This window comes from Synechococcus sp. UW179A (assembly GCF_900473965.1).
In the GTDB taxonomy this organism is placed as follows: Bacteria; Cyanobacteriota; Cyanobacteriia; order PCC-6307; family Cyanobiaceae; genus Synechococcus_C.
Map to the genome: position 1 here is coordinate 55,123 of NZ_UCNJ01000012.1, position 222,043 is coordinate 277,165.

Genomic DNA, 222,043 nt, shown 5'->3' on the forward strand with positions numbered 1-222,043 from the left:
GTCGTTATCGCTTCCCCGAGACGTCGGAATCATCCAACTGATCAAATGGGCTGATTCAGTGTTAAGTGCCTCCGCCATTTGGCGGAGGCTTCTTGTTTTGGAGACTCTTGACGTTTCCTAGATGGTTCAGCCTTGGTCGGGCATCGGGGTGACGTTCTTGAGTCGCTCATTGAGCTGCATTGCCATGGACTGACGTCCAACCGCAAGAACTTTCAGGGTGTCTTCATGCATGCGCAATTGCGCATCGGCGACTTGCATGCCTCGCACCAGTTCCTTCAGATCTTCAGGAAGTTCATTGAGGTTGTAGCGCTTACCTTCAAAAGTGAGCACTGGATTTTCTGCTGGCGTTGCGGTCATCGGATGGACAGAATCACAGTTGAATCCAACGAAACCTAGCTGCGCCCATCGCGAATCATTTGGCGTTCACACAGATCTCGATAGCGACCGTTATTCGCCATCAACTGATCATGGCTGCCTCGTTCGCTGATCTGGCCATGGTCAAGGACCACAATTTGATCGGCTTCCTGCACAGTGGCCAGTCGGTGAGCGATCACCAGCACGGTGCGACCGTGCATCGCCTGACGTAGCCCCAACTGAACAGCAGCCTCAGCCTCAGCGTCCAGGGCGCTAGTGGCTTCATCGAGCAGCAGCACCGCAGGATTTCCCAGGACGGCTCTGGCAATGGCAATCCGCTGCAGTTGCCCCCCTGAAACATTGGTGCCGCGTTCCTCCAGCTTCGTCTCATAGCCATCCGGCAAGGCCATGATGAAGTCGTGGGCATTGGCCAGACGGGCTGCCTCGAGCAGCTGGCCATGGCTCGCCGGCCTACCAAAACGAATCGCTTCAGCAATGCTGCCGGAGAACACCGTTGTGCGTTGGGGCACGAGGGCGACCTGTTGCCTGAGTTCGCGCGCTTTCACTTGTGCCAGATTCTTTCCATCCAGCTCGATCTCTCCTGACTGGGCACTGTTAAAGCGCAAAAGCAAGGAGAACAAGGTGCTTTTCCCAGCACCGGATGGGCCCACCAGTGCCACCACCTGACCGGCTTCGATGCTCAGGTTGATGTCTCGAAGAACTGGTTCACCGTTGCCGTAAGCAAAGTGGACGCGATGCAGATTCAGGTGGCCTTCAGGTCGACCAATCGGCAAGGCCGGATCCGGATCTGCCGTTTCCTGAGGTTCTTGTTCGATCTGTCGTAGCCGCCGCAGCGAAGCCTGGCCCTGCTGAAATTCATTGAAGTTGTTGGTGACGTGAGCGATGGGGTCGATCAGCACCACAAGGCCGGTGAGATAGCTGCTCAAGCCAGCAATGCTCAGACCATCGTTCTGAATCCTCCAGGCGGCCAGGCCCAGAACGGAGAAAAGGCCCACCACTTCGATCATGCCCACCACCGGGTGCTGCAGGGCTACAAGGCTGTAGGTGCGATGCCGGGCTTGACGATGCTGGTCAATCTCGTCTTCAAACCTGCCTTGCAACCAGGGCTCTGCAGCAAAGGCCCGCACCAGCGGCAGGCCCTCGATCGCTTCGCCGAGCAAACCGGCCAGTTCGCTCACTTTTTTCTGACTCCGTTCGGTGGCCGCCATCACCCGTGCGCCAAACAGGCTGATCAGCCAGATGATCAACGGTGCCAGCAGCAGGATGGAAGCCGTGAGTTTCCAGTCCAGCCAGAGCATGTATCCCAGCACCGCCAGCAGTTGGAGCACGCTTGGAAGTGTGTCGTGAATTGATTTGTAGAGCACTTCACTGACACGATCGGCGTCTTCGGTCAGTCGGTAGGTGAGATCGCCTGCGGAGAGTTTTTCCAGTGCGCCCAGTTCAACAGTCTGCAAACGCCCAAACAAATTGCTGCGTAGGGTTTTGCTCACCTGAAGGGCAGGTCCGGCTAGTAGGGAGTCCTGACCGAACTGAGCCAGTTTCTGGATCGCAAAAATCAAGACGCCCTGCCCGATCAGTCCGAGCACCCGGCCAAGATCCCTCGATCCCAGTGCGGGGAACAGGGATCCCGCGAGATTGAGCAGCAACAGAAAGCTGCTCACATAAATGAGCATGCAGACCAGCCCGAGGCTCAGTTGGGGCAGATGCGGACGCAGCAATGGCAGCAGCCTGCGGAATCCTGCCTCGGAGGTTTTCAGCATCGCGTCACACTATCAATGCTCTTTTGTGCTCCCATGAGCTGATGCGACTCGATCAGTTCTTGAAATGGCAAGGATGGGTTGGCACCGGCGGTGAGGCCAAGATGCTGATCCAGGCTGGAGAAGTACGTGTGAATGACTGCGTTGTCACCCAGCGCGGTCGACAGCTCAAGATCGGGGATCGTGTGATCCTGGGTGGAGATCAGGCCGTCGTCACGAAGATCTGAGACGTTCTTGCTCGCGTAGGAACGTAAGTTGGCTGCTGCTGAGCCGCAGAGGACGCAAGCGTGGGCAAACCGGTGATTGCTGGAAACTGGAAGATGCACATGACGTGCGCCCAGGCCCGGGACTGGTTGGCCACGTTTCTGCCATTGATCGCCGACACGCCTGATGACCGTGAGCTGGTGGTGGCGCCTCCGTTCACTGCGATCAGTACCACCGCTGAGGTCACGTCAGGATCAAGGCTTGAGATTTCAAGTCAAAACGTGCACTGGGAGGCTCAGGGCGCATTCACAGGTGAGATCGCTCCGTCGATGCTGGAAGAACATGGAGTGCGTTACGCGATCGTTGGGCATAGCGAGCCACGTAAATACTTCAGTGAGAGCGATGAGCAGATCAACCACCGGGCGCGTTCAGCGCAGGCCCATGGTCTGATCCCCATCGTCTGCGTTGGAGAAAGTGATGAACAGCGCAGCCGTGGCGAAGCCGAACGTGTGATCCGCCGTCAGGTGGAGCAGGGCCTCGAAGGACTCGATCCAAATCATCTTGTGGTTGCCTATGAACCCATCTGGGCCATCGGCACCGGCAAAACCTGTGAATCCTCGGAGGCGAACCGCATCTGTGGCCTGATTCGTAGTTGGGTGGGTGCCCCTGATCTGATCATTCAGTACGGAGGATCCGTCAAACCCGGAAACATCGATGAGCTCATGAGCATGAGTGATATCGACGGTGTGCTCGTTGGTGGCGCATCCCTCGATGCCGAAAGCTTTGCTCGTATCGCCAACTATCAGGTCAGCTGATTAGTGATGCGTTATCCCGCCTGCTGGGGCTGTCGCCCGGCTGTGATGGGGGTAATCAACCTCACCCCGGACTCCTTCAGTGATGGAGGGCGGTTCAACCGGGCGGATCTGGCCCTGAACGAGGCGTCACGCCAGCTTCGGGATGGAGCGCAGGTGCTCGATCTCGGTGCCCAGAGCACCCGGCCTGGTGCTGTTGATGTGGGTGCGGAAGAAGAGCTGTCGCGTCTTCTCCCCTGCCTGCAAAGCATCCGAGCAGCCCATCCGCAGGTGATTCTTTCCGTGGACACATTTCTGGCATCCGTGGCCAGAGCGGCGTTGGAAGCAGGCGCCGACTGGATTAACGATGTCAGCGGAGGCCGGCGTGACCCTGCCATGCTGCCGTTGGTCGCTGAGGCTGGTTGCCCGTATGTGCTGATGCACAGTCGCGGTGACAGTCAAACCATGGACGACTGCACCGATTACGGCGACCAGGGCGTTGTCGCCGGAGTGTTGCAGGAACTCAGGCTCAGCACCAACCGAGCTCTCCAAGCGGGCCTGAGCCAGGACCAGCTGATTTGGGATCCAGGTCTTGGCTTCGCGAAGACCACAGACCAGAACCTTCAGCTGATCAGACAGTTGGACGAGCTTCAGCAGGACGGCATTCCGCTTTTGCTTGGACCTTCACGGAAGCGTTTCATTGGCGCTGTTCTTGACCAGCCCCGTGCCAAGGCAAGGATCTGGGGGACGGCTGCTGTCTGCGCCAGGGCTGTGGAGGCTGGGGTCCACGTGCTGCGCGTCCACGATGTAGGGCCGATCAGTCAGGTGGTAACCATGGCCGCGGCGGTGGCTCGGCAAGGTTCGCCCGCCAACATTCGTGACTGAGCTGGCTAGAACAGACCTCTTTGAAAGTGAAAGACACTCATGAGCACGAGCCCTGAGCTCACCCTGCTCTACGACGGGGGATGTCCACTGTGCGTGCGCGAGGTGACGTTTTTACGTCGCAAAGATCGCGATCAGTCGATCCGTTTCATTGATGTCGATGCGCCGGACTACTCCCCTGAGAACTGGTCCGGTATCAGCTATCGACAGGCGATGGCGAGGATTCATGCCATTCAGGCCGATGGAACCGTGCTCACTGATGTCGCAGTGTTTCGCGAGGCTTATCGCCTGATTGGTCTCGGCTGGCTGTATGCGCCCACCCGCTGGCCAGTGCTCGGACCAGTGGTTGATGCTCTTTATGGCGTCTGGGCTCGATACCGGCTGAAGATCACCAACCGTGCATCACTGGACCAGCTTTGTCAGGAGCGTTGTTCGCTGCCGCAGTGAACTGTGTGGTTCACCCTTGAAAAAGCCGGTGTCAGATCACCGGCTGAAGAGTTGAACCTTCAGAGCTGAAAGGTCAGTGCTGTGAGGCCAATGTTCAGGCTTCGGCGGTCGTGACGCCCTCAATCCGATCCTCGACTTCCTGGTAGAGCTCCTGCAGCTGTTGGATGTTTTCATCCGAGGTGTCCCAGTAACCGCGTCCGTGCACCTCGAGCAGAGTTCCCACAATCCGACGGAAGCTATTGGGGTTCAGATCCAACAGACGCTTACGCATTTCCGGATCGTTGATGAAAGTTTCGTTGGCTTCTTCGTAGACGAAGTTGTCAACCGAGCCACTGGTAGCACTCCAGCCAAGCGTGAAATTAAGGCGCTTCGCAACTTCTCGAACACCCTCGTAACCCGAGTCGAGCATTCCTTCATACCACTTCGGATTGAGAAGTTTGGTGCGCGAGTCGAGACGAATCGTCTCGTTCAGGGAACGCACCTGAGCATTGGCGGTGGTGGTATCGGCGATGTAGCTGGTGGGTGCCTTGCCGTCATCACGCAAACCAGCGATCAGTTTGGTGGGATCGGAGTCGAAATAGTGACTCACATCAGTGAGGGAGATCTCTGCAGAATCCAGGTTCTGGAAGGTGACGTCAGCGGTTTTCATCACATTTTCGAAGACATCACGCTTCTGGTTCATCTCACCAGGATTGTCAGCATTGAAGGCAAAGGTTTTCCTGGAGAGATACATCTCCTGCAGTTCGCCTTCCTCTTCCCAGGTGCTATTTTCAACGGCCAGATTCACGTTGGAGCTGTAGCTGCCACTGGCATTCGAGAACACCCGACAGGCCGCGTCTCGCAAGCTGCTTCCCTCTTTTTCAGCCTGCTCAAGAGCATGTTTGCGCACAAAATTCTGCTCAAGCGGCTCATCAGCTTCGGCTGCCATCTTCACGGCCTGATCGATCAGTGCCATCTGGTTGATGAATAGATCACGGAAAACTCCAGAGCAGTTCACCACCACATCAACACGGGGGCGTCCCAGCTCCTCGAGAGAAATCAGCTCAAGCTTGTTGACTCGACCGACGGAGTCCGGCATGGGCTTCACACCCACAAACCAGAGAATCTGAGCAAGTGATTCGCCGTAAGTCTTGATGTTGTCCGTGCCCCAGAGAACGCAAGCAATGGTTTCAGGCCATGTTCCCTGCTCCTGCCTTTGGCGCTCGATCAACTTGTCAACGACCCCTTTGGCGGCTGCAACAGCAGCTCTTGTTGGTATGGCCTGAGGATCAAGGGCGTGAATGTTTTTGCCACTGGGAAGCACTCCAGGGTTACGGATCGGATCACCACCAGGTCCTGGGAGGATGTATTCACCATCAAGAGCCTTGAGAAGACTCTCCATCTCCATGTCGGCGCAAACCTGCTCAAGGCAGAAGCGTAGATACGCGAACAGCCTGTCGAGCTCTGTTGGATCGATTTCGTTGAATCCATTGTTGTGACATGCCTTCAGCCATGGAGAAGGTCGCTTGAAGCCGAAGCGGGCAAGCAGGTTGTTGAACCACGACCAGTTGTTGCGCAGGTTGACCCTCCCGTCACTGCCGGTGACAGACCGGACCATGGCGGAGGTGGCTGCACGCGATGCCTCGGTGATAGTGCGGTTGAGTTCGACATCAGCGAGTACACCGTTGTCATTTCCTTTGTAGACGTCTTCGATTGTTCGACCGATGGATTCAGCCAACAAGCCTGGAAGTGATCGGAGTCCGTCTTCATCGCGTTCGAGCGCGGCGATGTTGACCAGGGTGGCGATGGCTTCTTCGGCTGTTGGTGGCTTGCCGATGGTGTGCAGTCCGCAAGGAAGCAAGCGGCTTTCGATCTCCATCAGTTGGCGGTAAACCGCTCCAACGAGGGCATCGCGGCCGTCTAGATCAAGTGTTGAGGCATCCTCCTCGGGAAGATCAACATCCTTGTCGAGGTTGCATTGACGAGCCGTCTCGACAATTGTGTTGACGATCTGAATACCGCGACCACCTTCACGCAGTTGTTGGTACGAGCCAACCAATTCGCCTAGTTCTTTGAGACCCTTGTAGAGACCTGCATTCTCTGCGGGCGGAGTGAGATAGCTAATTGTCGATGCATAACCCCGACGCTTGGCAATCGTGGCTTCCGAGGGGTTGTTGGCTGCGTAGTAGTAGAGGTTCGGCAGCGATCCAATCAGGGAGTCTGGATAGCAGGTTTCGCTCATCCCCATCTGTTTGCCGGGCATGAATTCGAGGGACCCGTGGGTGCCGAAGTGCAGCACTGCGTCCGCTTTCCATATTTTTTCTAGGTAGGTGTAATAAGCGGCAAATCCATGATGAGGACTAGCGCTTCGCGAATAAAGCAGACGCATGGGATCACCCTCGTAGCCGAAGGTGGGCTGTACGCCGACAAAGATGTTGCCGAAGTGCCTGCCGAACACCAACAGGTTCTGCCCATCGCTGTTCAGGTTGCCGGGAGGTTTGCCCCAGTTCTCCTCAAGCCGCTCTGAGTAGGGAGTGAGTCGCTCATATTCCTCGACGCTCATCCGGTGGGCGATGGAAAGCTCCGGTGATCCCTGCATGGCATTGGCATCGTTGATCACCGCTTCCAGCAGTGCCCGGGGGGTGGCAGGCAGATCAGTCACGTTGTATCCCTTCGCTTTCATCTCCTCCATAACGCGATGGATGGAGCCAAAGACATCGAGATAGGCCGCAGTGCCAACATTTCCTTTGTCGGGTGGGAAGCTGAATACCGTGATCGCCAGTTTTTTGTCGACGCGGGGTTTGATTCGTAGAGACGACCACCTGATCGCGCGTTCAGCGATTGCGTCAACTCGATCCTGCAATGTGTGAGCTTTTCCGGTGGCGTCATCTCTGCCTGAGAGAACAATCGGTTCGATCGCGCCGTCCAGCTCTGGAATGGCAATTTGCAAGGCAACTTGAACCGGATGCAGACCGAGGTCACTGTCTTCCCATTCCTGAGTCGTCTGAAACACCAGTGGCAAAGCCACCATGTAGGGGCGATTGAGTTTTTTTAGTGATTCAACTGCCTTTGGATGGTCCTGACGGGCAGGGCCACCCACTAACGCAAAACCGGTGAGGGAAACGATGCCGTCAACAAGCGGTTGCTCTGGATTGAGAGGGTCGTAAAAGAAGGCGTTGACTGGTTTGGAGAAGTCGAGGCCCCCGCAGAAGATGGGAATGACACGGGCACCACGGAACTCCAACTCCTGGATCGTGGCCACGTAGTGGGCATCATCTCCGGTGACAATGTGACTGCGCTGTAGAACAAGACCGATCACCGGCCCTTTTAGAGCTTTCTCTGAGAGATCTGTGCGGCTGGATGTCCAGTTGAGGTATTCCCTGAGGTCTTCGAACATCGAGGGTGCCAGTGGATGCCAGATGCCGAGATCAGGAAAGACTTCGGGGGCTGCAACGTCCATCACAGGACGCTCCTCGCCTTCCTCTGCAGGGAAAACATATTTGTCAGCCAGCATCAGCAGAAAGTTGCGCAGATTGTCTGGTGTTCCACCCAGCCAGTACTGAAAACTGAGCATGAAGCTGCGCGCGTCCTGCGCCTTCTCGACCGGCAAATATTTTAGAACCGTGGGCAGGGTGTTGAGGAGCTTGAGCATGGCGTCCTGGAACCCTGCTCCGCCAGCCTCCTTGCGCTTTTTCATAAACCCGGCAATGGCGCTCTTGCTCTGCCCGAGCTGAGCCATTGAGAAGCTGCCGAGTTTGTTGAGACGCATGACCTCCGGCATGGAGGGAAAGACAACTGCAGCTTTAAGACTGTCGCGATGTGGTGTTACGGCATCGACGACCTTCTGAGCCAGATCTTCGATAAAAATCAATGAGGCGATGAAGACATCCGCTTCAGAAACATCTTGTTTGAAGTCCTCGTAATTACTGTCGTCCCGAAGTTCTTCAATCAGGTATCCACTGAGTTCGATTCCCAGATCGCTCCCACCGGCATTCAGAGCTGTGGCTGCTTGCGTGAGCGCATTTTGATATTGAGGCTCCAAAACCACATAAACCGCTTTCATCACGGATTTGTGGTTCTGACCCTCCACAGGAGCCACGCGGCGATTGGCGGAGCGGACCTGTGTGAACATCGGCGCACGTTTAGCTGTGTAACGAACTTTACGGCGAGGAGCAGATCTAGGCGCATGTTTTCTCGCGGTGTTACAACTCGATCTGCCCATAGGCTCCGACGAGAGACACCCCTGGCATGAGCGCTGTTGCGAATCAGACGATCCCTGTTCTGGTCACCGGAGCGCTGGGGCGCATGGGTGCCGAGGTGATCCGCGCTGTTCAGTCTTCAAAGGACTGTCATCTGGTGGGGGCTGTCGATACGACACCTGGCAAGGAAGGAGCAGACATCGGTGAACTGCTGGGTCTCGGAGCCATAGAAGTGGCCGTTACGGCAGACCTGGAGGGTTGCCTTTGCGCCACCAGTCAGGCGGTTCGTGATGCAGGTCCCGGCCAAGGGGCAGTGATGGTGGATTTCACCCATCCATCTGTGGTCTATGCGAATACCCGAGCCGCCATCGCATACGGAGTGCATCCCGTGATCGGCACCACAGGTCTGTCTCCAGATCAACTCAATGATCTGCAGAGTTTTTCAGAGAAAGCCTCCGTGGGAGGCGCTGTGATTCCAAACTTTTCTGTGGGCATGGTGCTGCTCCAGCAGGCCGCGGCTGCAGCGGCACGTTTCTATGACCATGCCGAGCTCACCGAGCTGCATCACAACCGCAAGGCCGATGCTCCCAGTGGGACTTGCATCAAAACCGCAGAGCTGATGGAGGAGCTCGGCAAGTCATTCAATGCCGCAGAGGTGGATGAGCATGAGTCGCTCGAGGGCAGTCGCGGCGGTGAACGCCCCAGCGGGCTGCGTCTGCATTCCCTTCGCTTGCCAGGGCTGGTGGCTCACCAGGAAGTGATGTTCGGTGCACCGGGTGAGACCTATACGCTTCGCCACGACACGATTGATCGCGCCGCTTACATGCCCGGTGTTTTGCTGTGTGTTCGCAAAGTGAGGCAGCTTTCAGGGCTTGTCTACGGCCTGGAGAGGCTGATCTGAGTTTTCATGCTGATTCCACTTCGTCCCGGCGAATTGCAGAAGCTGATCCCCGCTGTGGCGACAGGAACCCAGTTCAGGTTTGCACTTGGTGATCCACGCAAGGTTCTGCAGCGTTTGCTGATCTCAGGCATCGGAGGAGTGATCACTCTTTTGATCAGTCAGAGCCTTTCGTTCAACCGATGGGGCTCTGTCTGGCTCATAGCCGGAGTCGTTTTGCTCCTCTACATCCTCTGGGGGCCGATTCTTGAGGCGGGTCGCCGCAATGCGTCCTTGCGGCGCTACCCATCAGCCGCCCTGTTTGAGGGTGAAGTCATTGAGGCCTACACCAGGGAACGGGTGGAGAACCAGCGCGAACAAGCTGATGCCAGCGGTCGGCTTGAACTGGTTGAAAACCGTAGAACCTGGATGATCCTTGAGCTTTCCGATGAGGACGGCTACCTGGGACGGGTCAGTTTTCCCATGACCAAGACCCATTCAGCGATCCGTGCCGGCGTGCTGGTTCGCTGCATTGTTCTCAGTGACCGCAAGGACTTTTCCAGTGTTGGCGCCCTCACTGATGTATGGCTGCCTCAACTCAAGCTCTGGGTTGGGGAGTATCCCTATCTGCTTAGACCGGCTTTTCAGGATCTCTGCAGGATGCGTTTGCGTAAAAGTTCTTAATAATGCGTTACGCTACGTAAAGAAGTCAGGTTGATCATGACCCAAGTCCCCTCCAACGCACCCGCTATTCGCGGCGCCACAGTCACCACTGAAGATGGTGGCCGGCTGAATGCCTTTGCGACCGAGCCCCGTATGGAAGTGGTGGATACAGAGAGTGGCTGGGGCTTTCATGAGCGTGCAGAAATGCTGAATGGCCGTATGGCCATGCTTGGTTTCGTGGCATTGCTGGCCACGGAATTCGCTCTGGGTGGCGAAGCTTTTACTCGTGGTCTTCTCGGCATTGGCTGATTATTCGGAGTGGTGACAGCTGACCCTCAATTTCGAGACTCCGCTGTCAAAGCAGTCCATCACCAGTTCCGCGTCGTTGGGGCTGGTCCTACGGGATCCCTGTTAGCGCTTGGATTGGCGCAACAGGGTTTTTTTGTTGTTTTATCTGACCGTTTGAGTGCTGAGTTGCTGCTGAATCGCAGCCGCGCTTACGCCATCACACACTCTTCCAGGCGTCTTCTGCAGGATCTGGGCCTGTGGACGGCCTTGCTGGATCAGATGGAGCCCTTCTGCTCTTTGCGGCTCGATGATTGCTTTGCCCACCGCACAGCCTGGTTCAACGTTCGCGATCTGCGACCTGGCAATCGCAGCTCAGAGGCGATCGGATGGATTCTTGACCATCGCCCTTTGATGAACCTTTTGCTGGAGCGGCTTGAGTGCTCGGATCATGTTGAGCTGCAACTCGATCAAGCTTCGCCAGCAGAGGACCCTCTCGTTAAAGCTTGTTCTCGCGATTGGATCGTCGCTGCTGATGGTCCACGTTCCATGCTGCGGCGTCGTGCTGAGGTGCCCTTTTGGTCTCATGCTTACCAACAGGGTTGCCTGACCGCGAAGCTTCGCTTAACAGGCGCCGATCAACACTGTGCTTACGAGCTGTTCCGTCCTGAAGGTCCTATGGCAGTTCTGCCGCTTGGGCAGGATCGTTATCAGGTGGTCTGGAGTGCACCGCTGCAGCGATGTCGAGACCGCGCGGCGTCCTCTCCCGCAGAGTTGTTGTCGGCGCTGGACGCAATCCTTCCTGATGGGGTGAACGTTGTTCAACTCCTTGATGATCCTGGAGCATTTCCACTGGAGTTGAGCCTGGCGCTGCGTCTCCACCGTGGATCCCTACTTCTGGTGGGAGAAGCAGCTCATCGCTGCCATCCAGTGGGTGGCCAGGGTTTGAATCTTTGCTGGCGTGATGTCAGTGACCTCTTGAATCTGACCGAGGCAGTGCGTCATGGAGACATAGCCCCCACCTCTCTGGCGAGACGCTACTCCCGTTGTCGTCGCTTCGATCTGGCTAGTGTTTTGTTGGCAACGGATCTGCTGATTCGTTTCTTCTCCAATCACAATCCGCTGCTGATGCCGTTCAGGCGTTTAGCGCTTTTCATGCTGAAGAACGTCAGCTGGATTCGACGCTTGAGTCTGTCCGCAATGACCGATGGCCCGGGCACCTTGTTGAAAACGCTGCCAAAATAAGCGTCTCGCTCTGCAGTTGATGGTCATCAGCAGTGATCCACAACCAGTGGCTTCCCGCGCGTTGATTGCCTTTCTGCAGCAAAAGCTGGGATTGAGCGAAAACGCCATCAATCTCGGCATCCGTCAGGCCCATCTGGAGCAGGCTCCCCTCCCGGTTGTTCTTTGGAGTTTTGGACTGCTGAACCTCACGCAATATCAGGAAGTTCTGGATTGGCAACAGCAGCAGGATTAAACGCCCCTGTCGTCGTGTTGCAGGGTCTGGCGTCCCGCCATGATGCCCGAATCAGTCGTAACGGATGAGTGATGTGATTGGAAGCCCCTCCGGCAATCGACTTCGTCCGGCCAAATCTGCCAGCTCAATAACAAACCCGCAGCCCACGAGCTTGCCTCCAGCCTTTTGAATCAGCTCAACACTGGCTGCTGCCGTTCCACCGGTGGCAAGCAGGTCGTCGACCAGCAGGACACGTGATCCATCCGCTAAAGCATCGGTCTGGATTTCAAGACGATCGCTGCCGTATTCGAGGGTGTAATCAACACCCGTCACCTCGCCTGGAAGTTTTCCAGGTTTTCTTACTGGTACAAAGCCAATCCCTTTCTGGGTTGCCAGCGGAGTGCCCACGATGAAGCCCCTGGACTCAATTCCCACGATCAGGTCTGGTTGGAGTCGATCGCATACGTCGCCAAGCCGCTGCATCACTTCACTCCATCCACGGGGATCCCGAAGCATTGGCGAGATGTCGCGGAACAGAATTCCTGGCTTTGGAAAGTCCGGCACATCGCGAATGAACTGACGAAGATCCACAGGGTGGTGACGCAAAGGCCTCAACCCTGGCATCATCGCAGCCATGACCGATGTCACTGCTGAGGCGGCTCCTGATCCGTCGATTCCTGAAGCGGTTCTTGGCCGCCGTGCTCTTGAGCGCCTTGATCTGCTTCTGCTCACTGTTGAATCTCTCGACCTGAACGGAGGGGAGGCCATGCTCTGGGCAACCCGTCAGCTTGGTTTTGAGACGATCTTTCCCAATCGGGTTGAGCTCTGGAAACGTCGCTGTCACAACCCGCTCAGACGTTCAACACGACGTGGTCAGCTCAGTGCTGTGGAAACAGAGGCCTTGATCAGGATCCTCTGCATGATGGCCGACCGTCTCTATCCGATGCTTCACCAGTTGCTTTCCAGCAAAGAGCCCAGTGAGCTGACTCGTCAGCGCTGGGAACTGGTCCATCAGCGTCTGCGCGATCTGATCGAGGAGCGCATGAATCTGCGGCGTGGTGCCATTCAGCGCTTCCTTGGTAGCGAGCCTGAAGGCCCGCTGCAGCGACAGCTGGTCCTGACCCTGGCACTCGCTGCTGGACCCGGTGGGGTGGATCGTCTCCGCGCCAGTCTTCTTGATCCGACCCCCTGATGGTGATGCTCAAACAGTCCTACCGCTACGACCAAACCACTGCTCGACTGGAAGTTGAAGGGTTGCCTGACTATTCAGCCGGTCATGCAGAGCAGGCCATTGGAATTCTTTCCACATGGCGCTTGAAAATTGTCGGTGCCTCCGAGCTGGAGGGCAAACGCGAACATTTAGAAGCGTTGATGCAGGTGGTGATTCCCTATGTGCGTCTGCGTCTTTCAGGTGTGGTTCGTTCCCTGGGAGCGCTGCACGATCCAGTGAGACTGGTCCCCGATGGGGCCCAGCATCGTCTTGATCTCACCAGTGGCCAGCCGGATATTCCGCCACTGTCCATTCATCTTGATGATGCTCAACTGGCCGATCTCGTCCGTTGTCTTGATGCCTTACGAAGCGACGGCCGTGTCTGTCTGGCCTGGCCATCGATTCAGCATGAACCACTTCATCGCCGGGATCTTGTTGAGCGGATCCCTTTGACGCAAAGGCTGACAGCTCCGCTGCTTGGAGGTGCAACGGTGGTTGTTTTGGGCGTCTTGGGAATTCTGTTGCCATTGCCTCAAATCCAACCTCCCAGCCCTGCGCAGGCCCCCGAGGTCAAAACAGAAACTCCGATCAGCGATCCTGCACAACCTGATGAAGAGCGTTGACCTCTGAGCCAGGCAGCTCAGAATGACGCGTATGCCTCAGCTTTCGAATGGCTGTGAGTCCGTCCAACCTCAAGAGTTCTGTTGTTTGGATCGCTGAGTTCATTCCGTCAGCGTCGCTCTGCTTTTTGATCGCCTTTGTGCGTCGATTACTGATCACTGGCTTCGCTCAGGAAACGGTGTCATGAATTCCCCAAATCTGAGACCTCTTCGTGCTGTGCCCAAGACTCGGAAAGTGTTCAGAAAGCGTCCCCGGTTGAGGGCTGTTTCAGTCGGCCGTCAGATGCTTGAGGGTGTTCTATTGCTGGCCCTTGGCACAGGCTTGCTCGCATTTCTGAGCTGGTTGCCTCAGAAGGTCGACGCCATGGTTGTGGTCAGTGAAGCCATCGCTGACCTGATCCGAGGTCTTGGACAGCTCCTGGAGGCCTTGCTCGGGCTTGCTGCGGTCATTTTGATCGCAGTGCTTCTTCTGGCGGGCCTTTTGGCCCTGCTGTCTGGAGGCTTCCGTCTGGTCAAATCCTTCACACGCTTGATCAGTTCTGAGCGGCCCAAGCCAAGCCAAGCGATCCATCGTCGATCCAGGCCCCGCCGTTGAGCATCAGTTGCTGAGCATCAGGGGCGCGGAGCGAGTGAACGCTGCACCGTCCACAGTTCCTCGAGCGTGAGTCCCCCATCGGCGTCGAGATCGAAGCTCACAAAATTTCGGCTCAACCAGGGCAGTGATTGGCATTCATGCTGGTCGATCCGACCATCACCATTGCGATCGGCCTGACGGAAACGTTTCTGCAGCCGCTGACCACTTGGATGAGGGCTCAGGGGTCTGAGATCTTTCAGCAACAAGTAGCCCCGTGAATCAGGCCGTTGCAGTCGCCTCTCGAAATAGGGCCGACCCCGGACTTCGCCCGATTCCAGACGACCGTCACCGTTGACATCCATCCGGATGAACAGTGCCTCCATGCGTTTCCCATAGACCTGAACATGCCGTGGGCTTGCCAGAACAGAGGAGAACAGGCCAAGACTTTGCAACCCGAGCAGCACGAAGGCCATCAACACTGGATGTGACAAGCGCTTTGCCATTGCATGAGCATATGGAGATTGGGCGACATGGACATGTCTGAGTCGTGACAGTGATCCGATCAGCTGTGACAAGGTTCGTTTCAGCGCGACAGGAGGCAACAGGATCCATACGATCAGTGCAACTTGAAGCAGCGACAGAACTCATGCCCCGCACTTCGATGATCTGGGTGGTCGATGATGACCCTGATTTGCGTCAGATGGTTGGGACCTATCTGCTAGATCAGGGCTATGACGTCCGCAGCCTCAGCGATGTGAAGCAGCTTGAGGCCCGCCTGGAATTTCAGCGACCGGATCTGATCGTGCTCGATCTGATGATGCCCGGTGATGATGGGCTGACAGCACTGCGTCGCCTGAGGGATGCTGGCGATGACCTGCCGGTGGTGATGCTGACGGCCCGTGGAGAAGGCGTGGATCGCATCATTGGTCTGGAGCAGGGGGCTGATGATTACCTGGCTAAGCCCTTTTTGCCCCGTGAGCTTTCAGCTCGGATTGAAGCGGTGTTGAGGCGGCGTAGTGCACTGCCTGCAGGCACACCTTTGGCTGAAGGGGGTGATGTGGTGTTTGGCGAGAACGTGTTGGATCTGGCTGCCCGCACACTCACCCGCGAGGGCAAGCCTGTTGTGATCACTAGTGGCGAGTTCAGCCTGCTGGCGTCATTCGTTCAGCACCCTCATCGCCCTCTGTCGCGCGAACGCTTGATTGAGCTGGCTCGAGGTCCTGGCTGCGATACCGACAGCCGCAGCATGGATGTGCAGGTCTCCAGGGTGCGCAAACTGGTGGAGCCGGATCCAACTCGCCCGCGCTATCTGCAGACGGTCTGGGGATACGGATATGTATTCGTACCTGATGGCGAGCCCCGCACAAGGCACTGAGCCACCCAGCTCACCAATCGTGAAGCATCTGCATGCCTGCTCGGCGTTGATTATTCCTGTTGCACAGCAAGAGCGGAACGGGATCATCCTGCCTGGCAAAGCCTGGCTAAATCGTTTGGGCTGGAGGTCAACTCATCTCTAACAAGGTCTGGAGCTTCAATAATTGTTTGAACTGATGATCAGCTCAAAGGGGTTGGCAAGGTCATCCACAACATGTGGCCAGCCAAGTTATGGCCCTTTCGATTCATCGTTATTTGGACCTGTTGAGAGGGTCGCTGGACGTTGCCATCGCCAGGAAACCAATCCCACGATTGCAAAGACAACAGCAAGTAGCCCTAACCCCCCTCGAACGCCGAATAATTCACCTGTTACCCCCATCGTCAAACCTCCGAAAACACCGGCAACAGCACTTGACCGACCGATGATGTCGAAACGTCGTGCAGGATTTCCGTATGAGTGAAGATAATTAATGAGTTCAAGCTCAATCCGTGCAACTGAAGCACCTAAGGGCATGAAGAGAACAACGTCGAGCCACACAGGAGTGTTTGGATAGGTCGCTAGAAATATCAGGAATGAGCACAAGCCATAGTATGAACAAGCCTTTATTTTTGGAAGTATATGCTTCTGAAAAATCCGGCCGAGCATAAAAGAACCGATGATCCAGGAGAGATCAACTGAATCACCTCCTTCGATTTGGAGGACCCATAATGGTAACAGAGAAAATAGAGCGCCGATCATGAATCCGTTCAATAGGCTCCACTTTTCCAGCGGTGGAACGCTTTTTGCGGACTCGGCTTTTTTTAGCAACGATTGTGCTTGCTTTTTGATCTCTCTATTGGCAAGCCAGGCCACTGGCAGTATCAGCAACAGTGTGGGAGGAAAGAGTTTAAAAGCTGGGTAAACTATGCCCCCAAGAAACGTTCCAGTAACTCCCCCAACATCCTTACCTTGGAGGATTTGTTGGTTCGTTGTTCCTTCGCTTGCTTGCGTAAATCCTATGATGACAGCATCACTTTTAGTGATACCCAGTGATGCCAGCTGGGCACTTAAGAAGGTCAAGAAAATCAGGAATGTTTTGTTGCTGAGATCGAAATACATTCCAATCACAACAATTTCAAACAATAAGGCTGCCAGTGTGAATAGCAATAGTCCCTGGCGACTGCGTTGAAGGGGCAATAATGCGGAAATACTTCGAGGTAAGATCAGTAGGCTATTGATCATTGGGGAAGGACTAAGTTCTGCTAAAATCCACGCCGTACTAAAATTAAAAATGCTCATTGATGCTCTCCAGCTGCCGAGGAAGAGCAATGTTCGTATGTTCTTAAAGGTCACAATTTATGCCCCAAGACTGAATGAATGAAGTTCTCTGCTGATTGCAGGATATGGAGTTGAGTAACATCGTAATGGTGTGATCCATCTTTGTTGTAGAAATAGATGGCTTGTTGACTTCGCGATGACGGAGATGGTATCGATCTCGTGCCTCAATTCCAGTGTTCTCCGCTCAGATTGATGTCGATTTAAGCCCGTCCGAAAGCGACCACTTTCCGTACAATTTCATCTGTTTACCAAGCTGTGCATGCAGCGGGAGTAAAGAACGAGAGCGTGTTCGTTCTACACCGGTCAACCCGATCCCTCTGATTCCCTCGCGACTGTTGTCGATGCCTTCCCGTCCCTGGCAGAAGCGTCTCACTGCTTTGCTGGGCTGGGGAGGACTGGCCCTTGGTAGTTCGGCCTTTTGCCTGGTGGTGTTCCAGGCTCTGTTTGGTCGCCAACTGGAGCAGTTGCAAACCATTCAGCTCGGCAGAGATCTGGCCCTGAACGTGCGACTCACGGAGCTGGCTCTTGAGCGTTATCCACCTCATCTGGTCGCGGAACTGAGCGGTCTTGATCTTGAGGTCGCGGTTCGCCCGAAACCCGCACCTTTGCCACCGTCAGCGGCCTTCAAACGTCAGGCAGAGGCGTTGCAACTTCAGCTTTGTCAACGACTCTCCCATTGTCCAATGGTCTTGCCCGACCGGGCTGCCCGCGGCGAACGCAGCGTTTGGATCGAACTGATTTCCCCATTGGAGCCCATCTGGCTGCGGGTGGACGTGCCCTCGGTGATGCGTTGGCCACCGGAGCCCACACTGCTTGGACTTTCACTCGTGGGTGCCGGCATCATCTGCGGTGGATTGTTCCTGCTTGTGGAGGTGGAGGCGCCTCTGCGTGGGTTGGAGAAAGCTCTTTCTCGAGTGGGTGAGGGAGAAGACCCTGATGCCGTTGCCGCCCGCGGTGCTCCGGAGGTTCAACGCCTCACTCAACGCTTCAACGCCATGGTGCAGAGGTTGGCTGCCAATCGTCGAGAGCGGGCGACCATGCTTGCCGGCATCGCTCATGATCTCCGAGCACCGATCACCCGTCTTCAGTTCCGTCTGTCCATGCCACAGCTCTCAGCGGATGAGCGGGAGCGATGTGCTGGTGATCTTCAATCTCTGGAGAGAATCACAGGGCAGTTTTTATTGTTTGCCGGCGGTGGCGACAGTGAAACCTCGGTTCAAGTTCCCCTGGATCAATTGCTGGCGGAGGTGGCCAGCAGCCATCCGGCTGATCAATTGCGTCTCGAGTTAGATCCGCTGTCCGTTTCGGTCAAACCCGTTGCGCTCGGTCGTGCAATCGCCAATCTGATTGATAATGCTTTCTCCTACGGAGTGGCCCCGGTCATTCTCCATTTGCATGTCGAAAATGCACGCTGCTGTATCGACGTCTGGGATCAGGGCAAAGGGATGCCTGCCCAGCAATGGGAAGAGGCTTTGCAACCTTTTCATCGGCTTGATTCATCACGCGGTCAACAGGGCCATTGCGGTTTAGGGCTGGCCATTGTGTCTCACGTCGCCCGTCTGCACGGCGGCAGGCTCGAGTGCATCCATCGCGCCAACATCAATTCAGGGATTGATCTAGGCAGGTTTGCGATTCGATTCAGCCTGCCTTTGCCGGATGGCCATTCCGCGACACTGACGAGCTGAAATCTGAGAAAAACTAGAGCAGATGGAGAGCTCGCCACATCCGCTGCCTCCAATAGGAACGGATTTGTTCCGAACATGGGCAACAAGGACAAGAGCAAGACCAAAAAGCACGTTCAAGGCAAGGACAAAAAACGTCTTGGCCGCATCTCTGACATTGCCCTTGAAAGCCTTGAGGGAAGTGCGCAGGACATTGACACTCCCTCTGAGCGACTTGGGGAACTTATGGAAGATCATCATCAAAAGATTACGAGGCTGAACAAGAAGCTTTATGAGGCTGAATTGACTCGCCTACAGACTGATCTGGTTAGGATGCAGTACTGGATTCGTGAAACCGGCTACCGGATGATCGTTCTCTTTGAAGGGCGTGATGCCGCTGGAAAAGGCGGCACGATCAAACGACTGACCGAGCCGCTAAACCCAAGAGGTTGCAGGGTTGTGGCATTGGGAACACCAACCGAGCGCCAAAAAAGCCAGTGGTATTTTCAGCGCTATGTGGAACATTTTCCTGCTGCTGGTGAGATCGTTGTGTTCGATCGAAGCTGGTACAACCGAGCCGGTGTTGAGCGTGTGATGGGCTTTTGTAGCCCTAGACAGGTTGACCAGTTTCTTGACGATGCTCCTGAATTTGAGCGAATGCTTGTACGCAGCGGCATTCTTGTTCTTAAGTACTGGTTTTCTGTCAGCGACACTGAGCAGGAGGCGCGTTTTCAATCGCGCATTGATGATCCAACGCGCCGGTGGAAGCTGAGTCCGATGGATCTTGAGGCGCGCAACCGTTGGGTTGATTTTTCAAGGGCAAAAGATGAGATGTTTACGCGAACCAATATTCCTGAGGCTCCCTGGTTCACCGTTGAAGCGGATGATAAGAGGAGAGCCAGACTCAATTGTCTCCGCCATGTACTGAGTAAGGTGCCATGGGAAGATATGACTCCTCCAGGGATCAAGCTTCCTCCAAGACCGAAAAAAGGTGATTATGCGCGCCCTCCGATCAATGAACAATTTTTTGTTCCTAATGGCTACCCCTATTGACTTAGGACCAGTTTGAAATAAGGATAGAGTGCCGATGAATCTTGAGTGGAATTGATCCTGAATTAGGTTTTCAAAACTCATCGTGTTTAATGCAGGATCCCTTCCGAAAACAGAAATAATTTAAACGCGGTTGACAAAGATTGTAGTTATAACGAGTGCTCAGTGGCCAAGAGTTTGTCAATGAAGTCGGTCAATCCAGATGCTCTATGTTATAAAATATTGTTTTAAAGCCCGTCTAGAGAATCCGTTTACTCGCATCTGAAAACAGTTTTTATCCTCGGCCCAGTTAGGCCTGCTCATAGTGATTAAAGTATGTGCCGAGTGTATCTGCTTATTCGCGAAGGCAGAATCAAGGTCACTAGTGTGTTTCAAATATTTTTTATCCATGTCTAATACGACAGCTATCTACTTCACAATAAGATGTATTGAGTTAAAGAATACGATTGCAGATGGATATGAAAAAGACAGTCTTGAAAGATTCCTGAACCAGTATATTAGTCGAGGTATTCAAGGCCCCGTTCGATATTTTTGTGAATCAGAATCTGACGTCTATGCAAAAATTAGAGTGGTTATGGAATTCATGCAACAAGACTTGGATTCAGTGAATGAAATTCTCGAAATGATTCAAACCATTGAGCTTGATCAGTGGTGCCTTGAAACGAATACAGGAAATGTTTCCCCAAGACTGGTGCGTCGAACTAGCTTTAGCGACCATCAAGCGGCTTAGCTAGGGCAAATTGTTATAGTTTGAATCATGGATTGGTCACTCAGTCTTAGATAAATCAGAGAATTTGTAATTCCATTAATTATTGATGATCTTAGGGTTTCGCTGGATGCAACAATTTTGCTCGTATTTATTTTCTGGGGTGATGCAATATAAATTTAAGAGGCATAAAAGATTTGTGTGTTTATATTCTGCTGTTCAGTCTAATCACTCAATACCGTATCCATTGTTTTGGGGTGATTCAGGTGTTTTAGATCACATCCTCAAACAACTCATCTTCGCCGTAAAACAACCAAGGCTGGCCACTGTCAAGACGGTTGCGCTTCATCCAGGCGGTAAAGCTCTCTATGTCCTCCTGTTGAGGCAGTGGATCGTTTGAATTTTCGTTCATGGAAAACAATCTGGTCAGTAGCCGCGATTATCACGTGTGATTTCATGCAATGAACCGTGACTGTTTAGTCATTCCCAGGTTCCTGCCACTTGGCTCGGAATGGGAATAGGTCTGTGTTCTGTGTATATGGCTACTTGTCTAGGGAAAGGCTGGTGTCATCTGCTGCTGATGTCTGCCTTTCGTTACGGACTTACGCGTACTGAAGTCAAGATCACCGATGGCATGGCTCTGATGGATGAAAACTCTGAATACAAGCAGTGGATCCACAGTCGTTCTTGTTATTCGAGATAATTTCGAAGTCTGGAGTCCTTGCCCCAGATACTTGTTCTGTGACGGGGCGATAGGGATACCGCTCCGTTTTTTATTGGCGCTCAATTCCTTCAATGTTCTTTCGAGTAGATGGAATTGCTGTTTTCTGTCAATCAGGATGGTCAGACTTTGGGGCAGAGAGTCCATTGCTTTCAATTGCCTCTGCCCGGTTGAGCTGTTGATGCGATCCAGTGTCCAATTGGACGTTTTGGCTTGTCTTGGCCCGCCTGGATTGAATACTGTTTAATTGGTGTATTTGTTGATCCGATGTTCTGATTGAGTCACGCCGTAGCGGCTGATTGTTCGTGGTGTTTTGGTCATGACATGGAATTTAAAAGCACTTGACATCTTGCCTTTTGACGTAATGATATTAAAAATTTCTTAGAAGCAATGTTTATCACTGTTTTTGGTCAGAAAGGAGGTGTTGCTAAAACATGTACGAGCGTTCATTTGGCCGCTATCTGGGCCCAGCAACATAAAAAAGTCGCTCTAATTGATGCCGATAGAAATCGATCGGCAACTGCTTATGGAGCACGTGAATTGCTTCCTTATCCGGTCATTCCTATTGAAGCTGCAGCCAAAGCTGCAAGAGGTGCGGATATTGTTGTGACAGATGGTCAGGCGAGCAGCAACGAAGAAGAACTTAAAAATCTTGTTGAAGGTTCCGATATTATTATACTTCCTACGACCCCTCAGAGTCGCTCCTTAGAGTTAACAGTTGAAATGTCGAAGTTGTTAAATAATTATCGCATTCCTTATGCCGCTTTGTTGGTTAAGGTTGACTCACGAAAAAAATCCTCAGCTCAGTCAGCTATTGAAATTCTCGAAGGTTTTGATATCCACGTCTTAAATTCTCAAATTCCTCTTTTAAGTGCTTTTGAGAGTGCTGAAACTGAAGGTGTTACGGTTGACCATTCTGTGGACAATCGAGGTCGGGCACATTCAAGACGCATGATGGGTTGGTTCGCTTATGACAAAGCGTGCGTTGAGATTGAAGAGCTTTATCAGGCTTATCAAGAAAAAAACCTTACTTCAACTCCAATCGGTTGGGATTTCACACCCTTGGAGAACAGAGCCGCTTAATTTAAAAGTCGGTGTTTGGCTGATTAGAAATTGGTTGTTTTCATCATATCGTTCATCCTTTTCTGTTAAAGGGATCAGTTTCTAATTGCGCTTATATAAATTTTCGTCAATCAACTGTTGAATTCTTTTTAATCATCTTTTGAATTGTCTCCTGTTCTTTAGTTCCGCAAGGCTGAATTCTGTTTGTTGGCATGAATCAATTTTCTTGTGCAAAATAGACAATAAAAAACTTGGTGGTGTTATTTGTGATCACCACCAAGTTTTGCTCAATTTATGAAATTCAAGATGTAAAGATTAAGTTGTATGCTTGATAGAACCCAAAAGCAACAACCCAGGCAACGATCATTGATACGGCAACAGAGAATAGGGTGAATCTCGCTGATTTTGTTTCACCCCAAATCGTGGCAACAGTGGTTAAGCATGGAACGTACAAAAGGCTGAAAAGGCAGTAACTGAAGCCTTGCTGGAAATTGATAGCTCCTCCCAGTGTTGTTTTGAGTGCATCACTGCCTTCACTCAATCCATACATCGTCGCAACAGCAGCCAACTGAACCTCTTTAGCGACGAAGCCAATGATGAGTGAAACAGTCAATAATGGATTGATGCCCAAGGGAGCCATCAAGGGTTGGAAGAAAGTTCCGATTTGTCCTGCATAGGTATTTAAACCCTCGGCACCACCAGGATAATTAGTCAGGAACCACGTGATAGTTGTACCAATAATCATGAAGACAGATAACTTTTGAACAAATGTCTTCATTTCACTCCATACATTCAATGCAACTTGTTTGAATGTAGGTGTTCTGTAGGGAGGCAATTCAATGACAAACGGATCTTTCGACTTGAACTGTCCACTAGCATTGAAAATCATCGCCATGACGAAGGCCACGATAAAGCTAATGATGTAGAGAAGCCATAGGGCTACAGCACCTAAGTAGCTAGGAAGAATGATTCCCAGGAAGAAAACAAATACTTGTAGCCTTGCAGAACATAATGCGAATGGGATGACAAGAATCGAAAGCAATCTCTGACTGCGTGAACGAATTGTTCTTGTTCCCATAATCGCTGGGACATTACAGCCAAACCCGAACAGCTGCATCACGAATCCGCGGCCGTCAAGACCTGCCTTGCGCATGATGTTGTCCATCAGATATGCAGCTCTTGAGAGATATCCACTGTCTTCAAGGGCAGTCATCACCACAAAGAAGAAGGCAACAAGTGGCACAAAGCCGAGCAATGAAGCGAATCCTGTGTAAGGTCCGCTGATTACAAAATCTTTAACGATGGCAGGGAGAAAGCTCAACCCTGGTTCTAAGACAGTTGCTTGCAACCAATCCGTGAAATCGCCAACCGGATCCTGGGCCGGCATGCCCACGTTCCAGATAAAGAGGAACAGGACCAACATGGTCAGGAAAAAGATTGGCAAACCGAAAATGGGATGCAAAAGCACTGCATCCATGCGGTTCGTAAACGTCACCAGGTTTTCCGGTGGCATTTCAATGCCTTGGTCTAGAGATTCTTGAATTTCTTCATCGGTGATCTTATTCTCTCGGCAAAATTCAACAAGTTCAGATACTTTATAAGAATCTTTGACGTCGTTAACAGTATTCCAGATACCATCGATTGCCAAGCTGCAGCCAGCGCCATATTTTGCACTAATCGTAAAGACAGGCATCTCAAGGTGTTGAGATAGCTTCTGGGTATTGATTTTCACTCCAAAGCGCTTGACCTCATCAGCCATATTGAGTGCAACTAAACTCGGAATACCAAGTTTTTTGAGTTGCAGTGGTATAAGTATCTGTCTATCAATTTGAGATGCATTGACAACGCAAACGATTAAATCAAAATTGTATTGCTGTAGAAAATCCTGAACGACCTTCTCATCCTCTGTGAATCCATCGAGATCGTAGATTCCTGGTAGATCAACAAATTCAACGGTTTTCCCATCGCGTTCAACTTTTGCCTGCATGAAATCAACCGTTAAGCCAGGCCAGTTAGCGACTCCTGCGGTCGCGTTGGTGACACGATTGAAGAATGTTGATTTGCCCGTATTGGGTTGACCTATAAAAACGATCCTTGGTAATTCGTTTTTTGTCTGGATTGTTTTACCAGTTTCTGCGGTGATCATGATGATGTTTTAGAACTCGTTGAAAAGGATTAAAGGGACAGTGTCATGATTTTCTGGTGTCTGAGACATCTGTGATTTCAACCAGAGCCGCCTCAGACTTTCGTATAGCAATTTCAGTGGTACTGCCAACTCTTACTTCGTAAGGATCACCACCTGGAGCCTTGCGCATGACTCGTACCGTTCTACCTTTCCTTATTCCCATTGCTTCCAGACGATCTTTGAAGGAATTGCTCAAGTCACTTCCGTCACTACTGACTCCAACAACTGTTGCTGAATGATGGACGCCTAACTCACTTAAATTCATCTGGGTAGCTTGGCTAATGCAACTCTATAAAAAGGTTAGAGCGCCAAGATTGATCTGGCAATTAAAGACGAGTGAATAATGACTGATAAGAACGGTGACTGTAGAATTTTTTACGGATGAACTTTGTACTTTTTTTCGGAAAACAAGCAAAACCTTTAGACGCAGCCTGAGGTGCGGACTTGCCTGTAACATTTGATACGTCGTAGTTGATGTTGCTTGTCGACCCTTGAATCACTGCTAATTTGAGATTTGATTGTACGTAATCATGCTGATTATTGAAATTGAACTGCTCATTGCGCTGGTGCTTGTTTTAATAGCAATTACTCGTCGTACCGCAATAACGCAATGGCTTGCTAATAGAAGATATCAAATTGGCCTCAAGCGGGCTCGAAAATTGTTTCAACTGTTAGATCAAAAGGACGGCCAAAATGCGATTACCAATCACTTACTCGAAGAAGGACACTTTTTACGTTCAAAGCGTAGAGTTGGGGATTTTTATTGTATCCCGGATGAGGATATTGATGGTGAAAAGCAAAATATTATGCTTAGAATGTCACAAAAATGAGCCCCGTTGGGTCGCACTGCGCAGGCTTTATCTGAGCTCTATCCAGGATGGCTATTTTAAAAAATCTGTTATCGATATCCCTGCTCTTTGGGATCGTGAGTTTGATGTGGCTTATGATCATTGGAAAGACAACCTGTCTGGAACCATTCAAAGAGACGATCAAGAAGATGCTTGGATCGTCGCTTAATTTCTAGTTTTGAACGATCTTTTGACTTTGATCACCTTGGTCTAATCAGAGGTCAAGGTATTTTAGTAGCGATCATGTTTATTTGACTTGCTGTTTTTTATTCCTGGATTTCAGAAGGTTTGAAATGGAATGAAATAGCGCTTCAAGAAGGTGACCAAAACTTCTCATCAGGCGCTTAAGGCCTAAGTTTGGCATCTTGCCGCATTTGCTGCAGTGGGGCATCAGTTTGTCTCATACACATTCAACCCTAATCAGACAGGTTGGTGAAAACCCTATTCTTTTGATTTCTTTTCTGTCCTTGGCCTCGTTGGTTCATGATAAAAATTGATGGTTTCAAATTGATTTGATCCATATGTTCTGCCTGAGTTCCCTGAGCTCGCTTTGATGGAATCAATTGCTACCTGGGCTTGATCATATTTGCTTCGTTTTTTATGGGCTAGTTTGTGCCCTAATTACACGGTTTTTCTCGCTTTGTACAGTTAATTTTGGTAGGCGGCTGATCAGCGAAGTCACCAATGCATTTCTGCAACAAGCTTGATCTCTACTCCTGCCATTGTTAGGCTGTTATTAGCATTCTTCCCATAGCTGCTGATGAGAAAAGAGTATCAACATCTTGCTAAAAAAATGTCTCTCGTCGAGCAGATGGTTTTTGAAAATGAATTCGAACTTCGTTGCAGGCAGCCTTCCTTGGGAGTTGTATATGCTCTTCTTTTAGGATGGTTTGGTTTTCATCGATTTTGGTTGAATGATCGCAATAGCGGTATTGTGTTTCTCGTTTTTTCGTGGACATTGCTGCCTGCGCTTTTTTCTATCTTTGACGCTCTTTGCATGCGTGAATTGTGTACGGGCTATAATAATAAATTGGCAAAACAGTTGTATGATGATATTAAGAAGATTAGTCCTTATTGATTGCTGGATTTGATCTTCCTGTCTGAATAGTCTCTTGTGTCCTGCTTTTACGACTGTATTAGACGACTTTGAGGATCATTTGAATGTAAGATTGTTGCGACCCCTTGCGAGCTTGATCTTTCTTCTTAACATTTGAGTTCCTCTTTTTTTTGGTGTGAGGAATTCCATGAAACTTTTTAAGCAACTGCTAGTTGCTCCTGCTGCCCTGGGCCTTTTGGTTCCTACGGTCGCCAACGCCTCTGAAATGAACGTGAGTGGCGTGTCCAACTATGCCTCCGTAACGCACGATTCAGGGGCAGAGGAGCAGGTCACCAGCATCACCCAGTTCTCTGATGTCTACCCGACCGACTGGGCTTATCAGGCTCTCAGCAACCTGATTGAGCGCTACGGCTGCGTTGCCGGCTATCCCAACGGCACCTACCGCGGCAACCGTGCAATGACCCGCTTCGAAGCGGCTGCACTGTTGAACGCCTGTCTCGACCGCGTCACCGAGGTGACCGACGAGCTCAAGCGCCTGATGAAGGAGTTCGAAAAGGAACTCGCCATCGTTAAGGGTCGTGTTGACGGCCTGGAAGCTCGCGTTGGTGAACTGGAAGCAATGCAGTTCTCCACCACTACAAAACTTGAGGGTCAGACCAGTTTCGTTCTTGGCGCCAATACTTTTGGCGGGGATCTGAATGAATACGATCTTTTTGGACTCAGAGACGCATACGATCTGGATCTGACCGATGCCCAGATTAATGATTACCTGGCTGATCCTGATGACGGTCTTTTCGAAAACACACCGTTTAGTGATCTGGCTATTGCTCAGCTTTTCATCAGTGGTGAAAATGCTCAAGACTATGAAAACAGAGAGTACGGAGCCACAACCTTTAACTACGACACGCAGATCAACCTCAATACCAGTTTTACTGGTAAGGATCTGTTGACGACGACCCTCCGAGCAGGAAATTTCGGAAGTACCGCCTTCTTCGGTGCTCCTTCGACTCTGTCAACACTTGAAGTCGCTTCAGATTCTCTGGACGGCGGTAATAGTAGTGATGCAATTTATATCGATAAGATCTTTTATACAGCTCCGATTGGAAGTAGTTTCAGCTTTATTGTGGGTGCCAACGTTGGTCAGGATGACATGATGCCGATGTGGCCATCTGTTTATCCATCCGGTGATAGCAACACAGTTCTTGATGTACTAACACTTAATGGTGCGCCTGGTGCCTACAACAAGACCCAGGGTCCAGGTGCCGCTCTCAACTACGAAAATGATGGTTTCGTCGCTGGCGTTCAGTACGTTTCTCAAAATGGCATGGATGGCAATCCTCAGGAAGGTGGAATTGCTACAGATGGTTCAGTTGGAGTTGGTACTGTTCAAATTGGATATCAGGCTGAGCAGTGGGGCATTGCTGGTATTTACTCCTACTTGCAGGATGCGCAGCTAGTTCCCTACACCACTGCATTTACCCAGCTTAGTTATATCGTTAGTGATGCAACGAGTAACAGCTCTCTAAACGCCTTTGCGCTTTCAGGGTATTGGCAGCCTGAAGATACAGGCTGGATTCCTGCAATCAGTGCGGGTTGGGGCATTAACACCCTGAACGATACGGATGGAGCTCCTGACCGCATTGTGACGACTTCGCAGTCCTGGCAGGTTTCACTCCATTGGGACGATGCATTCCTTCAGGGCAACAGCCTTGGTTTTGCGATTGGACAACCAACCTTCGCGACTGCATTAAAAGGTGGAGACACTCCCTATGATGGTAATTACGTTATGGAGGCTTATTACGGTTTCCAAGTTACCGATAACATCACTGTTACTCCAGCGGTGTTTTATTTAAGTCGTCCTTTGGGTGAATTAACCTACCTTGGCCGACAAGGTTCAGATAGCACCTTCAATCAGTTCGGCGGAGTTCTGCGTACAACTTTCACGTTCTGATTAAGCCATTCCTCCCGGATTGGTTGATTATTCATACGTGATTAATTTTTAGGGCTTAAACCGACCTGGAAACAGGTCGGTTTTTTGTTGATCTAAGCAGGACTTTCCCTTTCAATGACATCCTGTTGTCTAGGCTTGAATTTCACCCATGAGTGAACAGACCGGTCAGTCGCATCCGCTTTATGCAACGGATCGTGACCAGGTGGATTCCCTGCTTGGTCATCAAGGAGATCCAGGTCCTGAGCAGCTCACTGTGGCGGCCAGACTTGTGATGCGATACGGCGATTTTCCAGGCGCCGATGACATCAAACAAGATATTCAGAAGGTTGTAGCCGATTGGGGACTGGATTCTCAAAGCCTGAATGCCCGTTGTCGTGAGATCTGGGCTAGTGGTTGGAAGCCTGGTCAGCAGCTTGATAGTGATCTGGGCTCTGGCGCTGATGTGGCCGACCAGGAGGGTTAAGGGCAGCTGAGTTGGCTGATCCCCGGTGCGACCGGGGCAACACTTTGGCTCACTCAATTGAACTGCTCAGGCAGGCGTCGGCAAGACTTTGCCGGCTCTGGCTTCCTGGGCAACGCGGCGCAGATCGTCGCAGCCTTCTTTCAGTGTTGGGTAAGCGAACATGCCGCTTCCCGCAATGAAGCAGTTGGCGCCGGCTGCACAACATTGGGAAATGGTCCAGTTGGCCTTGATTCCGCCGTCGACTTCAATATCAACAGTGAGACCACGCTCATCGACGGTTTTTCTCAGTTGTGAAATCTTGTCCAGCATGGTGGGGATGTAAGCCTGACCACCAAAGCCAGGATTCACAGTCATCACAAGCACGTGATCGACCAAGTCGAGCACGTTTTTGACCATCTCCATCGGAGTATGGGGATTCATCGCAACAGATGGACTCCCGCCGAGCTGTCGAATCTTGCCAAGCACTCGGTGCAGGTGGGTGTTGGCTTCCACGTGAGCAATAACAACTCCAGGTTCTCCGTTTGGTCCCTTGCTTGCATCGACGTATTGCTCAAGCATCGTTTCTGAGTTGTATTGACTGACCATCAGCTGAGTTTCAAACTTCACATCGCAGTATTTGCGACACGCCTTGATCAGTTCTGGGCCAAATGTGAGGTTGGGCACGAAGTTACCGTCCATCACGTCAAACTGAATCCTGTCGACACCAGCTGCTTCGAGATCCTTCACGCATTGGCCCATGGCAGCCCAATCAGCGGGCAGCACCGATGGGATGATCTGAATTGGGCGTTCGGATGCGGTCATGGAGGGTCTGAAAACTCGGGGGACTTTAGAGAAGCGCCATCGATATCAGGCTTGTTCGAAGTCACTGATACAGTAAGCCGCGCTTTTGAGCGAAAAGCCCAGTGGCGCCAAGTCCTGAGAGCTGCTCCTCACCGCATCTAGTTCCCCGCCGCACTCCAGTGGATCGCACTCTCATCCAGGAAATTCTCGAGGTTGTTGAGCAGGCAGCCATCGCCTCTGCTCGCCTCACAGGCCTCGGCAAAAAGGATGAAGCCGATGCTGCAGCCGTTGAAGCCATGCGTCAGCGCATGGGCCAGATTCAGATGCAGGGTCGAATTGTGATTGGAGAAGGCGAGCGCGATGAAGCTCCCATGCTGTACATCGGCGAAGAGGTGGGCAGCGGTACTGGTCCTGGAGTGGATTTTGCCGTTGATCCTTGCGAAGGCACCAACCTTTGCGCCAACAATCAGCGCGGATCGATGGCTGTGCTTGCGGCTTCTGACCGAGGCGGCTTGTTCAATGCGCCTGACTTTTATATGAAAAAGCTGGCGGCTCCTCCGGCAGCCAAAGGCAAAGTCGACATCCGCAAGTCCGCAACCGAAAACATCAAGATTCTCAGCGAATGCCTCGGACTAGCTGTTGATGAGCTCACCATCGTTGTGATGGACCGGACGCGTCACAAGGATCTGATTGCGGAAATCCGTTCGACTGGTGCTCGTGTTCAACCCATCTCGGATGGTGACGTCCAGGCCGCCATTGCTTGTGGTTTCGCCGGAACAGGCACCCATTGCCTGATGGGCATCGGCGCAGCCCCCGAGGGTGTGATCTCCGCGGCTGCCATGCGTGCTCTGGGTGGACATTTCCAGGGTCAGCTTGTGTATGACCCAGCAGTGGCTCAAACCAAGGAATGGGCTGATCTCACCAAGGAGGGCAACCTGGCTCGTTTGGCAGAAATGGGCATCAGTGATCCCGACAAGATCTATGAGGCTGATGAGCTCGCATCCGGTGAGCATGTGGTGTTCGCTGGCAGCGGTATCACCGATGGTCTGCTCTTCCACGGCGTTAAGTTCGAAAAGGACTGCACGCGTACCAGCAGCCTTGTCATTAGCAATCTCGACGACACCTGCCGTTTCACCAACACGGTTCACATCAAGGAAGGTGCACAGAGCATCGCTCTGAGCTGATCTCCTTCTTTCCGCAGCGAGGGTTTTCTCCATGCACATCGCCGTTGTCGGCCTCAGTCATCGAACGGCACCGGTTGAAGTGCGCGAAAAGCTCAGTATTCCTGAGCAAACCATGGAGGAATCCCTACAAAACCTGCGGGGGCATGACCAGGTGCTTGAGGCTTCGATTCTCAGCACCTGCAACCGTTTAGAGATCTATACCCTTGTTCGCAATCCTGAACTGGGAATTTCGGCTGTCAGGGAATTTTTGAGTGGACATTCCGGACTGGACACTGGAGATCTCAAACCCCACCTGTTTACGTTCCATCACGAGGACGCCGTTGGTCATCTGATGAGGGTCGCCGCCGGTCTTGACAGCTTGGTTCTTGGTGAGGGGCAGATTTTGTCTCAAGTCAAGAAAATGATGCGCCTGGGCCAGGAGCACAAATCGCTCGGCCCGATCCTGAATCGCTTGCTCACTCAAGCTGTGAGCACGGGCAAAAGGGTTCGCAGTGAAACCAATCTGGGCACCGGTGCCGTTTCCATCAGTTCTGCTGCAGTTGAACTCGCCCAGTTGAAGCTGGGCCAGAGCCGTGGTCTGGATGATCTGGTCACCCTTGAAGATGAACAGGTGGCGGTTGTTGGTGCCGGGCGGATGAGTCGTCTTTTGCTTCAGCACCTGAAAGCGAAGGGTGCTTCAGGTGTTGTGGTTTTGAACCGCACGGTGAGCCGGGCCCAGTCCCTTGCTGCCGATTTCCCTGATCTACCGGTGCAGTGTCGTCCACTGGACGATCTCGATCACTGCCTGAGCACCTGTTCGCTGGTCTTCACCAGCACGGCAGCCGATAATCCGATTATTAATGCCAGTCGACTTCAGCAGTTGAATCGCCGCAGTTCACTACGGCTGGTCGATATCGGGGTTCCTCGCAATATTGATGCTGATGTGGAGGGGATTACCGGGGTTGAGGCTTTCGACGTCGATGATCTGAAAGAAGTTGTCGAACGCAATCAGGAAGCGCGACAGCAGGTGGCTCGAGAGGCTCAAGGTCTGCTCGATGAAGAGGCGAGGCTGTTTCTGGAATGGTGGGACAGCCTGGAGGCAGTTCCGACCATCAATCGGCTTCGGTCTTCTCTGGAGTCGATCCGGTCGGAGGAGTTGCAAAAAGCTCTAAGCCGCATGGGACCTGATTTTTCTGCCCGAGAGCGCAAGGTAGTTGAAGCGCTCAGCAAGGGCATCATCAACAAGATCCTGCACACCCCTGTGACATCACTGCGTGCACCGCAGCAACGCAGCGAACGACAAAATGCGCTGATTGTGGTTGAGCGTTTGTTTGATCTGGTTCAGGACGACGAGCAGGAACGCTGAGTCATTTCCGGCTGGGAATTTCCCTGTCTAAATCTGATTCCCAGCATTCTTGTCGGATCTGGCCCATGCATCGGTTGGGAGCCCCAAAAGTCCGGTAGGTTTGCCCGGCAAAGCCGATCTGCGGGGGCGGCATGAAGCGTGTTCTGGCCATCATTCTCGGGGGAGGAGCGGGAACGCGTCTATACCCCCTCACCAAGATGCGGGCCAAGCCCGCGGTTCCTTTGGCCGGCAAGTACCGACTGATCGATATCCCGATCAGCAACTGCATCAACTCCGACATCAACAAGATGTACGTGATGACGCAGTTCAACAGTGCGTCTTTGAACCGTCACCTGAGCCAGACGTTCAATCTCAGCAATTCCTTTGGAGGCGGATTTGTCGAGGTCCTCGCTGCTCAGCAGACTCCCGACAGCCCTTCGTGGTTCGAAGGTACCGCTGATGCAGTTCGCAAATATCAGTGGCTGTTTCAGGAATGGGATGTCGATGAATATCTAATCCTGTCTGGGGATCAGCTGTACCGCATGGACTACAGCCGTTTCATTGAGCATCACCGACGCACCGGAGCCGACTTGACTGTTGCGGCTCTGCCGGTTGATGCCAAACAGGCTGAATCCTTCGGTCTGATGAGAACGGATAATGACGGCAATATTCAGGAATTCCGTGAAAAGCCGAAGGGTGACTCCCTGCTCGAGATGGCAGTGGACACAGCACGCTTTGGGCTCAGTCCTGAATCCGCTCAAGAACGTCCCTATCTGGCTTCGATGGGGATCTATGTGTTCAGTCGTCAAACACTCTTCGATCTTCTCGATGGCAACACCAACCACAAGGATTTCGGCAAGGAGGTGATTCCTGAATCTCTTGCACAAGGTGACAAACTCCAGAGTTATGTCTTTGACGACTACTGGGAGGACATCGGCACGATTGGTGCGTTCTATGAGGCCAACCTCGCCCTGACGCAACAACCAAAACCCCCATTCAGCTTTTACGACGAGAAATTTCCGATCTACACACGGCCGCGTTACTTGCCTCCGAGCAAACTTGTTGACGCTCAGATCACCAATTCAATTATCGGCGAGGGTTCGATTCTGAAGTCCTGCAGTGTTCATCACTGTGTTCTTGGTGTCCGCAGCAGGCTTGAGTCTGATGTGGTGCTTCAAGACACCCTCGTCATGGGCGCTGATTTCTTTGAGTCCAGCGAAGAGCGCGCAGTGCTTAGAGAGCGTGGTGGCATTCCCCTCGGAGTGGGCCAGGGCACCACGGTTAAGCGAGCCATCCTCGATAAAAACGCGCGCATTGGATCCAATGTCACGATCGTGAACAAGGACAATGTTGAAGAAGCCGATCGCGCTGAGCTTGGCTTTTACATCCGTAATGGAATCGTGGTCGTTGTAAAAAATGCATCGATTCCTGACGGAAGTGTGATCTGATCGTTCATTCCTGACAGAGGTTGACCATGTTGCAGCCGACTTCGGATGCTGTGGTCACACTGTCGTTAGTGAATGGTCCAGCTGAGCATGTCCAAGGCCCACTTCGGTCTGATTGGTCTAGGCGTGATGGGGGAAAACCTTGTCCTCAACGCTGAGCGCAATGGCTTCTCGAGCGTCGTCTACAACCGCACCTATTCCAAGACGGAAGAATTCATGTCCGGCCGCGGGGCGGGCAAAAACATTCAAGGAGCGACTGACCTCCAGGATTTCGTTAACAAACTGGAACGTCCACGTCGGATCTTGATGATGGTGAAGGCAGGTGGGCCTGTGGATGCTGTCATCGAACAGATTTCCCCCTATTTGGATGAGGGAGATCTCCTGATTGATGGTGGTAATTCGGAATATCACGACACCGAACGCCGCGTTGCTGAACTGGAAAGTAAAAGCTTTGGATTCATCGGGATGGGCGTCTCGGGTGGAGCCAAAGGTGCTCTGGAAGGGCCGAGCATGATGCCAGGAGGGACCAAGTCCTCCTATGACGCCATTGAAAGTCTGGTTTGCAAGATGGCAGCCCAGGTTGAGGATGGCCCTTGTGTCACCTACATCGGCCCGGGAGGCTCTGGTCACTTCGTTAAGACGGTCCACAACGGAATTGAATACGGCATTGAGCAAATCCTGGCCGAGGGATATGACCTGATGAAGCGGGTCGCTGGCATGAGCAGCCTCGAGATGGCGGATGTGTTTGCGCACTGGAACAGCACCGAGGAGCTCGCCTCCTATCTCGTTGAAATCACCGAGGTGTGTCTACGCACCATGGATCCGGATGATGGCACCCCGCTTGTGGACAAGATCCAGGACAAGGCTGGTCAGAAGGGAACTGGCCTTTGGACGGTTGTCAGTGCTCTGCAGATGGGGGCCTCGGTGCCCACGATCTACGCCGCCCTCAATGGACGGGTGATGAGCTCCATGAAGGAGCAGCGCATCAAGGCTGAGGCGATTCTGAAGGGGCCGTCCATTCAGTCGTTTGACATGGGCACATCGGCTGATGGCATGTCTCCAATCATGGATGCCATGGTTTTGGCTTGTATGGCCAGCTACGCCCAGGGAATGGAGTTGCTTCGGATTGCTTCCGCTGAGCACAACTACAACTTGAACATGCCTTCGATCGCACAGATCTGGAAAGGTGGCTGCATCATTCGTGCTCGCTTGCTCAAGCGCATTCAAGATGCGTTCAACGCCAACCCCCAACTGGAGAACCTGTTGATCGATCCCTGGTTCGCCGATCAGGTGAACCGTCGTCTGCCCGGACTGGCAAAAGTGGTCGCCGGTGCAGCCGCTGCTGGTGTTCCAGTGCCCTGCCTTAGCAGCACACTCGATTACATCAACAGCTACCGCACGGCACGCCTTCCCCAGAACCTTGTGCAGGCCATGCGTGACTGCTTCGGCTCCCACACCTACGAGCGCGTGGACAAAGACGGCATCTTCCACACCGAGTGGCTCAAGTGAGGGCCCCGCGATGAGCTCTTATCGCATCGAGCAGGTTCAATCTGCTCAGGATCTTGCTCGGCGCGCCGCCGAGCACATCGGATCCGCGATCGACTTGGCGCTTGATCAAAGGGACCGAGCGCAGATTGCTTTGTCTGGGGGCACCACCCCTGCTCTGGCCTATGCATTGCTGGGGCAGGAACACTTGCCCTGGGACAGGGTTGATGTGTTTTTGGGCGATGAGCGATGGGTTGCGGCTGACGATGAATCAAGCAATGCACGCATGTTGCGCAACACCCTGCTCAAGAGGGATCAACCAGGAGCCCGCGCCTGTTTTCACCCCGTTCCAACTGTTGAATTGGCCTCTCCCGAAGCCAGCGCCGAGGCCTTTGCTGAGCTGGTGGCCAAGGTCTGCCAGGGCGAACCACCCGTGTTTGATTTCATGCTGCTTGGTCTTGGTGATGACGGTCACACAGCGTCTCTATTCCCAGGAACTGAGGCTCCGCGAGTTTGTGATCGCTGGACCACCATTGGCCGGGGAAAAGGGCTTGAGAGGATCACTCTCACGGCTCCTGTTCTCAGTGCCGCACGCCAGGTGGTGTTTCTGGTGAGTGGAGATGCCAAGCGCCAGGCTCTGTCTCGACTGATCGATGCTCGGGAGTCCTCGGAACGCACGCCTGCCAAGCTGGTTCAGCCAGCCTCTGAGATTCTCGTGCTCGCCGATCAGGCTGCTGCTGAAGGTCTTTGACGACACCTCCCTACCAACAGCCACCGGAAATTCGAGTGATCGCTGCAGGTGACTCCTTTCGCGATTGGGCCAGCCTGAATGACACGATCATGGGCGGGTCCAGTAGTGCAGGATGCCGATTCAGTGACCAGGGCCTTGTTCTTGAAGGCGAGGTGGTGAGTGAAGGCGGCGGTTTCGTGAGCTGCCGTTCTCCGGTGTTTCGACCGCCCCTAGATCTCAGTTCCTACAAGGGGTTGCGTCTGAGATTGGATGGGCAAGGACGCAGTTTCAAGTTCGCGGTTGCCTGCCGTGATGGAGTGTTCGGACTCACCGAACTGATTCCAGGTGGATTGCGTTGGGTCACGACAGTTGCAACTGAGTCATCGAACACCACAGTCGTTGACATTCCCTTTGATCGTCTCCGGCCTGTGGTGCGTGCGAAACCTGTCAGTCTTCCGGTTCGCTTTGATCCGTCGTGTATTACGCGACTTCAGTTGTTGCATTCACGATTCGGTGATGATGGTGAGCCAAATCCAGGTTATCGAGCGGGTGCGATCAAGCTCTTGATTCGCTCGATTGAAGCATTTAGATAACACTATTCTTCCCATATCCAAGAAGATCTATTCCTTTTCCCCTTCCATGCTTGACATCACATCTTCTTCGGATTGGTAGGTACTCATAATCGCGTCGTTGGTTTGTTGAGACAGGAATTAACCGTGTTCATTTTGAACTTGCGGCTTGATTTGCGTGAGTCTATCGTATTAGTAATAATTCATGAGTTGGGCAATGAAATCACCCTTGCCAGGTAAACATTTTCTACGTTTTTGTGCATTGCCATTGGCTCTTTTGGCTGCGCATTTCTGTTCTGCAGCTCTCGCCGAGCAAGAAAGTTTTAAAGGCCCTGGGCCATTCGCTGTTTCGATGTCATCGGTTGATGGCCAGGGGTTGTTGTTTGCGCCTACAGGCTCTGCACCTGAAGGTTCTTGGCCTGCTGTGGTTTTTGCTCACGGTTTGTGTGGTCCCGCAGAAAAGTATTCGTCTACTTTGTCTCGACTTGCTTCCTGGGGATTCATGGTGATTGCGAGTCAGAAGCAAGGTGATTGTGGAGTGATGAATGTTGATCATCCTTTCGCCACTTTGGGTAACCTCTTTCAGCTCCCGGTCAAATTTAATAATGCTGTCGACTTTTCAGGTATGGCAGATGACATTCGTTCGAACTTGAGATATCTAAAGAGCCGTTCAGATGTTGATTCCAATCGTCTCGCTCTCATGGGTCACAGCATGGGAGGTGGGATGGTTGTTGATGTGGCCTCTAATCTCGGGGCAGGTGGGTCCGATTTGGTTAAAGCCGTTGTTGCGATTGCACCGTGGAATGGCGTTCAGCCAACCCCTAGTTCGGTTGTTAGAAGTGTTTCTGCGCCTATTCTCATTTTCTGTTCAATGTCTGATGCTCTTTGCCCTTGCTCGGGTGAGGTTCAGTTGAGTGATACGCAAGGCTTGCTAACAGGAAGTGTATCTCCTGAAATTCCGCTGCTGTTTGGACCTTCAGCTGATCCCACATGGCGTGGTGGGGCTGTGGCGATCTTTGATAATGCCCAGAATGCTGTTTTGATCGATATCAACCGTGTTAGCCATTTCACAATCGCTGGCATTGATGATGGAAGAGATATGCAGAATTTTGCGGATTGGGCACGTGGTGAATCAGGACTAAACTTTAATAAACCCAATCGTCCCTATGTGGATATTCCTACAATTGAATATGCTGTTGCGTTTCTGAATCAGAGTCTTGATATTGATGCTAAATCAGCCCAGTCTTTCCTCGATGAATCTTCCTCGGATTCACGCATTGTTGATATCCGTCGTTCTCGCTGAAAGTTTGTGGTTTCTAGTCGTTCGTTCATGGTTGATTGATAATCGTGCTTTGATCGTGGGCAACACTTCCCACTTGCAATTTTCTGCGTGTTCTATTGGGGGTCGAGTAATGAGCTGTTAGCTAACTTCTCTGCACGCAACTTTTGATCGTTGGAGGGCTTTTTGGATCAGAGCATGGACGATTTGAAGCCTTCTTTGGCTGTGTTGATTTGTTCGGCGGCGGATGTTTGCCGAAAGCCGCTGATTCATGCGCTTGTTCTAGTCGATCAGCAGTTTTCCGCTGATCAAGCGCCAATGTTGAGTACCGACTCTTTGCAGGCGATGATTGATTTGAGAGCTCGTCTTGAATGTCGAGACCCAGATGGCAGCCGCTGTAGTGAACAGGATCTCGAATTAGAGATTTATCAGAGTGGTGATGATTTGAATTTAATGCTGAGTTGGTGGAATCAGACAGACAGACCACTTCTATGGCACGGTCAGCACCCGGTTTGGATGGATGGTGACACTGGCAAGCGCTGTTCGGCTCCCAACGACGGGGCACCGTTGGAAGCCCTGGCTCGACGCCTCAGGGTCCTGCTGGTCTGATTAGGGCTGATCGGTGACTGCTCCCCTGCTGCTGGAACTGACGAGACGAGCGTATTTGCCGAGGATGCCGGTCCGATAGCGGGGAGTTGGACTGCTCCAATCAGCTCGTCTGCGAGCTAGTTCTTCTTCATCCACGTTGAGTTGAAGCAAGAGTTGATTGGCGTCAACGGTGATGCTGTCTCCTTCTTGAACCAGTCCGATGGTGCCGCCGACTGCGGCTTCAGGAGCAACATGCCCTACTACTAGTCCGTAGGAGCCACCACTGAAGCGCCCGTCAGTGATCAGGGCCACTTTTTCGCCTAGTCCCTGACCGACGATGGCTGCAGTGGGTGAGAGCATCTCGCGCATACCCGGGCCGCCCACTGGACCCTCATAGCGGACCACCACCACATCTCCAGCCTTGATTTTGCGATCAAGAATGGCTTCGAGGCAGGTCTCTTCACTTTCAAAAACCCTTGCTGGGCCTGTCAGCACAGGAGATTTGACTCCGCTGATCTTGGCGACGCTTCCCTCCAGTGCAAGGTTGCCCTTGAGAATGGCCAGGTGTCCTTTCTGATAAATGGGTTTGCTGATCGGACGGATCACATCCTGATCAGCAGGAGGTTCTGAAGGAACATGTTCGAGTAACTGCTTCAGCGTCTTGCCTTCAATCGTTTGGCAATCGCCATGCAGGAGGCCTGCATTCAGTAGCAGTTTCATCACTTGGGGGATACCGCCGGCTCTATGAAGATCAACGGTGACGTAACGACCGCTGGGCTTCAGGTCGCAGAAGACCGGAACCCGCTGGCGGATTTGTTCAAAGTCATCGATGTTCAGGTCGACTCCTGCTGTTCTTGCAATGGCGAGCAGGTGCAGAACCGAGTTGGTTGAGCCGCCAACTGCCATGATCACGCTGATGGCGTTTTCAAAGGCCTCCCTCGTCAGCAGATCCAGCGGTCTGATGTTCGCTTTCACCGCTGCAACAAGGACTTCGGCCGACCGGGCTGCGCTATCGGCTTTCTCGGCATCCTCCGCCGCCATCGTGGAACTACACGGGAGACTCAATCCCATTGTTTCGATGGCGGCGCTCATCGTGTTGGCAGTAAACATGCCGCCACAGCTTCCAGCTCCAGGACAGGCGTTCTTCTCGACGGCGATGAGCTGATCCATATCGATCTTGCCGTTCGTGATCTGTCCAACGGCTTCGAATGCACTCACCACGGTGAGATCGCAACCACCGAGTTTTCCTGGCTTAATCGTGCCGCCGTAGACAAAGATCGCTGGGATGTTCATCCGTGCCATGGCCAGCATGGCGCCGGGCATGTTCTTGTCGCATCCACCCACGGCGAGAACGCCATCCATGCTCTGACCGTTGCAGGCTGTCTCAATCGCATCGGCAATCACTTCACGGCTTACCAGGGAGTACTTCATCCCCTCCGTGCCCATGGAGATCCCATCGCTGACGGTGATCGTTCCGAACATTTGCGGCATGCCTCCCGCCTGACGTGCTGCAGCTTCCGCACGTTTCGACAAATCGTTCAGGCCCACGTTGCAAGGCGTGATTGTGCTGTAGCCGTTAGCAATGCCAATGATCGGTTTGCCGAAATCCTGGTCTCCGAAGCCCACGGCTCTCAACATCGCCCTGTTAGGGGAACGCTGGATCCCCTTGGTGACGGCATCGGAGCGGAGCATGGACTATCTCGCGTTGCGGCGGATCACTCCGGTCAACCTACCGGCCGCTCTGTTACTGCCTGGAGCCGAGATCTTCAAGTTGACGGCGCACATCTGCAATCGCCGAATTCAGCTGCTCGACACGCGCTTCAAGGTGGCTATCGGAATCAGGCTCAGGTCGATCTCCGGCACTGAATGCTTCACTCCCGTCTTGCATGCGCGGTGCGTAAAGCATCGAGCGCTGGTTGCGAAGGCGACGACGGCGATCAGCTTCTGAGAGCAGCCACCAACCGAATCCAGCCGCTCCCAGAACGGCACCACTGACCAGTGTGGCCAGTGTTCCTGATGCAGAGTCCTGCTGCCGCGCCATGGGCTTCCTTTGAATGTGTCCAGCCTAGTTCGGCTGAGCTGTTCTGATTCCCAGTCTTTGCAGGGGATCACCGATACCTGGAAGGATGCGTTCTTGCTCATCGAGGTCGGCATCGATGCAGGCTGTGTGGATTGTGATCTCCGGGTACGACTCACCGATTCGTTTCAGACCAGGGCTGGCGGAGAGTGCTGTTATCACACGCAGCCGCGGCGCTTCTACGCCCAGCTGGTCGAGACGCTGAAGCAGGTCGATTAGTTCATCACCATGACGGATCTGATCCAGAAACATCACCACGCCGGCCTGAGCCTCAATGGTTCCAGGTAGTCCTCCCAGGCAGAGTTCGGCGCTGGGCAGCACCTGGCGGGCACCTTCCCAGAGGTGGAGCCCACCTGGGACCATCGGAACCGCCAGTAATGGAACCGCTGTTTCAACCACGGTTCCTTCCGTGCTGCTAAGTGGAGTTTTCACCAGATCCTTGCGATGTGGCAGCCAGTCACGCATTGCTTCGTAGCTGAGCCAGCGTCCGAGCTCCTCCATGGCGGTCCGGAACAAAGCCGGTGGAGTTCCCTCATGCCTGAGCATGGTCAGCCAGTGGGCGATCAGGGGATGGGGCGGTACCACCACCCGGAGAGTCTTGGCCATGACGCGTGGCTGGGCAGTCGTCTGCCATATCGTGACCGCTCAAGTTACGGCAGCTGTTCCCAGGCACCTGTCGAGCGTTCACTCACCATGGTCTTGTCTGCTTTTCTCCGATCTGTCTCCCGCCGCTTGATCGCTTCGTTTGTCTGTGGCCTGCTTGTCGTCACTGCACTTGTGTTCGCTGGAGATGCTGCTGAAGCGATTACGGCTCCAGAGTTGCGGGGGCAACGGGCTGTTCAGGACATCACAGCCGACATGCATGGACGCGATCTCAAAGAGAAGGAATTCCTCAAAGCCGACTTACGTGAGGTGAATCTCAGCGAGACCGACTTGCGTGGTGCTGTGATCAATACCTCTCAGCTGCAGGGTGCTGATCTGCGGGGAGCTGATCTTGAGGATGTTGTGGCCTTCTCAAGCCGCTTTGACGGAGCTGACCTGCGCGATGCCAACTTCACCAACGCGATGCTGATGCAGAGTCGTTTCAACGATGCTGAAATCGAAGGAACGGATTTCACCAATGCTGTGATCGACCTTCCTCAGCTGAAAGCGTTGTGCGGCAGAGCCACGGGTGTTAACAGCCGCAGTGGTCTCAGTACTCGTGAATCGCTTGGATGTCGCTGATGTCTCTACGACTTCCTGTCACGGTTATCACCGGTTTCCTTGGTGCCGGCAAGACAACTCTTCTCCGTCATCTTCTGATTAACAGTGGTCAACGTTTGGCCGTGATGGTCAATGAATTTGGCACGGTCGGTCTCGATGGAGATCTGATTCGCAGCTGTGGTTTTTGCCCTGAAGAAGAGGTCAGCGGTCGGCTAGTAGAGCTCAACAACGGCTGCTTGTGCTGCACTGTTCAGGACGATTTCCTTCCCACAATGGAGAAATTGCTCCAGCGCTCTGATCAGCTTGATGGAATCGTCGTAGAGACAAGTGGTCTCGCTTTGCCCAGGCCTCTGTTACAAGCACTTCAGTGGCCTTCCATCCGTAAACGTGTGCATGTGAACGGTGTAGTCACTGTTGTGGATGGTCAAGCTCTCAGTGGTGGAAGCCCTGTTGGAAATCCCGAGGCTCTTGAGCGTCAGCGACAAGAAGATCCAAACCTTGATCACCTGACCGCCATCGATGACTTGTTCAAGGATCAGCTTGAGGCTGCTGACCTTGTGTTGATCACACGATCGGATCGGCTTGATTCATCCGAATTGGAGTTGGTGCAGCATCAAATTGCTTCAAAAGTGAGACCTGGAGCCGGTACTTTCGCTATCAGCCGCGGCGTTGTTGATCCAGCTTTGGTGCTTGGAATCGACTCGCACCAATGCTCATCTGTTGAAGTGTCTGATCAAACTGGCCATGAGCACCATGAGCACCATGAGCACCATGAGCACCATGAGCACCATGAGCACACCCATGTTGAAGCCATCAGTGGCCAGGTTCGATGCGAAGGCTCATTTTCCCGCGAAGAGCTTGAGCAGCTGCTACCTGAATTCGTACTGAACCATGGTGTGATCCGTCTTAAAGGTCGTGTTTGGCTGGTGGGCAAATCATTGCCATTGCAAATTCAGATGGTGGGACCTCGTTTAGACAGTTGGTTTGAAGTCGCACCTGATCACGCCTGGAAGCCCTCTGGTGGTACAGGAATTGAACTGGTTGTCATCGGCTTTAAAGCTGATGCTTCGCAGCGCTTGAAGGGAATGCTCCTATCAATGATTTCATGCGTTCCACAGTCACTCTGATTGCGTTGCTCGTCATGGCGTTAGCAGTGCCATCAACTCTGGCCAATAGCAATTTGGATCCAATTGTTGAGCGTGGAGACAGCTTTCGTTATCGATGTGAGGGTGGTCAAACAATCAGGGCGACGTACTACTCACTCAACGATCGTTCACTCAGCTTTGTGCGACTACAGCTGCCTGATGGTCGTCGTCTTACTCTGCCTGAAGTGATGTCTGCTAGCGGAGCGCGTTTTAGCTCCGATCAAGATGTCATTTGGTGGATTAAGGGTAATAGTGGTTTCGTTCAGCAGCGCGATGAAAAAGGCAAATGGACTGTCACTTTGAGCTCTTGCGTTGCCGAATATTAGATGGACAGTACTTTCTGACTTGATTGCTGAATGTATCTATATAAACGAAAAGCTTAGACTAATTGTGCTCTTTTCTTTCTCGTTGTCTTGCAAGCAGATTGAACTTAATTAGTTCAGATTGTTCACATTTTTGTTGGAAAATCTCCTTTTTGTGGGTCAGGTTTATCCATTGTGCGCAAAGTGTCACTTTTCAGTTCAAATGTTTTGCGGCACTTGGTTCTGGCCTGGGATCTGTTGGGCTTGAATACGATTCCAATCACGCATGATGATCAAGCAGGCCAATACCAAGATGGCTGGCATCCATCCCATCACGACGCGGATCATTCTCAGGGCCGAAAGCGGTTGCTGTGTTCCCAGACTGGCTTCGTAGCCGCTCCAGCTCAACATCAAACCAAGAACAAAGACCGAAGCTGCGCTACCAAGTTTTTGGACTTGCACCATGAATGCGGTGATCAATCCTGCTGGATGATCTGTCTCAGCATCGACGGCATCTGGAAGGAATGCCCAGGGCAGCAAATAGGCTGTTGCTGCATTAATCCCCAGCAGTGTGAGGCTGATTAAAAGAGCAGCAAGAGGGCCTCGATTCACGGCATTCAGTACGTTTGATCCGTCCGGGAATGTGGGTAGCAGAGTGGCAATCAGACACATCAGGATCCATCCCACTCCGCCGATCTGCAGAGCCCGCAGGCGACTCCAACGCTGTGACACCTGATCCCAGATCCAGATTCCTGCCATGGCACTGACTTGAAAGGGGATCAGCAGGCCCGTGCTCCAGCTGTGGGGTAGGTGCAGACAATCGGATAAAAAAATGATTGCGACAGGCTGCATCAGCTGGAGTGCCCCCCAAAGCAGCAGGTACATCGCCACAACGCGTCGAAAAAAGCCGTTGGCAAAAAGTTGCCTCAATTGAGGCAAAAGAGGACGTCTTCTGGAACTTGGTCTTCGGCAGCGTGCTGCTGCTGGTGCAAGGCCAACTGCGCTGGCCAAACTCCCAGCGATCAAAATCAAACCCGCTGCAAAACCCAGCATCAGGTAACCGGAGCTGCCGCGATGGGTCAGAAAAGCTCCCAGCAAAAGTCCAAGCAAACTGGCGAGCACCGAACCGGTGAACCTGACGCTGTTCAAGCGTGTGCGCCAGTCCACATTGACGGTGAGTTCTGTTGCAAGAGCCGAATACGGCAGGTTGACTCCTGAGTAGGTCGCTTGAAACAAACTGGCGATGAGTACGAACCATAGAAACCGCCAAGGGTCCATAAAGGGAGGGACCCACCACATCAGCGTCATGGACACGCCAAGTGGAGCTGCGCTCCAGAGCATCCAGGGAATCCTCGGTCCTTTCTGATTGACGGTTCGATCACTAATCCAGCCAATCATCTGGTCGCTAAGCACATCCCAGAGCCGCACTACCATCAAGACGGTTCCTGCCAGCCAGGCAGGAAGTCCTGCAATGTCTGTGTAGAACAGGAATAAGTAGAATCCAACAATGGCAGTGGCCATGCCAGTTCCTGCGTCGCCAATGCCATAGGCCGTCAGCACACGCCGTTGCAACGGCGCGGCTGACAGAGCGATGTCAAGTGGATCGCTCATGCCATAAAAGAACGGAACTACCCCTCAGAGTGACAAGGGCTTTCACAAGTTGCAGTCTTCGCTCTGATTGAGTTGGCGCTAGTCGGTGACGACCAGTTGTTTCGTGCCGCTGCTTTCGATCAGTTGAGCCAGTTCGAGCATGTCGGACCTGTTGACCAGTCCGATGCAGCCGAGCGTGCCGCTGTTGGCGTTCTGAAGACCTGCGCTGGGATCCAGATGAATCCCCAGCACTCTGCGACCGGTAGTGAATGTCGGCTCGATGCTGATCCATACAGGACCAAGTTCGGGGTAGTGGCCATCGGTCAACGGTTCGACAACACCCACGCTGTAATTCCCGATCGGTAGGGGAGCACGGCTTCCGAGTTGGTCACGATTGGCGTTCTGACGGTTTGCCCTGCCGCTGAGGGCATCAAAACGACGCATGGGTTCGCCAGGAATCTCAATTTTGAGATTCCAAATGGGATCTCCGGTTGTTTGCAGCCGCCGATTGGTGCGTTCCAGAACGAGGGTGGGAACAGGATCTGGCGTTGGGGCTACAGGTTCAAGCAAGGCCATCAAGGACTGGCGTTTGAACGGTTTGGCTTCAGCCATCAGACCTGTCCCTGCCAGAACCATGGCCAGGGTCAGACCTGAGAGCAGGCTGCTGAACAGTGGGCGAGTTCTGGCGATTTGCATCCCGTTGGCAGAAAAACGTGCCTTTCCTAAGGGAAATGATTATCGCTTGATAAATGAATAAACGGTTGTTCAGCTGGCCTCGAGTCGGCGCCAGTCCAGGCCAGGGCAATGAGCAACGATGGCTGCCGTCGTTTTCATGTAGTCCGCATAGGAGGGAAGCACTCGAAGCAGTGCGCGTTCCTCGCGTCGAGCCTTGCCTATAAGCACAGAGACCAGAGCGAGAAATAGCAGCAGATGGAACAGGCTCGCTAACGCGATCACCACTCCCAGAGAACAGACCAGTACCGCTCGATAGAGGGGATGCCTACAGCTTGCGTAGACCCCTGTTGTGATCAGAACGGCTCCCGGTTTTGGATCTGGCAATGGAGAAAGGCTGGGCCCCAGCGTTAGAAATCCCTGGACGGCCAAGCTCAGACCGATGGCCAGGGTGATCAGGCCCATGAGTTGAGCAGCATGAGGCCAGGTGATCCCGAAGAAGGCAGGCTTGGGCCATCCGGGTATCAGATGGCAGGTGATCAGAGCCAGCTGCGCCAGCAACCACCACTCACCGCGTCGGTTGTTGATCCATCCTTCCCAGCTCAGCCCCCAGCCTGTGAACGCTTGTTTCCAGTCGGTCACGGCGGGGTGGCTCCACGACGGCTAAGGCTGTCCCGTCAATGGGACCATGCTTCAATCCTGACCTCCCATGAACCATGAGAACCGTTGTGATCACGGGTTCCAACCGGGGAATTGGAGCTGCGGTGGCTCGCACGCTGATCAAGCAGGGGCATCAGCTCTGCCTGGCAGTGCGGGATCCCGAGAGCTTGCTGGGAACTGATCTGGATCCAGGTCAAGCTCCCGCCCGCCTCATGTCATGCCCTTATGACGCTCGCGTTCCAGAGAATGCCCAACGGGTCGTCGATGCGACTATGAGCCGGTTTGGATGCCTTGACACGCTCATTCACTGCGCCGGCATCCTGCGTCATACGCCCTTGCTGTTCAGTGCGGAGCAACAGTCTGAACCGGATGAGCTCTGGACGGTGAACGTGATGGGTCCCTGGTGGTTGACCCGCGCTGCTTGGCCGGCACTTGTCGAGTCTGGCCGGGGGCGTATTCAGGTGCTGGTTTCGATGAGCGGCAAGCGCTGCAAAGGAACCCTCGCCGGTTATACCGCTAGCAAATTCGCACTGATGGGCCTCTGCCAGACCATGCGCAACGAGGGTTGGGAGAAGGGCATTCGCGTGACCGCCGTCTGTCCTGGCTGGGTCAATACCCAGATGGCCGCAGGGGTCAAGGCCATGCCTCCCGAGCAAATGACACAGCCTGAGGATTTGGCCAGCCTCTGCGCGCATCTGCTGACGCTGCCATCGGCGGCAGTCCCTTTTGAGTGCGCCGTTAATGCCTCGCTTGAGCGTTGATCAATCCAAAGGGATCTCCCCTCGGGCACAAACGTCATTCCAGCAAAGCGTTCGTTCCGCGATCCAACGAGCCTGAACGCCTGTCCAGTCGCCATGGTCATTGAGCTGCATCTTCATGCGGCCGCTGCCGTCATGGTGAAAACGTACGGTCTTGTTTTCGAACGCCAGCTGCCAGCTCCTTCCCGGTTGATCGCTTTCATAGCGACAGTTCTGCCACTCCTGATGCTGTTGCCTGCATTCAACAGGCACGCTGAACGCTGGCCTGGCTGGTGCTGCCATGCCAAGACCCGACGCAACCAGCAGGCTGGCTTGGCTCAAATTGCGGATCAGTGGAGCCAGTGGATGGGGCACGGACTAGCCGTCGCAGCAAGGGTCTTTTTCAACCTGCATTTCGTGGAAAGAAAGCGGCCCCCTGGCCTGTCAATATTTAACAATTGCCGCTCGGAGCCCGTGCCGCGTTACCAAGCCCGCGTTCTGGTGCACCTGCGCCCATCGGTTCTCGATCCAGCCGGTGAGGCTGCCAGGGCTGCCGCGTCCCGCCTTGGTGTGGATGGTGTGGAGCGACTGCGCATCGGTAAGGCTGTTGAGCTGGAGCTGGAGGCATCGGATGAGGCTGAAGCACGCCGAAACCTTGAGCTGCTCAGTGATCGGCTACTCGCCAATCCTGTGATCGAGAACTGGACTCTTGAGCTGACCCAGCCATGACCATCGGGGTTGTCGTTTTCCCAGGATCGAACTGTGACCGTGATGTGCGTTGGGCTACCGAGGGCTGCCTGGGGATGCCCACGCGTTATCTCTGGCATGAGGAACGGGATCTGAGTGGCCTTGATGCGGTTGTTCTTCCCGGTGGCTTCAGTTACGGCGACTATCTGCGCTGTGGAGCGATTGCCAGGTTTGCTCCAGTCCTTGAATCACTGCTCAGTTTCGCCTCATCAGGAGGCCGGGTGCTGGGCATCTGCAATGGTTTCCAGGTGTTGACAGAACTTGGACTTCTGCCTGGAGCGCTCACCCGCAACCGGGATCTTCATTTCATCTGTGAAGACACCACTCTTTCTGTGGTGAGTGATCGCTCTCCATGGCTGTGCTCCCGTGGCCGTGGCAGTCAGTTTTCCTTGCCAATTGCCCACGGAGAAGGGCGTTACCAATGCAGCGATGACACGCTGAAGCAGCTTCAGGATGATGACGCCATCGCCCTGCAGTACTGCGTGAACCCCAATGGCTCTGTGGGCGATATCGCCGGCATCACCAATGCCTCCGGTTCGGTGCTCGGATTGATGCCCCATCCTGAGCGCGCCTGTGATCAACAGACCGGTGGCACTGCAGGTCGAGCCATCCTGGAAGCGCTGCTCTCCTGACCCATGCGTCGTCGTTCTCTGTTGGCGCTGGCTCTCTCCGCCGGCTCGGGAGTTGCTGTGTCTTTTGCGGGAGGCCATACCAAAGCCGCCTCCAACTCAAGTCAACCTCCTCGGCCGGTTCCTCCCCTTCGCCCTGGTTCTCGGCTTAGAGCCATCAATCCAGGCACCTGGATGGATCCTGAAACAGATTTCACGCCATTGCTGCAGCGATGCGCCGCCCAAGGCTGGGTTCTTGAAATTCCAGAAAGCGTTAAAGGCCAGTGGCAATGGTTTTCCGCCACTGATGCTCAACGACGTGCGTCGATCGAGGAGGCCTGGAATGATCCCTCTCTCTCTGGTGTTGTTTATGTGGGAGGTGGCTGGGGTGCTGCGCGTGTGCTGGAGTCTGGACTGCGGTTTCCCAAGCGACCGTTCTGGTCTCTGGGATTTTCAGATAGCAGTGCCCTGCTGCTCGCGCAGTGGCAGGCCGGACTGCTAGGAGCCATCCATGGCTCTGCCTGGGGAGTGGAGGAACAGTGGCAGCGCACGGTTGACCTGCTGAGTGGACGACCGACGCAACCCCTCCAAGGACGAGGATTACGCGGTCGTTTGGCACGGGGGCGACTGGTCGTGACCAACCTCACAGTTGCCACCCATTTGATTGGCACCCGTTGGTTCCCCTCGCTTAAGGGAGCGATTCTGGTGCTGGAGGATGTGGGCGAAGCGCCCTATCGAGTCGATCGAATGCTCACCCAGTGGCGCAGCGCAGGTCTGTTCAAAGGTTTGGCTGGAGTGGCATGTGGTCGCTTTCGTTGGAAGGAAGACGACGTTCTGCCTGGAGATTTCTCTATGGCGGAAATCCTTGAGGAACGCCTGAGTGATCTCGGCGTGCCTCTGGTGATGGATCTTCCTCTTGGCCATGGTTTACCGAACATGGCACTTCCTCTGGGACGCGAAGCATTGCTCAATGCACAATCAGGACAACTCACACTGCAGGCCTGAAGGGCTTCTTTCAGAGGCTGTTGCTTAGATGATTCTTTCTGCTTTTGCGTCCTGAACTTTTTCTCAATAGCAAGTCCATTGGAATAATCCCAATACTCAAATAGGGAACCAGCTGCGGCGAAAATTCAGCAACAAGACCAAATAATAGAAATGCGGTAACGAAGCTTGCACCACGATATTTTTTAAGTCCTGAGTTTTCACTCCGCTCCAGGAGTACTGACGGCTCTAGCAGCTCTGGCTTGTTCCATGCATGGATTGCTACAAGCCCTCCAATGCCGCTGATCAGTGCGAGAGTCCACCAGTAAAAAAGGCCAATCCCATTGGGTTCAGTCAGCTGACCATCATTTAAAGAGCCGTAGAGTGCTGTGGGCCAGGGTAGAAAGACAATCAATGCCATCCAAAATGAATTCAACCAGAAAATTGTTCCATCAAAAGCCCTCATCGAATTGAAGACCTGATTGTGCTTAATCCAGAGTACGGAAAGGATTAAAAAGCTAAACCAAAAAGCTAAGATCTGAGATGAGTTGTCGCTGATTAGTTTCCACATTGATTCTCCATTCGCCGCTTTGATATCTACTAGTGGAAGTAGTTGAAGGGTAATTGCAATTGCAACGACTGCATCTGTGAAATTGATTAATCGTTCGAATGATCGCCGCTGAGCAGGCGAGATTGAATTTTCGATGCCGTCCATTCGAGATTGATCAGGGATTTCTATGGTAGAGCTCTGCTCGCGACGGTCTCTGGGATTTGTTAATCGTTGATTGCTCTTTTCATTGAGTCAGGTTTTGTGAGCATCTTGGTTTAATTCTTTGTTTTTTGGTTTTTCAAGAGGAGCTTTTTAAGGATGTTGAGTAGATAAAATGCATTAGATTGTTTGTTTTTGGAATTACACTTGCATCAAATTAATAACAATTGATGGAGTTTTTAGTTGTTTTTGAAGCTTTGAGGCGATCGATGAACGGCCAAAAAAAAGGGGCCTGATGGCCCCTTGTGATGCAAGTTGTGTGATCACAAGTTGATCAGACAGCAACGGCCGCTTTGGGATCCAGTGCACCCTTGGCGTAGAGGCCTGCGTAGTAGGTGATGCTCTGCTGTTGAATCTTGCTGGCATTGCCTGCTGCCCAGAACTGCTGATAGCGGTCGAGGCAGACCTGCTTCATGTATTTGCGAGCAGGCTTGTTGAAATGGCGGGGATCAAAATTGGCTGGATCAGCGATCGCGGCTTCGCGCACGGCTGCAGTGAAAGCAAGGCGATTGTCGGTATCGATGTTCACTTTGCGAACACCGTTGCGAATCCCTTCCTGGATTTCCTCAACAGGAACTCCATAGGTTTCTGGGATTGAACCGCCATGCTTGTTAATCATCTCCAGCCACTCCTGGGGAACTGAAGAAGATCCGTGCATCACAAGGTGCGTGTTGGGTATGGCCTTGTGAATCTCGGCGATTCGGCTGATGGCCAGCACTTCACCCGTGGGTTTGCGGGTGAATTTGTAAGCACCATGGCTGGTCCCGATCGCGATGGCCAGAGCGTCACACTTGGTTTTGGCCACGAAATCTGCGGCTTCTGCTGGATCGGTGAGCAACATGTCCTTGGAGAGTTCGCCCTCGAAGCCATGGCCATCTTCAGCCTCGCCTTTTCCGGTCTCCAGTGAGCCAAGGCAGCCCAGCTCTCCTTCGACACTCACGCCAACGGAGTGGGCGAAATCAACAACTTGCTTCGTAACTGCAACGTTGTAGTCGTAACTGGCTGGTGTTTTGGCGTCAGCTTCCAACGATCCATCCATCATCACGGAAGTGAATCCATTAATCGCTGCCGAATAGCAAGTGTCAGGAGCATTGCCATGGTCCTGGTGCATCACCACTGGGATGTGGGGATAGGTTTCGGTTGCGGCCAGGATCAGGTGGCGTAGAAAAATTTCGCCCGCATAGCTGCGTGCGCCACGGGAAGCCTGCAGGATGACCGGACTGTCGGTCTCGTCGGCCGCTTCCATAATTGCCTGCACCTGCTCAAGGTTGTTGACATTGAATGCAGGGATGCCGTAGCCGTTTTCGGCAGCGTGGTCGAGCAAAAGCCGAAGCGGAACGAGCGCCATAGAGAAAGTCCAAAAAAAAGCCCTATCGGACTAAAAGGTCCGTAGGGCCGAGACTTTACCTGAGTAGTGTTCAATTTGTCACGCACGCCTGTGGCGCAAGTGGCGTCAGGTTGTGCGTGATGGTGAATCAGTAGGTGTAGCCAGCTACGAAGAGCTGCTCATCGGAGGAGGGCTGTGAGCCAGGCACGTAGCGGCCGAGTGAGGCCTCGGAGTTGGCTTGTGCTCGTGCAAGCAGGGCTTTCTGGCCAGCTTCGAGATTCGTGCCTGCCCATCCCTTCAGGCAGGAGTGCTGGAGTGCTCTTCCGTAGGAGAAGCCCAGATTCCACTTCGCCTTGCGCTCGATGGTGTTCATGTTGTTGAGGTAAACCGAAGCAGCTTCTTCGCTCAGGCCACCGGACAGGAAGACAATGCCGGGGACGCTTGCGGGGACGCTGCGCTCAAGCGTACGCACAGTCATGGCAGCGACTTTTGCTGGATCAGCCTTGTCGGAGCAATCGGCACCCTGCACGGTCATCGAAGGCTTCAGCAGGGTCCCCTCCAGCAGAACACCGTTGGCCTGACAGGCGTGGTACACCTCTTGGATCACGTGCTCTTGAATTCGGGCCGTGGTTTCGATGGTGTGATCACCATCCATCAGGATCTCGGGCTCCACAATTGGAACAAGGCCGGATTCCTGGACTGAGCGGGCATAGCGAGCCAGTCCCCAGGCGTTCTCGCGGACAGACAAAGGCGAGGGGCAGCCGTCTGAAGTGATCTGCAAGACAGCACGCCATTTGGCGAAACGCGCACCTTGGGCGTAATAGTCAGCGGCACGCTCGACCAGTCCGTCCAGTCCGGTGCAAAGGGTTTCGACCGAGCCTGCGCCTGCGAGCGGGCGCAGGCCTTTGTCGACCTTGATGCCAGGAATGATGCCCAGCTTGCCAAGCTTGCTCACCATCGACTCGCCGTCGGCATGGTTTTGGAAGAGGGTCTCTTCGTAGAGAATGGCTCCGCTGATGAAGTCTCCGAGACCGGCTGTGGTGAAAAGCATCCCGCGATAAGCCTGACGATTGGCTTCGGTGTTCTCAACTCCGATGGAGCCCAGGCGCTTGCCAATGGTCTTGGTGGATTCATCCACAGCGAGAATTCCCTTGCCAGGTGAGGCGAGGGATTGCGCGGTTGCAATCAGTTCGGAGGAATAATCAGACAGTGTCATTTGATTCTTCGGAATTGAGAGAGTCTCGGGGCCCTGAAGGACACCCAGACCTCTCTGTTTACACCCTTAAGTGAGATTTGTTACGTAGTTATTGCAACATTTGATTTTGAAGCCCTTGTTGGCTTGCCGCTTGCAGCTAACTGGGCTAGGGAAATCAACCTGATCTCAACTTGCGGCTCCAGCTGATCGCCTGCTGTCTGGTCGCGCGACTTGGACAAGGTGTTTTTTGCTGGCCTGAGGTGCAAAAAAGGGCTGGCTCTTTGAGGAGCCAGCCCTTCGGTGTTGGAAGCCTCAACCGTGATCAGGCCAGATCAAAGCTGAGAGAGAGGCTCCCACTGATTGGGAAGGATCTTGGCGACCAGCTCGAACTTGTCATCCCCGAGGGGCTTAACCACGTAGGCCACACCCATGGGTGCTGGATAAATTCCATTGGTGGGGACGACCGGCATCGTCACTCCCTGGAAAGGATCGTCGTGTCCAACGAGGACCGTGTTTTTCCCGGTCTCAGGCAGCGCGGACATCAAAGGAGCAACACGTGCGGCATATTCCTTGTAATCCTCGGGAGTGCACTCCACACAGGGCAGGAAATTCAGATTTGAATTCTTGGTGTATCTGCCGAAAGCTAAATCAGCAGTGTTGTAGGCACGGCAGTAGTCGCTTGAGATGACATCTCCGACGGGGATGTTTGCGGCCTTGATGCCTTCACCGATGACTTTGGCATCAGCCTTGCCTTCGGTACTCAGGCGCCGCTGGGTGTTGCAATCGGCAAGATTCAGTGCAGGGCTGACCTGATCACCCCAATCCTTGACGGTTTTCGTGTGCCGGAGGTAGATGACATGACCACCATCCCTCAGAGCGCTGACAAGGTCAGTGTCGTCAAGTTTGTTGACGAAATCTTTGTTGTTCTGTTCTCCAGAAAGGGTGGTGTCGTTCTGTTCGTAGGCTTCGACCTCACTTCTGTCCGCAGAGAGTTTTTCCTTACTGTCTGTCTTGCTGTCTGAATCACTGACCGATCCAGAGGAGCAGGCCGCCATCAGAAGCAGGGCTGCAAAGCAGGTTGCTTTTTTAAGCATTGATCAAAATATATTTATTTTTATTAAAGCGATCTAAACAATGCGCAGCCTTTTCAAAGGCACGCAAACTGGTTGCGGTTGATACAAAGTTGACCGCGCATTAAGCGCTCCGGCAATCAGCATGACGACAAAGTCCTGTCACAGGCTTGCTGACTCGCCAGGCCCTCAGCGAGGCCGGGCACCATTGGATGGCCGCTATCGATGCTTTCCGCCCACCAGCGCTGCAGACGAGCGACAGGGGCCACGCGTCCATCACTCCATGTGGTGCCGAAGCGCAGATCCTCATCCGGCTGGACGTTGCGAGGAGCTTCTCCATCTCTCTGCAGGGTGAGGGAAAAACCATGCACATAATCCTTCTGGTTTTCACTTCCGAGAACCAGACTGCCTTCGGATCCGTAGATCTCAATCCAGCAGCCACGACCATTGCGGGCGACCGAAGACAGTGCCATTTGAGCGGCTACAGCCCCGCCCTGGTGAGTCGCTAATTCGACATTGATCAGGGCAATGTCGTCAGCGTCGACGGGTCGCATGCTGCCTTCGGAATCTGGTCGCCGTTCAATGGCGGTGCGTGTCATGGCCCGTGGTTCTCCCACAGAACCGATCAACCAGGCCAATGTGTCAAAGGCATGGGTCCCTAGAGCTCCGAGAACGCCTCCCCCTTGGTGTGCCTGCGAATACCAGTTCCAGGCTCGTTGCGGATTGGCCCGGCTGCTCATTAACCAGTCCAGTTTCACGAGCCAGGGAGTTCCCACGGCACCCTGCGCGAGAAGGCGTGCCGTCTGTTGAAACAATGGAACTGCTCTGTACTCGAAGTCAACGGCAACGCTGAGACCTCTGCCGATGGCTTCGCGCTGCAGATCCGCCACCTCCCCGGCGTTCAGGGCGACCGGTTTCTCTAGCAGCAGATGCTTGCCTGCTTTCAGAGCTCGCTTCGCAAGCTCATACCGGGGGGCCGGTGGTGTGGCAATGATCACCGCATCGACTTGGGAATCCTCGAGGAGTGAGTCCCAGCTGCTGTGGCCATTCAGCCCTGAGTTGCTGCAGGCCTGGTCCAGCCGATCCTGACGGGGATGCCAGAGAGCGACCGGCTCCAGCTCAGGAACGCTCTGTAGAGCGGGTAGATGCACCGCTTCGCCGAAGCCGAGACCGGCTATGGCAACACCAATCGGGCGTTGTGCTGTCGGATTGGGAGCCATGGGGAACTGGGCGAGCGTGAGCAGGAAGCGGTTAGGTCAGTTCGGAACTGCAAACGGCGTTGATGACTTCGGTGATCAAATCATCTTTGGCCGGCGCTTCCCAGTCAGCTCTAAAACGAGGCAGGCCGTTCTTCTGAGTGTCTCGGTAAAGCGACTGATCACAATCGATCTCCATCACCACAAGCGTCCCCAAGGCAGGCGACTCGTCGTCTGTTTTCAGGCTGTATCGGCTGAGAACAGAGACATTGCCATCTCTCGTTCTGCGGACGCTTCCCGCGTCCCACCACTGCTGCCCTTCGCTGGTTGATGGCACTTCACGCCAATCAACAGGACCAGCGAAAACAGGCTGCGCCAGCACCACGATCAGCAAAGCCAACAGTGCTGATGTCAGACACTGTTGAACTCGTTTGGGCAGATTTTCGTTCATGCCTGGACTGGGACCTCAGGACGACAGCCATGCAGGGTTAAAAGCGTTGCCAAGGTGGTTTTTAGCTGGGTTCGCGGAACGATTGTGTCAACGAAACCATGGTCTTGAAGGTATTCGGCCGTCTGAAAGTTGTCGGGAAGCTTCTCCCGCAGGGTCTGTTCAATGACTCTCCGACCTGCAAAGCCGATCAGAGCCTTCGGTTCGGCCAGGATCAAATCGCCGAGCATGGCGAAGCTCGCCGTGACGCCTCCGGTTGTGGGGTGCGTCAGCAGTGGCATGTAAAGCACACCGGCTTCGCGATGGCGTTCCAGAGCACCGGAAATCTTGGCCATTTGCATCAGGCTCAGCATCCCTTCCTGCATGCGTGCACCTCCTGAGGCACAGACGATCAGCAGGGGCAGGCGCTTGGCTGTGGCCGCCTCAATGAGACGGGTGATTTTTTCCCCCACCACGGAACCCATGGATCCCCCCATGAAACGGAAATCCATCACGGCAAGGGCCATGGGTATGTCGTCCACCCGGCAGAGTCCGGTGATCACACCATCACGAAGTCCTGTGCTGGCTTGGGTTTCACGCAGGCGATCGGCATAGGCACGTCGATCTTTGAACCCCAATGGGTCGGTGGGAGTCAGGTCGTCGTCAAGCGGTTCAAAGCTGCCTTCGTCGGCAATGATCGCGATTCGCTCAGCACTGAAGATGCGGTGGTGATAGCTGCAGTTGCCGCAGACGCTTGCATTGGCCAGAAGGTCTTTGCGATAGACCACCTGGGAGCATTCAGGGCATTTGCTCCAGAGACCATCCCCCTCCTCGGGCTCCTGCGCGACCTTGACCACGGACTGACCCTTGCGACGATCAGCGAACCAGTCGAACAGGCTCATATCCCTTCAGACCTCTAGATCAACTAGTGATCGTAGTTGTTTGCAGCGGGCCAGCCAAAACAGCTGCTTCAAACAGTACCAAGGAATTCCCCAAGTTTTTGAGATGCCAAGTGCGATGCCAAGGACGACATAATTTCACTTTCAAAGTGAGGCAGGAATTGGTAAGGAGCAGGCTTGCGTGATCGTGTCAGTTCCTCAAATGCCTGCCGAGGATGTTTGTACCTAACTGGGTTCTTTTATTCAAACCAATATCAACTCTTTGATGATCAAAATCGAATCTCACTGCATAGTCGCTTCTTGACTTGTCATCGGATCTGATGGATCGATGCCTGTTCTCAGGCTGCCCAAAGTCAAAAACAAGCTCTTAACCGTTCCTTAACCTTCTCTGCGCATATTGAAGATTGATCGACCTCGGATTGGGTTAATGGGCTCCGAATCAATTCAGATTCAGTCAGGTGAATTAAAAACATTCAGCACATCACTTGGGGAACTGCAGAGTATTCACCCCAGCGACGGCGCAGGTTCTGTTTTTGTTAAATTTTCGGTTCTTGATGCAGTAAACTTAAATATCACTTTGTCGCAATTGCCAGGTGATTATGATCTTTATATTGGACAAATTGATCCAGAGACTGGAGGGCCTTATTTCACTGTTTACCCATTTGATCAACCAACTGTTCTCAATAGTTCTACGAATCCTGGAAGTGAACCGGAAAATGTATTCGCGCAATTAGAGCCAGGCGAATACTGGCTGCGAATTGTGCCTCAAGTTGGGTTTGCGCAAGGTCTGAGTCAAGATCTAAGAGACGCTAAATTTGAATTGTCCTTGGATGGAAAGACTTTTAATGATACAACTCTCTTGAGTGATGATGTGCTTCTTGATCAGCAATGGCATCTGTTTAACACTGGTATTGTCGGTGATTGGAGAGATCGAGGTGGTCAATGGCTAGCAGCGCCTAATGTTGACATTGGCGCTCCGGAAGCGTGGAAGCTAGCTGTTGATGCAGATTTGCCGATCGCTATTATTGATACGGGAGTTGATGTTAAGCATCCCGATCTTATTAATAATCTGTGGATCAATTCCCGTGAGATCCCAGGTAATGGTGACGATGATGATGGTAATGGAAAAGTAGACGATATTCACGGCTGGAATTTTGTCAACGACTCGCCGGAAATGAATATTGATGAAAGTCATGGAACGCATGTTGCCGGAATTGCAGGCGCTCAGGGAAATAATCAGATTGGTGTTTCGGGAGTTGCCTGGAATACGCAACTGATGGTGCTTGATGTTTTTGGTGGAAAACCTACATACGAAAACTCTGATCTTTTAGATGCCATCTATTACGCCGTGGATAACGGCGCCAAAGTGATCAATATGTCACTGGGTGGGGCTTTTAAATTAACCCCACAGGACTTTTTGAATAGTCAGGATCCTGAGGTTGGACGTTTTAAGTCGGCCTTGCAGCATGCTTATGAGAATGATGTCTTTGTTGCGATGGCTTCTGGCAATGATGGGACGGAATATTTTGATCGAAATAAATGGGATAGTGTCGGTAACTTTGATGCGTATACCTCACAGCCAGCTGTATTCAGCCAAATCTTTGGAAATATTGCTTCAGTAGGTTCCTCTAATGCTCAAAACTTCAAGTCTAGTTATAGCAACTATGGTCAGTCCATTTCCATCAGTGCTCCAGGCGGTGACGGAAGCAGTGTGATTGTTGGAGTGAATGCGCTTGGGGACCCGATATATGCAAACACATCTCGGACCGAGATTCTTAGTACATTGCCTGTGGGAACTGGAGATGTGGGTGATGGAAATTATGGATATCTTGCTGGCACATCGATGGCTTCGCCAGTGATTGCTGGAATGGCAGGGCTGATCCGTGCGCAAAATGCGTCCATTTCAGCTCCAGAAACCTTGGCGATTTTGAGGGCCGGAGCTATTCAAAATTCAAGGCTGAACTCTGGGGTGAATCAAAACTATCAAGCTAACCTTTATTACTCCTTGCAGCTTGCGCAAAATTGGCAAGGGCCAGACTCGCTCACTGGAATAGGGCAGGAGATTGCGCCGGTTTTGAATCTCTCCTCGCTCACCACAGCGCAGCGTCTTACGGGTTCGCTTGGCATGAGTGGCCAGGCAGGTGGCGATTCTCTGATTGGTTTCTACCAGGTTCTTGATACAGAAGGAACGGTGATCGACGCGCTCGGTAATGCCGTCAGGCCAGGAGATGCGAATTATCAATCTGTTGCGTTGAATTCAGGCAATTTAGTGGATGGGCTGAATGGTCTAAATCTCGATGGGAATTCTTCGCTTACGCGTGACTATGCATTGAGTGGTTCCTTGAGTGGTGTCTATTTAGCGCCTTATGTTATTTCAGGTGCAGACACTTGGTTTGCCTGGAATGAGGCCAATGCTGATGGCATTGTTCGCTTCAAGGCGCTGGGCCCGAATCAATTCGGGTTCGCTGCCATGCCTGGATCAAGTGGCGGTGATTTCACCGATGTGGTGATCTCTTTCTCAAGTGATCAAATCTTATGAACACTTTATTCAGTGTCTTTTGAGTTTGATTCTCCTGCGAGGGATTTGGCGGAGGTAGTCATCTGGTGACCAATCCGCTCCCCTTTAAGGAATGAAGGCGCTCCATGATAGTTGCATTTTCAGTTGCCAGTTCCACTGGGTGTCTTGAGTCATATCAACGACGGCTCATTTTGTTGGTTCATTCGGTTACGGCTGATCACTAATCGTGAGTTGAATCAGGCGTCGCCTCGAGTATCATTTGTTGCAGGCGTGATGTGCTTTGGGCCTTTTTAATCTTTGCTCTAGGGCTCGCTGGGAACGGCATGTCTATAAAAAATTATCAGCTTTCTTTTTATGGCATCGCATACTTCGGCAATCAATGAACATCTTGCGCTTGAGTTTCAGGCTAGTCATACATATCTGGCGATGTCGATTTGGTTGCGTGAAAGAGATCTGATTGGTTTCTCTAGTTATATGCTTAATAAGAGTACTGAAGAGCGAGGTCACGCCTCTAAGTTTATTGCCTATCTTGTTGATAGTGAATGCAATGTTCAGCTGCCAACGATCGATTCGCCTGAGAGAGAGTGGCAGTCTGTTAAAGCGCTTTTTGACAAAGTTTATGAGATGGAAAAGACCGTCACTAAGTCAATCAATAACATCTACACGCTCTCTGAGCAGGAAGGCGACAGAACTGCCACGGCCATGCTTGATTGGTTTGTGGGTGAGCAACTGCAGGAAGAATCTGAAGCTCGCTTTGTTCTGAAACGATTGCGCCTGGCCGACTCCAGCCCGGCGGCATTGATTCTGCTTGATCAACAGTTCCTCGACGGAACCTTGCTTGCCAATGTCAAAGCAGGAGGAGCTTTTGACATTGCAGGAGCTGGCGGCGGTGCTGCGGTCTGATCAAAATCAGGCTGAGCGAACTCAGGTCTGGGTTCATTCCCTTATGGGATGAAAAAGATTCAAGGCTCGTTGACCTGTCACTCCAGGATGAACGGGCTTTTTTATGGTCCTATCAGTGCTACCCACTGACTCCACCACCATCGGGGGCCCATTAACCAGACCAGCCAGATCCCTATGGCAATAAAAGGACCGAATGGAAAAGGTTCTCTGGGTTTCAGGCGGCCTGTGATCCTGCCGATGACTCCGAACAATGCCCCTGAAATCACAGCGATCCCCATCGCCACTCCAAGTCCAGTCAGTCCCAGCCAGGCTCCGGCCATGGCTGCCAGTTTGGCGTCACCTAGCCCCAGTGCAGGTTGACCCACCAAGCGTTCCGCCAAAGCGCTGAGAGCTTCCAGGGCCAGTAATCCCGCTGCTGAGGCCAACAGATGATTGAACAGAAGACTTCCGGCCGTCTGCTGCTCTGCAAAGGCTGTCACAAGTCCAGTGGCCAGTAGTCCCGCGATCACTCCTCCGCGGCAGATGGGTTCCGGCAGCCAGAGGTGATCAATGTCGATCAGCACCAGCGGCATCAACAGGCTGATCAGCACGACTCCGCCTACCAGCGTGAACAGACTCGTTATGGAGTTCGTTGACAACGTGCCAGCGCTGAAGCCGGTGGCCCACGTTGCACTCAGCCACAAGCCTGCAGTGAGAGCTTCAATTAGCGGGTAACGCGCTGAAATGGGTTGATCGCAGTTGCGGCAGCGTCCTCTCAAAGCCAGCCAGCCGATCACGGGGATGTTGTCGTGCCATTGCACGGAATGGCCGCAATGAGGACAGCGACTGCCCGGCCACACAACGGACTCTTCTCTCGGTAGCCGCCAGACGACGACGTTAATGAAGCTGCCAACACAGGCTCCTGTCAGCAGCACGATCCACAGGAGTGGGTTCAAGACCCCTGCCCTCTGAGCCGTTCTTTTGGATGGCGTGATCGCCGGAGCCTGCGACTGATTAGTTCTGCACTGATGAATTGTTCATCGGGCAACAGCGTTGGTGCATCGAGAACAACACGCCCCTCTGTGAGATGGATATTCACCACAACCCCGTAGGGTTCGAGTGAATGGGTTGATTCGCTCAGATGCTGGAAATAAATGCTTCGGGCCAAAGCGATCAGGCGTCTGCTGTCCACTCGGTCCCAGCGTGGAGTGAGGCTGGCGTTTCCGCCGGCTCCCGCGATCACGAAGGAGGGAGGTGAAACAGAAATAGGCTCACCTGAACATTCAGATGAGCCCACGATAGGACTGATTGGGACTCTTGATGAAGCAATCAGTTCAGCTTTTTCTTCTCTTCAATCATGCGGTGGATGATTGGTGTGAGGATCAGCTCCATAGCAAATCCCATCTTGCCTCCGTTCACCACGATGCTGGTGGGACTGGACATGAACGAGTCGTGGATCATGTTCAGAAGATCGTTGAAGTCAATCCCCCATTTCTCTCGAGCCCCCTTGCGGAAGTGAATGATCACAAAGCTTTCATCTGGGCTGGGAATGTTCCTGCAGATGAAGGGGTTGGAGGTATCGACCGTTGGGACTCTCTGGAAATTGATATCGGTGCGACTGAACTGTGGACAGATGTGATTGATGTAGTCAGGCATCCTGCGCAGGATGGTGTCCACAATTGCTTCCGCTGAATAGCCCCGCTCGGCATTGTCACGGTGGATCTTCTGAATCCATTCGAGATTGGTGATCGGCACCACACCCACCAAAAGATCGGCGAGTGATGCAACGTCGTAGGCATCACCTTTTACTCCACCGTGAAGACCTTCGTAAAACAACAGGTCCGTGCCAGTTGGAATGTCTTCCCAGGGTGTGAACTGGCCGGGGTTTAGATCGACTCCTAGGCGTGAATTGTGTTCGGCGGCTTCTTCTGGACTGTGCAGGTAGTAGCGCTTCTGCCCGCCTCCTGTTTCGCCGTAGACGCGGAAGAGTTCCTCAAGCTTGTCAAACAGGTTGGCTTCAGGGCCGAAGTGGGAGAAGTTCTCACCCTTGGCCAGAGCATCAGCCATGGCATCTTTCATGGCCATGCGCTCGAAGCGGTGATAGCTGTCACCTTCAACGACAGCCGGTGTGATGCTTTCACGGGCGAAGATGTGCTCGAAGGCACGCTTCACGGTGCTGGTGCCGGCACCTGAGGAACCGGTGACAGCCACGACGGGGTGACGCTTCGACATCGACGGAGGCAGATCTGGCCCGAAGAGTTTGGCAGGTCAACGGACCGATTCCGAATTTTGCTTGATCTAATCCGCTCAGAGTGCCTTGAGCAGCTCTTCGCCCATCGCCCTGCAACCCAGTGGTGTACAACCTTCCGCCATTAAATCGCCGGTGCGGAAGCCCTTGGCCAGCACTTGATCCACAGCCTTTTCCAGTGCGTCAGCAGCGCTGGGCTGCTTCAAGCCTGTTCTCAGCATCATCGCTGCGGAGAGAACCATGGCCATGGGGTTGGCTTTGTCTTGGCCAGCGATGTCCGGGGCTGATCCATGCACCGGTTCAAAGAGCCCCGGCCCGTCACTTCCCAGGGAGGCTGAGGGCAGCATGCCGATGGATCCCGTAAGCATGGCTGCCTCATCGCTGAGTATGTCGCCGAAAAGATTGCCTGTGAGCAGGACATCGAACTGACGTGGAGCTCGCACGAGCTGCATCGCAGCGTTGTCCACGTACATGTGACTCACCTCCACGTTGCTGTAGTTGTTCGACAAGGCATCCACGCGGTCTCTCCATAGCTGGCTGACATCAAGAACGTTGGCCTTGTCAACAGAGCAGAGTTGGCCCCTCCGCTCACCCGCCAGCTCGAAAGCCACCTTGGCGATCCGATCCACCTCTGAATTCGAGTAGGTCATGGTGTTGAAGCCCCGTTCTTCTCCATCAGCTTCGATTCGACCTTTTGGTTGGCCGAAGTAGATGCCACCTGTCAGTTCACGGACAACCATCAGATCGACTCCTTCAATGACTTCCGGCCGAAGAGTGCTGGCATCGATCAAGGCGGGCACAATCTTCACCGGGCGGAGATTGGCGAAAAGCTGCATGCCTGAACGCAGCGCCAGCAGTCCGCTTTCCGGTCGCTTGTCTCTCGGTAATGCATCAAAACGTGGACTGCCGATCGCGGCAAGCAACACGGCATCCGCTGAACGGCATGTCTCCAGCGTGCTTGCCGGCAACGGTTCTCCAGTGGCGTCGATGGCGGCTCCACCGATCAGCTGTTGATCGAACGTCAGGTTGAAGTCGAAACGAGAGGCGACGACTTCAAGCAGCTCTCGGACAACGGCGGTGATTTCCGGACCGATGCCGTCACCAGGAAGAAGAACGACTCGATTCTGATCCATGTTGCCGAGCCCGGACAGTGCTGGGGGGAGATTACTGAGCGGTCTCTGATCCTTCAGGGCGAGAGGCCGGTGGTGCAGCCTGACGCTGGAGCTGTCGAAGTTGTTTGGTCATTTCCGGCAATTTGCTGAAGGCCGCAGAACAGCGCAGCCAGAGCCTATTGGGAATGGCTGGATAACCACTCACCACTTCCCCTGAGGCGATCTCGCCATGGATGCCGCTCTTGGAGCTCGCGATGGCTCTGTCGCCGATCACTGCACGATTGGCGACGCCCACCTGTCCGGCAAGAATTACCCCATGACCGAGACGCGCTCCACCGGCAATACCCACCTGTGAGGCCAGGGCGCAGCCCCGTCCTGTCACCACGCCGTGGCCGATCTGGACCAGGTTGTCGACTTTGCTGCCGGCTCCAATCCGCGTTTCACCCACGGAGGGACGATCAATCGTGCTCCCGCAGCCGATCTCGACTCCATCTTCGAGAACCACCAATCCGGTCTGGGGCATCTTGCGCCAACCCTTGGCCGTTGGCACAAAGCCAAACCCCTCGGATCCCACGACTGCGTTGGAGTGAACAACGCAACCTTTGCCGATGCGGCATCCGGGGTGAAGAACGGCATTGGCATGCAATTCGCACCCTTCACCGATTTCCACATTGCCGTAGATCACCACTCCTGGATGGATCACGGTTTGAGCTCCGATCCGAGTGTCATCCCCAATCGTCACGTTGGCGCAGACGCTGACACCAGCGCCAATCTGCACGCGATCGGAGATCACGGCGCTGGGATGAATGCCGGCGTTTTGAACAGGACGGGGATGCAATTGTTCCAGTGCTTCTGCGAAAGCCAGTCTTGGATCGCGACAGACGGCCCAGGCCAGTTTTCTTTGCTCGGCAAATGTCTTCAGCTCCTCCTGATCAGGCAGGAGTAGTGCACCCACTGCACTGGTCTCAAGGCTTGTGATCAGGGCATTGCCTTGTTCAAGGAAGCTGAGCTGATCGGGTTGTGCGCATTCAAGAGAAGCAGCCCCACGCAGTTCAGGATCTTGGCCTCTGGAAACCTTCAGAACGCCGCATTCGCCCTGCTCAAGAATGGCGATCAACTCGCTGAAGCGCATGGAGACGTACCGATTGACTGAACATCGTTTTCACAGCTGAAATTCTCAGGCTGGTTGGCAACGCGTTCGCTACTGACAGCCTTTGAGAATCCAGTGAGAAGTTCCAGTTAATTTAGCCGGCTAAGAGGTTGATGATGCGCCCCCAACGGTTCCGAAATCACGACTTTTCGTGAGTGTAAATAGGCGATACTGGTTGACTGCATTTGCCGAACACCGCGACTAGGTAATGCTTTATGAAGGGATTTTCGATTTTTTGTCTACTCTCAATTCTGCCAATGCTTCAAGGAGCAAGCAAGTACTTTCGTGCTTTAGTTTTGAGGTTTAAATTCTTGAGTGCTGAATTCTTAGGCCTTGCGGCTTGAGGCAAGTGTTGTTGTTGTTTCGTTTCTAGGTTTGGATTTTTTGTCAATATTCTTTCGCTCCGTTGTTGTCTTTTGGTCGTATTTGTTTAGTTGAGAAAAAGGTTGGTTAGCCTGTTGGCTATGCTGGACCATCTCAACAAGCAGTTATGTCCAAGTGGATTCTGATTCTTGGAGTTTTGTATTCAGGCCTTCTTCTTTATATCTATTTGATTTTGCCTGCAATTAAGTAGTCCTTCGCTGTCGGTTCGGTGCGAATCCGTTCATCTGTTTGAAGGAGTTTATCCTTTTTCGTTAGTTTGCGCATTGATCGGAGTTGGATTGAATGGGTTATAAGCGACTGAAGGTGGGTTGGTTAGGTGATGTATTGCTTCTGATGTTGTTGGTTGTGGTAGACGCTGATACCACTGCGTAGCGAGTCTATCGCTAATCTAGCGATGGTTGTTAATCTTGTTATGTCAGCAAAACAGGATCCGATTATTAGTTTGTTCGCTGCAGCGTCTGTCGGGGCATTTCTGTTGACGTCTTGGCTGGCCCACGATTACGCCAATATTATTATCCCATTTCTCTTGCTTAGTATGATTTGTGCCAACGGATTTGGGTATTATATGGGACTTTCCGCAAACAAATAGGTCTTTGAATTATGCTAAATTATTTGAGTTTATGCCGGATTGATCAGTGAATTTGGGGGGCTTGAGATGCCTTCCCCTTTAAAATTCTCATTTAAATGCACTATTCATGAATTTGAGCCCTGGTGTGTTGTCGGCATCATCAACACCATGGCGTCGCGATGGACCACGACAGGTGAATTGCCAGTGGTTGTCTGATTCGATGACTGCTCGGTCAAGAGATCGCTCAACTTCTCGCTGCTCATCGTTGCCAGCCCTCTAGCCACTTCCTGGCCGTTCTCATTAAGCAGGAGCACAGCCTGGTTTGCATCGAACTGTCCCTCCAGCTCGGTGACACCAACAAGCAGAAGCGAAGCTCCCTTGTTCAGCAGTGCTCGACAAGCTCCTGGATCAAGGTGCAACGAACCTGTTGGTTTCAGTGCATGGGCTAGCCAGCTCTTGCGATTGCCAAGCGGTTGAGGATGGGGATGGAAAACAGTGCCGCCTCGCCCTCCGCGCAGAATGTTCTGCAGTGGCTCAGATTTTCGGCCATCGCCCAGATGCACTGTGACGCCGCTTGCTGTGGCGATTCGAGCAGCCGCAAGCTTTGTGGCCATTCCCCCAGTCCCCCACTGGCCGCCGCTGCCTGCACCTTCTTCGAGCTCTCCGATCTGCTCGTGATCATGCACATCCTTAATTGGAGTGGCATTGAGATCACTGCGAGGGTCTGCTGAGTAAAGGCTGTCCACATCAGTGAGCAGAATCAGCTCATCTGCCTTGACTGCAGCAGCTACGAGAGCTGAGAGGGTGTCGTTGTCACCGAATTTCAGCTCGTCCGATGACACCGTGTCGTTGCCATTCACCACAGGAAGCACTCCCCACTCGAGCAGTTGATTCAATGTGGCGGATGCATTGTGGTAGCTCAAGCGGTCTGCAAGGTCCGCTCGAGTGAGAAGCACCTGCGCTACGGGAATGGAGTGGCAGGAGAATGCTTTTTCATAGAGGCTCATTAAATATCCCTGGCCCACTGATGCGGCAGCCTGCAGGCCTGGAAGGCTGAGGGGACGCTGGGTCATTCCGAGCCGTTGGCAGCCGAGACCAACGGCTCCAGATGACACCAATACCGTTCGATCGCCGCGGCCCATGCTTTCCGCCAGTGTCCTGGATAACCCTGCAATCGCCTCAGCCGTGGACGTTTCTTGGCGTTGTCTCAGCAGGCTGGTACCCACTTTCACAACCCTGAGCGTCATTGACCCACTGCTCCAAAAAATCTGGCGAGATGCCGTTCCAGCCTTTGAACACGATCGTGACTGCACGGTGTGCCGTCGAAGCGAGGTGGTCTCACTAACACGGTGTAAAGCCCCAGTCTGTTGCCGGCAAGAACATCGGTGAACACGCGATCCCCCACCATGGCGATCTCTGCGGGCACATTTGGAAGCTTGTTGATCACACGGCGAATCGCTCCTCTTCGAGGCTTTGCTGCCGAGCAGGTGTACGTCACATTGAGCTGATCCGCCACTGCCTGGATTCTCTGACGCGAGGGGTTGTTGCTGATCAGATGGATGTGCAGCAAACGCGATGCTTCGTCAGCCCAACGACGCATTGGAGCGGGAAGTTCCACATCACGCCCTGGAAGAAGGGTGCGGTCCACATCGAGTAATAGAACCCTGATTCCCCTCCCGATTAGTGGTTCCAGGGGCAAGTGGGCCAGGGTCAGCCCCGGATCCCAATCCGGTATTAGCCAGTGACGCTGCATCACTCAGGCAGTCCCTGTTCATCCAGCTCGGCTTCAATTCTTGGTTGAACGCGGTCGAACTCATCACCCTCGACCAGCAATGCTGCACCGTCGTCCATCCTTGCCACAACAAAAAATGGATCCAGAGGGATGTACAGGCCGTATTCCTGTTCATCCACCAGAAAACTCACCAACAGCTCGTAGGTCTCGGATTCATCATCAACGTCCTCATCGTCGAGATCTTCGGGGTCTGGTTCATCAAGCTCACCGTTGACGGTCAGAGTCACCGCTGAGCGAACCAGGGTGAGATCGTGTTCCTGAAGCACGACGTCAGCGACTGAAAGGATCGGTTCGCTACTGGTGATGCTTTCGATCAGCTCCGGATCATCCCCGTCTCGCAGCCGGAACAGACATACAGGCGTGTCAACCGGCGTGAGCAGGGCGTAATCCTTGTCATCGAGTGGAATGAGTTGCTCAAGAAAACAGAGCAGGTCATGTCCGTCACGGTCCTTGACGAGAACGGTGGGCACCTCACCGCTGGATGCAGGTCCGCTTGAACTCATGGCGCTGGAGGAATTGAAATACAGGATCTTGCATCAGCATCCGTTTCGCCACGATCCTCAGGCGCCATCTGGACTGGTTGCGCTTCAGGTCCATCGGCTAGCCACTGTTCAAGCAGAAGTGCTGCCGCTGCGCTGTCCAGTCGGCCAGTGCGATCACCATGCAGCTGATGGCGCTCTCCAGCTGCCCAGCTGCTGCTGTGCTCGTTCACAAGGGCCATCGGAAGTGACAGGGCACGGGCCAGGCGGACTCCGTAGCGATGACAGTATTTGGCTTGCATGGTTGGGTTGCCGCTGTCATCCAGAGGAAGTCCCACGACCAATGCTTCTACCCGGCGATCGTCGCAGAGTGTCTTGATTTGACTGAGATCGTTGCCGAAGTCACCACGTTTCAACGCCTGGAGTGGTGTGACAGTCAATCCAAGGCCGTCACAGCCTGCCAGTCCGATTCTTCGACGCCCTACATCAAGGCTGAGAGCAGATCGCGCGCGGGGACGTGAGTTCAACTCAACGCCTCGGGGCCAGGCTCGGGGTGGGCAATGGAGGTTGTTGAGGCTGCAGGCGACCAAGCATGGATTCAAGTGGCCGGAGCCCACCCAGGCTGCGCTGGTGCACACGCCTCCAGATGCTTCGCCCCAGCATCATTTCTTGAGATCCTTCCTGCCATCCCTCTCTTGCGAGTACGGACTTCAGCTGGTGGTCTTCTTCCGCAACGAGAAGTGTTGGGGGAATCGGCTGACTGAGTAGTTGAGATAACGCTGCGGGTAATCCAATGCCGATGCGTTCATCCCACGCCGGACCCCGCAGCACTTCAAGACGGGGTGAATCCATCCCCCATGGACGCTTGATCAGCCCTGCAATCACCTGACTGCTTTCATCTCTCTCCACTGTCAAAACAGTTGACCCGCCGCCGCGCAGGTCGAGCAGGTCGCACCACTGGCGATCAAGGATCTGTCTGTGCTGTGGACTGATGCTGGCCTGCTCAAGGGCCAACAGCTGTCGTGCATTGTTTTGGTTGAGAGGATTCCAGCTGAGTCCTTCTGACAGCTGCAGATTGCTCTCTGCGTCAGGGGGTGATGGCGAAACTGTGACCGGCGGATTCCAGATGCGCGCCTGGCGCAGAGGCTGAAATCCAAGCTCTCGCAGGAGATCCAGTTGCGGCCGGTCCGTGGGGTCGCAGCGCACGAGCCAGCTACGACAGCGGGCGATGTCATCGCTTAGTGCCTGCTGGATCAGCAATCGCAGGCCTTGCTGGCGACTGAAGTGAAGAGGTGAAGCAATGGAGAGAACGTCGAGATGCCAGCAACTGTTGCGACGGTTGCTGGAGCGCATTAGTAGCAGGGATTCGATCTGGTCCGCTGATTCAGAGGACGACTCAATCAGAGCGAGCACCCGCGTGAGTCGCGCGTTGAGAGGGTCAGGAAGACACTGTTCGAGACGGCTAAACCAGGACTGAACCAGCAAGCTCTGCAGAGCGCTGTTCTCGATGCTGGAACAGGCATCGGAAGCCGACGCAATCTGGGCCAAATGACCGGCTTTTAAGGGCTCAACCCTGAGCCGGAATCCGGCTGATGTTGCCACGGCAGCCCTCCACCACTGTTTAAATCTATCGCCGCCTTTCGTTGTGTGAGGTCAAGCCGGCCTGACCAGCACCAGTGGAGTGCGCTCGTTGGCATTCCCCGCTGGGTTGGGTCGTAGAGCGCGATGTAGCAGCGCTTCATCACAGCCGTTGCTCGAGGCCAGGACCTTCACCCGACCAAGATCGTTGACATCAACGATTGCAACGCAGACGCCCAGAGCGTCTGCGGCATCCTGGCAAAGGCGGACCGGCTCTGCTGGGCCAAGCACGATGGTTTGGTCGTAAGGGGGTGTTGTTCCGGTGATGTCATCAATCAGGCGCGCTTGATCGCCGGCGAGTCGATAGAACCAGCCTTTAAAACCAACACTTTTCAGCGCCAAGCCAATCGACCAAGCGAGGAGGACTCGGGTCGGTCCGACCTGATCGATCAGTGTTTGCAACCCGCAGGCGGTAGCGAGGCTGCTAGTGGGGTGGAACACTCGGCAGAGCAAGCGAGCGATCCAGGTCGGTTCGACCATGGAGGGATGGTTGTATCTCCCCTGAATCACCGCGACAGGGGTTTCCCCGATCGTGAGAATGTCACCTGGTTGCACGAGCTCGCCCGCATAGTCACGAAGTACCTCAATGGTGTTATCGAGAGGTCCCAGCAAGTGCGTTTTCAAGGGAAGCACCTTGCAGTTCTCTCCAGCGCGGAATTCAGCTTGGCTTGGCTGCACCACAGCAGGTCTGCGTAGGGGCACAACCACGCCCTGGCGACGGTTGAGACGTCCGAAGGGGCCGTAGTTCACCCAGTTGACATCGATCCAGACCGTATCGACCCGATTGGCAATCACCTCGCCTGTCTGACCGCTGAGGCTGACGTTGACCTTGATGCGAGTGGTTTTGTGACCTTTCACGATGTAGGCCGGCCAGTAGCCGTCTGCCCGAGTGTCTTCGTCAGGATGGTGTGGTGTGATCCGGGTTTTGACCGTTACATCGCGCAGGTTTGAGCTGCCGATCAGAACAGGGTTGATCTGTAGCTCAGGCACCATCACCTCCATGCGCGCATGGGGGTTGGAGATTTCGATCCATCCCTCCAGTTCAAGATCATTGCCATTGCTTGCAACGCTCCAATCGTGCTGGCGAAGTGTCAGAGGAGATGCCGGCCTCAACCGATGCCGCGCTTCGATCCAGAACACTCCCAGTCCGATTAGGAGCAGAATCACAAGCAGAACACACATGTCAACGTCGGCTGTCGGCCGGTCTCAATGGCGCGCAGCGTAAGGCGTCCGCGTGAACGTTCAACGTGAGATCACTTCCGTGTTGAGCTCGTTGAAACTGAGGCTCATACTTTCTCCCTGCGGGGCGGGAAGTCCGGTTGCCTGACTGATGGCAGCGTTGATCTGCTCGAGAGGGACTTGCCCCTCCTCGTCGAGCAACAGCTGGCCATCTCCGTCGATCACCACCACCTGCGGAACAATTCCGTGCCAGTAATGCGCAGGATCAGTGAGGTCGTTGGTGGTTCTCCCCTGCAGAGCGTCAGTGGTCAAAGGCAGAAGGTCAACGCTGTTTCCCCAGAGCCTTTGAAGTTCCGACACAGCTGGAGAGAAGGCTTTGCTTGTTCTGCTGTCATCGAGGTAGTAAACGATGACGCTTGTGCGTCCCGCTTGTTGTGAATCAGCCAGGGTGACAGCAGGGGGAACCAGAGATCCATTACCGGCATACAGCGCGAAAATATTGCCGTCGTAGCTGTCTGTTTCCCGTATGGCCTGAGCCGGTAACGCCATCAGCATCAAGGCCAGTACCGCGACGATGGAACGGATCAGAAACGCGGTCATGGCACCGATACAGTCCGGCCATTCTGAGCCCTGGTCACCCCTCGCCGCTGAGAATCAGCTGCGCCCGAGACTTCGACCCATGCCTTGAGCAATGCCACGTCCGATCAGACCGATCGCCCGACCTACCACCTGGGTCAGCACTACCACCATCAAGTCACCAAGACGTTTCACCAAGGCCTGAACCTGTGGTGCGATGGCATCTCGGGCTTCCACGATCAGAGCGACCTGCTGTTGCCACCAGCGCAGACGCCTGAGCTCCTGATCCCTTGGCTCGGTCAAAAGCAACGGTTCGATGCGTCCTGTTTTGAGGCTGAACAGCAATCGCCGACTCTCGTACAAGCGGATCGGACGTTCGATCCAGTCCTGCCAGCGCGACTGACTGTTGAGTTGGTTGCGCAGACGTTCCAGCTCGCGTGTGGAAACCAGATTCTGCTGCAGCAGATATCGGCGCAGTTCGGGCCATTCGCCGCAGACTCCGAGCAGTTCGGAACCAATCAGCTCTGCTGTGCGCACAAGCCAGTTGCTGATCAGGGTCTCCAGCTGCAGCAGAGCTCTGGGATCGTCTGAGGGAAGCAGCTGACCATCGACGAGGACCGGTTGATCCAGCACCAGGGACGCCAGCATGGTCTGTGGGTCTGGCAGCTCATCATCCGATTGTCGGAGATCCGTCCGATCCACCAGTTGGTCGGCCACGGCAACAAGACTTTCGCCCTGCGGAAGCCGCACATAGTTGCCAGCGACGCTGCGCAAAGCTTGCTGCTTCACTTCTGTCTGCAAGGAGTGCCAGCGAGCACTCAGTGCTTTCTGGTCACGCGTGCAGACAAGCTCATCGTCGCGCAGACGTAAAAGAACCTCATGCAATTGCTGCAGAAGAGCGAGTAAGAGGTCGCGGCGTCGTTCCGGATGAAGCCCCTCTATGGCCAGCAACTGGCCTGTGCCGTTTCCGAGTCCACTGCTTACAGCACCTTCGAGTCGTTGCTGAATGGCATCCCAGACGGCCGCCGGTTGTCTGTCGCTCAGAGTGAGTTCAAGTGTTTTGCTCTGATCACCTAGCGGTACCGCCTCAGCCAGGCCGGTGTGAAGCGGTCCCCAGAGCCAAAGAAGGAGGTTTCTGGCACTGCGCAGTTCACGACAACGACCCTCCAGCATCAGTCGCATCACAAGATGCTCAGGCGGGGGATCGAGTAGCGCTTCGATGACTTGGAGATCTCGACCGATCTGCTGCAGGCCACTGACCAGAAGCCACTGCGCAATGCTCAGGTCCTGGTCGTTGCTTGAGGCGTGAGCTGAATGGGGCTTGATCTTCAGCACTCTGCCTCCACTCAGGAGGGTCTGGACCGCCTCCCTGAGTCCTGCAAGGTCTGGGTCCTGGAGAATGCCATCGCAGTTCAAGGAGAGCAGTGCCTGCGGATCACGTCTGTAGTCGGCGGGTAACAGCAGCAACATGGGTGCAGGTGCCCAGCGTTGTTGCAGCTGCAGGATCTCCCGCTCCAGAATCAGAGACTGAGTCTCCGTCGGCAGTGACCAAATCACAAGTGAAGGTTGCCCCTGAAGCTGATCCGCCGAACGTCTGACCCGAACTGTCAGCTGTTCAGTGGAGAGTTCCGCAGCAAGGCTTTCACCGAGAAGATCGGGAGCGAAAAGGAGAATCTCCCGGTCCTGGTCGGTCACGGTGCCCTGAAACTGTGCTGATGAGCGTCAAGGTAACGGCACTGGCGAGGATGCTCCAGTGGCAATTCTCGGACGGCCGTTCAGCTGCAGGGTGTACGACTCGATGTTGAATCCGGTCCGGCGTTCGATTTCTCTTAGAAGATCGTCTGGAAGTTTCACATCCAGGTCTTCGATCGCACCTGTCTCTAGGCAGGTGAGATGGCTATGGGGATCGTTGCGATACCCATACAGCCGACCACTGGCTCGATCGAGGCACTCGATCACACCCGCACTTTGAAGTGCTTCAAGGTTTTGATAGACGGAGGTATGGCCGATTCGCCGGCCTTGCTGGTTGATTTTCTCAAAGATGTCTCTTGCGCTGAGGTGACTGGCTTCGCTCCACAGCAGGTCGAGCACCATTCGCCGCTGTCGGCTGAGTCGCATACCTAGATGGCGGCAATGATCGAAGGCATCCTGAAGCGTGCGCTTGTCGCTGGATCCCTTCGGCAGAAATGACTGGACCAGCGACTCCACGGCAGTCGTCGTAACGATTTCAGGTTAGACCCGGCTGGATGATGCTTTCAGGCCATGTCGTTCAACAGTCCTGTTGGTGGGTCCTGAAGTCGTCCATCGCCCAGCCCCATGAGCGCCTCTCGCAGGTCAATGCGGCCGTCGTAGAGAGCTCGTCCAACAATCACAGCCTCAACGCCGAGGGGCTCCAGTGCTAACAGGGCAAGCAAGTCAGCCATGCAGCCCACTCCGCCTGAGGCGATCACAGGAACAGCGCTGGCCTCGGCCATCTGCCTCAGGGCTTTGAGGTTGGGTCCCGCCAGGGTTCCATCGGTGCTGATGTCGGTACTGATGATGGCTGCAATCGCAGATTCACTGAAGCTTGCGGCCAGTGCAGTGGCTTCCGTATCGCTGTTTTCCAGCCATCCCCTTGTGGCGACTTTGCCGTGGCGGGCATCAATGCCGACGATGATCTTGCCGGGATGGCGGTCCGCCAGCTCCACGACAAGTTCTGGTTGCTCCAACGCGACCGTACCGAGAATGACGCGTTCGAGACCGCACCCCAGAAGTTCCTCGGCGCGTTCAGCCGAACGCACGCCGCCACCGAGCTGAACAGGGATCGAAAGCGCCTCTGTGATTGAGCGAACAGCAGCATCGTTGATCGGCTGACCGCTGCGAGCACCGTCGAGATCCACGAGGTGCAGACGGCGAGCCCCTTGGTCTTGCCAGCTCAAAGCCTGGGATACCGGGTCATCGCTGAAGCGGGTGACCTGGTCGTAATCCCCTTGGTGTAAACGCACGCAGGCCCCACCCAGCAGGTCGATGGCTGGAATGATCTGCATGGCCGTTGCAATGGACAGACTCCCATCCTGCATGGGTGGGTTGGGCGCGCTTCAATAACCCTTGGTCTGCCTGGGTGATCGTGCAAATCCTGTTAATGGGGGGAACCCGTTTTGTCGGCAAGCCCCTGGTAAGCCGTTTGCTTCAGCAGGGTCACAGGCTCACCCTGTTCACGCGCGGACGTCAGCCCGTTCCTGAAGGTGTTGAGGCGGTGAATGGAGATCGTGGAGACGATCAGTCCTTGGATCAGCTCAAGGGCCGTGCTTTTGATGTGATTGTCGATAGTTCCGGGCGCACGTTGTCTGATAGTCAGCGAGTGGTGGAGCGCACGGGTGCGCCCAGCCATCGTTTTCTCTACGTGAGTTCAGCAGGTGTCTATGCAGGCAGCCATATCTGGCCACTGGATGAAGACAGTCCCCTTGATCCTGCAAGTCGTCATGTTGGCAAGGGTGAAACCGAGCGATGGCTGATGCGAGAAGGGATTGCTTTCACGAGCTTCAGACCCACTTACATCCTCGGACCGGGCAACTACAACCCAGTGGAGCGTTGGTTCTTCGATCGCATCGTCAATGAGCGTCCCATCCCCCTGCCTGGAGATGGAACGACCATCACCCAGATCGGCCATGTGGAGGACCTCGCTGAAGCCATGGCGCGCTGCCTTGAGGTGGATGCCTCTTGCAATCGCATCTACAACTGCTCTGCCAAGAGAGGGATCACATTCCTGGGCCTGATCGAGGCAGCAGCTCTGGCCTGTGGTCGTCAGCCTGGCAGCCTTGACTTGCGCAGCTTCGATCCCAGTGGACTTGATCCGAAGGCCCGCAAAGGCTTTCCGTTGAGACTCAGCCACTTTCTGACTGATATCAGCCGCGTTGAGCGAGAGCTTGCCTGGACCCCACGCTTTGACGCCCATGGCTGCATGGCAGACAGCTACAAGCGCGACTATGCGCTGGCTCCAACATCGGCACCCGACTTCAGTGCCGACCAAGCGCTGATCGGGGGCTGAGGTAAGCGATGGCTGACCAGAGGGCAAGCACCAGGCCTGGCCAGAACAGCCACCAACCCAGTGCATGCAGGACCTGAGTGATCTGGACTGATGTCCAGCTCGGGGGCCAAAGCATCAGAAATAGGCTCAGAAATTGAACGGTGGTTTTCGATTTCCCCAGCCAAGAGGCTGGAGCTCCGCTGGAGCTACCCGAACGCCATCCGGAGATCAGTAATTCTCGCGCCAGCAGCAGCCATACAGCCCACAGGGGCAGTTGTCGCTCGGCTGCCAACCAGATCAATGGAGCGCTGATTAACAACTTGTCAGCAAGGGGATCGAGTTTTGCTCCCCAACTGCTGCCTCCATCAGCTTTGCGCGCCATCCATCCGTCAGCCCAGTCGCTCAAGGCTCCGATCAGCAGTAACAACCAAGCCCAGCTTTGCTGTTCTGAAGCCAGCAGCACCAGCAGCGGAGCTCCGAGGATGGCGCGCAGGAGCGTGAGTCGATCGGCCCACAATCGCCAGGGAGAGATCAAGGCTCAGAATGCGTGCAGTTGATCAGGACCCATGGTGCTCCAGCAGACGGTCGGGGAGGTGATGTCCGCTCCGGTGCTGACGGTGACGGCGGAGACCCCTCTGCAGGATGCTGTCAGTCTGCTCAACGATCACCATGTGAGTGGCCTGCCTGTGGTTGACGGGGAGGGCGTTCTGATCGGAGAACTGACCGAACAGGATCTGATGGTCCGCGAGAGCGGTGTGGATGTTGGTCCTTATGTGATGTTGCTCGACAGTGTGATTTACCTGCGCAATCCGTTGAACTGGGATCGCCAGGTGCATCAGGTGCTGGGCAACAGTGTTGGTGACCTGATGCACCGTGACAGCCACAGTTGCGAAGTCGGCCTGCCACTACCCAAGGCTGCTTCGATGCTGCATGAAAAGGGCACCCAACGTCTGATTGTTGTAGATACGGACCGCCGTCCTGTGGGGGTTCTCACTCGCGGAGATGTCGTTAGGGCACTGGCATCAGCTCAGAGCTAACGCTGGGCGACTGGCTGGATACGGATGGCAATTGGTTTGATCAGACGGAAGTCGACCATGTCGCCAACGCTCAAACCGGCAAAAACCTCATCTTCCAGCTCAGGGCGGATGTCGAGCTTATGGATCTTGCCCAGTGGGCCTCTCAAGGTCACCTTGTGATCGGTGCGAGAGAGGCGCACAACTTCTGCTGTTCCACTGGCCATGGCCACCCGAGCACCTGCAGGCACCGGTCCGAAATCACGACCCAGCTTGCGGTCTTCTCTCTGCAGAGTCAGCTGATTCTGCTGAGAGCTGCGCAGATCCACCACCAGTCCTTGCAGCATTTCAATGTTCACCTGATCTCCGACCTTGAGCCCCGCTGCGTTCGGGTCGATCGCTGATGTAATCAGCATGCTGTGCCCTCGAGCTCCCTTCACCCTGAGCAGCTTCTGACCAGGAACCAGCTGTTCGATGGTGGCGGTGAGCTGAGCGAGTTCGAAGGCCTCAAGCAGCTCGCTTTTCAGGCTGACCTCCTGGGCAGCCAGAGGGCTCACCAGCAACGGCTCTCCATTCACCTGATAGCCCTTGAGGGCCTGACCTGTGGTCGAGCCGGGCAATTTGCGCACATTTACAGCCAGGGGCTGGATCAGTCGGAAATCGACGGTGTCACCAACTTTGATGCGATCAAAGGGGTCTGCTCCATCGGTGATCACCACATCCAGGTTGTTAATGCCACCGAGGGGTCCCAGCAGATCAATGCTGTTGTCTTGCCGATCGATGCTGATGACCTCAGCTGTTCCAGAGGCCAGCGCCACACGCATGCCCTTCTTTAGCTTTCCCATGTCCGAGGGAAGAATGATGTCTTCGCGGTTGAAACTCAGGTCTTGGTTGGTACTGGCTTCCAGTTCGACAACAAGGCCGTCGAGAATGGAAAGTGAAACCTCATCACCTTGCTTTAGAGCAAGGGGCTCGAGATCGATCCCCACGGTGAGGATTTCCTTGTGACCATGGGGATCGATTACCTCGATCACCTTCTGTGCCGGGAGGGCTGTGGTCACGGTGGCTTTCATTTCCGTGATCTCAAAGGCAGCCAGCTGTTCAGGAGAGAACCCTGCTTCAGCTCTTTGAGTCATCCCGCAAAAGACACCGAGAACGGCAGCGGCAATCCCCCGGGCGGGAAGACTTCTGAGTGCGGAATGGAACGCCTGGAAGTGAGTCACAGGTCAGAGCAACAGTGGTGCGACGGTAGCCGGATCCGTTCTTGGGTCACAATGTCGCGGAATGTGAGTCCCGAGGCATGGTTTTTCGATTGAGGCGGATGGCTGGTTCTGCAGGGTTGGCTTTGCTGACTCTCGGTCTGCTCCAAATGCCTGCACGGGCAGAGAAGGCCATTGAAATCAGCCTCAAGGATCGTTATCTCACCCTGTTCGATAACGGAAAGGTGGTGGAGCGTTTCCCCGTTGCCATCGGTGCTCCTGAATCTCCAACCCCTGCAGGCAGCTACGCCATCACACGCAAGGAGGAGGCACCCGTCTATCACAAGGGAGGCAAGGTGATTGCACCGGGTCCCAAGAACCCGGTGGGTGTTCGCTACATGGCCTATTTCCAAGTTGGATCAGGCGAATACGCGATTCACGGAACGGCCTGGCCCAATTGGGTGAAGCTGCGTTCGGCAGTCAGCCTGGGATGTATCCGCATGTTGAACAAAGATGTGGTCACACTGTTTCAACAGGTAGACGTCGGGACTCCTGTGGTCGTGACCACCAACTGATTTCTTTTTGCTTGATTTACCGCCGCTGAATGATGTCTGTACGCACCGCTTGTTTCGTGTTTTTCGGGTCTTTGCTCGCGCTGATCGCCAGTCCGATATCAGCCTCTCCTCAAAAGGAGATGGCTGAACAGGCATTCCTCGATCAGGTGGAAGCGCCTGGCCATGTGCTGGTGACCGCCCGCGGTGTCGAAGCAGTCAATGCCGAAGCTCGTCGCCAGGGCCTTCGCTTCCCTGCTGTCGGCTACTGGTCTCCGGAAAACATTTGCTTCAAGACACCCGCGACTGGAGATTGCAACGGACTCTTTCAGCGGTAAGGGCATTGCCAGTCACTCTGAGAGTTCAAGATATCTGCCGAACTCATTAGTCATTAGCTCCAGGCTTCGATACTATTTTTTCAGGATCTGATTGATGTGACATCATTGGTATTGCCTTAAATCTGATGACTGCCATGGTTAGTTGTTGCCACATAGTTGATCTTGCTGAGTATCGACGTTCAATGCGATATTGGGCAAAGTAGTTCCAAGACTATTGCTATAAAAATGAAAAACATTCATCAGATTTATGACATTGAGAAGCCATCAGCTTATTTCCTTTTGGCAAGGTCAGCGGAACCTTTGTCCTTATGTTGGGCTACAGTCTCATGGAGTTTGACTGCCACATTTAAGATCAAGGGGTAATAAAAGAACTCAAAGAACTGGCACCCAGCGAGGGGATAGATGCCTGCTCTCTTCGTTCAGGCTGTAAGAAGAAGCTTGGTTAAAGTTGCTTTTTGAGAAATATTTTTTGTCTTTAGTTTTAATGTTACTTGCTCTTCGCTAGTTCTTGTTTTTCAATCATTGAGTGCAGTTTCACGCGTGATGCTGATCTTAAGGCGCTGGCGGTGGCAGCAAGGGCGGCGGTGGTGCCCCTATTAAGGGATCAGTCTGAGTCAGGTTTGGCTTCTGGTCTTCAACAGTCTCTGTATCTGCGGTGGATTCAGTGATTGGCTCTAGTTGATCGGATGCAGGGGATGGGAGCACCGGGGAGTCTTCATTGGGAAATGGTTCCGGTGTGAGCAGAACGGGTGGCGGGAGGTCTGGAGGAAGATCGCGTTCGTAGGACGGAAATGCTGATTCGGGTCCCTCAGCGTCCGATTCTTCGCTTGGCCGCGGCTGTTCAAGCAGCACGAGTGGGTCAGCAGTGATGGGTGGTTCGGGTAACGGTGAACGTTCCGCTTTGCCCTCTTGTTCGTCCTGCGAAAAGCCTGGCTTTAGGAGTTGGCGTTTCGGTTTCCAGATCAATCGAGCAACGGGCTCTACGCCTTGCTCCATGACGCGATTCAGCCCTGCAAGGGCCCTGTCCATCAGGCGATGACCAGCAACTTGGGCACAGTCCAGAGGACCCTGACATTTCACCTTTGAGTGCAAGCTTTCGGCGAGGTTTCCTACCAAGCCACCTTGCAGATGGAAGCGGCGCTCACTCAGGCGCAGCAAGTAGGGCACGTGGACAAAACTAGTCGCTCCACCGCTGATCCAGTTGGCGTCTTCCTCTGTAAAACCTTTCACTCCTGGAATGATCAGGCGACTCTTAGAGGCGTGATCAGGCATGTAGGCGGCGACGAGCCCTCGGCGACGGGCCAGCTCCCTCGTTTGCTCCAGGGTGAGGCCATCCCTGCTCATCAACATTTCCATTCGGCCATCGCTGCGTAGTCCATAGACCATCCGGATCCTTGGCAGGTAGTAGCGAATGCGCTGGCCCATGCTGATGCTGTAAGCACCCTTGTAGCTGTCCGGCGCTGCAATTAGATCGTTGTAGACGCTGTGCAAACCACCAACGAACATGTCATAGATCTCAGCACGTTCTGGAGTGAGTTCCCCGTAGCCGAAGTCCACTCCTCCATTTCGCTTGATGCCGACGAATGCTCGCTGTCGGGATGCTGTGCGGTTTCTGCCCTGCCAGACCTTCTGTCCGAATTTCAGATCCCCAAGTGGAACTGTGATCTCCTGTCCGCCATTGTCGATGTGGCGTTCGTACATCGGTCCTGATACGTAGGCCAGAGCCGCGGAATCCTCAAAGGCGTCCTGTTCCCGATCCCAGCCCTCGAGCAGTCCCAAACGCACTTTTCTTGGATCGAAATCGAGTGCGTAGACCTCATCGTCCGACTGATAGCGGAAGGCTCCAAGAGCGTCACCACTGGCTCCCTCCTCCAGTGTCGCGATGGCATCAGGTTCTGGAGTGCCTGGGGCCAATGCGACAAAGGTTGCAAAGACACCAAGTGGAAGACCCAGAACCAACCAGCGTTTTCGCAGTCGTTTCGGACGGGAACGACTGCGCCGAATACGCTTCTGGCGTGGAGGCGCAGCAGTGGTGGAACGGGTCCGCGTCACCATTTCACCTTGGATCCATTGGATGCCTGCGCGTTGTCGAGCCAAGGAACAATGGTGCCCTCGGCCACCAGCCATTTGCGGTAACGGTGACGGCAGTCATGCCCTCCCGTCAACTCTCCGAAGGCAGGAATGAGCATTCGCTGTTCCACGTTGTCGTAGGCGAAGCAGGGAAGCTTGAGTCGATCCGATCCCTGGCTCAGGGTGGTTGTGGGGTGGATATGTCCGCAGAGATTCAGGCCAGCACGCCCATCCATGGGCTGTTCTGGTTCATGGCTAAGCCACAATTCTCCGAGCCTGAATGCTGGATGCTGGGGAAAAGCATCTGGATGCAGGTGGCGGTCATGGTTGCCTCCGATCAGGAGCACCTCAGCATTCAAGCGGTTGTGCAGGGTCCTGAGGTCTGCCCGTAGGCGCTCGGTGAGCCCGAGTGGGCCATGGATCAAATCTCCAAGCACGATCACACGTGTTGGCTTCCACTGTTGACAGAGCTTCTCGAGCCGCAGCAATGTGCTTCTGTCGTCATCACTTGGAAGTGGGATTCCACAGGCTTGGAAAACCTCTGCCTTACCAAGATGCAGATCGGCTACAAAGAGTTCCTCGCCGGATGGTCGCCAGATGGCTTTCTGCGCCAGCAAAACCAGCTCTTCGTCTCGCCATTGCCAACGACAATGCGCGACGTTGTTGGGTGCATGGGCTGTTGGCTCGCCATCAGCCTGATCGCTGTTCTTTTCGGCGTTGATGGCAGTCAACAGTGGGGTGATCTGCTGAGATTTGCACCATTTTGCTTCTAAACCAAGGAAGTGTTTCAAAAAAATGTTCCACCCTTCATCGGCGATCTGGAAATGGCCTTTCAGCTTCTGGGGTGGCAACCTCAGAATGCATAAGTCGATTGACTTCTGATGACTCTCGCTTTGTTGCTTGCCCTGCTGGGATCGCTCATCGCCATGGGCGTGATCGTTAAGCGTCTTGAGAACAACGGGTGAAACGCGTGATCAGAGTTCCCAGGATTTCTTTGTTGCTCGCCGGTTTGATCAGCGTTGCTGTTCCAGGAATGGCAGTAGCAGAGCCTCTCCGAGTTGGAGTGAGTGGTGCACCACCTTTCGTGATGCCGAAGGGTGAACCAGTTCAGGGGATCAGCACTCAGGTCTGGGAAGAAGTGGCAAACCGCCTCAACCAACCCTACGAAGTCTTTTACCTACCCAATACGGAGGCCAATCTGAAAGCCGTTGAAAACGGCGATGTGGATCTTGCGGTCGGTCCGATCAGCATCACCCCCGACCGACTGGCCAACCCCAGGATTGATTTCACTCAGCCTTACTTCCAAGGCATGGAGGGGTTGATGATTCCCGTGAAGCCTCCTGGGCTTTGGGCAAGGTTCAAACCCTTCTTCGGCTGGGCGGCCTTGTCGTCACTTGGTGGTTTGATGATCCTTCTGTTTGTAGTCGGCAATCTCATCTGGCTTGCTGAGCGTCGCCGCAATACAGAGCACTTCCCCCGCCAATACCTGCATGGAGTCGGTAATGGCATGTGGTTTGCCCTGGTAACGCTTACAACGGTCGGCTATGGAGATCGATCTCCCACCACAAGAACCGGTCGCATCATTGCTGGTATCTGGATGCTGATGTCGCTTCTGGCGCTGTCATCGATCACGGCAGGTCTGGCTTCTGCATTCACGGTGTCGTTGTCGAAACTGGAACCCTCAGCCATTCAGGACCGCTCCGATCTGCGCGGCAAGACTGTTTCAGTTGTGGCCGGGACCACCAGTGGAACCTGGGCAAAAATTTATGGCGCCAGGGCCCGGGAATCCGCAAGTCTTGAGAAGGCCATTGATCTGTTGTTGAAAGGAGAGGTTGCGGCCGTGCTGTTTGATGAAGCCCCTCTTCGTTATTACCTTCAGCAGAAACCTGAAGCGCCTTTCAAGATGGCGCCCTTTGCGCTAGCCAGTCAGACCTATGGATTCGTGGTCCCTATGAACAGTGTCTTGCGCACTCCCATTGATGTGGAGCTGTTGCAGATGCAGAGAAGCGGGGAGGTCAAGTCGATCACTGATCGCCTGCTGCAGTGATGGCAAACACTGGAGGATCCATGGCTTCATCTGAGAGTTCCGTGTCGGCGTAATCCGTCTTCGATCAGAAAGTTGGCAAGGCTGCTGCAGCTGCGACCCTCGGCAAGAGCTTGCTGCTTGAGGCGGTGCATGACCCCGCCCGCAAGGGTGACGTTGAGTCGTTCCGACTCTGCAGCTTCAGCAACTTGGGCCGCTGTGACCTCGATTGATTCATGCTGCAGCTGTTCCTGCAGCTCTTGCAGCAAACTTCCCAGGAATGACACGTCTTCGTGTTTATTTAGTATCTAAAATGTACCGAATGGGCGCCTGGTGCTGTGGCGTAACCTGACGCGGTTTCTTGTTCTGTCTGGATGGAGACCCTGCCCCTTGAGCTGGAACCCGGTCAGGACCTCCATCTGGCTCTGTCTGAGCTGGCGATGCAGCAACAGCTCAGTGGATTTGTTCTCGGGGTGGTCGGCAATCTCTCCCAGGCCACGTTTCGCTGTCCTGGACAGCAACAGCCCACACGGATGAGCGGGGAACTCGAGGTCATCACGCTGAATGGAACCTTCTCCCCCTCAGGAGTTCATCTTCACCTCAGCCTTTCAGACGGCGCCTGTCAGGTGTGGGGAGGACATCTTGAGCCAGGCACTGTTGTTTTGAAGGGTGCACAGCTGCTTCTCGGTCTCAGCGGTCTGCCCACTGCTCAGACCATTCAGCAGCCCATTCAGGAGCCTGCTCGGTTGGGCGAGCGTGTCGAGCTGGCGGTGCTTCCCGGGTGTCCATGGAGTCTTCGGGCCAGGCAATTATTGGAAAGGCTTTCCATTCCCCATCGCCTGGAAACCATCGAAACTGACGACCGCTTCGAGGCATTCCGGCAACGCAGCGGTATGAACACCTTTCCTCAGATCTTCATTGATGGAGAGGTTGTTGGGGGTTATGACGACCTCGCTGAGCTCTCATTGCAGCCTGAGTTTCGAGCGTTGGGGCAAGGGGCATTGGACCGATGAATCGTTGTATGAGCTCTGCAAACTGAGAGCTGCTCCAGCGACTCGCTTGATTCAGAACTTTCGAAAACTCTGGCCGGATGGCTGACCACTATCCCCGCTGTATCCATCACAGCCGCCTGAGGGAGAGACCTGCCAGCGATCAAGAGGACGTCTTGCCGATGGATGTTGAGATCTTTGACCTGCAAGACACTTGTAATTGCATTTAGCCGTTACGCGAAGGCGGCTGATCGGAGGTCTGAATGATCGGGAGATCTGCCAGTTCATTGGGCAATAGCTGGGTTGCATACCCGCAGCACCTCGGCACAAACGCCAGCGAGTCGGAGTTGATGACTGCCGAAAAAGATCTATGAGCTTGTCTGGTGGAATATCTCATTAGAATTTGTTCGCCCTCAGCCAACCAATTGCACCTTCTCTTGCATTAGCAGATGCATTTTGAGTGGATTGGTTTTGAACGACACGAACCTCGTACCAAAAACCTCTTTGGCCTGAAAATGTGCGGTTCACGCCCTGCAGAAAAATGACTTTTGATCCGCTGCTAACTAAGCCACGCTGAACATTCGGGCAACCTGAATTGATTGAGACAACTGATGCCGGCGTTTGCCCACCACAGTCGCGCAGAAATCCCGCTGAGCGTGTCTTTTGATGCAGATGGGGTTCATTGCATGCAAGGGCAGTGCTAAGGGAAGTCGCGACTATGCAACCGATAGCTCCAACGCGAAGGCCGTGTTTTAGAAAAAACTTTGTGGCGATCAATGGGCGGTTATGTGCAACCTCGCTAACTCCAAGGCTCAACTCTTGGTTTTGAGTGTTTTGGTGTTGATTCATTGTGTACGGTGGTTAGGGCAGGGGGTGCAGTAGCGCCCGCCTCGATGCACTCACTATCTCCAGAATCAATAGCTAAATTGATGATCTACCTCAAGGGATGCTGTGATCTTGGTCACAGTTCTGAGCAGTCAATACAAACCGCACTAGGCGAGGTTAATAATCAACTAGTTTCATAAATTGAATAATTATTTAAGGGCTTGTGTATCTGATTTGAACCAATTAAAAGCTTCTGAAAATTTCGACATTTAAGCTTAAATTTTTTGGCATTGGAGGTGGTTTCTGGTTTAACTGGCCTGTTCGCTAGGAACTTCCTCAGGCTCATCTTCGCTGAGGAGACTCAGTATGTCAGTACTAGATTTGTGGATATGGTCGTTGCCAATAGCAACAATATAATTTTGGATTTAGCTGCTTCCAGTTTCTCTTGAAGGTTGGAATTGCTTTTGACTTTCTCTTGGAAGTTTTTGTTTTAGTTGTTCTAGATTTATCGGCATAAGGCCTGTTTAGTATCGACGGTAATGATGAACTGCAGCATCTTTGTGCAAATTTTTTACTCAATTGTGCCAGTGATTAGACATCTAATTTTAGGGCCTATGCGTGTGTTTGAAGAAATAAAAATCTCAAAGATTTGACCTTTCATGTTTAACATTTTGCCCATATTGCGAATTACTTCTTTTGTGCAGTTATGAGTCACTATCGGCAGAACGATTTGGTTGTTGATGCACTTGTACTGTAGTGCACCACCAGCCGGTATTCAGTGGTCAATGGTATCCACCAGCTGCACCTTCCAGCTCGTTGTCTGCAAGTTCTGGATGGTTTGAGCGGTAGAGGTTAGTGAAGTCGTCAGCAGAAATTATAAACCAAGCCTCTTTCGAAATTGCATGAACTGCATCAGGGAACGCTGCAGCTTTGAGCTTCTCCTGAAGGCTGGAGTCGCCTTTAACTTTTTTTAGGAATGCTTTGAGTTCTTCTAGGGGCATGGGTATTAGGTCTGTTCAGCATTCATAGCAGTGGTCTGAATCACCACCTAGGCGAGCAACGCTTCCACCCGCCTGACTTCTGCATGGTCTCCCATGCCTCAATGGCGTTATGCCTGAGCAACCTGCGGATGACTGGCTGACCGCTGTCTGTCACTGACCGCGTCTCGACCTCTACCCATTGAGCTTGCTGCGTTGGCATGTCGTTCTTGAAGCGGCAGACCCTTTGCTCCTGAGTGTTCATCAGCCCATCGATACCGTTCTTCGGTGCATGGCGATCAACAAGTGGGCGGTCCTTGCTTGGCATCTCGACACGATGGCGAAATCAGCCTTTGTGTAGTCGCCACACTTAAAGTCTGAAAGAATTCAATGCCTGTGGCAGACCACTTGACCATCCTTGATGGTAAAAGTCATCGACATGCCATTGAGAGAATTATGTGTTTTGTTCGCTGTGTTTTGTACATTTTTGGGTAGAAACTTTTGTCTTTGGTCTGTGATGAATCCCCTTGTAAGTCGACAATTTTTATTAGCGTGAATTTGCCTTAGGCCGCTTTGACCTGTATGCCACCTTGAGTTTGATTAAGTTGAATGTGACCTCTTTAAGTTTTTAAGCGAGTTTTCTGTTGGCGCCTATGTTGCGGCTAATTGAGTGGCAACGGCATTGCATAGAGAAAAAAAACAGGGGTTGTCCTATCGCTATGGTCTCCTCTTTCTGATCGCCTTAATCTGGGGGTCGCAATTTCTTTTTAACCACTTTGCGCTGCAGGTCTTTACGGCCGAATCGGTGGCATGGCTGCGGGCGGCAATTGGATTTTTAACACTCAGTTTTTTCATGGTTTTAAAACCAGTGTCACGAGATTCAAAGACCAACAAAGGCTCTGGTTCTCGCTATTGGCTGCAGATCGTTCTTGTTGGTTTTTTTGAAGCGACATTGCCTTTCTTTTTAGTGGCATGGGGACAGCAGCATGTTAATAGTGCTGTTGCTGCAATCCTAATGTCACTTGTAGCAATATTCACGCTTGTATTAGTTTTGATATTTGTGAGAGATGAGCCTGTTACCAAAGGCAAATTCATTGGAATCATCCTCGGTTTCGTTGGCGTTGTTGTTCTTCTCTGGCCGCAGTTCAGTCAATCTACTGGTACGGGAAGCGCTCTTGGGAGCCTAGCCATCCTTGCTGCTGCTATGAGCTTTGCCGTTAGCCTTGTGCTGATTCGTCGTTTGCCCCAGGTCGGCTCTCCTGTTCTTACCGCTAGAAATATCCTTTTTTGTGGAAGCGTTGAGTTGGGCGCAGTTTTACTGCTAATGAGGCAACCTTTAGTGCATCACCCCTTACAGACCAGCGCAGTAATTGCTTTATTAGCTCAAGGCGTTCTAGCTGGTGGTGTTGTCTACGTTTTGTACGTGCGCCTTGTTAGCGTGGCAGGAGCTACTTTTGCTGGATTTGCTAACTATCTTGTCCCTATTGTGGGTGTTTTCTTAGGTGTTTTTTTCTTGCAGGACCACTTGCCGCTCAGTGCCTATTTTTCAATTCTGATTATTGCGTTAGCCATATTTGCAGCCGAATGGAGGCCAGCTCGTCTTGATTCTGTTGATTAAGTGCAGGGTAAAGACGAATCCGCTCCTTTTTTATGATCAGGGGAAATAGATTGGGAAACCAGATCACAGTACCAGAATGTCTTGTTATGGCTAAGACTTTTGTCGATTAAATCGACGTTGTTTCCAGTTGGTGCGCTCGTTGGCTCGTCATCGGATCTATTTAGTGCAGATCATTTTTTGGGGGATCAATCTTGCACTAGGTTTAGCACTAAGTGCTTTTGCGGCGGTAGCGCAGAGGTGACTTTCGCAAAATCCTGCTGCAGTAAATGCAGCCCACATCACATGACTGCGACCCCGTAGGCCAGCTCGGGCTCAGCTATGGATTTGCACGCACGGGCATTGGTCAGACGGGTGAAAGAGTTGCCATCCAAGGTTGTGGATGATGCATCGTCTTGTGATCCGAATATTTTTCGAGAGGATATTTTTACTTGTTGCTTCGTCATGACAAGCGGGAACCTTCTTGTTCTGTTCGTGAGCTTGTCTTGCGCTTACCTAGTCCTCAGAATCTACAAAATGAATTGTCGTGCTGAGCGCTGAATACCAGGCTGGTATTGCTGCCTCGCATCTCAACAGGTAAAGGCCATTCTTAATACCACCGCCAAGAACGCCTGCTTCGGTGACTCATAAAGACGATCACCCTGGTTAAAGCCTAGGTAAGTGCTACTCCCAGCAGGATTGAAAACAGTGTCTCCATAGCGGAGGTATTGAGGTCACCAGCCAAAGCTGGATTAACTCAAGATTATTTCCTGATCAGAGGTTTAGAACGACAGTTAACTATCATTCGCGTGCAGGCTTGCCCTTGTCTTTGATGGTGTTGGTCTTGTCCGCAGCCTTTGAAGCTGGAGCCTCTTCCAGATCGCCGATGTGGGTTCAGGCGTGATCCTCTGGGTCAACGCTGATCTTGTGATACGTATCCTTCCATATACACTTTTCTGATGTCCGACAAGCCAAAGTTGCTAACAACAACCCAGACAGTGTTCTTTTGGGTTGGTTTAATTATTTCTCTGTCGCTATGGGTTCAGCTCCTTTTGAGGTGGACACGTGATGGTGTTATTGCTCTGCAGCCTGTAACATTGCCTGATTACACATTAATACTTGGACTGTTCGTAGCAGTTCCTCTACTTGTAATTGCTTTGTTTGTCGGGAGTGCTGCTTTCGTAGCTTTGAGAAGAGCAAAGTCCAGGCAGAACCCTTAAAACTAGAAGATGAGCAACAACATTTCGTAAGTCAGACAAGCTGCCTTTCTTTATTGCAACGGTCTGCTGTAGAGGTTTTGGATTATATTTACTGCGCTCAATCGTGCCAGGTATTGAAGGCTTATTTATGGGATTGGTTAGGCTATAGAAGCAGTCAAAGCCATTGCAGCAGCAGAGGTTTTGATGAGTAGACTAATTTTTGATACGCTTTAGCAGGTGTGGTCAAGGTGACTAATGCCACCCCCAGCCACACCTTCCAGCTCCTCTTTACTGAGTTGGCTGATCTTATCAGCAGTGAATTCATGACCATGTTCTTTAGCAATGCCTACAACATCTTCAGGTGACTTCGCTGCTTTTAGTTTCTCTTGAAGATTGGAATCACCTTTGACCTTGGCGAGGAATGCCTTGAGTTGTTCTAGGGACATGGCTATCAGCTCTATTCAGAAGTTATAGCAGCGGTCGATTGGCCGCACCGTATCTGTAGGGATGGCAGCAAAGACCCCGCATTTAGCGGGGTCTTTTTTTGCAATTGACTGCTGTCTAAGCATTTAGAAGAGTCGGGAAAAAAGTATTAAAGAACACCTTTTTCAATGGCTCTTCTTCGCTGATATAAATGCCTCCTTGGGCTGTCTCGAGTTGGTCGTCAGTCGGTTCGAGGATTTGGTCTTGCGTGTTGAGTTCAGTCATGGTTTTGAATATGCGTTGGGTGTTTGAGTTGAGTTGGGGGTGTTGCCCCCTCGACTTCTTCAAGATCACATCCCTTCTGGTGAACCCCACTACACAGCTTTGGTGTGTAATCCGCGAAGTTCTAGTGAGCTTCTGGTGATTGGCTCAGGATTGAGTCCCCATCTTTTGGAAAATGCTTTCACCTGACTGATTACTGCTCAACTGCGCTCAATCCTGCCAGGTATTGAAGTCTTATTTGTGGTCTTTTTGGGGTGATTGAAGCAATAAAAAGCCCCTGTGTCGGCAGAGGCTAGGTGAGTAGATTAACTGCAGACTTCTAACTTTATATAGCTAGAGTTCCTACAAGCACCTTAGCTGTCCAGCACACAGGACAGTCCCAACCACCAGCGACGTCTTCCAGCTCCTCTTCAGAAAGTTTTGGTTTGGCTTTCTTCAAATCGTCAGCTGAAATACTAAACCCCGCTTCTGTTGCAATCGTAAGAACTGCATCTGAATCAGCAGCGGCTTTAAGCTTCTCCTGAAGACTGGTATCGCCTTTGACCTTTTCGAGGAATGCCTTGAGTTGCTCTTCTGACATGGGTATTAGGTCTGTTCAGCAGTCGTAGCAACGGTCTGCAGCAGAGTCTTTAGTTGATAACTATTGCGCTCAATCGTGCCAGGCATTGGAGGCTGATTTGTGGACTTAGTCAGACTGTTGAAGCAATAAAAAGCCCCGTTAGTTTAATGGATTGATTATGCAAGCCACACTCCCTGCTCCTCCAGTCACGCCTTCCAGCTCCTCATCACTGAGCTGGTTGATCTTATCAGCAGTAAATTCATGTCCGTGCTCTTTAGCAATGACTACAACATCTTCAGGTGACTTAGCTTCTTTTAGCTTCTCCTGAAGGCTCGTGTCAGATTTGACCTTGGCGAGGAATGCCTTGAGTTGTTCTAGGGACATGCGTATCAGGTCTGTTGAGTAGTCATAGCAACGGTCTGCTGCACCGTCTTTGGTTAATACTTACTGCGCTCAATCGTGCCAGGTATTGAAGGCTGATTTGTGGGCTGTTTGGAGTGATTGAAGCAATAAAAAAGCCCCTACGGATGCAGGGGCTTTGCAATGAGTAGGCTCACATAAGAGGATTTCTAAGAAAAAATTCGCGTGTATTTAATTCCACTTCTGCTAATGTTTCAGGCTCGTCGTTTTCGTTCTCAGCCAGCCATCGGTGCCAGGCTTCGAATCGTTTGCGACCGCCACCTGTCACAGCTTCCAGCTCTTGATCAAGTAGTTCAGTGTTGAAAGTAGTCATTGTTTTAAAGTGGATAAGTGTGTGAGTTGTGTTGGGGGGGGATGCCCTCTGGACTCCTTCAAGATCACAGCTCTACTGGTGAACTCCACTACACAGCTCTGGTGCAGCACCCAAGAAGTTCTGGTGAGCTTCTGGTGAACAGCTCAGAACTAAGTCAAAACCTATCTGGGCAACGCTTTGACCAGCCTGATTAATGCTCAACTGCGCTCAATTGTGCCAGGTATTGAAGGCTGATTTATGGTGTTAGTTAGACTATTGAAGCAATAAAATCCCTTGTCAATGCAGGGGCTTTGAGGGAGTAGGCTCCACACTAAAAGCGCAACAAAAGAGTACACCAAGCCACAAAAAAGCAGCACACTAACAATTGCAACTCACACACCACGAAATCCAAAACGTCTTCCCACCAGCTGCCGTCCCCCCACCAGCTGCACCTTCCAGCTCCTCGTCTGACACCGTTGCAAATTGCATTGATTGAATATCTTCTGAGGTAATTGAAAAGCCTGCTTTTTTGGCGATTTCAAGACCAGCTTCTGGTGAGGTTGCTGCCTTGAGCTTTTCCTGTAATTCGGTATCAGATTTAACTTTTTCCAGGAAGGCTTTCAGTTGCTCTTCTGACATGTGGCTGAGGTCTGTTCAGCAGTTATAGCAGCTGTCGGCCTAGGTGTACCCCAAACTTCACAGGCAATAAAAAAACCACCGTGTCTAAGGGCGGCTAAGGGCGGGCAGTGAAGTGATATCAGTCGAGGGGACTTACATCAGTGACGGCGTAATTGATGATGTTATGCCGATGAATGCCCAATGATTAAAACTCTGAGTTAGCAGTATCTGTGATGAACTCAGCAGCAAGCTTAATGAACTGATGCGAACCTTCAGTTAGTGAGGTCACGTTCACCGAAGAAGAAGAGCACGAAGTCATAACGCTGCCAAAGCCAATACGAAAAGCGGTAGCTCCTTTCGAAGAACCTGAGATCCTGACTCCTGAGGAATTCTTCGAAGCCTGCTTAGAGGAGTGCAATCTCGATGAGATCTTTGCAGATGCTGACCGCTGGGCATTTCACATTCGAAAGAACATTGCTAAAAACGCTGGCCTGCACAACGAAGAGAACGACTACGCCCTAACTGGCGTTGAGCCTGAATGGATGCTGGAGCTTTTCAAAAAGAGTAAAGTAGCTATTGACGGGTGAGGGTGATGACTAAAGCGAGGCTAGATGATCGAGGGCACGGGCCAACTCATCAAAGAGACTTCTATTTTCTTCCCTCTCTTGCTTACGCAACGTATCGAGACTCCATTGGCCTTCGCGGTAATCATTGAGAAAAAATTGCTCGAATTTGCTGTCACACTCTTCCGCACTCCACCCCTTCAATGCTGCCACACCCTCTAAGATGCGTGAAGCATCTTTGTTAGCAAGGAAGGTGTTTACAAAAAATGCTATTGCAGTTGTGTTTTCATGCTTGAGGGCTGAATAACCTGCATAGCAGGATCTTGCCAGATGCCGACGAAAGAACATTCGAATGAATTCATTAGGCCAGCGCCACTTTGGGCGGCTATCTAGCGCGACGAGATAAAGGTCAGCCATAAAACTTCAAGCCTAAGAAAGGGCGAGATGAACTTTATAGACCAATTTAAAAGCAAAAGTCAAATCATAAGTCGAACAAGTAGCGCCTAAGTTGTTCAACTTAGAACAGCCAATGAAGGCTGTTCGAATCAATACAGGGAAAGCATTCGTTGTACCAATCACTGAAATGAAGAAAAACGCTGGACTGCTACCTGCCGATGACGAAAGCTCAGCCAAGGGCTAGCCTCAATACGTTTGTACTACCGGCCATGTCGATTGATCATGGAATCTACGAACAGCAAGGGGAGCGACCCTTGTTCCTGGACGCCAAACCAGGGATGACCGTCTGTGTGAGGTGTGAATACCTGACTGGCGAGACACCCAGGCAGGACTGGTGGATGGGATCGGTTCTCCACTGCGGAGGAGGTGCTCGTGACCCGTCGATGCACAACCTGTTCCAGATTGCTGATGTGGATTCAGGCGTGATCTGCTGGGTGAATGCTGATCTGGTGACCCACATCGTTCCGAAGGAGCCAGGGCAATAAAAAACCCCGCTCGTGGCGGGGTAGGTAAATATTTAGTCGGGAGATCGATAGCAATAACCAGTGAAGCTAATTGTTCATGGAATGGGATTTACTTAACGCAATCCGCCATCAGGTCATTCCTGTCACATCACGCTTAGATGCATTAGCCGTCAGTTTTTGATTGGCAGGATTGAGGCATGATGTTTCGCTATCTGGGTTCACTTAAGCCAACTCTAAGTACTTCTTGTGCATTGCTTTCCACTCTGCCAATCTTTCAGGCTCGTCCCAATCGTCGTATGAGGTAGTGAAGAGACGGCGGAAGAGTTCGGCTCGTTCGCGACCGCCACCAACCACAGCTTCCAGCTCTTGATCAAGTAGTTCAGTGTCGTTGTAGTCAGTGTTGAAAGCAGTCATTGTTTTAAAGGAGATAAGTGTGTGAGTTGTGTTGGGGGTGTTGCCCCCTCGACTCCTTCAAGATCACAGCCCTTCTGGTGAACCCCACTACACAGCTCTGGTGTAGACCCCATGAAGTTCTGGTGCGCTTCTGGTGAATGGGTCAGAACCGCCTGACTGACTGGGTATGGCTCGCCCGGAGGCTGGAGCAGCCAGGGACCCAAGCATTCACAACCTGTTCCAGATTGCTGACGTGGACACGGGAGTCATCCAATGGGTCAACGCCGACCTCGTGACTCACATCGTTCCTGAAGGTTGATGCATTCACCTCTACCCTCAGTGCTCACAGGGAACCTTTGTGGCAGCTAAGCAATCCACCACACAACCCAACTGCCGTTGCTGGGTTTGGTTCCGAGGTGGATTAAATGAAGATTCCTACTGGGCAAGTGGTTGGTATGGAGCACCTTCGACACTCGGTGGCATCCGTATCGAGAGAGGTGACTATGTGCCCTGTCGGGTGGCTGAATGGCGTGTGGTGTTCTCAGAGCCGGCGGACATGAAGGTTGGACCCGAGGTTCCAGAAGGAGCTTTATGGAAACTCGTGCCCACTGACGCGAGGTGACTGCTAATACTGAGGAAGCCCTTGAAGCAACACCATGGAAGACTCTAAGAACACCATGGACGACAAGAAAGAGAAGGAGTCACCAGAACTTAAGGGATAGTTGACTGAAGACGAGTTAGAAAGCATGTCTGGCAGTACTACAAGGCCAAATGCAAAGATATCTCCGGAACACCTAATTTATCTTGATAAAGATTAACTGCTTTGGGAAATGAAGGCATAAAGAAATAGGAGGGCAAGAGTAAGACCTTTTACAGTTTTAGAAACTCTTTTATTAACACCATGGAAGACACCAAGAACATCAAGGTTGAGTTGACTGAAGACGAATTAAAGGGTGTCAGTGGTGGCGATGGAGTAGTTACCGACGTTCCTGGAAACCCACTGGGCAGTCTTAAGGAAGAATTGACTGAAGACGAGTTGAAGGGTCTGTCTGGAGGTGCTGGAGTAGTTACCGGCGTTCCTGGCTGTAGCGGAGGAAGTGTTCAATACCAACCTCGTCCTCCCGCCAACAGCGCCCCTGCCTTACCGGACGCATCGGTGCCGGATTGCGGATCCATGACATAAAGAAAGAGGAGGGCAAGAGTAAAATCCATCCTTCGGTTTAAGAACTTCTCATATCAACACCATGGAAGACCCCAAGAACATCAAGGACCCCAAGAAAGAGAAGGAGTCACCGGAACTCAAGGAAGAATTGACTGAAGAGGAGTTGAAGAGTGTTGATGGAGGCGTGCTCGTCTACATCGCATGGGCGGATGTTGGCTGCCATGAAAATGATAAGAATAAGGCATAAAGAAAGAGGAGGGCAAGAGTAAAATCCCTCTTTCGGTTTAAGAAATTCTCCAATTAATACCATGGAAGATCACAAGAACATCAAGGACTACAAGAATGAGAAGGAGTCACCTGAACTCAAGGAAGAGTTGACTGACGAAGAAATGATTAAAGGTGATCAAGCTGCAAAATTCAAGGACAAGTAAATGGTGGGCTTAAACGAGCAAGCTGATTGGACATAAAAATAATCTTAGTCAATGTTGTCAGTTAACGCTCGCTTGATAAGCGAATATGGAAAAATTATCCTATCGTTCAATAACGTGTCTCTCCAATGGTAATAGCTTCTGTCAATGCTATGTCAGCAATATGATTACCGAAGACATCAGTAAATTTTAGAGCATTAACTTCTAGTGCATTACCATACAGGATTGGCACTGGCTCAATAAACTCGATGTTGCCAAAGTGTTCACTCATTTCAGAACCTTCAGGGGTTGCCCAAGAATTCGGGAAAACCGGGGCTTCAAGATTGAAAAAATCCCAATGACTGAATTCATCAAAATCAACCCCCACGCTTGCTCGGCCAATCAGTCTGTCTTCCCCTGTGAATACGGAATTTTGGTCTGCATCCAGGAACACTTCTATCTTTGAATTATCAGTATAATCAATAAATATAATTGTATCATCGTCAAGATAAGAGTGACTAAAGATCTGTCCAAAGTTTTCGACAGCACCATGCTCACCAGGAAAACTCATTTTCCACTTTGGTGAATTTGGTTTTGGCAGTAGTGGAGTAATTCTTTCTAGTAAATCAGACCACCCTGTCTCTCTGTCGAAAGAAGAGGCAATATCGGAGTAAAACCTAGTTCTACTATCATACCAATGCTTTGTAGTCGTTGGAAATGTGACAGTCAAGCCGCTACCTTTTTCAGAATCAGATTGATCCCCCCTAGGCATATAATCATTATTATTGACGATAATCACATCCCGTAAAGCATCCAAAATCGAATCGCACGCTAGTTGAAGATCATCTGATGCATTATTAGATTCTTTCGCAATTACAGCCATATTGCCTAGGTCTTGATTGTAAAAAGAAAATTTTGTGCCTTGCGCCTCAAGATTTATGAGGAAGTCAGAAATAAATTCATCATTAGAGCCAACAAATGCATCAACAAATTCTGAGCAAGCCGCATGTAATTCGGGTAAATAAGAGGTGTCAGAAAGCGACATTGTATGACCATCTACACCATATTTGCTCACAAAATTTCTGCCCAATGACTCAGCGGCTTCAGAGTAAGTTCCATTGATATCAAGACCAGCTTGAAAATCTCTGAGTGACTTATAAAAATTTGTTTCACCCGAAAGGCTGACACTTTCGGATGCCAAAAAATACCTCGTTACATCCGATACTGCAGATATGGTTTCAATATTGCTCATTAAACAAGAGTCATAAAAGAGTAAGTCAAGTGGATTGTCTTCTGAATAGTGCTTCGACAAAACCTTGCCGACAGAGGGAAAGCTGTTTCCAGATGGAAATAATGCTACCTCTTGCTTGTCATTGTCCCAGCGAGGACCATCAATATTGCTTCCTACAGCATAGCCCCCTCCATGATTACTTAATATCAATGCATTTGGAAGTTTTTGATGATATTGATCTATCGTTTGCTGAAGAAAATAATCTATTGTGTCAGCACTGCCTGTTTGCATTTCTGAACCTACGTCAAACTCTGTTGTTATTCCAAATGTTCTTAATGGAATCTCTTTTTTAAGCCAGTTACTCAGATGTTCGTGGATATAACTATTAAGATTTTCATCTTTAACTTTGTCTAAAAAGTCTATATCGTTTTGGCTAGCTTTAGATAATGCGATTGCTGCTATTCCTGTCGTTGACCATGGTTCTTGTGATGCGCCTCCACCAGGAAAAGTATCTTCTCCATTCCATCCTGAAGGAAAACTGGCATTTGATTGGCCTATCTCACCGTTTGCTTGATCCCATAAAACTGTTGATGAAAACTTATCGGCAAACTTTGCCAATGCAAGTTCCATTTCCAATATTTTCAGCGCTTCAGTAAATGCGAGGTCTACGCTTGTGATGTAATGCCCTATGTGGAAAAGGCCAGTCATCGAAATCAAACTCATGCATAATTATATGCATAGCCAATTATTATCAAAATACTAAGAATAACAATAATTATTTAAGGAGTTGTTGGGTGACTAGAAATAATGATTATCCTATATTCCCATGGATTCCGAGACCGGAACCATGACATAAAGAAAGAGGAGGGCAAGAGTAAGACCTTTTACAGTTTTAGAAACTCTTTTATTAACACCATGGAAGATCACAAGAACATCAAGGACGACAAGAATGAGAAGGAGTCTCCTGAACTCAAGGAAGAGTTGACTGACGACGAGTTGAAGGGTGTAACTGGAGGTGTTCAGTGGACCCAGCAAGATTATAAAGAAGAGGAGAAATTGGGACTTTGGTACCCTGGGATGTAGGCATAAAGAAAGAGGAGGAATAGATAAAACCTCCTCTGTTGTTAAAGCACTGCTGGTGCTATTTGTTTAGATAGTCACTCCGTCCCATCCTTCTGTGGATGATTCTTTGGCGATGGTGTGTCGTGCTAGCACTGCCCACTCCTCGTCGCTTAGTGTCGCCATCGGTGCGATTCGCTTCGCTGTCGACACCAGGAGATTTATCCTCTCCTCATCGGACAGGGAGTGAGAGCATACCGCGATATAATCGTCCAATATTTGTTTCATAGTTGTTTCCTATCAATAAAGTATTCCATCAGTTCAACTGATTCAGGTGAGAGTTTTCTTAGAGTATTCATAGAGTTTCAGAGATGATGCGATCCTTCAAGTCATATCCGCCAGCCTGCGCTTGGCGGACTGCTCTACCTAGCGAGACAGAGCCTGGGTCGTTGCGTTGGATGTTAGCCATGGATCTTTCTGTACTCCTTACATAGCTTGTGAAAAGCAGTTAGCTTTTTCTTCATTACGTCTGCTTCAAAAATAAATAACTGACAGGAATCTGGTGTGCTGTTGATGACTACTCCTGTATGAATATCATCTCCGGTTGTTTGGTTCCAAGCATTGGCATAAGCCGCCACTTGCATTGCAGCGTTGTGATGACGCACCCCCTCTGAGTACTGCTTGAACTGGCGGAAGTCATAGGTATCTCTGTATAAATAGTCAGAGGTTTTGAATTCCATAACGACAGGGATACCGCCTAGCCTTCCAACAAAATCAGGGATGCCTATGTAGCGATACTTGTCACACCACACAGCAGCCGACGGTCCTTGCTGAAGATGCTGATACCGATCAAGCATTGGACCCTCTGCCCAATAAGGTTCAAGATCTAAACGTGAGAGCCAGTCTTGAATGCCTGAGAAATAATCGAAGTAGCAAGGCTCAAGGTCGCATTCACCAGTACGAATGAAGTTGCGAACTGCGCTGTGAACGGCAGTCCCTCTAGCTGTTGCTGATAGATGCTTACTACGGTTGGCGGCTTTGCCTGCTGCTGCTCTGGACTTCTTGCCTTGAACGATCTTGGTATCAGTTTTAATAATTGACGAGACAGATGTATAAGGAAGCCCGTCAACAGCAAACTTGCCGGAGAACAGGGTTGTGGTCACTGAATAATTCGGACACTTTAAGTCCGTTGGATATACCTAGTCACATACTAAATGATTAGAAAAAGTAATAATTAATTAGGTGTACACCAAAGATCAGGGCAATAAAAAACCCTTGCGATTGCAGGGGCTTTGAGTGTGTAGGCTACCTCAGCAGCCATCAGCACCCACAAGCCCTCAGGTTCTTTTGTGTAAGCCGTGTGGCAAGAGCCCCCCCAGCCGCACCCTCAAGCTCATCATCAGTCAGATTTTGTCTATGAGAGTTTAGGTCTTCTGTGGTGATCGAAAACCCTGCAGCCTTTGCAATAGCAACAACATCAGCTTCTTCTGCTTTGAGCTTCTCCTGCAGGCTGGTGTCAGCTTTGACCTTCTCTAGGAACGCCTTGAGTTGCTCTTCTGACATGAGTAGCAGGTCTGTTCAGCAGTTATAGCAACGGTCTGCTGCAGCGTCTTTGGCCAATACTTATAGCGCTCAATCGTGCCAGGTATTTAAGGCTGATTTATGAGCTTATTGGCGAGATTGAAGAAGTAAAAGCCCCTGCGGCGGCAGGGGCTTTGATGAGTAAACTTAGAGAAACTTCTACAGTGATCTATTAGCATGTAGATCTCATGCTTGGTCTGATTATTCCACCAGCCGCGCCTTCCAGCTCTTCTTCAGAAACTTCCTCAGATTGAGCCTTCTTCAAGTCATCAGCAGAAATCATAAATCCTGCTTCTTTGGCAATGTCTACAACATCAGCTCCTTCTGCTTTGAGCTGTTCCTGAAGGCTGGTGTCTGCTTTGACCTTCTCCAGGAAGGCTTTGAGTTGCTCTTCTGACATGGGTTTCAGGAGTCTTTAACGGTTATAGCAACAATAACTTGAAGTGTCTTTGACTAACAATTAAAGTGCTGAATCGTGCCAGGTATTGAAGGCTGATTGATGGGCTGTTTGGGGTGATTGAAGCAATAAAAAACCCCTGCGCAGGGGCTTTGATGAGTAGGCGTGATTGGAAGGGTGGAAGCCTTTATTCCCCGACAGTTCTTTCGGTAGGTTCCCAGATCTGACAGGTTCAAAACTCATTTTCCTTCTCTTTTCAAAAAGCATGTTGCTACACCCAGTGCCAGGTAATTCTTACCTTTCCGTCTGTCGTGTTTCGCCCAATAAAGCATGTTCCAAAGCCGCCAGCCGCACCTTCCAACTCCTCATCAGAAATCTCTGATTGAGCTTTCTTCGAATCATCAGCAGAGATGCTAAATCCTGCATCTTTCGCAATCGCAGCAACAGCATTGGTATCAGCCGCTGCTTTGAGCTGCTCCTGAAGATTGGTGTTGCCTTTGGCGTTAGCGATGAAAGCTGTGAGTTGTTCTTGTGTCATGGTTCTAAGGAGTGAATGTTTGGAGGCGTTGCCCCCTCGACTCCTTCAAGATCACAGCCCTACTGGTGAACCCCACTACACAGCTCTGGTGCAGCACCCAAGAAGTTCTGGTGAGCTTCTGGTGAATAGCTCAGAACTAAGTCAACACCTAGTAGGGCAACGCTTTGACCAGCCTGATTACTGCTCAACTGCGCTCAATCGTGCCAGGTATTGGAGGCTGATTTGTGGGCTGTTTGGGGTGATTGAAGAAATAAAAAACCCTTGGGGCTTTGATGAGTAGGCTTATTTTATAGACTAACAATCAGCAGGATCCGTGCTCTCCGTAGGTAGACCGACAGCAGGGCCCCGAGCCAGGGATTGACAAGAACCCCCCACCGGTACCAGGGCTCCAACCACCAGCTACGCTGTCAAGTTCTTCGTCTGAAAGATCTGATTGAGCGTTCTTCAAGTCATCAGCAGAGATACTAAAACCCTCCTCTTTGGCAAGAGAAACCAAAGCATCAGCATCCGAAGCAGCTTTCAGCTTCTCCTGAAGGCTGGTGTCGCCTTGAACCTATTCAAGGAATGCCTTGAGTTGCTCTTCTGACATGGGTATGAGGTCTGTTCAGCAGTTATAGCAATGAAAAGATGTAGCGTCTTTGGCTATTAATTACTGCGCTCAATCGTGCCAGGTAATGAAGGCTGATTGATGATCTTTTTGGGGTGTTTGAAGCAATAAAAAACCCCTTAGGGCTTTGAGTGTGTAGGCTGTGGCCGTAGTTATCGGCAATCGGCAAGAATACATTCACAAGTCTTGTCTGCAGCAAGGCAGTGCAGTTCAGTCAGGCACAGACACCGGAGCAGGGAGAGTCTTCAGTTGCCCAGGCACCCCCAGCCGCACCCTCTAGCTCTTTATCAGACAGGGTTTGATCAGACAGGGTTTGGTGATCCTCTTTTAGGTCTTCTGTGGTGATCGAAAACCCTGCAGCCTTTGCAATAGCAACAGGGTCAGCGCCTTCTGCTTTGAGCTGTTCCTGCAATGAGGTATCGGCTTGAACTTTGGCGATGAAAGCCTTGAGTTGATCTTCTGACATGGGTTTCTGGAGTCTTTAACGGTTATAGCAACAATGCTTTTAAGTGCCTATGGTTAATAATTACATCGCTCAATCGTGCCAGGTATTGAAGGCTGATTCATGGTCTTTTGGGGGTGTTTGAAGAAATAAAAAGCCCCTGCGGTTGCAGGGGCTGTGAGTGTGTGTAGCCTGAGGGTTGGCGTGAAGCTTTTTCAATATTTTTTGCCTACGTATCTACTATTATATTTTTATATTTTATAGACTATTATTATATACACATATTTCACCACCTCCGCTAACGCCTTCCAGCTCTTCGTCTGATAGTTCGCTAACGCCTTCCAGCTCTTCTTCAGAAGCGTGGCGCAAAAGATCTTTTGGCGCGTGTCCTGAAGGGATTTCAAAACCAGCAGCCTTGGCAATAGCAACAGGGTCAGCCCCTTCTGCCTTGAGCTGTTCCTGAAGGCTGGTGTCGCCTTGAACCTTTTCAAGGAATGCCTTGAGTTGCTCTTCTGACATGGGTATGAGGTCTGTTCAGCAGTTATAGCAATGAAAAGATGTAGCGTCTTTGGCTATTAATTACTGCGCTCAATCGTGCCAGGTAATGAAGGCTGATTTGTGGGCTGTTTGGGGTGATTAAATCAATAAAAAGCCACTGTCAATGCAGAGGCTTTGTGTGTGTAAGTTTTGAAGCCGAGGGGAAAAAATTATGGACACCAGATTTTTACCAGCAACAACCTGCCCCACAGTGTGAGCCGAAGCCACCAGTGCGTTTATGAGTATCCTTCATAAGTCCTCCAGCCACGCTTTCTAGTTCCTCATCACTGAGTTCAGTAATCTTATCAGCAGTGAATTCGAAGCCGTGTTCTTTAGCGATGCCCACAACATCTTCAGGTGACTTAGCTGCTTTTAATTTGTCCTGAAGGCTGGAGTCTCCTTTGACTTTTTCGAGGAATGCCTTGAGTTGCTCTAGGGACATGGGTATAAGGTCTGTTCAGAACTTATAGCAATGGTCTGCTGCAGAGGCTTTGGATAATATTTACTGCGCTCAATCGTGCCAGGCATTAAAGTTTGCTTTGTGTTATTTATTATTTATGCAAATGGGGTAATCCCAAGTGCACCATGGATCCCCGCCCTGAGGATTAGCAGATCCGGCACCACCAAGGATAGCCTCTAGCTCTTTTTCAGAAATGTTTTCTCGAAGTGAATTTATGTCGTCAGGCGTGATAGAGAAACCAGCAGCCTTAGCAATAGCTACAACATCAACACGCTCAGCCTTGAGCTTCTCCTGAAGGCTGGTGTCTGCTTTGACTTTTTCGAGGAATGCCTTGAGTTGTTCTTCTGACATGGGTATCGGGAGTATCTAGCGGTTATAGCAACAATACCTTGAAGTGTCTTTGGCTAATAATTACTGCGCTCAATCGTGCCAGGTATTGAAGGCTGATTTAAGGGCTTCTGGGTGTGATTGAAGAAATAAGAAGCTCCTGGCAATGCAGAGGCTTTGAGTGTGTAAGTTTTGAAGCCGAGGTGAATACCAATACTATACTCTCGTCCCACACGATTGAGTTTACTTATCTCCTGCCAGTTAGCAAACAACCCTCCAGTTTTCTCAGCCATTTAGTTAGTTGTTAGTTTTCTTCCAGCACTGACCTCCAGACACGCCTTCTAGTTCCTCTTCACTGAGTTCAGTCATCTTATCAGCAGTGAATTCATGACCATGTTCTTTAGCAATGCCTACAATATCTTCAGATGACTTAGCTGCTTTTAGTTTCTCCTGAAGATTGGAATCGCCTTTAACTTTGGCGAGGAATGCCTTGAGCTGTTCTAGGGACATGGGTATCGGGAGTCTTAATCAGTTATAGCAACGATATCTTGAAGCGTCTTTGGCTTACAATTACTGCGGTCAATCGTGCCAGGTATTGAAGGCTGATTTATGGTCTTTTGGGGTGATTGAAGAAATAAAAAACCCTGCGACAGGGGCTTTGATGAGTAGGCTCACACATCACATTCACTACACATATTTAGTGCTTATTACAAATAAAACAGGTTCCCATATACGAATCCCAGACGATAGCAGTTAAGATATCGCAGGAGTTAGCTCCACCAGCTGCACTTTCAAGGTCTCTCTGAGACAAGTCTTGGGGATTTGCTTTTAAGTCTTCTGTGCTAATCGCGAAACCAGCAGCTTTGGCAATAGCAACAGGGTCTGCACCTTCTGCTTTGAGCTGTTCCTGTAGTGAAGTATCGGTTTGAACTTTGGCGATGAATGCCTTGAGTTGTTCTTGAGTCATGGGTGTCTCCGAGTGGGACTTTTTCGTTCTATTCCCGCTGGATCACGCATGGAAGTGGGGCGACCGTCCGTCGAGGTTCGGTTTCAGGACCTTTTCGGACGGTTTCTGCGGGAGCAAAGTCTTATGTTTCGATGGCGCTGAATGCCCAGTGATTAGAACTCTGAGTCAGCAGCGTCAGTAGTGAACTCAGCAGCAGGCTTGATCAAAGGCTGTGACCCTTCAGTTAGTGAGGTCACGTTCACCGAAGAAGAAGAGCACGAAGTCATAACGCTGCCAAAGCCAATACGAAAAGCGGTAGCTCCTTTCGAAGAACCTGAGATCCTGACTCCTGAGGAATTCTTCGAAGCCTGCTTAGAGGAGTGCAATCTCGATGAGATCTTTGCAGATGCTGACCGCTGGGCATTTCACATTCGAAAGAACATTGCTAAAAACGCTGGCCTGCACAACGAAGAGAACGACTACGCCCTAACTGGCGATGAGCCTGAGTGGATGCTGGAGCTATTCAAAATGAACAACGTGGCCATCGAGGCTGAGGAAGACAATCTCAGTCAGTGACAGGCACATCCCCATCCGTAGGTAAATCACCTTGACGTATTTCGCCAAGCATTAGGGCAATGCCACCACCCGTCACTGCCAGAATGGCAAGGACCAGAATTAACACGTTTTTGGCCATCATCCAGATATCTGATTCAAACCAAATCTAAGAAAAACAAATCAAAAGTTCAAGAATTCGTCTTTTTGGTAGCCATCTACGAATAGCTCAGGGAAACCCCCCTCTTCCAAGAAGTGAATCCAGAGATAACTCAGTGCATGAAATGCAACTACCTGACTTGTAAAATACAAGACGAGGACTGCTACTTGGGCCACGTCCGCCACATTGGTGGAGCGACTCGTGATCCATCGATACACCACCTTCCAGATCGCTGATGTGGATAGGGGTGTCATCCGATGGGTCAACGTTGTCCTCGTGACCCACATTCTGCAGAGAGCTCGGCTAGAGCGGGATTAAGAGCGAGGCAGTAGATTCCAGAGTTTGCTGAAGTATGTAGTGAATACGCATAGTGATTATTCAGTTCACATGCAAGCCATCCATATCTAAACTTGTAGGCAGCATTAACCCCGCACTTGGCTGAATACAATTACTAGTGAATGCCAGGTATTGGAGTCTGAATTGTTGGTCTTTGGGTTTAACTGAAGTAATAAAAAGTCCCTGTCAATCCTGGGCTTTGAGTGTGTATGGTATTTGTTAAAGGTGCATTTCGCCTACAGGTGCTATTCGTCCATACGCCGCCTGCCGCGCCTTCCAGTTCTTTATCTGAAATTGCGGATTGAGCCTTCTTTAATTCGTCCGCAGAAATCATCAATCCCACATCTTTACCGCTGATGTGTGTGGGTTGTTTTGCATTGAAGCCGCGGCCTTGAAACGAACTTCAGCAGCAGCTCCAGCCCGAAAACCAGCACATCAATTGAGCGATTGACGGTCATCTTCAGTGGGTTGGTGGAATGAAACCCTATCCGCTTCGTGTCGTGAGCAGGGTCTTTTATTGGAGTCGGTAACCATTCGCTCCGTGTTCCTGCAGGTCAGCTTCAGTTTGAATGTGGAAGTTCCGGGAGTTCGATGCACAACTGCTCAACCTCTTGCCGCAGTGCATTGATGCGGTCCATGGGTGTTAGCTCGCTACGGCCTGGAGGCCAGAGCTGATCGCTGTCGAGGTCGGAGGCCAAGGCCTCTTCCTCCATGGATTCGATCAGTTCAGCAAGCTGAGCGCGCGCTTCCAGCCATTTTGTGATGCTCAAGATGTTGAGAAGCCTCAGGCGATCGATGGACTTGAAACCTAGCCAGCTTCATGGCGCCGGCCAGACTTGAAACAAAGTGATGGAACAGTTCGAATGAGTCTGGTTTGTGCTTCTGCTTCAGCGGCTGTCCTTGTTTGGGTTAAAGGCAAGTGTCATTTCCAGCGGAGCAGGCTGGGTTTCAATAATGTTTGTTTTTAACAGTATTTTATCCTAAGGTGCCTTGTATTGCTTAGTATTAATTTAATAAATAATGGCAAAGCGGAAAAGATTGCTTAAAGGAGAAGGAAATTCTGAAAGTAACGTTATTGAGATATGCTCATTAGCCTTTCTTGTTATGGATGTATATTTAATAGCGATTGAACAAATTTATCTTGGAGGTATGAATCACTGTCTCCGGATCGATTGCTTGAAAGGATCTTTTCGTCAGTTGTGCGCTGATGATCAGCTGCTTCTGCGTAGCGAGCTCTGAGCCCTCGTCTCGAGCATCTGGAACTTCATGGGGGATGTGCCTAACAGCCGTGAAGACATTGCTATGAACCACTGGTGTATTGCTCCGTTGCTAAGGAGCGCTTGAGAACCTGCTGTGTCTGATACTCCTCAACCTGATCTCTGGGCCGAAAAACCCTGGTGGTGTCAGCCATGGACGATCATCCTCACGGGAGTGTTCGCCATCTCAGGCAGTTGGTTGGTGCTGCATCGTTTGTGGGTCACCATCCCAGTTGCAGTAATTATTTTGATCTGGTGGGTGTTGTTTCTGGTAATCGCCCCTGCTGCTTACAACAATCAGCCGCGTTGAGCGCTTCTAAAACGTTGTTTCTCTTCCATCAGCTCAGCTTCGAGCTGTTCAATCAGCTTGGTGACCAGTGCCTGAAATTCTGGCTGACAGCCGCGAAAGGCCGCCTTGTGCCGGATCGGCTCGTTGCGCGTGCGCAGATCGGTCAGCATCAACTGAAGGGCGTCGATTCTGGCGTTGCTGTTCAAGGCTTCAGCCTGCAGGCGAGGCGAGGTTATGACATCGCCTCGCCTATCAACTAAAAGCGCAGAGTGGTTTTTACAAGAGCCCCAAGCTGGCGTAGCTGCTGGCCTTCGGGGGTATCAGCGCCCAGAGGTCTGCTTAGAAAGAACACGGCTGGCGTGACAGTGATGGAATCGCTCACAGGCAGCATCGTCCACCACTCCATCACATAGCCAGCATCGTCGGGGCTTTTTCCACCAACCAATGCTGTGGCAATGATCGGCTGACCGACGGCTGCTCCCATGGCTGTTCCAGTGTTGAACAGATCGCTCCACTGAACAGCCACAGTCCATGACTGGGAAATGGCGACGAGTCCATTGCGTTCAACTCCTTTGCGGTAGCGCGTGCTGTTCCATCCCCAGCCGAGACTCACGGAGGGAACCCAGTCATCAACAGGTGGTTGCCAGTAACCGCTGAGTGCGGTGCTTGTGGTCATTCCAGGTTGTTTGTAGCTGCGCAGGGTATAGGGACTGGCGTAATCAATGATTCCGAAACCATTCTCGATCGCCACCAATGCCGCGGCCACGCCCCAGTTCTGCTTGGCATATCCGAGCTGCAATGTGCTGCTGCTGCCGGATTCCTCACCAATCAGACCGGAACCACCGGACCCCTCATGGCCCTTGCCGGCGATGTAATTCGCACTCATGCTGATTGGACCCTTTTGCCAGATCACGCCGCCACCAGCTCCGAGATTGCTGCTGTAAGCCCCCGAGGCACCAGATTGTGTGAACAGGTCCAGCACTGTGTCCTTGGGATAAACGCTGGGTCGTATCCCCAGCATTACGGTCTGGTTCACCCTGCTGCCCAGCGTGAACGTCCAGTTCTGTCCAAGCGGAAACTGATACCAGGCACGATTGATCCCGATCAGGTCGGGAGTGCGGTTTTGTTGGAAGGCCACTTCCAATTCGGAGAGTTTGCTGGGTCCACCCCCTCCGAAACTGTCGTTGGTTGTATCGAAATTTCCAGCCCGCAACCTGATATTGAGCAGGTCTTTGCCGGTAAAGCTGGTGCGCAGAGACAATTTCTGGTCGTATCCGGATTGCAGCGCTCCGTAGCCGCTGCGGACAGAGTTCAAAAGATCTCCCTCTGTTCCGGAAAAGAAGTTGCCACCTTGGATGAATGTGCTCACTCCTCTCAAGTGAGTGGTTGGGCTAAAAGAGAGGCTCTCCAGCTCACTGGTTCGCTGCTCAACTCTCTCGAGCTGCAAATTGAGTGTGGTCAGTTCCGCTTCAAGCTCGCTCAGAAGACGTCTCAGCGGATCGGTGATGGTGCTTGCTTTATTCAGGCAATGCTGAAGAACAGCTGAGGCTTGATAGCGATCTCGGAGAGGTTGCGCAGATTTGCAGGCTGCTTTTCGAAGTAGCTCCCGCAGTAAGGGGGTGACGGACTTTGATGATTGGTCGAGTTGTTGAGGCTGGGCAGAACCAGAAAGAGCCTGAGTTGCGAGCATCACCGCAAATGTTGCAGTGCGGATCCAGTGCTGTGATTTGAGGCAGATCACAGCTCAGGAGGTGACGGAGTCCAAAAGCCAAATGCAAAGCAGACCAATGAAAAAAGCCACATTGACCGGACCCGAATCATCTTCTCCGCGTGCATGGGCTTCCTTCATCACCTCTTCCACCACCAGGTAGATCAGAGCAGCGGTACCGAATGCGAGTGTGCCGGTCAGTGCAGGTCCCTGCAACCCATTGGTGATCACCAAGCTGATGCTGAGACCGATCACATAGGTGAGAGCCATCAAGACACCTGAGACTCCGCTTCGCCAGCGACCGGCGCCACGTCCAAGCAAAGTCCCGAGTCCGAGAGTCGCTAGTCCCATTTCAAGGGCAACGGCCACGGGAATCACCCACTGCTGTTCTGCCGCACTGCTGCTAATCCCCACCACAAGCCCGTCGATCAGGCTGTCAACGAGAAAGGGCAACATCAGCAGCAACATCGGTCGAGGTCGACCGTATTCAGCGCGGTCATCGGGGTCCGCTAGGACCGCATTAATCACCAGCAAAAGGGAGAAGCCGAGGCAGAAACCTATGGCCAGAGCCAGTGGATGACCGCTATCGCTGGCAGCCGGCATCAGATCCGCAGCCGCAATGCCTAGGACCAGACCGCCCACAAGATGGGCAATAATCCCTCGAAAGCGTTTGCCAGGTCTGATGCGACTACCGAGCAGACCGCCTAAGGCCATGCTGATGGCCGGGAGGATCAGAAGCACATCAGCCTCGGGAGCAGAAGATTGAACACAGTCATCCTGGCAAGACCTGTCTATACCCCCCGGCCTGCACAACGGTCAGTGGAGTGTCGAACAGCTTGGAAAGCCTGGGTCCGGTGAGTGTTTCTTCCGCTGAGCCATCAAGGCTGACGAGACAGTCCTGCAGGCCTACAACTCTCTGGATCTCTGGGATGATGGCATCCACCTGGTGCGTCACCAGCACCAGAGTGGTGCCTTGCTGACACAGATCCTGCAAGGTTCTCAACAATGTGTGTCTTGCGCGCAGATCAAGAGCATTGGTTGGTTCATCTAGGACAAGCACTTCCGGTTCGTGCACAAGAGCTCTGGCAATCAGTAGCCTTCGTCGTTGGCCTTCAGACAGCTGTCCGTAGTTTTCGTCAGCCAGACCGTCAAGATCCATGCTCTTGAGCAATGCTTCAGTGCGTGACCTCTGTTCCGGTGTGGGGATTCTGTCTCTGCCGAGACCGATGGCACCAAAGAAAGCTGCCAGTAATAGCTCCCGGCCCGTGAGCGAAGCGGGGATGCGTTCTTCTACCTCGTTGCTTACGACTCCGAGTCGTTGGCGCAATGTCCAGAGATTGACCGTCTCAGATCCGAATAGGCGCAGATGCGATCCAGGTTTGACCACCGGGTACAGAGTGCGGCTGATCAATTTCACGAGTGTGGTCTTGCCAGCACCATTGGGACCGAGCAAGGCCGTTGACTCTCCTCTTCGGAGACGCAGCGTGAGGTCTTTGACAACCTGATGACCATTAATCCAGGCCTCAATGGCCTGACAGTCCAGCCAGGCTGGATCGGTGTCTCTTGCCTGATCAAGCTCCATCGGTTGATTCTGGCCCTAACGAGAAGTTGTGTTGATGTTTGATCGTCGTTGTGCCCGTTGCGGTTCCACCAGCTTTCGCGCTGATCGATCGCTTGGTGGCCGCCTCGTGTGTTCTCACTGTGGAGTCCCCGCGGACCAACAGGTACAACGATCCAGCGGGAGAGGTCGATCAGTCCGATCGTCCGGAACCCGTTCAGGTGGTTTCTGGTTCTGGATTCTGCTGGCTGTGATCGCTCTTGGTCTTGTGCTGCTGTTTCAATCCGCCTGAGTGATTTCATCGAGCTTGTTCACCAGCATGGACAGAGCTGATGCAAGTGGACGTTCCTGGTTCAATTTGCTGCTCCAGATCCGACCGCAGCGGATCTGTTCAGGACTGGCCAAGGTCATATCCTGGCCTTCATGCAGCTGCAGCTGTTCAAGAGGCATGCTGAGCTTGCCTGTGAACACGTGAACGACGCGCTGCTCATCCTGATGTCGGAACCAGGCCTTCAATTGATCTGGACACCAACCGATCTCCTCGTTGAGTTCTCGTCGCAAAGCGTTGAGCGCGGTTTCTCCGGGCTCAAGGTGTCCACCGAACAGCCCCCAGCACCCTGGCGCGACGATCCTCGGGTTCTCATCGCGTAATTGCAGCAGCCATCGGCCTTCTTGCTGCAGCATCGCAATTGCGACTTCAACGGTCATGGCCTTGTCGCGTGGATAACCGAGGTGTTCCTTTTTGGGGTGGAGTGTTCCGTCAAGGTGAAGGTGATGATCAGCCGACCAACAGCTTTCATCAAAGAGTCTGTGTTCAAAAAACCTACTGCCTTCTGTGTTGAGTGCCAGGTCAGATTTGTCCTGGGATCACAGGGCATTTCAGCCACAGCTTGATGGCATGCGTTTGGTGCGTACCAATGACAAGTGACCGAGGTTCAGCCACTATTTACAGCATGGAATTCGAACAATTCGCCGCCAAAGTCAGGAGCCTCGACGCGGACTCCAAAGAGCGCATCGCACTGGCTGAAAGATGTCCGGACCATGAAGCGCGAATTCAGGTTGGCTTAGGTCAGGCTAAGAACATTCCTCTCAAGGGAACATTGCTTGAGGCTGATTTTGCCAACGACGGTAAGCAGTTCTCGCAGGATGAGTTGAGTTATATGAGCGATGACCAGGCATCGATGCTGGCTGGAATGGTGTTCATGAAGCTTTTCCCTAAAGCTGCACGGATCTCCGAGGACGATATTCTGGAAGTCGAAGACGAAGATGAATCATGGTCGGGAACTGTTTATACGGGTGAGGGGAACGGTTGGGTGTTCGCATGGGTGATTGAAAAGAACGACAATAATGAATATTTGATTTCATTTAGTGACTATGAGGATGATGATGATGCGTGATTCCTTTTGCGAGAGTAACTTTGATTGGATGCCATTTGTCAGATGCAACCTGTTTGACCTAAAGGCTTGATTCTGATCTGCTTGTAAAAGCCGACGAGATGCTGATTTGGCAATATGAATGCTTGAACCAGGTTGATTTGCGGTTTCGTCTTGACAGCATATACAAGCATGTTGGATCGCTTTTGCGTAACGACACAATGGTGCATTCTGTCTGCATGAACGAATTGACTGGCTTCTCATAATGCAATTTATGGCGACTTTTGTAGTTGAATTTGAGAAGGACTTAAAGTATCACTCTGGATTATTGTCAATGGGTTTGAACCGTTTTAGTCTAATAATAAGCTGATTAATCCAGCTTGTTTGACGTTGCTAGCCCTTCACAAGGCTAACAAAGTGGCTTGCAATTCAGGCTTGAGAATCAAGGCCAAATAAGGAGGCTAGGTTACTGCTTTTTCAATGGCGATAACAGGGTTTTCTGGGATTCCGGGGTCAATCGGATGAGCGAGGCTTGCCATAGGACCACGTGACTTTGATTTCTTGTTCTTGACCTCGTTTTTGGCGGAGGCCTAAATCGCATCAGTAGCTACTTTTTTGTGTTTTGATGGGTGCCTTGCCATCCCCCGTGCCAAGGCATACCTACAAGAAAAGCCGCCCTCCGTGAGAGGAAGACGGCTTGTCTAAATGTTGCTCAAACCCATTACTCAGTCGGCCGAGTAGGGCGGGTCGAAGCGTCTGGCTGTATGGCTTGTCGGGCCAGTCAGGCAGCTTCTAATTGGTGCTCAGTTGGACCGTCGTTACTCATTGAACGCCTCCGAATCCCGTTGATGCGATCACTATCTATCAGCGATGCCAGCTCTGGCATCGGTCGAATCGCTCATTGCTTCTCGACGCGTTGAGTACCAATGTGGAAATGACCGTTTGCTTTCTGCTGAAAGACTCAGCCGAATCACTGTTCAGCCCCAATGCCATCAAGCGCGTGAAGAACGTGGGTCACTTCACTCGCATTCACCCAGCGCAAGGAGCCGTCGTCAACATTGGCCACTTGTAAGAGAGCATCGACACTGAGGTGTCGTGCTCTGCTCTCACACCAGATGATTTGTCCCATCCACCAGTCATCATTGGCGAGCTCAGCAATAGGCTGCGTAGCTCTGATGATCACAAAGTTTCCTGGTCTCGCGTCAAGCAGGCCAGGCGCAGGAAATTCGGAACGCGTAGACCGCATTGAGCGCGAAGTCGCTGTTTGGTTGCTATCCATAGCCTCTTTTTGGTACATACGTTCTATACGTTGATGGGTTGGTTGGCAAGTGAACCCACTAGAAAGCAACAGATTTGATGGCCATCAGTCGCCTATCTTTCGTACTTATGGGGATCCCATGTGGCAGCCAAGCAATCCACCACACAACCCAACTGTCGTTGTTGGGTCTGGTTTAGGGGAGGCTTAGGAGTCGAATCCGAGTGGATCAGTGGCTTTTATGGAGCTCCATCGATCCTTGGAGGTATCCGCATCGAGAGGGGTGATTATGTCGCCTGCCGTGTCGCTGATTGGCGTGTTTTATTTGAAGAGCCCGCAGACATCAATGTTGGCCCTGAGATCCCTGAAGGGGCTGAATGGAAGCTTGTACCGACTGACCCAAGATGATCGCTGCCAACCGGAAAGAAGCAAAAAACGATGTCTGAACAACGTAAACTTCACCCTAAAATTCCAACTTATTTAGTGGCTGTTTGTTCTGCATTTCTTGTTGCTTTATTTCACCTGGAATATACTGGTCACTTTTTGGTTGGTTATTCATTTTTGGTTGGTCTTATCGCAGGTGGATTTGGTTGGCTATTGGCATGGGGGCTTTGGCGATTCTGGATTGTTTTTCCATATAAGAGGGTTTTTAAGATTAGGGTAAAAGTCTATTTAGAGGATTGATCATACTGAAGAAGAAGCTGTGTGAATCCACTTATCAGGAGTAATTAAAGATGGGTGTTGATGGTCTAATTAATATCAAGGAAGTGCTCCTGGCTGCATTCTCTAGCGGTGTGTGCACTTAAAGTAAAACAGGTCGACACGGTGTAATCTTGTGTCTGTTGCCATGGCTCTTCCGTCATCCATTCACACCATGTTTCTTGAAAATCTTAAGTGCCTTGAGAAGTTTAAAACCATTGCAGTTGTCCTCACGGTTGCAACTTCTTGCGCGTCTAGTGCAACTGCACAGGTAGTGCCCCCGCTATCAAAAAGTTTGATCGAAGACAGCGCTGACAGGATCAGTAGTTTTTCATTGGGGTACGGAGCAGGGGTGGCGAACTATATGTGCTTTGAAGCTCTGAAAGGCAATCTGTCTAAATTTGATGGCGATGAAATTTTGGCCAAATACAAACTTTGGTTTGAAAATCAGGAATTGTATCAATTTGATCGATTCACTAAAGGGTATTTATTAGAAATGGCAAATTTTAACAAGATTTTTTCAGGTAATCATTGTAAATTCTCTTTCTAAAAATAGGTTTAATTGTCGAAAAGTTTTGAAAAGGCGTTTATTTTTAAGCTGTGAGAATACTGGATTGAGAGTATAATTTTGAATAAGAAGCATGGTGAGTTTATCATTTGCTGGTTTTTATGCTTTTGTACAGCTATTAATGCGGGTAAGCGGCACCAGTCAGGATGCATTGACCTCTTGTGCGACAAGCACAACCATTACCACCACCAGCAATGATTTCCAGTTCCGCAGCACTCAGTTCAGCGATTCCATCCATTGGGAGTTGATATCCATTCTTTTCAGCAACATCTAAAAAATGCTGCGCATTCTTCCCGCTTTTTAGTTCGTCTTGAAGAGCTTTATTGCCTTTGACATGGGTCAGAAATTTTTTGAGCTGGTCTTCTTGCATTGGGACCCTGCAACCTTCAAATGATAGGTCCTTGTGATGCAAATGTCACGATTGTCCGCTTCCATTTCGGGGCCCTAGTAAAAACTGCCACACTACTTGAGAAGAAGATCATCAGAGCTGATTGTCGGCTCTGATGTATGCCGATATTGTGGATAACGTGGGGTGGTGTATTTGAGTCGCATGAAATGACGTGAAAGTTCTCTGTTGTTTAAGTGAGCGCTTGCTCATTCATTCGTCAAGGCGATTAATACTGTGAAGGATGATCTTATTGCTTTTGAAGTTTAGTCTGTTGAGTAATGAGTTGCAAACGATAAGTCTATTGATAACTTTAAAATTTTTGATTTAATGTTGAATATACTTGCGCAAAGATTGATTGTTCATGACTGCCAAATCAAATTCTTTGAACCGTAGTGGCTGTTGTTGATCAGCTATGCTTTGCGGAATGAATCTGCTAGGTACTATTTAAGATTCTAAAGTAGAAGGAGTGAGGGAGAATAAGGATTTGCGGTGATTGACCATCTTGCAAGCATTCATTGATTCGATGGCGACTATAGATAGACATATTTATTCTTTAAGTCATTTTTAGTCAATATGCTGTTGGCATTGCAGGACCTGGTCCTGGCATAAAGCGGAAGTCAAAACTAATACGGCTTTGACTTGTAGTATTTATCTTTGATCCATGGCCACGATTGACGCCATCAAAAATTAATACTTGCCCCGGGCTTAATGTTAATGGCTTGAAGTCCTTGGCATCAACTTCGCTTTCAACCCAGAGACTATTGCTTCCCCATACTTTGGTAAGGGGAACCCAAACATTCATTCTTCCGTCTTCAACACCAAAGTCACGATCCTTATGAAATACACTGCTCCCTCGTCCGCAGTAGTGAAAGCGAAATGAAGGAGGACTCTGGTATGAGTTAATACTTCCTAACTTTCCGATGATGATGTCGGATATAAATGATCGATAACTCTCAGCGATCTCATTAAATGAATTAGTCAGTTGGTTTGATGTGGGGCTTTTGTTTAATAGTTTAACTTTACTCGATGCATGTACATTTTCTAGACTAGTCACGCCAAGAACCTTGCACGCCCACTCTTGAAATTGGTACTTGCTTATGTCGTAATCCAGAATTTGTTGTTTCATGGAATTAACTTTATGTACTTGTCATTGATTATCTGGCCAGAATTTTTAGTTCTTAATAATGTTTTCTAGAATCTAATTGTCTTTGTCGTCGAGGTCTGCCGTGCTACTTTTGTGCTCATGAGCAGATTGAATTCCAGTTTGGCGCTATACCCATCTAAGGTATCTACAGCATTCATGAATCTCCATCTGTCCCTCCGAGCAGCTGGCAAAGTCGTCGAGCTCTGGCGTCAGCTGCTTGCTCATCATCCGTTTCAGCTTGGGAAGGGAGTTGGTTCATTCATTAAAACTTCATCACCACTGGCTTATCGATGAACCATTGTTTTAAGTGGGGTACATCTAGGCCAGCTCTTGGCTATAACTGCTGAACAGTCTTGATACTCATGTCAGATGAGCAACTCAAAGCCTTTCTAGACAAAGCCAAAGGCGACACCAGCCTTCAGGAGAAACTAAAAGCAGCTAAGTCATCTGAAGATGTTGTAGATATAGCTAAAGAACATGGTTATGAATTAAGGGGGCAAAAAATTACTGAGCTCAGGGACTCTGAATTAGAAGGTGTGGTAGGCGGGAGTGATGGTATCTTCTGGTGCGTTCCATACACGAAACGCTGTTTTCACTAGTCACCCACGGCTCAGACTCTCCTGAAACTGTCATGTATTTTTGCATGAATTACATCAATAAGAGCACGACTTTGTATTCAATGTCTGGTATCACTGATCGCAGTAATTATCAGCCAAAGACTCAGCAGTAGGCCGTTGCTATGATTGCTGTACAGTCCTGATATCTATGTCAGAAGAGCCACTCACAGCCTTCATTGAAAAAGATTGATCCGATACCGTATTGCAAAACACATGCAAGCCGGTAGCCTCCCCTAAGGAAGCAATGGACATCACAAAAGCAGCGGAATTCTTAATCCCTGAAAACGAGATTCAATTGAGGTAATCTCTATCTGACGATGAGCTTGAAGGAGCTGCTGGAGGAGCGGGGACATTAGTTATACAGCATATCCTCTGCTGCTACTGATTGGCTGGGATAGCATATAGATAAGTACGTTTAGGTATTCGGCGTTAAGTAAGTACGTTAAACGTATAAATCATCGAAGCCCTTGCGGTAGAACGGGCTGTTTATTGCTTCAATCACCGCCAAAACCCTCTAAATCATTTTGAGAAGATCTCATCCTCGCTCTGTGGTTGGAGGAAAAAATTTAGAGACAGCCATGTCATGTCTTTTGAGAAGGGCGAATGTCGTTCCTGCATTGCCTCGGCATATTCGCAATTCATTCGAAAGTGCGGTGATGTCCAGCCATGCCGGAAACGATTGGTTGACTGTCTTCAGCAATTCGAGTCGCCGTCCACCCGGCAATGCAGGCCCTCTCCAGCCTCCTTTTCGAAATCTCACGCCGATTCGGTTTGTGTTGTCAGTTGTTAGTTCGGCTTCAACGGTTACTGCTGCTACCGTTCCTAATGGTCCGGCAAGGCGCAACAGATTCATACCTCGAGAGCTCGCAGGGTCGAGCACTTGGATATTTTCCAGCCAGTTTGCCTGCTTAAGCCAAGGTTGCGTGGCGCTGCTCCAGCGAAGCTCCCAAACACCTGTTAGAAGTTCACTAGTTTTGCTGAGATCAACGTTAGATTTATTTTCAGTTTCCACAATGAGTTCAGGGATACTGATATCCCTCGGATCTTCTCTTAACAGTCGAATTAGTTCGTCCATGGGTTAATTATGTCTGTATTCATGTTCAACTTGGAACCTATCTTGATACTAACAACATTCTAGCTTATTGTGCCCAACCAATTCCGTAAGAGGTACAATGCTTCTTTTTTGGCGTTTAGAGATCTAAGCTCCCTGTTTGTATATTCGCTTTTGTTGGGTTGAGCCCTAAAGACAATCTTTTCATCTTTTTTGTCGAGTCTCTTTTTTTGGTACTAGGACTTAGTCATTGTTTAGTTTTGCAGCTTTTAGTATGATTACTCCCAGTTTAGTGTGCAGCGATATTTGTTGTCGCCTCCAGAAGGAACTCCCACTTTTTCGCAGTTTTTTTCTGTAACCTTCGCGCCCTGTGGCACATTCGTTTTGAGATTGTCAATTATTGCTGATTTGTCGAAGCCCGTTCCTGTCACTGAACCAGCATTGCTGGAAGCCCCTATGCCTAGAAAAACAAGAGTTGCCACAATTCCAATTGTATGTGTCATGATTTAAAAGACGTTATTTTTAGCCTAGCAAATCTTTAGGAGTATGTCAGTTACTTCAGGTATTCAATGATTTCAATTACTCTAATTAATCTGTTCGGCTCTCTTTTTGTGCAATAGTAGTGCTTTTAGTGTCTTAGCTTAGTTTTGACGATAAGACACGTCCCTGTAGTTCAATTGAGTGTTGGGGTCATCCGTGACTACCTAATGTAGGAATATTCATTTGCTTGATATGGCAATTCCTTCGATTGTGAATTGGTTGACTGATGCCATTGATGACGGCGATTTGCAAGCAGCACTTTATGTGGCTGAAATTATTAACCATCCTGAATTGGTTACCATTGGCTACTGTGATATTGATCAGGTTGATCATCTTCAATCTATTCCTTATCTTGGTCGATTAAGGTATATTACTTGTGCTGATCCTGAAATTTGTGAAAAACGAACATGCCTTTCATTGAAAGATTGTTGGTTGGCTGAACAGTTTCTTCTCTTGCAACTTTCTGACTATCGAGAGATCTTGCCGTCCTTGCGCGATCTTGAGGCAGAAAGATATACTGAAACACTCAAATTACCAGAATCTGGTGCATCCAGGTTTATCGAGTGGATTGCTGAAACCTCCCAGAAAATTTTCTGTGATCCGCAATCAGGTTATAGGCTTTGTCTTGACAGCCTGGTCACAACTTCTAGGCAACGTCTTTTATACGAGCAAGTTAAACAGCAATGGTTGAACGACGCGTGATATTGATTCCTAGGTCTTTTGTTGCAATATCTAATCCTTTGTCAACACATCGAGTTGATTAGATGAGTTCTGGATGACTAGGATCCCCTTTAAAGGGACCTTCCACTGCTGATGTAATCCAGCCTCCGTAGAATCCTCCTGGCTGAGCGGTTACCTCTTCCCCATTAAGCCAACAACCGTCCATCAATCCTGGGTAAAGAGCATACCATCCTGCAATTGATCGGAATGAATCTGTTGGATTGGTGTACCGCCATACTGCCCGGTGTATGCGTTGTCCACCAGCCTTTATATCGAAATAATCGGCAACTCCCTTCCATTCGCAGAAGCTGCGACCACTAGCGGGAATTAAGATTTTCTGGTTGGTGCTTGTTGGAGAAAGGTAATACGTGGGTGGGTGAAAGGTCTCAAGCACTCGCTGACATCCACTGCCGTCGAAGAGGACTTCTCCGCCCACCTTCACCAGAACATGATCAGGGCTTACCTCAAGCCTTGGAGGACGTGGATAGTCAGCAACTTTTTCCGTTGACATCGCATTGTCCTGCACTCTAAGGATCATGGCGTTTTTGGGTGCGATCGGAGTCATAGCTCCCATAGACCAATATCAGTCTGTTGTGATTCTGGGTGGTTTCCATATCACTGCAGAGGTTTTCACGCCCATGGGTGATGGGTCGATGGAGCAGGGTGTGGTCGACGCAGGTTTGTTCCAGTTTCCTGCTATGAGTGGTTGCTGAACAGCTGGTGGTTTTGGCTGGCAGCGAGTATTGGATCGTTTTGACGAGGTTTTGAAGCGCCTCCAGGCCGAGTCATCATTCGGCCTAGTCACCTTGACCTGTCACAGCTCTTTAGGAGTGATGCTTTGGCTTTCTCTCAGTGCCGAACTCAAGAGGCTTTGAATGCAAATTATCGACCTGCGCTGGTCTCTCCTGACTGAGAGCACTCGATGAATCCGGTCTCAATCGATGCGATTTGGTATGAGAATCATTATTGATCTGCTTTAACTCTACGTTTCTATCTTTTTTATTGCTCACCTGTTTCTTTGCTTGCCCTTTGGTCACCAGCATCTACATTTAGATCCTCCTCAGTAATAGTAGACAGCCTGGGTAAGTCGCCATCAGCTTTTATCGCCCTCTATTTAGCCCTTGGGATCCATCAGATGTACGGCTTTTTCGAGGTGTAGGTCATTTCCTTAGTGGTACTGCATCGTCAAGATGCTCATGTCTCAGGCGTTCCAGTTGTCCCTTGCTTTCGGCTGGTCGATCGCTGCTTGGTTGTCTTCCTTGATCGACTCCAACCACAACAATCGTCACCAGGGCAAGCACTGCAATCGTTCCTAACTGTAAAGTCCTTAACATCACTATCTTCTGTCAGTAGGGAACAGCATCCACAGGCATTCCTTAGGTTTAGCAGCCATTACTGATCATTACACCTTTATGACCTGGCTCTCCTTTTTCTTTATGTATAGTGAAAACTGAATAACGAATGAAGTCCCAGTTCTATTCGCTCCTTCAGACCTGAGGCATAGAGTTCGTTTCTCCAGCTCCAGATATACCTTTTAACCCTTCCTCATTCCACTTTTCTTGAGTTTCGGTGACTCATTTTCTTTTTTTGAGTTGTCCGTTGGCTCAATCAATCGGAAGCCCGCTGATCTGATGGGGATTCAGTACCGGGTTTTAAGGCTACTTTCTTTCTTTGTTCCAGCTGCCGTTGAGGGAGAGCACAATCCATTCATCAATGTCTCCATCCCGAATTAAATCGGGGGCAATACCGATGTTGTTTGGTGTGCTGTGAGCTGATGATCGTCAGGGCATGGCTCCTCGTGGGAACTTTTTCGCCAGGTGCTTTGACACGATTAATCTGCAGTTGATCGCCGTTGTTAAATTCAGAGAGTTTCATCGGTCCTGGTTCTCCTCCACTGGTGCTGGCTGGAGCGTTGACAAGGGATAACCCTGACTGTTTAGAAACTCCCTTCATTCACGAATGCTGAAGATCAGCGGTGAGTTCCATGCTTGGCTGCGCCTGAACCAATGTGATTCCTGTTTGAGCTTGGGCGGAATCTCTTTGCCATGATCAATGCAGCTCCCTGCTCTGTTTCGAAGAGTTTGCTCACTTGAGCAAAGCACAAGGCTGGTCTGGGATGTTGGCTTGTTGGTTTATTGGGGTGTTGGTTGGTGGACTCAGCACAAAACCCCATGTGGCGACGAAAGAACGCAATCGTTTTGACGTTTGTGTGAACTGCCAGCTGGGATATCGGTGGGCTTTACCGATGAAGCCATGCACCAGCGCCGCCAACCGCAAGGGCTTCTATTGCCCTCCCTGGTGTCTATTCAGGCACCTACGGTTAGCCAATTCGCACGCTGTTGCGCTATGTGTGCGGTTTACGTAGTCCATGCTTATTTTCCAGCGTATTTGGGTTTCATTTTTTCCTCATGAACTCCGTTGATCCGAACCAGCCGGTGGTCATCCTCGGAGGATTTCTGATCACCAGGGAGGCCTATCAACCGATGGCCGAGTGGCTGATGGAGCAGGGCGTTCAGGATGCTCAAGTCGTTCCAGTCAGTCGCTTTGACTGGCTTTTGACGAGCTGGGGGTTTGGATGGCGGAGAGTTCTGGATCGAGTTGATGCGTTGGTGAATGAGCTCCTGGACAAATCGCCCACCGGGCGCGTGACCCTGATTGGCCACAGTTCGGGAGGGGTCATGTTGCGGCTTTATCTCAGTAGTCAATTGTTTCAAGGTCGTTCCTTTGCAGGAGCAACCCAATGTGATCGGTTGATTAGCTTGGGCAGTCCTCACCAGGCCGTTCGCGCTACACCCTTAAGGGCCATGGTTGATCGTTGCTTTCCTGGATGTCACGAACCTGGTGTCGATTATGTAGCTATTGCTGGTGAGCTTGATCTAGAGGGCACCAACGCTTCTGATTTTAGTCGTCGCTTTGCAATGGGTAGCTATCGCAGCATCGCTGGATCCATGGACGTTAGGGGTGATGGTCTCGTACCCGTGGACTCGGCGTTGCTTCACGATGCACGCCACTTAATTCTCCCAAACACTGCTCATGGTGGCTTGTTTGGACCTTCTTGGTATGCCACACCGTCAAGACTTGAGCAGTGGTGGTTATTTGCTGTAGGTTAATTGTTGATTATTCAGATTGAGGTTTGTCTGCTAACGATCGTGAACTCTTCAGTCGCTGAATGTATCTTCTTTCAGTTAAAGCCCAAGACTCAGCCTGTCAAACAACTAAGATAAATAACTTTTTTAATGTTGCTTTCGATACAGTCTCGAGAGATATAATAAATATATTATTTTTGATGCTTTAATATTGTTTTTGATAGGTTTGTTCTTCGCCAATGATCCAAACAATTTCAGAGCCCTGTTTTCTAAATTTCTTCAAAAGTTTCCTGTCTTGAAGGGTGTTTTAATATCCGCAACTTTTGTTTCATTTCTTTCCGGTATTGCGGTTGAATCTCGCCAGGTGATAGCTCAAAGCTCTGGAAGTTACTCTGCTTCTAAGGAAGATAGATTGTCCATTACAGAGGATTTTTTCATACAGAGGCTTAACATTTTTGCTGATAGACAAGGTGGAACGATCTTTGATATTTTTATTGCTTTTAGGTATAAAACTGGTATTGTTGCATCACAATCTAGATCTACGCAGGACAAGGCTTTCAATACAGGTGTTCCTGACTATCGTTATATAGTAAAACTACTTTCTTCATTGAGGCAACCAACCGAAACTCTGCCAAAAATTCTACATGGGAGGAATTAGTAAGAGAGTTTGTAAAAATATTATTCGCTGAACCATCAGTAGTTGGGGCAACTGTGCAATTGCGTGTTCATCCAGACTCTAAAATCATGGCTGGAGATGTGAGTCCTCATAAGTTTTGGAGAGCTGCCACAGCCTCAATTGGAAGTGCACCTCTGTTGCCATTCATACCCACTACTGAAGAGATTGATTGTCAGTGGAGTACATAAATCGATTCTTAGCTTTTGAATAAACTAAGAAAAAAATTTTTCTCTTCAAAAAATGTGGTGCTGTTGACCACAGCAATAGCATATTGGCGGCGAATGAGTGCAACTGATTTTTAATATTTGTAATAGACTTATGCTTCGCTTGTTACACCGTTGATGAATCGTCGAAATTCATGTAAACTGGCAATTCCTTATTTTGATTGTATCAGTCACATTGAATTATAAGTCTATCGATTGACTCATGCATAGTTGTCTTGTTCTTATTTGAAAATTTCAGGGCAGGACTTTTCGCATTAACATGGCTGAAATCGCATATAGCAATTATACCAAATCGAAGAATCTAATGTTTATAATCGCCATTCACTGAAGGCCATGGTTTTGGAATCATTGTCTAATTGACAATTAGACTGCTCTATGGCCGTTTTTATCGAGGCGCCTCACGCTCTGATCGGCCGATTAACTTTGGCTTGCCTCACTAGGTCTTTTGTGCTGACCTCTGCGCGCCTTGGTTGGTTGTTACTTCCCTAGTTGTTGATGTCTGGTCTCGATCACATAGCTATTGCGTTTTGTTCGATTTGCAGATTGCCACTGATCCTGATCAGTCTTCGCACTGCTAAGGCAGCTTTTCCGTCATTATCGGACCCATTTAACGGTCTAGAATTTGAATAATCGCAACTTTCATTGTGTCAGCGAAGAATGATAGATGGTCTTTCGCGTGGTGGTTAGTGTTTCTTGTAATGGCATTCATTTCGATGGTGAAAGAAGGCGTAATTGTACCCAGTGCATATGGGGCGATCATCTTCGCTTTCTTCGTGGGTTGGGACGGAGCTAAAATATTTAAGAATAACAAATCATCTTTTCATAAAAATAAATGATTGATTGCAATTCATAACTGATCTCTTACCCAATAAGGCTTTATTTTTCTTCAATAACTTAATCTTTTTTATTGATAAGCCCTGAAAGTAATAGGATAATCATTTCACTCTTTATTCGTCTGGCTTGGTTAAAGTGTATCGTGAGTCTTAAATTAATTCTGCTCTAGCAATTGAGTCGCTTCCTCCAGAAGCCAGAAACTTTAACGACTTTTGTTGATACTCATTGATTCAAAAATCAAAACATAGCTTTTGTTGATCTTTGTTTTTACCTTACGTTTTTCTAACGGCAATAGTAGCTAGCTCAACCATTACAAGTTTGCCAGTTCTCCAATTGTGACAACTTTAGCGTTTACATCCTCAGGTGATTATCTACTTCAATGAATAGAGGTCAAATTATAAAACACGAGATTTAGCTGGCAAGAGTTCGTCCCAGGATGCCTCATTTGGGCGAGTCTTATTGCAGGTGTTGTACCGCATTCTTGTATTTTCAACAGGATCTCAATATATCTGTATTTATCAATGGCCACTTTTAATTTAAATTGAATGCAAATAAAGCAAACGAAGCACCTGATTAGAGTTTTTCATTTGTGTGTCAATTGTGCTCATTGCGTGCACCTTGTCTGCGATGGTTATCATTTAGCTTGAAACATTTAGCAAGTTTGACAATTTCTTCTAATAACTACCCCAAGTTTACTCTTTGAATTTTCAGACAATGAGAGGAGCAAAATTGTTGTAATGGATACTTTGTAGTTGCTGCTACTTACATTGTGTAAGGATGGCTTTACATAGAATCTCGAATCAAATAGAAAATCTCCAACTGTTGTGATTTTTATGGATATCCCGCCTCATTCCTTTATTAAGAGAGATGCCGGCCCAATTAAAGAATGGTGGAAGAGTCGTATTATCATGTTGATTGATACTAGAAACGAGGAAGGTGCTAGGGCCTTGTATAAAGAGTTTTACTTAGGCGATATGCCCCGGCTCCCGGAGCGCTATTAGGTCTAATTCCTTTCAAAAAGTACGCTTGTTTTTTATCTTTTGCCATATTTAAACAAGTATTTAATCTATTTATTGTCTCGAAATCTGGCTGCAAAGTATGATGGACTCAATCTTAGATGTTTCTTTTTGCTAAAGCAGTTTTGCTTGATGATTTTATGCACATCCCGCTTTACTCCGAGCTTTCGTAGAGTGCCATAATTGTGAATCTCATTGTGAAAGAATTTGCTTTTCGAATTTCAGTTCTTTTGTTTATCATGGGATGGTTTAACACTACCTCAAATCTTATTGTTGTCGTGCGATGAAGATTTGACTAAGTTTGAATGTTGAATATAAAATTTGTTGATCTTGTGAAGTTGCATGATCGCAATGGACTGTTCATTTGAACACTGTTTGATTTCATGTTTAAGCTCTACAAACAGCTCAGGTTGATTTAACGTTGTGATCTGCTCTGAATTGATGCTTGATAAAAGTGACATCAGTCAGGGCGTGGCTTTGGCACTCTTCCATCGATCCGCCAATATCCAAACCAATCTGGCTTCAGTTCTGTGTCGGCAATGCCTGGCTCCGGTTTTAGATGGATTTGCCACCCTTCAAGGCTGAAGATGGGTAAACAGTCATCGACTGTGTCCAGGTTGATGATGCTGTGTAAGTCATCCTTATGGACCTGTAAGGCACTACTTAGCCAACGCCGACGAGCACGTGCTTTAGCGGCTTGCTTACTGGGAGCCACAACAAGCCCAAACTGGTGCAATTCCTGCAATGAGTTGCAGTCGTAGCCTCCCAGGTTGATAAACCAAAGCTTTTCGCTCGTCGAGCTTGCCGATATCGCTTTCTCCTTTCCGACATCGTGACCCTCGATCAGCTCAATGGCGTAACCATCGACATGCCGAATGGCCTTGTAACTGTCGATATGTAATCCGCTTTTCAGCCCAAACCATTGTTGTTTTAGTTTCGGAATCGTGTCCTCAATGTTCGTGCCCACTACCCAGCGCACATCATGGAGCTCAACGTGACAATTGGCGCAGCGGCCACCCAGGACAACCAGAAATAATTCGGCGTCTTGCTCATTGCTCACACTTGAGGTCCACACTTCAGAACAAGACATCTGCATTCAGCCATGTTGCCATTTTTCATAAGGGAGCAGGCTTAAGGGCGACAGTGGTTCTGACCCTTGGTCTGCTGCTCCAGCTCCACCTGTGCAGACCCCTGCACGGCCTTTTCGTTGATCTTTGACCGGAACCAAAGGATCACACGGATCGGTCCGCCGGGGCAGCCTCAAGCCCTGTTGCGCTTCTCAAAGATCCGTAGTGCTGTTGGCCCTGGCATTTAATCGTTTCTCTGACAGCGCTTTGCCTGTTTCCCCTTGATGTGATAGCAAACATCATCTTGATCGTGTCACTGTTGTTGAATCACCTGTTTGAGTGATCCCCGTTCATTTTTCAGCACATGGCTTTAGAGTTCAGCCACTCATGAAGCATTGATGGCTTGGGAATACACACAGCTACGCTTTGTTCCCCGTGGCAAGAGCTGGACGGGAGAGATTGAAGAGCTATGGCTGGATGACAAACCTTTGATCTCCAGAAACCATCCTCAGCAGGTCAGTTTGGTTGAGCTGATGAATGAACTCGGTGCTCAAGGCTGGGAATTGGTGACATATGCCCAACCCTTCACCGGTTACCACGGAGGTTGCTACACCTTCAAGCGCCAGACCTAAAGTCACCAACAAAATCCCCTAAATTGCGACTGCACTGGTGTAGATGCTGTTTTAAAGAGCTTGATGGCTAGACCAGCAATGATTGCTCCCATTGAGTTTGATCGGCAGTTATGTGGAATCTTTGCTTTCAGTTCAGCGGTTGTTGCGTCCAATACAAACACCAGAATTGCTGAGGATTTACATGATGTCAAACCTTTCTATGGCCAATTGATGCACTACCGATAACTCAGCAAGGGCATCCAGTTTTTGTTGTGCTTGGCTCAGCACTGCATTTCCATGGGGAGCGTAGGCTTTGATTAAGGCAACTCCTTCAGAGGCTTCTGTCTTGGCGCGTTCCATGAAGAGCTCAAGTTGTATTTCATTGGTTCATGGAGATCATTTGTTGATGGGCTGGCCCAGCGAGAACTGTTAATAATTTTGAAATGGCTTGATGCGTTTCATTTGTGCTGATTTTTATAGACTTTAATGTTTTTTGCATTTTTTTTTCTTTACGGCCATACTGATTAGCTCAGCATCAGTGTGACCAGAAGAAAATCTTTTAAATGTTCTGTATTTAAGCATAATCTCTGGATACTATTTTGGCTTTTCAAATTTGATAAGTTATAACTCTGTGGGCCAAAGTATCGATTCACCATTGTTTCAACTGAGAATGACTCCATTTTTAACCATTTCTAGTCATTTGCCGTCCTCTGAGTTACTAGTTTAAAATAAATCCCTTAGATCATTGCCTGTAATGCAGTTCCGAGACTTCAATAAACAAGTTGCTTTGTTCGTTACAGAAAAGGTTGGCACAATGACCTGTGCCTATTTGTTTGCGTTCATCGCCTTGATTTCGTTACCCGAAGCGTTGTCATCAGAAGATCCTTTAGAAATTGTTTCTTGGATTGCCGAAACATTTCTTCAGTTGGTTCTTCTTTCGATCATTATTGTTGGTCAGAATATCCAAAGTGAAATTGCTGAACAACAGGCTCAGACTGATCGCGACACTTTGGTCGCTATCAAAAAGCTTGCAGAGGAAATCCATGTCGTAGCTACCCAATCGCAATCCAATTGATTGTGCTTTTTGATTGTTAGATAAGCTTCATGTGAGCTATGGACTGTCCTGCTGAACTAAGCCTGCAAATTTCAATGGTTGCTTCTTTCTTCTCTGTCTAGTGTAAAAGAGCGATAGTTCTCGACCAATGGCTACTGAATCACCAGAAACAAATACCAATTCACCAGCACACTGTGGTTCGAAACCAAAAAAAGTTGCATTTGGGATTGCCCCGCTCGGAGTTGTCGCCATTGGAATCGTTCCTATGGGTGTGGTTTGTATTGGTGTGGTGCCAATGGGAGTAGTAGGCATAGGACTTGTATCAATGGGAGCTGTTACTGCGTCTGTTGTTGGTATGGGATTACTTTCCGTCGGATTAAATACAATGGCGGTTTGGACAGCGGGCCCGCTGAGCATGGGATTCGTCAATTTAACCGGAACTAAGCAACAAATCCCTCATATTCACCATTCACACCCTCATGCATTGAAGAAGAATTCCCATCTTGAAAGTCAATTAATGTATACCGACGAAAAAATGGCACGTCTCGCGGCCCAGCGAATGGGTTGCAATGATGTTTTGAAGGTTGGTGGTTATTGGAAGCCTTGTTATCAAGCTGACCATACTGAAGTTGATTAGTGTTCTGCAAACACTATTTTTCTTCTGGCCCTTTGAAACAATAATTCCCATATATATCTATTTTAACGTTTATGATTGTATTTTAAGATGTTTCAATCTTATCAAGCAGTATAATGCTTTGATATCTCTATCCTGCAAGTTGTGCTCGTAGCTCTCACTTGCTCTCGTTAATTCCCCGCCATTTTTTACGATTGCAAATATTTTGATTCATCTCTTCTCTATGTCTGATTAGTAATCTCTAAAACAACTAGAATATCAATTTCGTAATAGCGTCAGATTGATTCTTTGATTTTTGCATTTGTCGTTATTTGTGTTTCAGCTAACCACTAGGCTTTGCTTGCTTTCTTTTTAGATATTTAATCCATGCTATGATTGTCATCCTGTAGACATAACCTATTAAACCTATTTTCCGTATAGCTTAGTTATCAATCTGTTTGACTATTTTGTTTGTTTGATCAATTACGCGTACAGATCTTTTGATTTTATCGCTAAGGGATTTTGCCCAGTAAATTGCCACCTGTTTGCTACCTGTCGATCCATGCAGATGCCATTCTTGGAATGGGTTCAACTCTTCGATTCTATATTTATTTTGATGAGTAGCCATTTAAAAAGTTAGAATATCTTGACAGTTATTATATATACTAAACTTAATTCTCTGACTGCTTTACTTTGGACTAATAATGACAATTTATTTTTATTGCAGTAGATACACTTCTAGCGACCATCCAAAAAGGAATGAGAGTACGACAGAAAAGGCAAGATAAAAATATTGGTTGCTTAGATGAAAATAAGGTGCTTTGCGGTCACTCATTTCGATCCTCTTTTATTCTTATTAAGATAAGGACAAATGGCTTTTGTCGAGTGCTTAAGCCTGTCAAAACTTTTGTATCTGCGAATCTCATTTGTCACTAGTTCTCAATTGTTACCTGGCTCCATGTCCCAAGGTTAGTCGGGTTGGCTTTGATTTAACTTATAGTTATATTATTGATAGTCCTAATTCTATTGATATTTGAAGCTAAGAAGTTTGTATTCACAAACTATATTTTATTTGTTTAAATCACTATTTTGTAACCCTCAATACCATTGATTTACAACGCAGGATCAAATGGATGTGGATGATCAGGAAGGCTAACTTGATACAGAGTGTCCTCGATCGGCTTCCACTGCACGAGATGGAGGGGATTGATTTTATGCTTATCTAAACAATCCCATATATCGTTTCCTGATAACGATGCTTTTGACCAGTGATCGCCCTGGCTGATCATCTGCTCCCTCACATAGTCTTTCCAATTGTCCCATTTAATTTCAGGGTAGCTATTGATAAATTCATCAAGAATCACGATGTGAAAATCCATTGATTGATCACTCAATACAGTAATGGGATATTTCATTATTATACGGGGTAAGGGGCTTCCTTCAAAAACTTATCCTCATTGATCGCTTTATCCAAGATTTATCTTTCACACGTTGATCACAGGCTTGTTTAAGGTTTATTTTGGAAATCAATCAATGAGTGGCTGCCGTTTGAGCTGCGTTGATCGTTAGTATCACTTTCATCGATTGTTGAATGGTTGAAACTCTATGGAGAATTCAAAGCGCTACGATTTTGTACTGATCAGATTTGGGATTAACTTAGCTGCCTCTTGCTTAGCTTGATTTGTTTTACTAGTGATCTTGCTAAATCCTGTATTTGATTGGTTTACTTGTTTCGTTTCAATGTTAGAATCCATATTTAATTGGCTCAAATTGGAGTAGTTGAGTTTAGTTTTGAGCAATGTTCTTATTTGTCTTTAGGTTTAGTCTTAGATTCGGCGCGATCGGGTTTTATTGCATAAATTTGAGTAATTTGTTAGATTTTTGTCTTTCATCAACCAAGCAAACCTCCGCTTTGAGCGGGGACTTGATTGGTTGTGATCATCTGCTACTAAACCTTGATCAATTTTCTGTATAGGTTTTAACGACTGTGCTTTCAATGATATGTCCTGATCCTTTTATCATATCTTTGTTTTCCTCGAAAAGTTTTTGTGCGACACCAATAGGTGCTTGCTGAACAGCACAAACTTGAGATGGATCGTCCTTGCTATTACCACGGAACAGTGTTTTGATACCAGCTGATGTGTGCATATTAGTAACATCCTCACTGTCATAGATCTTGACCCATTCTGTGAAAGGGACGCTCAGGCTAAATGTCCAGATCGTGGTTTCCATCACTTTGAATCATGTCGGCATTTTATTCTTGCACTAGTACTCTCGTTTGATCAGGTTGCTATGTGCCAGTCTGTCCCCCTGTTTTCTCAAGGATCAGCAATGTTGAGAACGAGAACTGGATGTTTTGATTCTCACAGTAGACCCTTGGTTTCTGCATTAGACACAGTGGTGAATCAGAAAGCAGTAATGTTGTCCGTTCCTTCAATTTGGCTGTAAATGCATCAACCATTTTACTTCCTTTATAAACTGATCTGGTGAAGTTTGGTCACACACCAGGATACTTTTGCCTTCCACGAAGCTACAACCCAATCGATGAAGCCTTGGAGATTCCTGCCACCAGGTGTGTTGGTCTCTTTCATTGATCCATCCTCAGAGGGGGTTGCTTCATTGTTATTACCCTTCACCAATTCAGTTTCCGTATTGCGGCTCGATTTTATATAGAATTAGCTCTTCGGTTGCGCAAATTGGTGTTGCAACAAGAATACTTATATCAGTGAAATAGGCAACTACAGGACAGTGATCTTTCCTTAATTGATTCGTTTGATACCATTGTCGTTTATGCAGAGATGAAAAGTCAGATTTGGTTCTATCCTCACTCCAGAGCTGTGAGGTCGAGCGGCTGATCCTGTATCTGCAAAAGTTATCCATGATCACTATGCCAACAACGTTGTGGAGCTGTTCTTTGATAGTCGCTATGTCCTGAATCGATTGTGGCTTAAGACGATGCTTCCCTCCATGGGCTATTTGCCGACTAATGCCCCTTCACGCAATGATCAGAACCACATTCATCGCTGCAGCGCTCACCCTCACTGGATTAACTGTCGAGGCTAAAGGAAGCAGTCACGTTATCCCCTGCCAATTCAATGGAGGAACTTGGACCGAGGTCCGTTACATCAAGCAAGGTGAATTTCGTAAATTTACTTTGATTTGGCAAGATGGTCCAAGAATGTCTTACGTTTGGGATAAACCTGGACATGGAACTTTTACATTTATGCTCACTGACAGATTAGGTGGAAGATGGGGCTGGGACTATGTCGGTGACCGAAAATATTTAAAAGATAATAGTGGCTTCACGCTTACAAACTATGAGAATAAGAATGTGATTAAATGCTTGGGGATTGGTATGCCATAGGTGTAGAATGACATCAGATTGTCTATGGATATGTAATACTCGGATTGACCATGGTTGTGGCGTCGCCCGTAACCACTCGAGCAATGCTAACAGTGTCTGAATTCATTCATGTGGTTACTTTTATCCCTATTCTAGAGCCTTCTTTTTATCTCCTTTTGCTCAATAGCGCACAATAGTGCCAGGCCTTGAAGGCTGGTTTATGGAATTCGTCAGACTATTGAAGAACTCCTCAGCAGGGGCTGGGATTGTCCGGTCCACCTTGATCCGACGTAAAAGCGTAAAAGTAACCACCACTAACGCCTTCCAGCTCCTCTTCAGAAAGCTCTTAGGCCTTATTGAGCTCATCAGCAGAAATACTAAACCCTGCTTCTTTGGCAATTGCTACCACTGCATCGGAATCGGCTGCAGCTTTGAGCTTCTCTTGAAGGCTGGTGTTGCCTTTGGCGCAAGCCAAGAAAGCGTTGAGTTGTTCTTGTGTCATGGCTATCGGGAGTCTTGCAAGGTTATAGCAACGATATCTTGAAGCATTTTGCTAATACTTACTGCGCTCAATTGTGCCAGGTATTGGATGTCTTTTTAAGCGAATATGGAGGTCGTTGAATAAATAAAAAGCCCCTGCTACGCAAGGGCTTTGAGTGTTAAGGCTGTGCCCGTAATTTTTGTTTATAGTGATGTTTTTCGATAATGGCATTGATTCAATCAGCATGCCACCGATGGATCACAACCCCAGCATATGATCGTGGGGATGCTTATAGTTCCTCCAGCCGCATTCTCCAGCTCTCTTTCTGAAAGTCTTGATTGAGCCTTATTGAGGCCATCTGCAGAGACACTATATCCAGCTTCTTGGGCAATTACAGCAACTGCATTGGCATCGGCTGCTGCTCTTAGCTTCTCCTGAAGGCTGCTGTTGCCTTTGGCGTTAGCCAGGAAAGCTGTCAGTTGTTCTTGAGTCATGGTTTTAAAGAGTGAATGTTTGGAGGCCTTGCCTCCTGGACTCCTTCAAGATCACAGCTCTTCTGGTTAACCCCACTACACAGCTCTGGTGTAGACCCTGCGAGGTTCTGGTGAGCTCCTGGTGAATAGCTCAGAACTCAGTGTCTGAATCGGTTTCAATCATGATCCTTGAAGCTCTTGAGAACGTCATCCATGTCGCCATCAGCCCCTGGCATGCCTGCGTCCACATCAGCCACGGCGTTTCATGGTCACGTCCTGATGTCTGCAGCATCGTTCGCACTATTGGACTGATCACGAGGTGCAGATTCTGGAAAAGGCTTGGTGCCCTGGATTGAATGAACAGCGGCAGTCAGAGCATCATTATCACAGCCAGGTTGAAAACGAGATGGCACTCCTGAGGACGCAGCTGCTGCTCATTGGCCGTCCTGCTGTAATCACTCCAGACCATCGCGGTAAGTTCCCCTAGTGGTGGTGTCCAGACATCAGAAGCTTGAGCAGCGGATTGACGTCCCACACGATGGGTATACGAGTCAAAACAGGATCTTTCCTGATGGGCAGAATTGAAATACCCTGGAATTCTAAAATATTTGCTCGCGAACAATGATCGGTAGGTTGTTCCCGTATTTATTGTGCCTTGGCACAATTGCTGTAAGCCCTATGGCCTCTGCGAGTGTACCGGAAGTTATTCTTATCGTGCTCCCCTTGAAGTCAGAAACTCTTAGCCAATGCGAAGATTCATCGATCAGATTTCTTCGAGCAAATGGATTTGGGACTAGTGTCCGTCGGGAGGGGGCTGAGTTCGTAAAAATATTTGGTAAAAAGCTAAATAATAGTTTCAGCTTACAGATTGAATGTGATCAGCTCCTCAAAACAAAAGCACTTGCTTTTTCGCATCCACGTACTTCAAGTCAACTGTCAGTGGATTCAATCATTAACGGTTTGCTTTACTGATTTTCCTGGATAATTCAGAGTATGGCTTGGTGGGCTATGACCAACGGATGGATTTATAACCCTTCCTGACGCAGTGCTGATTCCTGCATACGCTGAATCCTTTCCATAAGCGACTCGTTTGAAAGCGGTCCAGATTGAAGCCGCTCAACTAGTAGTGGAAATGCCAGTGGTGTTGGACGAGGTGTATTGCAGTGCAGCGTTTCTCCACGTTTCATTCTTTGCAATGCGCTGCGAAGTCGTGTCAGTTCAAGCTGTTCCTGTAGCACTTCCTGTTGCGCTTGCCGAACGAGAAGATTATTGGGCTCATGTTTGTTTAATACTTCCCACAGCAGTGATCCGCTGATCTGCAATTGTCCTGCTGTTTTGCTCTTCCCTGGGAAGCCCTGAACAAGCAAACCTGCAACCTGGGCAATACTGCGGAACCGGCGCCGACAAAGCTCCGAAAGATTCAATGCCTGTTCTAGATCTGTTTCCAGATCATTGTCGTCGAGTAGCTCCTCCAGATGCTCTTCCAGCAGGTCATCCATGGGATACCCCTTGGGTGCCAGTAGTTCAAAACCGTAGTCATTGACCGAGACCGTGATCGTGCCGCGATGGCGTCTTGTCAGTCTTGTAGCCCATAAAAAGCCCAGGCCCTCATGCACAAACCGACCCTCAAATGGATACACGTAAAGATGCATGCCTTCGCGCGTGCGGCAGGTTTCAATCAGCAACTGTTCACTGGATGGCAGAGTCGAAAGATCCATCTGTCGTTCAAAAAGTGGTTCGAGTGCCTTGAGCTCAGGTGTGTCCAATTCTCGACGCCCAGCCCGAGCAACCTCTTCTCGTAGGTGATGCGTCAGCAGATCTGACAGGGACATCTGCCCCCCTGCCCAGGCTGGAACCGCAGTGCTTTTTCTTGTTGTGGTCTTCACATAGGCGGTCATGTCGTGAAGTCTCACGAATTCCAGCTGACGTCCCGCGAAAAAGAACACATCCTTCGGCTTCAGCTGACTAATGAATGTCTCTTCAACATGTCCCAATACTGATCCCCGCACAAATCGAACCCGGATTGCGGGAGCCGATGTGATTGTGCCGATGTTGAAACGATGCAGTCTTGCGATGGTGTTGTCGCGAATCACAAAACGCCCGTCATCCGTGCTCTCCAGCTTTCGGTAGCGGGGATAAGCACCGAGACAATCGCCACCGTGTTCGAGAAATCGCAGACACCACTCCCAGTCATTCTGTTCCAGCGTTCTGTATGAGCTTGTGCTGCGAATGGCATCAAGCGTTTCGTCAGGTCTGAAACCAGGTCCACACGCCAGTGTCGTCAGATGTTGCAGCAGCACGTCTAACGGTTGGTTGGGTGGGCGTCGTTCTTCCACCATGCCGTTGTCGAGCCCACGACGAACGGCGCTCAGTTCGAGTAGTTCCAGGGCATTGGTCGGCATGAACAGCACCTTTGATGTTCCACCGGGTAAGTGCGCTGAGCGTCCTGCACGCTGCAGCAGGCGCGCGAGATTTTTCGGTGAACCGATTTGAACAACTCGTTCAACGGGCTGAAAGTCCACTCCCAGATCAAGCGAGCTGGTGCAAACCACCCAGAGCATCGACCCCGCTTTGACAGCAGCTTCGATCGCCTCCCTTTCACTGCGATCAAGGGCGCTGTGATGGAGGGCCAGCAAACCTTCCATCTCAGGGCAGGCGTAGCGCAGACACTGGAACCAGCGCTCAGCCTGATTGCGGGTATTGGTAAACAGCAGAGTGCTGGTGCAGGGTTCCATTTGCCCGATTAGATCTTCGTAACGCCTCAATCCGAGGTGACCACCCCACGGAAATCCATCGATGCTGTCGGGAAGGATGCTCGTGACATCCAGTCCCCGCTTGGGGGCTCCAGTGATCAGGCATGGCTCATAACCCTCGCCAAGGGCATGCCGGGCTGATTCCTCAAGATTTCCGATTGTGGCGCTGATAGCCCAGGTCTGCAGTTGAGGACGTTGTTGACGCAACCAGCTCAGTGCGAGTTCCGTCTGGACGCCTCGCTTGCTTCCAATCAGCTCATGCCACTCGTCAAGGATGACGGTCTCGAGGGTCTTGAACAATGATTCGCAATGGCGACCCGCCAGCAGTACGCAGAGTGATTCCGGTGTGGTGATCAGAATTTCAGGTGGGGTTCTGGTCTGGCGGTTTCGTTCAGCTGAAGCGGTATCTCCATTTCTGATCCCCACTCGCAAGGGCCAGCCCATGGTCTCGATCGGTTGCTTGAGTGCTACAGCAAGGTCACGGCTCAGTGCTCTTAATGGCGTGAGATATAGCAATCGGACACCCGACTGCACAGTGGGTGTCTCGAGCATGCGCGCGATTGGGCCCATCACGGCGGCATACGTTTTCCCTGACCCCGTTGGTACCTGGATCAGACCGCTGAACCCCTGCAGGTGGGCTTCCCATGTGCGGATCTGGAAGGGAAGCGGTGCCCACCCCTGATGTTCAAACCAGTCGAGGACCGGTGAAAGCAGCCGCTGCGGATTTCGGGCGCTCTTATTCCAATCGCGGTGGTCGTGAGATTTCTGATTCACGTTGACTGCGTTCGGTTCACCAATTGATCGCAGAGCGTTTGAGCATCTTCGATGGTGTTGGCGTTGTCGGCCGTGCGGTCCCTCCGCCATCGCAGGATCCTGGGAAAACGAACCGCAAGTCCACACTTGTGACGCTTTGAGGCCTGAATGCCCTCAAATCCGATTTCGAAGACCAGTTCTGGGTCCACCGAACGGGTTGGACCGAAGCGTTCACGGGTGTGACCGCGGATCCATCGATCTAGTTCGAGGATTTCGGCATCGTTCAACCCGGAATAAGCCTTGGCAAACGTCACCAGCTGACGGGAGTTCGCTGGCTCTGATGGCCGGTCCCGGAGTGCAAAGGTGTAATCGGTGAACAGGTTGGCTCGGCGTCCGCGGCCAGCTTGTGCATAGATCAGCACCGCATCCAGGGTCATCGGATCGCGTTTGTGCTTCCACCAGTGTCCGCGCTTGCGACCACTCAGATAGGGGGACTCCAGATGCTTGAGCATCACCCCTTCGGCACCCTGCTCCACGGCCTCTTGGCGCAGTCGATCCAGCTGATCCCAACGTTCCAGTTGTTGTCCACTGCTGAGTCGGCAACGCCACCCCGCCGGTTTTGCGTCCATCAGTTGTTGAAGATCACTGAGTTGTTCCAGCCGCTCCTGCAGAGAGGTCGAGCGCAAATCTTTTCCGCCTCGTTCCAGCAGGTCATAGGCCACGAAACTGACCGGGCACTCAAGCCGTAGTTTGCGACAAACGCTTTTTCTGCCGAGTCGTCGTTGCAGATCACTGAAGGGTCTTGGTTGCTTTTCAAGCTCTGCCCAGCAGATCACTTCGCCATCAAGCACCGTGTCGGCGGGAATCGCTACCGCCATGTCAATCAGTTCCGGGAATTGCTCATTGATCAATTCTTCGCCACGACTCCAGAGATACGTTCCTGTTTCACGCTGAATCAGCTGGCCGCGGATGCCATCCCACTTGTGTTCCACCCACCATTCCGATGCCGATGTGGCCTCGAGCGTGTCCTGTTTCAGCGGACTGGCCAAAAAAAAGGGATAGGGCACTGGTCCTCTGTTGGTGCGTTCTGCATCGGCGATCGCGGTCAGGGTGCGAAACCATTGTTCTGTCGCAACCCCAGGGTTCATCAGTCGCTCCAGAACCAGGGCCTCCTCGAGCTGAAATCCTGATGCAATTGCCTTCACGACAAGTCCGCGGGCAACACCAATACGGAAGCCGCCTGTCAGCAGTTTGTTGAACAGAAAGAGGCGTTCACAAGGTAGTGACTCCCAGATCGCAAGCACAGTGTTGCTTTGTTGATCAGGTTCCATCGCTGCAATGGCAGGCAGCAGTTCTTCCATCCACCAGTGCATTGGTGGTGAGCTGCTGAGTTGATCAATCCAGGTCGTCACGGCTTGGTTGTGATTGCGAGCCGTTATGTCGTTTCTCAGTTGTGGCCAGAGCAGAGAGAGGGTTTCCGCTGAATCGCCGACATGGCTCTGACAGTCATCGAATAGCCAGTCAGGCATTGCACTCGCCTGCTGAAGAATCTCGCGCAGCCGGCGACCGGTGATCAATCGTTTGCGCCGTTCACCCATGAGCAGCAACACCGACCAGGCTGCGTCATGAGCATCGGCTCGCTGCAGATGTCCAGCGATCAGCTCAATCTTGCGTTTCGTTCCAGTGCTCTGATCCAGTTCCTCGATCAGAGCCGCGAAAGCATCCATGCCGAAAGGGGGCTCTGACGCGTGCTCAGTAATTCCAGAGATTGTCCTCATTGGGACCCGTCACCTGGACGTTGCAGCCGTTGATTCCGGCTGAAGCGCCGTTGAAAGCCTTCACGTAGCGGGTCGCTGATTCGGGTTCGCCGACTTCACTTAGGGCACGCTGAAGACGGGCGAGAGCGCTTCCGACCTGATCACGCGTGAGTGCTCCGTTCGCCAGACCTGTGCAGATGGCCTTCGCCGCTGTCGCACCATCAGCGGGGAACACCACGGTATTGATCTGCTCAATGGTGATCGTGGTTTGCTGGGAGAGCACTGGTGCTGCGGTTGCGCTGATCAAAACCATGAGGCCGGTCAATGCAGAGCTGCGGGTCGTCATGGTTACGGGACGGTGCGTCAGGAGTGGAAGTTGAGGTTAGTTCAGTTGAGCTGATCGAGTGGTTTGGCGTCGAGCCCATATCGCTCGCGCAGATAGCGTGCCAGCACATCGCTTTGACCATGGGTGACGTAAACCGTTTGGGCACCGCTATGAAGCACCGTTTGGATTAATCCTTGCCAGTCGGCATGGTCGCTGAGGACGAAACCTCGCTCATAGCCGCGACGACGACGCGCTCCTCGCACAGCCATCCATCCCGAGGCAAAGGCTGTTTGTGGTGACTTGAACCGTCGCATCCAGGCGGAACGATGGGCTGAGGGTGGTGCCAGGACCAGACGTCCTGCAAGAGAATCCTTGCGCGGCAGATCGCTCACGGGTCTGCTTGACGTCATTGCTACACCGGCCTCGCGGTAGTGGCGCGTGACAGTTTCTACGGCACCGTGCAGCAGCACTTCCTCCTCAACACCGATGGCATTCAGCTCTGCCAAGAGGCGCTGAGCTTTGCCGAATGAATAACAAAACAACAGTGAGGGACGTTCACGATCACCATGCCACCAGTCTCGGATTTGTGCTGCCACTCGTTTGCCCGACTCCCAGGCATAGATCGGCAACCCGAATGTGGCTTCAGTGATCAGCACGTCGCAGGGCACGACCTCAAAGGGTTCGCAGCTCGGGTCTGGGCAACGTTTGTAATCGCCGGTCACCACCCAAACCTGATCCTCGACAAGCAAGCGAATCTGAGCAGATCCCAGCACATGACCAGCGCTATGGAATGACAAACATGCCTGATTGAGCCAGAACTCATGGCGATAAGGCATGGAATGGAGCGTGATGTCTCGCCCTAAGCGTTGTCGCAGTACACCTTCACTGACATCCACAGCCCAGTATTCGCCGCAACCAGCCCTGGCGTGATCGGCATGGGCGTGAGTGATCAAGGCTCTCGATACGGGCCTTGAGGGATCGATCCAGGCGTCCGCTGCTCTGCAATACAGACCGCTGTCGGTTCGCTCGAGAACGTTCATCCAACAACTCTGGCAAGCCTGATCTGCTGCTGCGTCTTGGGTGTCTGGGTGCGTTACTTGCTCATTGCGAGCATTCGTCTGATCGGCGCTTCCGCTTTGGAACGAATCGATTCCTCCATGGTGATCTGCGGCGACAGTGTTTCAAGACAGTCGCGCAGTTTTTTGAGGCTGTTCATGCGCATGTAGGGACAGGCATTACAGCTGCAGCCATCGAGGCCGGGGACATCCAGCAATGTTTTCTCAGGGACCCGTTGCTTCATCTGGTGAAGGATCCCTGGCTCTGTGAGAACAATGAATGTGTTGGAGGCACTGGTTTCGGAGTGAACCAGAAGTTTGCTGGTGGATCCGATGAAATCGGCAAGATCCAGAAGGTTTTCCTGACATTCAGGATGGGCGATCACCTCAGCCTCTGGATATTCCAGTTTGAGTTTGAGAAGTGCTTCTTCACTGAAGGTTTCATGCACAAAACAGCGTCCAGGCCAAAGCGTGAGTTCGCGTCCGCTCTGACGTTCCACCCAACGTCCGAGATTGCGGTCAGGAGCAAAGAGCACGGGTTGTTGCTCTGGCAGCTGTTTCACCAGATCGACGGCATTGCTGCTGGTGCAGATCAAATCACTCTGGGCTTTCACGGCAGCCGTGCAATTGATGTAGCTCACCACCAGGTGATCCGGATGACGTTCGCGAAAGCTGGCGAATTCATCGGCTGGGCAGTCATCTGCCAGTGAACAGCCCGCATCAATATCGGGGAGCACCACTGTTTTTTCAGGACTGAGGATCTTGGCCGTCTCCGCCATGAAGTGCACCCCGCAGAACACGATCACATCGGCATCAGTGTTGGCAGCCTTCCTGGACAGCTCAAGCGAGTCACCGATGAAATCGGCGATGTCCTGAATTTCGGGCTCCTGGTAATAGTGCGCCAGGATCACGGCATTGCGTTCCTGGCGGAGCTGGTTGATCGCCGCGACGAGTGCGGTGTCAGAGCTCATCGGGGCCTTCTGGGGCAGGATGGGACCAGCCTAGAAGTCGTTCTGACATCACTCCGTGTTGCCATTGCCGGAGACCTCCATGGTGACTGGGGGAAAGGAGATGTGGATCTGATTGAGCAACTGCAACCTGATGCACTCCTTTTTGTGGGAGATCTCAGTGATGGAGATCTGCGTTTGGTCAAGAGCATCACCCAGCTGTCGCTGCCTGTGGCCGTCCTGCTTGGAAATCATGACCGTGGACGCGACAGAAGCGGTGGTCTGCTGCAACAGCAGATCACGATGCTGGGTGCCCGGCACTGTCCATGGAAATTGAGGGAATGGAGCGAGCCTGCGCTGGCGGTGGTTGGTGCCCGACCTTGTAGTGCAGGGGGTGGATTTCACCTCTCGCAGGCGGTGCAAGCGGTGTTCGGGCCAATCACGGAAACACAGTCGGCCGACTGGATTGTTGCTGCTGCCAACCGGGCTCCCGAGCACTGGCCCTTGGTCGTGCTGGCTCACTCCGGTCCGACCGGACTGGGATCAGCTGCGGACAGCCCGTGCGGCCGTGACTGGAAACAGCCCCATATCGACTGGGGAGATCGGGATCTGGCCATGGCTTTGGATCGCATGCAGCGAACCCGTCCTGCAGACCTTGTGGTGTTTGGCCACATGCACCATCAGCTCAAGGGACGACGCGGTGAACGGATCACGTTTTATCGGGATCGAAGAGGCACCTGCTTTGTGAATGCCGCATGCGTGCCAAGAGTTGGTGTGGATGAATCAGGTCAGCCTCTTCATCACCTCACCTGGGTCGAGTTCACAGGAATCGAACCTTCCTTAATCAGTCACCGTTGGTACCGCCCCAGTGGTGAACTGATCTATGAACAAACACTGCTTCGTGCTGCCATGACAGGGCAGGCGCCATGCTGATTTATGTCTGCGTGAGTACGCATGGCTATGGCCATGCCGCCCGTCAGGCCGCTGTTCTCATTCAGTTGCACCGACTCCGGCCCGATTGGCATTTGGTGATCAGTTCAAGCGTGGATGAGGTTTTCCTCGCTCTTGTGCTCCGTCATGTGCCGGTCGATAGAAGGTCAGTTCGCTGGGATGTGGGCATGCTGCAGGCCGATGCCCTGGGTGTGGATCAACAGGGAACCCTCCAAGCTCTTCAGAAACTCGAGAACGAGCTGCCAATGCTTGTGCAACGAGAGGTTGACTGGATTCGAGCCCAGGACAGCCAGTGTGTTGTTGTTGCTGATATTCCGCCTGCTGCCGCTGAGCTTGCCCGTCAGCTGGATGCAGCTCTGGTTTGGATGGGGAACTTTGGCTGGGATGAGATTTATGCACCCCTTGGTGGTGCATTTCTTGGCTGGGCCGATAGGGCCACATCGGCTTATCAATGCGGAGCGCTTCTGCTGCGCTGCCCTCTGTCGTTGCCCATGAAGTGGTCGCTGCCTGAGCAGGCGCTGGGACTTGTGTCAGCAGATCCAAAGCCGATTTCACTGGATCTGGAGCGGCGTCTTCGCGCTGATGCTCGAAAGAAAGTGCTGGTGGGTTTTGGTGGCCTTGGCTATTCCCTTCGACCTGACCTTTTCAAATGCTGGCCTCAACATCTGTTTCTGTTGCCTGCACCGAAGGATTCCAGGTTGTTCGAGCAGCTTGCTGGGATCACGAATGTTCTGCTCTTGCCTGAGTCGATCAGATTTCTGGATGTGATGCCGTTCTGTGATCGACTTCTCGGGAAGCCCGGATTCAGCAGTTTTTGTGAGGCGATGACCTGCGGTCTCGGACTTCACGTGGTGGAACGTCAGGGGTTTGCTGAGGCGTCAGTGCTGATGAACGGTTTGCGAACACATGCGGCCCACAAAATTCTCACTCGGCAATCCCTGGAGAAGGGTGACTGGAAGCTGGATCGGCCTCTGGAACCTGCTGCTGGTGCGCCCCTCAGAGTTGGTGGGGCCGCCCAAGCCGCTGAGGCGATTTGTTTGGTCGCAGCCAACACTGTTAAGCAAGGCTGATTTTTTTAATTAAGTCAGCTTATCTGCGCTTCAAAGCATTTCTGTCCCTGGACTTTTGCGCTTTGCTTGACAAGCGCAGCCACCGTGACGGTTATTCGCCTGTCACAGCCCCACTGTGATCGTTGGGATCGGTTCGACACAGTTTGCCCGTGTTTTGCAGCACTGGATTCGTTGAATCCATCGAATCAGGCAATGAATTCACTGCAACTGTGATTTCAGCGTTCTGCTCTGCCCCTTGATTGTTTCGTATGACTTCCCTTGCTCTCACCGCCTGTCGTTGCATCCCAGGCGCTGTTGCAAGTGTTGTTCCACTGCTCACCATTCTCCCTGCTCCTGAGGCACGTGCAGCTCTTCCTGCATTGCAAAGTTCCCGTTCCAGGTTGGTGATGCTTGAAGAAGATGCCAAGACTTCGGCTCTCCCTTACGTCATTACTCCTGAGCGTCGAGCGATGCTCAACACCATTCGTTTCGCAGAGGGCACCTGGAAGGGTGGTCACGATCTCGGATATCGCGTCATGTTCGGTGGTGGTCTGATGCCATCCATGGATCGCCACCCCAACCGTGTGATCTATTCTTCCCGTTATGCAAGTGCTGCTGCTGGTGCTTACCAGTTCATGCCATTCACTTGGGATATGGTCAAACGTCGTCTTGGCGTGAGAGGGTTTGGTCCCGAAGTACAGGACCAGGGAGCGCTTTTTCTCATTCAAAGACGGAAAGCACTCAAGTTGACTGATAGCGGTGTTATGAGTCCATACCTTGCTGCGAAGTTGGCACCCGAGTGGGCTTCCTTTCCCACTTTGCGTGGAAGAAGTTATTACGGACAACCCGTGAAGCGATTTGCAAATCTACAGGGATTTTTCAATGTGAATCTTGCTCAATTGCGCAAGATTCGTGATGAGCGTCGCTCAGCCCTTTCGGCACAGAGATCAGGTCAATCCAAGTCTGGTGTGCTCTCTGATTGCTTAGGACCGGCCTTCTCATGCGAGATGCCCTGAAGCATCCCGCATGACTCAGCTCTCTTGGTTGGATTCGTTCAACTTTCGTCCGACAGTCGCCCCGGCGATTAGATAAGCACCGATTCCTCCAGCCATGAATCCCATGCCGTTGCGTATCAGCGGCAGGAACTCGCTTGTTCGTGTCACCACGGGGGCAACCCCGAACACACCGAAAAGCATGACCCACAGTGGCGACAGTAATAACAGCCAGCCCCAAGCAATTCGCTCACCTTCTTTGCGTGGATAGGCTGCGAAGCCTGCAATCAATCCACCGAGGATTGAGGTGCTAAGCGTCCAGAGCCACTGTTCCGTTGGAAGGCCCGGTACAACCTGGCATCCGCCTCGATCCAAGCAGAGTTCCACCGCATCCAGTGCCGCCAGGATGGCGCCGTCCTCTCCGTGATCCTTCACATAAAACTGATTGCCATAGCGGGTCTGTAATTCAACCCACCAGGTGCGTGGCATCAGCGCAAACAGAGCATCGCCCACATTGAAGTTGAGCAGATTGCCCCCACGCGGATCCGCCACCAGCAGCAGGCTGCGCTCGTCCAGTCCCCAGAAATCCTTCACGGCTAGACCAGGTGTTCGCTCGTATTGCGTCAGCACTCTCAGCTTCCAGCCGCTGCGTTGTTCAAAGGCGTCGAGAGAAGTTTCCAGTGACTGGCGCTGTGTTTGGCTCAGAGCCTTGGCGAGGTCAATCACCGGTGTCGGATGGTCTGGGAGCAGATCGGGATTGTCGATTGCCCCGGCGGGCGCGGCGAACATCACCAGCAGCACCGACAGGCTCAGTAGGGCCTTCAGGCCACGCATCATTGCTTGAACACCCATGATTTAAAGCGAGTGCACGCCATTCTCACCACATGAAGGCCTTAGATGTGCCCTGTCCCGAATGGCTACGGGAGCGACTGCAACAGCATGGCCAGCGGGTGCCCTTCTCCACCTTCATGGAATGGGCCCTGCATGACCCTGATCACGGCGCCTATGGCAGTGGTCAACTGCATGTGGGCACGACTGGTGATTTCGTCACCTCTCCATCCCTCAGTGAGGATTTCTCAAGCCTGTTGATTCATCAGCTGATCGAATGGCTGGAGTTGCTGGGCGTTCGCCATCCAGAAGGCCGGCTCTCAATCGTGGATGTGGGGCCTGGTGAGGGTGATCTCATCGCTCAGTTGATCCCCCTTCTCCAAGTTTCCGCAGCTGAATGGCTGCCGCGTCTGGAGTGTGTTCTTGTCGAAATCAACCCTGGGATGCAGCAGCGCCAGAGAGCGCGGCTCGAGTCAGTGGGTCAGATTCCCTGCCGCTGGGTCTCATTGCAGGAGCTCGCCGCTGAACCGGTCAACGGCATCATGATTGCTCATGAACTGCTTGATGCTCTGCCGGTCGAGCGTCTCATTTTGAAAGGAGGATCACTTCGGCGGCAGATGGTCACTCTTCAGGCCTCTGGTGCATCGAAGGCTCTGCTCCGATGGGACGACGATCCCTTGCCTGTGCCAATGCAGGCTCAAATCCAGGAGTGTGCGGATCGTGATGCTTTCGAGCTTCCGCCAAGGGGAGCGTTGGATGGATGGGCCACGGAATGGCATCACTCCGTGCAGCCCTGGATGAAGCAGGCCTGTGCAGCCATGACCGATGGTCTGTTGTTGGTGGTGGACTACGCCTTGGAGTCAAGCCGGTATTACAACTCGCGGCGAGCTGATGGAACGCTGGTGGCCTACAAACGCCAACAGGCATCCTCTGATGTTCTGCGTGATGCGGGTTCTCAAGACATCACCGCTCACCTGTGCATCGAATCATTCGTGGGAGCAGCTTCAGAGGCTGGCTGGAATTTTGCCGGCCAGTGCCGTCAAGGAGAAGCGCTGCTTGCGTTGGGTCTGGCAGCGCGGCTGACAGCGTTGCAGCAGATGCCTGCTGATCAGCTGGCGGAAGCATTGCGTCGAAGGGAAGCTCTGCTGAGACTTGTAGACCCCAGTTGTCTCGGGGAGCTGCGTTGGTTCGCCTTTCTTCGCAACGCACCAACTGCAGTAAGCAATGAACTACTCGACAGTCGTTTCCTGCGGGAACCGACCTAATCAGGCGAGGGATTCAAGGCAACGACTGACATCCTCGTCGCTGATTTCGTCACTGATGATCACGTTGCCGATCCGGGTCGGCAGGACGAAACGCAGTCGCCCGTGTCGAACCTTTTTATCGCCTTGCAAGGTCCGCAGTGCTGCCTCCCGATCAAGGGTTGGCCAGGCCACAGGTAAACCGGCTTTCTTGATGAGTTTCAGCTGGCGCTGTTGATCAGCTTCGCTCCAGAGACCTTTCTGGACGGCGAGGCGCCCAACTGCCGCCATGCCAATCGCCACGGCTTCGCCATGCAGCCACGTTCCGTATCCGGTGAGGGTCTCAACCACATGACCGAAGGTGTGCCCGTAATTAAGGATTGCGCGGCGGCCTCCCTCCTTTTCATCGTCAGCGACCACCAATGCCTTGGCTTCCGCTGAGAGCACAAGAATGTCATGAAGCAACGTCGGATCCATTGCTGTGGGATCAGAGAGGTCTGAGGCCTCCTCCAGACGTCTGAACAGGCCAGGGTCTCCAATCACCCCGTATTTGATCACTTCGGCCATGCCAGCCCGGAATTCCCTCACAGGAAGCGTGTTGAGTGTCAAAGGATCGATGACAACCAGGCGCGGCTGGTGGAAGGCTCCGATCAGATTCTTCCCCTTCGGATGGTTCACACCGGTCTTGCCACCGATGGAGGCATCCACCATGGACAGAAGAGTGGTCGGAACCTGGACGATGCCGATACCGCGCAGCCAGCATGCCGCCGCAAAGCCCGTCATGTCACCGACAACGCCACCTCCAAGCGCCAGCATTAGGGAGGTGCGCTCAAGACCCTCCTGTTGAGCCTTGTCGAGGATCAAACTCAGTGTTTGGAGTGTTTTTCGTTCCTCGCCCGCATCGATTTCCAGCAGCACCGGGTTGAATCCTGCAGCTTTGAGTCCATTCAGGCAGATGTCGCCGTAAGGTCCGGCGACATCAGGGTTGCTCACTACAAGAATTTTGGTCCCTGACCGAATCGGCAAATCGGCCAGTGCAGCGCCGATCGCTCCCACCATCGAACAGCCGATGATCACGTCGTAGGGATTGTGCTCAAGGGACACCGTGATCCTTGTGTGTTCCTGCAAGTCAGCTGCCTGCGCTGTGCTCATGGGCCGATGCTGCGGTTGCGATCCGCGGGCGATTGGATCGACTGACCCTATCCTCAGCCGCAGGCTGATCGAGTTCGATGAACCCTGTCTCCAGGCCAGACCGGCGAACAAGCCTCACCGCTTGGGCTTTTCTTGCGCCAGCGCTCATGCTGTTGAGTCTTTCTGTGCTCATTCCAGCCGCCATGGCTCTGGTGATCAGCTTCACGCAGACAGGGCTAGATGTTTCAGAGCCACTGCGGTTCATCGGCCTGGCCAACCTGCGCAGGCTTGCTGGTGATCCGATGTTTTATCGCGTACTGGGCACCACCCTCGTTTATCTCGTAGGTGTGGTGCCTCCAATCGTGATTGGTGCTTTGATCTTGGCCGTGCTCGTCAATCGGGTTCTGCCTGGGATCCATTGGCTAAGAGCTGCGTTCTACACACCTGTGTTGGTTTCGATCGTTGTCGCAGCCATTGCCTTCCGTTGGCTTTATGCAGAGAACGGCTTGATCAATGGCTGGCTCGAAGCCTTGATCGGATCCGGTTTCATTCCCATCGAATTTCTGACCAACCCTTTGCTGGCACTGCCTTCCGTGATGCTTGTGACCCTTTGGAAAGGCTTGGGGTATTACATGGTGATTTTTCTCGGTGGCCTTCAGGGAATTTCCAAGGAGCTCTACGAGGCTGCCGAATTGGACGGCAGTGAGGGCTGGAGGAAACATCTCGATATCACCCTTCCTCTGCTGCGTCCCTACGTGACTCTGGTGGCAGTGATGTCAGCCATCGCTGCCACAAAGGTTTTCGAGGAAGTGTTTCTGATGACGCAGGGAGGACCTGCCGACTCAACCAGAACCCTCGTTTATTACGTGTATGACCAGGCTTTTGCAGAACTTGAGATCAGCTATGCCTGCACCGTTGGTCTTGCCCTGTTCCTGATTGTTTTGCTGCTGACGGCGATTAGGTTTGCTTTCGGCGAGGAACGTTCACTGATTTAGACCACTCCTTTGAGGGTCGGATGGCAAGCTTCAGTGAAGGACATCAGTGGCCATGGCCAGCGCTGCCGGAACAATTGGAGTTGTTGGGGGTGGTCAGCTCGCACTGATGCTGTGTGAAGCAGCAAAGACACGGAATGTTGATGTGATCGTGCAAAGTGCGTCTGACCAGGATCCGGCGATGGCTGTCGCTCAGGGGCAAGTCTTGGGTGCAGCCTCAGATGCTGCCGCAACTGCGGAATTATTGAAGCGCTGCCAACACATCACTTTTGAGAATGAGTGGATCCCTGTTGAAGCGTTGCGAGCTTTGGATAGTGATGGAGTGCTGTTTTCCCCTTCCCTCGACAGTCTGCTGCCGTTGGTGAACAAGCTGTCTCAACGCCGAATGCTGGATGATTTAGCGATTCCAAGTCCGGCTTGGGTTGCTCTGGATGAGATCAACACCGACTCGCCGGCTCTCCCTTCTGGCTGGACGTTTCCAGTGATGGCCAAAGCGGCTCATGGCGGTTACGACGGCAAGGGGACCTGTGTGGTCAGCGATCTCAAGTCTCTTCAGGATCTGTTGAGCAGCGTGTCAGTTGAGGATTGGCTACTGGAAGCCTGGGTCACTTACGAACGTGAACTGGCGCTGGTCGTCAGTCGCGATCAGCACGGACGAATCCGTAGCCTTCCACTGGTGGAAACGCATCAGAAGAATCAGGTGTGTGACTGGGTTCTTGCTCCTGCACAGTCGGAGCAGTTGTTGGAAGCCACTGCATACAACATTGCTGCATCCCTGCTCACAAGCCTCAATTACGTGGGAGTGATGGCTCTTGAATTCTTTTATGGCCCAGCAGGTTTGATGGTGAACGAAATTGCGCCACGCACGCACAACTCTGGCCATTTCTCCATTGAAGCGTGCAGCAGTAGTCAATTCGATCAGCAGCTCTGCATTACAGGAGAGCTGCCAGTGCCGGCATCAGATCTTGTGGTGCCAGGTGCGCTCATGGTGAATCTTCTTGGTTTGTCTTCTGAGGGCAGCGAACCGCTGCAATCCAGGCTCGCTGCTCTGGAGGCCATTCCCAGGTCCCACCTGCATTGGTATGGCAAGCAGGAAGTGCCTGGAAGGAAGGTTGGACATGTGACTGTGCTGCTTAAGCAAGCCGAATCCGATGCTCGTGGCCAGGAAGCTCAAAGCCTTCTGAAGCAAATCCGTGAGGTCTGGCCGAATCCCTTACATTGACACCGGACTGCCTGGTTGGTGACAGCCTTTTTCTAGTGCTCTGATCTGACTCTCTTTCGACTTGGGGCGACTGTCGTGAAGGCGCCGTAGACCGGCCTTGTAGCCGGAAACGAATCCTCACTTTGTTGCCCCTTCTGGTAAATCCAGGTCGAACACTGGGGCTCGCACGGTCAGGTGGTCCACCCCAAAACAGCATGGGTTTTCAGCGAACCGAACACTAGGGTTGAACCTAAAAGTTGAACCCACATATTTGGTCATGCTAAGTATTCCTGAGTGCTTGATTAGGAGCTATTGAGCCAGGTGAGTTCGAGAACGAACCCAAAAGGCGAAAGCTTTGGTTCGGGTCAACCATGGTCAGGCTCGGGAAACAGGTTGCCGTCTTCATCCAACACTTCCACGACATTCACGACCTTGAGGTATGGGGTCTGAAAGTCCTCCTCATCGACGACTTCAAACTTCAAAGAGGCCTGGAATTTATTATTGCCAAAGTCGATGGTCAATTGATCTGTCAATATGATTGGCTAGATGAACTAGCGTTAGTTGCTCAGTTTGAAAGAATCTATGGAAATGAAATTGATTTGAATATTACCTACGCAGTAGGTGATGGCAATGACATTGGCCTTTATACTGACCCTCAGACTCTTTCAGGTATGAACTTTTGGTAGATGTGATCAACTGCACTTGATCGGGATTGTACTTAGATCATGCTTCCTTTTTTTAGTCAATGAAACTGCCAACCCTCCTCGGTTCTCTGCTCCTCTCAGCATCGTCTGCCATTGCTGATGACTTTCTTTATTTGAGGTGCAAGCTGTCAGTTGATATGGTTATTACTAATCCAGCAACATCCGAAACAGTTGAAGATAGAACAATGGAAGACATATCAACTCTTAAAATAAACTTTGCGAAGAAAACAATTCTCGACTCTCGCTCTGAAGGAACACTTGATATTGCCATTCAAGATAAAATTTTGACAATACCTCAGAGAATTGATGACAAAAAATTGAAGTTAATTGATATAGGCAAGATTAAATTAACTCCACCTTATCTTATGTCTGGTAAAGGAACAGCAATATACAAATCTAAGAATCAAACATCGACTTACAGCTACGAAGGTCTGTGCAAAGAGGTTGATGCATCAGTTTTTGAGAAGGCTTTGAAAGAGTCTGAGAGTTGAAGCATCGTGCTTTGAGTCTGCCAGTCACCTGATGCGACTACTGACAGGGTGGATCTATAGCTCCAATGGGTGATCTGTCTGCGTTCTCACACTGCAAGGGTGTTGGAGCAGTCTGATTAACCTTGAACCATCAGCAAGTCGACCAGGCGTACAGGAGAGACCTTGAGTCAGCGTCATCACTTGATCTGATCAGGCAACATAACGGCAATTGAGGAAGTGTTGATTGTCTAGTCATTGCATCTGGCTGCCTGTATTAGGCAGTCCTTGCGCTGTTCTCTGTATTAAGTGGTGGTTGGCTTTCCTCTATACATAAGTCGTTGCTTCCTCTGTACAGTGGTGGTTGGATTGTTTTCCTTAATTAAAGTGTGGTAGGCAAAAGCTACAATGTTTAATTGCTTGATGCAGTGCTTTGTGGTGCTTCCTTCCGCCTCTACATCAGTCATTGTTCAGCGATACCTTGGGCTCTCCACAAGACCCTGCGAAGCAATGTCTAGGGTAGAAGCAACACTTAAGAACTCTTGTAGGCCCATCTTGGCACTTCTCAGAGCGCGAGCGAGGAGTATAACTATGTAATGTTGTAACGCGGCTTATCTTGTTAAATCACTTCAGCACTTTATGGGCGGTTCCGTCACCGTCATACTTATCTGTATTGTAGAAACCACCCCTTGTACCGAAGTACAGGGTGACTAACACGAATGGAATAGAAACATACAAAAGAACTGTGGATAAAGTCATTTTTGATCTGAAAAACCCAGTTTGATGTCTCTATGCTAGATGCAAGTCCGTTCAATGTCAGGCTCTACTGCCAGTTGAGTTTCATGTGATCGCTACTTCACAGTCGCTCATAGAGTGATCGGAGTAGTCATGGCAGCGAAGGCCCATGAATCGGGTTGTCTTTCAGTCTCCATTGCGGCTGCAGTCCATAACGATTGTTCTTAACTGATATTGAATTTTGTAATTGTTCAAAAGATAGAGTCCAGTCAAAGTGACCTTCTAATTTCGGACCTTTTGCTAACTCGAAAAACCAAGAAAAATACACGGCGATCATAAGTGATACTATTTGCTTAATTAGGCTTACAAGAGTGAGCTACTATTTGAAATCAAGCGAACTAATCTTACAAATAGAACTTTTAGAGTATTGTTTAATCTTTTTGTTCGGCAAGTTGAATGATTAATAGTTTTTGCTGTTTACCATTCCTTGTCAGTTTTGGTCAAAAGCGAAATTGTAAACATCAATTCATTAGGTCAGCCCAGGAAGACCTCTTGAATCTAGTCTTTATCAATCCTGAATTCAGGAAATCCATTACTGAAGCTACAACTCCGGAAGATGCCGTAAGGCTTGCTGCAGACTTTGGTATTAAAATTACTGTAGAGGATCTACTTTCAGCATTCCAATCCAAGATGTCAGAACTTTCCTCGGAGGAGCTAGAAGCGGTATCTGGAGGTCAAAAGCAAGGCAACACTCATGCACATACAAGATGTGAAATTGATTGTGGCCAGGATCCCCCAGATGATAAATAGTCTTATCAGTCACTTCAAGCCTCGTTAATAGCGAGGCTTTTTTTGTAGGCTGGAATTATTTAGACGCGCTTTTTGTATCTAATTTTCACGGACTCAGACCAGACAATGCGATTAGACGGTGTTGTTGTGGCAAAGCAAAGCTCAAGGTTTTGTTAGGGACTACGCGGTTGTTAGCATTAATAAATTATCGAAGAATTAGTATTTCAACTTGGCATCCCAACTCAAAAGACTTCTTAAATATAATCTCGATTGATCCTGAACTAGGGTATCTATTGCAGCACCTATGTCACCGGAAAAGCAACCAGTGATCAATCTTTTTTAGTTTATTCCTCTCAGTATCATCAGCTATGGCTGATGACTATTTCTATGTTGAATTTAAAATAAATGGGCTATTTCGATGAAGATCTTGAATTAAACAATCGCAGAAAGTTTTGGCGTTGCTGAAATATAGTATTTTGGAGGCGGTGTTTGCAATTAGTTGAATGATGTCTTCGATGAGGTGTGAATAGGATTAAGTTAAGGTGGTTCAATAATCGACTGTTGAAGTGCAGGAGGAGGTTCATGGAAACAATGTAAGTTTTGCCTCCAGTGATTTCATTCAGCCAAATATTCTTTACCTAACTGCAGGGTATTTTCTCATTCAAGATGATGTTTATTCCTATTCACTTTAGGTACATGGTCTATGCATAGAGTTGATTTACCAGTATTTGAGAAAATCTGGTGTCTTCCTGAGAGCTAATGTTCTGAGCCTTTGTTTTTCATTCCCCTAAAGGAGCTAGAGATAACCCTGAAATTTGGTCCTAATGGGGGATGTGCTTTTTTCTTGGGCTTGCGATGGTAAAGCAGCACTGAGGGCATCTGTGAAACCACAAGAGATTGACGCGATGTATTGGAAGTATCTGCAAGGAATTAGCTACCACCACTTTAAGGGTTATCTAAGGCAATTAGATGCTGAAGAGTATTTTTCTGATCTCTATCCAGGTGTCTTGAAGAAGCTAGAAGCCTGTGCTGCTATTCGTGTGTGTGAGGATGAATAATGAAAGTGTTACTTGTTTTTTTATCTATCATGGCATCACCTCTTTCAGCTAGTGCTAGTGAATGGATCACATTTGATAAGGCAACAGACACCGCTTATTATCAGGTGCGGCATGAAAGAAGGATTGAAAATATTTCATATATAGAAACCAGGCTTATCACTAACGGTCATCATATTTCGATAGCTGACAGTGATTATCAGGCTAATTGTAAAGATGGCATTGTAATTGGTAAGTACGGAAAAAATCATTTAGATGCTTATGGAACATGGATATCAACTGAAACAGGTAGACCTTCTTCGATCTATATTCAAAAACTCTATGATTTTGCTTGCGAATGAATAGGATCCATGAATGCATGTTTCCATTATTCCATGATTGAAGCAGCGACAATCTTTTTATGCACTGATCCTTAAGCTGTTTTCTATAATTTAAAAAATTAGGTCATTTCTTTTCATCATGTGCTGTTCTTCTGGTGGTGTTAAGACTTGGCATTAGCATCTATAGGATGAGCGTTAGTTTGGTCGGCGGGGAGTTTTAAGGAAGATAAGATGACTTTTTCTTTCCACACTCATTCGCTGACCATAACGGTTCCTCCACTTTGTATTCGCACTGCCCCCTTTTTTAGACAGCTTATTGTGAGTAATTCTTTTTGGATTAATGGTAGCTAGGAGTGTTTTTACTTCATCACCACTACATTGCTTTCTTTACTTCTTTGACTCATCAATCCAGATTAGGCAGATCAGTTCTTTCCTGCTTGAGTAGCTCTATGTAGAGGTGACGAAGTGCTTAGTTATATTGTCTCTTTTCAATGAGTATAAACTGAGGATAAGCGTTATCTGCTTGCGCTTAAATGACCTTTTCTTTACCAATGTTGTAGATTTTTTCAGTGTTTTGTCAGTTTGCGGCAATATTTGCTGCATAACATGATTGCAATATTCTGAGGCACTATGTTGATTTTGTTTTTTGCATGGACTACATTTTCCTAGATACTCATGTGTGAAGTTATGAAGGTTTGTACAATTAACTGAGGTTTGAATCTAGCCACTGTTTTACTATTTCGGATGTTGCTTGCGGCTTTTCCCAGATTAAGTTATGACCACACGATTCAAGGATTGTAGTTTGACACTGTGTTTGTTCTTGTAGGTGCTTAAACTGTTCATACGGTTTTATTAATCTATCTTCAGCCCCTGCTATTGCAAATATTGGACATTGGATATTACGGATATTTTTATGGACGTTTGGGTTGTCAAGTATGGCTTTTATTTGCCTTAGAAAGGTCTCGTGACCTATTCGGTTAGCCATTGCCATCCATCGGTTAGTCATGACATCCCTTTTCTGTTTATTTGTAAATCCCTCTGCTACCATTGATCTCAGAGAACACAACGTTCTCCCAGATTTCAGATCTTTGTAGAGAGTATGAATAACTTCTAGATACTGAGGAGGTGCTTCGGACCAAGATGAAATCAATACCAAGCCTTTGACTTGGGAACCGATCCTGCTTGCTACTTCCTGTGCGACCCATCCACCCATCGAAAAACCAACCAAAAGAAGATCTGAGTCAGAATATTGCTTCACAACTTTACTGGTCATTTCTTCTAACGATGTTTCTAAAGTGAATATATCGCACTTTGTACGACTGAGTTTGGGATATTCGTTGAGGGCAAGATTTAATTCCAGCATTGAGTCGAGATCGCAACCAAATCCAGGTAGTAGCACTGCTAATAATTTGGAGTTATGGAGTGTCATCTTGATTAAATCTTTGTTTTTTTGAATTGGTGAACTTGTTTTTCCGAACGTTGGATGTAGATCTTGCTTTGTTGACGACCTGTTTCAGGTACTCAAGTTCCATCCATTCCTAGCAGTTACCTAAATCTAAACCAAGTCTGCTGAACAGTTTTTTCTGTTTTTGCGATCAAGCTCAAAACATTATATTTGAATGCAAGTGCTAGTTGTAAATATTACTTAAGTTTTTTGGTCAAAACCCTTTGTGTTTTAATTAATTTTATGGCATCTGATTTGTTAATGCGTTTTTATTATTTCCAGTTTAAGTTTCTTTTATATCAAGCATTTTCCGATTTGTTTGGATATTCGAAATTCAGTTTCTCATTATTCAGCACAATCTGAGGAAAGGCGTTGGGTCTCTAATTCTTCTCGCTTGGCCTCCCATAAATCAGCGCGGTTGGACCATTCATTTTGAAACTGTTTGCTATTTTGGCTTCTCAGTTTACATCTTATATATTCAAATCGTCTACGTCCTGCTGCTCCGCCAATCCAGGATTGACTTTCATGTCCACAACTCGCGTTGATATACTCTTTTCGGGCTTTTTTATAATCCTCTTGCTCTGCAGAATTAATATTTTCCAAGGTTACTGTAAAGATGTCGCAATTGGCGTGGACTAAGGTGTGTGTTTCTAAGGCAGTTACCAGCATTAGAAGATAAAGAGTTTGGATTTTCATGTTGGTGGCTGCTTTCATCATTCCCATACCAGGTTGCCTAAGTGACGGTCCATCCGCATTGCTTTAGCAAAAACAAAACGTCACTTTATCCTTCTTCTCCTTGAATCGGTGTGTCAGGTTCATGTTAAGTTGATTGACTCGTGGTCTTTTTTGTGAACTGCAGAGTGCAAATTTGTACTATTCACATTTTTCCGTGGTGTCTACGTATCTATAGATGCCCTTCTTGGGATATTGATTTGGTTCGAAATCCAGTGCGAAACACTTGTTTTCCTATCAGAGTTCGATAATTGACACATAAAAATAGTTTCATTTTTAGATCTTGCCCGGTTTTGAACAAAGCATAGACTGGTTGTCTTCCTTTTTCTTCTCCAAAAACTAGCTGACGACTTGTTTCCTGGCCATGTTTATTGTGCGCTTCAGATCTAACCTCGAATTTAATCTCCATTGGATTGGATCTTGCTAGGTTTATCCTATATGTCTAATGATGTGAAAACCATTACTGCTTTCGCTTCAGTCTCCTTGGCTAGCTTTTCAATCTTTTTTTCTGCACCGATAGCGGCCAATGAATTGCCTCTTGATACTTGGAAATCAATAATGGATCACGCTCAAACTCAATATGATAAGGGTAATTTGACTGGGGCCTGTACTCATGCAACCAATCTTGCACATTTCATGAATTTAGAGATTTATAAGGTTGGTCAAACAGGTAATCAGTCCCTTAAGCGTGATGTGACGTTTTTGATGTGGGATTGGCAGACCTATGTTGGCAAATATTGTGGTGGTAGACCATTACTTAAAAAATCAAGACTTTGGAACGAAATCGAACGTCAATAATTTTTTCTTCTTTTCTGGAATTTAAATGGCGTACGTCTTTCTACCTTTGTTTCTACGCCTTCATCACGTATTGATCATTCATGCGTAAAAACCAATTTGCTCAACTTTTTGTACTAGTCAGTTGTCGCGTTGTTTTTTAAGCTTATGAATTTTACCCCCTCCCCTTGATTGCCTCAATGTCTCTGTTCATTGTGGTTTTTTGTAAATCTAGGTTTTATAGGGAATGTTATCGAGATCAGACCGATTAATTCTTTCTTGCATTCGGTTCGTCTGTTTTCCTTCTTAGTGATTAGAACCTGGTTATTACTTCTCTCTAGGTTTGTTGTTATACTCTTGCAGGTCGTTTAACACTCTTGACACCTTTCGCAAGATCTCTAGGTTAATTCACACACTCTACAGTCATCATTGCAGCTTGATGACGGATTTGAGTTGTTTACAACGTCTGTTTGCTATGAAAGCGTTATGGTAGTACGCATTTTTGTTGGTTTATGGAAGGTCTAGCATTGAGAACGACTCTGCAACTAACCTCGTCACGCTTAATTTTTCTGGCTTGATCTCTATCCGAACGGTTGTTCTTTAAGACCTTGTCCAACGTTATTAGCTGCACCTAAGTGTATATTTGAAAATGTTCTGAGGCCGCTTCCAGAGATCAATCTAATCGTCTTGATTTCCGTAAAAAATTGAGTGCTTCAATTCCCTCGTGGGAGTGTTTTATGGGCCCAATGATTATAGAAATTGTTTGATCTCAGACTCGAATGTGATAACACCATGATTTAGGCCATCTTCTCCAGTGAATAGAGCTAAACACCCAATTGCATTTGGAAATGCCTCACGTGTCTTCACGACAAAGTGACTCAGGTCATTGGCAGACCACAAACATTCGCTTCCCTCGCGCCGCTCGGTCTGAAGAAGCCCATAACCCTCCGCGAAGCGACAACCAACGTCTTCACCACGGCGACTTAGCATCTCAGAAAAAGCGTCTTCGTGTCCGTTTCTTCTTGACAGTTCAAGCCACTCTTTGATCTCTGGTATATCGATTGCTGCTGAAGCCGGCACCAATTGACTGAGAGTCCCGACTGAACAGACTTGAGCAGAACTTGGTGATTTGCGAGCATCAACGACGACAACTGGGCAATCAATCGGCGACCATTTTTGCTTTTCAGTCAGCTGTTTGGCGCATTCAATCAGCACAGAACGATGGACTTTTAGTAAGGCATCGAGTCGTTTCTGAACATTCACTGGCGACTCGCTGTTCTGAACAGATTATTGCCATGAATATTGCTTTTGAGATCCCTCCGGAATTATTTATCAAGCTTCGTCTCTGACTCAGCGGCAGATGAAGGCTCAGTCAGTCAATACCTATCGTTCGGCTCGGAGCCAAAGTCTGTGTTTTTCTGAATTGTTCTTGTCCTGCTCCTATTTGGGCTTTCGGCTAGTTGTCTAATGCCTTCATGAATGCTGCCACTCCTCGTTTTGGGTGTGGATTTGGCCGCTCCAGGCATTGATGCTCGGCGTGACTGATCCGTTGTCCGATCCCCTCTGAGAGCTCGTGTCCAACCTGAAGTTGCACAAACCGACCGTCTTAAGCCAACCTTAAGGAGTTGCTTCTTTCCCTTGGGTTAAAGCCCCCTGTCGTCATGGCCGCAATCATCCGTTTTACCTCCGGCCCCGAACCCGTATGGCGCCGTTGTCTTGAGCGCTGCTGGTCTCTGGAATGCGACATTGACCCTCTGATCCTTCAGGCCCGTTGGCTTCATCACCAAGGCCTCCATCAGGAGGCTTGCGCTGTGGAAGAAGAGCTTCACCCTGTTTTTTGAGTTTCTTTGGACTGATTGCTTGAAGTCTCATTGACCTTTTAGAGCAGTTTGAATACTGCTGAACGCTCAGTCGACTTTTGTGGAACATTGATTGTCCATGGTCAACGATTGATGTATTGACCTCTTTGCCGCGAGCTCCTGCTATATCTCAAGTGATCTTGTCTCTTCGTGAATATTGGCGTGTCCAACAAATGAATTGCAGCATTTTATGACCTATCAAAGTTCAATTGGCGCGCGATTCTGTTCCATTTGGTCTACATCGTTGGTTTTTGAGCGATTTTTGCCTCTTACAACTCATGGTTGATTGGCCGAGTGGCCAAGGTTTTTGTCTGTGTTCAAAACGACCGAATCCAGGTAATGGTTGTAGTTTCCTCTTTCATGCCCATTGCTTCCTTGTTTGATTCAAACCGCCTTTCATCCAGTCTTTGATTCTTTATCTGTTTTTAGGAGTTGCCTTAGTTTCGCTATGATCTTCAAAGATCTGTAACCACTTGTGGCTCGACGTTATCTCGTCATACCAGTAGTTCTTTTGGGTTTTATGGTTAATTCTTGTTCGATGGGCTACCCATCACGATCTGAAGCAGAGACTGCTTGTAATGAATGGGAAAGCCAGCAGGATGAAGTTGATTATGAGCGAGAGTTGCTGGGTTTCGAGAAAAGGAGAAAATTTGAGCAAGATAATCCAAGGCCTGATGCCGCTTTCTGGGATGATGAAATTCTTGAGTGGGAGAAGCAAAAAATAGCTTATGCTTCAAAGATAATTAGTGAAAATGTAGCCATCAGTCCACGCCTCTGCCAAGAGCAGCAAGAATCATCCCAGTTCTTAGGTTTTGAGAACAATGCAATTATAAATGGCACTTATCAGGATGCAGTGGGTAAAAAGGGTGAGTGGACAGTCGTTAAGCATTTCCGTTATTAGTCTTTCGAGCCACTTGGTTGGGTTCTTGTGTTTACTTGTTCAGTGCTTTGTGGATTGAAGCTTTGGAGATTTTTGAACCTCACTAATGTAAGTATCTGAAGTGTTACGGAGGCTTGTTCTATAATGTTGTTGTACAGCGCTAGATCTCGTTGATTGAGACGGGTAATGCTTTTTTCTTGCCGTGAAGATGAATTTTTTTTCTAAGCAAAAACGACGTCTTTCTCTCAACAAAGAAGCCTTGCTGTTCAATGCAGGTTCTATGTTTGACTATTTTGCGTTGTTTTTTTTAATTTCAACCGCTATAGAAAAAGCCTATAATCGCCAGGTTCCCACTTATTATGAATATGGATTTATTGCTGTAACTCTTTTTTCCTGGCTTTTGGGATTGCCGTATGAATGGAAATTACGCTGGGCAAGATACGTAGGAGTTATCTATGTTCTTTCTATGGTTTTAATTCTTTGCATCTACCTATCGATCGGATTGCCTAGCTGAATAAGGACATAAATCAGTGCTCCACAGTTTTTTATATCCCTGCTTTTAGTTTGTTTAAGGGTTGCAGATTTCAATGCGCCTTAGCAGTTCCTCCTTATTGAGCTGCGTGACCACAAACACTTCCTGAGCGCTTGTGCCCTTACGGGCAAGCATCTTGAAACCGCCTGATACCGGTATCGAAACGCGCAGCTGAAGATTTGAGCTACGTCCGCGAACTCTTGAAATCACACCTGGAGTGATCGTTTGGATCTCAGGATCCCTGGCAAGAACCTTTAGCCAGGGGATCAACCCTTCGACATAGGTGCTGTGCGTGATGACCAGGCGCCCCACAGAGAATTACTGCTTGCTGAAACTTGAGCTGGTCGAAGCTAATGGATTTGGCTACAGAGAAGAGAGAGTTCTGCCTGCCATGCTCCAATCCGTCGACAGGCTGCTTCGTGAGGTGACTGGCCCGTTGCAGGATCGTTGCGGCCCTCAGGCCAGGGTGCTGACGGCAGAGGTTCACGGCGACGAAGTCCGTGGTTTGGCCTTTTGTCCTGGAAAGGTTCTCCGATACGTTTTGGCAGCGCGCAATAGACGCATCAAAACAACTGAAATGCTTCGCTTGGCTCGCACAAGCAGGCAGCCTGCTGCCTGATCGGTAGCCAGATCAGCTTTGTTGGTCAGTCAAGCTCATTGATCACGACCGAGCTGAGTGCCTGCTCGACTTTGTTTTGAAACAATTTTGTGTCTACTCGTAGTAGCAGCAAGCCTGCCGCTAAAAGACCGAAAGCTTGGACGACGAACACTCCGGCATAGGCCTCAAAGCTGTTCTGAGATCCAGTGATTTCGCCAAAGATGCTCAACAACGCTCCGCCGCTGATGGTGGCCAGCCCCCGTGCATAGGCCTGAGCCAAGCCCCAGACTCCGATAAATGTTCCTGCCATCAGAGGCGAAGTCAGACCGAGCATCAGCGTGAGGCTTGCATTGGTGCTGATTCCGGCTCCTACGCCGAAAAGGAACAGTGCTTTCTGGAAGAGCGATGTTGAGGCCAGAGATCCTGATACCACCATCATCAACACGAAGAGTGCAGAAAGCACTCCACCGCTCAGAGCTGTCCGTTGGGCGCCAAGTCGAGGTGTGATCAAGAAGCCTGTTGCACCAATTCCCAGCAACGTTCCAACCCCCCACACGGCATTTAGCCGCGTGCTCGTGCAGAGATCCATGGCGAACACCGCTCCGCCGTAGGGCTCCAGCACAGCTTCCTGTAGAAACAACGCGAACGTGAACAGGGACAGAACAACAAAGAAATACCCCACCTGTGGGGATTGTTTCAGCACACTCCATGCGCCACTGAGAGAAATGTTCTGATTGATCGCCAGTGGTGGCTGATCTTTGGAATTGCCGGTTTTCAGACGTGGCTCCACCCCTGCAATTGAAGCCACGACAAGCGTGAAGATCACCAGGGGTGCCACCGTGATCAGCCTTTCCACTCCAGAGATCAGATTGGTCAGCTCAGCGGTTTCGCATGAGGAGCCAAGAAACGAACTCAGTAGAATGGCTCCTGCGACGATGCCCACCATCAGCATCGACCACACAACAGACACCAGGGCAGGTCGCTGTTTTTCAGTGCTCACATCAACCAGTAGCGCTGCAAATGGGGTGGAACTGGCTGCAATGGCCAGCCCATAGAACACAAACACCAGGGCGAGGATCAGCCCTCTCCAGATCACATCAGCCTCACTGCCTGCTTGAGATGCTTCTGCCAGCCAGAGAACGTTGCGGCCTGCAATCCACGTCAATAGGCAAAACGCCGCTGCGCCGCCAACAATGAAGGGTGTGCGCCGTAGTTGATTCCAACGGCAGCGATCCGATTGCTGTCCAAACCAGATTCTGGAGAAGGCAACCAGTTGCTGACTGCCGAGAGCCAGTGCGGTTAGCGCGGCAGGCACCTCAAATTCATCAATCAGCAGTCTGTTGAAGATGCCAAGGGTCAGAACTGAGAGAGCACCGAGACAGGCCTGAAACAGACCAAGACGCAATGCAAGGGCAATGAACCGTGCTGATCCCACCGGCTGCAAAAGCGATTCGCTGACCTTAGGTGGCCCTTAGCAGCGCTCCACTGGAGCCATCGTCAACCCCTCCGAAGCAAGTTGTTGGTGATACAACTCGGCTTGTTCCAGCGGACCACACCAGACCTCCGCACGGCCTTCTCCGTCGATACGACGGGCCAGAGCCCAGGCACGATCTGAATTCATGCCGGGAATGATCTTGCAGAGGCACTCCACCACATGTTCAAACGTGTTCACGTCATCGTCCAGCACGATCACGCGTGCTTCCGGATAGCGCTGAGTTGTGCCCTGGCGTTCAAGAACCGTTGCTGCACCGGGTGATGACGAAGTCATGAGGTCTCGTGAACAGACGGGATGAATCCGCAGGGAAGCTTAGTTACACTGCCGTCATCCAAGAGATCCACAATGCTTTTCACCCTGGGTTGGGCTTCTCTCGCAGCTGTGTTCAGCTTTTCGATCGCCATGGTGGTGTGGGGTCGCAACGGTGACGGCTCCATTAATTTCTGACGTGTACGAGACGCTCCAGTCTCCTCTGGTCAATCAAGCACTTGCTGTTACAGCTGTAGCACTGCTCGTGTTCGTTAGTGGTTCTGTGATTTATCTGTCCACGATTGAGTGGAGAGATCGACGACGTCGTCGGTGACAGTGTGTTCGAAACTGCTCTTTTGAGTCGGAGCTTGCAGCGTTGCCGCATGCAGCTGTTGCGTTCAACAGCCACGCTGGCTGGTATTTCGTTGCTGCTTGGATCTGGTTTGATCGGATTGCGCTTAACGAATCGTGGCCTGCACTGGGCTGATGACAGTTCAGCTTCGTCCTTGGCTCAATTGTCAGGCGCTCTGATTCTTGTCCAGAGTTTCCGTGGTGATCCGAAACGAACTGTTCCGTCGCTCTGGACAGATCGTTTGGGTGTTAAGCCAGCTTCTGATCTTTGGCAGCGATATGGCCGTTCGATCTGGTGGCAGGGGTGGTCACAGGACGGTGATGCCTATCTGATTCTGTCGTCCTCAACGTTTCCTGCCGAGATTGAAGGGCTTCAACGTCAGCGTGTGGGATCGATGGAGGTTCTGGCTTCAGACGCACTGCATCGCCAGCAGCTGCTGCAACGGCTGAAAACCAATCAGGTCTCAACAACCAAGCTTCAGCCCGACAGTCTCTTGGGATCCTGTCTTCAGGCCTTGTCGGAGAGCCCCGGGGTCATCTGGAATGCGGACGCCCTTGCAACACTCAGCGGAACGCTTGCGCCCTTGCTCCAGCAGGGTCGAGAAGGTTGTGTTCAGCTACGACTTCAGTCCAATCAACTTCTCTGGAATGGCGTCATCGGGCGTCGACCGTTGAGTTCCCTCACCCAGCAGACCTCGGTGTTAGTCCCAGGGCCTTTTCATGCCAGTTCGAGTCAGACACTCACTGATCTGAACTCCGGTAACGCAAGATCACCCGAAGCAACATCCACCGAAGCAACATCCACCGAAGCAAAATCCAGCGATCTCACGTTGCTTCAGATCAGTGGAAAGCGTGTGGATTTGATTCTGGGAACTCTGCTGTCGCGTCAGATCATTCAGGCGCCACTCGAGGAGCTTTACGGAATCAACGGTGGTATGCGATCCAAAATCGCTGATCTTCCGTTTTCCATGAGGCTGCAGAGCCGTCCTAGCGGTGTTTATAAAGCTGGTTTGCAAATTCAATTGCCATTGACTGGGAGTCGTGAGCAATGGACATCAATTCTCGAAGCGGTGTCGGATCGCCTTGATTCCAGGGGATACCAGAAGCTTCAGCAGGTTCCGGCTTCAGCCGAGCCTTCCAGTCTTTGGCAGCTGCGCGATGATCCCGATCAGACCATCGTTGGTGGCTGGGAGATCATCAACGATCAGAAGGTGCCCGTTTTAAGCATCGGATTTGGAACAAAACCTGCTGATCAGCCTTTCCTCGCACCTCTCTTGCAGAAGCACTCCTACTCGCTCAGGATTACGGCTGACCCCAAGCATTTAACGCAACTTGGTTTCCTTGGAGGTCTGTGGCCGAAGCCTGTGCAGAGCGCATCGACTCTCAACATTGAGATCAGACCTCTCAACTCCTCAGGAGCCAACCAGTCAGCCCGGCAGTCGTGGTGGAGAGTGCACGGGAGCCTGAACCTGGCTCCTGACTCTTAATCCTGGGATGCTTTTTCAGCCCTCTGTCGCTCACGTTTGCGTCGTTCGGCTGCGAGCGTTTCTTCCATGAGTTCAACGGCCTGAACCATCTTTTCGAGATTGCTGCGGTAGAGACTCAGATCCTTCTCCAGGCGAGGACGAGACAATCCGATCTGCTCACCGATGGCGTGCACCGTTTTGCTCAGTTCTTCGGGATCATCACTCTCATTGCCCTGAGCTTCGGAGAGCAGACTGAACAATCCAACGGCTACGAGACGGGAATAGTGGAAGTCATCCTCTGTCACCGCTGAAAGGCCGGTTGCCAGAGGTTCTGGGGCACCTTTCCCCTTTGACTTCAACCAGGTTTGGACGTCGTCAACAGTGTGGCCCTGAACGGCCTTCGTACTCCCTTGCGCAAGAGCCTTAATTTCATCGCCGTCAAACCCATTGCAACTGCAGAGAGCGGAGAACAACGGTTCAAGTTGTTTCTCCGGGCGATACCCCTTCGTGAAGGCATGGAAGACCTGACACAACCCCACTGCGAATAACGCATTGATCCTGAAGTGGGTTTGATGACTCAGCAGGTGCAGTTCCACCAGCAGCTCATCTGCTGTGCGTCGATACAGCGAAGGAATGACGTAAGGGAAAGCTGTGTGAAAGGCTTTCTTGCTGTCAGCGATCGTCTGGGACCCAGTCAAGCTTTTCTAAGGCTGTCTTTAAGGCAAGACCATAGCGCTGCTGTTGCCGCCGTTAAGATTCAGTGAGTCAGCAGGTCCAACATGATCCCCATCGTGATTGAGGAATCCGGACGCGGGGAAAGGGCGTTTGATATTTATTCGCGCTTGCTGCGCGAGCGAATCATCTTTCTCGGTGAAGCTGTCACAAGTGAGTCGGCCAACAGGATTGTTGCCCAGCTGCTGTTTCTTGAAGCAGAGGATCCTGAAAAGGACATCTACCTCTACATCAATTCTCCGGGAGGATCTGTTTACGACGGTCTTGGCATTTTTGACACCATGCAGCACATCAAGCCCGATGTTCATACCGTCTGCGTCGGCCTTGCAGCCAGCATGGGTGCGTTTCTTCTGTGTGCGGGTACTAAAGGAAAGCGAAGCAGCCTTCAGCATTCACGCATCATGATTCACCAGCCTCTCGGTGGGGCAAGGGGACAGGCCAGTGATATTCGTATTCAGGCTGACGAAATTCTTTTCTTGAAAGATCGTTTGAATAGGGAGCTTGCTGACAGAACCAGTCAACCTCTTGACAAAATCCAGACCGATACTGATCGCGATTTCTTTATGTCCCCATCTGAAGCCAAGGATTATGGATTAATCGACAGCGTTATTGATAAACGTCCCGTACATTCGGTTTGATTGCGATCAGATTAAAAAACTCCCTATAAGGGAGTTTTTATGTTTTAAGTTTGCCCTTGTTTTGTTAAAGCTAAATCAAAAAAATTCCAGGTTTAATTTTGAGCCTGGAATGAGTAGTATTTAATTATTAGGGTTAGTTCAAAACTGGAGAGAATCGATCTTTCTCTGGAATTGTGGTGTAATTAGCGAGAACTTCGCGGAATTCATCACCATCCATCGTCTCTTTTTCAATCAGTAATTCAACAAGACGGTCCATGGCTTCACGTTGACCTTGAACAAGGCTCAAAGTCTCTTCGTAGCACTGCATCACGATGCCTCGAACCTGCTCATCGATTTGCTTTGAAGTGCCTTCAGAGGTGTCGCTGCGCGTCATCAGATCTCTGCCGATAAACACTTCCTGGCTTCCACCTTCTGTCGACATCTGGCCAAGACCACTCATTCCATAGCGCGTCACCATCTGCCGAGCGATTGAGGCAACCATCTGGATGTCTCCGCCAGCTCCGGTGGTGACTTCCGCGTATCCAAAAACAACGTCCTCAGCGGCACGTCCGCCAAGAGCTCCCATGATCCGTGCTTTCAGCTGCGAACGGGACACGAGCATTTGTTCTTCATCGGGAGAGAACCAGGTCAGACCCTGAGCTTGTCCTCGTGGAATCAGGGTGACTTTCTGGACGGGATCGTGATCCTTCACCAGGCTGCCGACCAAAGCATGCCCCACCTCGTGATAGGCGATCAATCGCTTACTGCGGCCGTCAGTCAGAGGGTGACCTTCCAATCCCGCGATGATGCGGTCAACGGCATCATCGATTTCAGCAAGGCTGATGGTTTCCTTACGACGACGGGCTGTGAGTATCGCTGCTTCATTCAGAAGATTGGCGAGGTCAGCGCCTGTGAAGCCAGGGGTCCTCCGAGCGATGCTTTCTAGAGAAAGATCGGGAGCAAGCTTCTTGTTGCGTGAGTGGACCTTAAGGATGGAAAGGCGACCCTTGATGTCAGGAGCATCGACTGTCACTTGACGGTCGAAACGGCCAGGTCGCATCAAGGCTGAGTCGAGAACGTCGGGGCGGTTGGTCGCCGCAATGATGATGATTCCACTGTTGCCCTCGAAGCCATCCATCTCGGTGAGCAGTTGGTTCAGTGTTTGCTCACGTTCGTCATTGCCGCCACCGATTCCAGCTCCTCGCTGACGTCCGACTGCATCAATTTCATCAATAAAAATCAGACAAGGGCTGTTTTCCTTCGCGCGTTTGAACAGGTCCCTGACTCTGCTGGCACCTACACCAACAAACATTTCAACGAATTCTGAACCCGATAGGGAAAAGAAGGGAACACCAGCTTCTCCTGCAATGGCCTTGGCCAAGAGTGTTTTGCCGGTGCCTGGAGGTCCAACCAGCAAAACACCCTTAGGGATCTGGGCTCCAACAGATGTGAATTTTTCAGGCTGCTTCAGGAACGTCACGACCTCTTCAAGGTCTTGCTTGGCTTCGTTGACGCCTGCCACGTCGTCAAACATCACACCTGTTTCCGCTTCCATCGCAAAGCGGGCCTTAGTTTTGCCAAATTGCATGGCCTGACCTGGGCCGCCTGGCATGTTATTGCCACGGCGTGCCAGGAAAATCAAGGAACCAATGAGAAGCAGCGGGAACAACAGATTTCCCAGGATGCCAAGAGCAGGTGGAGCAGTCTTAGGAGGGTGAACATCAAAACTGATGCCTTCTGATTTGAGGGTATTGATCAGTTCAGGTGCCAATCCAGGCAGGTCAACTCTCAAGCGTTGGACACGGTTGTCGAGATCGGGATCAACCGCTTCTACCACCGCATCACGGCCGCCGTCGTAGATGTCAACGGAAGTCACTCGACCAGCTTCTACGTAGTCGAGGAAGCGGCCGTAGCTCATCCTCGCTACAGCTGTGTTGCGTGGGGCCACTGTGGGGCCGCCTGGCTTCAGGTTGCTCAGGGCCCCGCTGCCGAAGAATTGCAATGCCAGCAGCAGAGCAACAGTGATGGGAAGTCCCCAGAGAAGGATCTGCCGCCAGCGCTGATTCATGGCATTAATGAGGATTCGACGATCGTAAGAGCTTCGGGTTACAAACTGTGCAGTTGTTCTACCTAAAGACTGCGCAAAGCCGTAATCGGATCAAGTCGTGCTGCGCGCCTTGCAGGAACAACACCGAAGAACAGTCCGATTGAACCTGAAAGCCCAACTGTCAGAAGCACTGTTGGTACACCAATGGCCGCTGGGAGTGGGGTGAACAAGGCCACCGCCGCGATAGCTCCATAACCGGCTGCTGTTCCAATGACCCCTCCCAGGCTGGACAGAACCAGAGATTCGACCAGAAACTGACGCAAAACATCCGAGCTGCGTGCACCAAGTGCTTTTCGGAGTCCGATTTCCTCGGTTCTCTCGCTCACGGATACCAACATGATGTTCATGATGCCGATTCCGCCGACGAGCAAAGAAACACCTCCGATGGCACCAAGCATCAAGGTCAGACCACCAGTAATGGTGCCAACGATCGTCAGTGCGTCCTGCTGAGAGCGAACAGCGAAGTCGTCATCGCGAAGAATGCGATGCCTTTGACGCAGAAGATTGGAGATTTGGAATTTCGCCGCACTTGTACTTTTTTCATCTCTGGCCTCGGCACTGATGAAACTGAGGCTGACTCCATAGGTCGGGTCGCGCCCTGTCAGGCGGCTGACCATGGTGGTCAGTGGGATATAGGCGTTTTCATCCTGATTGGACCCGAAGACCGCTCCCTTGGGGGCCATCACACCAATCACACTGAAACTCTGATCACGGATGCGCAGGGAACTACCAATGGCTCCGCCGCCTGGAAACAGTTTGTCGCGTAGATCAGGACCGATTACCACAACGGTTCGTGCTGCCTGGACGTCCTGTTCGCTGATGAAACGTCCCCGTCCCACTTCAAAACTTCTGACAGGTAGGAATTCCGGTGTCACTCCAAAGATGGCTGCGGTGCTACTCCTTGCCCCAGACTGCACCACCTCGTTGGCATTGATCTGAGGAGCCACGCGCTTAACGCTGGGGACCTGTTGAGCAATTGCCTCAGCATCCTCCAGTACCAGAGTGCGGGGAAAAGCAACCCCCTGACGCCTTGTGTCGTTACTGCCAGGCACGACGAACAGCACATTGGCTCCCAGATTGCTCAACTGGCTTTCAGCAAGATTCTGGGCACCACGTCCCACCCCGACCAGCGTGATCACGGAGGCATTGCCGATCACAATGCCGAGCATGGTCAACAGGCTGCGCAACCTGTTGGCCTTCAGGGTGTTGAGGGCCATACCGATCGTTTCGGCGATGGGCAGATTGCTGGCCATGGATGAATGCTCAGGCTCAGAGCATCGTGTCGAGTTTCACGGCCATGTTGCTGCCCGTTCCTCGATGAACGGCTCCTTCCTTGACTAGAAGGGTCACAACCTCGCCCTCCAACAGATCGCGGGTCGCGTTGGCAATGCCTGCAATCACGGGGATGCCAAGACGCTGGGCAATAACCGCTGCATGGGAATTCTCTGCGGGGGTTTCAGTGATCACCGCTGCGGCGTCTCTGATCGCGTCGAGATAGTCAGCATCCGTATCGGTGGCCACAAGAACCTCCCCGGGTTCGAGCTTGGCGCAGTCACTTGCGCAAGTTGCGATGCGCACTTTTCCGCTGATCGATCCGCTGCCGAAGCCTGTCCCACGACCGAGCACAGCGCTCACGATGCCCACCTTGATCAGATCAGTGGAGCCGCTGACGCCAGCCAGGGTGCCAGCGGTCTGAACACAAAGGTCTCCGTCATTGAGCACGCCCAGCTCCTGCGCTACTCCCATGGCGAGAGTGAAGGTTGCGGTTGTGCTCTGCTGAGTTTCGATTAGCAATGGGGTCACACCCCAGACAAGTTGGAGTTTCCTGGCAACTGACACCTCTGATGTCACTGCGAGGATCGGGGTGGACGGCCGAAATTTACTCACGTTGTGTGCGGTGGAACCGCTTTTGGTGAGCGGCAGAATTGCGGCCGCATTGAGCTGTCGGGCAATGCTGCTGACTGCGCCACTAATGGCATTGGGAATGGTGCTCGGCAGATGCGTATCGATCGGGCGTTGCGGGTAGTCCCGTTCAATTCGCCGGGCGATCGTGGCCATCGTCTCCACGGCTTCCACAGGAAAATCTCCCACTGCAGTCTCATTGGAGAGCATCACTGCATCGGTGCCATCAAGAATGGCGTTCGCCACATCGCTGACTTCAGCACGTGTGGGACGAGGGCTTGAGGCCATCGAATCCAGCATCTGTGTGGCAGTGATGATCGGTATGCCAAGGCTGTTGGCCTTGTGGATCAGATCCTTCTGCAGCAGAGGAACCTCTTCGGCAGGCATTTCAACGCCGAGATCACCCCGGGCCACCATCACTCCGTCACACAGGGGGAGGATGGCGTCGATCTGATCAATCGCCTCAAATTTCTCGATCTTGGCGACCACTGGGGTCGAGAAGCCGTGCTTCCTGATCAGCTCGCGAATTTCCTGCATGTCCGAGGGATTACGGACGAAACTCAACGCGACCCAGTCCACTCCCTGTTGCAGGCCGAACGCCAGATCCTGACGGTCCTTGGTGGTGAGTGCTCTAACGGATAGCTGAACATCAGGGAAATTGACTCCCTTGTTGTTGGACAGCACTCCGCCAACGCTCACAACGCAGTGAAGGGTCTGGTCAACCTCATCCACACGGTCAACTTTCATCTCGACCCTTCCGTCGTCGAGAAGGATGCGACTGCCTGCCGTGACCTCCTCTGCAAGCCTTTCATAGGTGACCGTGGCAACGGTCTGATTGCAACGAACTTGTTTAGACGTGAGTGCGAAGTGATCACCCTTCCCCAGGGTGATCGGCCCTTCTTCGAAACGACCCAGTCGAATTTTCGGTCCTTGAAGATCCTGCAGGATTCCAATGTGAACCCCGAGCTCATGCGCCACCTGGCGGATGGTGGCGATCCGGGCCGCATGCTCGGAGTGGTCTCCGTGCGAGAAGTTCAGTCGAAATGTTGTCGCGCCTGCTTGAACCAGTTCCCGAATGCGTTCGGGACTCTCGGTGGCTGGGCCGATCGTGGCAACGATCTTAGTTCTTCGGGTCAGATCGAGCTCGGCCATCCTTGCCGTCGGAAACCAGCGGAATCTACCGTCATGCCCTCAACCTACTGATGACCTTCCTTGCTCCTCAACGACTATCAACTTCAATCCCGTAACACGGCCCGATACCCCGATGCCGGCAACAATCTGATCTATCCAACCTTGGGATTGACAGGTGAAGCCGGTGAGGTCGCCGACAAAGTCAAGAAACTGATCCGCGATCGTGGAGGCGTTGTAGATGAGCGCTTCACCGAGGACGTGGCTCTAGAGCTGGGTGATGTGCTCTGGTACGTGGCGCAACTCGCTACGGAACTTGGTCTCAGCCTCGAACAAGTGGCATCTGCCAATCTCCGCAAACTCAAAAGTCGTTCCCAACGCGGCACCCTCAAGGGGGAGGGTGATCACCGTTGAGAACCAAGTGATCTGTGGTCAGCCGTACATGCCGAAACCGCCAGCGAAGGCGAAGCTTGCAGACATGAGTAACTGCTGCATCAGGCTCAGGGCAATGAAGGCCAGAATTGCCGAGAGATCCAGTCCACCGAGCGGCGGGATCAAGCCACGAAAGGCATTCAAATAGGGATCGGTAATCGAACTCACAGTGCTGAGCACAGGATTTCCCCAGTCGAGATTGGGGAACCAGCTCAGTAGGACTCGCACGATCAAGACCAGCGAGTAAATCTGGAGTGTCTGGGCAAGTACTTGAAGGACTGTGGACACAAGCTCGATGGCCATGGAAACCGCGGAATTAATAGAACTCTATGCAGCCTGGGATGGTTCGGAGCTACCTCCCAGGTCAGGAAGGACTGAAAACGTTCGGTGAAATTTCTCGGAGAGGGTGATCCAGTAGGAGCGACCTTCGCTTTGACGCTTGCGTTCGATGAAGTTCTGGTTCACCAGTTCCTTGATGTGGTCGTAGGCACCAGAACCTCTGAGATCAACAAGATCAGACTGAAGAATCCTTTTTTTCAGCGCAACTGTGGCCAGGGTCCTCAGCGTTGCTGTTGAGAGATTCACGGGCAGCAGATCGCGCACAAGTTCACCCAGGCCAGGACGTAACTGCAGGCTGTAACGACCGTTGCTTTGGTTGATCTCCAAAGAGGTGTCTCGTTGGGCGTAGCCAGCAATCAGGATGAGCATTCCCTGCTCGGTCTCCGATTCGGAAAGACCAACTAGGGAGGTCAGCTCCTGCAGGCTCACTGGTCGCCCTTTTAAGTACAAGATCGCCTCTAGACGTGCGGGAAGTGACACCAGAGACACAGCGTCCTGAGGGCTTTGACTGCCTTGTTGGTCGCTTCTCTGGTCCAAGCCAGCATCCTTGAGTCCGACAAGCCAAGGTAACGCCCATCCCAGTACGCGCCATCAGGGACCCAGAAAAATCCGGTAGGCGGGATTGGATGTCTCTTCCCAGCTTGGATAGCCCAGATCCCTCAGGACGGCATGCCATGACTCGAGATCGTTGGGGCTGACCAGCACCCCTACAACGATCCGCCCCACATCGGCACCATGGTTGCGATAGTGAAAGATGCTGATACTCCAGTTTGAGTGGAGCGCATTGACAAACCGCATTAGCGCACCAGGTCGTTCCGGGAACTCAAAGCGGTAAAGCAGTTCTTGAGTTGGCTCCGCTGACTTCTGGGGTAAACGCCCCCCCACCATGTGTCGCAGATGGACCTTGGCCAATTCGTCGTCACTGAGATCCAGGCATTCGTACCCATTGCTGCTCAGCAAGGCCAGGAGACCGCTCCGGTCCTGGAAATCCCTTACCTGCACACCCATAAAAATGTGGGCCTGATCACCGGCGCCCATCCGATAACTGAATTCAGTGAGGCTGCGCTTTTGCAGGAGCTCCGAAAGTTTGCGCAAGCTGCCGGGCTGTTCCGGAATCTGCACGGCGAACATGGCCTCGCGTTCCTCACCGAGCTCAGCCCGTTCTGCAACAAAGCGCAGACGGTTGAAATTCATATTGGCGCCGCAGGCAATTGCCACAAGCTGCTTGTTTTTAAATTGCCGTTTTGAAACATCAGCTTTCAGACCTGCAACAGCCAAAGCTCCAGCCGGTTCCAGAATCGATCTGGTGTCTTCAAAGACATCTTTAATTGCTGCACAGATCTCATCGGTGCTCACCGTGACGATGGCATCCACGTACTTCTGAGCCAGTCGGAAGGTGTGTTCTCCCACCTCACGAACAGCTACTCCATCCGCAAACAACCCCACTTGCGGCAGCCGGATTCTTTCTCCGGCCTCCAGAGACAAGGTCATTGCGGCGGCGTCATGAGGTTCGACGCCTATTACTTCGATATCAGGCCAGAGGCTCTTGACGTAAGCGGCCACCCCTCCGATCAGCCCGCCCCCGCCGATGGCTACATAAATCGCGTCTGGGCGTTGTTGGCTTTGGCGCAGGATTTCCATCCCAACAGTTCCCTGACCAGCGATCACCTCTGGATCATCAAAAGGATGGATGAAACAGAGACCATCCTGTTCGCTGCGTCTTTTTGCCTCCGCATAGGCCTCGTCGTAGGTCTCTCCGTGAAGGATCACCTCTCCACCAAGTTGGCGAACCGCCTCCACCTTCACGCTGGGGGTGGTGATGGGCATGACGATCACCGCTCTGCATTGCAGATGGGACGCGCTTAGAGCAACGCCCTGGGCATGGTTGCCTGCGCTCGAAGTGATCACACCGCGTGAGCGTTCATCGTCCGACAATTGAGCCATGCGGTTGTAAGCACCGCGCAGCTTGAAGGAAAAGACCGGTTGTAGATCCTCACGTTTGAGCCAAACACGATTGTTCAGACGCCGGCTGAGATTGGTCGCTGTCTCGAGCGGGCTCTCGCGGGCAACGTCGTAAACCCTCGCGCGCAGGATCCTTTGCAGGTAATCATCCATCGAATCAGTCTGACAACCAGAGGCTTTCACGGGCAGCAGGCACGCCTCGTAGATTGACTCAATCTGCCGGGAGGCTCATGCACCTGAGCGATCTATCGCATCCCAATCAGCTGCATGGTCTATCAGTGGCCGAGCTTGAAGATGTTGCGGCCCAAATCAGACAGCGTCATCTGGAAGTTGTCTCCAACAGCGGTGGTCACCTCGGTCCTGGCCTTGGGGTTGTTGAGCTCACTCTTGCCCTCTATCAAACCCTGGATTTGGATCGTGACCGGGTGGTCTGGGACGTTGGTCACCAGGCCTATCCACACAAGCTGATCACTGGTCGCTACTCCGATTTCGATTCGCTCAGACAGAAGGGCGGAGTGGCGGGATATCTCAAGCGCTCTGAAAGCACTTTCGATCATTTTGGTGCTGGTCATGCCAGTACCTCCATTTCAGCTGCACTGGGAATGGCCATGGCCCGGGACCGGCTTGGCCAGGATCACAAATGCGTTGCAGTCATAGGCGACGGAGCACTCACCGGTGGAATGGCCCTTGAGGCCATCAACCATGCGGGTCATATGCCCAACACACCCCTTTTGGTGGTGCTCAACGACAACGACATGTCCATTTCCCCGCCCGTCGGGGCTCTCTCAAGTCATCTGAATCGGATGAGGCTTAGCCCTCCAATGCAGTTTCTCTCAGGAAGCGTTGAAGAAAGCATGCGTCATCTGCCGTTTATGGGTGGTGATCTCCCTGCTGAACTCAACCGACTCAAGGGCAGCATGCGCCGTCTGGCGGTGCCCAAGCTCGGTGCTGTCTTCGAAGAACTTGGCTTCACCTATATGGGGCCTGTGGATGGTCACGACATTGCAGAGATGATGAGAACGTTCCAGGAAGCTCACCGCGTTGGTGGTCCAGTTCTGGTGCATGTGCTCACTACCAAAGGCAAGGGCTACCCCTATGCGGAGGCCGATCAGGTGGGTTATCACGCCCAGTCGGCTTTTGACCTCAATACCGGTAAGGCCCGACCGAGCAAAACCCCCAAACCTCCCAGCTACAGCAAGGTTTTCGGACAGACCCTGGTCAAAATCTGCGAGCAGAACCCTCGTGTTGTCGGAATTACAGCAGCCATGGCCACCGGCACGGGTCTGGACTTGCTGCAGAAAGCTTTGCCCGATCAATACATCGACGTGGGCATTGCTGAACAACATGCGGTGACCCTGGCTGCTGGCATGGCATCCGATGGTCTTCGGCCTGTTGTGGCCATCTACAGCACTTTCCTGCAAAGGGCTTTTGACCAGTTGATTCACGATGTGGGGATTCAGAAACTACCGGTCACATTCGTGTTGGACCGTGCTGGGGTCGTCGGTGCCGATGGCCCGACCCACCAGGGTCAGTACGACATCAGCTACATGCGCGCCATCCCCAACTTCACTGTGATGGCTCCGAAGGATGAGGCTGAACTCCAACGCATGCTGGTCAGTTCCCTCAAGCACGATGGACCGTGTGCAATCCGGATTCCGAGGGGCCCCGGTGAAGGTGTTCCTCTGATGGAAGAGGGGTGGGAGCCGCTACCGATCGGTTGTGGCGAAGTCCTCCGCTCGGGGGATGATCTGGTGATCGTGGCCTATGGAGCCATGAATGCCAAAGCGATGGCGACAGCTGAAATCCTTGCCTCTCAGGGGATTCAAGCCACGGTCGTCAATGCTCGATTCCTCAGACCTCTCGACACAGAATTACTGCACCCACTGGCCAAGCGCATCGGTCGACTGGTCACCATGGAGGAAGGATCACTGGAAGGCGGCTTTGGTTCCGCGGTGATTGAGTCCCTTCAGGAATCTGAACTCCATCTGCCTGTCATGAGGCTGGGAATTCCAGATGTTCTGGTGGACCATGCCACGCCACAGCAGAGTTTCGAAACGCTTGGCCTGCTGCCTGATCAGATGGCTGAGAGAATCCGAGAACGCTTCAACTTGATCACCACCCAGATTCAGAACAGCTCAGAAACTGGCGTTGAAATCCCATCAGTTCGAAGCTGAAAGCACAAAAAAGGGTGGCCATGCCACCCCGAGATTCCAATCATTCAGTTCAGGGTCTTTTTAAAGAACCCCTCTGGTCGCCAGGCCGAGGATGGCGCCCATTCCAATCACATGACCAAGGCTTGTTGTAGCCAGCAGTGAAGCGTGGCTCATTCCACCGAAAAATGCTGGATTGGGCAACTGGGCCCCCTCGTTCGGAAATTTGATCGCAGCTTTGCCGATCACAATGGCGATGACGTTGCAAACAATCATCACGAGCCCCACCTTTGGAGACCAGGTAACCGTGGCTGGAGCAATGGCCAGAAGTGGAGCGAGCATGAAGAACAGAGGCAACGATTTATCTTCCAGCCTTTAGGCACTCACGTACAACTCTTGTAAAAGTTGTTCATCGGAGTGCTTTTTGATACCCGATCAATCCTGCGACGATCACGGCATTGCTGAGGGTCAGGAAAGCTTCAGCCCCACCATGCAGGGCATCAATAGCCACCAGTTCCGATCCGAATTTCAGCTCGGCAATCAGAGCTGCTCCAATCGTGATTCCGACAAACAACAGTGTGAGTTGAAAACCACGACGGCTCAGAGTGGGAAGTAACCGCCGTTGACCCAGGTAATAGAGAAAGATCAGATATGGAAAGAGGGAGAGCGCAAACAATGGTGATGGATCGAAGTCAGGCATCAGATCTGATCCTCCACGTTCGTTGGCCCTTTGATTGACCATGCGGCCCAGGCCAGCATGGCGTTGCCGATCAGGGTGAATGATGCTTGGAACGTGACCAGCCAGCGCAATTCTTCAGCGTTGTCGTAGAGATGCCATGTGCATGCTGCCATTGCACTGATCAGCGCTGGAAGCATCGCCCAGGCGATTCGCCGCGTAGTGGTGTTCTGACCATCAGGTTTGTATTGATGAATCAGCACGATGGCCATCAGCCATTCAGCTACTGAGGCCCAATGAATCCACCATGTCCCCAGCGATAGCGCGTGCATGTCAGTTCAATGGAGTCGTTCACCGTAACGGTTGAACACTTGGATAATGGTCAGATCAACTGTTGATTGCTGGTGAAGGCGTTTCGCAGTGGGCGGAAGTTGAGCATCCTGCTCTGTGGTTATTACGGCGAGCACAATCTCGGTGACGATGCTCTGCTTCAAGTGCTGGTTTCGCAAATTCCTTCCGATTGGGAACTTGTGGTGACAGCTAGGGACGCAGACGCTGTTCATGCCTTGGTTCCCGGGGTGTCGACAGTGAATCGTCGCTCACTATCGGAAACCATTCAGGCCCTGAACCATGTTGATGCTCTCGTTCTTGGCGGAGGCAGTTTGCTTCAGGACGGAACCAGTTTTAAAAGCCTTCTTTACTATCTCGTTCTTCTCTGGATTGCCCGTTTCAAGCGGATTTCAATTCTGCTCTGGGGTCAAGGACTAGGCCCACTGCATCGTCGACTCAGCCAAATCCTGGTGAAGCACACTCTCTCTGGCGTGAGCGCTGTGTCTTGGCGTGATCCAGGCTCGATGGGGCTTGCAAAGCGCTGGGGACTCAATGTTCCGATGGTGATGGGCCCTGATCCAGTCTGGCGTCATCCCTCGCCAGCTTGGACGGGAGGCGACAGGCTGATCCTCTGCTGGAGACCCACTCGTCTGTTGGACAGCAAGGGCTGGAGCGCTCTTCTTGAGGCGGTGGATCGTTTGAGTTCCAGTGGATGTTCTGAGGTGATCTGGCTGGCCTTCCACGCAGACCAGGATGCGTCGCTGTGGAATGAACTTCATAGTCGTGATCTGATTCCTGAGGGATTGTTTCTCCGTTCCGTTCAGATGCAGGCAGAAACTCTTGAACAGGTCCAGCCCTTGTTCAGTGAAGCTTCACTGGTCATCGCCATGCGTCTGCATGCTTTGATTCTTGCCGCAACGGCAGGTTGTCCGACCGCGGCGCTCAGCTATGACCCGAAGGTGAAGGCAGCAGCGCAACTAGCCGCTTTGCCATGGGTGGATCTGAACAATCAGCTCAACTCCGAGCAGTTGATCCATCAATGGCAGTTAGCAATGACGGCTGAGCGAGATGGTTCGCAAATCGAACAATTGAAGCGTGATGCACAGCTTCACCAGATCATGCTTGTTGAGGAACTCGGAAAACTATCGGCTTAAACGAAGACCTGTTTCAACGTTGAAGAGGATTTCGTCTTCAGCCCGCCATGTCAATCTGATTTGTTCTGGGATGGTCTGTTCTGGAGGTGCCATCATTCGAATCAGTCCTTGTTGCGTTTCTAGGAACAGCAACTGGGAATTCCCCAGCCATTCTCTCGATTGGAGCTTGCCGGATAATCCTGAATCAGAAAAACGAATGGATTCTGGTCTCACGGCGCGAACATGATCTGAATCATCTTTCAGACAATTGATTTGCGGTCTACCGATGAATCGAGCAACAAAAAGACTGTAAGGGTTGTGATAAAGATTGTATGGCGTGTCAATCTGTTCTATTTTTCCTTCATGAAGTACAGCGATTCGTTGTGCCATCGCCATGGCTTCATGTTGGTCATGAGTCACATAGATGGTTGGTTTCCTTTGTTCCAAAACAAGCCTTCGAAGTTCTGGACGTATATCTTCTCTCAATTGTGCATCCAGATTACTCATCGGTTCATCCAGAAGATAAACCTCAGGCTCTCTGATCAGTGCCCGGGCTAAAGCAACTCTTTGACGCTGACCACCTGATAGCTCAGCAGGGCGGTTGCCGGCTCGATTCCAAAGTTGAACCAGATCGAGAATCTGTCTGATCTTTGATGTTCTATCGCGCTTTGATATGCCACGTATTCGCAAACCGAGTTCGAGGTTTTCAAACACAGTCAGATGGGGAAGTAGTGCATAGCTTTGAAACACCATGCCAACACTTCGCTCTGCAGGTGTCAGGCTTGTGATGTCACGACCACTGATGTGAATGGATCCGGCGCTAACAGGATCAAGTCCTGCAATTAAGCGCAATGTTGTGCTTTTGCCGCAACCACTTGGACCAACGAGAGCGAGACATTCATTGTCTGCGACATTCATGGTCAAACTTTCAACAATCCATTGCTTGTTGATGTTGCGTCCGACTTGTCTGAGTTCAAGTGTCATCCCTTAACAGCTCCGGTGGTTAAGCCCGAAACAATCGGTTTCTGGAAAACCATTACCAATAGGATGAGAGGAATTGATCCAATAACTGTAGCTGCTGCGTAAGGACCGTAGGGAACGGAATGAATCGACGAGCCTGCGATTCTTGCCATTGCAACAGGAAGTGTCAACTTATTTGAGTCGCTGATCCACGTGAGAGCAATTGGGTATTCATTCCATGAGAATAGAAAAACAAGAATCGATGTGCTTGCAATGGCTGGAGAAATGAGTGGAAGCAAGATCCAACGAAATCGTTGTAGAACGCTTAACCCTTCAACTCTTGCAGCATCTTCGAGTTCTGGAGGAAGATCAGAAAATGCATTCGTAAGTAAGAGAACTGCCAGAGGTTGCGATAGTGCTGCGTAGGGAATTGCAAGTGCAATCAGACTATTTCCAAGTTGTAGATACCGGGCGATTTCCAGCAAAGCCAGAAAGAGCAGTACATAGGGAAATAGTGCGCAACCAATTAGCAGACATTTGATGATCAGCGCACTTCGTTGTCCAAGCTTGCTGAGGCTGTAACTTGCAGGTATTGCTAATAACAGTGTTAGGGCTGTAGAGATGGCTCCTGCGAATAAACTATTGAAGAGATAGCGAATGAAAGGAGGATTGCTTTGTAGAACACTTTGATAATGAGCGAGTGTCCAACGCTGTTCCAGTGGAGCAAACGGTGTGACTAGTGCTTGATCAGTGCAGAACGAGGTGTAGAGCTGCCAGGCCAAGGGGCTGAGGGACCAGATCAATAGAGCGATAATCACGAATCGTGCTGCTTTCATTTTGCAAAGGCTCCTGTGGATCGGTTTCTCACCGCAGTGATCACGAGCCACGCAATGACAATCAGTGAACTGAGAATTGCGAAGCTGCCAATCATGATGGTGGCGCTGTATCCAAAATCGAGAAACCGCAGAGCATTCCAATAGGCATAGAGAGCAATGCTTTCCGTACTGCTGGCCGGACCTCCTCCAGTCATCACCTGTACAAGATCAAAGACTCCGAAGGCTTGAGCAAGACGGAACATCAATGCAAGACCCAGGTAGGGAAGCAGAAGAGGAATCGTGATGCGCCGCAGGCAAATCCAGGGACCTGCTCCCTCCAGCTTTGCGGCTTCGTAGAGATCAGTAGGAATGGTCTGCAGGCCAGCAAGCAGAATCAGCGCCACAAATGGGGTTGTTTTCCAGATATCGGCGTAGACGGTGGTGATCCATGCAATGGATGGTTCACCCAGAGCATTGAGTGAACGACCCAATCCCGATTGCAGCAGACGGTCGATGGGTCCGTAGGGAGTGTTGAAGATCCATCTCCAGCCAAGAGCCATCACTGTTGTGGGTAGGGCCCATGGAATTAATGAGGATGATCTGATCAGTGCTCGCTTTCGTAACGGCTGATTGAGGATCAAGGCAATGACCAAGCCAAGCACAACTTCAGCCGTCACCGAGACAAAGGCAAAGCGAAGGGTCTGCAGCAGGTCCTGCCAGAAACGGGCGTCCTGCATGAACCGTTGCCAGTTGGCGCCTTGATTCGGGATGGCCACCAGGCCAGTCATCACCGAATCTGCATGAAAGCTGAGCCAGACGTAGCGAAACAGCGGCAATGCAAACACCGCAATCAAAAAGATTAGGGACGGAATCAGAAGGATCAGCAATGGCATTAGGGAGCTGCTCCTGATGCTTCAAGCACCTGACTTGTGGACCGCTCTGCTTGTTGCATCCCTACTGGAGGGGCTGTCATTCCTGTGAGTGTGGCGCTTAGTTTTCTCTGTAAAACATCACTGATCTGTGCATAGAGAGGAGTCTCTGGTCTCGATCGGGCATACTGCAATGCTTCACCGATGGATTGCAATGAAGGATTTTTCTTCAGCAGGTTTTGATCATTGAAGATCGCTCTTTGAGTTGGTGTATATCCGTATTTGGTATACAAATAATGTTGAGATTCCTCACTCGTTAGAAATTTAAAAGCCTCAATAGTTGATTCAGGATTTGCGGATCCCTTTAAAAGACTCAATCCCCAGCTTCCCAGGGTTGAAGCAGGTTGATGACCCGTTTGTGCCACCATCGTTGTAATTCCTACTTTATTTCTGACCGGACTGTCTTTCTTTTGTAATTCAGCCCAGGCATAGGGCCAATTGCGCATAAAGGCTGCCTGGCCAGATTTGAAGCTCTGCAAGGCCTCAGGCTCAGCAAAGTTGGTGACGGCTCGTGGACTGATTCCTTGTTTAATCAGGTCATCAAGCCATTGCGCAGCGGCGACTCCTGGTGGTTGATCCAGGCCAATCTTTCCGGTTTCTGGTGCAAACCATTCACCACCGAAACCGTCAATAATTTCAAGAAAAACACAACTTAACCCTTCATATTGCCTGCCTTGCCACACATAGCCGTAGGGGATCTTTCCGCTAGACTGTAGTGACTTACTGATGCTCTCTAGGTCCTCCGGTGTCTGAGGGGGCTGATCCATCAGATCGGTGCGCCAATAGAGAAGGCCGATGTCAGCAGTCAGCGGCCAACGCAGCAGTGATCCCTGGTAATGGTTTCCTTCACTGGCACCTGTAGCAAGAGCGTTCACCTCATCGTTGGTGAAATAGCTGTCAAGGGATTCGAGCCAGCCCGCTTTTGCATATTTCGGCACCCACGTTACGTCCATTAGCAGTCCGTCAAAGGGCGTGTCCCCCAATAAAAGACTGCTGATTGCTAAGTCTGAAATTGCCTCGGTTTCCAAAGGACCCCGGATCACATTGAGATGAATACGGCCCTGGTGTTGTTGATTAAAGCTTTTGACCAGTTCAGCAGTTGAATCAGCAAATGGAGCCGGCATCAGAATGGAGACGTGATCTGGTTGCTTTGCAACAACAGAAATTCCCAATAGAACGCTGGCAATCGCGATGATGGAGACCATCAACAGCCTGAACGATCGCTGCCTAATCCAGAGCATCGTTTTACTCCTGGGTTTCGAGTGCACCCATTTGTTCAGCAGCCCAGTCCGAAACTGTGAAGGCCTCAACAGCGGAGCTCATTTTCTCCATCCTTTCCATTTGCTCTGAAGTGGGCATATCAATAGCGGTGTCAATCGCAGTGTCCATTTGTTTGTGCGAATAAGGATTAGTAAGAACTGCACCATCAAGAATCACTGAAGCCCCTGTGAATTCAGAAAGTACGAGAACTCCAGCCTGTCCCTTTCTGGCAGCTGCATATTCTTTGGCGACCAGATTAAGACCATCACGCAGTGGGGTGATCCAGCAGATATCTGCTTGCGCAAACCACGCCACCATTTCCTCATAGGGAATTCTGCGTGTTGAGAATCGAATTGGAACCCAGTCAATTTTGCTGAAACGTCCGTTAATTCGACCAGCTGTTTCTTCGATCAGTCGCTGCGTATCTTCATAGATCCGCATTCCCGAAGCGGCGGCGACACAGGCCAGCATTAGGACAACTTTCCCGTGAAGGTCAGACCGACGTTCAAGAAGTCGCTCAAAGGCTAACAACAACTCTTCGTTCCCTTTCGTGTAATCGACTCTGCTTGCTGAAAGGATGAGCTTTCTGCCTTTTTTTGTGTCTTCGTCAATTCGTTCCGATAAATGCTGAACATGCGAATCTTTCGTGAGTGCTTGAATAACATCTGGAGATGTTCCTACTGGAGATGATAAAAGTCTTACTTTTCGTCCTCGATAGTTCAGCCAAGGTGTTTCAGACGGCTCTGTTAATGCTGAGCCGCAGCCAAGAAATCGAAGAGGAACACTTTGTTTTTCTCCTTTTTCAACGCCTAAAAGACAATTCGCGGCCCTTGCGAAATTCTCTGTGTAGCGTGGAATATGAAAGCCAACGACGTCACAACTGAGTAAGCTTTCCAAGATTTGCTTCCGCCATGGAAGAATTGAAAAAACATCACTACTGGGGAATGGTGTGTGATGGAAAAAAGCAATTTTAAGGTCTGAACGTTTGCTGCGAATGTATCCAGGAACAAGCCAAAGATTGTAGTCATGGACCCAAACCGTAGCGCCGGGAGCTGCCTCTGAGCAGGCTGCATCGGCAAATCGTTGATTAACTTCTTCGAAAATACTCCAATCTGTATTGTTGACATCAAAGTAGTTTGGGAAGGTGTGTAAGATTGGCCAGAAAGATTCTTTTGAAGTGACGTGGTAAAAGCTTGAAATCTGTTCCTGTTCTAACGGTATTCTTCTCAATGTGAATGAAGCTGGTTCATCCATCGCGATTCTTTCATCTTCGGCATTGCTTAGGTCATTGACCTGGCGCCAAGCAATCCAGGTGCCGTTGTCTCGGTCTCTAAATAAGTTTCTAAGAGTAGGAATAATGCCATTCGGACTTTTCTGGTCACGCCAGATTCTTTCACCTGCTTCGTCTTTTGCTTCATCAAATGGTGTCCGATGATAAAGAATAATGAAATTGCTGCTGCCTATGTTCAAATCCATTTGGATGAACTCCCATATGATTTTGGTTTAACTCCACGATTCAGCTCATCAGTGTTTCTGTTAAGCAATGGAATTACTCTGTTCAGACACCAAAGTATTTAGCACGTCCTGTGCATGGCCAACCGGTCTGACGCCAGTCCAGCGTGCACGTAAAACACCTTCGGGATCGATCAAAAACGTATGTCGAAGTGAGTAGGGTGCCATCCACGACCCGTACTGACGACTCACCTTGCCTTCAGGGTCGGACAACAAGGTGAAGTCAAGTCCTTCGCTGCTGCAAAATGATTCGTGATCATCAACGCTGTCGGCTGATACAGCTGCGATGTCGCAGAGATGAGCGTTGAATTCTTTTAGGGATTCTTGGAAGCCGTGAGCTTCAATTGTGCAACCGGACGTGAAATCTCTTGGGTAAAAATAAAGAACCAGCCAGCGGCCAGACCAGTTTTCCAGACTCCAATTTTGTGACGGACCTCCACCCAGGGTGCCTGGGAGAACGAAATTGGGTGCTTGATCACCAATTTCTGGAAGCTTGCCGCCTAGTGCCCGTGCCTTGGACGGTTTCCAGAACAGAGCTACTGCCCCAGTCACTGTGATGCCGAGAAAGTCTCGACGCTTCAGTTCAAACTGGGGCATGTTGGTAACGATTCAGACTTTGGCCAGGTCGATGCCAAGAGACTTGGCATAGGCACCCAGGCCTTTCTTCTGGATGGTCTTTAGGGCACGGGTCGTGATCCGAAGATTCACCCAGCGGTTTCCCTCGGCCCACCAGAGTCGGCGCTGCTGCAAATTGGCCTGCTGCAGCTTTTTGGTTCTGATATGGGAGTGGCTCACTGCCATTCCGTTGTTGGCACGCGTACCAGTGAGCTGACACACCCGGGACATGATGACGATCCTTTGTTTCTGTGACCAATGGCCAAGCAGCCAATTTAGCAAACTGACCCGGTCAGGTCCCCTTACTCACAAGCTCGGACAGCAGCTTGGCACTGCGTGTCTGGAAGCCTGCTAGTTCGTTGGGTTCCAGCCCTCCCACTCCTAGGCGTGCCATGTCGTAGAGATGCAAAGCAAGTTCCGAGGCCAGTCTTTTGCTAGGGGAAGACTGCTCGGTTCCGACAAGGACACCACCTGCAGAAAGTTTCAGAAGTCCTTCGACAAGTGGATGCCGACGGTTGATCAGCAGCACGTGATGGTCAGGCAAACCTGGCAACCTTTGTTCCATCAGAGCTCCCATGTCATTCATGCGTCGCATCTGCTCCGGAAGCAGGATCATCGCTGGTGGAGCGTCTTCACCGCCTTTCAGCGCCTGCACCTGAATGGTGACTTTGTCGTTGTTCAGCGATTCTTTGATCAGGTTTCGGATTGATTCACTCTGTGTTTCACCATCCTGATCACTGATTTCTGGCTTTTCATCGCGAAGACTCTCGTCCAGTTCCGCATCCACTCTTTGGAATTTGAACTGTTCATTTGTTGCCTCAAGCCATGGCAGAAACTGACTATCGATTACAGTTTCGGCGAAAATGATCTCGGCTCCCTGACTCTTCCAAAGGGACAATGCACCCGCCTGGGCAACTTCATCAGTGCAGTACAGAATTCGTTTGGATTGCGTGTCTGAAAGTCTGCTTTGATAAGATGTTAACGTTGTGTAATTTTTTTCTCCTGCACTGATTGGTTCTGCTTCTCCATCAGATACTTCTGCAGTTGTTGTAAATAAGATCAATTCTGAAACCTGCTCTGCAAACTTTTCGTCCTCCATGGCGCCAATTTTTACAAATGGAGCCAGAGAGTCCCAAGCTTCAGCATATTGTTCTGGATTATCTTTTTTGAGGTTTTTTAATCTGTCAGCGACTTTTTTGGCAACAAAGTTACCAATAGATCTTACTTTTCGATCGGTTTGCAGAGCGCTTCTGCTCACGTTCAGGGGAATGTCAGGGGAGTCAATAACTCCTCTCAAAGGTAGAAGATAGCGTGGGACGATTTCTTTGATTGAATCGCTCACATAGACCTGATTGCAATATAAGCGAATATCACCTTTTTCCCAATCAGCTCGTCCTACGGATTGAGGGAAGAAGAGAATTCCTTGCAGAGTATAGGGATAGTCGGTATTGAGGTGGACCCAGAGCAGTGGATCTCCCTGAAAGGGATAGAGATAGTGGTAAAGGTCGATATAGTCCTGGTCGGACATTTCTCTGGGATTTCTTCTCCAGGCAGGATTACGCTTGTTGACACTTTCGCCCTCGAGTTGAACATCGATGGGCATGAAGTCGCAGTACTGAGTGATCAGTGTGCGTAACCTTGCAGGCTCCAGATACTCCAACTCATCCTCCATTAAATGGAGGATGACATCAGTTCCAGGCTCAGCTCTTTCGTGACTCTCCAGTTTAAACGCGGGAGATCCGTCGCACACCCAGCGAACTGCTTCACTGTCGGCACGGGCTGAGCGTGTGATCAGCTCCACTTCTTTGGCGACCATGAAACTGGAATAAAAGCCAAGACCAAAATGGCCAATAATTGCATCTGATTCCTGTTTGTATTTCTCTAGAAAGTCTTCTGCACTGGAAAACGCTACTTGGTTGATGTACTTTTTTACTTCATCGGCTGTCATTCCGATTCCGTTGTCACTGATTTTGACTGTCTTTGCTTCTCGATCAACCGTGATGTTGATCAGACCCTCATTCCCTTCAGAGCAGTCGCCTGCCATTGCTGCCATGCGGCGTTTGCTGATGGCATCAGTCCCGTTGCTGACCAGTTCTCTTAGAAATACCTCGTGGCCTGAATAAACGGCCTTCTTGATGATTGGGAAAATGTTTTCGGTATGGATCTGAATCTGACCCTGTTCAAGCACCGACATCAGCACGCATGACTTTATTAAAAATTAGTCATGGTGGGTGCTGTTGATCAAGAGGTTGCTTGGTGAGTTTCCCGAACGTCAGCAGCTCTGGGTGCGTTGGAGCTCTGATCGTTCCTCTGGGAGGATCGCGCCTTCGATGGGGCAGATTTGAAGGCATACGCTGCAGTTAATGCAGGTCTCGAAATCAATCCAGTAATACTCAGTCCCTTTTGTGTTTTTACCCTTCCCAGGCGTGATGCAAGCAACAGGACAGGCTTCGACGCAATCTGCTGCTCCTTTGCAGACATCGGTCACGATCGTGTGGGCCATGCATCCATTCAGCGACGTTCGATCTTAGTGATCGATCCATTCGAGGCTGTCACAGCCCGACTGATTCAGGCGATCGAGCGCTTCTGCATGATTGCCACAGGCACGATGGTCAAGCACGCTGATTCTTCCCTGTTGGTGGAGTGCCATCTGGCGTTGTATTGCCGACTCCAGTGTCTGCGTGGGTCCATAACAGATCAGCGCAGCGCTTTCTTCATGGGTGGTGGTGATGGGGTCTCCTGGAAGATCCCTGATGTCATCGACGCAGTAGCTGAATCCCAGGCCTGTCGCTTCTGCACCTTCACCGCCAAGTTTCCTGACCAGTGAGTCGTATCGTCCGCCTCGGGCAATGACTACAGGTGCAGATGTTCCTTGACAGACCAGTTGCAGCACGATGCCGTCATAAAGCTCGTAATGAGGTTGGAATGTGGGGTCAAGTTGCAGTTGGAGCCCTGACTTCTCAGCAAGGGGATCCAGATGGGTGAAGAGTCTCTGCAGCTGTTGAAGCACCTCTTGATTCGGATACTGCGCATTGAGTGAGTGAAGGATGTCCTGGGGAGTGCCGCGTCGGTCGAGCCACAGGGCCAAATTCTCTTGGGCACGGTTCTCTAATCCCAGCTCTTGCAGGCCCAGGCGGTCGTACTGACTCAAACAAGCACGGATCCTGTTTCTCTGTCTGGATTCAAATGGTTCCAGCAGCAAGTCCATCAGACTGGTATGTCCGATCAACAGCCTCGGTTGATGGGTCTTGTTCAGGTTTAGGCCTTTCAGTGATGCCAACAAAAGACTGAACAATTCAAGTTCCGACTCAACTCCCAGGCCTCCGAACAGTTCAACGCCGCAATGCAGGTTTTCCTCAATGCACTGACCTCCTTCATCGGCTGTTCTTGACTCGAAGACCGTTCCGCAGCTCCAGAGTCTCAGAGGTCGCTGACGCTCTAAGAGCCTTGTAGAAGCTGCTCGGGCGATGGAGGCTGTCAGTTCCGGTCTCAATCCCAGTGGTTCATCCGAGACAAGTCGCACAATGTCGCGGCTGTCGATGGCTCCTCCTGCTTTCAGAGTGTCCATCCGTTCAATTCGGGGAGGTGTGACTTCCTCGTATCCCCAAAGACGAAACACTTCGGCCAGGGTTTCCCTGAGTTCCTGGTTGCGTTGAACCTGCTGAGGATTGAGATCTCTCACGCCTGAGGCGGGTTGCAGGGCCATCGCGCCTGTCGCTGCTTCGATCAGGATCCCATGGCTTGGGTTTCAGTTTGCGTAGAGCCCTTCTGCGAGAGGCTCGATGTCCTCGAGCTCCTTTTGTAGATCGGTATGAAGCCCAGGACCTGTGGCAAGAATGCGTCCGGATGACACGTCGTAATTTTTAGCTCTGTAATCACTGACTTCGCCTCCTGCAATCACCACCAGAGCAGCGCCGGCTGTTATGTCCCAGGGGGACAATCCTCGTTCCCAGTAACCGTCGAGTCGTCCTGCAGCCACATAAGCCAGATCAACGGCTGCGGCACCACCGCGCCGAACACCCCTTGTTTTGTGGGTTAGTCGGCAGAACTCCGCGTAGTTGTTGTCTGAGCGTTCCCTTCGGTCGTAGGCGAATCCCGTGACCAGAAGACTGTCTTCCAGCGATGAGCAGCCGCTCACTTGGATGCGTTGGTCATCAAGGAAAGCTCCTGTGCCGGGACAGCACCAGAACACTTCCTGTAAAAACGGAACAGCCACTGCCCCGAGAATCGGAAGACCTCTCCAGAGCAAGCCCACCGATGTGGCGAAAAAGGGGTAGCCATGCGCGAAGTTCGTGGTGCCATCGAGAGGATCAACACACCAGCACAACTCCGAAACATCCCCCTTTGCACCCGATTCCTCAGCGAGAACTGATATCTCGGGGGTTGCCTCACCTAGACCGCTCAGCACAGCCTTTTCGGCAGCCAAATCGGCATTCGTCACCAAATCTCCAGCCCTTGCTTTCTGTTGGATGGAGACAAGTTGCCCGTAATGCTGCATCAGCACCGATCCACCCAAATTGGCCGTCGCTCTAGCGATCTGGCTCAGCTCTTCAAGTCTGGGCGGTGTCAGGCCGGCGTCTGCAGCGGCTGCAGCGCAATCAAGATGTTGCTTCGTCATTCATTCCAGGTTTCGAGTTCCTCGAGGGGGATGTCGCGAGTGATTTTGCCCCGGCCGAAGTGGCGACCGAACTGCAGGTCGTAAACCTCATCCTCATCCTGTGTTTCCGCGACAAGCGGGCCAGTGGCTCTGGCTACACAAAGCAGTCCATACCCTTTAGCTCTCAGTTCTCTGGACAGTCCCATGGCCTCATGCTGATCCAGTTCGCCCTGTTGGATGCGAACCGCGCAGCTTGTGCAGCAACCGTTTCGGCAAGAAAAAGGCAGTGGATCTCCCTGCTTTTCAAAGCTTTGCAGGATGTAATCACCCTCCGCTACTTCATGGGAAATGACCCGACCTTGTTGTCTCCAGTGGATGGTGACCCGATGAGTCGGCCTCATTCAATGCAGTTGGAAACGCCCTGCTACATTCTGACTTGCCAGACGAGCCCCTGGAGAGGTGGCCGAGTGGTCGAAGGCGCAGCACTGGAAATGCTGTATAGGGGCAACTCTATCGAGGGTTCGAATCCCTCCCTCTCCGTTTTCCTCCGGTCCTACGGGACCGGTTTTTTATTGGAACGTTTTCAGCAATAGATCTTCAATGAACGATGCCTTAAGGACTGATCCATCAACGATCCTCCTAACGTTTTAAACCCAATGCGCACATCCATCCGTTGATTAGCCGAATCGGCCTGAAACATAATCCTGTGTGGCTTGTTGAGATGGTGAATTGAAGATCATTTCTGTGTCGTTGAACTCCACGAGATAGCCGACTTTCCCAGAGCCTCCTTCGACCGCCTCAGCATTGAAAAAAGCAGTCATATCACTCACTCTCAAAGCCTGCTGCATGTTGTGTGTGACGATAACGATTGTAAAACTATTCTTCAATTCATGCATTGTTTCCTCGATTTTCAATGTAGAGATTGGATCCAATGCCGAGCAGGGCTCATCCATCAGGATCACTTCTGGTTGAATTGCAATCGTGCGTGCAATGCAGAGACGTTGTTGTTGCCCTCCGGATAGGGAGTAACCGCTTTCATTGAGCTTATCCTTGCATTCGTCCCAAACAGCGGCTTGGCGAAGAGAACGCTCAACTAATTCGTCCATATCTCCTGAGTAGCCATTGATTCGTGCTCCGAAAGCAATGTTTTCGTAGATACTTTTGGGGAACGGATTCGGTTGCTGAAATACCATCCCAATACGGCGTCTAACTTCCACTGGGTCGACTGAGGGGGCATAAAGATCTGCTCCATCGAACAGCACGCGCCCATTGAGGGTGCACCCCTCAATCAGATCATTCATCCGGTTCAGTGCTCTCAGAACCGTTGATTTTCCACAACCTGATGGACCGATGAATGCGGTAACTTTCCCTCGCGGAATGTCGCAGTAAACGTTTTTGACAGCTTCATAGCTGCCATAGCTGATTGTTGTGTTTTGAATGGAGAGGCAGATGTCTGTTGAGGCTTCTGTGCTCGTCGTGCTGGTTGAAGTCATGAGGGCATACTGGCTTTGTGGAACAACTGGAAACCCAAGTGATGGATTGAAGACTGCTGGTTCAATTGGCAGCAAAGCGTCTCAGCCACCGAGCAAACAGATTGATGAGCAGAATAAAAAGCACAAGCACAAAAGATGCTGCCCATGCGAGTTCATTCTGTGCTTCGTATGGCAGTGTTGCAAAGTTATAGATCAACACGGAAAGTGTTGCGATTGGGTTGAAAATCGAATCGAACCCCCGCGGCCAGAATGGAGAGAAGAGAGCTGTGAAAATCAACGGAGCTGTCTCTCCTGCCGCTCTGGCAATGGACAGCACGACACCCGTGGCAATAGGTGTGAAGGCTGAAGGAAGAGTGATTCTCACAATTGTGACGAATTTGGATGCACCCACACCCAATGCAGCGCGACGGAGGTCGTCTGGAACTAATTTTAAGCCTTCATCGGTGGTCTTAATCACCGTTGGTAGCATTAAGATGGACAATGCAAAACCACCAGCAATGGCGCTGTAGGAATTTCCAAAAATTATTTTGGTTTTCACAATAATGGTGTAAACAAAAACGCCGGCAATAATCGATGGGACTCCAGACATGACGTTGGTCCCGAATCGAATGAATTGAGAAAATCCTCCCCCGCCTGAGTACTCAGCAAGAAAAATTCCACCTCCCACACCAACTGGTATTGCGACCAGAGCCGATAGGAAGGTCACGAGGAGCGTGCCGATTACTGCATTGCCGATACCTCCACCTTCAAGGCCTGTGGATGGTGCAGTAAACAGATTAAGGTTGAGCGCAGCACCACCCTTGATCAGCACATAAGCCAGTACTGCAATGAGTGGTAGAACTGCAAGAGCTGAAAATAAACCCGCTAAAAATGTAAGGAATTTACTGAGTAAATTGCGTCTTAAACCCTGTTTGTAAGACAGGTCAGGAACGTCTCTTTTCAGGCTGGCAGTTGGTGAAATTACCATTATTTCAATACTTGAGACTGAGACGTTTGACCAGCCATTGGGCCAGGATATTCACCGCCAAGGTGAGAATCATCAAGATGAATGCTGCATACATCAACGAAGAAACCTGACTCCCGTCCGCTTCTCCAAACTGATTGGCAAGCATGGCTGAGATGGTGTTTCCAGGTGCCAGTACAGACCAGCTGAAGGAGTTCGAATTGCCAATGATCATTGTGACGGCCATTGTTTCACCCATCGCACGTCCCAGTGCGAGCATCACTCCGCCCACAATTCCAGAGATCGCAGCGGGCAGCATCACGTTGAGAATTGCTCCCCAGCGTGTCGTTCCAACGCCGTAGGCGGCTTGACGCAGCCTCATGGGCACCTGATTCAATGAGTCCCTAGAGATCGCAGTGATGATTGGCAGAATCATCACAACCAAAATTAAAACCGCTGGCACGATTCCAGGCCCCATGGGATCTGTTGAAAAGAAAGGAATCCAGCCGAGGGTTCTGTGCAGGATTTCCAGAAACGGGCGGATAAACGGCTCCATCACGAAGATGGCCCAAAGGCCTAAGACCACTGAGGGAATTGCTGCTAATAACTCCACCATCAACCCGATCAGCGTTCGGATTTTCAGGGGAATGATGTTTTCGGTGATGAAGATCGCTGTTCCTACCCCAAGAGGTACTGCAATGAGTAATGCCAGCAGCGATGTCAGCAGCGTTCCGTAAATTGCTGTGAAGGCGCCGTATTCGTCTTTGACGGGATTCCAGTTTGAGGTCACCAAAAATGACCAGCCATATCGGCCCATGGAGTCCAGCGATCCCCAGAACACAACGATGAGGATGGCCAGCAGCACCATCGCCACCACCGAGGCCAAAACGACCACCAGGATCCTGAAGCCGGAATCAACCGATTTCTCCACCGGCGGACGACGCCGTAAGAGATACAGCTCCAACGATCTGGGCATTCTGTGTGCAACAGACCAGTGAAACGTACCGGTCCAACGGGGTCCAAATCACTAAGGGCTCGTTAACCCACCCTTTGGGCTTGCGTGTGCGGGGACTGGGTGAGAGCTGTTTGGGCCGTTACCGTAGGACTTCACACAGGCGTTTATGGGCCGGATCGTCGGAATCGACCTGGGTACCACCAATTCCGTCGTGGCTGTTCTTGAGGCCGGGCGGCCCGTGGTGATTGCCAATGCGGAGGGCACCAGGACGACTCCCTCCGTTCTGGGTTACACCAAAGACAATGAACTTCTGGTGGGTCAACCGGCTCGTCGCCAGCTGGTTCTCAATCCCCGTAATACCTTCTCCAATCTCAAGCGTTTTGTTGGTCGGGCCTGGGAAGAGCTCGACGATGGATCTCTCACCGTTCCCTACACGGTTCGCTCCAACAGTCAGGGCAATGTCCGCGTGGCTTGTCCCCAGACCGAGCGGGAGTATGCCCCCGAAGAACTCGTGGCCAGCATCCTGCGCAAGCTGGTGGATGACGCCTCCACCTATCTCGGCGAAGAAGTTGAATCGGCAGTTATCACTGTTCCTGCTTACTTCAATGACGCTCAGCGTCAGGCCACCCGAGATGCCGGTCGGTTGGCTGGCATCAATGTTGAGCGGATTCTCAATGAACCCACCGCAGCTGCCCTCGCCTACGGCTTTGATCGAAGTGCGGTTCGGCGAGCCCTCGTTTTCGATCTCGGAGGAGGAACCTTCGATGTGTCTCTACTGAGGATCGCCAATGGGGTTTTCGACGTCAAAGCCACCAACGGTGATACCCAGCTAGGCGGTAATGACTTCGATCAGCGCATAGTTGACTGGCTAGCGGAAGCTTTTCTCAAGGAGCATGATGTCGACCTAAGGCGTGATCGTCAGGCACTTCAGCGACTCACCGAGGCGGCCGAAAAGGCCAAACAGGAGCTTTCCGGTGTGACCTCCACACCCATCTCCCTGCCCTTCATTGCTACGGGTGCAGACGGTCCCCTCCACATCGAAACAACATTGGACCGCGAAACCTTCGAGAGTTTGTGTCCTGATCTTCTCGACCGTTTGCTCGTTCCGGTGCAGTCGGCACTCAGAGATTCCGGTTGGGCTGCTGATGACATCGATGACGTGGTGCTTGTTGGAGGCAGCACGCGCATGCCGATGGTGCAGCAATTGGTCAGAACACTGATCCCGAATGACCCCTGCCAATCGGTCAATCCGGATGAGGTCGTTGCCGTGGGCGCCGCTGTGCAGGCGGGAATCATCACCGGAGAATTGCGGGATCTTCTGCTCAATGACGTCACACCCCTTTCGCTGGGTCTGGAAACCATTGGAGGTTTGATGAAGGTTTTGATTCCGCGTAATACCCAGATCCCTGTTCGTCAGTCCGACGTGTTCAGCACATCGGAGCCCAATCAGTCATCAGTCGAGATTCATGTCTGGCAAGGAGAGCGCCAGATGGCGACAGACAACAAATCACTCGGACGTTTTCGACTCTCGGGAATTCCTCCAGCGCCTCGCGGTGTGCCTCAGATCCAGGTTGCCTTCGACATCGATGCCAACGGCATTCTTCAGGTGAGTGCAACGGATCGGACAACGGGCCGTAAGCAGTCGGTGACCATCCAAGGGGGGTCAACGCTCAGTGAAGATGAAATTCAGGGTCTACTCGCTGAAGCCGAAGCACGTGCAGATGAAGACCGTCGCAAGCGCTCCACAATCGAGCGACGTAACTCGGCGATGACCCTGGTGGCCCAAGCAGAGCGACGCCTACGCGACGCCGCTCTGGAGCTTGGTCCCTACGGAGCTGAACGTCAGCAAAGAGCCGTTGAGATGTCGGTTCGTGATGTCCAGGATCTTCTTCAGCAGGACGATCTGCAGGAGCTAGAGATGGCTGTGAGCGGACTTCAAGAAGCGCTGTTCGGTCTGAACCGCCGTCTCACAGCTGAGCGTCAGACCGAAACTGGACCACTTCAAGGTCTGAAAAGCACCCTTGGCACTCTCAAGGACGAGCTGTTTGCTGAAGACGACTGGGATGAAGACCCATGGGCATCGCCACAGTCCCGTTACGACGGACGCATGAGAGGTGGCCGAAGAGGGATTGACCCCTGGGACGATGACAACTTCCGCTGAACCGGACTACTGGTCATTGCTTGGTCTGGAGCCTGGTGCAGCTCCCGACGCGCTCAAGAGAGCATTCCGGCGTGAAGCCAGACGCTGGCATCCCGATCTGAACGGGAACGATCGTCACGCCGAAGAACGCTTCAAGCTTGTCAATGAGGCTTACGCGGTTCTCAGCAACCCAGACCGCCGCAAGGAATGGCAGTCGCGCCAACGCGGAGGCGTTGCAGCCACTGACCCATTCAGCAGAGGATTTCCCGATTTTGAGGACTACCTTGCTGTTGTTCTTGGTCTAGAGCGTGAGCCTGTTCGCAGAGAGCAGACGCAAGGGGAGCAAGACGTTCGAGAGCAGTCGGCGAATCACAGCGAAAGATCTGAATCGCCCTACGGGGCTCACTGGCCAGAGGCCTCTCCTCAGCCACCGCCTCCGGTCCGTAGTGAAGATGATCTGGAAACCGTTGTTGATCTCACGCCGGATCAAGCCCTGCACGGCACAACCGTGGAGCTGGAGCTGGGGGACGGCACTCTGGTTGAAGTTGGTACCCCGCCTCGCGCGGGAGACGGTTGGCGGTTGCGTCTGGAGGGCGTAGCCCTCGGAGGACGCGATCATTTCCTGCACCTGCGGGTGATCACGGATGACGGCCTGCGCATTGATGGCCTTCGGGTGCATTACCGACTTGAGTTGCTGCCTCCGGATGCCGCGCTTGGTTGTGCGGTGGATGTGCCTACTCTTTCTGGCCCGGTGACACTTCAGGTCCCTCCCGGTTCATCCAGTGGACGAATGTTGCGATTGCGTGGTCGCGGTCTTCGGCTCGGAGACGATTGCGGTGATCAGCTTGTGGAGATTGTGATCGTGATCCCGGCGGAGCTGGATGACGATGAACGAGCGCTTTATCAACGCCTGCAGGAACTCAGTCTTGAGCGCGCCAACGGTTTCTAAGCAGCTGTTCCGATGAGAGACTGATGTTGACGATTGATCAGCATGTTGGTTCACGTGCTTCTGTACGACGCAGGACAGGACAGCGAAGGCATTCACTCCCTGGAGCTCTCAGGTCAGACGGTGGTGCTGATGTTTGAGAACCGCGACGATGCCGATCGCTATGCTGGACTTCTGGAAGCGCAGGACTTCCCAACTCCCAGCGTTGAAGCTCTCGATCGTGAAGAGATCGAGTTGTTCTGTCGTGAAGCGGGTTATGAGGCCCGATTCGTCTCTGATGGTTTTGTTCCAAAGTCGGACGATGAACGTCTGATGCTGGCGCCACCGAGTGCCAATCGCGACGTGGCCAATTGGCAGGAGCAGGATCCGGAACAGGATCTAGCCCAGGCGCAGGGACGCGCCCCGCAGGACGAATCTTCCGTTCAGGATCTTGATGATGTGCGGCGGCGTCTTGAGGGTCTTCTATAGACATGTCCGAATCTCTTTCCATCGGTGCCGAGTCCAACTCTTCGTTGGTGTCTCCCTCGGAAGACCGTGGCTATCTGCTAACCGAACAGGTGAATCCTGCAAGTGATCACCTTGATCAGCTCTCCACCGATGCACTGGTCGACCTTTTCATCGACGAGGACCTCAGGCCCCAGCAGGCCGTGTTTGGAGCAAGAAAGTCTTTGAGCCTGGCGATCGACGCCATTGCTGAACGACTGCAGCGGAGCGGCCGCTTGTTTTACCTGGGTGCAGGGACTTCTGGACGACTTGGCGTTTTGGACGCTGCAGAATGTCCACCCACCTTCTGCAGCCCTCCAGAGCTTGTTCAAGGAATTCTTGCCGGAGGTGCACCGGCGCTGTTGCGCAGTTCCGAGGGTCTTGAAGATCTTGAATCAGCTGCAGTCACTGATCTTCAAGAACGTGGTTTCGGCTCGAAAGATTGTCTGGTCGGAATTGCCGCTGGAGGAACGACGCCCTATGTCCGCGGTGGACTGAGCTACGCCAAAGAGCTCGGCGCGCTCACAATTGCCATGGCCTGTGTTCCTGTGGAACAGGCTCCTTTGCCTTGCGCAATTGACGTGCGGCTGTTGACAGGCCCTGAGCTGTTGACAGGTTCAACACGTCTGAAAGCTGGAACAGCCACAAAAATGGCCCTCAATATCCTCTCAACAGGGGTAATGGTTCGGCTTGGCAAGGTCTATGGCAACAGGATGGTCGACGTTGCCGCTAGCAACAGCAAACTTGTCGATCGCTCCATTCGAATTCTCAGAGATCTGCTTGGTATGGAACGCGAGATAGCTCTCGACTTGTTGGAACGCGCCAAGGGATCGGTGAAACGTGCACTGCTGATGGGCAGCTGTGATTTACGCGCCGACGAAGCTGATGCCCTGTTTGAAGCGCATGGAGCTGATCTAAGAGCAGCGTTAGACAGTCAAGGACAGTCTCTCCCTGTTCAGCGTTCAAAGCTTCCCCAGTAGGGACTGGTGAACAGGTCGAGGCGCTGACGCGTTGCTGCAGGAACGGCATCTGGAGCCGTCATCAGAGCATGTTCAAGGGCTCGGTGGGCTGGGGATTCGGGCCGTTGTTGACTGAAGCTGCCCATTAACCCTTCCAGGATTGGCCCGGTTGCCGTTGCATTGGCTTTGAGGTTGTCCACCACCATGTCTACGGTGACGGCGTCATGGTCATCGTGCCAGCAGTCGAAGTCAGTCACCATGCTGAGTGAGGCGTAGGCGATCTCGGCCTCTCTCGCCAATCGCGCTTCCGTGTGGTTAGTCATCCCGATCACATCGCAACCCCAGCTTCGGTAAAGCTCGCTTTCAGCACGGGTTGAAAAAGCGGGGCCTTCCATGCAGAGATAGGTTCCACCACGATGCAAATGATGTCCCACGGGCATGGCGGCCGATGCCGATGTTGCCAGCCACTCACTGAGGGTGGGGCAGAACGGATCAGCCAAGCTGACATGTGCAACGCATCCGTCACCGAAGAATGACTGAGGGCGTTGCCTGGTCCGGTCGATGAACTGATGAGGCACGACCATGTCGCGTGGCCTCAGGTGCTCTCTCAGCGAACCCACGGCGGAGACTGAAATCAGCCAACGCACGCCAAGGCTGCGCATAGCCCAGATGTTGGCTTGATAGGGCACTTCGCTGGGAAGCAGATGGTGCCGACTGCCATGGCGAGCCAAAAAAACAACCTCAACGCCATTAAGGGTTCCGACCCTCAACGCATCTGATGGCTTGCCGTAGGGAGTGTCGGTATTCACCTCCTGAACAGATTCCAGGTTGCTAATGGAATACAGACCGCTGCCGCCGATCACTCCTACCCGGGCGGAATCCAGCTCTGGACTTGAGGCTGTTTGACTCATGGTGTGGTTGAGGTCGGCCTGCACAACCACCTGCCTAGCATGGTGTTTTCGGATTGACGCCTTGACGACCGTTCTCATGTCCACGGACGCTGGCGATATCAAGCTGGAGATGTTCGAACAGGACGCTCCAAACACCGTTGCCAATTTTGTCAAGCTGGCGCGCGATGGCTTTTACGACGGGCTGGCCTTCCACCGGGTGATCGACGGTTTCATGGCTCAAGGAGGATGCCCCAACAGCCGCGAGGGTTCAAGAGGAACTCCTGGCACCGGCGGTCCTGGGTACATGATCGATTGCGAAATCAACAGCAAAAAGCATGTCCCCGGCTCGTTGTCGATGGCTCATGCCGGACGCAACACAGGTGGTAGCCAGTTCTTCATCGTCCATGAGGCTCAGCCTCACTTGGATGGTGTGCACACTGTTTTCGGATTGACCGGTGATATGGACGTGGTCATGGGCATCAAGAACGGCACACGCATTAACAAGGTCACCGTTCAGGACCAGTGAATTCAGGACCAGTGAATTAATGCGGCCTGGTTTCCCTCTGGGAACCAGGCCGTTTCCTCCTTCGCATCGACGAGTGAGCTGCGTTTTAGTTCTTTGCGCTCCAATGTCTGGGGTGGATGGGTGATCTGCTGTTCATTCACCGTATGTAGGAGACCAAGCCTTGAAGTTTCCGGCCAGCTTGCCATGGTTTCAAGCATTGCCTTGATCGAGCCTGAGTCAGGATCTGATCCCTGTAACGACCAGACAAAGCGTGGTCGTTCCCACAACGCCAGTAGGCGAGGCCCCTGCTCAGCCTGCAGCTGAATGCCGCTTGTTTCACTGAGCTTTTCCACACGGTGGAGCAGATCAGAAAGAATGCCGTCATCGGTTGAGCTGCTGTCAAGACACAGGACCCAGTGAGAGCCGAATTGGATCGCATCCAGCAGATGCCCCAGCTTTTCTTTTTTGGTTGCCAGATATCTGGCATTGAAATCACCGACAGGTGCTTTCATTGGCACACGATTCACCACCTCAAGGCCATAACCACCTAGGCCTGCGATTTTTCTGGGGTTATTGGTGAGCAAATTGAGCCGGTGAATTCCTAGGTCACTGAGAATCTGTGCACCGACCCCATAATTGCGCAGATCAGGGGCAAATCCAAGCTTCTCGTTGGCTTCAACCGTGTCCAAGCCGCCTTCCTGCAGGCTGTAGGCCTTTAATTTGTTGATCAGACCGATGCCCCGACCCTCCTGGCGCAGATAGACAACAACTCCTTCGCCTTCTTTTTCGATGTGCTTCATCGCCATATGCAGCTGAGCGCGGCAGTCACATCGCATGGATCCAAAGGCATCACCCGTGAGGCATTCGGAATGCATCCGTACTAATACTGGTTCGCTCAGGTTGATGGGATCGCCCTTGACCAGGGCGACATGTTCACTGCCATCAAGCGCATTGCAATAACCAATAGCGAGGAAGGAACCAAATTCCGTGGGGAGTGAGCACTGAGCCGATCGCACAACAAAGCGTTCGTTATCGAGTCGGTAGCGAATCAGGTCTTCAATGCTGATCAGCTTCAGACCGCGTTCACGTGCATAGATCTTCAGTTCCGGAAGCCGTGCCATCGAGCCGTCCGGGTTTTGAATCTCACAGATGACACCGGATGGATAAAGGCCCGACATCTGGGCAAGATCCACTGCGGCTTCGGTGTGCCCTGCACGCTTAAGAACACCTCCTGGGCGAGCTCTGAGCGGGAAGATATGACCGGGCCTGCGCAAATCCGATGGTTTGGAACCCGGTCGGATCGCCACCTGGATCGTGCGGGAACGGTCGTCCGCGGAGATTCCTGTGGAGACTCCATTTTCAGGGCCCGCATCGATGCTCACGGTGAAGGCCGTTTGATTGGAATCGGTATTGCGATCCACCATCAGCGGCAGATCAAGCGCATCCAGGCGCTCTCCCTCCATGGCTAAACAGATCAGCCCACGCGCGTCCGTGGCCATGAAATTGATCTGTTCAGGGGTGGCGAACTGGGCTGCACAGATCAGATCCCCTTCGTTCTCCCGGCGTTCATCATCCACGACCACTATGCACTCTCCATTTCGGATGGCGGCGAGTGCATCGGGAATCGAATCAAACATGGGAGTCGCTACCTCGTTATGAGCTACGGAAACGGCCACCGTTCCGGGCGTCCTTGAAGCTTTACCCATTATCGACGTCGGTACGATCGACCGATGTGCCTTCGCTGGAATGGGGATTCAACGGGTTGCTGTGGTTGGTGCCTCCGGGTACGGAGGTCTGCAGACCCTTCGCCTCCTGAGCGCCCATGCAGCGTTTGAAATCACTTACCTGGGAGGGGAGCGTTCCGCAGGTCGCTCCTGGAGTGAGATCTGTCCGTTCCTGCCGCTCGCTGACGAGCTGACCGTGGACAGTCCAGATCCCGATCGAATTGCTGCGGCAGCTGATTTTGCAGTGTTGAGTCTTCCCAACGGTCTTGCAAGTCAGCTGGTGCCTCCTCTGCTTGAGAAGGGCGTCAGGGTGGTGGATCTCTCCGCTGATTACCGCTATCGCAGCCTGGAACAGTGGGCTGCGGTGTACGTGCATGAGGCAAGAACCCATCAGCGCACTGATGCTGATCTCTGTAGAGAGGCTGTTTATGGCCTGCCTGAATGGCATGGCGCTGAGATTGCTGAAGCCAGGCTGGTTGCGGCTCCTGGTTGTTTCCCAACCACCAGCCTTTTGCCTTTGCTGCCATTCCTCAAACAGGGCTTGATTGAGACCGAAGGTTTGATCGTTGATGCCAAAACAGGTACCTCCGGTGGAGGGCGTGCTGCCAAGGAGCATCTGCTTCTGGCTGAAGCATCAGAGTCGATCAGTCCCTATGGCGTCGTGGGTCATCGCCACACGTCGGAAATCGAACAGCTCGCCAGCAGCGTTGCGGGATGCCCCATTCAGATTCAGTTCACCCCTCATCTCGTCCCAATGGTCAGGGGTCTTCTGTCGACGGTTTACGCCCGATTGAGGGATCCCGGTCTCACCGCTGAAGACTGCACGACGGTTCTCGAAGCTGTTTATCGCCATCACCCCTGCGTCCGCGTTTTGCCTGTTGGCACCTATCCAGCCACCAAATGGGCCAAGCACACCAATCAGGCTCTTCTGTCCGTTCAGGTGGATGGCCGCACTGGACGTCTCGTTTTGATGAGTGCTGTTGACAATCTGATGAAAGGCCAGGCTGGCCAAGGGGTGCAGTGTTTGAATCTGATGGCGGGACTGATGGTCAGTGAAGGACTTCCACTGGCACCCTTCTACCCCTGAGTTTCTCTTGCTGATCTCCAGCGTTGCCCAGCAATGGCTGTCGCCCAGGGAAGCAGCCGGTGTTCTTGGGTCTGAATGCGGCGGGTGAGTCGCTCCCTGTCGTCATCGCAAAAGATTGGAACGGAAGCCTGAGCAAGGATTGGACCTGCATCAACATCTTTCAGCACTTCGTGCACCGTGCAACCGGCAATGGTCACGCCTGATTTCAGACACTGACCGATCGCATCCATGCCTTTAAAAGATGGAAGAAGAGAGGGGTGGATGTTGATCAATCTGCCTGGGAACGCGTCGATCAACACAGGTGTGACGATGCGCATCCAACCGGCCATCACAACGGCTTCAATGTCCTCGTTTTTGAACGTACGCGCCAGCTCCTGATCCATGGCCTCTCTGCTGGCGAATCGGCGGTGGTCTCGGAGCTCACATCGGATCCCCAGGCGCCTGGCTCTCTCACTTGCCCCACAGCCGGGATTGTTCACCACCAGAACACGGATTTGGGCATCGAGGTCGCCGCAAGCGATGGCGTCATGAAGGGCCTCGAAATTTGTGCCTGTTCCTGAGGCCATCACCCCCAGACGCAAAGGTGAATCAAACCTTGGCCATGTCCCGATGGCAGGAACGATCAAAGCGGGATAACACTCGCTGTCCGTCTGGCTAGGGTCAGATTGCGCGGGCATTCCGATTACATGTCCCATCTGTCCATCCTGCCCACATTGGTGATCGATCTCGACCTGCTTGAGATCGCTTTGCGTAGCGAGGGATTCAAGGTCCTCCGAGGAGGAGTCGTGAGTTCCTTCGACAGTTATCAGCTCGTGGATCTGGCTGCTGAGCATCCATCGGGTCTGCAGCTCGGCTGGAGACAAAGCGACACTCATCCCCATTTCGATCTGGTGGCGGACCTCGCCGCACCTGAGGGTTCGGGAATGACCGAACCCGTTCTGCGACGTGTCTTGCGTCGCTATGCCATGAACCAAGCCATGCGGCAGGCGGAGATTTTTGACGCCGAGACGGTTACAGCCGGCATCTGATGGCCGACGTTCACGTTGCGCTCGATCTCCGCGTTCCTGCTTCACAGCTTCTCTGGGTCGAGCTCCGCTGGAGTCCCACCCAACCGCGGCAGACCTGGACTCTGCCTGTGTGGACCCCTGGTTCTTACACCGTCAGGGATCCCTCCCAGCATCTTCACAGCCTCTCCGTTGAGCAGGCCGGTCAGACCCTGGTTGCCCGTCGCCGATCACCGGAGACATGGGAGCTGGAGTGCCGTGTTTCAGAACCGATCACGTTGCGTTACGCACTGGAAGCGAGGCAGCTGACCGTCCGCACTAATCACGTCGATCCGCTGTTCGCATCACTCTGCCTTTCCGCAGTGGTGATGTTGGTGGAGGGGCAGCGCTGGAATCAACACCTGTTGCAGGTGTTGCTCCCCACCGCCTGGTCAGTGGTTTGTCCGTTGCCACAGAACAACGGTTTCTTTCTGGCCGAAGACTTCGACCATCTTGTCGACGCACCTGTCCATGCCGGCGAGCTTCATGTCGAAACGCTGAGAGTGAGGGAGGTCTCTCATGAACTGGTGTTGATTGGCACTCCGCCTGCTGGCTGGTCGAGCACGCTGCCAGCGGAGATCGAATCTATCTGTGCGGCGGTCTGCGCTCTGATGGACTCTGACCCGCCTTCTCAACAGCCTTATCAGCTAGTCCTGCAATTGTTGGATCAGGGTTACGGAGGCTTGGAGCACGACAACTCCTCAGTAATGCAGTTCCCTTGGACACGCTTACTGGAGGAAGGAGGAACCAGGAGTTTGTTGCAGCTGATCGGCCATGAATATCTGCATCAGTGGAACGTTCGACGACTTCGACCGAGCGAATACGTTCCCTACCGCTACGACAAGCCCGTGATTAGTGAGGGCCTTTGGTTCGCTGAAGGCATCACCAGTTATTTCGACCTTGCTCTGCCCCTGCTTTCAGGATTTTCCAGCCGTCTGGATCTGCTCGAGGATCTGGCCGCAGATCTCTCGCACGTGCTTCTCAATCCAGGGACCCGCATCCAGTCTCTCGCCGACAGCTCTCGGGAGGCCTGGGTTCGCCTCTACAAACAATCCCCTGCCAATGCCCGCAGTCAGATCAGTTACTACAAGCTGGGAACCGCATTGGCCTTCTGTCTTGATGTACGCCTGCGTCAGGCGGGTGGATCCCTGGCTCGAAGCCTGCGTCTGCTGTGGTCACAACTCGGTATCCATGGCAGGGGGTACACGCGCCAGGAACTGATGGATGTCATCGGTTCCACCTCGCCTGAACTGGCTTCCCAGCTCCACACCTGGCTGGATGACTGCGACTCGATACCGGTCGAGTCCTGTCTGAAAGCACTGGGCCTCCAGCTCGAGCCGGTGATGGCAACTCATCCCGATGCGGGATGGATACTGCGTGAAAAAGAGGGAAGTGTCTGGATTGATCGCACGGTGTCGTCTGGGGCAGCTGAATCTGCTGGCCTGGTCCCCGGTGATGAATTGCTGGCCATCAGGAACTGGCGTTGCCGAAACCTGCAACGAAGCCAGCAGCTGCTGCATGGTGCTGATGAATGTCAGGTGTTCTACAGCCGACGTGGCCAGATCGATAGCACGGAGCTATCCCTGAAGAAGGCCGGGGTGGAACGCCACCGATTGGCCTGGGACCCTGGTGCGACCAGGGAGGCTCGTTTGCTCCGCGATCAATGGTTCCAGATCATCTGAATCGTGTGTGGCTAAAGGCCCTCGGCCTGCTGCGCAATCCAGGAACCGGAATTCTGTTGGCCACAACATCCACGCTGGTGCTGGTCCTGTCGCTTGTTGGCTTCACGGCGGAAAAGTCCACTGAACGCATTGCTCGCAAGCCTTCCTTACTGGATCTTCTCGATGAAGTCGCTCGCGACTCTGATTCGAAAAAGGTCCTGCCTGGACAGCAACCCGATGCTCCTAAAGCTGAGTCCTGGTCATCTCCTTTGGCCCAGCAATGTTCAGGCATTGATCAGTCGATGCGCAGCCGGCTCCTGGCCAAGCGCCGCAAACTCCCTCAGTTGCGCCAATCGATTCCTGCCGACCCAACCAACTTCGGAGACCGATTCCGCAGCAATCCCTGGGGCCAGGCCATCAACCCTGTTCCGAGGGTTGTCGTTCTGCATGAAACGGTCTATTCCCTCAGTTCAGCGGTGAACACATTCCTGACCCCCCATCCCCGTGATGAGGATCAAGTCAGTTACCACACATTGGTTGGACTCGATGGATCGATCGTGGATGTGGTGGATCCACTGAAGCGGGCTTACGGCGCTGGATACTCAGCATTCCTCGGTGAGTGGGCCGTCACCAATGCTGAGTTCGATGGCTCTGTCAATAATTTTGCCTTGCATCTCAGTCTTGAAACACCGGATGACGGGCATGGCAGTCACGGCGACCACAGCGGTTATACGGCAGCTCAGTACGACGCATTGGCCCTTGTTCTGGACGGTTGGCTAGAACGCTTTGAGATCGATCCGGCTGCGATCACAACCCACCGTCATGTTGACCTGGGTGGAGCCAGGGCTGATCCTCGCAGCTTTTCTTGGTCCGATCTTCAGAAGCGACTTGCTGCTCTAGGCAGTCTCTGCCAGTCGTAGCTCAACGCTGCTGCTGTTCAGATCACAGGAAGCGGTGCAGGACGGAATGTGGAATAGATCAGTCCATGCAAAGCAGGGTCCTGCATGTAGCGGAGCACCCTGGCGGGATAATCAAGTTTGCCGTTATGCAAATAAGCCAGGGTGGCGATGGCCTTGGCATCGATGTAGGAACGGCTGGCAATCAGGATTGATTCACGCTCCAGTCCGAGCTCCCCTTTCAGTCTCGCGAGCTTCGCTGCTAGCAGCTCCACGTTGGCATCCGGTTCCATCAGTAAGTCACGGGCAGCAGCGATCTGCTGAGAGGAGGGATCGGCAGGAAGCCGCCCTTGGTGAATTAGTTCACTGATGCCGAGTTGCGCAGGACCATGCGTTTCCACAAGACCTGAGTGGACAACGAAGGGCAGATCTTCTCCTGGTTTGGAGTGCTGAATTTCATCAAACAAAATGGCCGTGATCAACATTGGGTTGATCCTGTGGCGATTGGCTTCTTTCTGGATCACCGGTTTCAGCCTGTTCAATCTCGACAGAGTGTTGGCCCGCAGTGGCTGGAGTTGATCGACGCCGCGAGTGAACAATTGAGCCAGTTGCGTCTGAGGTCCGTGAACGCCGAATCGGCGTTGCAGATGTTCAAGCTCCTCGGCACTGAAATCGGTTGGGTCGGGGTCACTGTCCTGAGACAGAGAGGAGGTTGACCTCTCGGGCTCGCGATGGGGATTGGTGCCATGCAGTGGTGGCCAAATCGCCAGTGATGCGGCAGAAGCCGTGATCGCCAAAACCGTGAGGCTTGTGATCGCTCTCGGGACCATTGAGGAGCAGAGACAGAGCCTGTCAGGAAGTATTGACGGAGATTAGCGGTGGTGTCTCATTTCATGGGCATTCCGCTGGATCGTGGATAACTTCGACACAGAGAGTTCTCTCCATTAGATGAGTTTTCCGGATTTCAGTGCCACGGATGCCCAGATTCAATGGCAGAGATTCTGTGATCTTCTCTGGCACCACGAGGACCTCGGAATGTGGCTGGATATCAGTCGCATGCATCTCAACAACGCTCAGCTCGAAGAGCTCACGCCCAGGCTGGAGAAGGCTTTTGAGGCCATGAAAGCCCTTGAGAACGGTGCCATCGCCAATGCCGACGAAAATCGTCAGGTGGGTCACTACTGGCTGCGTCATCCTCAACTGGCTCCTGATCCGGACGTGGGTCAGCACATCGCTTCCGAAATTGATGAGATCGAGCAGTTCGGAAAGGCGGTGATCAACGGGACGATCAAGTCACCGACTGGTCAACCGTTCACGGATGTTCTCTGGATCGGCATCGGTGGCAGTGGACTTGGCCCCCTGCTGATGATCCGTGCTCTTCAGGACAAGGATGCAGGACTTCCTTTCCACTTCTTCGACAATGTCGATCCCAACGGCATGAGTCGGGTTCTGGCTGAGCTTGGTGAGGCTCTGCGCACCACCTTGGTGGTGACGGTGAGCAAATCCGGCGGGACCCCAGAGCCCCATCTGGGGATGGAGCAGGCACGCCATCGCCTTGAAGCCGTTGGAGGCAATTGGTCTGCTCAGGCTGTGGCGATCACCATGGCTGGCAGCAAGCTCGACAAACAGGCTGTTGATGAACAGTGGCTTCAGCGCTTCGACATGTTCGACTGGGTCGGAGGTCGTACAAGCATCACCAGTGCTGTTGGACTTGTCCCAGGAGCTCTGATCGGATCTGATATTCGCAGTTTCTTGGCAGGTGCTTCTCAGATGGATGAAGCCACTCGCGAGAGTGATGTGCGTCGTAACCCTGCTGCTCTGATGGCGGCAGCCTGGTATACGGCCGGGGGAGGCAAGGGCAAGCGCGACATGGTGGTGCTCCCTTATCGCGACCGTCTGGAGGTGTTCAGTCGTTACCTGCAGCAGCTTGTAATGGAGTCTCTCGGCAAGCGCCTCGATCGCAATGGGGATGTGGCCCATCAGGGCATCGCCGTTTACGGCAATAAGGGTTCAACAGATCAACACGCCTACGTTCAACAACTAAGAGATGGTGTTGACAATTTTTTTGTGACCTTCATCGAAGTGCTTCGGGATGTGGAGGACATTCCCGAGATCAACGGCGAGCGGCCTGGAGACTTCCTGGATGGCTTCGTTCAGGGAACCCGGTCGGCCCTGACCGAAGGAGGACGTCAGAGTCTGAGCATCAGCATGCGTCAGTTCGATGCCCGTCGACTCGGCGCTCTCATTGCACTCTTTGAGCGTGCCGTGGGCTTCTACGGAGAACTGGTCAACATCAATGCTTACCATCAGCCTGGAGTTGAGGCCGGTAAGAAGGCCGCAGCAGCGATCCTCAAGCTCCAAAGACAGGTGGAGGAGGTGCTCAGCGATGGGGTGTCCCGCTCAGTCGTGGAGATCCAGCAAGCCATTGGAGAGGGACCGGTTGAAGCCGTTTTCTGGATTGTGCGTCATCTCACGGGTAACAACCGTGGCTATCAGGCACAGGGTGACTGGAACAAACCGGCAACTCTGCGTTTCAGTAAATCCTGATCGGTCGTCAGGAAGGCACCAAATTCACCAGCTTCCCTGGCACCACAATCACCCGCCTGGGGGGCTTGCCGTCTAGCCAGCGCTTGGCCACATGGCTGGCCAGCGCCAGAGCCTCAAGCGTGTCTTTGTCGCATTCAGCTGGAACCTGAATGGTTCCACGGACCTTTCCCTTGATCTGAATCACCAGATCAACAGTGTCTTGCACCAGTGCTTCAGGGTCATGTAATGGCCAGGGCTGGAGATGAACACTTCCCTGTCCACCAAGTCGGAACCAGAATTCCTCTGCAAGGTGTGGAGCAAACGGTGCGAGCAGCCTGATCAGCGCCCGCATCGCCTCCTCCTGGACCGGTCTTGATGCCTCCAGCACAGCTCCAGAAAGACTGTTCGAGAGTTTCATCAACTCCGATATCGCTGTATTGAACTGGTACTCACCACTGAGGTCCTCACCTACAGCTTGAATAGCTAGATGAACAGCACGTCGAATCTCTGTTTCCGATTCGGACAAATCTGTGGGATTGCCTGATGTGTCGTTGCTCAGCAGCTGATCCGGAGCTGTCACCTTGCTGACGCTCTCGACCAGCCGCCAGAGACGTTGAAGGAAGCGGAACTGTCCTTCCACATCGGCGTCATCCCACTCAAGATCTTTCTCAGGCGGGGCTTTGAAGAGGATGAACATCCGAGCCGTATCCGCTCCATATCGGTCAATCACCAGTGCCGGATCGACTCCGTTGTGCTTCGACTTGGACATTTTTTCAAACAGCACCTCAAGCTCCCCGCCGTCGTCTGGGTCAGTCGGAGCACCCTGATCGGCCACCTGAGCGGGAGCAACATATCTCCCCGTTCGTGGGTTGAGGTAAGTCACCCCTTGCACCATTCCCTGAGTCAAGAGCCGCTCAAAAGGCTCATTGATCGAGATCAAGCCTCGATCCCTTAATGCTTTGGTGAAAAATCGCGAATAAAGCAAGTGAAGAATGGCGTGCTCAATGCCTCCCACGTACTGCTGAACGGGTAGCCAACGCTTGACGACATCCTTGCCAAATGGACGATCGCAGTTGTGAGGATCAGCGAAGCGCAGGAAATACCAGGAGGAACACATGAACGTGTCCATCGTGTCTGTTTCACGTCGTGCCGGTTTCCCGCAGATTGGACAGGGGACATTCACCCAGTCAGAGAGTGCGGCAAGAGGTGATCCACCTTTGCCAGCAAGATTCACATCCTTAGGCAGAGACACCGGTAACTGATCTGCAGGAACCGGTTGGGCGCCGCAATCCGGACAATGAATGATCGGGATCGGGCAACCCCAGTAGCGCTGTCGTGAGATCAGCCAATCTCGAAGCCTGTATTGCCGCTTGGCTCGCGCCCATCCTTTGGTTGTGCCGTGTTCGGTGATGGCCTGTTTGGCCTGTTCATTGCTCTGGCCATCGAATGCTCCGCTGTTGACCAGGGTGCCAGGTCCTGTCCATGCTTCACCGTCATTGAGGTGTTCATCAGCGCCAACCACCTGGATGACGCGCTGCACGGGCAGCTCGTAGGTGCGTGCGAAACGGAAATCGCGTTCGTCATGGGCGGGAACTCCCATCACTGCTCCAGTTCCGTATCCCGCCAAGACGTAGTCAGCAACCCAGATCGGAACCTTCTGACCGTTGGCCGGATTCACCGCTTCGGCACCGGTGGCGACGCCACGCTTGGGACGATCATCCGCTGTGCGCTCATCGTTGGAAAGGTCGCTGACCAAATCACGGAATGCTTCAACAGATTCTTTCTGATCCGCAGTGGTGAGAGCATCCACTAATGGATGTTCGGGCGCCAAAACCACATAGCTGACACCAAAGAGGGTGTCGGCTCTTGTGGTGAATACGGTGATCGTGTCGTCATGTTGGCCATCGACTTTAAAGTCGATTTCTGCCCCAATGGAGCGTCCGATCCAGTTCGCCTGCATCGTGCGGACCCTTTCAGGCCATCCCTGCAGCTGATCAAGGTCCTCGAGCAGAGCATCCGCGTACTGGGTGATTTTCAGAAACCACTGCTTCAGGTTTTTCTGCTCGACCAGCGCACCCGATCGCCAGGAACGCCCCTCGGAATCAACCTGCTCGTTGGCTAGCACCGTCTGGTCGATGGGGTCCCAGTTAACAGTTGCTTCTTTCTGGTAGGCCAGACCTGCTGAATGCAACTCAAGAAAAAGCCACTGGGTCCAGCGGTAATAGTCCTCATGGCATGTGGCCTGTTCCCGAGACCAGTCGATCGATAGCCCCAGGCGACCAAGTTGATTTCGCATTTGATCGATATTTCGGTCTGTCCAGACGCCGGGGTCCACATTGCGTTCGATCGCAGCGTTTTCAGCAGGTAAACCGAAGGCATCCCAGCCCATCGGATGCAGCACAGCATCACCGCGCATCCTTTGTGCTCTAGCGATCACATCGGTTATCACGTAGTTCCGGACATGCCCCATATGGAGGCTGCCAGAGGGGTATGGAAACATCGACAGCGCATAAAAGGCCTTTTGCTCAGGCCTGGGCTCCTGCGTTTGATAAAGCGCTTCTTGCTCCCACTTGTGCTGCCACTGTTCTTCGAGAAGAGAGGGGTCGTAGCGATCGGACAGCCTCGAGCTGGATTCGGGCATGGACGAGGACTGCGGGGCTGTCACATCAGGAGAACACCTGCGAGAGATCGTGACACAGCTTGAGACCTTCCACTTGAAGCAGCCCCGAAGTCGCTCAGGCCAAAGGGCGAATGGTGAGCACCGCCAGGCGGTTGATCAAGACGGGATCGTTGCTGTCGTCCCGTTGCAGTGCGAAGTACTGAGGATCCTGCCAAGCGAGACGGCCATCCAATCTGCGGCCATCATTCAGCTCGATTCCGAGCACTCGCTGCTCACGAATCCAAGACTGAATCAACCGGATACCGGGCAAGCTGGGATCAAAGCCCGTTGAATCCATGGTGTGGAAATGAAAAAGGCATGTCTTCTGCACTCCAGCAAAGACGCTTGTCTACGTCAATCAGGCTGAGGAGTGCACGGTTCTTGGATCGCTTGATCCTGCAGAGTGATGATGAGTTTGTCTGGCGACAACAAGTTGCCTCTTGCTGCCTCCAATAACTGATCAAGGACTTGTTGTGGACTTAAAACCTGAGACAAGAGAGCAATTACTCATCGCGCTCACGAATCAGTGGGCATCCATGTTGGATCAATTGGATGAAGGTGATTTCACGCCTGAAGATTTTTATGAGATTCGGAAAGTGGATTCAGATGATGAGCTGATCAGAGAGAGTGGCTGTCTAACGGATCAGGACCTGAATCAATTCATCAATGATTGGTATTTCAGTGGGTTCTGGTCTTCTTCTTGACCAGAGCGATATTCGGGATCGCGATATTTTGGCTGTGTTTCTTGATTTGTAAGCTCTAGATTTGTTTGAACAAGATTTAAAACGCATCAATGATGAATCCATAGGCTTGTAGGCTGATAGCTGCTTGAATTATTTCTTACCGATTAGATGTGCTCCGATTTAATATCAGCATTGTTGGGAATATGAGCTAGGATGTTTCTTCTTTGTCTGAATGGAATGAGCTCTCCAACGAGGTTATTGGGTTTCGCTGTCTTGATTAGCTGCTTAGGCGGTTGTCAATATTTTATGTCGCCCAAGACAATGATTGAGAGCACTGAGGCTGACGAGCTCTGTTATCAGTGGAAAGAGGAGTCAAGAAAAGAAATCATGAAATCCGGAATGACCTATACGCTATTCAATAGGGGATGTAAATTGAATTCTGATCGGTCGATGTATCTTGGTTACGAGGGTGGTTATTTGACAGGTGATCAAAAGCAGGATGAACAAATTATGGCAAATTGGACTGTCGTGAAGACCTTCAAATTAAAGAATTGATTTTGCTTTGCTCTGCAGTCTTCTGATCGTTACTGCCATGTTTCAGTTGCTGTCGCTAAATAAATGACTGTTTTGTAGGAACTTTTTGTTAAATCTTCTACCTTTTTTGAACTTGCTTCTGATGGCGATTCTTGGGGGTTGCGCTGTTCTGTCATCAGTAAGCAGACTCGCGATCTTCATGAGGTTGAGATGAGAAGCAAGGGATCCGCTCAGATTGAGCTGATGTCGAGTTGAGCTTTGGGTTGTTTGAGTTCCCTGGACCGCGCATGCTTCTGTTCGTTTCATCACATTGCTTCAGAGCGCTACTAACCACAGCTCAGCCCCATTGATAAAGGAATATCAGGTCTCGAAATCCTGTAACGTGTTGGTATAACAGGGTTGTACTGAATGCTGACATTCAGCAAATATCAAGGGCTTGGCAACGACTTCATTTTGATGGAGGGCCGTTCCGGGCAATTGTCCGCTGAGATTCACACCCCCGATCCAGGCTGGGTTCAACGTCTTTGCGATCGACGCTTCGGAATTGGAGCAGATGGATTGATTTTGGCTCTGCCTCCGGAAGGTGATGCTGAGCTGCGCATGCGCATTTTCAACGCCGATGGTTCGGAAGCAGAGATGTGTGGCAATGGAATTCGCTGTCTTGCGCGCTTCCTTGCTGACAGCGACGGGGATGGTCCCGGTCGTCGATGGGCGATCGAAACGCCTGCCGGTCTGATCATTCCGGAACTTCATAACGACGGTCAGATTCGCGTGGATATGGGAGCTCCGTTTCTTGATCCTGCCTCGGTACCTACCACCCTCGCGGCCAACGCGTCAGGACTTCCGGTGGGTGATCTCAACCTTGATGGGCACACTCTTGCCTTGGCGGCGGTTGGCATGGGAAATCCTCATGCAATTGTGCCCGTCGACGATCTCGACTCCATTCCCTTTGAAAGCTGGGGAGCGGCACTGGAGTGCCACGAGGTTTTCCCGGCCAAGACCAATGTGCATTTTCTAAAGGTGCACGGAGGTTCTCAGCTCGAAATCAGAGTCTGGGAACGAGGTGCTGGTCCCACCCTTGCCTGTGGCACCGGCGCTTGCGCCACGCTTGTCGCTGCTGTTCTGCTCGGACTCAGCGATCGGGAGGCCACCGTTGAGTTGCCCGGTGGCCCTCTTCAGATCAGCTGGGAGACGCCTGGTGCATCGGTGTTCATGACTGGCCCTGCCGTTGCCGTGTTCGACGGTGTTCTCAATCCTGAACTCGTCCCGTCTCAGAGCTCAATATCTGATGGAGTATCAGTCGCGATCGCTGAACAAACGGCTTCCCGCAAGGCAGCTAGCGGAGAGTCCGATAAGCCGGAGCCTGCTGATGCCTGTTCCGAGGAGGAAGCCCAGTCCAGAGTGCAGGAATTCCTTGCTTCCAATTCGCTGGATTCGATGATCAACATCGCCACTGAGTCCTTGGAACAGCGAACACTTGCGCGACTCCAACGCGATACCCAATCCTGAGAGACGTGTTCTATCTCGATGCTTGCGCCACCGCGCCCCTCAGACCTGGGGTCCTTCAACGCATGGTCGAGACCCAAGATCAGGCCTGGGCTAATCCCTCAAGTCTTCATCAGTTCGGCCTGAAAGCCTCTGAAGCCTTGGAGAGGGCCCGCTCTCAGATCGCCGCGAAACTCTCTGCAGAACACAGGGAAGTGGTTTTCACCTCCGGTGCCACTGAATCCATTCATCTCGCCCTTCATGGGCTCGCCGCCTCACGTTCGCCAGGCCGGCTTGTGATCTCTTCGGTGGAACATCCCGCTGTCTCTGGGGCGGCTCGTTTGCTGTCGAAAAGCGGCTGGGACGTGACCGAATGGCCTGTTGATCAGCTGGGCAGGATCAGATTGGAACATCTCGATCAACTGCTGGCTCCACCAACCAAGATTGTTTCTTTGGTCTGGGGTCAGGGTGAGGTCGGCACGATTCAGCCCTTGCTCACCGTTGCAGAGGCTTGCAGAACGAGGGGAATCCCCATCCATACCGATGCCACCCAGATTCTGAGCCAGGCACTTCCCAGCTGGAAGCATTTACCCGTAGATCTACTCAGCTCCTCGGCCCACAAATGCGGAGGTCCCAGAGGGATCGGCCTGCTGATGACGCGTGAGTCGTATCGCTCCGCGCTGAAACCGCTCCTATCAGGTGGTGGACAGGAGGGAGGCCTGAGAAGTGGTACCGAATCTGTTGTTCTGGCAGTCGGTATGGCGGCTGCGCTGGATCAGATCGAGTGCTGTCCTCCAGATGATCTCGCTCGATCAGGACATGGCATCGCAGATCTCCGCGATGCTTTACGCGACCGGCTGCTCAGAGACCAACGTCTGATGGTCTGCGGTGATCCACAGGATCGGCTTCCCCACCATCTTTCACTGCTGGTGAGCGATCACAACGGTCAGCCCGTTTCAGGTCGTCAACTCGTTCGAAGTCTGGATGCGTGTGGTCTGGCCGTTAGCAGCGGCAGTGCTTGTTCATCCGGCAAGGACAGCGACAGTCCTGTTTTGGCCTCCATGGGACTTCCACAGATGATGCGTCGATCCAGCATCAGAATCAGCCTTGGGCCCTGGATTGAACACAAGGATCTCGATGGGATCGTTCAGCGCTTCCATCAAGGACTCGAGGAGACACTCTGCAGTTGATCACGCAGCGGCTGTACGCTCCGCCCCAGCGATCTAACTAGGCCTGGTGAGCGCCGTTCTTCCCGCTGATCTATCCGAAGCTGAACAGCGGACATTCGTTGCGTTGAGTGAGGTTCTTGGCTCCAAGCGTCGTGGTCGCTGGCAAATCACCTGGAAGTTCGAGGGGCTTCGTTTGCTCGGACCCTCAATCCGGCTATCTCAGGCACTCCAAGACAGCGGCATCAGTCTTTTGCTGGCCTGGCCCGATGCAGGTGCTGCAGCACTGGCCAAGCGTGATGGACCTGAACTTGCCGAGTGTTGTGTTGATCTCAATCAGCTGCAACGCGATCCTGCCTGGGCCGGACGTGGTGATCTTTTGCTGATTGTTGGTGCTCAACCCAGTGACTATGAAACGGTTGAGGCGATCTGTAGTCAGTGGTTTGAACCGGTTGTGCTGCTGAATAGCCGTCTCGAAGACGCTGCTGTAGGGATTGGCAGTGTGGCTCGTCAACGACGAAAGGGATTCATGTCTATCTGGCAATCGGCCTTTCATTTGGAACCCTTTCTTCAAGGCGCTCTGATGCAAGAACGTCAGCAGCAATGGGAACTGTTTCGAATGGACCCGGACGGTTATCGATGGGTCAAGCAATTTGATGCCCGTCCCGATCAAGAACAGATTGACGATGCTCTTGCCAGTGCGGGGGACGGTTTAAGGCAGACCCTTGGGGCAATGGATCGCTTCATTGATGATCTGCGTGGTTGATACCCAGGCTCATCACTTTTAGTGTTGCCGTCTCGAGCTCACTCCCATGGCCTTCTCGGATCGTCTTCGATCAATGTCCTTCATTGACGTTGCAGCGGCGGTTGTTGCACTGGTGGCTATCGGAGGTGTGTTGTGGAGTCCGAAGCTCAGCAACACGGTCGCCAGGGCTACAGGGGCGATCAAACCAGTGGAAGTCACTGTGGACGTCCGTAATACCAGTGCTGCTGATCCGGACCAACTGATCGCAGAAGCGCTCAAATCCGGCCGTACCTCCCTGGTGATCCGCAACCAGCCTGCTGGAAGCGTGCAACTGATCAGGGTCGACGACATCAGGCGCCAGCTCGCTTCCGTTCTTCCTGATGGCCGCGTTGTCACGGCCGATGACCCCAATAGGGAGATCCAGGGCATGCTCGATGCCCGATTTGTTCTTCAGGGTGACGCCACAGTTACCTCTTCTGGTGTTGTGATGGCAGGCACCAAACTGAAAGTGGGAATTCCTGTAGAACTTGAGGGCCGTTTCTATCGGGTGAACGGAATTGTCAGTGGAGTCTCCGTCCAATGAGAACAATGTTCCTGACCTCTGGACTACTCCTGACACCCCTGGCCATGCCGGTGGCCGCCAATCAGGCAGTTCCATTGATCATCCCGCCGCCTCCAACCGAGCAACCATTGCCGCAGTTGCAGCCTGGTCGATCGTGTCCAGCGCTTGATAAGGCCCTCAGAAACAATGTCGGCAGCGAAGCAAGAGTGTGGTCTGTCACTGTTCTCAATAGCGATGGAGATGTTCTCGGCAACGTGAACGGTGCCGTGCCAAGAATTCCGGCTTCAAATCAAAAGTTGATCAGCACCGCCTACGCCCTCGATCGGCTTGGCCCGGATTTCCGTTTGAAAACCCGTTTGATCCAGAGGCCAGATGGCTCAATGGAATTAAACGGCCAGGGAGATCCCGATCTCGGTATCGCAGGTCTTCAACGATTCGTTCTTGCTGCTCTTCGTCAAGGCGGTGCCAGAGGAAACTCAGCCTCGGGCGTGAAGCTGATGGTGCGAGAAGAGCCCCGCAGCAACTGGTGGCCCAGCGATTGGCACCCTGCCGATCGTGGTTATGCCTATGGAGCTCCGATCACCCGTTTGGCTCTCACCAGCAATGCCGTTGGCGGTGCCGTAAGCGATCCGTACTCGCGACTGCAGCGACTGTTTCAACAAGAAGCGATTCGTCGCGGTGGAACGGTCCAGATCCAGAGGGGGCAACCTCTTGTCGAAGGGATTTCAACTCAGAACCAGGACTCAGTGGTGTTGCATGAGGAAACCTCCGCACCTATGCACGCGTTGCTCAGTCTTGCCAACACTGAGAGCCACAATTTCACTGCAGAGGTGCTGATGCGCCAGGCTTCAGGCCTCTGGGACGTCAGAACGGCATCCCGTGCAACAGAACGCTGGATGTTTGAGCAAGGACTGCCAATTCAGGGGCTGAGAGTGGCCGATGGCAGTGGACTCTCGCGAAACAACCGAGTCACGAGTAACACCATCGCTGCACTGCTGATGCGCATGGATCAGCATCCGTTCTCGGCGTACTACAAGTCTTCGATGGCCATTGCCGGCCAGAGAGGGACCCTGCGCAATCTTTATCGTGGAACAGTCCTTGATGGACGTTTCCGAGGTAAGACAGGAACCATCAGTGGTGTTCGCAGCATTTCTGGTTATCTGCAAACCGTTGATGGGCCCAGGTACGTGAGCATGATTTCCAACGGATCGGGAAGCCCCAATACGGTGATGGGGCAAATCCTCAGATCTGTTCAGAGGTTCAGCCCATGCCCCTCATCTGTCGCACCCGCGAAGCGGCCCGACGTGCTCGGCTGATCGGCACGGTTTTGCCATCCTTCGCCTCAACCTCGGTTGGCTCATGGCGTCCTGTCTGGATCTTCACCAGTTCCTGACGTCCGGCTAGGACGACCTGAGCCATCTCTTTAAGTCTCTGTTCGAGCTCTCCAAGCGTTTGTTCGGCATAACGGTTTGCTCCGTCCTGAACACTCGCCGCTTCCTGCCGGCTGCGTTGAATCAACGATTCACACTGCTGCTGGGTCTGCTGTCGGAACTGCAGAGCATCCTGATGCAGTCGCTCCGCTTCAGTCTGAGCTTCCTTCTGCAGACGCAGTCCTTCGACCCGAATTTGCTCTAGTTCTTGGAGTGACTGCTGCCGATTGCGCTCATGCTGCTCGGTGAGCTGCCGCTTGAGTTCGTTGGCTTCCTGATCGAGCTGTTGCCGGCGTTGCAGCGACTCCTGTTCAAGCTGTTGGCGACGGGAAGCGAACTGCTGCTCAAGCTGCGCATGCTTTGACTGCATGTCCTGCTCCATCTGGGCGGACTGCTGGCGAACACCCTGAAGCATCTGTTCGCACTGCTGACGAACCTGCTCACGCATCTCGTTGACCTGACGCTCTGCCTCCTGACGAATGGATGCCTGGGCTAGAAGCTGTTCACGCTGATGCTGGGCTTTGCTGATGATCTCATCGGCCTGAGTGCGTGCTGTGGAAATGAACTCATCACGCTTCAGGAGCAGCTGATCGGCCTGCTCGACCTGGGCGGGCATGGCTTCGCGGACCGCGTCAAGCAGCTCAACAGCATCCTGCTCATTGACGAGCCTTCCGCCGCTGAAGGGAACGCGACTTCCCTCCAGGACGATTTCCTCGAGCTGGTCGAGCTGGTCGAGTACGGAGAACCGGATCTCGCTCATCGCTGAGGTTGGTGGAAAGCCGAATTAAAGAACCTCATGAGGTCTTCCGCCACCACCGGAGGAACCATATGTTCAACAGATCCTCCAAAACGGGCCACTTCCTTGACGACGGAACTGCTGAGAAAGCTGTAGTGAGCTGACGTGCTGAGGAACACCGTCTCAAAATCTGGATCCAGTGATCGATTTGTATGGGCGATTTGCAGCTCGTACTCGAAGTCGCTCATCGCACGCAGACCCCGCAGGATCAGTCGTGTGCCATTGGACCTGGCGCATTCAACGGTGAGACCATCAAAACTGATCACACTTACATTGCTGAGATGATCTGTCGAGAGACGGATCTGATGAAGTCGCTCATCCAGCGAGAAGGCTGGAGACTTCCCAGGGTTTTGAAGCACCGCAACAATCAGTTCCTCTACTAGGGATGATCCGCGTTCGATCAGGTCAAGATGCCCGAGGGTCAGAGGGTCGAAGCTGCCTGGATAGAGCGCCTTCATCGCGACAACCTCAGCGGGTGCTGGCCGGATCCTATGCACAACAGCATCCCTAGATTCTCGGCATGCCCACCCTGCTCGAGCAACCGGACCGCCTGGAACGTCGGCTGAAGGAAATCCCGACCGAACCCGGTTGTTACCTGATGCGAGACGCCGAGGATCGTTTGCTGTACGTGGGCAAGTCAAAGAGCTTGCGTAGCCGGGTGCGCAGCTATTTCCGCAGCCGACACGATCTGAGCCCGCGCATCCGCTTGATGGTGCGTCAGATCAGTGAGATCGAGTTCATCGTGACCGACAGCGAGGCGGAGGCACTCGCGCTGGAATCCAATCTGATCAAGAACCAGCAGCCGCATTTCAATGTGCTGCTGAAGGATGACAAGAAATATCCCTATCTCTGCATCACCTGGAGTGAGGCCTATCCGAGAATTTTCATCACGCGGCGTCGACGCTTTCGCAGTCCGTTGGATCGCTTCTACGGCCCCTATGTCGATGTGGGTCTGCTGAGAAGGACGCTGTTCCTTGTGAAGCGAGTGTTCCCACTCAGACAACGCCCCAGGCCTCTGCATCAGGACCGCACCTGCCTGAACTACAACATCGGACGTTGTCCTGGTGTCTGCCAGGAGCAAATCAGTTCAGAGGACTACCACCGCACGCTGCGCAAGGTGGCGATGGTGTTTCAGGGGCGAAGTGATGAGCTTCAGAAACTCCTCCATCAACAGATGGACCGCTACGCCGAGCGTCTGGATTTCGAAGCAGCCGCGAAAGTGCGTGATCAGCTCAAAGGCCTCGATCAACTCACTGCGGATCAGAAGATGAGCTTGCCTGATGCCTCCGTCAGCCGTGATGTGATTGCCATGGCGGCCGATGAACGGCTGGCCGCCGTTCAGTTATTTCAAATGCGGGCCGGCAAGCTGGTCGGTCGACTTGGATATATGGCTGACGCCTCTAATCAGAATCCCGGACAAATCCTGCAGCGGGTGATTGAGGAGCATTACAGCCAAGTGGACGCGGTTGAAATACCGCCTGAATTGCTGGTTCAGCATCCACTTCTCCAACAAGCTCTGCTTGAGGAGTGGCTGACGGAACAGCGCGAACGCAAGGTTCAGATTCACTGCCCGAAGCAGCGTCAGAAAGCAGATCTGATTGAACTGGTTCAACGCAATGCCGACTATGAGCTCCAACGGGCGAAACAGGGTCAGGAGCAGCAGGCTCTCGCGACCGAGGATCTGGCTCAGCTTTTGGAGCTGCCCTCGCCGCCTCGACGGATTGAGGGCTATGACATCAGTCACATTCAGGGCAGCGATGCGGTTGCATCTCAGGTGGTATTCATTGATGGCCTACCCGCCAAGCAGCACTACCGCAAATACAAGATCCGCAGCAGCAGCATCAGGTCTGGGCACAGCGATGACTTCATGGCTATGGCTGAAATCATGCGGCGCCGCTTTCGCCGCTGGGCTCGTGCCAAGGCTGAAGGCGTTGATGTTGGAGCCCTGCGTCATAGGGGGGGAAGTGCATTGCAAACCGATGGTCTTAACGACTGGCCAGATGTGGTGATGATTGATGGTGGAAAAGGTCAGCTTTCTGCGGTGATGGAAGCTCTCAGAGAGCTGGACCTCCAAGAGGATCTCAACGTCTGCTCACTGGCTAAGCAGCGGGAGGAAATCTTTCTGCCAGGTGAAAGTGATCCGCTGGAGAGTGAACCCGATCAGCTCGGAGTGGCTCTGTTGCGTCGTCTTCGCGATGAAGCTCACCGCTTTGCCGTGAGCTTCCATCGACAGCAGAGGGGTGAGCGGATGAAACGCTCCCGACTGTCTGACATTCCCGGCGTGGGTCCAAAACGGGTGAAGGATCTGTTGGCCCATTTCCATTCCATCGATGCCATTCAGTTGGCATCGGTGCAGGCCCTCGCACAGGCGCCTGGTGTCGGTTTGGCGCTGGCCCGAGATATCCATCGCTTCTTTCATCCTGATCAGGATCCAGAGCAGGATGGGCAGATTCAAGACCAGGGCTCTCCCACACCATGATCCGTGCTTTCACACTGGCCGCACTGGTGATGGGTCTAGTGATCGGCTTGATATCACCCGCAACGGTTGAGGCCTCACCGGGGCTCTGCACAGGGCCAGTCTGTGCGGATGACATCACACGCAGTGCCAAGAATCACTGGCAGCTCGTGCTCAAACTCAACGACCAGTTGGGCCATAGAGAAAAGGTTGTGATGAACTGCCGAGCTGGTCAGCTCAGCCCCATGTCAGGCCCGGTGGACAGGGCCTATGCCACATCCATCGGACGACGTGCATGTCGTCTGGCCGGGGAGGGCTGAGGGTGGATCTCACCGTCATCTATCCGAATCAGCTGTTTGCCGAGCATCCCAGCCTGCAACCAGGCAGGCCTGTGGCCCTGATTGAGGATCCGCTCTTCTTCGGTACAGATCCGCGCTGGCCGATGCAGGTGCACCGTCAGCGTCTGCTGCTGCATCGATGTTCCCTATCTGTTTATGCAGAAGGCCTGCGAGGACGCGGCTTTACTGTTCTGGAACGACGTCACCACCAAGCCAAAGACACACAGGGGCATCTCCAGGCTCTCTTTGACATGGGATACAGGCATATCCATCTGGCGGATCCTGTTGACGATGTGCTGAGCAAACGACTGCATCAATTTGCACAGCGGAACGGCTGCAACGTCGAGATCAGCTCAACTCCGATGTTGCTGACGCCGGATTCGGTGATCAATGAGCACTTCATCGCAGGACGCAAGCCGCTGATGGCCAAGTTCTATGAGATGCAGCGCAAACGTTTGAATATTCTCCTCGAGACCGATGGCGCTCCCGTTGGCGGTCGTTGGAGTTTTGATGCCGACAACCGCAAAAAGCTGCCAAAAGGAATCGTTGTTCCTCAAGAACCGAAAGCCTGCTCCGCTGCTGTTGTGGATCGGTCGCGGAAGCAGCTGGAACAGGAAAATCTGCCGCTGATCGGTCAGTGGGATCTGTTCGCCTATCCGCTTGACCATGAGTCCGCAGAAGCTTGGCTGCAGGACTTTCTCAACCAGCGATTACGAGATTTTGGCGCTTATGAGGATGCCATCAGCACACAGCATCGGGTGATGTGGCACAGCGTGCTCACACCGATGCTCAATATTGGTCTGTTGACACCTCAGCAGGTTCTCGACCGCACGCTTGAAAGGGCTGCTGAGGGGGATGTGCCGCTCAATTCACTTGAAGGTTTGATTCGCCAGATCATCGGCTGGCGCGAGTTCATGGCCGCGATGTACAAGCGCCATGGGGTGGAGATGCGCACCGGCAACTTCTGGAACTTCGATGACAGGTCTATCCCTGAGGCCTTCTACCAGGGCACAACCGGCCTGCCCCCGATCGATGATGCCATCCACCACGCTCTGGACACTGGCTATTGCCATCACATCGAGCGTTTGATGCTGCTGGGCAATGTGATGCTGCTTTGCGGCTTTCATCCCAATCGTGTTTACCGCTGGTTCATGGAGCTGTTTGTGGACGCCTACGACTGGGTGATGGTCCCGAATGTGTATGGCATGAGTCAATTCGCTGATGGAGGCCTGTTCTCGACCAAGCCGTATCTCTCGGGTTCGAATTACGTGCGCAAGATGTCGGATTACCGCAAAGGAGAGTGGTGCGAGATCTGGGATGGACTGTTCTGGAGTTTCATCAAGACACACGAGGAGTTCTTCCGTGGCCAGTTCCGGTTGGCAATGATGGCGCGCAACCTGGACCGTATGGATCCGGAGGTGTTGGTCGCTCATCAGCGCCGGGCTGACGGATTCCTTGACTCGATGACCTGAACCCTGTTTATGGTCAATTCATACCGTTCCTTGTGATGTCGCTTCCCCCTGAGGCCTATCTCTGGTTCAAAACACTGCACATCGTTGGTGTGGTGGTTTGGTTTGCAGGCCTCTTCTATCTCGTGAGGCTGTTCATCTATCACGTGGAGGCGAAAGAGCTGGAACCCGAGCTGCGCGGGCCGTTCCAGCAGCAATACAGCTTGATGGAGAAACGCCTTGCCAACATCATCACGACCCCAGGGATGGTGGTCGCGGTTTCGATGGCGATCTGTTTGCTGATTGCCCAGCCTGCCTGGCTTCAGCAGGGCTGGATGCACGCCAAGCTTGCTTTTGTGGCAGCTTTGCTGGCTTATCACGCGTTCTGCTACCGGGTGATGGCTCAGTTGCAGGCCGGCACGTTCAACTGGAATGGAAAACAGTTGAGGGCCCTGAATGAGCTGCCGACGTTGCTGCTGGTGATCGTGGTGATGCTGGTGGTGTTCAAGACCCAGTTCCCCACCAGTGCTGCCACCTGGTTCATCGTTGCGCTGGTGGTGTTCATGGCGGGCTCGATTCAGTTTTATGCTCGCTGGCGCCGGCTTCGTGCTGAGGCCGCTGCCCTTGAAGCTGCAGCGATCAATGCCGCTGGTAATGCTGCTGGAAATGAAGCCTCCTCCACAGAGGCTTCCCATGCCGGCTGATCACCATCCGCTGAGGTCTGTCCTGGAGACAGTTGGACCCGACAGCTGTCCAGGTGAGTTCAATTTTCATTGCCATACCCTCTGCAGTGACGGGAGTCTTGAACCTCTTGCTCTGATCCGGCAGGCGTCCGCCAAGGGACTCACTCAACTGGCTGTGACCGATCACCATTCCAGTGCGTCCTTCCTACCCATGCAGGACTGGCTCAAAGAGCAGCGTGATCTTGGAGAGACGGTTCCGACTCTCTGGAGTGGCATGGAAATTAGTGCAATCATGCGCGGTTGCCTGGTCCACGTTCTTGCACTCGGTTTCGAACCTGCCCACAGGTCACTCGCTGTTTACAACCACGGTGATGCCGCTGTCGGTGAAGCTCTCAGAGCTGAGAGCGTCTGTAAGGCGATTCATGAGGCAGGAGGTTTAGCGATTCTTGCCCATCCAGGCCGCTACAGAGTCGGCTTCGCTGACTTGATTGATGCCGCTGCAGAACTTGGGTTTGATGGTGGTGAAGCCTGGTACGACTACGACATGCAACCACGTTGGAGCTGGTCTCCTTTGGTCTGCGAAGCCATTGATCGCCGCTTGAAGAACCTTGGCCTTTTGCGTACGTGTGGAACAGACAGCCACGGCTTGGACCTTGAAGGTCGCTAAGTTCAACAGACTTCCCTGTCTGCGGGTATGGGCCTTTTCGATCGTCTGCTTAATTCCAGCTCGGATCAAAACGAGCCTCCAAAGGGCCCGAAGGCCAAGAAGCCGAAACAGGAAGCTTTTTTCCTTGACAGCGACAGCGCCTCATCATTTGGCGATCGCGACTACATGCGTGAGTCCAAGACCATCCGCCACACGTTCCCAGGAACTCTTGACAGTCCTGGCATGAAGGAGATGGTCACCGAGGTGGACGCTACGGATCTGAAAGTCGATCGACGCAGTGAGGGTCTTGGCGATCAGGTCGTTAAAAAGGAATCGGTGAGCGTCAATACGGGCGTGCCCAAGGCGGTGAAGAAAACCTTTGCCGAAACGATGTCGCAATCGGAACTGGACGAGCGGCTTAAGGGCAACGCCTTGAAGCAGGCAGGTGTGAATGCTCTTGCTGCTCCAGATGCTGCTCCCCTTGCCCGCAAACAGGAGCTCAAACCCAAGGAAGAATCGAAGCCTTCCTCTTCAGGTGCTCAGAAAAGCAACAAGCCCGGTTCCATCGATCCATTTCTGTCAATGGTGCGCGATCTCAACAAATAAATCTTCGTCTCAGGCGCTGATGCTGCCTCCTTCAACCGCTCGTTCTGAGTCAAGTAACGCGCGTCTGATCTCCTCGAGAAGGGTGGCGTCTGGGTCCCCCCAGAGACCCCTTGTCGCTGCTTCCAAACAGCGTTCTGCCATGTCTCTCATGACCCATGGATTCCGTTGCAGCAGAAAGTCTCTGACATCTGGATTAAGCAGCCAGCTTTCAGCGATTTGGCTGTAACACCAATTTGGTACTGCACCGGTGGTGGCGTCGTAGGCGAACAGATAATCAAGGCTTGCACCCATCTCGAAAGCACCCTTGTATCCGTGCTGCTTCATCCCCTCGATCCAGCGGGGGTTAAGCAGTCGGCTGCGGACCACCTTGTCAATTTCCCGATCCAGAGGATGAATCCTTAATCGCTCGCTTCGGGAGTGATCAGCAAAGAACACTTTCGGATCGTTGCCGCTGACTCGGTTCACTGCAGCGGCTAATCCCCCCTGAAACTGGTAGTAGTCATCGGAATCGAGCAGGTCGTGCTCCCTGTTGTCTTGGTTGTGCAGCACAACCTGAACGTTTTTGAGAGCCTGTTCGAGTCCCACCCGGTCGTCATGGGCTTTCGCTGCGGCGTTATAGCTCCAGGAACTCCAGGCCAGATAAGCCTCTCCAAGATCATCACGCCCTTCCCACTGACCTGAGTCGATCAAGGCCTGAAGACCAGCGCCATAGGAGCCTGGTGCCGATCCGAACAGACGAGCCTGAGGCCCCCGGCTGCGTGTGAGAGCTGCCAAGGGATTGTCCCTGTCGGCTTCATCAAGCCCAGCCACCATCAACAATGCGCGATCGATCCAGGCCAGCAGCTGTGGAAAGGCATCCCGGAACAGACCCGACATGCGCAGAGTGACATCCACGCGTGGTCGCTCCAGCAGGCGCAAGGGAATCAACTCAAGATCCACCATGCGTCGTGTCGGGCCATCCCAGACGGGCCGCACGCCGATCAGGGCAAACATCTGCGCGATGTCTTCGCCTCCATTGCGCATGGTGGCTGTTCCCCAGACCGATAAGGCCAGGTGCCGCAGGGGTTCGCCCTCCTCGAGTTCGTAAAGATCCAGCAACTGTTCGGCGCTGCGGCGACCCAGATCCCATGCCGCTTCTGTTGGCAGACCACGAAGATCTACGGAATAGAAGTTGCGCCCTGTCGGCAATACATCATCCCGTCCACGGGTTGGTGCACCGGAGGGACCGCTGGCGATACGCCGGCCGGCCGCCGCCGCCAGCAAGGCCTGGCGCTCATGACTGGCGGATAGCTGCAATCGGGGCCAGAGATCAGTCTTGATGAACTGAAGTGGACCTGGCAAGGTCTCTGAGCTCAACAGTTGCTCAAAGCAGTTGTTCAGTGGCTTCGCATCGTGATGCTGATCCGATGCGTTGCCGTCGATCAGCTGCAGCAGAAGCTGCTCGGCCTGATTTTCGATCCACTCCACTGCATCACTGAGTCGTCTGGGCATGAGGCAGCCATGGCGTTCCAGGATGCGCCGATCCTGATCTGACAACAGAGCTCCGTCCTCGTCCTTCCAGGGATCGCATTCCAGGCCGACACTGCGACTCATCCATTGGGTCAGCCCGGGGCGATCAGACGCCGGGGAGCGGGCGATTGCCAGCAGCAACTCGGCCAGTTGCTTCGGTTGGGGATCATCACCCAGGCGATGCAGGCCGGTCTTGATCTGCGCTTCCTTGAGTTCGCACAAGTAGGCCTCCACCTGTTCCAGCAGGTCGCCGATGTCTGCAGACGAGCTTTGCTTTGCCTGAATGGTTTGTATCGATGGCCAGTTCAGTTCGATCAGCAGTTGGATCAACTGGTGTTGGATCTGCTCGCAACGAGAGGCACCGAGTTGCCGCGCTTCGATGTATTCATCCAGAAGTGACTCCAAAGACAGCATGTGTCCGTGCAGACCAGCCCGGCCGAGGGGAGGGGTGAGGTGGTCCAGGATCACGGCATGCCCTCGGCGTTTGGCCTGAGAACCCTCGCCTGGATCGTTGACGATGAAGGGATAGAGATGGGGGATCGCACCCAGCGCGAGCCCAGGCGCACAGCATGGACTAAGCCCCACTGACTTCCCCGGCAGCCATTCAGCACTGCCGTGCTTGCCCACATGCAGCATCAGTTGACAGTGGTGGATCTCCCGCAGCCAGAGGTACTGAGCCAAATAGCGATGGGGAGGGGGAAGATCCGGAGAATGCAGATCACTGAGCTGATCAGCGTCATAGCCACGACTGGGCTGCACCAAAACAACCACACGGCCGAATTGCACGCCGTGGATTGCGAAGCCGCAAGGCTCAAGATCAACAGCATCCTTGGGTTCGCCCCAGCGTTTCCGGATCGGTGACTTGGCTTCCTCAGGCAGCGATGTCCACCAGCGCTGATAGTGAGAAAGCGGTAGGTAGGTAAGTGGTGGCCTGTTGTGACTTTCCGGATCGTTGGTTCGACCGTTGAGCACCTGTTGAATCAGGAGATCAGAATCCTTCGGTAGAAGCTGCTCACCCAGATCGAACCCGTCCTCGCGAAGCCAGCGCAGGATGTTGAGACAGCTGGCGGGCGTATCGAGACCAACGCCATTCGCCAAGCGGCCGTTCCTGAGTGGATAATTCGCCAAGACCAGAGCGAGTGAACGATGTGCGGGTTCCGTTGAACGCAGTTCAACCCAGGCCCTGGCGTGTTCGGCAATCCAGTTCAGGCCAGCGCTATCAGGCTCCAACCGCTTGACCGCTGTGCACAAACGCTCGTCCGCATGGTCCACTTCGCGGAAGGCGCCAATGCGCGTTGTGATTCGACCATCCAGTTCCGGCAGAACGACCTGAAGCGATAAATCAATGGGATCAAGTCCTTGAAACGAGTCCTGCCAGCGCTCACGGGAACGTCCGGAGCTCAGCATCTGTAGAACAGGACGATCTAGGTCATCCCAGAGAGGTGCACCCAAACCTGCCTCCGAGAACTGAACAGATGCGAATGATGTGGAGGTAATCACTAGCTCCACGGATTGTTGCCGGTACAGATCGTTCACAGCCCTCTGTATGGCTGGATCACGCAGGCTGCTCACCCAGAGCGCTTTTGGCACCAAACCCTGCGCTCGCAGGGTTTCGAGCAGAACATCGCACCAGTGAACATCGGCTGATTGACGATGGGCGCGGTAAAGAAGCACGCCGATTGGCGTCCCTTCTTCCTGTCGCCAGTCGTAGGGGTCGGGATCGGGGCTGGCCGTGAGCGTCAGTTGGGGAGGATCCATGGCAGATTTCTCGCCTGCTGCCCTGGGGAGAATCCATTGCAAACCATCGAGCCAACGCTGCAGGTTGTCTGCTCCTCCTTCCCGCAACAGCAGTGCCATGGCATCACAGAAGGGCTCTGGCTGGCTGCTGAGTGGGTGCAGGTCTTGGTCCTGTTCCGGCGTGCCTGACAGAACAAGCAGCTGCCGTTCCGGTTGCTTTGAAAGCCATGTGCAGCACTGCTCAAGGCCGTAGGACCAGTGACCACGACCGCCGAGCAGTCTGATCACGATCAGCTGCGTCTCGCCCGTGCAGACGGCCAGGTAATGATCGATCTGAGCTGGATGGGAGAGGGCCTCGAGTGGCAGCGCACGGATGCGGTTCTGCCAGAACACTTGCTTCTGTGTATCCAGAACCCTTGACAGGGCAGAAATGTCCGAGCTGGCGCTGGTGAGAAACAACACCGGCGCAGTGGGTTGCTCCACGTAGGAGATCGGCCCATCGGTATCCGCCCCCGGCAGGCTACTTAAGCGATGCATGTCCCCATTCTCCTGAGCACAGGACGACCGGTCACTGACGGGTGAGAAGATCTGGTCAACGGACCCTCAGCGATGCACCAGTTCCTTCCCTACGCCTGGTTCCAGGGACGCTGCGTTCCTTTCGAGGACGCCAAGGTGTCGGTGGCGACGCATGCATTGCATTACGGAACTGGAGCCTTTGGTGGGATGCGGGCCATTCCCGATCCGATCAAACCCGGAGGAATGCTCTTGTTCCGTGCCGACCGTCATGCTCGTCGGCTGTCTCAGAGCGCCCATCTGTTG

The 222,043-nt window shown here is 51.9% G+C and carries 243 protein-coding genes, 1 tRNA gene, 1 other RNA gene and 3 pseudogenes (2 of these 248 running past the window's edge); 117 read left to right on the plus strand and 131 right to left on the minus strand.

Annotated elements, in window-relative coordinates:
- On the plus strand, positions 1-41 hold the final stretch of the coding sequence (locus tag DXY31_RS04685; protein ID WP_114992617.1) for a sodium:alanine symporter family protein. The gene continues 1,333 nt to the left of window position 1, outside the view; only the last 41 of its 1,374 coding nucleotides appear in the window; its start codon lies off the left edge, out of view; the stop codon is at positions 39-41.
- A gap of 85 nt (positions 42-126) precedes the next feature.
- Here the strand turns inward: DXY31_RS04685 and DXY31_RS04690 are convergent, their stop codons facing one another.
- The gene (locus tag DXY31_RS04690) at positions 127-357 is read right to left on the minus strand and encodes a DUF6447 family protein (RefSeq protein WP_114992619.1); all 231 of its coding nucleotides are present in this window, start codon (positions 355-357) and stop codon (positions 127-129) included.
- 35 nt (positions 358-392) lie between these two features.
- Positions 393-2,135 (minus strand): ABC transporter ATP-binding protein, encoded by a 1,743-nt coding sequence (locus tag DXY31_RS04695; RefSeq protein ID WP_114992620.1) that lies wholly within the window; start codon positions 2,133-2,135, stop codon positions 393-395.
- Positions 2,136-2,176: 41 nt separating this feature from the next.
- Here DXY31_RS04695 and DXY31_RS04700 point away from each other — a divergent pair, with 41 nt between their 5' ends.
- From DXY31_RS04700 to DXY31_RS04715, 4 genes are read left to right on the plus strand one after another with little or no spacing between them, the layout of a single operon-like run.
- Positions 2,177-2,359 carry an RNA-binding S4 domain-containing protein gene (locus DXY31_RS04700; RefSeq protein ID WP_114993061.1) on the plus strand — a complete coding sequence of 61 codons (183 nt, stop codon included), beginning with the start codon at positions 2,177-2,179 and terminating at the stop codon, positions 2,357-2,359.
- A 60-nt stretch (positions 2,360-2,419) separates the two neighbouring features.
- A complete protein-coding gene (gene tpiA, locus DXY31_RS04705) occupies positions 2,420-3,151 on the plus strand; it encodes a triose-phosphate isomerase (protein WP_114992622.1) in 732 nt (243 codons plus the stop codon).
- A gap of 6 nt (positions 3,152-3,157) precedes the next feature.
- A complete protein-coding gene (folP, locus tag DXY31_RS04710; RefSeq protein WP_114992624.1) occupies positions 3,158-4,012 on the plus strand; it encodes a dihydropteroate synthase in 855 nt (284 codons plus the stop codon).
- A 39-nt stretch (positions 4,013-4,051) separates the two neighbouring features.
- Positions 4,052-4,456 carry a thiol-disulfide oxidoreductase DCC family protein gene (locus tag DXY31_RS04715; protein ID WP_114992626.1) on the plus strand — a complete coding sequence of 135 codons (405 nt, stop codon included), beginning with the start codon at positions 4,052-4,054 and terminating at the stop codon, positions 4,454-4,456.
- Positions 4,457-4,550: 94 nt separating this feature from the next.
- Here DXY31_RS04715 and DXY31_RS04720 read toward each other — a convergent pair whose 3' ends face one another.
- Complete coding sequence (locus DXY31_RS04720; RefSeq protein ID WP_114992628.1) at positions 4,551-8,567, minus strand: magnesium chelatase subunit H; 4,017 nt, start codon at positions 8,565-8,567, stop codon at positions 4,551-4,553.
- Positions 8,568-8,683: 116 nt separating this feature from the next.
- Between DXY31_RS04720 and dapB the strand changes: the two genes are divergently transcribed.
- Genes dapB through DXY31_RS04745 form a run of 5 tightly spaced genes read left to right on the plus strand, consistent with a single transcriptional unit; the run spans position 8,684 to position 11,936 of the window.
- Entirely contained in the window at positions 8,684-9,535 is an 852-nt protein-coding gene (gene dapB / locus DXY31_RS04725) for a 4-hydroxy-tetrahydrodipicolinate reductase (RefSeq protein ID WP_114992630.1), read from the plus strand.
- 6 nt (positions 9,536-9,541) lie between these two features.
- Positions 9,542-10,195, plus strand: coding sequence for a hypothetical protein (locus DXY31_RS04730; protein ID WP_114992633.1), 654 nt, complete (start codon positions 9,542-9,544; stop codon positions 10,193-10,195).
- A 36-nt stretch (positions 10,196-10,231) separates the two neighbouring features.
- Positions 10,232-10,483 carry a chlorophyll a/b-binding protein gene (locus DXY31_RS04735; protein WP_114992635.1) on the plus strand — a complete coding sequence of 84 codons (252 nt, stop codon included), beginning with the start codon at positions 10,232-10,234 and terminating at the stop codon, positions 10,481-10,483.
- A 12-nt stretch (positions 10,484-10,495) separates the two neighbouring features.
- Positions 10,496-11,704 carry an FAD-dependent monooxygenase gene (locus tag DXY31_RS04740; RefSeq protein WP_114993062.1) on the plus strand — a complete coding sequence of 403 codons (1,209 nt, stop codon included), beginning with the start codon at positions 10,496-10,498 and terminating at the stop codon, positions 11,702-11,704.
- 19 nt (positions 11,705-11,723) lie between these two features.
- Complete coding sequence (locus tag DXY31_RS04745) at positions 11,724-11,936, plus strand: DUF2949 domain-containing protein (RefSeq protein WP_114992637.1); 213 nt, start codon at positions 11,724-11,726, stop codon at positions 11,934-11,936.
- Positions 11,937-11,987: 51 nt separating this feature from the next.
- Here DXY31_RS04745 and DXY31_RS04750 read toward each other — a convergent pair whose 3' ends face one another.
- Positions 11,988-12,551 carry an adenine phosphoribosyltransferase gene (locus DXY31_RS04750; protein ID WP_114992639.1) on the minus strand — a complete coding sequence of 188 codons (564 nt, stop codon included), beginning with the start codon at positions 12,549-12,551 and terminating at the stop codon, positions 11,988-11,990.
- On the opposite strand from DXY31_RS04750, the gene DXY31_RS04755 reads away from it, so the two are divergent.
- From DXY31_RS04755 to DXY31_RS04765, 4 genes are read left to right on the plus strand one after another with little or no spacing between them, the layout of a single operon-like run.
- Positions 12,550-13,107, plus strand: a complete 558-nt coding sequence (locus DXY31_RS04755; RefSeq protein ID WP_114992641.1) for a DUF3038 domain-containing protein — start codon at positions 12,550-12,552, stop codon at positions 13,105-13,107. The two genes, DXY31_RS04750 and DXY31_RS04755, sit on opposite strands and share 2 nt — an antisense overlap.
- Positions 13,107-13,748, plus strand: coding sequence for a DUF4335 domain-containing protein (locus DXY31_RS04760; RefSeq protein WP_371639108.1), 642 nt, complete (start codon positions 13,107-13,109; stop codon positions 13,746-13,748). Before DXY31_RS04755 ends, DXY31_RS04760 begins: the two co-directional genes overlap by 1 nt.
- 47 nt (positions 13,749-13,795) lie before the next feature.
- On the plus strand, positions 13,796-13,933 hold the full coding sequence (locus DXY31_RS16795) for a hypothetical protein (protein ID WP_170953559.1): 138 nt from the start codon (positions 13,796-13,798) through the stop codon (positions 13,931-13,933).
- Complete coding sequence (locus DXY31_RS04765) at positions 13,930-14,340, plus strand: hypothetical protein (protein ID WP_114992643.1); 411 nt, start codon at positions 13,930-13,932, stop codon at positions 14,338-14,340. The genes DXY31_RS16795 and DXY31_RS04765 overlap by 4 nt, the downstream gene beginning before the upstream one ends.
- 17 nt (positions 14,341-14,357) lie before the next feature.
- On the opposite strand, the gene DXY31_RS04770 is transcribed toward DXY31_RS04765, so the two are convergent.
- Positions 14,358-14,822: an EF-hand domain-containing protein gene (locus DXY31_RS04770; protein ID WP_244279547.1), complete on the minus strand. Its 465-nt coding sequence runs from the start codon at positions 14,820-14,822 to the stop codon at positions 14,358-14,360.
- A 143-nt stretch (positions 14,823-14,965) separates the two neighbouring features.
- On the opposite strand from DXY31_RS04770, the gene DXY31_RS04775 reads away from it, so the two are divergent.
- Positions 14,966-15,694: a response regulator gene (locus DXY31_RS04775; RefSeq protein WP_170953560.1), complete on the plus strand. Its 729-nt coding sequence runs from the start codon at positions 14,966-14,968 to the stop codon at positions 15,692-15,694.
- A 228-nt stretch (positions 15,695-15,922) separates the two neighbouring features.
- On the opposite strand, the gene DXY31_RS04780 is transcribed toward DXY31_RS04775, so the two are convergent.
- Complete coding sequence (locus tag DXY31_RS04780; protein WP_137024900.1) at positions 15,923-16,972, minus strand: MFS transporter; 1,050 nt, start codon at positions 16,970-16,972, stop codon at positions 15,923-15,925.
- 380 nt (positions 16,973-17,352) lie between these two features.
- On the opposite strand from DXY31_RS04780, the gene DXY31_RS04785 reads away from it, so the two are divergent.
- The 3 genes from DXY31_RS04785 to DXY31_RS04795 all read left to right on the plus strand — a co-directional run bounded on the left by DXY31_RS04785 (position 17,353) and on the right by DXY31_RS04795 (position 20,452).
- Complete coding sequence (locus DXY31_RS04785; RefSeq protein ID WP_114992647.1) at positions 17,353-18,696, plus strand: ATP-binding protein; 1,344 nt, start codon at positions 17,353-17,355, stop codon at positions 18,694-18,696.
- A 75-nt stretch (positions 18,697-18,771) separates the two neighbouring features.
- Positions 18,772-19,725: a polyphosphate kinase 2 gene (gene ppk2 / locus DXY31_RS04790; RefSeq protein ID WP_114992648.1), complete on the plus strand. Its 954-nt coding sequence runs from the start codon at positions 18,772-18,774 to the stop codon at positions 19,723-19,725.
- Positions 19,726-20,110: 385 nt separating this feature from the next.
- Complete coding sequence (locus tag DXY31_RS04795) at positions 20,111-20,452, plus strand: hypothetical protein (protein ID WP_114992650.1); 342 nt, start codon at positions 20,111-20,113, stop codon at positions 20,450-20,452.
- A gap of 247 nt (positions 20,453-20,699) precedes the next feature.
- On the opposite strand, the gene DXY31_RS16800 is transcribed toward DXY31_RS04795, so the two are convergent.
- Positions 20,700-20,840 carry a hypothetical protein gene (locus DXY31_RS16800; protein WP_170953561.1) on the minus strand — a complete coding sequence of 47 codons (141 nt, stop codon included), beginning with the start codon at positions 20,838-20,840 and terminating at the stop codon, positions 20,700-20,702.
- Positions 20,841-21,539: 699 nt separating this feature from the next.
- Here DXY31_RS16800 and DXY31_RS04805 point away from each other — a divergent pair.
- Positions 21,540-22,232 carry a ParA family protein gene (locus DXY31_RS04805; protein WP_114992654.1) on the plus strand — a complete coding sequence of 231 codons (693 nt, stop codon included), beginning with the start codon at positions 21,540-21,542 and terminating at the stop codon, positions 22,230-22,232.
- A 280-nt stretch (positions 22,233-22,512) separates the two neighbouring features.
- On the opposite strand, the gene feoB is transcribed toward DXY31_RS04805, so the two are convergent.
- Together feoB and DXY31_RS04815 are read right to left on the minus strand one after the other, a co-directional pair.
- The gene (feoB, locus tag DXY31_RS04810) at positions 22,513-24,357 is read right to left on the minus strand and encodes a ferrous iron transport protein B (RefSeq protein ID WP_114992656.1); all 1,845 of its coding nucleotides are present in this window, start codon (positions 24,355-24,357) and stop codon (positions 22,513-22,515) included.
- A gap of 43 nt (positions 24,358-24,400) precedes the next feature.
- Complete coding sequence (locus DXY31_RS04815) at positions 24,401-24,661, minus strand: FeoA family protein (protein ID WP_114992658.1); 261 nt, start codon at positions 24,659-24,661, stop codon at positions 24,401-24,403.
- 265 nt (positions 24,662-24,926) lie between these two features.
- Here DXY31_RS04815 and DXY31_RS04820 point away from each other — a divergent pair, with 265 nt between their 5' ends.
- The 4 genes from DXY31_RS04820 to DXY31_RS04835 all read left to right on the plus strand — a co-directional run bounded on the left by DXY31_RS04820 (position 24,927) and on the right by DXY31_RS04835 (position 28,715).
- A complete protein-coding gene (locus DXY31_RS04820) occupies positions 24,927-25,226 on the plus strand; it encodes a hypothetical protein (RefSeq protein WP_114992660.1) in 300 nt (99 codons plus the stop codon).
- 778 nt (positions 25,227-26,004) lie between these two features.
- Positions 26,005-26,322: a TM2 domain-containing protein gene (locus DXY31_RS04825; RefSeq protein WP_114992662.1), complete on the plus strand. Its 318-nt coding sequence runs from the start codon at positions 26,005-26,007 to the stop codon at positions 26,320-26,322.
- A 166-nt stretch (positions 26,323-26,488) separates the two neighbouring features.
- Positions 26,489-28,252 (plus strand): iron uptake porin, encoded by a 1,764-nt coding sequence (locus DXY31_RS04830; protein WP_114992665.1) that lies wholly within the window; start codon positions 26,489-26,491, stop codon positions 28,250-28,252.
- Between the two features lie 148 nt (positions 28,253-28,400).
- Positions 28,401-28,715 carry a DUF3288 family protein gene (locus DXY31_RS04835; protein ID WP_114992667.1) on the plus strand — a complete coding sequence of 105 codons (315 nt, stop codon included), beginning with the start codon at positions 28,401-28,403 and terminating at the stop codon, positions 28,713-28,715.
- A 66-nt stretch (positions 28,716-28,781) separates the two neighbouring features.
- Here the strand turns inward: DXY31_RS04835 and rpe are convergent, their stop codons facing one another.
- Positions 28,782-29,516 (minus strand): ribulose-phosphate 3-epimerase, encoded by a 735-nt coding sequence (gene rpe, locus DXY31_RS04840; protein ID WP_114992669.1) that lies wholly within the window; start codon positions 29,514-29,516, stop codon positions 28,782-28,784.
- Between the two features lie 158 nt (positions 29,517-29,674).
- Here rpe and glpX point away from each other — a divergent pair, with 158 nt between their 5' ends.
- From glpX to DXY31_RS04880, 8 genes are all read left to right on the plus strand, one after another.
- Positions 29,675-30,679, plus strand: coding sequence for a class II fructose-bisphosphatase (gene glpX / locus DXY31_RS04845; protein ID WP_114992670.1), 1,005 nt, complete (start codon positions 29,675-29,677; stop codon positions 30,677-30,679).
- 31 nt (positions 30,680-30,710) lie between these two features.
- On the plus strand, positions 30,711-32,024 hold the full coding sequence (locus DXY31_RS04850) for a glutamyl-tRNA reductase (RefSeq protein ID WP_114992673.1): 1,314 nt from the start codon (positions 30,711-30,713) through the stop codon (positions 32,022-32,024).
- 131 nt (positions 32,025-32,155) lie between these two features.
- Positions 32,156-33,451, plus strand: a complete 1,296-nt coding sequence (locus DXY31_RS04855; protein ID WP_114992675.1) for a glucose-1-phosphate adenylyltransferase — start codon at positions 32,156-32,158, stop codon at positions 33,449-33,451.
- An 87-nt stretch (positions 33,452-33,538) separates the two neighbouring features.
- Positions 33,539-34,957: an NADP-dependent phosphogluconate dehydrogenase gene (gene gndA / locus DXY31_RS04860; protein ID WP_114992677.1), complete on the plus strand. Its 1,419-nt coding sequence runs from the start codon at positions 33,539-33,541 to the stop codon at positions 34,955-34,957.
- A 10-nt stretch (positions 34,958-34,967) separates the two neighbouring features.
- Positions 34,968-35,684, plus strand: a complete 717-nt coding sequence (gene pgl / locus DXY31_RS04865) for a 6-phosphogluconolactonase (protein WP_114992679.1) — start codon at positions 34,968-34,970, stop codon at positions 35,682-35,684.
- Positions 35,681-36,256, plus strand: coding sequence for a CIA30 family protein (locus DXY31_RS04870; protein ID WP_114992681.1), 576 nt, complete (start codon positions 35,681-35,683; stop codon positions 36,254-36,256). The genes pgl and DXY31_RS04870 overlap by 4 nt, the downstream gene beginning before the upstream one ends.
- A 193-nt stretch (positions 36,257-36,449) precedes the next feature.
- A complete protein-coding gene (locus DXY31_RS04875; RefSeq protein WP_170953562.1) occupies positions 36,450-37,535 on the plus strand; it encodes a dienelactone hydrolase family protein in 1,086 nt (361 codons plus the stop codon).
- 174 nt (positions 37,536-37,709) lie between these two features.
- Positions 37,710-38,120: a hypothetical protein gene (locus DXY31_RS04880; protein ID WP_114993066.1), complete on the plus strand. Its 411-nt coding sequence runs from the start codon at positions 37,710-37,712 to the stop codon at positions 38,118-38,120.
- On the opposite strand, the gene ilvD is transcribed toward DXY31_RS04880, so the two are convergent.
- Genes ilvD through DXY31_RS04895 form a run of 3 tightly spaced genes read right to left on the minus strand, consistent with a single transcriptional unit; the run spans position 38,121 to position 40,782 of the window.
- A complete protein-coding gene (gene ilvD, locus DXY31_RS04885) occupies positions 38,121-39,791 on the minus strand; it encodes a dihydroxy-acid dehydratase (protein ID WP_114992685.1) in 1,671 nt (556 codons plus the stop codon).
- A 52-nt stretch (positions 39,792-39,843) separates the two neighbouring features.
- On the minus strand, positions 39,844-40,140 hold the full coding sequence (locus DXY31_RS04890; protein ID WP_114992687.1) for a hypothetical protein: 297 nt from the start codon (positions 40,138-40,140) through the stop codon (positions 39,844-39,846).
- 24 nt (positions 40,141-40,164) lie between these two features.
- Positions 40,165-40,782, minus strand: coding sequence for a uracil phosphoribosyltransferase (locus tag DXY31_RS04895; RefSeq protein ID WP_114992689.1), 618 nt, complete (start codon positions 40,780-40,782; stop codon positions 40,165-40,167).
- An 87-nt stretch (positions 40,783-40,869) separates the two neighbouring features.
- Between DXY31_RS04895 and DXY31_RS04900 the strand changes: the two genes are divergently transcribed.
- From DXY31_RS04900 to DXY31_RS04910, 3 genes are read left to right on the plus strand one after another with little or no spacing between them, the layout of a single operon-like run.
- Positions 40,870-41,400, plus strand: coding sequence for a pentapeptide repeat-containing protein (locus DXY31_RS04900; RefSeq protein ID WP_114993067.1), 531 nt, complete (start codon positions 40,870-40,872; stop codon positions 41,398-41,400).
- Positions 41,400-42,506, plus strand: coding sequence for a cobalamin biosynthesis protein CobW (gene cobW, locus DXY31_RS04905; protein WP_114993068.1), 1,107 nt, complete (start codon positions 41,400-41,402; stop codon positions 42,504-42,506). The genes DXY31_RS04900 and cobW overlap by 1 nt, the downstream gene beginning before the upstream one ends.
- Positions 42,485-42,850: an MliC family protein gene (locus tag DXY31_RS04910; RefSeq protein ID WP_244279549.1), complete on the plus strand. Its 366-nt coding sequence runs from the start codon at positions 42,485-42,487 to the stop codon at positions 42,848-42,850. Before cobW ends, DXY31_RS04910 begins: the two co-directional genes overlap by 22 nt.
- Positions 42,851-43,045: 195 nt before the next feature.
- Here the strand turns inward: DXY31_RS04910 and DXY31_RS04915 are convergent, their stop codons facing one another.
- The 3 genes from DXY31_RS04915 to DXY31_RS04925 all read right to left on the minus strand — a co-directional run bounded on the left by DXY31_RS04915 (position 43,046) and on the right by DXY31_RS04925 (position 45,730).
- A complete protein-coding gene (locus DXY31_RS04915; protein WP_114992691.1) occupies positions 43,046-44,437 on the minus strand; it encodes an MFS transporter in 1,392 nt (463 codons plus the stop codon).
- A gap of 78 nt (positions 44,438-44,515) precedes the next feature.
- Positions 44,516-45,112, minus strand: coding sequence for a hypothetical protein (locus DXY31_RS04920; RefSeq protein WP_114992693.1), 597 nt, complete (start codon positions 45,110-45,112; stop codon positions 44,516-44,518).
- A gap of 69 nt (positions 45,113-45,181) precedes the next feature.
- Entirely contained in the window at positions 45,182-45,730 is a 549-nt protein-coding gene (locus DXY31_RS04925; protein WP_114992695.1) for an isoprenylcysteine carboxylmethyltransferase family protein, read from the minus strand.
- 74 nt (positions 45,731-45,804) lie between these two features.
- Here DXY31_RS04925 and DXY31_RS04930 point away from each other — a divergent pair, with 74 nt between their 5' ends.
- Entirely contained in the window at positions 45,805-46,509 is a 705-nt protein-coding gene (locus DXY31_RS04930; protein WP_114992697.1) for an SDR family NAD(P)-dependent oxidoreductase, read from the plus strand.
- Here the strand turns inward: DXY31_RS04930 and DXY31_RS04935 are convergent, their stop codons facing one another.
- On the minus strand, positions 46,510-46,860 hold the full coding sequence (locus DXY31_RS04935) for a hypothetical protein (RefSeq protein WP_114992699.1): 351 nt from the start codon (positions 46,858-46,860) through the stop codon (positions 46,510-46,512). It abuts the gene before it with no gap.
- Positions 46,861-46,959: 99 nt separating this feature from the next.
- Between DXY31_RS04935 and purS the strand changes: the two genes are divergently transcribed.
- The 3 genes from purS to DXY31_RS04950 are packed head-to-tail and all read left to right on the plus strand — an operon-like array spanning position 46,960 to position 48,845.
- A complete protein-coding gene (gene purS, locus DXY31_RS04940; protein ID WP_066905461.1) occupies positions 46,960-47,214 on the plus strand; it encodes a phosphoribosylformylglycinamidine synthase subunit PurS in 255 nt (84 codons plus the stop codon).
- On the plus strand, positions 47,211-47,864 hold the full coding sequence (gene purQ / locus DXY31_RS04945) for a phosphoribosylformylglycinamidine synthase subunit PurQ (RefSeq protein ID WP_114992701.1): 654 nt from the start codon (positions 47,211-47,213) through the stop codon (positions 47,862-47,864). The genes purS and purQ overlap by 4 nt, the downstream gene beginning before the upstream one ends.
- Positions 47,865-47,867: 3 nt before the next feature.
- Positions 47,868-48,845 (plus strand): LD-carboxypeptidase, encoded by a 978-nt coding sequence (locus DXY31_RS04950; protein ID WP_114992703.1) that lies wholly within the window; start codon positions 47,868-47,870, stop codon positions 48,843-48,845.
- Positions 48,846-48,855: 10 nt separating this feature from the next.
- Here DXY31_RS04950 and DXY31_RS04955 read toward each other — a convergent pair whose 3' ends face one another.
- The 7 genes from DXY31_RS04955 to accD all read right to left on the minus strand — a co-directional run bounded on the left by DXY31_RS04955 (position 48,856) and on the right by accD (position 55,707).
- On the minus strand, positions 48,856-49,536 hold the full coding sequence (locus DXY31_RS04955) for a TMEM175 family protein (RefSeq protein ID WP_114992705.1): 681 nt from the start codon (positions 49,534-49,536) through the stop codon (positions 48,856-48,858).
- A 328-nt stretch (positions 49,537-49,864) separates the two neighbouring features.
- Positions 49,865-50,938 carry a class II fructose-bisphosphate aldolase gene (gene fba, locus DXY31_RS04960; protein WP_066905468.1) on the minus strand — a complete coding sequence of 358 codons (1,074 nt, stop codon included), beginning with the start codon at positions 50,936-50,938 and terminating at the stop codon, positions 49,865-49,867.
- Positions 50,939-51,065: 127 nt separating this feature from the next.
- Positions 51,066-52,133 (minus strand): class I fructose-bisphosphate aldolase, encoded by a 1,068-nt coding sequence (locus DXY31_RS04965; protein WP_114992707.1) that lies wholly within the window; start codon positions 52,131-52,133, stop codon positions 51,066-51,068.
- A 311-nt stretch (positions 52,134-52,444) separates the two neighbouring features.
- On the minus strand, positions 52,445-53,167 hold the full coding sequence (locus DXY31_RS04970) for a histidine phosphatase family protein (protein WP_114993070.1): 723 nt from the start codon (positions 53,165-53,167) through the stop codon (positions 52,445-52,447).
- Between the two features lie 155 nt (positions 53,168-53,322).
- On the minus strand, positions 53,323-54,402 hold the full coding sequence (locus tag DXY31_RS04975; RefSeq protein WP_114992709.1) for a Gfo/Idh/MocA family protein: 1,080 nt from the start codon (positions 54,400-54,402) through the stop codon (positions 53,323-53,325).
- Between the two features lie 31 nt (positions 54,403-54,433).
- The gene (locus DXY31_RS04980; RefSeq protein WP_114992711.1) at positions 54,434-54,829 is read right to left on the minus strand and encodes a hypothetical protein; all 396 of its coding nucleotides are present in this window, start codon (positions 54,827-54,829) and stop codon (positions 54,434-54,436) included.
- The gene (gene accD / locus DXY31_RS04985) at positions 54,826-55,707 is read right to left on the minus strand and encodes an acetyl-CoA carboxylase, carboxyltransferase subunit beta (RefSeq protein WP_114992713.1); all 882 of its coding nucleotides are present in this window, start codon (positions 55,705-55,707) and stop codon (positions 54,826-54,828) included. Before accD ends, DXY31_RS04980 begins: the two co-directional genes overlap by 4 nt.
- 424 nt (positions 55,708-56,131) lie before the next feature.
- Here accD and DXY31_RS04990 point away from each other — a divergent pair, with 424 nt between their 5' ends.
- Positions 56,132-58,243: a S8 family serine peptidase gene (locus tag DXY31_RS04990; RefSeq protein WP_114992715.1), complete on the plus strand. Its 2,112-nt coding sequence runs from the start codon at positions 56,132-56,134 to the stop codon at positions 58,241-58,243.
- Between the two features lie 333 nt (positions 58,244-58,576).
- Positions 58,577-59,125: a ferritin gene (locus DXY31_RS04995; RefSeq protein WP_114992719.1), complete on the plus strand. Its 549-nt coding sequence runs from the start codon at positions 58,577-58,579 to the stop codon at positions 59,123-59,125.
- Positions 59,126-59,226: 101 nt separating this feature from the next.
- Here the strand turns inward: DXY31_RS04995 and DXY31_RS05000 are convergent, their stop codons facing one another.
- The 15 genes from DXY31_RS05000 to hisA form a co-directional block, all read right to left on the minus strand.
- Positions 59,227-60,060, minus strand: coding sequence for an A24 family peptidase (locus DXY31_RS05000; RefSeq protein WP_114992720.1), 834 nt, complete (start codon positions 60,058-60,060; stop codon positions 59,227-59,229).
- Entirely contained in the window at positions 60,057-60,401 is a 345-nt protein-coding gene (locus tag DXY31_RS05005; protein ID WP_170953563.1) for a hypothetical protein, read from the minus strand. The genes DXY31_RS05000 and DXY31_RS05005 overlap by 4 nt, the downstream gene beginning before the upstream one ends.
- Before the next feature lie 32 nt (positions 60,402-60,433).
- On the minus strand, positions 60,434-61,336 hold the full coding sequence (locus DXY31_RS05010; RefSeq protein WP_066905483.1) for a phosphoribulokinase: 903 nt from the start codon (positions 61,334-61,336) through the stop codon (positions 60,434-60,436).
- A 75-nt stretch (positions 61,337-61,411) separates the two neighbouring features.
- Positions 61,412-62,485: a 3-isopropylmalate dehydrogenase gene (leuB, locus tag DXY31_RS05015; protein ID WP_114992721.1), complete on the minus strand. Its 1,074-nt coding sequence runs from the start codon at positions 62,483-62,485 to the stop codon at positions 61,412-61,414.
- Positions 62,486-62,516: 31 nt separating this feature from the next.
- The gene (gene lpxD / locus DXY31_RS05020) at positions 62,517-63,596 is read right to left on the minus strand and encodes a UDP-3-O-(3-hydroxymyristoyl)glucosamine N-acyltransferase (protein WP_114992722.1); all 1,080 of its coding nucleotides are present in this window, start codon (positions 63,594-63,596) and stop codon (positions 62,517-62,519) included.
- Positions 63,597-64,691: 1,095 nt separating this feature from the next.
- Positions 64,692-65,813 carry a glutamate 5-kinase gene (proB, locus tag DXY31_RS05030; protein ID WP_114992724.1) on the minus strand — a complete coding sequence of 374 codons (1,122 nt, stop codon included), beginning with the start codon at positions 65,811-65,813 and terminating at the stop codon, positions 64,692-64,694.
- The gene (locus DXY31_RS05035) at positions 65,810-66,319 is read right to left on the minus strand and encodes a YqeG family HAD IIIA-type phosphatase (protein WP_114992725.1); all 510 of its coding nucleotides are present in this window, start codon (positions 66,317-66,319) and stop codon (positions 65,810-65,812) included. Before DXY31_RS05035 ends, proB begins: the two co-directional genes overlap by 4 nt.
- Positions 66,319-66,861 (minus strand): DUF3727 domain-containing protein, encoded by a 543-nt coding sequence (locus DXY31_RS05040; protein ID WP_114992726.1) that lies wholly within the window; start codon positions 66,859-66,861, stop codon positions 66,319-66,321. Before DXY31_RS05040 ends, DXY31_RS05035 begins: the two co-directional genes overlap by 1 nt.
- Positions 66,858-67,364: a Holliday junction resolvase RuvX gene (gene ruvX / locus DXY31_RS05045; RefSeq protein WP_114992727.1), complete on the minus strand. Its 507-nt coding sequence runs from the start codon at positions 67,362-67,364 to the stop codon at positions 66,858-66,860. The genes DXY31_RS05040 and ruvX overlap by 4 nt, the downstream gene beginning before the upstream one ends.
- A 1-nt stretch (position 67,365) precedes the next feature.
- Positions 67,366-68,439 (minus strand): hypothetical protein, encoded by a 1,074-nt coding sequence (locus tag DXY31_RS05050; protein WP_114992728.1) that lies wholly within the window; start codon positions 68,437-68,439, stop codon positions 67,366-67,368.
- A 51-nt stretch (positions 68,440-68,490) separates the two neighbouring features.
- Positions 68,491-69,657: a F420-0:Gamma-glutamyl ligase gene (locus DXY31_RS05055; RefSeq protein ID WP_114992729.1), complete on the minus strand. Its 1,167-nt coding sequence runs from the start codon at positions 69,655-69,657 to the stop codon at positions 68,491-68,493.
- A gap of 60 nt (positions 69,658-69,717) precedes the next feature.
- Positions 69,718-70,254, minus strand: coding sequence for a thylakoid membrane photosystem I accumulation factor (locus tag DXY31_RS05060; protein WP_114992730.1), 537 nt, complete (start codon positions 70,252-70,254; stop codon positions 69,718-69,720).
- A 54-nt stretch (positions 70,255-70,308) separates the two neighbouring features.
- Positions 70,309-71,925, minus strand: a complete 1,617-nt coding sequence (locus tag DXY31_RS05065; protein ID WP_114992731.1) for a DUF3685 domain-containing protein — start codon at positions 71,923-71,925, stop codon at positions 70,309-70,311.
- Positions 71,926-71,952: 27 nt separating this feature from the next.
- The gene (locus DXY31_RS05070) at positions 71,953-72,348 is read right to left on the minus strand and encodes a Fur family transcriptional regulator (protein WP_114993072.1); all 396 of its coding nucleotides are present in this window, start codon (positions 72,346-72,348) and stop codon (positions 71,953-71,955) included.
- A 137-nt stretch (positions 72,349-72,485) separates the two neighbouring features.
- Positions 72,486-73,256, minus strand: a complete 771-nt coding sequence (gene hisA, locus DXY31_RS05075; protein WP_114993073.1) for a 1-(5-phosphoribosyl)-5-[(5-phosphoribosylamino)methylideneamino]imidazole-4-carboxamide isomerase — start codon at positions 73,254-73,256, stop codon at positions 72,486-72,488.
- An 80-nt stretch (positions 73,257-73,336) separates the two neighbouring features.
- Here hisA and DXY31_RS05080 point away from each other — a divergent pair, with 80 nt between their 5' ends.
- Positions 73,337-74,257 (plus strand): NAD-dependent epimerase/dehydratase family protein, encoded by a 921-nt coding sequence (locus tag DXY31_RS05080; RefSeq protein ID WP_114993074.1) that lies wholly within the window; start codon positions 73,337-73,339, stop codon positions 74,255-74,257.
- Here DXY31_RS05080 and pgsA read toward each other — a convergent pair.
- Complete coding sequence (gene pgsA / locus DXY31_RS05085; protein ID WP_114992732.1) at positions 74,226-74,771, minus strand: CDP-diacylglycerol--glycerol-3-phosphate 3-phosphatidyltransferase; 546 nt, start codon at positions 74,769-74,771, stop codon at positions 74,226-74,228. The two genes, DXY31_RS05080 and pgsA, sit on opposite strands and share 32 nt — an antisense overlap.
- A gap of 31 nt (positions 74,772-74,802) precedes the next feature.
- Here pgsA and DXY31_RS05090 point away from each other — a divergent pair, with 31 nt between their 5' ends.
- On the plus strand, positions 74,803-75,273 hold the full coding sequence (locus DXY31_RS05090) for a CBS domain-containing protein (RefSeq protein ID WP_114992733.1): 471 nt from the start codon (positions 74,803-74,805) through the stop codon (positions 75,271-75,273).
- Here the strand turns inward: DXY31_RS05090 and DXY31_RS05095 are convergent.
- Positions 75,270-76,472, minus strand: a complete 1,203-nt coding sequence (locus DXY31_RS05095; RefSeq protein ID WP_114992734.1) for a hypothetical protein — start codon at positions 76,470-76,472, stop codon at positions 75,270-75,272. The two genes, DXY31_RS05090 and DXY31_RS05095, sit on opposite strands and share 4 nt — an antisense overlap.
- 77 nt (positions 76,473-76,549) lie before the next feature.
- Between DXY31_RS05095 and DXY31_RS05100 the strand changes: the two genes are divergently transcribed.
- Both DXY31_RS05100 and DXY31_RS05105 read left to right on the plus strand, forming a co-directional pair.
- Complete coding sequence (locus DXY31_RS05100) at positions 76,550-77,023, plus strand: L,D-transpeptidase (protein ID WP_114992735.1); 474 nt, start codon at positions 76,550-76,552, stop codon at positions 77,021-77,023.
- A gap of 32 nt (positions 77,024-77,055) precedes the next feature.
- Positions 77,056-77,337, plus strand: a complete 282-nt coding sequence (locus DXY31_RS05105) for a hypothetical protein (protein ID WP_170953564.1) — start codon at positions 77,056-77,058, stop codon at positions 77,335-77,337.
- 552 nt (positions 77,338-77,889) lie between these two features.
- Here DXY31_RS05105 and DXY31_RS05110 read toward each other — a convergent pair.
- Both DXY31_RS05110 and pdeM read right to left on the minus strand, forming a co-directional pair.
- Positions 77,890-79,392 carry a hypothetical protein gene (locus DXY31_RS05110; protein ID WP_244279597.1) on the minus strand — a complete coding sequence of 501 codons (1,503 nt, stop codon included), beginning with the start codon at positions 79,390-79,392 and terminating at the stop codon, positions 77,890-77,892.
- Positions 79,386-80,138, minus strand: a complete 753-nt coding sequence (gene pdeM / locus DXY31_RS05115) for a ligase-associated DNA damage response endonuclease PdeM (protein ID WP_256359615.1) — start codon at positions 80,136-80,138, stop codon at positions 79,386-79,388. The genes DXY31_RS05110 and pdeM overlap by 7 nt, the downstream gene beginning before the upstream one ends.
- A 230-nt stretch (positions 80,139-80,368) precedes the next feature.
- Between pdeM and DXY31_RS05120 the strand changes: the two genes are divergently transcribed.
- Complete coding sequence (locus DXY31_RS05120) at positions 80,369-81,454, plus strand: transporter substrate-binding domain-containing protein (RefSeq protein WP_371639123.1); 1,086 nt, start codon at positions 80,369-80,371, stop codon at positions 81,452-81,454.
- A gap of 26 nt (positions 81,455-81,480) precedes the next feature.
- Here the strand turns inward: DXY31_RS05120 and DXY31_RS05125 are convergent, their stop codons facing one another.
- Complete coding sequence (locus DXY31_RS05125) at positions 81,481-81,717, minus strand: CopG family transcriptional regulator (RefSeq protein WP_114992736.1); 237 nt, start codon at positions 81,715-81,717, stop codon at positions 81,481-81,483.
- Between the two features lie 87 nt (positions 81,718-81,804).
- Here DXY31_RS05125 and DXY31_RS05130 point away from each other — a divergent pair, with 87 nt between their 5' ends.
- Positions 81,805-82,443 (plus strand): PCC domain-containing protein, encoded by a 639-nt coding sequence (locus tag DXY31_RS05130; protein ID WP_114992737.1) that lies wholly within the window; start codon positions 81,805-81,807, stop codon positions 82,441-82,443.
- A 1,583-nt stretch (positions 82,444-84,026) separates the two neighbouring features.
- Here the strand turns inward: DXY31_RS05130 and DXY31_RS05135 are convergent.
- On the minus strand, positions 84,027-84,245 hold the full coding sequence (locus tag DXY31_RS05135) for a Nif11-like leader peptide family natural product precursor (RefSeq protein ID WP_114992738.1): 219 nt from the start codon (positions 84,243-84,245) through the stop codon (positions 84,027-84,029).
- Positions 84,246-84,285: 40 nt separating this feature from the next.
- Positions 84,286-84,549: a DUF1651 domain-containing protein gene (locus DXY31_RS05140; RefSeq protein WP_114992739.1), complete on the minus strand. Its 264-nt coding sequence runs from the start codon at positions 84,547-84,549 to the stop codon at positions 84,286-84,288.
- Between the two features lie 342 nt (positions 84,550-84,891).
- Between DXY31_RS05140 and DXY31_RS05145 the strand changes: the two genes are divergently transcribed.
- Complete coding sequence (locus DXY31_RS05145) at positions 84,892-85,839, plus strand: DMT family transporter (RefSeq protein WP_244279553.1); 948 nt, start codon at positions 84,892-84,894, stop codon at positions 85,837-85,839.
- Between the two features lie 855 nt (positions 85,840-86,694).
- Positions 86,695-86,775, plus strand: a complete 81-nt coding sequence (locus DXY31_RS17830; protein ID WP_114993079.1) for a DUF3104 domain-containing protein — start codon at positions 86,695-86,697, stop codon at positions 86,773-86,775.
- Between the two features lie 469 nt (positions 86,776-87,244).
- Here the strand turns inward: DXY31_RS17830 and DXY31_RS05155 are convergent, their stop codons facing one another.
- The 6 genes from DXY31_RS05155 to DXY31_RS05185 form a co-directional block, all read right to left on the minus strand.
- Complete coding sequence (locus tag DXY31_RS05155) at positions 87,245-87,460, minus strand: Nif11-like leader peptide family natural product precursor (RefSeq protein ID WP_114992741.1); 216 nt, start codon at positions 87,458-87,460, stop codon at positions 87,245-87,247.
- A gap of 584 nt (positions 87,461-88,044) precedes the next feature.
- Entirely contained in the window at positions 88,045-88,299 is a 255-nt protein-coding gene (locus tag DXY31_RS05165) for a Nif11-like leader peptide family natural product precursor (RefSeq protein WP_114992743.1), read from the minus strand.
- A gap of 138 nt (positions 88,300-88,437) precedes the next feature.
- Entirely contained in the window at positions 88,438-88,662 is a 225-nt protein-coding gene (locus DXY31_RS05170) for a Nif11-like leader peptide family natural product precursor (protein WP_114992744.1), read from the minus strand.
- Positions 88,663-88,831: 169 nt separating this feature from the next.
- Positions 88,832-89,011, minus strand: coding sequence for a hypothetical protein (locus DXY31_RS05175; protein ID WP_114992745.1), 180 nt, complete (start codon positions 89,009-89,011; stop codon positions 88,832-88,834).
- Positions 89,012-89,368: 357 nt separating this feature from the next.
- Entirely contained in the window at positions 89,369-89,629 is a 261-nt protein-coding gene (locus DXY31_RS05180) for a Nif11-like leader peptide family natural product precursor (RefSeq protein WP_114992746.1), read from the minus strand.
- A 575-nt stretch (positions 89,630-90,204) separates the two neighbouring features.
- Entirely contained in the window at positions 90,205-90,588 is a 384-nt protein-coding gene (locus tag DXY31_RS05185) for a hypothetical protein (RefSeq protein WP_114992747.1), read from the minus strand.
- A gap of 197 nt (positions 90,589-90,785) precedes the next feature.
- Here DXY31_RS05185 and DXY31_RS05190 point away from each other — a divergent pair, with 197 nt between their 5' ends.
- On the plus strand, positions 90,786-91,112 hold the full coding sequence (locus DXY31_RS05190; RefSeq protein ID WP_371639127.1) for a DUF3104 domain-containing protein: 327 nt from the start codon (positions 90,786-90,788) through the stop codon (positions 91,110-91,112).
- Between the two features lie 201 nt (positions 91,113-91,313).
- Here DXY31_RS05190 and DXY31_RS05195 read toward each other — a convergent pair whose 3' ends face one another.
- Positions 91,314-91,505, minus strand: a complete 192-nt coding sequence (locus DXY31_RS05195) for a hypothetical protein (protein WP_114992749.1) — start codon at positions 91,503-91,505, stop codon at positions 91,314-91,316.
- Positions 91,506-91,689: 184 nt separating this feature from the next.
- Here DXY31_RS05195 and DXY31_RS05200 point away from each other — a divergent pair.
- The 5 genes and pseudogenes from DXY31_RS05200 to DXY31_RS17675 form a co-directional block, all read left to right on the plus strand.
- Positions 91,690-91,803 (plus strand): annotated as a pseudogene (locus DXY31_RS05200) (DUF3104 domain-containing protein); the annotation flags it as partial.
- A 39-nt stretch (positions 91,804-91,842) separates the two neighbouring features.
- Positions 91,843-92,106 carry a hypothetical protein gene (locus DXY31_RS05205; RefSeq protein ID WP_114992751.1) on the plus strand — a complete coding sequence of 88 codons (264 nt, stop codon included), beginning with the start codon at positions 91,843-91,845 and terminating at the stop codon, positions 92,104-92,106.
- Positions 92,107-92,385: 279 nt separating this feature from the next.
- Positions 92,386-92,667 (plus strand): hypothetical protein, encoded by a 282-nt coding sequence (locus DXY31_RS16365; protein ID WP_137024901.1) that lies wholly within the window; start codon positions 92,386-92,388, stop codon positions 92,665-92,667.
- Between the two features lie 61 nt (positions 92,668-92,728).
- Positions 92,729-92,893 carry a bacteriocin gene (locus tag DXY31_RS05210; protein WP_114992752.1) on the plus strand — a complete coding sequence of 55 codons (165 nt, stop codon included), beginning with the start codon at positions 92,729-92,731 and terminating at the stop codon, positions 92,891-92,893.
- 61 nt (positions 92,894-92,954) lie between these two features.
- Complete coding sequence (locus DXY31_RS17675; RefSeq protein ID WP_256359616.1) at positions 92,955-93,077, plus strand: hypothetical protein; 123 nt, start codon at positions 92,955-92,957, stop codon at positions 93,075-93,077.
- A 106-nt stretch (positions 93,078-93,183) separates the two neighbouring features.
- On the opposite strand, the gene DXY31_RS05215 is transcribed toward DXY31_RS17675, so the two are convergent.
- Positions 93,184-94,992 carry a clostripain-related cysteine peptidase gene (locus DXY31_RS05215; RefSeq protein WP_170953565.1) on the minus strand — a complete coding sequence of 603 codons (1,809 nt, stop codon included), beginning with the start codon at positions 94,990-94,992 and terminating at the stop codon, positions 93,184-93,186.
- A 207-nt stretch (positions 94,993-95,199) separates the two neighbouring features.
- On the opposite strand from DXY31_RS05215, the gene DXY31_RS16805 reads away from it, so the two are divergent.
- A complete protein-coding gene (locus DXY31_RS16805; RefSeq protein WP_170953566.1) occupies positions 95,200-95,367 on the plus strand; it encodes a bacteriocin in 168 nt (55 codons plus the stop codon).
- 437 nt (positions 95,368-95,804) lie between these two features.
- On the opposite strand, the gene DXY31_RS16370 is transcribed toward DXY31_RS16805, so the two are convergent.
- From DXY31_RS16370 to DXY31_RS05280, 11 genes and pseudogenes are all read right to left on the minus strand, one after another.
- A complete protein-coding gene (locus tag DXY31_RS16370; protein ID WP_137024902.1) occupies positions 95,805-96,506 on the minus strand; it encodes a hypothetical protein in 702 nt (233 codons plus the stop codon).
- A gap of 157 nt (positions 96,507-96,663) precedes the next feature.
- Complete coding sequence (locus tag DXY31_RS05235) at positions 96,664-96,906, minus strand: Nif11-like leader peptide family natural product precursor (protein WP_114992757.1); 243 nt, start codon at positions 96,904-96,906, stop codon at positions 96,664-96,666.
- 190 nt (positions 96,907-97,096) lie between these two features.
- Positions 97,097-97,324, minus strand: coding sequence for a Nif11-like leader peptide family natural product precursor (locus DXY31_RS05240; RefSeq protein ID WP_114992758.1), 228 nt, complete (start codon positions 97,322-97,324; stop codon positions 97,097-97,099).
- A gap of 268 nt (positions 97,325-97,592) precedes the next feature.
- The gene (locus tag DXY31_RS05245) at positions 97,593-97,859 is read right to left on the minus strand and encodes a Nif11-like leader peptide family natural product precursor (protein ID WP_114992759.1); all 267 of its coding nucleotides are present in this window, start codon (positions 97,857-97,859) and stop codon (positions 97,593-97,595) included.
- Positions 97,860-98,160: 301 nt separating this feature from the next.
- Positions 98,161-98,448, minus strand: a pseudogene (locus tag DXY31_RS05250) (Nif11-like leader peptide family natural product precursor).
- 232 nt (positions 98,449-98,680) lie between these two features.
- Positions 98,681-98,932, minus strand: a complete 252-nt coding sequence (locus tag DXY31_RS05255) for a Nif11-like leader peptide family natural product precursor (protein ID WP_114992760.1) — start codon at positions 98,930-98,932, stop codon at positions 98,681-98,683.
- 234 nt (positions 98,933-99,166) lie between these two features.
- Entirely contained in the window at positions 99,167-99,427 is a 261-nt protein-coding gene (locus DXY31_RS05260) for a Nif11-like leader peptide family natural product precursor (RefSeq protein ID WP_114992761.1), read from the minus strand.
- A gap of 205 nt (positions 99,428-99,632) precedes the next feature.
- On the minus strand, positions 99,633-99,887 hold the full coding sequence (locus DXY31_RS05265) for a Nif11-like leader peptide family natural product precursor (protein WP_114992762.1): 255 nt from the start codon (positions 99,885-99,887) through the stop codon (positions 99,633-99,635).
- Positions 99,888-99,989: 102 nt separating this feature from the next.
- Positions 99,990-100,256: a Nif11-like leader peptide family natural product precursor gene (locus DXY31_RS05270; protein ID WP_114992763.1), complete on the minus strand. Its 267-nt coding sequence runs from the start codon at positions 100,254-100,256 to the stop codon at positions 99,990-99,992.
- A gap of 273 nt (positions 100,257-100,529) precedes the next feature.
- Positions 100,530-100,742, minus strand: coding sequence for a Nif11-like leader peptide family natural product precursor (locus DXY31_RS05275; RefSeq protein ID WP_114992764.1), 213 nt, complete (start codon positions 100,740-100,742; stop codon positions 100,530-100,532).
- Positions 100,743-100,929: 187 nt separating this feature from the next.
- Positions 100,930-101,199 carry a Nif11-like leader peptide family natural product precursor gene (locus tag DXY31_RS05280; protein ID WP_066907316.1) on the minus strand — a complete coding sequence of 90 codons (270 nt, stop codon included), beginning with the start codon at positions 101,197-101,199 and terminating at the stop codon, positions 100,930-100,932.
- 180 nt (positions 101,200-101,379) lie between these two features.
- On the opposite strand from DXY31_RS05280, the gene DXY31_RS05290 reads away from it, so the two are divergent.
- Both DXY31_RS05290 and DXY31_RS17525 read left to right on the plus strand, forming a co-directional pair.
- The gene (locus DXY31_RS05290; RefSeq protein WP_114992766.1) at positions 101,380-101,754 is read left to right on the plus strand and encodes a hypothetical protein; all 375 of its coding nucleotides are present in this window, start codon (positions 101,380-101,382) and stop codon (positions 101,752-101,754) included.
- A 373-nt stretch (positions 101,755-102,127) separates the two neighbouring features.
- Positions 102,128-102,208 carry a hypothetical protein gene (locus DXY31_RS17525; protein ID WP_244279603.1) on the plus strand — a complete coding sequence of 27 codons (81 nt, stop codon included), beginning with the start codon at positions 102,128-102,130 and terminating at the stop codon, positions 102,206-102,208.
- Between the two features lie 578 nt (positions 102,209-102,786).
- On the opposite strand, the gene DXY31_RS05305 is transcribed toward DXY31_RS17525, so the two are convergent.
- Entirely contained in the window at positions 102,787-102,996 is a 210-nt protein-coding gene (locus DXY31_RS05305) for a hypothetical protein (RefSeq protein ID WP_114992767.1), read from the minus strand.
- A gap of 583 nt (positions 102,997-103,579) precedes the next feature.
- On the opposite strand from DXY31_RS05305, the gene DXY31_RS05310 reads away from it, so the two are divergent.
- A complete protein-coding gene (locus DXY31_RS05310) occupies positions 103,580-103,792 on the plus strand; it encodes a DUF6737 family protein (protein ID WP_114992768.1) in 213 nt (70 codons plus the stop codon).
- Here the strand turns inward: DXY31_RS05310 and DXY31_RS05315 are convergent.
- From DXY31_RS05315 to DXY31_RS05330, 4 genes are read right to left on the minus strand one after another with little or no spacing between them, the layout of a single operon-like run.
- Entirely contained in the window at positions 103,780-103,977 is a 198-nt protein-coding gene (locus DXY31_RS05315; RefSeq protein ID WP_114992769.1) for a hypothetical protein, read from the minus strand. The genes DXY31_RS05310 and DXY31_RS05315 overlap by 13 nt on opposite strands.
- Positions 103,978-104,027: 50 nt before the next feature.
- A complete protein-coding gene (locus DXY31_RS05320; RefSeq protein WP_114993080.1) occupies positions 104,028-105,461 on the minus strand; it encodes an iron uptake porin in 1,434 nt (477 codons plus the stop codon).
- Between the two features lie 54 nt (positions 105,462-105,515).
- The gene (locus DXY31_RS05325) at positions 105,516-106,220 is read right to left on the minus strand and encodes a hypothetical protein (protein WP_244279555.1); all 705 of its coding nucleotides are present in this window, start codon (positions 106,218-106,220) and stop codon (positions 105,516-105,518) included.
- Positions 106,221-106,251: 31 nt separating this feature from the next.
- Positions 106,252-107,061, minus strand: coding sequence for an ABC transporter ATP-binding protein (locus tag DXY31_RS05330; protein ID WP_114992770.1), 810 nt, complete (start codon positions 107,059-107,061; stop codon positions 106,252-106,254).
- Positions 107,062-107,099: 38 nt separating this feature from the next.
- Here DXY31_RS05330 and DXY31_RS05335 point away from each other — a divergent pair, with 38 nt between their 5' ends.
- Positions 107,100-107,291 carry a hypothetical protein gene (locus DXY31_RS05335; protein ID WP_170953568.1) on the plus strand — a complete coding sequence of 64 codons (192 nt, stop codon included), beginning with the start codon at positions 107,100-107,102 and terminating at the stop codon, positions 107,289-107,291.
- Positions 107,292-107,316: 25 nt separating this feature from the next.
- Here DXY31_RS05335 and DXY31_RS05340 read toward each other — a convergent pair whose 3' ends face one another.
- Positions 107,317-107,745 carry an NUDIX hydrolase gene (locus DXY31_RS05340; RefSeq protein ID WP_114992772.1) on the minus strand — a complete coding sequence of 143 codons (429 nt, stop codon included), beginning with the start codon at positions 107,743-107,745 and terminating at the stop codon, positions 107,317-107,319.
- A 245-nt stretch (positions 107,746-107,990) separates the two neighbouring features.
- Here DXY31_RS05340 and DXY31_RS05345 point away from each other — a divergent pair, with 245 nt between their 5' ends.
- A complete protein-coding gene (locus tag DXY31_RS05345) occupies positions 107,991-108,434 on the plus strand; it encodes a hypothetical protein (protein WP_114992773.1) in 444 nt (147 codons plus the stop codon).
- A 946-nt stretch (positions 108,435-109,380) separates the two neighbouring features.
- On the opposite strand, the gene DXY31_RS05350 is transcribed toward DXY31_RS05345, so the two are convergent.
- A complete protein-coding gene (locus DXY31_RS05350) occupies positions 109,381-109,707 on the minus strand; it encodes a DUF3104 domain-containing protein (RefSeq protein WP_114992774.1) in 327 nt (108 codons plus the stop codon).
- Between the two features lie 102 nt (positions 109,708-109,809).
- Here DXY31_RS05350 and DXY31_RS05355 point away from each other — a divergent pair, with 102 nt between their 5' ends.
- The 3 genes from DXY31_RS05355 (at position 109,810) to DXY31_RS05360 (ending at position 110,914) form a co-directional block, all read left to right on the plus strand.
- Positions 109,810-110,073 carry a hypothetical protein gene (locus DXY31_RS05355; RefSeq protein WP_170953570.1) on the plus strand — a complete coding sequence of 88 codons (264 nt, stop codon included), beginning with the start codon at positions 109,810-109,812 and terminating at the stop codon, positions 110,071-110,073.
- A 30-nt stretch (positions 110,074-110,103) separates the two neighbouring features.
- Positions 110,104-110,349: a DUF4175 domain-containing protein gene (locus DXY31_RS16375; protein ID WP_137024903.1), complete on the plus strand. Its 246-nt coding sequence runs from the start codon at positions 110,104-110,106 to the stop codon at positions 110,347-110,349.
- Between the two features lie 163 nt (positions 110,350-110,512).
- A complete protein-coding gene (locus DXY31_RS05360; RefSeq protein ID WP_137024904.1) occupies positions 110,513-110,914 on the plus strand; it encodes a hypothetical protein in 402 nt (133 codons plus the stop codon).
- A 136-nt stretch (positions 110,915-111,050) separates the two neighbouring features.
- On the opposite strand, the gene DXY31_RS05365 is transcribed toward DXY31_RS05360, so the two are convergent.
- Both DXY31_RS05365 and DXY31_RS05370 read right to left on the minus strand, forming a co-directional pair.
- Positions 111,051-111,302 (minus strand): Nif11-like leader peptide family RiPP precursor, encoded by a 252-nt coding sequence (locus DXY31_RS05365; protein WP_114992776.1) that lies wholly within the window; start codon positions 111,300-111,302, stop codon positions 111,051-111,053.
- 586 nt (positions 111,303-111,888) lie between these two features.
- The gene (locus DXY31_RS05370) at positions 111,889-112,446 is read right to left on the minus strand and encodes a hypothetical protein (RefSeq protein ID WP_114992777.1); all 558 of its coding nucleotides are present in this window, start codon (positions 112,444-112,446) and stop codon (positions 111,889-111,891) included.
- Between the two features lie 380 nt (positions 112,447-112,826).
- On the opposite strand from DXY31_RS05370, the gene DXY31_RS05375 reads away from it, so the two are divergent.
- Positions 112,827-113,063, plus strand: coding sequence for a Nif11-like leader peptide family natural product precursor (locus DXY31_RS05375; RefSeq protein WP_114992778.1), 237 nt, complete (start codon positions 112,827-112,829; stop codon positions 113,061-113,063).
- 553 nt (positions 113,064-113,616) lie between these two features.
- Here DXY31_RS05375 and DXY31_RS05380 read toward each other — a convergent pair.
- A complete protein-coding gene (locus DXY31_RS05380) occupies positions 113,617-114,156 on the minus strand; it encodes a PAP/fibrillin family protein (RefSeq protein WP_114992779.1) in 540 nt (179 codons plus the stop codon).
- Between the two features lie 708 nt (positions 114,157-114,864).
- Between DXY31_RS05380 and DXY31_RS05385 the strand changes: the two genes are divergently transcribed.
- Positions 114,865-115,374: a hypothetical protein gene (locus DXY31_RS05385; protein WP_114992780.1), complete on the plus strand. Its 510-nt coding sequence runs from the start codon at positions 114,865-114,867 to the stop codon at positions 115,372-115,374.
- 58 nt (positions 115,375-115,432) lie between these two features.
- Here DXY31_RS05385 and DXY31_RS05390 read toward each other — a convergent pair whose 3' ends face one another.
- The gene (locus DXY31_RS05390; RefSeq protein WP_114993083.1) at positions 115,433-115,903 is read right to left on the minus strand and encodes a DUF427 domain-containing protein; all 471 of its coding nucleotides are present in this window, start codon (positions 115,901-115,903) and stop codon (positions 115,433-115,435) included.
- Positions 115,904-117,800: 1,897 nt separating this feature from the next.
- Between DXY31_RS05390 and DXY31_RS05395 the strand changes: the two genes are divergently transcribed.
- Both DXY31_RS05395 and DXY31_RS05400 read left to right on the plus strand, forming a co-directional pair.
- Complete coding sequence (locus DXY31_RS05395; RefSeq protein ID WP_114992781.1) at positions 117,801-118,502, plus strand: triacylglycerol lipase; 702 nt, start codon at positions 117,801-117,803, stop codon at positions 118,500-118,502.
- A gap of 202 nt (positions 118,503-118,704) precedes the next feature.
- Positions 118,705-119,136, plus strand: a complete 432-nt coding sequence (locus DXY31_RS05400) for a hypothetical protein (protein ID WP_137024906.1) — start codon at positions 118,705-118,707, stop codon at positions 119,134-119,136.
- 2,552 nt (positions 119,137-121,688) lie between these two features.
- On the opposite strand, the gene DXY31_RS05415 is transcribed toward DXY31_RS05400, so the two are convergent.
- On the minus strand, positions 121,689-122,288 hold the full coding sequence (locus DXY31_RS05415; protein ID WP_244279559.1) for a DUF1543 domain-containing protein: 600 nt from the start codon (positions 122,286-122,288) through the stop codon (positions 121,689-121,691).
- Positions 122,289-122,693: 405 nt separating this feature from the next.
- Between DXY31_RS05415 and DXY31_RS05420 the strand changes: the two genes are divergently transcribed.
- The gene (locus DXY31_RS05420; RefSeq protein WP_114992786.1) at positions 122,694-122,927 is read left to right on the plus strand and encodes a hypothetical protein; all 234 of its coding nucleotides are present in this window, start codon (positions 122,694-122,696) and stop codon (positions 122,925-122,927) included.
- 177 nt (positions 122,928-123,104) lie between these two features.
- On the opposite strand, the gene DXY31_RS16810 is transcribed toward DXY31_RS05420, so the two are convergent.
- Positions 123,105-123,266 carry a hypothetical protein gene (locus DXY31_RS16810; RefSeq protein WP_170953571.1) on the minus strand — a complete coding sequence of 54 codons (162 nt, stop codon included), beginning with the start codon at positions 123,264-123,266 and terminating at the stop codon, positions 123,105-123,107.
- Between the two features lie 394 nt (positions 123,267-123,660).
- Here DXY31_RS16810 and DXY31_RS05425 point away from each other — a divergent pair, with 394 nt between their 5' ends.
- Complete coding sequence (locus DXY31_RS05425; RefSeq protein ID WP_114992787.1) at positions 123,661-123,981, plus strand: hypothetical protein; 321 nt, start codon at positions 123,661-123,663, stop codon at positions 123,979-123,981.
- Between the two features lie 127 nt (positions 123,982-124,108).
- The gene (locus DXY31_RS05430; RefSeq protein ID WP_114992788.1) at positions 124,109-124,597 is read left to right on the plus strand and encodes a hypothetical protein; all 489 of its coding nucleotides are present in this window, start codon (positions 124,109-124,111) and stop codon (positions 124,595-124,597) included.
- 1,088 nt (positions 124,598-125,685) lie between these two features.
- On the opposite strand, the gene DXY31_RS05435 is transcribed toward DXY31_RS05430, so the two are convergent.
- Positions 125,686-125,952 (minus strand): hypothetical protein, encoded by a 267-nt coding sequence (locus DXY31_RS05435; RefSeq protein WP_114993084.1) that lies wholly within the window; start codon positions 125,950-125,952, stop codon positions 125,686-125,688.
- Between the two features lie 580 nt (positions 125,953-126,532).
- On the minus strand, positions 126,533-126,805 hold the full coding sequence (locus DXY31_RS05440; protein ID WP_114992789.1) for a DUF3764 family protein: 273 nt from the start codon (positions 126,803-126,805) through the stop codon (positions 126,533-126,535).
- Between the two features lie 769 nt (positions 126,806-127,574).
- Here DXY31_RS05440 and DXY31_RS05445 point away from each other — a divergent pair.
- Positions 127,575-127,937, plus strand: a complete 363-nt coding sequence (locus tag DXY31_RS05445) for a hypothetical protein (protein WP_114992790.1) — start codon at positions 127,575-127,577, stop codon at positions 127,935-127,937.
- 328 nt (positions 127,938-128,265) lie between these two features.
- Here DXY31_RS05445 and DXY31_RS05450 read toward each other — a convergent pair.
- From DXY31_RS05450 to nadA, 8 genes and pseudogenes are all read right to left on the minus strand, one after another.
- Positions 128,266-128,418, minus strand: a pseudogene (locus tag DXY31_RS05450) (Nif11-like leader peptide family RiPP precursor); the annotation flags it as partial.
- Positions 128,419-128,636: 218 nt separating this feature from the next.
- On the minus strand, positions 128,637-128,891 hold the full coding sequence (locus tag DXY31_RS05455) for a Nif11-like leader peptide family natural product precursor (protein WP_114992792.1): 255 nt from the start codon (positions 128,889-128,891) through the stop codon (positions 128,637-128,639).
- Between the two features lie 349 nt (positions 128,892-129,240).
- Positions 129,241-129,405: a hypothetical protein gene (locus tag DXY31_RS16815; RefSeq protein ID WP_170953572.1), complete on the minus strand. Its 165-nt coding sequence runs from the start codon at positions 129,403-129,405 to the stop codon at positions 129,241-129,243.
- Between the two features lie 490 nt (positions 129,406-129,895).
- Positions 129,896-132,337: a ligase-associated DNA damage response DEXH box helicase gene (locus DXY31_RS05460; protein WP_244279605.1), complete on the minus strand. Its 2,442-nt coding sequence runs from the start codon at positions 132,335-132,337 to the stop codon at positions 129,896-129,898.
- A gap of 56 nt (positions 132,338-132,393) precedes the next feature.
- On the minus strand, positions 132,394-134,103 hold the full coding sequence (locus DXY31_RS05465) for an ATP-dependent DNA ligase (protein ID WP_114992794.1): 1,710 nt from the start codon (positions 134,101-134,103) through the stop codon (positions 132,394-132,396).
- 25 nt (positions 134,104-134,128) lie between these two features.
- Positions 134,129-134,479, minus strand: coding sequence for a DNA ligase (locus DXY31_RS05470; RefSeq protein ID WP_244279561.1), 351 nt, complete (start codon positions 134,477-134,479; stop codon positions 134,129-134,131).
- 41 nt (positions 134,480-134,520) lie between these two features.
- Complete coding sequence (locus DXY31_RS05475; protein ID WP_114992795.1) at positions 134,521-135,498, minus strand: ligase-associated DNA damage response exonuclease; 978 nt, start codon at positions 135,496-135,498, stop codon at positions 134,521-134,523.
- Positions 135,499-135,551: 53 nt separating this feature from the next.
- Positions 135,552-136,484, minus strand: coding sequence for a quinolinate synthase NadA (gene nadA, locus DXY31_RS05480; RefSeq protein ID WP_114992796.1), 933 nt, complete (start codon positions 136,482-136,484; stop codon positions 135,552-135,554).
- Positions 136,485-136,547: 63 nt separating this feature from the next.
- On the opposite strand from nadA, the gene DXY31_RS05485 reads away from it, so the two are divergent.
- The 3 genes from DXY31_RS05485 to DXY31_RS05495 all read left to right on the plus strand — a co-directional run bounded on the left by DXY31_RS05485 (position 136,548) and on the right by DXY31_RS05495 (position 139,476).
- Complete coding sequence (locus tag DXY31_RS05485) at positions 136,548-137,393, plus strand: TIGR04168 family protein (protein WP_371639200.1); 846 nt, start codon at positions 136,548-136,550, stop codon at positions 137,391-137,393.
- Positions 137,387-138,481, plus strand: coding sequence for a hypothetical protein (locus DXY31_RS05490; RefSeq protein ID WP_114992797.1), 1,095 nt, complete (start codon positions 137,387-137,389; stop codon positions 138,479-138,481). The genes DXY31_RS05485 and DXY31_RS05490 overlap by 7 nt, the downstream gene beginning before the upstream one ends.
- A gap of 248 nt (positions 138,482-138,729) precedes the next feature.
- Positions 138,730-139,476 (plus strand): glycoside hydrolase family 104 protein, encoded by a 747-nt coding sequence (locus DXY31_RS05495; protein ID WP_114992798.1) that lies wholly within the window; start codon positions 138,730-138,732, stop codon positions 139,474-139,476.
- A gap of 15 nt (positions 139,477-139,491) precedes the next feature.
- Here the strand turns inward: DXY31_RS05495 and DXY31_RS05500 are convergent, their stop codons facing one another.
- A complete protein-coding gene (locus DXY31_RS05500; RefSeq protein ID WP_371639202.1) occupies positions 139,492-140,289 on the minus strand; it encodes a TPM domain-containing protein in 798 nt (265 codons plus the stop codon).
- Between the two features lie 47 nt (positions 140,290-140,336).
- Here DXY31_RS05500 and DXY31_RS05505 point away from each other — a divergent pair, with 47 nt between their 5' ends.
- Positions 140,337-141,545: an SAM-dependent methyltransferase gene (locus DXY31_RS05505; RefSeq protein ID WP_244279563.1), complete on the plus strand. Its 1,209-nt coding sequence runs from the start codon at positions 140,337-140,339 to the stop codon at positions 141,543-141,545.
- Here DXY31_RS05505 and aroB read toward each other — a convergent pair whose 3' ends face one another.
- The gene (gene aroB / locus DXY31_RS05510) at positions 141,546-142,673 is read right to left on the minus strand and encodes a 3-dehydroquinate synthase (protein ID WP_114992800.1); all 1,128 of its coding nucleotides are present in this window, start codon (positions 142,671-142,673) and stop codon (positions 141,546-141,548) included. It lies immediately after the preceding gene.
- 77 nt (positions 142,674-142,750) lie between these two features.
- Here aroB and DXY31_RS05515 point away from each other — a divergent pair, with 77 nt between their 5' ends.
- The 8 genes from DXY31_RS05515 (at position 142,751) to DXY31_RS16385 (ending at position 148,936) form a co-directional block, all read left to right on the plus strand.
- Entirely contained in the window at positions 142,751-143,647 is an 897-nt protein-coding gene (locus tag DXY31_RS05515) for a carbohydrate ABC transporter permease (RefSeq protein ID WP_114992801.1), read from the plus strand.
- Positions 143,648-143,699: 52 nt separating this feature from the next.
- Positions 143,700-144,866, plus strand: a complete 1,167-nt coding sequence (locus DXY31_RS05520) for a 5-(carboxyamino)imidazole ribonucleotide synthase (RefSeq protein ID WP_114992802.1) — start codon at positions 143,700-143,702, stop codon at positions 144,864-144,866.
- A gap of 1 nt (position 144,867) precedes the next feature.
- A non-coding RNA gene (ssrS, locus tag DXY31_RS05525) (6S RNA) lies at positions 144,868-145,051 on the plus strand.
- 165 nt (positions 145,052-145,216) lie between these two features.
- Entirely contained in the window at positions 145,217-145,531 is a 315-nt protein-coding gene (locus tag DXY31_RS05530; protein ID WP_114992803.1) for a hypothetical protein, read from the plus strand.
- 59 nt (positions 145,532-145,590) lie between these two features.
- Complete coding sequence (locus DXY31_RS05535; RefSeq protein ID WP_114992804.1) at positions 145,591-146,040, plus strand: hypothetical protein; 450 nt, start codon at positions 145,591-145,593, stop codon at positions 146,038-146,040.
- 1,167 nt (positions 146,041-147,207) lie between these two features.
- Positions 147,208-147,561 (plus strand): Nif11-like leader peptide family RiPP precursor, encoded by a 354-nt coding sequence (locus tag DXY31_RS05540; RefSeq protein ID WP_114992805.1) that lies wholly within the window; start codon positions 147,208-147,210, stop codon positions 147,559-147,561.
- 803 nt (positions 147,562-148,364) lie between these two features.
- Positions 148,365-148,598: a hypothetical protein gene (locus DXY31_RS05545; RefSeq protein ID WP_137024908.1), complete on the plus strand. Its 234-nt coding sequence runs from the start codon at positions 148,365-148,367 to the stop codon at positions 148,596-148,598.
- Positions 148,599-148,627: 29 nt separating this feature from the next.
- Complete coding sequence (locus DXY31_RS16385; RefSeq protein ID WP_170953573.1) at positions 148,628-148,936, plus strand: hypothetical protein; 309 nt, start codon at positions 148,628-148,630, stop codon at positions 148,934-148,936.
- 682 nt (positions 148,937-149,618) lie between these two features.
- Here DXY31_RS16385 and DXY31_RS05550 read toward each other — a convergent pair.
- Together DXY31_RS05550 and DXY31_RS05555 are read right to left on the minus strand one after the other, a co-directional pair.
- The gene (locus DXY31_RS05550; protein WP_114992807.1) at positions 149,619-150,344 is read right to left on the minus strand and encodes an alpha/beta fold hydrolase; all 726 of its coding nucleotides are present in this window, start codon (positions 150,342-150,344) and stop codon (positions 149,619-149,621) included.
- 360 nt (positions 150,345-150,704) lie between these two features.
- Positions 150,705-151,055 carry a hypothetical protein gene (locus tag DXY31_RS05555; protein WP_206749794.1) on the minus strand — a complete coding sequence of 117 codons (351 nt, stop codon included), beginning with the start codon at positions 151,053-151,055 and terminating at the stop codon, positions 150,705-150,707.
- 474 nt (positions 151,056-151,529) lie between these two features.
- On the opposite strand from DXY31_RS05555, the gene DXY31_RS05560 reads away from it, so the two are divergent.
- Positions 151,530-151,889: a hypothetical protein gene (locus DXY31_RS05560; protein WP_137024911.1), complete on the plus strand. Its 360-nt coding sequence runs from the start codon at positions 151,530-151,532 to the stop codon at positions 151,887-151,889.
- 726 nt (positions 151,890-152,615) lie between these two features.
- Here DXY31_RS05560 and DXY31_RS05565 read toward each other — a convergent pair.
- Positions 152,616-153,128 carry a hypothetical protein gene (locus DXY31_RS05565; RefSeq protein WP_114992810.1) on the minus strand — a complete coding sequence of 171 codons (513 nt, stop codon included), beginning with the start codon at positions 153,126-153,128 and terminating at the stop codon, positions 152,616-152,618.
- Positions 153,129-153,526: 398 nt separating this feature from the next.
- On the opposite strand from DXY31_RS05565, the gene DXY31_RS05570 reads away from it, so the two are divergent.
- From DXY31_RS05570 to DXY31_RS05580, 3 genes are all read left to right on the plus strand, one after another.
- The gene (locus tag DXY31_RS05570) at positions 153,527-153,706 is read left to right on the plus strand and encodes a hypothetical protein (RefSeq protein WP_114992811.1); all 180 of its coding nucleotides are present in this window, start codon (positions 153,527-153,529) and stop codon (positions 153,704-153,706) included.
- Positions 153,707-154,262: 556 nt separating this feature from the next.
- Positions 154,263-154,625 (plus strand): hypothetical protein, encoded by a 363-nt coding sequence (locus DXY31_RS05575; RefSeq protein WP_114992812.1) that lies wholly within the window; start codon positions 154,263-154,265, stop codon positions 154,623-154,625.
- A 181-nt stretch (positions 154,626-154,806) separates the two neighbouring features.
- Positions 154,807-155,118: a hypothetical protein gene (locus DXY31_RS05580; protein ID WP_137024913.1), complete on the plus strand. Its 312-nt coding sequence runs from the start codon at positions 154,807-154,809 to the stop codon at positions 155,116-155,118.
- A gap of 54 nt (positions 155,119-155,172) precedes the next feature.
- Here DXY31_RS05580 and DXY31_RS05585 read toward each other — a convergent pair whose 3' ends face one another.
- A complete protein-coding gene (locus DXY31_RS05585; protein WP_114992814.1) occupies positions 155,173-155,448 on the minus strand; it encodes a DUF2103 domain-containing protein in 276 nt (91 codons plus the stop codon).
- Positions 155,449-155,527: 79 nt separating this feature from the next.
- Between DXY31_RS05585 and DXY31_RS05590 the strand changes: the two genes are divergently transcribed.
- Positions 155,528-155,755: a hypothetical protein gene (locus DXY31_RS05590; RefSeq protein ID WP_114993088.1), complete on the plus strand. Its 228-nt coding sequence runs from the start codon at positions 155,528-155,530 to the stop codon at positions 155,753-155,755.
- Positions 155,756-155,780: 25 nt separating this feature from the next.
- Here the strand turns inward: DXY31_RS05590 and DXY31_RS05595 are convergent, their stop codons facing one another.
- Entirely contained in the window at positions 155,781-157,169 is a 1,389-nt protein-coding gene (locus DXY31_RS05595) for a BCD family MFS transporter (protein ID WP_114993089.1), read from the minus strand.
- A 36-nt stretch (positions 157,170-157,205) separates the two neighbouring features.
- Positions 157,206-157,502 carry an ATP-dependent Clp protease adapter ClpS gene (clpS, locus tag DXY31_RS05600; protein ID WP_114992815.1) on the minus strand — a complete coding sequence of 99 codons (297 nt, stop codon included), beginning with the start codon at positions 157,500-157,502 and terminating at the stop codon, positions 157,206-157,208.
- 72 nt (positions 157,503-157,574) lie between these two features.
- Here clpS and petN point away from each other — a divergent pair, with 72 nt between their 5' ends.
- Positions 157,575-157,676: a cytochrome b6-f complex subunit PetN gene (gene petN / locus DXY31_RS05605; RefSeq protein WP_066907630.1), complete on the plus strand. Its 102-nt coding sequence runs from the start codon at positions 157,575-157,577 to the stop codon at positions 157,674-157,676.
- Between the two features lie 104 nt (positions 157,677-157,780).
- On the plus strand, positions 157,781-159,316 hold the full coding sequence (locus DXY31_RS05610) for a hypothetical protein (RefSeq protein WP_137024914.1): 1,536 nt from the start codon (positions 157,781-157,783) through the stop codon (positions 159,314-159,316).
- Here DXY31_RS05610 and psb29 read toward each other — a convergent pair.
- Positions 159,313-159,993 (minus strand): photosystem II biogenesis protein Psp29, encoded by a 681-nt coding sequence (gene psb29, locus DXY31_RS05615; RefSeq protein WP_114992817.1) that lies wholly within the window; start codon positions 159,991-159,993, stop codon positions 159,313-159,315. The two genes, DXY31_RS05610 and psb29, sit on opposite strands and share 4 nt — an antisense overlap.
- An 81-nt stretch (positions 159,994-160,074) precedes the next feature.
- Here psb29 and clpP point away from each other — a divergent pair, with 81 nt between their 5' ends.
- On the plus strand, positions 160,075-160,665 hold the full coding sequence (clpP, locus tag DXY31_RS05620) for an ATP-dependent Clp endopeptidase proteolytic subunit ClpP (protein WP_114992818.1): 591 nt from the start codon (positions 160,075-160,077) through the stop codon (positions 160,663-160,665).
- 133 nt (positions 160,666-160,798) lie between these two features.
- On the opposite strand, the gene ftsH is transcribed toward clpP, so the two are convergent.
- The 3 genes from ftsH to pyk all read right to left on the minus strand — a co-directional run bounded on the left by ftsH (position 160,799) and on the right by pyk (position 165,805).
- Positions 160,799-162,712, minus strand: coding sequence for an ATP-dependent zinc metalloprotease FtsH (ftsH, locus tag DXY31_RS05625; protein ID WP_114992819.1), 1,914 nt, complete (start codon positions 162,710-162,712; stop codon positions 160,799-160,801).
- Positions 162,713-162,774: 62 nt separating this feature from the next.
- Positions 162,775-164,004 carry an ABC transporter permease gene (locus tag DXY31_RS05630; protein ID WP_114992820.1) on the minus strand — a complete coding sequence of 410 codons (1,230 nt, stop codon included), beginning with the start codon at positions 164,002-164,004 and terminating at the stop codon, positions 162,775-162,777.
- Positions 164,005-164,020: 16 nt separating this feature from the next.
- Positions 164,021-165,805: a pyruvate kinase gene (gene pyk / locus DXY31_RS05635; protein ID WP_114992821.1), complete on the minus strand. Its 1,785-nt coding sequence runs from the start codon at positions 165,803-165,805 to the stop codon at positions 164,021-164,023.
- Between the two features lie 60 nt (positions 165,806-165,865).
- Here pyk and DXY31_RS05640 point away from each other — a divergent pair, with 60 nt between their 5' ends.
- Positions 165,866-166,195, plus strand: a complete 330-nt coding sequence (locus DXY31_RS05640; RefSeq protein ID WP_114992822.1) for a nucleoside triphosphate pyrophosphohydrolase family protein — start codon at positions 165,866-165,868, stop codon at positions 166,193-166,195.
- Between the two features lie 18 nt (positions 166,196-166,213).
- Here DXY31_RS05640 and DXY31_RS05645 read toward each other — a convergent pair whose 3' ends face one another.
- From DXY31_RS05645 to ilvA, 3 genes are all read right to left on the minus strand, one after another.
- Positions 166,214-166,516 (minus strand): YggT family protein, encoded by a 303-nt coding sequence (locus tag DXY31_RS05645; protein WP_170953574.1) that lies wholly within the window; start codon positions 166,514-166,516, stop codon positions 166,214-166,216.
- 24 nt (positions 166,517-166,540) lie between these two features.
- Positions 166,541-167,041 carry an SMC-Scp complex subunit ScpB gene (scpB, locus tag DXY31_RS05650; protein WP_114993090.1) on the minus strand — a complete coding sequence of 167 codons (501 nt, stop codon included), beginning with the start codon at positions 167,039-167,041 and terminating at the stop codon, positions 166,541-166,543.
- A gap of 102 nt (positions 167,042-167,143) precedes the next feature.
- Entirely contained in the window at positions 167,144-168,667 is a 1,524-nt protein-coding gene (gene ilvA / locus DXY31_RS05655; protein ID WP_114992823.1) for a threonine ammonia-lyase, biosynthetic, read from the minus strand.
- A gap of 77 nt (positions 168,668-168,744) precedes the next feature.
- Between ilvA and dxs the strand changes: the two genes are divergently transcribed.
- Positions 168,745-170,688 (plus strand): 1-deoxy-D-xylulose-5-phosphate synthase, encoded by a 1,944-nt coding sequence (gene dxs / locus DXY31_RS05660; protein WP_114992824.1) that lies wholly within the window; start codon positions 168,745-168,747, stop codon positions 170,686-170,688.
- A gap of 60 nt (positions 170,689-170,748) precedes the next feature.
- On the opposite strand, the gene psaK is transcribed toward dxs, so the two are convergent.
- The 3 genes from psaK to DXY31_RS05675 form a co-directional block, all read right to left on the minus strand.
- Positions 170,749-171,006: a photosystem I reaction center subunit PsaK gene (gene psaK / locus DXY31_RS05665; RefSeq protein WP_114993091.1), complete on the minus strand. Its 258-nt coding sequence runs from the start codon at positions 171,004-171,006 to the stop codon at positions 170,749-170,751.
- 67 nt (positions 171,007-171,073) lie between these two features.
- Positions 171,074-171,364: a DUF3593 domain-containing protein gene (locus tag DXY31_RS05670; protein ID WP_170953575.1), complete on the minus strand. Its 291-nt coding sequence runs from the start codon at positions 171,362-171,364 to the stop codon at positions 171,074-171,076.
- Positions 171,364-171,672, minus strand: a complete 309-nt coding sequence (locus tag DXY31_RS05675; RefSeq protein ID WP_114992825.1) for a DUF2499 domain-containing protein — start codon at positions 171,670-171,672, stop codon at positions 171,364-171,366. Before DXY31_RS05675 ends, DXY31_RS05670 begins: the two co-directional genes overlap by 1 nt.
- 99 nt (positions 171,673-171,771) lie before the next feature.
- Between DXY31_RS05675 and csaB the strand changes: the two genes are divergently transcribed.
- A complete protein-coding gene (gene csaB, locus DXY31_RS05680) occupies positions 171,772-172,824 on the plus strand; it encodes a polysaccharide pyruvyl transferase CsaB (protein ID WP_244279564.1) in 1,053 nt (350 codons plus the stop codon).
- Here csaB and DXY31_RS05685 read toward each other — a convergent pair.
- The 12 genes from DXY31_RS05685 to DXY31_RS05740 all read right to left on the minus strand — a co-directional run bounded on the left by DXY31_RS05685 (position 172,813) and on the right by DXY31_RS05740 (position 183,892).
- Entirely contained in the window at positions 172,813-173,787 is a 975-nt protein-coding gene (locus tag DXY31_RS05685; protein WP_114992827.1) for an ABC transporter ATP-binding protein, read from the minus strand. The two genes, csaB and DXY31_RS05685, sit on opposite strands and share 12 nt — an antisense overlap.
- Complete coding sequence (locus DXY31_RS05690; protein WP_114992828.1) at positions 173,784-174,599, minus strand: carbohydrate ABC transporter permease; 816 nt, start codon at positions 174,597-174,599, stop codon at positions 173,784-173,786. The genes DXY31_RS05685 and DXY31_RS05690 overlap by 4 nt, the downstream gene beginning before the upstream one ends.
- Positions 174,596-175,471: a carbohydrate ABC transporter permease gene (locus DXY31_RS05695; RefSeq protein ID WP_114992829.1), complete on the minus strand. Its 876-nt coding sequence runs from the start codon at positions 175,469-175,471 to the stop codon at positions 174,596-174,598. The genes DXY31_RS05690 and DXY31_RS05695 overlap by 4 nt, the downstream gene beginning before the upstream one ends.
- On the minus strand, positions 175,471-176,748 hold the full coding sequence (locus tag DXY31_RS05700) for an ABC transporter substrate-binding protein (RefSeq protein ID WP_170953576.1): 1,278 nt from the start codon (positions 176,746-176,748) through the stop codon (positions 175,471-175,473). The genes DXY31_RS05695 and DXY31_RS05700 overlap by 1 nt, the downstream gene beginning before the upstream one ends.
- A gap of 4 nt (positions 176,749-176,752) precedes the next feature.
- Positions 176,753-178,243, minus strand: a complete 1,491-nt coding sequence (ggpS, locus tag DXY31_RS05705) for a glucosylglycerol-phosphate synthase (RefSeq protein WP_114992830.1) — start codon at positions 178,241-178,243, stop codon at positions 176,753-176,755.
- Between the two features lie 60 nt (positions 178,244-178,303).
- Positions 178,304-178,861: a peroxiredoxin gene (locus DXY31_RS05710; protein WP_371639204.1), complete on the minus strand. Its 558-nt coding sequence runs from the start codon at positions 178,859-178,861 to the stop codon at positions 178,304-178,306.
- 27 nt (positions 178,862-178,888) lie between these two features.
- Positions 178,889-179,125 carry a 50S ribosomal protein L28 gene (rpmB, locus tag DXY31_RS05715; protein WP_066907589.1) on the minus strand — a complete coding sequence of 79 codons (237 nt, stop codon included), beginning with the start codon at positions 179,123-179,125 and terminating at the stop codon, positions 178,889-178,891.
- Between the two features lie 61 nt (positions 179,126-179,186).
- Entirely contained in the window at positions 179,187-181,088 is a 1,902-nt protein-coding gene (gene htpG, locus DXY31_RS05720) for a molecular chaperone HtpG (RefSeq protein WP_114993094.1), read from the minus strand.
- A 78-nt stretch (positions 181,089-181,166) separates the two neighbouring features.
- Positions 181,167-181,397: a ferredoxin family protein gene (locus DXY31_RS05725; protein ID WP_114992832.1), complete on the minus strand. Its 231-nt coding sequence runs from the start codon at positions 181,395-181,397 to the stop codon at positions 181,167-181,169.
- Positions 181,398-181,421: 24 nt separating this feature from the next.
- Entirely contained in the window at positions 181,422-182,600 is a 1,179-nt protein-coding gene (locus tag DXY31_RS05730) for an ATP phosphoribosyltransferase regulatory subunit (RefSeq protein ID WP_114992833.1), read from the minus strand.
- Positions 182,601-182,642: 42 nt separating this feature from the next.
- Entirely contained in the window at positions 182,643-183,512 is an 870-nt protein-coding gene (locus DXY31_RS05735; protein WP_114992834.1) for an inositol monophosphatase family protein, read from the minus strand.
- Positions 183,509-183,892 (minus strand): 2Fe-2S iron-sulfur cluster-binding protein, encoded by a 384-nt coding sequence (locus tag DXY31_RS05740; protein ID WP_114992835.1) that lies wholly within the window; start codon positions 183,890-183,892, stop codon positions 183,509-183,511. The genes DXY31_RS05735 and DXY31_RS05740 overlap by 4 nt, the downstream gene beginning before the upstream one ends.
- Positions 183,893-183,944: 52 nt before the next feature.
- Here DXY31_RS05740 and DXY31_RS05745 point away from each other — a divergent pair.
- Positions 183,945-184,031, plus strand: a tRNA-Ser gene (locus DXY31_RS05745).
- 137 nt (positions 184,032-184,168) lie between these two features.
- On the opposite strand, the gene pstB is transcribed toward DXY31_RS05745, so the two are convergent.
- From pstB to pstC, 3 genes are all read right to left on the minus strand, one after another.
- Positions 184,169-184,984 (minus strand): phosphate ABC transporter ATP-binding protein PstB, encoded by an 816-nt coding sequence (gene pstB / locus DXY31_RS05750; RefSeq protein WP_114993095.1) that lies wholly within the window; start codon positions 184,982-184,984, stop codon positions 184,169-184,171.
- Positions 184,985-185,045: 61 nt separating this feature from the next.
- Positions 185,046-185,951, minus strand: a complete 906-nt coding sequence (pstA, locus tag DXY31_RS05755; RefSeq protein ID WP_114992836.1) for a phosphate ABC transporter permease PstA — start codon at positions 185,949-185,951, stop codon at positions 185,046-185,048.
- Positions 185,952-185,955: 4 nt separating this feature from the next.
- Entirely contained in the window at positions 185,956-186,903 is a 948-nt protein-coding gene (pstC, locus tag DXY31_RS05760; protein ID WP_114992837.1) for a phosphate ABC transporter permease subunit PstC, read from the minus strand.
- 145 nt (positions 186,904-187,048) lie between these two features.
- On the opposite strand from pstC, the gene dnaK reads away from it, so the two are divergent.
- The 4 genes from dnaK to murQ are packed head-to-tail and all read left to right on the plus strand — an operon-like array spanning position 187,049 to position 191,431.
- Complete coding sequence (gene dnaK / locus DXY31_RS05765; RefSeq protein ID WP_114992838.1) at positions 187,049-189,043, plus strand: molecular chaperone DnaK; 1,995 nt, start codon at positions 187,049-187,051, stop codon at positions 189,041-189,043.
- Positions 189,027-189,971, plus strand: coding sequence for a DnaJ C-terminal domain-containing protein (locus tag DXY31_RS05770; protein WP_114992839.1), 945 nt, complete (start codon positions 189,027-189,029; stop codon positions 189,969-189,971). The genes dnaK and DXY31_RS05770 overlap by 17 nt, the downstream gene beginning before the upstream one ends.
- A 42-nt stretch (positions 189,972-190,013) precedes the next feature.
- Positions 190,014-190,436 (plus strand): DUF3110 domain-containing protein, encoded by a 423-nt coding sequence (locus tag DXY31_RS05775; protein WP_114992840.1) that lies wholly within the window; start codon positions 190,014-190,016, stop codon positions 190,434-190,436.
- Positions 190,437-190,438: 2 nt separating this feature from the next.
- Entirely contained in the window at positions 190,439-191,431 is a 993-nt protein-coding gene (gene murQ, locus DXY31_RS05780) for an N-acetylmuramic acid 6-phosphate etherase (RefSeq protein WP_170953577.1), read from the plus strand.
- On the opposite strand, the gene mtnP is transcribed toward murQ, so the two are convergent.
- Entirely contained in the window at positions 191,407-192,321 is a 915-nt protein-coding gene (mtnP, locus tag DXY31_RS05785) for an S-methyl-5'-thioadenosine phosphorylase (RefSeq protein ID WP_114992841.1), read from the minus strand. The two genes, murQ and mtnP, sit on opposite strands and share 25 nt — an antisense overlap.
- A 76-nt stretch (positions 192,322-192,397) precedes the next feature.
- Between mtnP and DXY31_RS05790 the strand changes: the two genes are divergently transcribed.
- Entirely contained in the window at positions 192,398-192,826 is a 429-nt protein-coding gene (locus DXY31_RS05790; RefSeq protein ID WP_371639148.1) for a peptidylprolyl isomerase, read from the plus strand.
- Positions 192,827-192,828: 2 nt separating this feature from the next.
- Here DXY31_RS05790 and ribBA read toward each other — a convergent pair whose 3' ends face one another.
- Entirely contained in the window at positions 192,829-194,442 is a 1,614-nt protein-coding gene (gene ribBA, locus DXY31_RS05795) for a bifunctional 3,4-dihydroxy-2-butanone-4-phosphate synthase/GTP cyclohydrolase II (protein WP_244279609.1), read from the minus strand.
- Positions 194,443-194,551: 109 nt separating this feature from the next.
- Here ribBA and argC point away from each other — a divergent pair, with 109 nt between their 5' ends.
- A complete protein-coding gene (gene argC, locus DXY31_RS05800) occupies positions 194,552-195,616 on the plus strand; it encodes an N-acetyl-gamma-glutamyl-phosphate reductase (RefSeq protein WP_114992843.1) in 1,065 nt (354 codons plus the stop codon).
- On the opposite strand, the gene purN is transcribed toward argC, so the two are convergent.
- A complete protein-coding gene (gene purN, locus DXY31_RS05805) occupies positions 195,607-196,293 on the minus strand; it encodes a phosphoribosylglycinamide formyltransferase (RefSeq protein ID WP_114993098.1) in 687 nt (228 codons plus the stop codon). The genes argC and purN overlap by 10 nt on opposite strands.
- 9 nt (positions 196,294-196,302) lie before the next feature.
- Here purN and DXY31_RS05810 point away from each other — a divergent pair, with 9 nt between their 5' ends.
- Genes DXY31_RS05810 through DXY31_RS05820 form a run of 3 tightly spaced genes read left to right on the plus strand, consistent with a single transcriptional unit; the run spans position 196,303 to position 199,240 of the window.
- On the plus strand, positions 196,303-196,644 hold the full coding sequence (locus tag DXY31_RS05810) for a DUF1257 domain-containing protein (RefSeq protein WP_114992844.1): 342 nt from the start codon (positions 196,303-196,305) through the stop codon (positions 196,642-196,644).
- Positions 196,644-198,341, plus strand: coding sequence for a M61 family metallopeptidase (locus DXY31_RS05815; RefSeq protein WP_114992845.1), 1,698 nt, complete (start codon positions 196,644-196,646; stop codon positions 198,339-198,341). Before DXY31_RS05810 ends, DXY31_RS05815 begins: the two co-directional genes overlap by 1 nt.
- Positions 198,323-199,240, plus strand: a complete 918-nt coding sequence (locus tag DXY31_RS05820; RefSeq protein WP_114992846.1) for an N-acetylmuramoyl-L-alanine amidase — start codon at positions 198,323-198,325, stop codon at positions 199,238-199,240. The genes DXY31_RS05815 and DXY31_RS05820 overlap by 19 nt, the downstream gene beginning before the upstream one ends.
- Before the next feature lie 17 nt (positions 199,241-199,257).
- On the opposite strand, the gene DXY31_RS05825 is transcribed toward DXY31_RS05820, so the two are convergent.
- Positions 199,258-200,046, minus strand: coding sequence for a helicase DnaB (locus DXY31_RS05825; protein WP_244279566.1), 789 nt, complete (start codon positions 200,044-200,046; stop codon positions 199,258-199,260).
- Positions 200,047-200,164: 118 nt separating this feature from the next.
- On the opposite strand from DXY31_RS05825, the gene DXY31_RS05830 reads away from it, so the two are divergent.
- The gene (locus DXY31_RS05830) at positions 200,165-201,763 is read left to right on the plus strand and encodes a glucose-6-phosphate isomerase (protein WP_114992847.1); all 1,599 of its coding nucleotides are present in this window, start codon (positions 200,165-200,167) and stop codon (positions 201,761-201,763) included.
- Between the two features lie 7 nt (positions 201,764-201,770).
- Here DXY31_RS05830 and leuS read toward each other — a convergent pair whose 3' ends face one another.
- The 3 genes from leuS to DXY31_RS17680 all read right to left on the minus strand — a co-directional run bounded on the left by leuS (position 201,771) and on the right by DXY31_RS17680 (position 205,794).
- The gene (gene leuS / locus DXY31_RS05835; protein WP_114992848.1) at positions 201,771-204,407 is read right to left on the minus strand and encodes a leucine--tRNA ligase; all 2,637 of its coding nucleotides are present in this window, start codon (positions 204,405-204,407) and stop codon (positions 201,771-201,773) included.
- A gap of 70 nt (positions 204,408-204,477) precedes the next feature.
- Complete coding sequence (locus tag DXY31_RS05840) at positions 204,478-204,699, minus strand: hypothetical protein (protein ID WP_114992849.1); 222 nt, start codon at positions 204,697-204,699, stop codon at positions 204,478-204,480.
- A 969-nt stretch (positions 204,700-205,668) separates the two neighbouring features.
- The gene (locus DXY31_RS17680; protein WP_256359618.1) at positions 205,669-205,794 is read right to left on the minus strand and encodes a hypothetical protein; all 126 of its coding nucleotides are present in this window, start codon (positions 205,792-205,794) and stop codon (positions 205,669-205,671) included.
- 232 nt (positions 205,795-206,026) lie between these two features.
- Here DXY31_RS17680 and dapF point away from each other — a divergent pair, with 232 nt between their 5' ends.
- The 5 genes from dapF to DXY31_RS05870 are packed head-to-tail and all read left to right on the plus strand — an operon-like array spanning position 206,027 to position 210,892.
- Entirely contained in the window at positions 206,027-207,127 is a 1,101-nt protein-coding gene (gene dapF / locus DXY31_RS05850) for a diaminopimelate epimerase (RefSeq protein WP_114992850.1), read from the plus strand.
- A gap of 5 nt (positions 207,128-207,132) precedes the next feature.
- Positions 207,133-208,293, plus strand: a complete 1,161-nt coding sequence (locus DXY31_RS05855) for a cysteine desulfurase family protein (RefSeq protein ID WP_244279568.1) — start codon at positions 207,133-207,135, stop codon at positions 208,291-208,293.
- A gap of 46 nt (positions 208,294-208,339) precedes the next feature.
- Complete coding sequence (locus DXY31_RS05860; RefSeq protein WP_114992852.1) at positions 208,340-209,035, plus strand: DUF1995 family protein; 696 nt, start codon at positions 208,340-208,342, stop codon at positions 209,033-209,035.
- A gap of 46 nt (positions 209,036-209,081) precedes the next feature.
- A complete protein-coding gene (locus DXY31_RS05865; protein WP_114992853.1) occupies positions 209,082-209,597 on the plus strand; it encodes a DUF4330 domain-containing protein in 516 nt (171 codons plus the stop codon).
- Positions 209,594-210,892 (plus strand): D-alanyl-D-alanine carboxypeptidase, encoded by a 1,299-nt coding sequence (locus DXY31_RS05870; RefSeq protein WP_114992854.1) that lies wholly within the window; start codon positions 209,594-209,596, stop codon positions 210,890-210,892. The genes DXY31_RS05865 and DXY31_RS05870 overlap by 4 nt, the downstream gene beginning before the upstream one ends.
- Here the strand turns inward: DXY31_RS05870 and DXY31_RS05875 are convergent.
- Together DXY31_RS05875 and coaD are read right to left on the minus strand one after the other, a co-directional pair.
- Positions 210,837-211,766 carry a hypothetical protein gene (locus DXY31_RS05875; RefSeq protein WP_114992855.1) on the minus strand — a complete coding sequence of 310 codons (930 nt, stop codon included), beginning with the start codon at positions 211,764-211,766 and terminating at the stop codon, positions 210,837-210,839. The genes DXY31_RS05870 and DXY31_RS05875 overlap by 56 nt on opposite strands.
- Positions 211,763-212,260, minus strand: a complete 498-nt coding sequence (gene coaD, locus DXY31_RS05880; RefSeq protein ID WP_114992856.1) for a pantetheine-phosphate adenylyltransferase — start codon at positions 212,258-212,260, stop codon at positions 211,763-211,765. The genes DXY31_RS05875 and coaD overlap by 4 nt, the downstream gene beginning before the upstream one ends.
- Positions 212,261-212,322: 62 nt before the next feature.
- Between coaD and uvrC the strand changes: the two genes are divergently transcribed.
- From uvrC to DXY31_RS05910, 6 genes are read left to right on the plus strand one after another with little or no spacing between them, the layout of a single operon-like run.
- Entirely contained in the window at positions 212,323-214,281 is a 1,959-nt protein-coding gene (gene uvrC, locus DXY31_RS05885) for an excinuclease ABC subunit UvrC (protein WP_114992857.1), read from the plus strand.
- 29 nt (positions 214,282-214,310) lie between these two features.
- Positions 214,311-214,577 carry a hypothetical protein gene (locus DXY31_RS05890; protein ID WP_114993100.1) on the plus strand — a complete coding sequence of 89 codons (267 nt, stop codon included), beginning with the start codon at positions 214,311-214,313 and terminating at the stop codon, positions 214,575-214,577.
- Between the two features lie 2 nt (positions 214,578-214,579).
- Positions 214,580-216,067 carry a cryptochrome/photolyase family protein gene (locus tag DXY31_RS05895; protein ID WP_114992858.1) on the plus strand — a complete coding sequence of 496 codons (1,488 nt, stop codon included), beginning with the start codon at positions 214,580-214,582 and terminating at the stop codon, positions 216,065-216,067.
- Between the two features lie 35 nt (positions 216,068-216,102).
- Positions 216,103-216,747, plus strand: a complete 645-nt coding sequence (gene hemJ / locus DXY31_RS05900; protein WP_114992859.1) for a protoporphyrinogen oxidase HemJ — start codon at positions 216,103-216,105, stop codon at positions 216,745-216,747.
- Positions 216,737-217,393: a PHP domain-containing protein gene (locus DXY31_RS05905; protein WP_114992860.1), complete on the plus strand. Its 657-nt coding sequence runs from the start codon at positions 216,737-216,739 to the stop codon at positions 217,391-217,393. Before hemJ ends, DXY31_RS05905 begins: the two co-directional genes overlap by 11 nt.
- A gap of 27 nt (positions 217,394-217,420) precedes the next feature.
- On the plus strand, positions 217,421-217,978 hold the full coding sequence (locus tag DXY31_RS05910) for a hypothetical protein (protein WP_114992861.1): 558 nt from the start codon (positions 217,421-217,423) through the stop codon (positions 217,976-217,978).
- 9 nt (positions 217,979-217,987) lie between these two features.
- Here DXY31_RS05910 and cobN read toward each other — a convergent pair whose 3' ends face one another.
- A complete protein-coding gene (gene cobN / locus DXY31_RS05915; protein WP_114992862.1) occupies positions 217,988-221,761 on the minus strand; it encodes a cobaltochelatase subunit CobN in 3,774 nt (1,257 codons plus the stop codon).
- A gap of 72 nt (positions 221,762-221,833) precedes the next feature.
- Here cobN and DXY31_RS05920 point away from each other — a divergent pair, with 72 nt between their 5' ends.
- Positions 221,834-222,043, plus strand: partial view of a branched-chain amino acid transaminase gene (locus DXY31_RS05920; RefSeq protein ID WP_114992863.1) — the start only. It continues 708 nt past the right edge of the window; 210 of the gene's 918 nt are visible here — the first part of the coding sequence; the start codon lies at positions 221,834-221,836; its stop codon lies beyond the right edge, outside the window.

What these genes read in the sequence shown, in the direction of transcription:
- psaK (WP_114993091.1), bottom strand. Translation starts at nt 171,006, where the DNA reads ATGCTCGCTCCACTTCTGGCCATTGCTCCAGCCACGGTTACCTGGTCT.
- DXY31_RS05130 (WP_114992737.1), top strand. Translation starts at nt 81,805, where the DNA reads ATGGAGACCCTGCCCCTTGAGCTGGAACCCGGTCAGGACCTCCATCTG.
- DXY31_RS04780 (WP_137024900.1), bottom strand. Translation starts at nt 16,972, where the DNA reads ATGAGCATTTTTAATTTTAGTACGGCGTGGATTTTAGCAGAACTTAGT.
- DXY31_RS05340 (WP_114992772.1), bottom strand. Translation starts at nt 107,745, where the DNA reads ATGACCGTTGAAGTCGCAATTGCGATGCTGCAGCAAGAAGGCCGATGG.
- DXY31_RS17680 (WP_256359618.1), bottom strand. Translation starts at nt 205,794, where the DNA reads ATGACAGAACAGCGCAACCCCCAAGAATCGCCATCAGAAGCAAGTTCA.
- DXY31_RS05320 (WP_114993080.1), bottom strand. Translation starts at nt 105,461, where the DNA reads ATGCTCGCAACTCAGGCTCTTTCTGGTTCTGCCCAGCCTCAACAACTC.
- DXY31_RS05255 (WP_114992760.1), bottom strand. Translation starts at nt 98,932, where the DNA reads ATGTCAGAAGATCAACTCAAGGCTTTCATCGCCAAAGTTCAAGCCGAT.
- DXY31_RS05185 (WP_114992747.1), bottom strand. Translation starts at nt 90,588, where the DNA reads ATGGCTGACCTTTATCTCGTCGCGCTAGATAGCCGCCCAAAGTGGCGC.
- DXY31_RS05440 (WP_114992789.1), bottom strand. Translation starts at nt 126,805, where the DNA reads ATGGAAACCACGATCTGGACATTTAGCCTGAGCGTCCCTTTCACAGAA.
- DXY31_RS05165 (WP_114992743.1), bottom strand. Translation starts at nt 88,299, where the DNA reads ATGTCAGAAGAGCAACTCAAGGCATTCCTCGAAAAGGTCAAAGGCGAT.
- DXY31_RS05330 (WP_114992770.1), bottom strand. Translation starts at nt 107,061, where the DNA reads ATGGAGCTTGATCAGGCAAGAGACACCGATCCAGCCTGGCTGGACTGT.
- DXY31_RS04760 (WP_371639108.1), top strand. Translation starts at nt 13,107, where the DNA reads ATGGTGATGCTCAAACAGTCCTACCGCTACGACCAAACCACTGCTCGA.
- DXY31_RS04975 (WP_114992709.1), bottom strand. Translation starts at nt 54,402, where the DNA reads ATGGCTCCCAATCCGACAGCACAACGCCCGATTGGTGTTGCCATAGCC.
- DXY31_RS04765 (WP_114992643.1), top strand. Translation starts at nt 13,930, where the DNA reads ATGAATTCCCCAAATCTGAGACCTCTTCGTGCTGTGCCCAAGACTCGG.
- hisA (WP_114993073.1), bottom strand. Translation starts at nt 73,256, where the DNA reads ATGCAGATCATTCCAGCCATCGACCTGCTGGGTGGGGCCTGCGTGCGT.
- DXY31_RS05280 (WP_066907316.1), bottom strand. Translation starts at nt 101,199, where the DNA reads ATGACTCAAGAACAACTCAAGGCATTCATCGCCAAAGTTCAAACCGAT.
- rpe (WP_114992669.1), bottom strand. Translation starts at nt 29,516, where the DNA reads ATGACCGCATCCGAACGCCCAATTCAGATCATCCCATCGGTGCTGCCC.
- dapB (WP_114992630.1), top strand. Translation starts at nt 8,684, where the DNA reads ATGAGCGCTGTTGCGAATCAGACGATCCCTGTTCTGGTCACCGGAGCG.
- pyk (WP_114992821.1), bottom strand. Translation starts at nt 165,805, where the DNA reads ATGGCCGAGCTCGATCTGACCCGAAGAACTAAGATCGTTGCCACGATC.
- DXY31_RS04825 (WP_114992662.1), top strand. Translation starts at nt 26,005, where the DNA reads ATGAGAAAAGAGTATCAACATCTTGCTAAAAAAATGTCTCTCGTCGAG.
- DXY31_RS05725 (WP_114992832.1), bottom strand. Translation starts at nt 181,397, where the DNA reads ATGGCCCACACGATCGTGACCGATGTCTGCAAAGGAGCAGCAGATTGC.
- DXY31_RS05775 (WP_114992840.1), top strand. Translation starts at nt 190,014, where the DNA reads ATGTTGGTTCACGTGCTTCTGTACGACGCAGGACAGGACAGCGAAGGC.
- DXY31_RS05815 (WP_114992845.1), top strand. Translation starts at nt 196,644, where the DNA reads ATGGCCGACGTTCACGTTGCGCTCGATCTCCGCGTTCCTGCTTCACAG.
- DXY31_RS05390 (WP_114993083.1), bottom strand. Translation starts at nt 115,903, where the DNA reads ATGTCAACGGAAAAAGTTGCTGACTATCCACGTCCTCCAAGGCTTGAG.
- DXY31_RS05575 (WP_114992812.1), top strand. Translation starts at nt 154,263, where the DNA reads ATGGGCTACCCATCACGATCTGAAGCAGAGACTGCTTGTAATGAATGG.
- ppk2 (WP_114992648.1), top strand. Translation starts at nt 18,772, where the DNA reads ATGGGCAACAAGGACAAGAGCAAGACCAAAAAGCACGTTCAAGGCAAG.
- mtnP (WP_114992841.1), bottom strand. Translation starts at nt 192,321, where the DNA reads ATGAGTCAAACAGCCTCAAGTCCAGAGCTGGATTCCGCCCGGGTAGGA.
- htpG (WP_114993094.1), bottom strand. Translation starts at nt 181,088, where the DNA reads ATGTCGGTGCTTGAACAGGGTCAGATTCAGATCCATACCGAAAACATT.
- DXY31_RS05350 (WP_114992774.1), bottom strand. Translation starts at nt 109,707, where the DNA reads ATGTACCAAAAAGAGGCTATGGATAGCAACCAAACAGCGACTTCGCGC.
- DXY31_RS05430 (WP_114992788.1), top strand. Translation starts at nt 124,109, where the DNA reads ATGGCTACTGAATCACCAGAAACAAATACCAATTCACCAGCACACTGT.
- pstA (WP_114992836.1), bottom strand. Translation starts at nt 185,951, where the DNA reads ATGGTAATTTCACCAACTGCCAGCCTGAAAAGAGACGTTCCTGACCTG.
- DXY31_RS05505 (WP_244279563.1), top strand. Translation starts at nt 140,337, where the DNA reads ATGAAGGCCTTAGATGTGCCCTGTCCCGAATGGCTACGGGAGCGACTG.
- DXY31_RS05550 (WP_114992807.1), bottom strand. Translation starts at nt 150,344, where the DNA reads ATGACACTCCATAACTCCAAATTATTAGCAGTGCTACTACCTGGATTT.
- pgl (WP_114992679.1), top strand. Translation starts at nt 34,968, where the DNA reads ATGAGCTCTTATCGCATCGAGCAGGTTCAATCTGCTCAGGATCTTGCT.
- DXY31_RS05470 (WP_244279561.1), bottom strand. Translation starts at nt 134,479, where the DNA reads ATGACGACCCGCAGCTCTGCATTGACCGGCCTCATGGTTTTGATCAGC.
- DXY31_RS05245 (WP_114992759.1), bottom strand. Translation starts at nt 97,859, where the DNA reads ATGACACAAGAACAACTCACAGCTTTCATCGCTAACGCCAAAGGCAAC.
- DXY31_RS16805 (WP_170953566.1), top strand. Translation starts at nt 95,200, where the DNA reads ATGGAAGATCACAAGAACATCAAGGACGACAAGAATGAGAAGGAGTCT.
- DXY31_RS04980 (WP_114992711.1), bottom strand. Translation starts at nt 54,829, where the DNA reads ATGAACGAAAATCTGCCCAAACGAGTTCAACAGTGTCTGACATCAGCA.
- cobN (WP_114992862.1), bottom strand. Translation starts at nt 221,761, where the DNA reads ATGCATCGCTTAAGTAGCCTGCCGGGGGCGGATACCGATGGGCCGATC.
- DXY31_RS05110 (WP_244279597.1), bottom strand. Translation starts at nt 79,392, where the DNA reads ATGGTGACGCGGACCCGTTCCACCACTGCTGCGCCTCCACGCCAGAAG.
- DXY31_RS05035 (WP_114992725.1), bottom strand. Translation starts at nt 66,319, where the DNA reads ATGCAGCGTCACTGGCTAATACCGGATTGGGATCCGGGGCTGACCCTG.
- DXY31_RS05155 (WP_114992741.1), bottom strand. Translation starts at nt 87,460, where the DNA reads ATGTCCCTAGAACAACTCAAGGCATTCCTCGCCAAGGTCAAAGGTGAT.
- murQ (WP_170953577.1), top strand. Translation starts at nt 190,439, where the DNA reads ATGTCCGAATCTCTTTCCATCGGTGCCGAGTCCAACTCTTCGTTGGTG.
- DXY31_RS05135 (WP_114992738.1), bottom strand. Translation starts at nt 84,245, where the DNA reads ATGCCCCTAGAAGAACTCAAAGCATTCCTAAAAAAAGTTAAAGGCGAC.
- DXY31_RS04720 (WP_114992628.1), bottom strand. Translation starts at nt 8,567, where the DNA reads ATGTTCACACAGGTCCGCTCCGCCAATCGCCGCGTGGCTCCTGTGGAG.
- uvrC (WP_114992857.1), top strand. Translation starts at nt 212,323, where the DNA reads ATGCCCACCCTGCTCGAGCAACCGGACCGCCTGGAACGTCGGCTGAAG.
- DXY31_RS04950 (WP_114992703.1), top strand. Translation starts at nt 47,868, where the DNA reads ATGCGTCGTCGTTCTCTGTTGGCGCTGGCTCTCTCCGCCGGCTCGGGA.
- DXY31_RS05140 (WP_114992739.1), bottom strand. Translation starts at nt 84,549, where the DNA reads ATGCCAAGCAAGGACCGCCCACTTGTTGATCGCCATGCACCGAAGAAC.
- DXY31_RS05645 (WP_170953574.1), bottom strand. Translation starts at nt 166,516, where the DNA reads ATGGCCATCGAGCTTGTGTCCACAGTCCTTCAAGTACTTGCCCAGACA.
- DXY31_RS05180 (WP_114992746.1), bottom strand. Translation starts at nt 89,629, where the DNA reads ATGTCAGAAGAGCAACTGAAAGCCTTCCTGGAAAAAGTTAAATCTGAT.
- DXY31_RS05055 (WP_114992729.1), bottom strand. Translation starts at nt 69,657, where the DNA reads ATGTGTGTTCTGCTTGTGATTCTGCTCCTAATCGGACTGGGAGTGTTC.
- DXY31_RS04910 (WP_244279549.1), top strand. Translation starts at nt 42,485, where the DNA reads ATGCGTTCCACAGTCACTCTGATTGCGTTGCTCGTCATGGCGTTAGCA.
- pstB (WP_114993095.1), bottom strand. Translation starts at nt 184,984, where the DNA reads ATGACTTCAACCAGCACGACGAGCACAGAAGCCTCAACAGACATCTGC.
- DXY31_RS04920 (WP_114992693.1), bottom strand. Translation starts at nt 45,112, where the DNA reads ATGCAAATCGCCAGAACTCGCCCACTGTTCAGCAGCCTGCTCTCAGGT.
- ilvD (WP_114992685.1), bottom strand. Translation starts at nt 39,791, where the DNA reads ATGCTCCGCTCCGATGCCGTCACCAAGGGGATCCAGCGTTCCCCTAAC.
- DXY31_RS05215 (WP_170953565.1), bottom strand. Translation starts at nt 94,992, where the DNA reads ATGACTGGCCTTTTCCACATAGGGCATTACATCACAAGCGTAGACCTC.
- DXY31_RS04715 (WP_114992626.1), top strand. Translation starts at nt 4,052, where the DNA reads ATGAGCACGAGCCCTGAGCTCACCCTGCTCTACGACGGGGGATGTCCA.
- DXY31_RS04875 (WP_170953562.1), top strand. Translation starts at nt 36,450, where the DNA reads ATGAAATCACCCTTGCCAGGTAAACATTTTCTACGTTTTTGTGCATTG.
- leuB (WP_114992721.1), bottom strand. Translation starts at nt 62,485, where the DNA reads ATGGATCAGAATCGAGTCGTTCTTCTTCCTGGTGACGGCATCGGTCCG.
- DXY31_RS04915 (WP_114992691.1), bottom strand. Translation starts at nt 44,437, where the DNA reads ATGAGCGATCCACTTGACATCGCTCTGTCAGCCGCGCCGTTGCAACGG.
- DXY31_RS05100 (WP_114992735.1), top strand. Translation starts at nt 76,550, where the DNA reads ATGGTTTTTCGATTGAGGCGGATGGCTGGTTCTGCAGGGTTGGCTTTG.
- DXY31_RS04700 (WP_114993061.1), top strand. Translation starts at nt 2,177, where the DNA reads ATGCGACTCGATCAGTTCTTGAAATGGCAAGGATGGGTTGGCACCGGC.
- DXY31_RS04770 (WP_244279547.1), bottom strand. Translation starts at nt 14,822, where the DNA reads ATGGCAAAGCGCTTGTCACATCCAGTGTTGATGGCCTTCGTGCTGCTC.
- DXY31_RS05265 (WP_114992762.1), bottom strand. Translation starts at nt 99,887, where the DNA reads ATGTCCCTAGAGCAACTCAAGGCATTCCTCGAAAAAGTCAAAGGAGAC.
- ftsH (WP_114992819.1), bottom strand. Translation starts at nt 162,712, where the DNA reads ATGAATCAGCGCTGGCGGCAGATCCTTCTCTGGGGACTTCCCATCACT.
- ilvA (WP_114992823.1), bottom strand. Translation starts at nt 168,667, where the DNA reads ATGGATGATTACCTGCAAAGGATCCTGCGCGCGAGGGTTTACGACGTT.
- DXY31_RS04750 (WP_114992639.1), bottom strand. Translation starts at nt 12,551, where the DNA reads ATGGCTGCGATGATGCCAGGGTTGAGGCCTTTGCGTCACCACCCTGTG.
- DXY31_RS05060 (WP_114992730.1), bottom strand. Translation starts at nt 70,254, where the DNA reads ATGACCGCGTTTCTGATCCGTTCCATCGTCGCGGTACTGGCCTTGATG.
- DXY31_RS05370 (WP_114992777.1), bottom strand. Translation starts at nt 112,446, where the DNA reads ATGAAACAACAAATTCTGGATTACGACATAAGCAAGTACCAATTTCAA.
- DXY31_RS05870 (WP_114992854.1), top strand. Translation starts at nt 209,594, where the DNA reads ATGAGAACAATGTTCCTGACCTCTGGACTACTCCTGACACCCCTGGCC.
- accD (WP_114992713.1), bottom strand. Translation starts at nt 55,707, where the DNA reads ATGAGCCTGTTCGACTGGTTCGCTGATCGTCGCAAGGGTCAGTCCGTG.
- DXY31_RS05040 (WP_114992726.1), bottom strand. Translation starts at nt 66,861, where the DNA reads ATGAGTTCAAGCGGACCTGCATCCAGCGGTGAGGTGCCCACCGTTCTC.
- DXY31_RS05190 (WP_371639127.1), top strand. Translation starts at nt 90,786, where the DNA reads ATGACGAAAGCTCAGCCAAGGGCTAGCCTCAATACGTTTGTACTACCG.
- DXY31_RS05540 (WP_114992805.1), top strand. Translation starts at nt 147,208, where the DNA reads ATGATTAATAGTTTTTGCTGTTTACCATTCCTTGTCAGTTTTGGTCAA.
- folP (WP_114992624.1), top strand. Translation starts at nt 3,158, where the DNA reads ATGCGTTATCCCGCCTGCTGGGGCTGTCGCCCGGCTGTGATGGGGGTA.
- DXY31_RS04880 (WP_114993066.1), top strand. Translation starts at nt 37,710, where the DNA reads ATGGACGATTTGAAGCCTTCTTTGGCTGTGTTGATTTGTTCGGCGGCG.
- DXY31_RS04995 (WP_114992719.1), top strand. Translation starts at nt 58,577, where the DNA reads ATGGCATCGCATACTTCGGCAATCAATGAACATCTTGCGCTTGAGTTT.
- pstC (WP_114992837.1), bottom strand. Translation starts at nt 186,903, where the DNA reads ATGCCCAGATCGTTGGAGCTGTATCTCTTACGGCGTCGTCCGCCGGTG.
- DXY31_RS05825 (WP_244279566.1), bottom strand. Translation starts at nt 200,046, where the DNA reads ATGGTCCCGAGAGCGATCACAAGCCTCACGGTTTTGGCGATCACGGCT.
- DXY31_RS04900 (WP_114993067.1), top strand. Translation starts at nt 40,870, where the DNA reads ATGGTCTTGTCTGCTTTTCTCCGATCTGTCTCCCGCCGCTTGATCGCT.
- DXY31_RS05235 (WP_114992757.1), bottom strand. Translation starts at nt 96,906, where the DNA reads ATGTCAGAAGAGCAACTCAAGGCGTTCCTAGAGAAGGTCAAAGCTGAC.
- purN (WP_114993098.1), bottom strand. Translation starts at nt 196,293, where the DNA reads ATGCCCGCGCAATCTGACCCTAGCCAGACGGACAGCGAGTGTTATCCC.
- DXY31_RS04965 (WP_114992707.1), bottom strand. Translation starts at nt 52,133, where the DNA reads ATGACACTGTCTGATTATTCCTCCGAACTGATTGCAACCGCGCAATCC.
- DXY31_RS04695 (WP_114992620.1), bottom strand. Translation starts at nt 2,135, where the DNA reads ATGCTGAAAACCTCCGAGGCAGGATTCCGCAGGCTGCTGCCATTGCTG.
- DXY31_RS05875 (WP_114992855.1), bottom strand. Translation starts at nt 211,766, where the DNA reads ATGAGCGAGATCCGGTTCTCCGTACTCGACCAGCTCGACCAGCTCGAG.
- gndA (WP_114992677.1), top strand. Translation starts at nt 33,539, where the DNA reads ATGTCCAAGGCCCACTTCGGTCTGATTGGTCTAGGCGTGATGGGGGAA.
- DXY31_RS05395 (WP_114992781.1), top strand. Translation starts at nt 117,801, where the DNA reads ATGAACTCCGTTGATCCGAACCAGCCGGTGGTCATCCTCGGAGGATTT.
- DXY31_RS05685 (WP_114992827.1), bottom strand. Translation starts at nt 173,787, where the DNA reads ATGACACTTGAACTCAGACAAGTCGGACGCAACATCAACAAGCAATGG.
- DXY31_RS05740 (WP_114992835.1), bottom strand. Translation starts at nt 183,892, where the DNA reads ATGAGGCCGACTCATCGGGTCACCATCCACTGGAGACAACAAGGTCGG.
- DXY31_RS04785 (WP_114992647.1), top strand. Translation starts at nt 17,353, where the DNA reads ATGCCTTCCCGTCCCTGGCAGAAGCGTCTCACTGCTTTGCTGGGCTGG.
- DXY31_RS04990 (WP_114992715.1), top strand. Translation starts at nt 56,132, where the DNA reads ATGGGCTCCGAATCAATTCAGATTCAGTCAGGTGAATTAAAAACATTC.
- DXY31_RS16365 (WP_137024901.1), top strand. Translation starts at nt 92,386, where the DNA reads ATGGAAGACACCAAGAACATCAAGGTTGAGTTGACTGAAGACGAATTA.
- DXY31_RS05270 (WP_114992763.1), bottom strand. Translation starts at nt 100,256, where the DNA reads ATGTCAGAAGAACAACTCAAGGCATTCCTCGAAAAAGTCAAAGCAGAC.
- ribBA (WP_244279609.1), bottom strand. Translation starts at nt 194,442, where the DNA reads ATGTTTGATTCGATTCCCGATGCACTCGCCGCCATCCGAAATGGAGAG.
- DXY31_RS05700 (WP_170953576.1), bottom strand. Translation starts at nt 176,748, where the DNA reads ATGCTCTGGATTAGGCAGCGATCGTTCAGGCTGTTGATGGTCTCCATC.
- DXY31_RS04795 (WP_114992650.1), top strand. Translation starts at nt 20,111, where the DNA reads ATGTCTAATACGACAGCTATCTACTTCACAATAAGATGTATTGAGTTA.
- DXY31_RS05910 (WP_114992861.1), top strand. Translation starts at nt 217,421, where the DNA reads ATGGGCCTTTTCGATCGTCTGCTTAATTCCAGCTCGGATCAAAACGAG.
- DXY31_RS04850 (WP_114992673.1), top strand. Translation starts at nt 30,711, where the DNA reads ATGCACATCGCCGTTGTCGGCCTCAGTCATCGAACGGCACCGGTTGAA.
- hemJ (WP_114992859.1), top strand. Translation starts at nt 216,103, where the DNA reads ATGTCGCTTCCCCCTGAGGCCTATCTCTGGTTCAAAACACTGCACATC.
- cobW (WP_114993068.1), top strand. Translation starts at nt 41,400, where the DNA reads ATGTCTCTACGACTTCCTGTCACGGTTATCACCGGTTTCCTTGGTGCC.
- DXY31_RS05360 (WP_137024904.1), top strand. Translation starts at nt 110,513, where the DNA reads ATGGCTCTTCCGTCATCCATTCACACCATGTTTCTTGAAAATCTTAAG.
- DXY31_RS16800 (WP_170953561.1), bottom strand. Translation starts at nt 20,840, where the DNA reads ATGAACGAAAATTCAAACGATCCACTGCCTCAACAGGAGGACATAGAG.
- DXY31_RS05260 (WP_114992761.1), bottom strand. Translation starts at nt 99,427, where the DNA reads ATGTCAGAAGAGCAACTCAAGGCATTCCTTGAAAAGGTTCAAGGCGAC.
- DXY31_RS05475 (WP_114992795.1), bottom strand. Translation starts at nt 135,498, where the DNA reads ATGAACGTTCTCGAGCGAACCGACAGCGGTCTGTATTGCAGAGCAGCG.
- nadA (WP_114992796.1), bottom strand. Translation starts at nt 136,484, where the DNA reads ATGAGCTCTGACACCGCACTCGTCGCGGCGATCAACCAGCTCCGCCAG.
- DXY31_RS04830 (WP_114992665.1), top strand. Translation starts at nt 26,489, where the DNA reads ATGAAACTTTTTAAGCAACTGCTAGTTGCTCCTGCTGCCCTGGGCCTT.
- dapF (WP_114992850.1), top strand. Translation starts at nt 206,027, where the DNA reads ATGCTGACATTCAGCAAATATCAAGGGCTTGGCAACGACTTCATTTTG.
- DXY31_RS04805 (WP_114992654.1), top strand. Translation starts at nt 21,540, where the DNA reads ATGTTTATCACTGTTTTTGGTCAGAAAGGAGGTGTTGCTAAAACATGT.
- DXY31_RS04895 (WP_114992689.1), bottom strand. Translation starts at nt 40,782, where the DNA reads ATGGCCAAGACTCTCCGGGTGGTGGTACCGCCCCATCCCCTGATCGCC.
- DXY31_RS04970 (WP_114993070.1), bottom strand. Translation starts at nt 53,167, where the DNA reads ATGGCGGCCTGCTCCTCTGGATCGGTCAGTGATTCAGACAGCAAGACA.
- DXY31_RS17675 (WP_256359616.1), top strand. Translation starts at nt 92,955, where the DNA reads ATGGAAGATCACAAGAACATCAAGGACTACAAGAATGAGAAGGAGTCA.
- DXY31_RS05465 (WP_114992794.1), bottom strand. Translation starts at nt 134,103, where the DNA reads ATGGATGCTTTCGCGGCTCTGATCGAGGAACTGGATCAGAGCACTGGA.
- DXY31_RS05535 (WP_114992804.1), top strand. Translation starts at nt 145,591, where the DNA reads ATGAAACTGCCAACCCTCCTCGGTTCTCTGCTCCTCTCAGCATCGTCT.
- DXY31_RS05435 (WP_114993084.1), bottom strand. Translation starts at nt 125,952, where the DNA reads ATGGATTTTCACATCGTGATTCTTGATGAATTTATCAATAGCTACCCT.
- DXY31_RS05905 (WP_114992860.1), top strand. Translation starts at nt 216,737, where the DNA reads ATGCCGGCTGATCACCATCCGCTGAGGTCTGTCCTGGAGACAGTTGGA.
- DXY31_RS04890 (WP_114992687.1), bottom strand. Translation starts at nt 40,140, where the DNA reads ATGGCGCGGCAGCAGGACTCTGCATCAGGAACACTGGCCACACTGGTC.
- DXY31_RS05275 (WP_114992764.1), bottom strand. Translation starts at nt 100,742, where the DNA reads ATGTCCCTAGAACAGCTCAAGGCATTCCTCGCCAAAGTTAAAGGCGAT.
- DXY31_RS05375 (WP_114992778.1), top strand. Translation starts at nt 112,827, where the DNA reads ATGTCAGATGAGCAACTCAAAGCCTTTCTAGACAAAGCCAAAGGCGAC.
- DXY31_RS16810 (WP_170953571.1), bottom strand. Translation starts at nt 123,266, where the DNA reads ATGGAACGCGCCAAGACAGAAGCCTCTGAAGGAGTTGCCTTAATCAAA.
- DXY31_RS05195 (WP_114992749.1), bottom strand. Translation starts at nt 91,505, where the DNA reads ATGACTGCTTTCAACACTGACTACAACGACACTGAACTACTTGATCAA.
- DXY31_RS05590 (WP_114993088.1), top strand. Translation starts at nt 155,528, where the DNA reads ATGCTCCAATCCGTCGACAGGCTGCTTCGTGAGGTGACTGGCCCGTTG.
- DXY31_RS05890 (WP_114993100.1), top strand. Translation starts at nt 214,311, where the DNA reads ATGGGTCTAGTGATCGGCTTGATATCACCCGCAACGGTTGAGGCCTCA.
- fba (WP_066905468.1), bottom strand. Translation starts at nt 50,938, where the DNA reads ATGGCGCTCGTTCCGCTTCGGCTTTTGCTCGACCACGCTGCCGAAAAC.
- DXY31_RS05445 (WP_114992790.1), top strand. Translation starts at nt 127,575, where the DNA reads ATGATCAGAACCACATTCATCGCTGCAGCGCTCACCCTCACTGGATTA.
- DXY31_RS04735 (WP_114992635.1), top strand. Translation starts at nt 10,232, where the DNA reads ATGACCCAAGTCCCCTCCAACGCACCCGCTATTCGCGGCGCCACAGTC.
- DXY31_RS05670 (WP_170953575.1), bottom strand. Translation starts at nt 171,364, where the DNA reads ATGCCTGACTTCGATCCATCACCATTGTTTGCGCTCTCCCTCTTTCCA.
- DXY31_RS05380 (WP_114992779.1), bottom strand. Translation starts at nt 114,156, where the DNA reads ATGGACGAACTAATTCGACTGTTAAGAGAAGATCCGAGGGATATCAGT.
- ggpS (WP_114992830.1), bottom strand. Translation starts at nt 178,243, where the DNA reads ATGGATTTGAACATAGGCAGCAGCAATTTCATTATTCTTTATCATCGG.
- DXY31_RS04955 (WP_114992705.1), bottom strand. Translation starts at nt 49,536, where the DNA reads ATGGACGGCATCGAAAATTCAATCTCGCCTGCTCAGCGGCGATCATTC.
- DXY31_RS05105 (WP_170953564.1), top strand. Translation starts at nt 77,056, where the DNA reads ATGTCTGTACGCACCGCTTGTTTCGTGTTTTTCGGGTCTTTGCTCGCG.
- DXY31_RS05455 (WP_114992792.1), bottom strand. Translation starts at nt 128,891, where the DNA reads ATGACTCAAGAACAACTGACAGCTTTCCTGGCTAACGCCAAAGGCAAC.
- DXY31_RS04730 (WP_114992633.1), top strand. Translation starts at nt 9,542, where the DNA reads ATGCTGATTCCACTTCGTCCCGGCGAATTGCAGAAGCTGATCCCCGCT.
- DXY31_RS16385 (WP_170953573.1), top strand. Translation starts at nt 148,628, where the DNA reads ATGGCATCACCTCTTTCAGCTAGTGCTAGTGAATGGATCACATTTGAT.
- DXY31_RS05420 (WP_114992786.1), top strand. Translation starts at nt 122,694, where the DNA reads ATGGCTTGGGAATACACACAGCTACGCTTTGTTCCCCGTGGCAAGAGC.
- DXY31_RS05090 (WP_114992733.1), top strand. Translation starts at nt 74,803, where the DNA reads ATGGTGCTCCAGCAGACGGTCGGGGAGGTGATGTCCGCTCCGGTGCTG.
- coaD (WP_114992856.1), bottom strand. Translation starts at nt 212,260, where the DNA reads ATGAAGGCGCTCTATCCAGGCAGCTTCGACCCTCTGACCCTCGGGCAT.
- DXY31_RS05210 (WP_114992752.1), top strand. Translation starts at nt 92,729, where the DNA reads ATGGAAGACCCCAAGAACATCAAGGACCCCAAGAAAGAGAAGGAGTCA.
- DXY31_RS05790 (WP_371639148.1), top strand. Translation starts at nt 192,398, where the DNA reads ATGTCCACGGACGCTGGCGATATCAAGCTGGAGATGTTCGAACAGGAC.
- DXY31_RS05070 (WP_114993072.1), bottom strand. Translation starts at nt 72,348, where the DNA reads ATGCGACTCAGCCGACAGCGGCGAATGGTGCTCGACCTGCTGTGGAGC.
- DXY31_RS05365 (WP_114992776.1), bottom strand. Translation starts at nt 111,302, where the DNA reads ATGCAAGAAGACCAGCTCAAAAAATTTCTGACCCATGTCAAAGGCAAT.
- DXY31_RS05735 (WP_114992834.1), bottom strand. Translation starts at nt 183,512, where the DNA reads ATGACGAAGCAACATCTTGATTGCGCTGCAGCCGCTGCAGACGCCGGC.
- DXY31_RS05570 (WP_114992811.1), top strand. Translation starts at nt 153,527, where the DNA reads ATGGCCGCAATCATCCGTTTTACCTCCGGCCCCGAACCCGTATGGCGC.
- DXY31_RS16795 (WP_170953559.1), top strand. Translation starts at nt 13,796, where the DNA reads ATGGCTGTGAGTCCGTCCAACCTCAAGAGTTCTGTTGTTTGGATCGCT.
- DXY31_RS05385 (WP_114992780.1), top strand. Translation starts at nt 114,865, where the DNA reads ATGGCAATTCCTTCGATTGTGAATTGGTTGACTGATGCCATTGATGAC.
- clpS (WP_114992815.1), bottom strand. Translation starts at nt 157,502, where the DNA reads ATGACTTCGTCATCACCCGGTGCAGCAACGGTTCTTGAACGCCAGGGC.
- DXY31_RS05500 (WP_371639202.1), bottom strand. Translation starts at nt 140,289, where the DNA reads ATGATGCGTGGCCTGAAGGCCCTACTGAGCCTGTCGGTGCTGCTGGTG.
- DXY31_RS05495 (WP_114992798.1), top strand. Translation starts at nt 138,730, where the DNA reads ATGACTTCCCTTGCTCTCACCGCCTGTCGTTGCATCCCAGGCGCTGTT.
- DXY31_RS05170 (WP_114992744.1), bottom strand. Translation starts at nt 88,662, where the DNA reads ATGTCCCTAGAACAACTCAAGGCATTCCTCGCCAAGGTCAAATCTGAC.
- DXY31_RS05560 (WP_137024911.1), top strand. Translation starts at nt 151,530, where the DNA reads ATGTCTAATGATGTGAAAACCATTACTGCTTTCGCTTCAGTCTCCTTG.
- DXY31_RS04775 (WP_170953560.1), top strand. Translation starts at nt 14,966, where the DNA reads ATGCCCCGCACTTCGATGATCTGGGTGGTCGATGATGACCCTGATTTG.
- DXY31_RS04815 (WP_114992658.1), bottom strand. Translation starts at nt 24,661, where the DNA reads ATGAATTTAAGTGAGTTAGGCGTCCATCATTCAGCAACAGTTGTTGGA.
- DXY31_RS05530 (WP_114992803.1), top strand. Translation starts at nt 145,217, where the DNA reads ATGGTCAGGCTCGGGAAACAGGTTGCCGTCTTCATCCAACACTTCCAC.
- DXY31_RS05175 (WP_114992745.1), bottom strand. Translation starts at nt 89,011, where the DNA reads ATGACTACTTTCAACACTGAACTACTTGATCAAGAGCTGGAAGCTGTG.
- DXY31_RS05810 (WP_114992844.1), top strand. Translation starts at nt 196,303, where the DNA reads ATGTCCCATCTGTCCATCCTGCCCACATTGGTGATCGATCTCGACCTG.
- DXY31_RS05675 (WP_114992825.1), bottom strand. Translation starts at nt 171,672, where the DNA reads ATGCACGCGCTATCGCTGGGGACATGGTGGATTCATTGGGCCTCAGTA.
- proB (WP_114992724.1), bottom strand. Translation starts at nt 65,813, where the DNA reads ATGACGCTCAGGGTTGTGAAAGTGGGTACCAGCCTGCTGAGACAACGC.
- DXY31_RS05555 (WP_206749794.1), bottom strand. Translation starts at nt 151,055, where the DNA reads ATGAAAATCCAAACTCTTTATCTTCTAATGCTGGTAACTGCCTTAGAA.
- DXY31_RS05695 (WP_114992829.1), bottom strand. Translation starts at nt 175,471, where the DNA reads ATGCCATTGCTGATCCTTCTGATTCCGTCCCTAATCTTTTTGATTGCG.
- DXY31_RS05830 (WP_114992847.1), top strand. Translation starts at nt 200,165, where the DNA reads ATGAGTTTTCCGGATTTCAGTGCCACGGATGCCCAGATTCAATGGCAG.
- DXY31_RS05770 (WP_114992839.1), top strand. Translation starts at nt 189,027, where the DNA reads ATGACAACTTCCGCTGAACCGGACTACTGGTCATTGCTTGGTCTGGAG.
- clpP (WP_114992818.1), top strand. Translation starts at nt 160,075, where the DNA reads ATGATCCCCATCGTGATTGAGGAATCCGGACGCGGGGAAAGGGCGTTT.
- DXY31_RS05490 (WP_114992797.1), top strand. Translation starts at nt 137,387, where the DNA reads ATGCTGATTTATGTCTGCGTGAGTACGCATGGCTATGGCCATGCCGCC.
- DXY31_RS16375 (WP_137024903.1), top strand. Translation starts at nt 110,104, where the DNA reads ATGTCTGAACAACGTAAACTTCACCCTAAAATTCCAACTTATTTAGTG.
- DXY31_RS05240 (WP_114992758.1), bottom strand. Translation starts at nt 97,324, where the DNA reads ATGTCAGAAGAGCAACTCAAAGCCTTCCTGGAGAAGGTCAAAGCAGAC.
- lpxD (WP_114992722.1), bottom strand. Translation starts at nt 63,596, where the DNA reads ATGCGCTTCAGCGAGTTGATCGCCATTCTTGAGCAGGGCGAATGCGGC.
- DXY31_RS05545 (WP_137024908.1), top strand. Translation starts at nt 148,365, where the DNA reads ATGGGGGATGTGCTTTTTTCTTGGGCTTGCGATGGTAAAGCAGCACTG.
- DXY31_RS04690 (WP_114992619.1), bottom strand. Translation starts at nt 357, where the DNA reads ATGACCGCAACGCCAGCAGAAAATCCAGTGCTCACTTTTGAAGGTAAG.
- DXY31_RS05690 (WP_114992828.1), bottom strand. Translation starts at nt 174,599, where the DNA reads ATGAAAGCAGCACGATTCGTGATTATCGCTCTATTGATCTGGTCCCTC.
- DXY31_RS05840 (WP_114992849.1), bottom strand. Translation starts at nt 204,699, where the DNA reads ATGGATTCAACGGGCTTTGATCCCAGCTTGCCCGGTATCCGGTTGATT.
- DXY31_RS05515 (WP_114992801.1), top strand. Translation starts at nt 142,751, where the DNA reads ATGAACCCTGTCTCCAGGCCAGACCGGCGAACAAGCCTCACCGCTTGG.
- argC (WP_114992843.1), top strand. Translation starts at nt 194,552, where the DNA reads ATGGGGATTCAACGGGTTGCTGTGGTTGGTGCCTCCGGGTACGGAGGT.
- feoB (WP_114992656.1), bottom strand. Translation starts at nt 24,357, where the DNA reads ATGATCACCGCAGAAACTGGTAAAACAATCCAGACAAAAAACGAATTA.
- DXY31_RS05630 (WP_114992820.1), bottom strand. Translation starts at nt 164,004, where the DNA reads ATGGCCAGCAATCTGCCCATCGCCGAAACGATCGGTATGGCCCTCAAC.
- purQ (WP_114992701.1), top strand. Translation starts at nt 47,211, where the DNA reads ATGACCATCGGGGTTGTCGTTTTCCCAGGATCGAACTGTGACCGTGAT.
- DXY31_RS05010 (WP_066905483.1), bottom strand. Translation starts at nt 61,336, where the DNA reads ATGTCGAAGCGTCACCCCGTCGTGGCTGTCACCGGTTCCTCAGGTGCC.
- aroB (WP_114992800.1), bottom strand. Translation starts at nt 142,673, where the DNA reads ATGAGCACAGCGCAGGCAGCTGACTTGCAGGAACACACAAGGATCACG.
- DXY31_RS04820 (WP_114992660.1), top strand. Translation starts at nt 24,927, where the DNA reads ATGCTGATTATTGAAATTGAACTGCTCATTGCGCTGGTGCTTGTTTTA.
- DXY31_RS05425 (WP_114992787.1), top strand. Translation starts at nt 123,661, where the DNA reads ATGCAGTTCCGAGACTTCAATAAACAAGTTGCTTTGTTCGTTACAGAA.
- DXY31_RS04855 (WP_114992675.1), top strand. Translation starts at nt 32,156, where the DNA reads ATGAAGCGTGTTCTGGCCATCATTCTCGGGGGAGGAGCGGGAACGCGT.
- DXY31_RS04745 (WP_114992637.1), top strand. Translation starts at nt 11,724, where the DNA reads ATGGTCATCAGCAGTGATCCACAACCAGTGGCTTCCCGCGCGTTGATT.
- DXY31_RS05865 (WP_114992853.1), top strand. Translation starts at nt 209,082, where the DNA reads ATGGCCTTCTCGGATCGTCTTCGATCAATGTCCTTCATTGACGTTGCA.
- DXY31_RS05520 (WP_114992802.1), top strand. Translation starts at nt 143,700, where the DNA reads ATGGCCAGCGCTGCCGGAACAATTGGAGTTGTTGGGGGTGGTCAGCTC.
- dnaK (WP_114992838.1), top strand. Translation starts at nt 187,049, where the DNA reads ATGGGCCGGATCGTCGGAATCGACCTGGGTACCACCAATTCCGTCGTG.
- DXY31_RS04930 (WP_114992697.1), top strand. Translation starts at nt 45,805, where the DNA reads ATGAGAACCGTTGTGATCACGGGTTCCAACCGGGGAATTGGAGCTGCG.
- DXY31_RS05820 (WP_114992846.1), top strand. Translation starts at nt 198,323, where the DNA reads ATGGTTCCAGATCATCTGAATCGTGTGTGGCTAAAGGCCCTCGGCCTG.
- DXY31_RS05345 (WP_114992773.1), top strand. Translation starts at nt 107,991, where the DNA reads ATGGAATTCGAACAATTCGCCGCCAAAGTCAGGAGCCTCGACGCGGAC.
- dxs (WP_114992824.1), top strand. Translation starts at nt 168,745, where the DNA reads ATGCACCTGAGCGATCTATCGCATCCCAATCAGCTGCATGGTCTATCA.
- DXY31_RS04835 (WP_114992667.1), top strand. Translation starts at nt 28,401, where the DNA reads ATGAGTGAACAGACCGGTCAGTCGCATCCGCTTTATGCAACGGATCGT.
- rpmB (WP_066907589.1), bottom strand. Translation starts at nt 179,125, where the DNA reads ATGTCCCGGGTGTGTCAGCTCACTGGTACGCGTGCCAACAACGGAATG.
- DXY31_RS05730 (WP_114992833.1), bottom strand. Translation starts at nt 182,600, where the DNA reads ATGGCCCTGCAACCCGCCTCAGGCGTGAGAGATCTCAATCCTCAGCAG.
- petN (WP_066907630.1), top strand. Translation starts at nt 157,575, where the DNA reads ATGCTTTTCACCCTGGGTTGGGCTTCTCTCGCAGCTGTGTTCAGCTTT.
- DXY31_RS04755 (WP_114992641.1), top strand. Translation starts at nt 12,550, where the DNA reads ATGACCGATGTCACTGCTGAGGCGGCTCCTGATCCGTCGATTCCTGAA.